This window comes from Pseudomonas sp. 14P_5.3_Bac1 (assembly GCF_025466135.1).
GTDB lineage: Bacteria > Pseudomonadota > Gammaproteobacteria > Pseudomonadales > Pseudomonadaceae > Aquipseudomonas.
The window spans coordinates 56,337-285,419 of the sequence record NZ_JANLOF010000057.1; the positions used below are offsets into that span (position 1 = coordinate 56,337).

General features: G+C 59.7%; 208 protein-coding genes, 1 other RNA gene, 1 pseudogene and 1 riboswitch (2 of these 211 running past the window's edge). Of the genes and pseudogenes, 95 read left to right on the forward strand and 115 right to left on the reverse strand.

Features of this window, described 5'->3' with window-relative positions; genetic code table 11:
* Together NTD89_RS14135 and NTD89_RS14140 are read left to right on the forward strand one after the other, a co-directional pair.
* Positions 1–371: the 3' portion of a hypothetical protein gene (locus NTD89_RS14135; RefSeq protein ID WP_262208289.1), read on the forward strand. 112 nt of this gene lie to the left of the window's left edge; only the last 371 of its 483 coding nucleotides appear in the window; its start codon lies beyond the left edge, outside the window; the stop codon is at positions 369–371.
* A 146-nt stretch (positions 372–517) separates the two neighbouring features.
* Positions 518–1,801 (forward strand): OmpP1/FadL family transporter, encoded by a 1,284-nt coding sequence (locus tag NTD89_RS14140; RefSeq protein ID WP_145158929.1) that lies wholly within the window; start codon positions 518–520, stop codon positions 1,799–1,801.
* Positions 1,802–1,865: 64 nt separating this feature from the next.
* Here the strand turns inward: NTD89_RS14140 and NTD89_RS14145 are convergent, their stop codons facing one another.
* The 13 genes from NTD89_RS14145 to cobO all read right to left on the reverse strand — a co-directional run bounded on the left by NTD89_RS14145 (position 1,866) and on the right by cobO (position 13,365).
* Positions 1,866–2,414 (reverse strand): glutathione peroxidase, encoded by a 549-nt coding sequence (locus tag NTD89_RS14145; RefSeq protein WP_262208290.1) that lies wholly within the window; start codon positions 2,412–2,414, stop codon positions 1,866–1,868.
* A 150-nt stretch (positions 2,415–2,564) separates the two neighbouring features.
* Positions 2,565–3,773, reverse strand: coding sequence for an MFS transporter (locus tag NTD89_RS14150; protein WP_410017214.1), 1,209 nt, complete (start codon positions 3,771–3,773; stop codon positions 2,565–2,567).
* A 54-nt stretch (positions 3,774–3,827) separates the two neighbouring features.
* On the reverse strand, positions 3,828–4,232 hold the full coding sequence (locus tag NTD89_RS14155; RefSeq protein ID WP_106576421.1) for a MarR family winged helix-turn-helix transcriptional regulator: 405 nt from the start codon (positions 4,230–4,232) through the stop codon (positions 3,828–3,830).
* Between the two features lie 42 nt (positions 4,233–4,274).
* On the reverse strand, positions 4,275–5,003 hold the full coding sequence (locus NTD89_RS14160) for an adenosylcobinamide-GDP ribazoletransferase (RefSeq protein WP_262208292.1): 729 nt from the start codon (positions 5,001–5,003) through the stop codon (positions 4,275–4,277).
* Between the two features lie 2 nt (positions 5,004–5,005).
* Positions 5,006–5,581 carry an alpha-ribazole phosphatase family protein gene (gene cobC / locus NTD89_RS14165; RefSeq protein ID WP_262208293.1) on the reverse strand — a complete coding sequence of 192 codons (576 nt, stop codon included), beginning with the start codon at positions 5,579–5,581 and terminating at the stop codon, positions 5,006–5,008.
* Positions 5,578–6,633: a nicotinate-nucleotide--dimethylbenzimidazole phosphoribosyltransferase gene (cobT, locus tag NTD89_RS14170; protein ID WP_262208294.1), complete on the reverse strand. Its 1,056-nt coding sequence runs from the start codon at positions 6,631–6,633 to the stop codon at positions 5,578–5,580. Before cobT ends, cobC begins: the two co-directional genes overlap by 4 nt.
* Entirely contained in the window at positions 6,630–7,151 is a 522-nt protein-coding gene (cobU, locus tag NTD89_RS14175; protein WP_262208295.1) for a bifunctional adenosylcobinamide kinase/adenosylcobinamide-phosphate guanylyltransferase, read from the reverse strand. The genes cobT and cobU overlap by 4 nt, the downstream gene beginning before the upstream one ends.
* Positions 7,152–7,383: 232 nt before the next feature.
* Complete coding sequence (locus NTD89_RS14180) at positions 7,384–8,835, reverse strand: cobyric acid synthase (protein WP_262208297.1); 1,452 nt, start codon at positions 8,833–8,835, stop codon at positions 7,384–7,386.
* A complete protein-coding gene (cobD, locus tag NTD89_RS14185; protein WP_262208298.1) occupies positions 8,832–9,821 on the reverse strand; it encodes a threonine-phosphate decarboxylase CobD in 990 nt (329 codons plus the stop codon). The genes NTD89_RS14180 and cobD overlap by 4 nt, the downstream gene beginning before the upstream one ends.
* On the reverse strand, positions 9,814–10,722 hold the full coding sequence (gene cbiB, locus NTD89_RS14190; protein WP_262208300.1) for an adenosylcobinamide-phosphate synthase CbiB: 909 nt from the start codon (positions 10,720–10,722) through the stop codon (positions 9,814–9,816). The genes cobD and cbiB overlap by 8 nt, the downstream gene beginning before the upstream one ends.
* The gene (gene bluB, locus NTD89_RS14195; RefSeq protein WP_262208301.1) at positions 10,719–11,369 is read right to left on the reverse strand and encodes a 5,6-dimethylbenzimidazole synthase; all 651 of its coding nucleotides are present in this window, start codon (positions 11,367–11,369) and stop codon (positions 10,719–10,721) included. The genes cbiB and bluB overlap by 4 nt, the downstream gene beginning before the upstream one ends.
* Positions 11,366–12,757 (reverse strand): cobyrinate a,c-diamide synthase, encoded by a 1,392-nt coding sequence (locus tag NTD89_RS14200; protein ID WP_262208302.1) that lies wholly within the window; start codon positions 12,755–12,757, stop codon positions 11,366–11,368. The genes bluB and NTD89_RS14200 overlap by 4 nt, the downstream gene beginning before the upstream one ends.
* Entirely contained in the window at positions 12,754–13,365 is a 612-nt protein-coding gene (gene cobO, locus NTD89_RS14205; protein ID WP_262208303.1) for a cob(I)yrinic acid a,c-diamide adenosyltransferase, read from the reverse strand. Before cobO ends, NTD89_RS14200 begins: the two co-directional genes overlap by 4 nt.
* A gap of 79 nt (positions 13,366–13,444) precedes the next feature.
* Positions 13,445–13,695: riboswitch (cobalamin riboswitch) on the reverse strand.
* A gap of 99 nt (positions 13,696–13,794) precedes the next feature.
* Between cobO and NTD89_RS14210 the strand changes: the two genes are divergently transcribed.
* Positions 13,795–15,108 (forward strand): PQQ-dependent sugar dehydrogenase, encoded by a 1,314-nt coding sequence (locus NTD89_RS14210; protein ID WP_262208305.1) that lies wholly within the window; start codon positions 13,795–13,797, stop codon positions 15,106–15,108.
* Positions 15,109–15,181: 73 nt separating this feature from the next.
* Here NTD89_RS14210 and NTD89_RS14215 read toward each other — a convergent pair whose 3' ends face one another.
* The 5 genes from NTD89_RS14215 to NTD89_RS14235 all read right to left on the reverse strand — a co-directional run bounded on the left by NTD89_RS14215 (position 15,182) and on the right by NTD89_RS14235 (position 19,774).
* On the reverse strand, positions 15,182–15,721 hold the full coding sequence (locus tag NTD89_RS14215; RefSeq protein ID WP_145158957.1) for a C40 family peptidase: 540 nt from the start codon (positions 15,719–15,721) through the stop codon (positions 15,182–15,184).
* A 145-nt stretch (positions 15,722–15,866) separates the two neighbouring features.
* A complete protein-coding gene (locus NTD89_RS14220; protein WP_106576408.1) occupies positions 15,867–16,496 on the reverse strand; it encodes a C40 family peptidase in 630 nt (209 codons plus the stop codon).
* A 213-nt stretch (positions 16,497–16,709) separates the two neighbouring features.
* Complete coding sequence (hda, locus tag NTD89_RS14225) at positions 16,710–17,414, reverse strand: DnaA regulatory inactivator Hda (protein WP_017134884.1); 705 nt, start codon at positions 17,412–17,414, stop codon at positions 16,710–16,712.
* Between the two features lie 203 nt (positions 17,415–17,617).
* Entirely contained in the window at positions 17,618–18,691 is a 1,074-nt protein-coding gene (locus NTD89_RS14230) for an AI-2E family transporter (RefSeq protein WP_242195687.1), read from the reverse strand.
* 42 nt (positions 18,692–18,733) lie between these two features.
* The gene (locus tag NTD89_RS14235; RefSeq protein WP_262208307.1) at positions 18,734–19,774 is read right to left on the reverse strand and encodes a DUF2066 domain-containing protein; all 1,041 of its coding nucleotides are present in this window, start codon (positions 19,772–19,774) and stop codon (positions 18,734–18,736) included.
* A 355-nt stretch (positions 19,775–20,129) separates the two neighbouring features.
* Between NTD89_RS14235 and purM the strand changes: the two genes are divergently transcribed.
* The 4 genes from purM to NTD89_RS14255 all read left to right on the forward strand — a co-directional run bounded on the left by purM (position 20,130) and on the right by NTD89_RS14255 (position 23,126).
* Positions 20,130–21,188: a phosphoribosylformylglycinamidine cyclo-ligase gene (gene purM, locus NTD89_RS14240; RefSeq protein WP_145158963.1), complete on the forward strand. Its 1,059-nt coding sequence runs from the start codon at positions 20,130–20,132 to the stop codon at positions 21,186–21,188.
* Positions 21,188–21,838, forward strand: a complete 651-nt coding sequence (gene purN / locus NTD89_RS14245) for a phosphoribosylglycinamide formyltransferase (RefSeq protein ID WP_242195693.1) — start codon at positions 21,188–21,190, stop codon at positions 21,836–21,838. Before purM ends, purN begins: the two co-directional genes overlap by 1 nt.
* 8 nt (positions 21,839–21,846) lie before the next feature.
* Positions 21,847–22,560 carry a DUF3108 domain-containing protein gene (locus NTD89_RS14250; protein WP_106576404.1) on the forward strand — a complete coding sequence of 238 codons (714 nt, stop codon included), beginning with the start codon at positions 21,847–21,849 and terminating at the stop codon, positions 22,558–22,560.
* A gap of 377 nt (positions 22,561–22,937) precedes the next feature.
* Positions 22,938–23,126 (forward strand): hypothetical protein, encoded by a 189-nt coding sequence (locus tag NTD89_RS14255; protein ID WP_145158967.1) that lies wholly within the window; start codon positions 22,938–22,940, stop codon positions 23,124–23,126.
* 134 nt (positions 23,127–23,260) lie between these two features.
* Here the strand turns inward: NTD89_RS14255 and NTD89_RS14260 are convergent, their stop codons facing one another.
* The 7 genes from NTD89_RS14260 to NTD89_RS14290 all read right to left on the reverse strand — a co-directional run bounded on the left by NTD89_RS14260 (position 23,261) and on the right by NTD89_RS14290 (position 31,166).
* Entirely contained in the window at positions 23,261–23,806 is a 546-nt protein-coding gene (locus NTD89_RS14260; RefSeq protein WP_014719402.1) for a DUF2058 domain-containing protein, read from the reverse strand.
* 25 nt (positions 23,807–23,831) lie between these two features.
* Positions 23,832–24,665 carry a nucleoside triphosphate pyrophosphohydrolase gene (gene mazG / locus NTD89_RS14265; protein WP_262208308.1) on the reverse strand — a complete coding sequence of 278 codons (834 nt, stop codon included), beginning with the start codon at positions 24,663–24,665 and terminating at the stop codon, positions 23,832–23,834.
* 150 nt (positions 24,666–24,815) lie between these two features.
* Complete coding sequence (gene relA / locus NTD89_RS14270) at positions 24,816–27,059, reverse strand: GTP diphosphokinase (protein ID WP_017134872.1); 2,244 nt, start codon at positions 27,057–27,059, stop codon at positions 24,816–24,818.
* A gap of 136 nt (positions 27,060–27,195) precedes the next feature.
* On the reverse strand, positions 27,196–28,548 hold the full coding sequence (gene rlmD / locus NTD89_RS14275) for a 23S rRNA (uracil(1939)-C(5))-methyltransferase RlmD (RefSeq protein ID WP_262208309.1): 1,353 nt from the start codon (positions 28,546–28,548) through the stop codon (positions 27,196–27,198).
* Positions 28,548–29,450 (reverse strand): cysteine synthase CysM, encoded by a 903-nt coding sequence (gene cysM, locus NTD89_RS14280; RefSeq protein ID WP_262208310.1) that lies wholly within the window; start codon positions 29,448–29,450, stop codon positions 28,548–28,550. The genes rlmD and cysM overlap by 1 nt, the downstream gene beginning before the upstream one ends.
* A gap of 212 nt (positions 29,451–29,662) precedes the next feature.
* The gene (locus NTD89_RS14285; RefSeq protein WP_262208312.1) at positions 29,663–30,268 is read right to left on the reverse strand and encodes a tRNA-uridine aminocarboxypropyltransferase; all 606 of its coding nucleotides are present in this window, start codon (positions 30,266–30,268) and stop codon (positions 29,663–29,665) included.
* Positions 30,269–30,272: 4 nt separating this feature from the next.
* Positions 30,273–31,166, reverse strand: coding sequence for a LysR family transcriptional regulator (locus NTD89_RS14290; RefSeq protein ID WP_049712094.1), 894 nt, complete (start codon positions 31,164–31,166; stop codon positions 30,273–30,275).
* 247 nt (positions 31,167–31,413) lie between these two features.
* Here NTD89_RS14290 and speB point away from each other — a divergent pair, with 247 nt between their 5' ends.
* The 4 genes from speB to NTD89_RS14310 are packed head-to-tail and all read left to right on the forward strand — an operon-like array spanning position 31,414 to position 35,729.
* Positions 31,414–32,364: an agmatinase gene (gene speB, locus NTD89_RS14295; RefSeq protein WP_064453522.1), complete on the forward strand. Its 951-nt coding sequence runs from the start codon at positions 31,414–31,416 to the stop codon at positions 32,362–32,364.
* Positions 32,364–32,786: a YybH family protein gene (locus tag NTD89_RS14300; RefSeq protein WP_262208316.1), complete on the forward strand. Its 423-nt coding sequence runs from the start codon at positions 32,364–32,366 to the stop codon at positions 32,784–32,786. The genes speB and NTD89_RS14300 overlap by 1 nt, the downstream gene beginning before the upstream one ends.
* 21 nt (positions 32,787–32,807) lie before the next feature.
* Complete coding sequence (locus NTD89_RS14305; protein ID WP_262208317.1) at positions 32,808–34,322, forward strand: purine-cytosine permease family protein; 1,515 nt, start codon at positions 32,808–32,810, stop codon at positions 34,320–34,322.
* A gap of 24 nt (positions 34,323–34,346) precedes the next feature.
* Positions 34,347–35,729 carry a sodium:solute symporter gene (locus NTD89_RS14310; RefSeq protein WP_106576395.1) on the forward strand — a complete coding sequence of 461 codons (1,383 nt, stop codon included), beginning with the start codon at positions 34,347–34,349 and terminating at the stop codon, positions 35,727–35,729.
* Positions 35,730–35,927: 198 nt separating this feature from the next.
* On the opposite strand, the gene NTD89_RS29390 is transcribed toward NTD89_RS14310, so the two are convergent.
* A complete protein-coding gene (locus NTD89_RS29390; RefSeq protein ID WP_256347311.1) occupies positions 35,928–36,050 on the reverse strand; it encodes a PA1414 family protein in 123 nt (40 codons plus the stop codon).
* A gap of 142 nt (positions 36,051–36,192) precedes the next feature.
* Positions 36,193–37,086: a putrescine utilization regulator PtrR gene (gene ptrR, locus NTD89_RS14315; protein WP_119742222.1), complete on the reverse strand. Its 894-nt coding sequence runs from the start codon at positions 37,084–37,086 to the stop codon at positions 36,193–36,195.
* Between the two features lie 103 nt (positions 37,087–37,189).
* Here ptrR and NTD89_RS14320 point away from each other — a divergent pair, with 103 nt between their 5' ends.
* The gene (locus NTD89_RS14320; RefSeq protein ID WP_262208319.1) at positions 37,190–38,407 is read left to right on the forward strand and encodes an MFS transporter; all 1,218 of its coding nucleotides are present in this window, start codon (positions 37,190–37,192) and stop codon (positions 38,405–38,407) included.
* On the opposite strand, the gene NTD89_RS14325 is transcribed toward NTD89_RS14320, so the two are convergent.
* The 3 genes from NTD89_RS14325 to NTD89_RS14335 all read right to left on the reverse strand — a co-directional run bounded on the left by NTD89_RS14325 (position 38,319) and on the right by NTD89_RS14335 (position 41,307).
* Positions 38,319–39,761: an NCS1 family nucleobase:cation symporter-1 gene (locus NTD89_RS14325; protein WP_262208321.1), complete on the reverse strand. Its 1,443-nt coding sequence runs from the start codon at positions 39,759–39,761 to the stop codon at positions 38,319–38,321. The two genes, NTD89_RS14320 and NTD89_RS14325, sit on opposite strands and share 89 nt — an antisense overlap.
* A 198-nt stretch (positions 39,762–39,959) precedes the next feature.
* Positions 39,960–40,358, reverse strand: coding sequence for a DUF2177 family protein (locus NTD89_RS14330; protein ID WP_242195716.1), 399 nt, complete (start codon positions 40,356–40,358; stop codon positions 39,960–39,962).
* A gap of 112 nt (positions 40,359–40,470) precedes the next feature.
* Positions 40,471–41,307, reverse strand: coding sequence for a S1 RNA-binding domain-containing protein (locus NTD89_RS14335; RefSeq protein ID WP_017134857.1), 837 nt, complete (start codon positions 41,305–41,307; stop codon positions 40,471–40,473).
* Positions 41,308–41,630: 323 nt separating this feature from the next.
* On the opposite strand from NTD89_RS14335, the gene NTD89_RS14340 reads away from it, so the two are divergent.
* The 3 genes from NTD89_RS14340 (at position 41,631) to NTD89_RS14350 (ending at position 43,687) form a co-directional block, all read left to right on the forward strand.
* Positions 41,631–41,810 carry a hypothetical protein gene (locus tag NTD89_RS14340; protein ID WP_003193095.1) on the forward strand — a complete coding sequence of 60 codons (180 nt, stop codon included), beginning with the start codon at positions 41,631–41,633 and terminating at the stop codon, positions 41,808–41,810.
* A 221-nt stretch (positions 41,811–42,031) separates the two neighbouring features.
* Positions 42,032–42,754: a TorF family putative porin gene (locus NTD89_RS14345; RefSeq protein WP_145158989.1), complete on the forward strand. Its 723-nt coding sequence runs from the start codon at positions 42,032–42,034 to the stop codon at positions 42,752–42,754.
* Positions 42,755–42,820: 66 nt separating this feature from the next.
* Complete coding sequence (locus NTD89_RS14350; protein ID WP_262208323.1) at positions 42,821–43,687, forward strand: DUF6279 family lipoprotein; 867 nt, start codon at positions 42,821–42,823, stop codon at positions 43,685–43,687.
* A 52-nt stretch (positions 43,688–43,739) separates the two neighbouring features.
* Here NTD89_RS14350 and NTD89_RS14355 read toward each other — a convergent pair whose 3' ends face one another.
* The gene (locus NTD89_RS14355) at positions 43,740–44,129 is read right to left on the reverse strand and encodes a transcriptional regulator (RefSeq protein WP_262208324.1); all 390 of its coding nucleotides are present in this window, start codon (positions 44,127–44,129) and stop codon (positions 43,740–43,742) included.
* A gap of 154 nt (positions 44,130–44,283) precedes the next feature.
* Between NTD89_RS14355 and NTD89_RS14360 the strand changes: the two genes are divergently transcribed.
* Complete coding sequence (locus NTD89_RS14360) at positions 44,284–44,559, forward strand: hypothetical protein (RefSeq protein WP_262208326.1); 276 nt, start codon at positions 44,284–44,286, stop codon at positions 44,557–44,559.
* A gap of 49 nt (positions 44,560–44,608) precedes the next feature.
* Here NTD89_RS14360 and NTD89_RS14365 read toward each other — a convergent pair whose 3' ends face one another.
* Positions 44,609–45,955 (reverse strand): DEAD/DEAH box helicase, encoded by a 1,347-nt coding sequence (locus NTD89_RS14365; protein ID WP_106576386.1) that lies wholly within the window; start codon positions 45,953–45,955, stop codon positions 44,609–44,611.
* Between the two features lie 193 nt (positions 45,956–46,148).
* On the opposite strand from NTD89_RS14365, the gene NTD89_RS14370 reads away from it, so the two are divergent.
* Positions 46,149–47,447: a mechanosensitive ion channel family protein gene (locus NTD89_RS14370; RefSeq protein WP_262208327.1), complete on the forward strand. Its 1,299-nt coding sequence runs from the start codon at positions 46,149–46,151 to the stop codon at positions 47,445–47,447.
* 110 nt (positions 47,448–47,557) lie between these two features.
* On the opposite strand, the gene NTD89_RS14375 is transcribed toward NTD89_RS14370, so the two are convergent.
* The 3 genes from NTD89_RS14375 to NTD89_RS14385 form a co-directional block, all read right to left on the reverse strand.
* The gene (locus NTD89_RS14375; protein ID WP_262208329.1) at positions 47,558–48,424 is read right to left on the reverse strand and encodes a carboxylate/amino acid/amine transporter; all 867 of its coding nucleotides are present in this window, start codon (positions 48,422–48,424) and stop codon (positions 47,558–47,560) included.
* A gap of 203 nt (positions 48,425–48,627) precedes the next feature.
* Entirely contained in the window at positions 48,628–49,227 is a 600-nt protein-coding gene (locus tag NTD89_RS14380) for an FMN-dependent NADH-azoreductase (protein ID WP_145158999.1), read from the reverse strand.
* Positions 49,228–49,378: 151 nt separating this feature from the next.
* Entirely contained in the window at positions 49,379–49,693 is a 315-nt protein-coding gene (locus tag NTD89_RS14385; RefSeq protein WP_145159001.1) for a 3-phosphoglycerate kinase, read from the reverse strand.
* Between the two features lie 49 nt (positions 49,694–49,742).
* On the opposite strand from NTD89_RS14385, the gene NTD89_RS14390 reads away from it, so the two are divergent.
* From NTD89_RS14390 to aqpZ, 5 genes are all read left to right on the forward strand, one after another.
* Entirely contained in the window at positions 49,743–50,666 is a 924-nt protein-coding gene (locus NTD89_RS14390; protein WP_145159004.1) for a LysR family transcriptional regulator, read from the forward strand.
* A gap of 14 nt (positions 50,667–50,680) precedes the next feature.
* Positions 50,681–51,484 carry an alpha/beta fold hydrolase gene (locus NTD89_RS14395; protein ID WP_262208332.1) on the forward strand — a complete coding sequence of 268 codons (804 nt, stop codon included), beginning with the start codon at positions 50,681–50,683 and terminating at the stop codon, positions 51,482–51,484.
* A gap of 3 nt (positions 51,485–51,487) precedes the next feature.
* The gene (locus NTD89_RS14400) at positions 51,488–52,051 is read left to right on the forward strand and encodes a peptidylprolyl isomerase (RefSeq protein ID WP_106576379.1); all 564 of its coding nucleotides are present in this window, start codon (positions 51,488–51,490) and stop codon (positions 52,049–52,051) included.
* Between the two features lie 82 nt (positions 52,052–52,133).
* Positions 52,134–53,966 carry an ABC transporter ATP-binding protein gene (locus NTD89_RS14405; protein ID WP_242195740.1) on the forward strand — a complete coding sequence of 611 codons (1,833 nt, stop codon included), beginning with the start codon at positions 52,134–52,136 and terminating at the stop codon, positions 53,964–53,966.
* Between the two features lie 280 nt (positions 53,967–54,246).
* Positions 54,247–54,948, forward strand: coding sequence for an aquaporin Z (gene aqpZ / locus NTD89_RS14410; RefSeq protein ID WP_145159012.1), 702 nt, complete (start codon positions 54,247–54,249; stop codon positions 54,946–54,948).
* 11 nt (positions 54,949–54,959) lie between these two features.
* On the opposite strand, the gene NTD89_RS14415 is transcribed toward aqpZ, so the two are convergent.
* Positions 54,960–56,084, reverse strand: coding sequence for a GNAT family N-acetyltransferase (locus tag NTD89_RS14415; RefSeq protein WP_242195746.1), 1,125 nt, complete (start codon positions 56,082–56,084; stop codon positions 54,960–54,962).
* 281 nt (positions 56,085–56,365) lie between these two features.
* Between NTD89_RS14415 and NTD89_RS14420 the strand changes: the two genes are divergently transcribed.
* Positions 56,366–57,688 (forward strand): putative porin, encoded by a 1,323-nt coding sequence (locus NTD89_RS14420; protein ID WP_145159016.1) that lies wholly within the window; start codon positions 56,366–56,368, stop codon positions 57,686–57,688.
* A gap of 119 nt (positions 57,689–57,807) precedes the next feature.
* On the opposite strand, the gene NTD89_RS14425 is transcribed toward NTD89_RS14420, so the two are convergent.
* From NTD89_RS14425 to aceK, 5 genes are all read right to left on the reverse strand, one after another.
* A complete protein-coding gene (locus NTD89_RS14425; RefSeq protein WP_106576374.1) occupies positions 57,808–58,041 on the reverse strand; it encodes an anti-sigma factor family protein in 234 nt (77 codons plus the stop codon).
* Positions 58,035–58,649 carry an RNA polymerase sigma factor gene (locus NTD89_RS14430; protein WP_064453547.1) on the reverse strand — a complete coding sequence of 205 codons (615 nt, stop codon included), beginning with the start codon at positions 58,647–58,649 and terminating at the stop codon, positions 58,035–58,037. The genes NTD89_RS14425 and NTD89_RS14430 overlap by 7 nt, the downstream gene beginning before the upstream one ends.
* Before the next feature lie 130 nt (positions 58,650–58,779).
* Entirely contained in the window at positions 58,780–59,901 is a 1,122-nt protein-coding gene (locus NTD89_RS14435) for a beta-ketoacyl-ACP synthase III (RefSeq protein WP_262208335.1), read from the reverse strand.
* A 340-nt stretch (positions 59,902–60,241) separates the two neighbouring features.
* On the reverse strand, positions 60,242–64,153 hold the full coding sequence (hrpA, locus tag NTD89_RS14440) for an ATP-dependent RNA helicase HrpA (protein WP_262208336.1): 3,912 nt from the start codon (positions 64,151–64,153) through the stop codon (positions 60,242–60,244).
* A gap of 70 nt (positions 64,154–64,223) precedes the next feature.
* On the reverse strand, positions 64,224–65,939 hold the full coding sequence (gene aceK / locus NTD89_RS14445; protein WP_262208337.1) for a bifunctional isocitrate dehydrogenase kinase/phosphatase: 1,716 nt from the start codon (positions 65,937–65,939) through the stop codon (positions 64,224–64,226).
* 454 nt (positions 65,940–66,393) lie between these two features.
* Here aceK and NTD89_RS14450 point away from each other — a divergent pair, with 454 nt between their 5' ends.
* Together NTD89_RS14450 and NTD89_RS14455 are read left to right on the forward strand one after the other, a co-directional pair.
* The gene (locus tag NTD89_RS14450) at positions 66,394–67,956 is read left to right on the forward strand and encodes a methyl-accepting chemotaxis protein (RefSeq protein ID WP_410017218.1); all 1,563 of its coding nucleotides are present in this window, start codon (positions 66,394–66,396) and stop codon (positions 67,954–67,956) included.
* Between the two features lie 64 nt (positions 67,957–68,020).
* Positions 68,021–68,908: a DMT family transporter gene (locus NTD89_RS14455; protein WP_262208340.1), complete on the forward strand. Its 888-nt coding sequence runs from the start codon at positions 68,021–68,023 to the stop codon at positions 68,906–68,908.
* 713 nt (positions 68,909–69,621) lie between these two features.
* Here the strand turns inward: NTD89_RS14455 and NTD89_RS14460 are convergent.
* From NTD89_RS14460 to NTD89_RS14525, 14 genes are all read right to left on the reverse strand, one after another.
* Positions 69,622–69,963, reverse strand: coding sequence for a GtrA family protein (locus NTD89_RS14460; protein WP_262208573.1), 342 nt, complete (start codon positions 69,961–69,963; stop codon positions 69,622–69,624).
* 56 nt (positions 69,964–70,019) lie between these two features.
* Positions 70,020–70,970, reverse strand: coding sequence for a WxcM-like domain-containing protein (locus NTD89_RS14465; RefSeq protein ID WP_262208341.1), 951 nt, complete (start codon positions 70,968–70,970; stop codon positions 70,020–70,022).
* Positions 70,957–71,907, reverse strand: a complete 951-nt coding sequence (locus NTD89_RS14470) for a glycosyltransferase family 2 protein (protein WP_262208574.1) — start codon at positions 71,905–71,907, stop codon at positions 70,957–70,959. Before NTD89_RS14470 ends, NTD89_RS14465 begins: the two co-directional genes overlap by 14 nt.
* A complete protein-coding gene (locus NTD89_RS14475) occupies positions 71,904–73,010 on the reverse strand; it encodes a DegT/DnrJ/EryC1/StrS family aminotransferase (protein WP_262208342.1) in 1,107 nt (368 codons plus the stop codon). Before NTD89_RS14475 ends, NTD89_RS14470 begins: the two co-directional genes overlap by 4 nt.
* Positions 73,011–73,030: 20 nt before the next feature.
* Positions 73,031–74,998, reverse strand: coding sequence for a hypothetical protein (locus tag NTD89_RS14480; RefSeq protein WP_262208343.1), 1,968 nt, complete (start codon positions 74,996–74,998; stop codon positions 73,031–73,033).
* Complete coding sequence (locus NTD89_RS14485) at positions 74,955–79,802, reverse strand: glycosyltransferase (protein ID WP_262208344.1); 4,848 nt, start codon at positions 79,800–79,802, stop codon at positions 74,955–74,957. The genes NTD89_RS14480 and NTD89_RS14485 overlap by 44 nt, the downstream gene beginning before the upstream one ends.
* Entirely contained in the window at positions 79,795–81,153 is a 1,359-nt protein-coding gene (locus NTD89_RS14490; RefSeq protein WP_262208346.1) for an ABC transporter ATP-binding protein, read from the reverse strand. Before NTD89_RS14490 ends, NTD89_RS14485 begins: the two co-directional genes overlap by 8 nt.
* Positions 81,143–81,970, reverse strand: coding sequence for an ABC transporter permease (locus NTD89_RS14495; protein ID WP_262208347.1), 828 nt, complete (start codon positions 81,968–81,970; stop codon positions 81,143–81,145). Before NTD89_RS14495 ends, NTD89_RS14490 begins: the two co-directional genes overlap by 11 nt.
* Positions 81,970–82,515, reverse strand: a complete 546-nt coding sequence (gene rfbC, locus NTD89_RS14500) for a dTDP-4-dehydrorhamnose 3,5-epimerase (RefSeq protein ID WP_242195789.1) — start codon at positions 82,513–82,515, stop codon at positions 81,970–81,972. The genes NTD89_RS14495 and rfbC overlap by 1 nt, the downstream gene beginning before the upstream one ends.
* A gap of 103 nt (positions 82,516–82,618) precedes the next feature.
* On the reverse strand, positions 82,619–83,503 hold the full coding sequence (gene rfbA, locus NTD89_RS14505; RefSeq protein WP_242195792.1) for a glucose-1-phosphate thymidylyltransferase RfbA: 885 nt from the start codon (positions 83,501–83,503) through the stop codon (positions 82,619–82,621).
* Positions 83,504–83,505: 2 nt separating this feature from the next.
* Positions 83,506–84,402 (reverse strand): dTDP-4-dehydrorhamnose reductase, encoded by an 897-nt coding sequence (gene rfbD, locus NTD89_RS14510; protein ID WP_262208348.1) that lies wholly within the window; start codon positions 84,400–84,402, stop codon positions 83,506–83,508.
* A complete protein-coding gene (gene rfbB, locus NTD89_RS14515; protein ID WP_262208349.1) occupies positions 84,399–85,469 on the reverse strand; it encodes a dTDP-glucose 4,6-dehydratase in 1,071 nt (356 codons plus the stop codon). Before rfbB ends, rfbD begins: the two co-directional genes overlap by 4 nt.
* A gap of 4 nt (positions 85,470–85,473) precedes the next feature.
* Positions 85,474–86,373, reverse strand: coding sequence for a glycosyltransferase family 2 protein (locus NTD89_RS14520; protein WP_242195801.1), 900 nt, complete (start codon positions 86,371–86,373; stop codon positions 85,474–85,476).
* Positions 86,374–86,750: 377 nt separating this feature from the next.
* Entirely contained in the window at positions 86,751–87,611 is an 861-nt protein-coding gene (locus NTD89_RS14525) for a DMT family transporter (protein ID WP_262208351.1), read from the reverse strand.
* Between the two features lie 421 nt (positions 87,612–88,032).
* Here NTD89_RS14525 and NTD89_RS14530 point away from each other — a divergent pair, with 421 nt between their 5' ends.
* Both NTD89_RS14530 and NTD89_RS14535 read left to right on the forward strand, forming a co-directional pair.
* Entirely contained in the window at positions 88,033–88,824 is a 792-nt protein-coding gene (locus NTD89_RS14530; protein WP_262208352.1) for a CPBP family intramembrane glutamic endopeptidase, read from the forward strand.
* Between the two features lie 74 nt (positions 88,825–88,898).
* Complete coding sequence (locus NTD89_RS14535) at positions 88,899–90,464, forward strand: methyl-accepting chemotaxis protein (protein WP_145159037.1); 1,566 nt, start codon at positions 88,899–88,901, stop codon at positions 90,462–90,464.
* Positions 90,465–90,566: 102 nt separating this feature from the next.
* Here the strand turns inward: NTD89_RS14535 and NTD89_RS14540 are convergent, their stop codons facing one another.
* Positions 90,567–91,259 (reverse strand): alpha/beta family hydrolase, encoded by a 693-nt coding sequence (locus NTD89_RS14540; RefSeq protein ID WP_262208353.1) that lies wholly within the window; start codon positions 91,257–91,259, stop codon positions 90,567–90,569.
* Between the two features lie 79 nt (positions 91,260–91,338).
* Between NTD89_RS14540 and ccoN (NTD89_RS14545) the strand changes: the two genes are divergently transcribed.
* The 14 genes from ccoN (NTD89_RS14545) to hemN all read left to right on the forward strand — a co-directional run bounded on the left by ccoN (NTD89_RS14545) (position 91,339) and on the right by hemN (position 105,351).
* On the forward strand, positions 91,339–92,763 hold the full coding sequence (gene ccoN / locus NTD89_RS14545; protein WP_242195813.1) for a cytochrome-c oxidase, cbb3-type subunit I: 1,425 nt from the start codon (positions 91,339–91,341) through the stop codon (positions 92,761–92,763).
* Positions 92,764–92,773: 10 nt separating this feature from the next.
* Positions 92,774–93,382: a cytochrome-c oxidase, cbb3-type subunit II gene (gene ccoO / locus NTD89_RS14550; protein WP_065909614.1), complete on the forward strand. Its 609-nt coding sequence runs from the start codon at positions 92,774–92,776 to the stop codon at positions 93,380–93,382.
* Positions 93,383–93,385: 3 nt separating this feature from the next.
* On the forward strand, positions 93,386–93,586 hold the full coding sequence (locus NTD89_RS14555; protein WP_106576350.1) for a cbb3-type cytochrome oxidase subunit 3: 201 nt from the start codon (positions 93,386–93,388) through the stop codon (positions 93,584–93,586).
* Positions 93,583–94,530: a cytochrome-c oxidase, cbb3-type subunit III gene (gene ccoP / locus NTD89_RS14560; protein WP_262208356.1), complete on the forward strand. Its 948-nt coding sequence runs from the start codon at positions 93,583–93,585 to the stop codon at positions 94,528–94,530. The genes NTD89_RS14555 and ccoP (NTD89_RS14560) overlap by 4 nt, the downstream gene beginning before the upstream one ends.
* A gap of 348 nt (positions 94,531–94,878) precedes the next feature.
* The gene (gene ccoN, locus NTD89_RS14565) at positions 94,879–96,321 is read left to right on the forward strand and encodes a cytochrome-c oxidase, cbb3-type subunit I (RefSeq protein WP_106576348.1); all 1,443 of its coding nucleotides are present in this window, start codon (positions 94,879–94,881) and stop codon (positions 96,319–96,321) included.
* On the forward strand, positions 96,321–96,929 hold the full coding sequence (gene ccoO / locus NTD89_RS14570) for a cytochrome-c oxidase, cbb3-type subunit II (protein ID WP_078738505.1): 609 nt from the start codon (positions 96,321–96,323) through the stop codon (positions 96,927–96,929). The genes ccoN (NTD89_RS14565) and ccoO (NTD89_RS14570) overlap by 1 nt, the downstream gene beginning before the upstream one ends.
* 5 nt (positions 96,930–96,934) lie before the next feature.
* The gene (locus tag NTD89_RS14575; protein WP_003193169.1) at positions 96,935–97,120 is read left to right on the forward strand and encodes a CcoQ/FixQ family Cbb3-type cytochrome c oxidase assembly chaperone; all 186 of its coding nucleotides are present in this window, start codon (positions 96,935–96,937) and stop codon (positions 97,118–97,120) included.
* Positions 97,117–98,094 (forward strand): cytochrome-c oxidase, cbb3-type subunit III, encoded by a 978-nt coding sequence (gene ccoP, locus NTD89_RS14580; RefSeq protein WP_242195823.1) that lies wholly within the window; start codon positions 97,117–97,119, stop codon positions 98,092–98,094. Before NTD89_RS14575 ends, ccoP (NTD89_RS14580) begins: the two co-directional genes overlap by 4 nt.
* Positions 98,095–98,431: 337 nt before the next feature.
* A complete protein-coding gene (ccoG, locus tag NTD89_RS14585; RefSeq protein WP_145159047.1) occupies positions 98,432–99,847 on the forward strand; it encodes a cytochrome c oxidase accessory protein CcoG in 1,416 nt (471 codons plus the stop codon).
* A 15-nt stretch (positions 99,848–99,862) separates the two neighbouring features.
* Complete coding sequence (locus NTD89_RS14590; protein ID WP_106576345.1) at positions 99,863–100,402, forward strand: FixH family protein; 540 nt, start codon at positions 99,863–99,865, stop codon at positions 100,400–100,402.
* 101 nt (positions 100,403–100,503) lie between these two features.
* On the forward strand, positions 100,504–102,954 hold the full coding sequence (locus NTD89_RS14595; RefSeq protein ID WP_262208360.1) for a heavy metal translocating P-type ATPase: 2,451 nt from the start codon (positions 100,504–100,506) through the stop codon (positions 102,952–102,954).
* A 22-nt stretch (positions 102,955–102,976) separates the two neighbouring features.
* Positions 102,977–103,189 carry a cbb3-type cytochrome oxidase assembly protein CcoS gene (ccoS, locus tag NTD89_RS14600; protein WP_262208362.1) on the forward strand — a complete coding sequence of 71 codons (213 nt, stop codon included), beginning with the start codon at positions 102,977–102,979 and terminating at the stop codon, positions 103,187–103,189.
* Positions 103,182–103,865: a sulfite exporter TauE/SafE family protein gene (locus tag NTD89_RS14605; protein WP_262208363.1), complete on the forward strand. Its 684-nt coding sequence runs from the start codon at positions 103,182–103,184 to the stop codon at positions 103,863–103,865. Before ccoS ends, NTD89_RS14605 begins: the two co-directional genes overlap by 8 nt.
* 103 nt (positions 103,866–103,968) lie before the next feature.
* Positions 103,969–105,351 carry an oxygen-independent coproporphyrinogen III oxidase gene (gene hemN, locus NTD89_RS14610; RefSeq protein ID WP_262208365.1) on the forward strand — a complete coding sequence of 461 codons (1,383 nt, stop codon included), beginning with the start codon at positions 103,969–103,971 and terminating at the stop codon, positions 105,349–105,351.
* 7 nt (positions 105,352–105,358) lie between these two features.
* Here the strand turns inward: hemN and NTD89_RS14615 are convergent, their stop codons facing one another.
* Positions 105,359–105,829: a hypothetical protein gene (locus NTD89_RS14615; RefSeq protein WP_262208367.1), complete on the reverse strand. Its 471-nt coding sequence runs from the start codon at positions 105,827–105,829 to the stop codon at positions 105,359–105,361.
* 153 nt (positions 105,830–105,982) lie between these two features.
* Between NTD89_RS14615 and fnr the strand changes: the two genes are divergently transcribed.
* Complete coding sequence (gene fnr, locus NTD89_RS14620) at positions 105,983–106,717, forward strand: fumarate/nitrate reduction transcriptional regulator Fnr (protein ID WP_106576340.1); 735 nt, start codon at positions 105,983–105,985, stop codon at positions 106,715–106,717.
* Positions 106,718–106,798: 81 nt separating this feature from the next.
* Entirely contained in the window at positions 106,799–107,347 is a 549-nt protein-coding gene (locus NTD89_RS14625; protein ID WP_145159059.1) for an adenine phosphoribosyltransferase, read from the forward strand.
* Between the two features lie 108 nt (positions 107,348–107,455).
* Here NTD89_RS14625 and NTD89_RS14630 read toward each other — a convergent pair whose 3' ends face one another.
* The 5 genes from NTD89_RS14630 to dnaX form a co-directional block, all read right to left on the reverse strand.
* Entirely contained in the window at positions 107,456–108,604 is a 1,149-nt protein-coding gene (locus tag NTD89_RS14630) for an acyl-CoA dehydrogenase family protein (RefSeq protein ID WP_262208368.1), read from the reverse strand.
* A 188-nt stretch (positions 108,605–108,792) separates the two neighbouring features.
* Positions 108,793–109,395 (reverse strand): recombination mediator RecR, encoded by a 603-nt coding sequence (recR, locus tag NTD89_RS14635; protein WP_106576337.1) that lies wholly within the window; start codon positions 109,393–109,395, stop codon positions 108,793–108,795.
* Between the two features lie 66 nt (positions 109,396–109,461).
* Entirely contained in the window at positions 109,462–110,496 is a 1,035-nt protein-coding gene (locus tag NTD89_RS14640; RefSeq protein WP_145159063.1) for an NADP-dependent oxidoreductase, read from the reverse strand.
* Positions 110,497–110,629: 133 nt separating this feature from the next.
* Positions 110,630–110,968 (reverse strand): YbaB/EbfC family nucleoid-associated protein, encoded by a 339-nt coding sequence (locus tag NTD89_RS14645; RefSeq protein WP_083357362.1) that lies wholly within the window; start codon positions 110,966–110,968, stop codon positions 110,630–110,632.
* A gap of 43 nt (positions 110,969–111,011) precedes the next feature.
* Complete coding sequence (dnaX, locus tag NTD89_RS14650; RefSeq protein ID WP_145159066.1) at positions 111,012–113,081, reverse strand: DNA polymerase III subunit gamma/tau; 2,070 nt, start codon at positions 113,079–113,081, stop codon at positions 111,012–111,014.
* Positions 113,082–113,214: 133 nt separating this feature from the next.
* Between dnaX and NTD89_RS14655 the strand changes: the two genes are divergently transcribed.
* Both NTD89_RS14655 and NTD89_RS14660 read left to right on the forward strand, forming a co-directional pair.
* Entirely contained in the window at positions 113,215–113,982 is a 768-nt protein-coding gene (locus NTD89_RS14655; RefSeq protein WP_262208369.1) for a substrate-binding periplasmic protein, read from the forward strand.
* A gap of 55 nt (positions 113,983–114,037) precedes the next feature.
* Positions 114,038–114,409, forward strand: coding sequence for a VOC family protein (locus NTD89_RS14660; RefSeq protein WP_262208371.1), 372 nt, complete (start codon positions 114,038–114,040; stop codon positions 114,407–114,409).
* On the opposite strand, the gene NTD89_RS14665 is transcribed toward NTD89_RS14660, so the two are convergent.
* Positions 114,323–115,282 carry a DMT family transporter gene (locus NTD89_RS14665; protein ID WP_262208372.1) on the reverse strand — a complete coding sequence of 320 codons (960 nt, stop codon included), beginning with the start codon at positions 115,280–115,282 and terminating at the stop codon, positions 114,323–114,325. The genes NTD89_RS14660 and NTD89_RS14665 overlap by 87 nt on opposite strands.
* A gap of 101 nt (positions 115,283–115,383) precedes the next feature.
* Here NTD89_RS14665 and NTD89_RS14670 point away from each other — a divergent pair, with 101 nt between their 5' ends.
* Positions 115,384–116,247 (forward strand): LysR family transcriptional regulator, encoded by an 864-nt coding sequence (locus NTD89_RS14670; RefSeq protein ID WP_262208373.1) that lies wholly within the window; start codon positions 115,384–115,386, stop codon positions 116,245–116,247.
* A 59-nt stretch (positions 116,248–116,306) separates the two neighbouring features.
* A complete protein-coding gene (locus NTD89_RS14675; RefSeq protein WP_262208375.1) occupies positions 116,307–117,209 on the forward strand; it encodes a DUF2167 domain-containing protein in 903 nt (300 codons plus the stop codon).
* A 56-nt stretch (positions 117,210–117,265) separates the two neighbouring features.
* Here NTD89_RS14675 and NTD89_RS14680 read toward each other — a convergent pair whose 3' ends face one another.
* From NTD89_RS14680 to NTD89_RS14725, 10 genes are all read right to left on the reverse strand, one after another.
* Positions 117,266–117,577 (reverse strand): hypothetical protein, encoded by a 312-nt coding sequence (locus tag NTD89_RS14680; protein ID WP_262208376.1) that lies wholly within the window; start codon positions 117,575–117,577, stop codon positions 117,266–117,268.
* A gap of 75 nt (positions 117,578–117,652) precedes the next feature.
* Positions 117,653–118,243: a hypothetical protein gene (locus NTD89_RS14685; RefSeq protein WP_145159080.1), complete on the reverse strand. Its 591-nt coding sequence runs from the start codon at positions 118,241–118,243 to the stop codon at positions 117,653–117,655.
* Position 118,244: 1 nt separating this feature from the next.
* Positions 118,245–119,291: an N-acetylmuramidase family protein gene (locus NTD89_RS14690; protein WP_262208377.1), complete on the reverse strand. Its 1,047-nt coding sequence runs from the start codon at positions 119,289–119,291 to the stop codon at positions 118,245–118,247.
* Between the two features lie 156 nt (positions 119,292–119,447).
* Positions 119,448–120,449 carry an N-acetylmuramidase family protein gene (locus tag NTD89_RS14695; protein WP_262208378.1) on the reverse strand — a complete coding sequence of 334 codons (1,002 nt, stop codon included), beginning with the start codon at positions 120,447–120,449 and terminating at the stop codon, positions 119,448–119,450.
* Between the two features lie 217 nt (positions 120,450–120,666).
* An RNA gene (gene ffs, locus NTD89_RS14700) (signal recognition particle sRNA small type) lies at positions 120,667–120,763 on the reverse strand.
* 115 nt (positions 120,764–120,878) lie between these two features.
* Complete coding sequence (locus NTD89_RS14705) at positions 120,879–122,042, reverse strand: putative zinc-binding metallopeptidase (protein WP_242195860.1); 1,164 nt, start codon at positions 122,040–122,042, stop codon at positions 120,879–120,881.
* A gap of 139 nt (positions 122,043–122,181) precedes the next feature.
* Positions 122,182–124,548: an NAD-dependent DNA ligase LigA gene (gene ligA / locus NTD89_RS14710; RefSeq protein ID WP_262208379.1), complete on the reverse strand. Its 2,367-nt coding sequence runs from the start codon at positions 124,546–124,548 to the stop codon at positions 122,182–122,184.
* An 87-nt stretch (positions 124,549–124,635) separates the two neighbouring features.
* On the reverse strand, positions 124,636–125,499 hold the full coding sequence (gene zipA / locus NTD89_RS14715) for a cell division protein ZipA (protein WP_034119293.1): 864 nt from the start codon (positions 125,497–125,499) through the stop codon (positions 124,636–124,638).
* 285 nt (positions 125,500–125,784) lie between these two features.
* Entirely contained in the window at positions 125,785–129,273 is a 3,489-nt protein-coding gene (smc, locus tag NTD89_RS14720; protein WP_262208380.1) for a chromosome segregation protein SMC, read from the reverse strand.
* Between the two features lie 2 nt (positions 129,274–129,275).
* Positions 129,276–129,935, reverse strand: a complete 660-nt coding sequence (locus tag NTD89_RS14725; RefSeq protein ID WP_145159092.1) for a GntR family transcriptional regulator — start codon at positions 129,933–129,935, stop codon at positions 129,276–129,278.
* A 280-nt stretch (positions 129,936–130,215) separates the two neighbouring features.
* Between NTD89_RS14725 and xdhA the strand changes: the two genes are divergently transcribed.
* The 4 genes from xdhA to guaD all read left to right on the forward strand — a co-directional run bounded on the left by xdhA (position 130,216) and on the right by guaD (position 136,331).
* The gene (gene xdhA / locus NTD89_RS14730) at positions 130,216–131,664 is read left to right on the forward strand and encodes a xanthine dehydrogenase small subunit (RefSeq protein WP_145159094.1); all 1,449 of its coding nucleotides are present in this window, start codon (positions 130,216–130,218) and stop codon (positions 131,662–131,664) included.
* Positions 131,657–134,056 (forward strand): xanthine dehydrogenase molybdopterin binding subunit, encoded by a 2,400-nt coding sequence (xdhB, locus tag NTD89_RS14735; RefSeq protein WP_145159096.1) that lies wholly within the window; start codon positions 131,657–131,659, stop codon positions 134,054–134,056. Before xdhA ends, xdhB begins: the two co-directional genes overlap by 8 nt.
* A 118-nt stretch (positions 134,057–134,174) precedes the next feature.
* Positions 134,175–135,014 carry a xanthine dehydrogenase accessory protein XdhC gene (gene xdhC / locus NTD89_RS14740; RefSeq protein WP_262208381.1) on the forward strand — a complete coding sequence of 280 codons (840 nt, stop codon included), beginning with the start codon at positions 134,175–134,177 and terminating at the stop codon, positions 135,012–135,014.
* Between the two features lie 12 nt (positions 135,015–135,026).
* Positions 135,027–136,331 carry a guanine deaminase gene (guaD, locus tag NTD89_RS14745; protein WP_262208382.1) on the forward strand — a complete coding sequence of 435 codons (1,305 nt, stop codon included), beginning with the start codon at positions 135,027–135,029 and terminating at the stop codon, positions 136,329–136,331.
* A gap of 139 nt (positions 136,332–136,470) precedes the next feature.
* Here guaD and NTD89_RS14750 read toward each other — a convergent pair whose 3' ends face one another.
* Entirely contained in the window at positions 136,471–137,235 is a 765-nt protein-coding gene (locus NTD89_RS14750) for a GntR family transcriptional regulator (protein ID WP_017134778.1), read from the reverse strand.
* Positions 137,236–137,461: 226 nt separating this feature from the next.
* Between NTD89_RS14750 and NTD89_RS14755 the strand changes: the two genes are divergently transcribed.
* On the forward strand, positions 137,462–138,652 hold the full coding sequence (locus tag NTD89_RS14755; protein WP_242195874.1) for a benzoate/H(+) symporter BenE family transporter: 1,191 nt from the start codon (positions 137,462–137,464) through the stop codon (positions 138,650–138,652).
* A 38-nt stretch (positions 138,653–138,690) separates the two neighbouring features.
* Here the strand turns inward: NTD89_RS14755 and NTD89_RS14760 are convergent, their stop codons facing one another.
* Positions 138,691–139,035, reverse strand: a complete 345-nt coding sequence (locus NTD89_RS14760) for a YggL family protein (protein WP_016979277.1) — start codon at positions 139,033–139,035, stop codon at positions 138,691–138,693.
* Between the two features lie 236 nt (positions 139,036–139,271).
* Between NTD89_RS14760 and dacB the strand changes: the two genes are divergently transcribed.
* Positions 139,272–140,732, forward strand: coding sequence for a D-alanyl-D-alanine carboxypeptidase/D-alanyl-D-alanine-endopeptidase (gene dacB / locus NTD89_RS14765; RefSeq protein WP_145159104.1), 1,461 nt, complete (start codon positions 139,272–139,274; stop codon positions 140,730–140,732).
* A 138-nt stretch (positions 140,733–140,870) separates the two neighbouring features.
* Here dacB and NTD89_RS14770 read toward each other — a convergent pair whose 3' ends face one another.
* Both NTD89_RS14770 and rlmKL read right to left on the reverse strand, forming a co-directional pair.
* Positions 140,871–143,255, reverse strand: a complete 2,385-nt coding sequence (locus tag NTD89_RS14770; protein ID WP_242195877.1) for a diguanylate cyclase — start codon at positions 143,253–143,255, stop codon at positions 140,871–140,873.
* A 149-nt stretch (positions 143,256–143,404) separates the two neighbouring features.
* Entirely contained in the window at positions 143,405–145,669 is a 2,265-nt protein-coding gene (gene rlmKL / locus NTD89_RS14775) for a bifunctional 23S rRNA (guanine(2069)-N(7))-methyltransferase RlmK/23S rRNA (guanine(2445)-N(2))-methyltransferase RlmL (protein WP_145159108.1), read from the reverse strand.
* Positions 145,670–146,201: 532 nt separating this feature from the next.
* On the opposite strand from rlmKL, the gene rmf reads away from it, so the two are divergent.
* Positions 146,202–146,417 carry a ribosome modulation factor gene (gene rmf / locus NTD89_RS14780; RefSeq protein ID WP_002553055.1) on the forward strand — a complete coding sequence of 72 codons (216 nt, stop codon included), beginning with the start codon at positions 146,202–146,204 and terminating at the stop codon, positions 146,415–146,417.
* A gap of 184 nt (positions 146,418–146,601) precedes the next feature.
* On the opposite strand, the gene NTD89_RS14785 is transcribed toward rmf, so the two are convergent.
* From NTD89_RS14785 to sctC, 4 genes are all read right to left on the reverse strand, one after another.
* Positions 146,602–147,627 (reverse strand): quinone-dependent dihydroorotate dehydrogenase, encoded by a 1,026-nt coding sequence (locus tag NTD89_RS14785; RefSeq protein ID WP_262208385.1) that lies wholly within the window; start codon positions 147,625–147,627, stop codon positions 146,602–146,604.
* An 86-nt stretch (positions 147,628–147,713) separates the two neighbouring features.
* Positions 147,714–148,169, reverse strand: a complete 456-nt coding sequence (locus NTD89_RS14790; protein WP_145159113.1) for a transglycosylase SLT domain-containing protein — start codon at positions 148,167–148,169, stop codon at positions 147,714–147,716.
* A complete protein-coding gene (locus NTD89_RS14795; protein ID WP_106576312.1) occupies positions 148,162–148,563 on the reverse strand; it encodes a winged helix-turn-helix domain-containing protein in 402 nt (133 codons plus the stop codon). Before NTD89_RS14795 ends, NTD89_RS14790 begins: the two co-directional genes overlap by 8 nt.
* Positions 148,564–148,764: 201 nt before the next feature.
* Positions 148,765–150,243, reverse strand: coding sequence for a type III secretion system outer membrane ring subunit SctC (sctC, locus tag NTD89_RS14800; RefSeq protein ID WP_262208388.1), 1,479 nt, complete (start codon positions 150,241–150,243; stop codon positions 148,765–148,767).
* 259 nt (positions 150,244–150,502) lie between these two features.
* Here sctC and NTD89_RS14805 point away from each other — a divergent pair, with 259 nt between their 5' ends.
* The 8 genes from NTD89_RS14805 (at position 150,503) to cobA (ending at position 161,876) form a co-directional block, all read left to right on the forward strand.
* Complete coding sequence (locus NTD89_RS14805; protein ID WP_262208389.1) at positions 150,503–151,729, forward strand: CmpA/NrtA family ABC transporter substrate-binding protein; 1,227 nt, start codon at positions 150,503–150,505, stop codon at positions 151,727–151,729.
* 13 nt (positions 151,730–151,742) lie between these two features.
* Positions 151,743–152,318, forward strand: a complete 576-nt coding sequence (locus NTD89_RS14810; protein ID WP_262208390.1) for an ANTAR domain-containing response regulator — start codon at positions 151,743–151,745, stop codon at positions 152,316–152,318.
* Positions 152,319–152,529: 211 nt separating this feature from the next.
* Positions 152,530–153,741 (forward strand): nitrate/nitrite transporter, encoded by a 1,212-nt coding sequence (locus NTD89_RS14815; protein WP_262208392.1) that lies wholly within the window; start codon positions 152,530–152,532, stop codon positions 153,739–153,741.
* Positions 153,741–155,411, forward strand: a complete 1,671-nt coding sequence (locus NTD89_RS14820; RefSeq protein WP_262208393.1) for a bifunctional protein-serine/threonine kinase/phosphatase — start codon at positions 153,741–153,743, stop codon at positions 155,409–155,411. Before NTD89_RS14815 ends, NTD89_RS14820 begins: the two co-directional genes overlap by 1 nt.
* A gap of 235 nt (positions 155,412–155,646) precedes the next feature.
* Positions 155,647–158,100 (forward strand): nitrite reductase large subunit NirB, encoded by a 2,454-nt coding sequence (gene nirB, locus NTD89_RS14825; protein ID WP_262208394.1) that lies wholly within the window; start codon positions 155,647–155,649, stop codon positions 158,098–158,100.
* On the forward strand, positions 158,097–158,414 hold the full coding sequence (gene nirD / locus NTD89_RS14830) for a nitrite reductase small subunit NirD (RefSeq protein WP_262208395.1): 318 nt from the start codon (positions 158,097–158,099) through the stop codon (positions 158,412–158,414). The genes nirB and nirD overlap by 4 nt, the downstream gene beginning before the upstream one ends.
* Positions 158,414–161,122 carry a nitrate reductase gene (locus tag NTD89_RS14835; RefSeq protein WP_262208396.1) on the forward strand — a complete coding sequence of 903 codons (2,709 nt, stop codon included), beginning with the start codon at positions 158,414–158,416 and terminating at the stop codon, positions 161,120–161,122. The genes nirD and NTD89_RS14835 overlap by 1 nt, the downstream gene beginning before the upstream one ends.
* A 10-nt stretch (positions 161,123–161,132) precedes the next feature.
* Positions 161,133–161,876, forward strand: coding sequence for a uroporphyrinogen-III C-methyltransferase (cobA, locus tag NTD89_RS14840; RefSeq protein WP_262208398.1), 744 nt, complete (start codon positions 161,133–161,135; stop codon positions 161,874–161,876).
* A gap of 60 nt (positions 161,877–161,936) precedes the next feature.
* On the opposite strand, the gene NTD89_RS14845 is transcribed toward cobA, so the two are convergent.
* From NTD89_RS14845 to ppsA, 8 genes are all read right to left on the reverse strand, one after another.
* Entirely contained in the window at positions 161,937–162,920 is a 984-nt protein-coding gene (locus NTD89_RS14845; RefSeq protein WP_262208399.1) for an OmpA family protein, read from the reverse strand.
* A gap of 107 nt (positions 162,921–163,027) precedes the next feature.
* Positions 163,028–163,618: an RNA polymerase sigma factor SigX gene (gene sigX / locus NTD89_RS14850; RefSeq protein WP_046382425.1), complete on the reverse strand. Its 591-nt coding sequence runs from the start codon at positions 163,616–163,618 to the stop codon at positions 163,028–163,030.
* A gap of 87 nt (positions 163,619–163,705) precedes the next feature.
* Entirely contained in the window at positions 163,706–164,530 is an 825-nt protein-coding gene (locus NTD89_RS14855; RefSeq protein ID WP_003193288.1) for a mechanosensitive ion channel family protein, read from the reverse strand.
* A 2-nt stretch (positions 164,531–164,532) separates the two neighbouring features.
* Positions 164,533–164,778, reverse strand: coding sequence for a hypothetical protein (locus NTD89_RS14860; protein ID WP_005790375.1), 246 nt, complete (start codon positions 164,776–164,778; stop codon positions 164,533–164,535).
* A gap of 86 nt (positions 164,779–164,864) precedes the next feature.
* Positions 164,865–165,860 (reverse strand): zinc transporter ZntB, encoded by a 996-nt coding sequence (locus tag NTD89_RS14865; protein WP_145159135.1) that lies wholly within the window; start codon positions 165,858–165,860, stop codon positions 164,865–164,867.
* Positions 165,861–165,885: 25 nt separating this feature from the next.
* A complete protein-coding gene (gene rraA / locus NTD89_RS14870) occupies positions 165,886–166,377 on the reverse strand; it encodes a ribonuclease E activity regulator RraA (protein WP_262208402.1) in 492 nt (163 codons plus the stop codon).
* A gap of 230 nt (positions 166,378–166,607) precedes the next feature.
* Entirely contained in the window at positions 166,608–167,597 is a 990-nt protein-coding gene (locus NTD89_RS14875) for a lysophospholipase (RefSeq protein ID WP_262208404.1), read from the reverse strand.
* Positions 167,598–167,703: 106 nt separating this feature from the next.
* Positions 167,704–170,079, reverse strand: coding sequence for a phosphoenolpyruvate synthase (ppsA, locus tag NTD89_RS14880; protein ID WP_262208405.1), 2,376 nt, complete (start codon positions 170,077–170,079; stop codon positions 167,704–167,706).
* A 178-nt stretch (positions 170,080–170,257) separates the two neighbouring features.
* Between ppsA and NTD89_RS14885 the strand changes: the two genes are divergently transcribed.
* Entirely contained in the window at positions 170,258–171,076 is an 819-nt protein-coding gene (locus tag NTD89_RS14885) for a pyruvate, water dikinase regulatory protein (protein WP_058412273.1), read from the forward strand.
* 127 nt (positions 171,077–171,203) lie between these two features.
* Here NTD89_RS14885 and NTD89_RS14890 read toward each other — a convergent pair whose 3' ends face one another.
* The gene (locus tag NTD89_RS14890; RefSeq protein WP_106576709.1) at positions 171,204–172,628 is read right to left on the reverse strand and encodes a PLP-dependent aminotransferase family protein; all 1,425 of its coding nucleotides are present in this window, start codon (positions 172,626–172,628) and stop codon (positions 171,204–171,206) included.
* 160 nt (positions 172,629–172,788) lie between these two features.
* Between NTD89_RS14890 and NTD89_RS14895 the strand changes: the two genes are divergently transcribed.
* The 5 genes from NTD89_RS14895 to NTD89_RS14915 are packed head-to-tail and all read left to right on the forward strand — an operon-like array spanning position 172,789 to position 178,277.
* Positions 172,789–173,682 carry a DMT family transporter gene (locus tag NTD89_RS14895; RefSeq protein WP_164487959.1) on the forward strand — a complete coding sequence of 298 codons (894 nt, stop codon included), beginning with the start codon at positions 172,789–172,791 and terminating at the stop codon, positions 173,680–173,682.
* Between the two features lie 38 nt (positions 173,683–173,720).
* Positions 173,721–175,583, forward strand: a complete 1,863-nt coding sequence (gene moeB, locus NTD89_RS14900; protein WP_262208407.1) for a molybdopterin-synthase adenylyltransferase MoeB — start codon at positions 173,721–173,723, stop codon at positions 175,581–175,583.
* A gap of 15 nt (positions 175,584–175,598) precedes the next feature.
* Positions 175,599–176,513 (forward strand): PLP-dependent cysteine synthase family protein, encoded by a 915-nt coding sequence (locus tag NTD89_RS14905; RefSeq protein WP_145159143.1) that lies wholly within the window; start codon positions 175,599–175,601, stop codon positions 176,511–176,513.
* 37 nt (positions 176,514–176,550) lie between these two features.
* Positions 176,551–177,543 (forward strand): serine O-acetyltransferase, encoded by a 993-nt coding sequence (locus NTD89_RS14910; protein ID WP_262208409.1) that lies wholly within the window; start codon positions 176,551–176,553, stop codon positions 177,541–177,543.
* A gap of 2 nt (positions 177,544–177,545) precedes the next feature.
* Positions 177,546–178,277 (forward strand): alanyl-tRNA editing protein, encoded by a 732-nt coding sequence (locus NTD89_RS14915; protein WP_262208410.1) that lies wholly within the window; start codon positions 177,546–177,548, stop codon positions 178,275–178,277.
* 59 nt (positions 178,278–178,336) lie between these two features.
* Here NTD89_RS14915 and NTD89_RS14920 read toward each other — a convergent pair whose 3' ends face one another.
* Positions 178,337–179,299: a hypothetical protein gene (locus NTD89_RS14920; protein WP_262208412.1), complete on the reverse strand. Its 963-nt coding sequence runs from the start codon at positions 179,297–179,299 to the stop codon at positions 178,337–178,339.
* A gap of 330 nt (positions 179,300–179,629) precedes the next feature.
* Between NTD89_RS14920 and NTD89_RS14925 the strand changes: the two genes are divergently transcribed.
* Entirely contained in the window at positions 179,630–181,375 is a 1,746-nt protein-coding gene (locus tag NTD89_RS14925; protein WP_145159149.1) for an ABC transporter permease, read from the forward strand.
* A 14-nt stretch (positions 181,376–181,389) separates the two neighbouring features.
* The gene (locus NTD89_RS14930; protein WP_262208413.1) at positions 181,390–182,709 is read left to right on the forward strand and encodes a nitrate/sulfonate/bicarbonate ABC transporter ATP-binding protein; all 1,320 of its coding nucleotides are present in this window, start codon (positions 181,390–181,392) and stop codon (positions 182,707–182,709) included.
* 149 nt (positions 182,710–182,858) lie between these two features.
* Here the strand turns inward: NTD89_RS14930 and prpD are convergent, their stop codons facing one another.
* The 6 genes from prpD to NTD89_RS14960 all read right to left on the reverse strand — a co-directional run bounded on the left by prpD (position 182,859) and on the right by NTD89_RS14960 (position 191,341).
* Positions 182,859–184,343 (reverse strand): 2-methylcitrate dehydratase, encoded by a 1,485-nt coding sequence (gene prpD, locus NTD89_RS14935; protein ID WP_262208415.1) that lies wholly within the window; start codon positions 184,341–184,343, stop codon positions 182,859–182,861.
* A 232-nt stretch (positions 184,344–184,575) separates the two neighbouring features.
* The gene (gene prpF / locus NTD89_RS14940) at positions 184,576–185,766 is read right to left on the reverse strand and encodes a 2-methylaconitate cis-trans isomerase PrpF (protein WP_262208416.1); all 1,191 of its coding nucleotides are present in this window, start codon (positions 185,764–185,766) and stop codon (positions 184,576–184,578) included.
* A gap of 10 nt (positions 185,767–185,776) precedes the next feature.
* Positions 185,777–188,371 (reverse strand): Fe/S-dependent 2-methylisocitrate dehydratase AcnD, encoded by a 2,595-nt coding sequence (gene acnD, locus NTD89_RS14945; RefSeq protein ID WP_262208417.1) that lies wholly within the window; start codon positions 188,369–188,371, stop codon positions 185,777–185,779.
* Between the two features lie 199 nt (positions 188,372–188,570).
* Entirely contained in the window at positions 188,571–189,698 is a 1,128-nt protein-coding gene (prpC, locus tag NTD89_RS14950; protein WP_242195929.1) for a 2-methylcitrate synthase, read from the reverse strand.
* Between the two features lie 42 nt (positions 189,699–189,740).
* Complete coding sequence (prpB, locus tag NTD89_RS14955; protein ID WP_262208419.1) at positions 189,741–190,634, reverse strand: methylisocitrate lyase; 894 nt, start codon at positions 190,632–190,634, stop codon at positions 189,741–189,743.
* A gap of 11 nt (positions 190,635–190,645) precedes the next feature.
* A complete protein-coding gene (locus tag NTD89_RS14960) occupies positions 190,646–191,341 on the reverse strand; it encodes a GntR family transcriptional regulator (RefSeq protein ID WP_119742083.1) in 696 nt (231 codons plus the stop codon).
* Positions 191,342–191,611: 270 nt separating this feature from the next.
* Between NTD89_RS14960 and NTD89_RS14965 the strand changes: the two genes are divergently transcribed.
* The 6 genes from NTD89_RS14965 (at position 191,612) to NTD89_RS14990 (ending at position 197,095) form a co-directional block, all read left to right on the forward strand.
* Positions 191,612–192,148, forward strand: a complete 537-nt coding sequence (locus NTD89_RS14965; RefSeq protein WP_119742081.1) for an ATP-dependent zinc protease — start codon at positions 191,612–191,614, stop codon at positions 192,146–192,148.
* Positions 192,149–192,153: 5 nt separating this feature from the next.
* Positions 192,154–193,686 carry an inactive transglutaminase family protein gene (locus tag NTD89_RS14970; protein WP_106576285.1) on the forward strand — a complete coding sequence of 511 codons (1,533 nt, stop codon included), beginning with the start codon at positions 192,154–192,156 and terminating at the stop codon, positions 193,684–193,686.
* Complete coding sequence (locus tag NTD89_RS14975; RefSeq protein WP_106576284.1) at positions 193,686–194,672, forward strand: alpha-L-glutamate ligase-like protein; 987 nt, start codon at positions 193,686–193,688, stop codon at positions 194,670–194,672. The genes NTD89_RS14970 and NTD89_RS14975 overlap by 1 nt, the downstream gene beginning before the upstream one ends.
* Positions 194,673–194,850: 178 nt before the next feature.
* Positions 194,851–196,194: an aminodeoxychorismate synthase component I gene (gene pabB / locus NTD89_RS14980; protein ID WP_262208421.1), complete on the forward strand. Its 1,344-nt coding sequence runs from the start codon at positions 194,851–194,853 to the stop codon at positions 196,192–196,194.
* Positions 196,195–196,421: 227 nt separating this feature from the next.
* Complete coding sequence (locus tag NTD89_RS14985; RefSeq protein WP_262208423.1) at positions 196,422–196,724, forward strand: type II toxin-antitoxin system HigB family toxin; 303 nt, start codon at positions 196,422–196,424, stop codon at positions 196,722–196,724.
* Positions 196,724–197,095 carry a type II toxin-antitoxin system HigA family antitoxin gene (locus tag NTD89_RS14990; RefSeq protein ID WP_262208424.1) on the forward strand — a complete coding sequence of 124 codons (372 nt, stop codon included), beginning with the start codon at positions 196,724–196,726 and terminating at the stop codon, positions 197,093–197,095. Before NTD89_RS14985 ends, NTD89_RS14990 begins: the two co-directional genes overlap by 1 nt.
* A 69-nt stretch (positions 197,096–197,164) precedes the next feature.
* Here NTD89_RS14990 and thrH read toward each other — a convergent pair whose 3' ends face one another.
* A complete protein-coding gene (gene thrH, locus NTD89_RS14995; RefSeq protein ID WP_145159167.1) occupies positions 197,165–197,782 on the reverse strand; it encodes a bifunctional phosphoserine phosphatase/homoserine phosphotransferase ThrH in 618 nt (205 codons plus the stop codon).
* 152 nt (positions 197,783–197,934) lie between these two features.
* On the opposite strand from thrH, the gene NTD89_RS15000 reads away from it, so the two are divergent.
* The 3 genes from NTD89_RS15000 (at position 197,935) to NTD89_RS15010 (ending at position 201,413) form a co-directional block, all read left to right on the forward strand.
* Positions 197,935–198,669 carry a phosphoadenylyl-sulfate reductase gene (locus NTD89_RS15000; protein WP_106576281.1) on the forward strand — a complete coding sequence of 245 codons (735 nt, stop codon included), beginning with the start codon at positions 197,935–197,937 and terminating at the stop codon, positions 198,667–198,669.
* 472 nt (positions 198,670–199,141) lie between these two features.
* On the forward strand, positions 199,142–200,671 hold the full coding sequence (locus NTD89_RS15005; protein WP_145159169.1) for an NCS1 family nucleobase:cation symporter-1: 1,530 nt from the start codon (positions 199,142–199,144) through the stop codon (positions 200,669–200,671).
* A gap of 13 nt (positions 200,672–200,684) precedes the next feature.
* On the forward strand, positions 200,685–201,413 hold the full coding sequence (locus NTD89_RS15010; RefSeq protein ID WP_106576279.1) for an aspartate/glutamate racemase family protein: 729 nt from the start codon (positions 200,685–200,687) through the stop codon (positions 201,411–201,413).
* Between the two features lie 106 nt (positions 201,414–201,519).
* Here NTD89_RS15010 and NTD89_RS15015 read toward each other — a convergent pair whose 3' ends face one another.
* Positions 201,520–202,443 carry a LysR family transcriptional regulator gene (locus NTD89_RS15015; RefSeq protein ID WP_262208427.1) on the reverse strand — a complete coding sequence of 308 codons (924 nt, stop codon included), beginning with the start codon at positions 202,441–202,443 and terminating at the stop codon, positions 201,520–201,522.
* A gap of 106 nt (positions 202,444–202,549) precedes the next feature.
* Here NTD89_RS15015 and NTD89_RS15020 point away from each other — a divergent pair, with 106 nt between their 5' ends.
* The gene (locus NTD89_RS15020) at positions 202,550–203,296 is read left to right on the forward strand and encodes a 3-oxoacyl-ACP reductase family protein (RefSeq protein ID WP_145159175.1); all 747 of its coding nucleotides are present in this window, start codon (positions 202,550–202,552) and stop codon (positions 203,294–203,296) included.
* Between the two features lie 111 nt (positions 203,297–203,407).
* Here NTD89_RS15020 and NTD89_RS15025 read toward each other — a convergent pair whose 3' ends face one another.
* Positions 203,408–204,097, reverse strand: a complete 690-nt coding sequence (locus tag NTD89_RS15025; RefSeq protein ID WP_145159177.1) for an HAD-IA family hydrolase — start codon at positions 204,095–204,097, stop codon at positions 203,408–203,410.
* A 237-nt stretch (positions 204,098–204,334) separates the two neighbouring features.
* Between NTD89_RS15025 and NTD89_RS15030 the strand changes: the two genes are divergently transcribed.
* Positions 204,335–204,691: a DUF2784 domain-containing protein gene (locus NTD89_RS15030; RefSeq protein WP_145159179.1), complete on the forward strand. Its 357-nt coding sequence runs from the start codon at positions 204,335–204,337 to the stop codon at positions 204,689–204,691.
* Here NTD89_RS15030 and NTD89_RS15035 read toward each other — a convergent pair.
* Positions 204,678–205,646 (reverse strand): NAD-dependent epimerase/dehydratase family protein, encoded by a 969-nt coding sequence (locus NTD89_RS15035; RefSeq protein WP_262208428.1) that lies wholly within the window; start codon positions 205,644–205,646, stop codon positions 204,678–204,680. The two genes, NTD89_RS15030 and NTD89_RS15035, sit on opposite strands and share 14 nt — an antisense overlap.
* A 92-nt stretch (positions 205,647–205,738) precedes the next feature.
* On the opposite strand from NTD89_RS15035, the gene NTD89_RS15040 reads away from it, so the two are divergent.
* From NTD89_RS15040 to NTD89_RS15065, 6 genes are all read left to right on the forward strand, one after another.
* A complete protein-coding gene (locus NTD89_RS15040; RefSeq protein ID WP_262208429.1) occupies positions 205,739–206,623 on the forward strand; it encodes a LysR family transcriptional regulator in 885 nt (294 codons plus the stop codon).
* A 54-nt stretch (positions 206,624–206,677) separates the two neighbouring features.
* A complete protein-coding gene (locus tag NTD89_RS15045; protein ID WP_262208430.1) occupies positions 206,678–207,256 on the forward strand; it encodes a DUF4337 domain-containing protein in 579 nt (192 codons plus the stop codon).
* A gap of 207 nt (positions 207,257–207,463) precedes the next feature.
* Positions 207,464–208,123 (forward strand): aminopeptidase P family protein, encoded by a 660-nt coding sequence (locus NTD89_RS15050; RefSeq protein ID WP_262208431.1) that lies wholly within the window; start codon positions 207,464–207,466, stop codon positions 208,121–208,123.
* A gap of 9 nt (positions 208,124–208,132) precedes the next feature.
* The gene (locus NTD89_RS15055; protein ID WP_094950323.1) at positions 208,133–208,486 is read left to right on the forward strand and encodes a gamma-glutamylcyclotransferase family protein; all 354 of its coding nucleotides are present in this window, start codon (positions 208,133–208,135) and stop codon (positions 208,484–208,486) included.
* 101 nt (positions 208,487–208,587) lie between these two features.
* On the forward strand, positions 208,588–208,923 hold the full coding sequence (locus tag NTD89_RS15060; protein ID WP_106576263.1) for a hypothetical protein: 336 nt from the start codon (positions 208,588–208,590) through the stop codon (positions 208,921–208,923).
* Between the two features lie 68 nt (positions 208,924–208,991).
* Positions 208,992–209,999, forward strand: coding sequence for a DMT family transporter (locus tag NTD89_RS15065; protein ID WP_262208434.1), 1,008 nt, complete (start codon positions 208,992–208,994; stop codon positions 209,997–209,999).
* 61 nt (positions 210,000–210,060) lie between these two features.
* Here NTD89_RS15065 and NTD89_RS15070 read toward each other — a convergent pair whose 3' ends face one another.
* Together NTD89_RS15070 and NTD89_RS15075 are read right to left on the reverse strand one after the other, a co-directional pair.
* Complete coding sequence (locus NTD89_RS15070) at positions 210,061–210,426, reverse strand: hypothetical protein (protein ID WP_262208435.1); 366 nt, start codon at positions 210,424–210,426, stop codon at positions 210,061–210,063.
* Positions 210,427–211,401: a hypothetical protein gene (locus NTD89_RS15075; RefSeq protein ID WP_262208436.1), complete on the reverse strand. Its 975-nt coding sequence runs from the start codon at positions 211,399–211,401 to the stop codon at positions 210,427–210,429.
* A gap of 505 nt (positions 211,402–211,906) precedes the next feature.
* Here NTD89_RS15075 and NTD89_RS15080 point away from each other — a divergent pair.
* The 5 genes and pseudogenes from NTD89_RS15080 to NTD89_RS29395 form a co-directional block, all read left to right on the forward strand.
* Positions 211,907–212,176, forward strand: a complete 270-nt coding sequence (locus tag NTD89_RS15080) for a short-chain dehydrogenase (protein ID WP_262208438.1) — start codon at positions 211,907–211,909, stop codon at positions 212,174–212,176.
* 196 nt (positions 212,177–212,372) lie between these two features.
* A complete protein-coding gene (locus NTD89_RS15085; RefSeq protein ID WP_262208439.1) occupies positions 212,373–212,747 on the forward strand; it encodes a cytochrome c in 375 nt (124 codons plus the stop codon).
* A 518-nt stretch (positions 212,748–213,265) separates the two neighbouring features.
* On the forward strand, positions 213,266–213,502 hold the full coding sequence (locus NTD89_RS15090; protein ID WP_410017215.1) for a phage virion morphogenesis protein: 237 nt from the start codon (positions 213,266–213,268) through the stop codon (positions 213,500–213,502).
* A 41-nt stretch (positions 213,503–213,543) separates the two neighbouring features.
* The gene (locus tag NTD89_RS15095) at positions 213,544–214,089 is read left to right on the forward strand and encodes a hypothetical protein (protein WP_242195975.1); all 546 of its coding nucleotides are present in this window, start codon (positions 213,544–213,546) and stop codon (positions 214,087–214,089) included.
* Between the two features lie 277 nt (positions 214,090–214,366).
* Positions 214,367–214,948 (forward strand): annotated as a pseudogene (locus NTD89_RS29395) (tyrosine-type recombinase/integrase); the annotation flags it as partial.
* 88 nt (positions 214,949–215,036) lie between these two features.
* Here the strand turns inward: NTD89_RS29395 and NTD89_RS15110 are convergent.
* Positions 215,037–215,849: a hypothetical protein gene (locus tag NTD89_RS15110; protein ID WP_262208440.1), complete on the reverse strand. Its 813-nt coding sequence runs from the start codon at positions 215,847–215,849 to the stop codon at positions 215,037–215,039.
* 872 nt (positions 215,850–216,721) lie between these two features.
* On the opposite strand from NTD89_RS15110, the gene NTD89_RS15115 reads away from it, so the two are divergent.
* The 3 genes from NTD89_RS15115 to NTD89_RS29545 all read left to right on the forward strand — a co-directional run bounded on the left by NTD89_RS15115 (position 216,722) and on the right by NTD89_RS29545 (position 218,638).
* Positions 216,722–216,937: a hypothetical protein gene (locus NTD89_RS15115; RefSeq protein WP_262208441.1), complete on the forward strand. Its 216-nt coding sequence runs from the start codon at positions 216,722–216,724 to the stop codon at positions 216,935–216,937.
* A gap of 529 nt (positions 216,938–217,466) precedes the next feature.
* Positions 217,467–218,312: a DUF6602 domain-containing protein gene (locus tag NTD89_RS15120; protein ID WP_262208442.1), complete on the forward strand. Its 846-nt coding sequence runs from the start codon at positions 217,467–217,469 to the stop codon at positions 218,310–218,312.
* Between the two features lie 2 nt (positions 218,313–218,314).
* Positions 218,315–218,638: an SEC-C metal-binding domain-containing protein gene (locus tag NTD89_RS29545; RefSeq protein ID WP_410017216.1), complete on the forward strand. Its 324-nt coding sequence runs from the start codon at positions 218,315–218,317 to the stop codon at positions 218,636–218,638.
* 12 nt (positions 218,639–218,650) lie between these two features.
* On the opposite strand, the gene NTD89_RS15125 is transcribed toward NTD89_RS29545, so the two are convergent.
* The 11 genes in view from NTD89_RS15125 to NTD89_RS15175 are tightly spaced (at most 8 nt apart) and all read right to left on the reverse strand, a layout consistent with a single transcriptional unit that may run on beyond the window.
* Positions 218,651–219,622, reverse strand: coding sequence for a hypothetical protein (locus NTD89_RS15125; RefSeq protein WP_262208444.1), 972 nt, complete (start codon positions 219,620–219,622; stop codon positions 218,651–218,653).
* Positions 219,595–220,299: a hypothetical protein gene (locus NTD89_RS15130; protein ID WP_262208446.1), complete on the reverse strand. Its 705-nt coding sequence runs from the start codon at positions 220,297–220,299 to the stop codon at positions 219,595–219,597. Before NTD89_RS15130 ends, NTD89_RS15125 begins: the two co-directional genes overlap by 28 nt.
* Positions 220,296–220,841, reverse strand: coding sequence for a DNA-binding protein (locus tag NTD89_RS15135; RefSeq protein WP_262208448.1), 546 nt, complete (start codon positions 220,839–220,841; stop codon positions 220,296–220,298). The genes NTD89_RS15130 and NTD89_RS15135 overlap by 4 nt, the downstream gene beginning before the upstream one ends.
* On the reverse strand, positions 220,838–221,764 hold the full coding sequence (locus NTD89_RS15140; RefSeq protein ID WP_410017217.1) for a hypothetical protein: 927 nt from the start codon (positions 221,762–221,764) through the stop codon (positions 220,838–220,840). The genes NTD89_RS15135 and NTD89_RS15140 overlap by 4 nt, the downstream gene beginning before the upstream one ends.
* Positions 221,757–222,260 (reverse strand): hypothetical protein, encoded by a 504-nt coding sequence (locus tag NTD89_RS15145; protein WP_262208450.1) that lies wholly within the window; start codon positions 222,258–222,260, stop codon positions 221,757–221,759. Before NTD89_RS15145 ends, NTD89_RS15140 begins: the two co-directional genes overlap by 8 nt.
* Positions 222,257–224,647, reverse strand: a complete 2,391-nt coding sequence (locus tag NTD89_RS15150; RefSeq protein WP_262208451.1) for a phage tail protein — start codon at positions 224,645–224,647, stop codon at positions 222,257–222,259. Before NTD89_RS15150 ends, NTD89_RS15145 begins: the two co-directional genes overlap by 4 nt.
* A gap of 8 nt (positions 224,648–224,655) precedes the next feature.
* On the reverse strand, positions 224,656–225,180 hold the full coding sequence (locus NTD89_RS15155) for a phage tail protein (RefSeq protein WP_262208452.1): 525 nt from the start codon (positions 225,178–225,180) through the stop codon (positions 224,656–224,658).
* On the reverse strand, positions 225,177–226,349 hold the full coding sequence (locus NTD89_RS15160) for a baseplate J/gp47 family protein (RefSeq protein WP_262208454.1): 1,173 nt from the start codon (positions 226,347–226,349) through the stop codon (positions 225,177–225,179). Before NTD89_RS15160 ends, NTD89_RS15155 begins: the two co-directional genes overlap by 4 nt.
* Positions 226,346–226,663, reverse strand: coding sequence for a DUF2590 family protein (locus NTD89_RS15165; RefSeq protein WP_053253851.1), 318 nt, complete (start codon positions 226,661–226,663; stop codon positions 226,346–226,348). The genes NTD89_RS15160 and NTD89_RS15165 overlap by 4 nt, the downstream gene beginning before the upstream one ends.
* Positions 226,660–229,056 carry a phage tail tape measure protein gene (locus NTD89_RS15170; RefSeq protein ID WP_262208455.1) on the reverse strand — a complete coding sequence of 799 codons (2,397 nt, stop codon included), beginning with the start codon at positions 229,054–229,056 and terminating at the stop codon, positions 226,660–226,662. Before NTD89_RS15170 ends, NTD89_RS15165 begins: the two co-directional genes overlap by 4 nt.
* Before the next feature lie 6 nt (positions 229,057–229,062).
* Positions 229,063–229,083: the 3' portion of a DUF6890 family protein gene (locus tag NTD89_RS15175; protein WP_370881244.1), read on the reverse strand. 123 nt of this gene lie beyond the right edge of the window; the window shows 21 of its 144 coding nt (coding positions 124–144); the start codon falls outside the window, past its right edge; the stop codon is at positions 229,063–229,065.

Here is a 229,083-nt window from a genome sequence, read left to right on the forward strand (position 1 = left end):
AATCGGAACTCGGCTCCGCCCTGCATGATCGGCGCGGCCACGGCCTGTACAGCATCACCGAACCTCGTCATCGCGCCCTGTGGGACAACTACCTTGCCCAAGACCCCGAGCGCGCCAGCCTGGTACGTGGGCTGGCCAGTCAACATGCATTCCTCAGCGCGCCCCAGCTTGAGCTGACCGTCAACCTGCGCTACGCCACCGCCATCGCCTGGCTGCTGGTAGAACAGCATCGTCCTGCCCTGCCGCCACCGGGTGACGTATTGGCCATGGCACGTATCTGGAAAGAAATATTTCACCCTCAAGGTCGGCTGCGGGATTTCACCCAAGCCTGGCAAACCTGTGTTTTACCCATGAATCAGGCCATTTGTTGATCAGGCGTTTTGCAAGATTCGGCTAAAACCTTCGAATCTGGTCGGATTGTCCTACAAAACCGCTCTATCTCCGACATTACGGCCTATAGCGCTAACTTAAAATTATTGATACTTTCCGCAGCGGTGATCACCACGGAGTTCTAATAATGAAAAAAGTAATGCTCAAGACCACACTTAGCCTCACCGTTGCCATGGCATCCTCCCAACTGTTCGCAAGCGGCTTTGCCCTGAACGAACAAGACGTCGCCGGTATGGGTACGGGTTTCGCAGGCCGCTCTTCTTCCGCCGATAACGCCAGCACCGTGTACGGTAACCCTGCCGGTATGGCTCGCCTCGAAGGCCAGCAGATTACCGGTGGTGTAGCCGCTATCGATGCCTCGACTGACATCAAAAACGCCAGCGGCCGTTCTTTCGGCAGTAACAAAGGCGACATGGTGCCATTCACGGCGGTCCCGTTTGGTTTCTACACCAACAAACTCAATGATCAGTGGGCCGTCGGCGTTGGTGTTTATGCACCTTTCGGCCTGGTTACCGATTATGAGAGGGGCTTCCAGGGTCGCTCGTTCGGCAGCTACAGCAAAGTGTCGGTCATCACCTTGCAGCCAACCGTCAGCTACGCCTTCAACGACCGGGTTTCCATCGGTTTTGGCCCGACCATCAACCGTATTTCCGGCAAGCTGGAATCTGAGTTGGCTTTGTCGACAAACCCTGCCGTCCCGAATACCAACGTCACGATCAAAGGTGACGATACGGCTGTCGGCTTCAACGTCGGCGTGCTGGTACAAGCCACCGATACCACGCGCGTGGGCCTGACTTACCACTCCAAAGTCAGCTACAAGCTTGAAGGCCACACCGAAGTATCGGCACCGACACCGACGGCTCCACTGCTGGCAAGCGGCCGCTACGATGCGTCTTTGAGCATTGATACGCCTGAGTCTTACGACCTGTCCGTGACACAGGACCTGAGCGATGCCTGGAAACTCTACGCCGGTTCCACCTGGACTCGCTGGAGCCGCCTGAAAGACATCACTGTCGACAACCAGGGCGTTACCCGAGCTGGCGGCCTGGTCGCTCCGCAGATCGTGGGTACCATCACCGAGCCACAGAACTGGCATGACACCTGGGCCTATGCCTTGGGTACTTCGTACCAAGTCACCAAACAAGTGGTACTGCGTACCGGCCTGACTTTCGACCAGTCGCCAACCAACAACACCGACCGTTCGCCACGCATCCCTACCGGCGACCGGACCATTTTCAGTGTTGGCCTGGGCTACGAAGTAATGCCGAACATGATCGTCGACGTGGCTTACTCCTACCTGAAGGAAGAGCCAGTCAAGGTCAACAAGACCAACGCACTGGGTTCGTCCTACAGCGCCAAGTACGAAAACAGCGCCAACGGCTTCGGCCTGGGTGTGACGTACAAGTTCTGATCCAACGCGTATAAAAAAGCCCCGCCCTCCTGCACAGGAGGCGGGGCTTTTTAATGGCCGGCGATCAGGGCTTCGAGGCCAGGGCTGCCTCCACCGCCTTGATCAGGTCCGGGCTGTCCGGCTTGGTCAAACTGGAAAAGTTGGCAATCACCTTGCCCTGGCGATCCACCACGTACTTATAGAAATTCCACTTCGGCGCGCTGGTCTGCTGCGCCAGAATTTTGAACAGGTGCACCGCATCCGGCCCCTTGACCGTCTGCGGCTCGGTCATCGTGAAGGTCACGCCGTAATTCACGTAGCAAACTTTGGCGGTCTCTTCACCGGTCTTGGCTTCCTGCTTGAAGTCGTCGGACGGCACGCCGATCACTTCCAGCCCCTGGCCCTTGTAGCGCTGATACAACGCTTCGAGGCCTTTGAATTGCGGCGCGAAACCACAAAAGCTGGCGGTATTGACGATGATCAGGGGTTTGCCGGCAAAGCGCTGGCACAAATCGATGGATTCCTTGGCCCGCAACTTGGGCAATTGCCCCTCCAGCAACGGCGGACAGTTGGCGGCCATGGCCAGACTGCCTACAGCCATCAGGACGGGTACAGCGAGCCAGCGCATCAGCATGTCGAAAGTCCTTGAGTCAGATCAGACACAGAACTTAACAGATCGCCATCCCCAGTTGCATCAATGCCAGCCCGCCGTGCTGCCAGCCCCACCAGGCCAGCAGCAACAGAACCAGGCCTGCCGAGATCAGCAACCCTCTTGCCGTTAAACTCATGCCGCCTCCATCTGCGCCAGCAAGCGCGCCACCGGCCGCTCGCGCACCGGCCAGTTGAGGGCCGCAGCGAGCAGGCTCAAAAGAATCGCCACCTGCCAGATCAAATCGTAGTTGCCGGTTCGATCATAGACCACCCCGCCCAACCAGCCGCCGAGGAACGAACCAAGCTGGTGGAACAGAAACACAATCCCACCGAGCATCGAGAGGTTTCGCACGCCAAACAGCGTCGCGACAGTGCCATTGGTCAGCGGCACGGTGGACAGCCACAGAAAGCCCATGGCCATGCCGAACAGGTAGGCCGTCACTTCGGTCACCGGCGCCCACAGGAACAGCACGATCACCACCGCGCGCAACAGGTACAGGCCGGTGAGCAAACGCGGCTTGGACATGCGCCCGCCGAGCCAGCCAGCGGTATAAGTGCCAAACACGTTAAACAGGCCGATCAACGCCAATACCGTGGTACCCACCGTGGCCGGCAGATGCTGGTCCACCAGGTACGCCGGCAAGTGCACGCCGATAAACACCACCTGGAAACCGCAGACAAAAAAACCGAACGCCAGCAGCCAGAAGCCGGAGTGCGAGCAGGCCTCTTTCAGGGCTTCACGCAGGGTTTGCTGGCCGACCATCGCCGGCAGCGGTTTGTCCTTGAGCATCGCCACCAACGGCAGAATCAGCGCCACCATCAGGCCCAACGCCAACAAGGCGGCCGACCAGCCCAGCCAGCTGATCAGGCCCAGGGTGCCCGGCACCATCGCAAACTGGCCGAACGAACCTGCGGCGCTGGCAATGCCCATGGCCATGCTGCGTTTTTCCGGCGGCACGGCGCGGCCGACCACACCGAGAATCACCGAGAACGAAGTGCCCGACAGGCCGATCCCAATCAGCAAACCCGCGCTGAGCGACAGCGACCACGCCGAATCCGACATGCCCATCAACACCAGCCCTGCGGCGTACAGCACCCCACCGACAAACACCGCCTTGGTCGCGCCAAAGCGGTCGGCCAAGGCGCCGGTAAACGGTTGCGCCAGGCCCCAGATCAGGTTTTGCAGGGCAATGGCGAAGGCAAAGGTTTCACGGCCCCAGCCAAATTCCATGCTCATCGGCGACAGGAACAGACCAAAGCCGTGCCGCACGCCCAGCGACAACGCCAGGATCAGCGCACTCCCCACAAGAACCCAGCCACTGGTGCGCCACATCGAGGTCATTTCTTATTCTCCGCTCGCGGGTATATACCCGCTTGTAGTCGAACAAACCCGCGCTCAGGCGAGTTCGTCCAGCAAGGCCAACAAGGTTTCGCGCTTTTCGGCGCCCAACTGATCTATCAATTTCTGCTGCGCCGCCTCCCAAGCCGGCAACGCGGCAGCCAGGCGTTCTTCGCCGGCGACGGTCAACACCACCAAGCGGTTACGCAGGTCATCGCCCTCGACCAACTGCACCAAACCCTCGCCCTCCAATACCCGCAGGTTGCGCCCCAGGGTACTGCGGTCCAGGCCCATGGCTTCGGCCAGGCTGGAAATGCTCGGTTGATCGAGGCGCTGCAGGTTACACAGCAAAGAATACTGGGCAACGTTGATCCCGAAGCCGTCGAGAGCGCCGTCGTAATGCCTGCTGACGCCACGGGCGGCACGTCGCAGGTTGGTGCATAAACATTGGGAGGCAAGCATGGAGCGTGTATATACCCGCGATTATGAAAATGCAAGAAAGCGTTACAGCGCCAGGCCGACCAAAACCGCGACTTCCAGCAACTCCAACAATGCGCCGGCCGTGTCACCCGTGGTGCCACCCAGCCGGTTGACCATCAACTGACGCAGCCCGATAAAGCACAGCGCAGCGAGTAAAACAGCGATCCCGCCACTGAAACCGCCGATCAGCACACAGGCCAGACCGCTGAGGACCAGTACCTGTTGGCCGACGATCCTGGGTAAATGATCCGACAGTGCCTGGCCCAAACCGCCTGCACGCACGTAGCGCGTGGTAAGGAACAGCGCCAGCATCGAAGCGCGCCCGATCAGCGGCGCCAGAATCAGCGCCGCGCCGTTGTGCTGCTCGATCAAGGCCACCAGTGCGGTGAATTTGAGCAACAACACCAGCCCCAGGGTGACCACGGCAATCGGCCCGCTGCGCGGGTCTTTCATGATAGTCAGCGTGCGCTCGCGGTCGCCAAAGCCGCCGAGCCAGGCATCGGCGCTGTCCGCCAGCCCGTCCAGATGCAAGCCGCCACTGAGCAACACCCAGGCTGTCAGCACCAGCGCCGCATGCAGCAATAACGGTGCGCCCATCAGGGCGGTGTTCAGGGCCCACAACAGCAGCCCGAACAGCAACCCTACCACCGGGTAAAACAGCAACGAACGCCCCAATTCCTGAGGCTGCGGCATGCCGGGCAGACGAATCGGCAGGCTGCTGAGAAATTGCAGGGCGATCCAGAACGCCAGCATCCTCAGACTCCTTCCTTCAGCAGACCGTCGGCCGTCACCTGCAGGCTGAACAGCCCACCGTGGCCGACTTCGACATTCAGTAGCTGCTCACGCGGCAAACCGCGCGCCTGCGCCAGCAGCAGCCGCATCACGCCACCGTGGCTGATCAACAGCACGCGCTGTGCGGCATATGCCTGATGCAAACGTGAGACGGCGCCGAGAACGCGTGCAGAAAAGTCGCTGACGCGCTCGCCTTCAGGCGGTGTAAAGCTGTAGGGATCGGCCCAGAACCGGCCCAATCCTTCGGCATCGGTTTGCATCAGCGCCGCTGCGCTCTGCCCTTCCCAGGCGCCGAAGTGCAGCTCCTGCAGATCCTTTTCCAGGCTCACCGGCACCCCAAGCCGTGCGCCCAGCTCGTGGGCGAACAGCGCGCAGCGTTGCAGTGGCGAACTGACCAACCGGTCCCACGGCCCCTGCTCCGCCACGGCGGCGCGCATCTGCTCCCAGCCTTTGGCGGTGAGCGCGTCGTCCAGGCTGCCGCGCAGGCCGCCGCCCAGCTCGGTTTCGCCGTGGCGCAGCAGGTCCAGGTGCAAGGTCATGCCGGGCGGTCTGCCACGGCGGCTTCGGCGAACGTCGCCATCTGCCCGTGCAGCGCGCACGCCAGGCGCAACAACGGCACCGCCAGCGCCGCACCGCTGCCCTCACCCAGACGCAGACCCAGTTCCAGCAGCGGTTGCGCGTCGAGGCTGTGCAGCACATGACGATGACCGGGCTCAGCGCCGCGGTGGCCGAACACCAACCACTCACGGCACGCCGGATTCAGGCGTGTAGCCACCAGCGCCGCGACCGTGCAGATAAACCCGTCCACCAGCACCACGATGCCTTCCTGGGCGCAGGCCAGATAAGCCCCCACCAACGCGGCAATTTCGAAACCACCCAGGTTGAACAACGTGTTCAGCGCGTCGTCACGTTGCGCCGCATGCAAGGCCAGCGCGCGTTCAATCACCGCCACTTTGTGGCTGACGCCCTGGGCGTTCAAGCCGGTGCCCGGGCCGGTCAGGTCGCTCACCTGGCAATCGAGCAACGCGCACGCCAAGGCGCTGGCGGCGGTGGTATTGCCGATGCCCATCTCGCCGCCGATAAACAGCTGTGCGCCGTTTTGCAACGCACGGTGCGCACTGTCACGCCCGGCTTGCAGGGCAAGTCGCCCTTGCGCTGCGGTCATCGCCGGGCCGTTGACGAAATTGGCCGTGCCGGCGCCGATATTCAGATGACGCACACCCGGCAGATCCAACGACGGCGTGACGGTGCCGAGGTCGACCACTTCCAGCTGCGCATTCAACTGCCGCGCCAATACGCTGATGGCCGCGCCACCGGTGACAAAGTTGTGCAACATCTGGCCGGTCACTTCCTGTGGAAATGCCGATACGCCTTCTGCAACCACGCCGTGGTCACCGGCGAAGATAGCGATCCACACCTGATCCACCGCTGGTTTGACCTGGCCTTGCAAGCCAGCCAATTGCACCGCGATGGCTTCGAGCTGGCCGAGCGAGCCGGCTGGCTTGGTCAGTTGCTGCTGGCGAGCCAGCGCGTGTTCATGCGCCGAAGTGTCGACGGCCTTGCAGGGGTTGAGCCACCAGGAGTCAGTCATAACGCAGTACCTTTCAAAGTCAGGGACAGGCCGGCGACGGTCAGGACCACACGCTGACACCGCTCGGCCAAGGCTTGATGCAGCCAACCGGCTTCATCCACATAGCGGCGAGTCAATTCGCCCAGCGGCACGACACCCATTCCGGTTTCGTTGCTGACAAAAATGATTTCACCTGGCAGCGAGGCCAGGGTTTGCAGCAGTTGATCGCGCTCGAACGCCAGGCGTGCGGGGTTCTCCAGCATCAGCAAGTTGGTGAGCCACAGGGTCAGGCAATCCACCAGCAGGCAGCGGTCGGCGGCGGCGCTTTCGCGCAGTACACGCGCCAGCTCGATGGGTTCTTCGATCAGCCCCCAATGATCGGGACGGCGCTGGCGATGCAGTGCGACACGCTCGTTCATCTCGCCGTCCAGCGGCTGGCTGGTGGCGATGTAGGTGACAAGCAAGCCACACTCACTCGCCAGCTTTTCGGCGAGGCGGCTCTTGCCGGAACGGGCGCCACCGAGGATCAGTTGATACATGGGAAGGCACCTGTGTCGGCCGGCTGATAGGGTGAGGCGGGCACTGCCCCGTGTGGGAGCGGGCTCGCTCGTGAACGCGGTGTGTCAGTCGGCCGATTTGTCACTGAAGCACCCCATTCGCGAGCAAGCCCGCTAATACTTCTGAGGTGAGGTGCATCAGCTGAACCGAGGCTGGCTGGCCGGGCGCCCTCGCAGGCAAGCCGGCGCCTGCTGGGGGATTGGGTGTACACCGTCAGATCCCGCATAGCTTGCGCAACAGTTCGGTGTCCAGGTGGTGCTCCACCAGGTCCGCCAGGCGCTCAATATCGCGCTCGCGCAGGGCGTGGTAATCCACCTCTTGCACATCCTGCAGCCCGGCCCAGCGCAGTAACGCACTGCACGCCGCCGGGGTCTCAAACACGCCGTGCAGATACGTGCCAAGAATCTGACCGTCTTCACTCAGGGCGCCGTCACTGCGGCCGTCATCCAACAGCACGGCGGCGTTCGACAGGGCACTGCCGGCGGTCACGCCCGCATGGATTTCATAACCACTGACTTCGGCATCTTCCAGCAGCAACCGTCCGCGCACATTGCGCAATTGTTTCTCTTGTTCCAGCGTCGTGCTGAACGCCAGCAACCCCAGGGCCTCGCTGGAACCGGCCAACCCTTCCAGGCCGAGCGGGTCATGCACCTGCTCGCCGAGCATCTGCAACCCGCCGCAAATCCCCAGCACCTTGCCGCCATAGCGCAAGTGCCGCGCAACGGCAGTGTCCCAGCCGTTGGCGCGCAAATAGGCCAGATCGCTGCGCACGCTTTTGGAGCCCGGCAGGATGATCAGGTCGGCAGCCGGAATGGCCTGGCCAGGGCCGATAAACTGTAAATCCACCTGGGGATGCAAACGCAGCGGGTCAAAATCCGTGTGGTTGCTGATGCGCGGCAACACCGGCACCACCACTTTGAGTACTTGGGCGGCCTTGTCGATCTGGCGCTGGTCGATGCCGTCTTCGGCTTCCAGGTGCAGGTCCATCACGTAGGGCAGCACGCCCACCACCGGCTTGCCAGTGTGCGCTTCGAGCCAATCGAGCCCCGGCTGCAACAGCGCGATATCACCGCGAAAGCGATTGATAATGAAGCCTTTGACCCGTGCCTGCTCGGTCGGCGACAGCAATTGGAGGGTGCCGACCAGATGCGCAAACACGCCGCCGCGATTGATATCGGCGATCAGCAGCACCGGGCAATCCACAGCCTCGGCGAAGCCCATATTGGCAATGTCATTGGCGCGCAGGTTGATCTCCGCCGGGGAGCCCGCGCCTTCCACCATCACCACCGGGTAGGCCTCGCACAACCGAGCATGGGAGGCGAGCACCGCCTGCATCGCGATGGCCTTGTAGTCGTGATAGGCCACGGCGTTCATGCTGGTCACGGCACGGCCATGGATAATCACTTGGGAGCCGGTGTCACTGTTGGGCTTGAGCAGCACCGGGTTCATGTCGGTGTGCGGCGCCAGATTCGCGGCCTGGGCCTGCACGGCCTGGGCGCGGCCGATCTCGCCGCCCTCAGCGGTGACGGCGCTGTTGAGCGCCATGTTCTGCGGTTTGAACGGCACCACGCCAATGCCTTGGCGTACCAGCCAACGGCACAGCGCGGTCACCAGCGTACTTTTACCGGCGTCAGACGTGGTGCCTTGCACCATCAACGTACTCATGCGGCGTCCTTGTAAGCGGCCAGGGCCTCATCGAGTCGCAACCAATCGGCCTCCGTGTCGGGCAGACCGAAGCGCAGGCTGCTGTCGTGGACAAACAGGCGCACCAGGATGCCGCGCTGGGCCATGAATTCGTGCAGGCGTTCGGCGTGTGGGGTGATCAGCCATTGGAACAACGCGCAACCGCCCTTAGGCTCAAAGCCGTGGCGTTCAAGCAGCGCAAACAAGCGCTGGCCAGCCTCGATACAGCGATGACGCTGTTCGGCATGCCCGGCCGTATCGCGCAGGCACACCTGGCCAAGCACCCGTGTCGGCCCACTGACTGCCCACGGGCCGAGCTGTTCGGCCAACAACTTGAGCAGCTTGCGTTCCGCCAGCACAAAGCCCAGGCGCACACCGGCCAGGCCGAAGAACTTGCCGAATGAGCGCAACACAATCAGGCCGACTTGATGGGCCTGGCTGGCGAGGCTCAATTGCGGGGTCACGTCCATAAACGCTTCGTCCACCACCAGCCAGCCGCCGCGCTGGGCCAACCGTGAGTGCCAGTCGAGCAGGCGCTGCGGCGGCAGACTCAGGCCGGTGGGGTTATTTGGATTGACCACCACCAGCACGTCGAGGCCGTCGAGAAAAAAGTCGACTTCCTGCTCCTGCACTTCGCGCACCACGTAACCGGCGCGGCGCCAGGCTTCGGCGTGTTCGGCATAACACGGCGACAACACGCCGACCTTGCCGGAGCGGCGCAAGCGCGGCAGCAACTGGATCGCCGCCTGGGAACCCGCCACCGGCAACACGTGGGCGGCGCCGTAGTACTCGCTGGCGGCCTTTTCCAGGCCGTCGTCGGTTTCCGGCAATCGCGCCCAGGCCCGCAGCGGGATCTCGGGAATCGGCCACGGCCAGGGCGCCAAGCCGCTGGACAGGTCGAGCCAGTCCGCCTCGGCAATCCCGTACTGAATCACTGCCCTGCGCAGCCGGCCACCGTGCTCAAGCATAAAATTGCGCCCCCGCGCACAGGATCAACAGCCATAACCATACGCCGCGCTGCACCAGTTGCCAGCCACGGTCGATGGCGTCGGCATCGGCCGCCGGGCCTTCGCCCAACTGCGCACGCTGATGCAGCTCGCCGTGATAAATCGCCGCGCCGCCCAATTCAACACCCAAAGCGCCCGCACCCGCCGCCATCACCGGCCCGGCGTTGGGGCTGTCCCAAGTCGGCGCCTGGGTGCGCCAGCATTTAAGCGCCAGGCGGGTTTTGCCGAGTACTGCGTAGGTCAACGCCACCAGACGCGCTGGAATGTAGTTGAGCGCATCGTCGATTTTTGCCGCCGCCCAGCCGAAACGCTCAAAGCGCTCGTTGCGATAACCCCACATGGCATCGAGGGTATTGCTCAGGCGATAAAGCACCACGCCGGGCACGCCGGCCACAACAAACCAGAACAGCGCGGCGAACACCGCATCGCTGCCGTTCTCGAGCACCGATTCAGTCGCGGCGCGCGCGACTTCGGTGCTGTCCAGTTCGCTGGTCTGACGGCTGACGAGGTAGCTCACGCGTTTACGCGCTTCATCCAGGTCACCGCTGCGCAACGCATGGGCGACGGGAATCACGTGCTCGCCAAGGCTGCGCATGCCCAGCGCCATGTACAGCGCCAGAATCTCCAGCACCCAGCCGATATACGGCGCCCACGACAGCGCGGTGGCCAGCAACGTCAGCGGCACCACCGCGATAAACCATGCGGTCACGCCGTGGCTGCGCCACCCGCGGCCGCCACTGTTGAAACGTTTTTCGATGCGCCCGGCAAAGTTGCCGAACGCCACCAGCGGATGCCAGCGCCTGGGCTCGCCCAGCAGCGCATCCAGCGCCACCGCAGCGACACACAGCAAGGCCACACTCATTGACTCACTCCCCACACATTCTCATACACCATGTCACTCAGCGGCCGTGGTTCGGTCCAGCCTTCGAGTTGCAACATCGGTGCCGGGTAGAACTCGGCCACCGGGCCCAGGCACAACACGGCCAAGGGCTTTGCACCCGCCGGCAACCCCAGCAGGTCGGCCAGGGCCTGGGGTTCGAACAACGAAACCCAGCCCATCCCAAGGCCTTCGACGCGGGCGGCCAGCCACAGGTTCTGGATTGCACAGGATAACGAGGCCATGTCCATTTCCGGCAAGGTGCGCCGGCCAAAGATGTGGCGCTCGCGATCATCCATCAGCGCAGCCACCAGCACTTCGGCGCAGTCGTGGATGCCTTCGACCTTGAGCTTCATGAATTCGTCGGAGCGCTGGCCCAGGGCCTCGGCGGTGCGCACGCGCTCTTCCTCCACCAGTTGCTGGATTTGGCCGCGCAGACTGCGGTCGCTGATGCGGATGAATCGCCACGGTTGCATCAAGCCGACGCTGGGCGCCTGGTGTGCGGCCTGGAGCAGGCGTTGCAGCAACTCGCGGGCCACGCTGCCGCCGGTGAAGTGGCGCATGTCACGGCGTTCGGCGATGGCGCGGTAGACGGCCTGGCGTTCGGCTTCGGGGAAGGCGTTGTCAGTCATGGCCCTATCGCGGGCAAGCCCGCTCCCACATTGGATTGAGTTTCAACTCGGTCAGTTGTGGGAGCGGGCTTGCCCGCGATAGCGGTCTCAGGGCCAGGCGCAAACAATGCAGCCACCGCCGCCGGATTGGAGGGGAAGTAAAAGTGCACGTAGGAAGCCGTCATCCGCCCCTGCCTGTAAACCGCTTCGGCACCACGCCCGCCGTTAGGGCTCAAGCCTCGGGCGATCGGCTGCCACTCGGTGCTGGTCAGCGAATGGTGATAGGTATGGCCGCGCAGCACGCCTTCCGGCAACTCGACACTTTGCAAAGCCAGCGCCGCCAGCTTCTTTTGCATCACCGCGTCGCCCTGCAGCAGGCCAACCAATTCGGCACGGTTGCCGTCGACATCGGTCAGCGAGTCCAGCAGGTAGAGCATGCCGCCGCACTCGGCGAGCAAGGGTTTGCCCGCCGCGTGATGCGCGCGAATGGCGTTAAGCATCGGGGTATTTTCCGACAGCGCCTGGTGGTGCAATTCCGGATAACCACCGGGCAGATAGAGGCTGTCGGCCTCAGGCAATTGGCTATCGTGAATCGGCGAAAAGAAGCGCAACTCGGCGCCCATCGCACGCAGCAGGTCAAGGCTTGCACCGTACGTAAACGCAAAGGCTTCGTCGCGGGCCACGGCGATACGCACGCCCGCCAGCAGCGGCTCGGCCTCGATCACTTCGGGCGCGGCAAACGTCACCGGTGGCGGCACGGCGACTTCGCAGCTGCTGCCCAGGGCTTGGGCGGCGGCGTCCAGGCGCATATCGAGGTCATTCAATTCGCTGGCTTGCACCAGGCCCAGGTGGCGGCTGGGCAACTCGATGCCGGTTTCACGCGACAACGCGCCGTACCAGCGCAGGCCTTCAGTGAGGCTGCCTTCAAGCAATTGCGCATGGCGCAGGGTGCCAACGCGGTTGGCCAGCACGCCGGCGAACGGCAGGTCTGGCTGATAACGCGCCAGGCCCAAGGCCAGCGCGCCAAAGGTCTGGGCCATGGCGGTGCCGTCGATCACGCCCAGCACCGGCACACCAAAGTGCCGCGCCAGGTCGGCGCTGGAGGGCGTGCCGTCGAACAGGCCCATCACGCCTTCGATCAGGATCAGGTCAGCCTCGCCCGCCGCTTCCCACAGCAAACGGCGACTTTCCTGCTCGCCGACCATCCACATGTCCAACTGGTACACCGGCGCACCGCTGGCGCGCTCGTGAATCATCGGGTCGAGAAAGTCCGGCCCGCACTTGAACACGCGCACCTTGCGCCCCAGGTTGCGGTGCAAACGGGCGAGCGCGGCGGTGACGGTGGTTTTGCCCTGGCCGGATGCCGGTGCGGCGATCAGTACGGCCGGGCAATGACGGGGCTGATTCAAAGTTCGACGCCCTTCTGTGCCTTGATACCGGCCTGGAACGCGTGCTTGAGCATGCCCATTTCGGTGACGGTGTCGCCCATTTCGATCAACTCAGGCTTGGCGCCACGGCCAGTGACCACCACGTGCTGCATGGGCGAGCGGGCTTGCAGGTCGCTGAGTACCTGGTCCAGGTCGAGGTAGCCGTGCTTGAGGGCGATGTTCAGTTCATCCAGCACCACAAGGCCGATGGAAGGGTCTTGCAGCATTGCGCGGGACACCGCCCAGGCGGCTTCGGCGGCGGCGATGTCGCGCTGACGGTCCTGGGTTTCCCAGGTAAAGCCTTCGCCCATCACGTGAAAGCGCACTTGCTCGGGGAAGCGGCGGAAGAACAGCTCCTCGCCGGTGCTGTTGCGCCCCTTGATGAACTGCACCACGCCGCACTGCATGCCGTGGCCCATGGCGCGGGCAAGCATGCCAAACGCCGAGCTGCTTTTGCCTTTGCCGTTGCCGGTCAATACCAGCAGCAAGCCGCATTCGTTCGGGGAGTTGGCGATGCGCTCGTCGATCACGGCTTTTTTGCGCAGCATGCGCGCCAGGTGGCGTTCGTCGCGGTCGGGGGAATCGGTCATGGCAGCTCTCCGTTGGGGCTGGACAAAAAACGGCGGGCAGGAAAATAGACAAACAGACAGCCAAGCATCGCCCACCGTGATGCTGTTGGATGATCCAGGCCGGTCTCCGGACTCATGAGTGGCGCTTGCTCAGCGAGCGAGCAGGCCGACGGCGCGCCTTCCCATATCACGCGGATACAGTGGCAAAAGGCACCGTTTTGACTCATTTACCGTTGCGGGGGCAGCGCCGGAATCGCGGCAGCACTGTGTACAAGTGCGCTCACTCACCGGCTTCCCTGTTTCACTCTGTCGACCCACAGGTCACAGAGCACCTGGAACAAGCCGCGAAGGTTAGTGGGTTGGGGGTGGAGCGTCAATTAAAGCCGGCCTTGCACTTGAACGATCGGACCGGCAAACGCCTCTACCCTTACAGGTATCAAGGAGAAAACCATGCATAAAACCAGACTTGCCTTACTGATCATGCTCGCAGGCACCCTCGCCGCCTGCGGCGAAAGCTCTACCCTGCAGGTGTCCGACGGCACCGGGCCTTCGCCCAAGCTGCCGGAGCCGAACAAAACCCTGATCCCCACCGTAAACATTGCCCCGGCGATTGGCTGGCCAGATGGCGCGAAGCCTACGGCCGCCGCCGGCACTCAGGTCGCGGCGTTTGCAGAAGGCCTGGATCACCCGCGCTGGTTGTATGTATTGCCCAACGGCGACGTGCTGGTGGCAGAAACCAACGCGCCGCCCAAGCCGGATGATGCCAAGGGCATTCGCGGCTGGGTGATGGAGAAGGTCATGGGGCGCGCCGGTGCAGCCGTGCCGAGCCCGAACCGCATCACCCTGCTGCGCGATGCCGATCACGATGGCGTGGCCGAGACCCGCACCGTGTTCCTGGAGAACCTCAACTCGCCGTTCGGCATGACCCTGGTCGGCAACGACCTGTACGTGGCGGACTCGGACAAACTGCTGCGCTTCCCCTATCAACCGGGCGAAACCGCGATCAAGGCCGCCGGCACCACGGTGGTTGACCTGCCGGGCGGCAGCATCAACCACCACTGGACGAAAAACGTGGTGGCCAGCAAGGACGGCAGCAAGCTGTACGTGAGTGTTGGCTCCAACAGCAACGTCGGCGAAAACGGCCTGGCAGCCGAGGAAGGCCGCGCGGCGATCTGGGAAGTCGACCGCGCCACAGGCCAGCACCGGATTTTCGCCTCCGGCCTGCGCAACCCCAACGGCATGGCCTGGGAACCGCAGAGCGGCAAGCTGTGGACGGCGGTGAATGAGCGCGACGAGATCGGCAGCGACCTGGTGCCGGACTACATCACGTCGGTCAAGGATGGCGCGTTTTATGGCTGGCCATTCAGCTACTACGGGCAACACGTGGATGTGCGCGTCACACCGCAGAACCTGGACCTGGTCGCCAAGGCCATCGCTCCGGACTATGCCGTGGGGCCGCACACCGCATCATTGGGCCTGACCTTCGCCGAGGGCAGCAAACTGCCGGCGCAGTTCAGCAACGGCGCGTTTATCGGCCAGCACGGGTCGTGGAACCGCAAACCGCACAGTGGCTACAAAGTGATTTTCGTGCCATTCGAAGGCGGCCAACCCAAAGGCCAGCCGGTGGATGTGCTGACCGGGTTTCTCAACAGCGATGAGAAAGCCATGGGCCGACCGGTCGGCGTGGTGATTGATCAGCAGGGAGATTTGCTGGTGGCCGATGACGTGGGGAATAAGGTGTGGCGGGTGTCGGCAGCCAAATAGCCGATCCCGGGTACAGCCTAAAACCAATGTGGGAGCGGGTTTGCCCGCTCCCACATTGGGATCTGCACTCGCCTTACGGGTTACGCGCCAGACTCGCCGGCAACACGCGCTTGGCGCTCAGGTAGGCATTTTGCCAATAGGCTTTGGACAGCGTATCCAGCTTCACCGTGCCGCCGGTCTGCGGTGCATGCACGAATCGCCCTTCGCCCACGTAGATGCCCGCGTGGCTCACCTTTGAGCCGCCGCCAGTGGCGAAGAAGATCAGGTCGCCGGTCTGCAGGTTATTTTCGCTCACGTCCTGGGCACGCATCACGATCAATTCACGGGTGGTGCGCGGCAGGCTAATGCCCGCGGCGTCACGGTAGACAAACCCGATCAGGCCGCTGCAATCAAACCCGGAGTCCGGCGTATTGCCGCCCCAGCGATAGGGCGTGCCGACCAGACCCAGCGCACGAAAGAGCACGTCTTCGGCTGCCGGCGAGAAATTCTGCGTGGAGTAATTGAACACCGGCTTGGGCTTGACCGCTACAGGAGCGGGCGGCGGTGGACGGCTTGCGCAGGCGCTGAGGAGCGCGGCGCAAACAAGAAGAATGAGGCGGGCTGAGGTCGACATGGGCAGAACAATCCTGGTCTGGATGCGGCTTTTCGCTGCCGAACGCTGAAAACCAGAACGCGCAAGCAAAGCTCGCGCGAACGGATTACAACAATATCCAGGGATTCTAGCGCTTACACGTCAAACTTCAAGTATCACTTTAACTTTACTTACTAGCGGTAACCGTCGTCGGTGCCATGGCGAGTGCGCGCTTGGCTTCGATGAAGGTTTTGCTCCAGTAGCTGTCACCCAGGTTGTCGACGCGCACACCACCACTGCGACGGCTGCTGGAGTGAATAAACTGGTTATCGCCCAAGTAGATACCGGCGTGACTCACACGACCACGGCCCGCCGTACTAAAGAAAAGCAGATCACCGGGCTTGAGGTTATTGCGTGCGACCAACGGTGCATCCACGTTGATCATTTCGCGGGTCGAGCGAGGCAGGTTCATGCCGGCTTCTTCACGAAACAGGTAGCCGATGAAGCCGCTGCAGTCGAAACCGGCCTCAGAGGTACCGCCGAAACGGTAACGGGTACCGATCAGGGACATGCCGCGTTCAAGAATGCTGTCGGCCAGAACTGGAAGCTGGTAAGGCTTGCTGCCGGCGAAGTCGGCGAGTTCTTTTTCAGTCGCAACTTCTTCCTCGTAAACAGTGGAAGACTGCGTTGCAACGAATTTTGCCTGGGACTGTTGTGCTGGTTTTTGCTGCTCAGCCACGTTTTGAGTGTGGGTGGCGCAACCAAACAACAGGGTAACGAGTGCGAGAGGCACGAGGGGTGCGAAGCGATTTAGCATGGGCACGACCGTGGCTGGTATGTAAAGAAGTCGAGACTATGCCCACTATCACATCGATTTGCAAATTCAATCGTGATCTATGTGACTTCTTGTTTGAACGATGACATCTAACCGCTTAACACCCATTACACGCCTTTTGCGTGGCCAAAGCGGCCCAAACGCAGGTTTTCTGGCGCCTGAAATTTGCCGAAAGCCGCGCACTACAAGGGCTGGCTACCAGCCGAGGGTTTCCTTGAGGAAGGGGATGGTCAGCTTGCGCTGGGCCTGCAACGAGGCCTGATCGAGCTGTTCGAGCAAATCGAACAATGCACTCATGCTGCGGGTGCCGCGAGTGAGAATAAAATGCCCGACTTCGTCGGTAAGGTGCAGGCCGCGACGGGATGCACGCAATTGCAGGGCACGCAATTTGTCCTCGTCGGACAATGGGCGCATCTGGAAAATCAGCGCCAGGGTCAGGCGCGACTTGAGGTCGGCCAGCTTCACCGGCAATTCACGCGGCGAGGTAGACGCGGCGATCAACAGGCGCCGGCCACTGTCACGCAGCCGATTGAACAGGTGGAACAGCGCCTCTTCCCAATCCGCCTTGCCGGCAATCGCCTGCAGATCATCCAGGCACACCAGTTCGTATTGCTCCAGGTGGTCGAAGATGCCGATACCACGGTCCATCAACTCCGCCAACGGCAGGTAAACCGCCGGTTCGCCCATTTGCTCGAAGCGCAGGCACGCCGCCTGTAACAGGTGGGTACGCCCCACGCCGTGCTTGCCCCACAGATAGATCAGGCTTTCAGTCCACCCGGCGTCGGCTTCGCAAAGCCGCTCGACATAGCCGAGTGCAGCGGCATTGGCGCCTGGGTAGTAATTGATAAAGGTGGCGTCGTCACGCAGACGCACACCCAAGGGCAGCTGAATCGGTTTCATGCTGACTGAACGGCTCCAAACGAACCGTTAGTGGCCTCTGTGTAAAGTTTGCAAAGTTTATACCCGTGACGCCGGGCGCACAATGCAGCAGACCACAAGCAAAATCAAAGGTTTGCGTTAACTTGGGCGATTTGCGCAAATTGTTTGACACCCTGCCCGCAGAAACAACAAACCCGGCCTCGGCCGGGTTTGTGACGAAGCGGTTACAGGTCGGGGTCTTCAACCCCGGTGTACACATCCGAATCCTTGTACAGATCATGCACATGGCGCACCAGCACCATGATCACCGCCGCCACCGGCAGCGCCAACAGGATACCCGTAAAGCCAAACAGCTCACCGCCTGCCAGGATCGCGAAGATCACCGCCACCGGGTGCAGGCCGATCCGGTCGCCCACCAGCAAGGGCGTCAACACCATCCCTTCAAGGGCCTGGCCGACCATAAACACCGCAACAATCCCGAGCATCGGGTACAGGTCGCCGCCAAACTGGAACAACCCCGCCACCAGCGCCGCGCCAATCCCGATCACAAAGCCCATGTACGGCACGATGGCAGCCAGACCGGCAATCAAGCCGATCAACAGGCCCAGCTCCAGGCCGATCGCCATCAACCCCGCGGCGTAGATGATCCCCAGCGCGAGCATCACCAGCAACTGGCCCCGCACAAACGCGCCCAGCACCTCATGGCACTCTTCCGCCAGGGAGACGATGCGCTCCTCGTTGTTGCGCGGCAGCAGGCCGCGGATCTTGGCCATCATGATGTCCCAGTCACGCAGCAGGTAAAACGCCACCACCGGGATCAGCACCAGGTTGGTCAACCAACCGATCAACGCCAAACTGGACGCCGTGGCCTGACTGAGCACGACACCGACAATATCGGTGGTCTGCCCCATGTGCTCACTGATCGCCGCCTTGACCTTGTCGAACTTCCAGAAGCCGTCCGCCAGCCCCAGCTTGGCCTGCGCCCACGGCATTGCCGTGTGCTGCAGCCAGTCAAGCATCTGCGGCGCCAGTTCATACAGGCGAAACAGCTGCTTGGCCAGCATCGGCACCAGCACCAATACCAGCGCGGTGATGATCAACGTGAACAAGGCAAACACCGCTACCACACCCAAGGTGCGCGACAGGCCGGCCTTCTCCAGACGATCCACCACGGGATCGAACAGGTAAGCCAGCAGCAGCGCGACCAGGAACGGCGTCAGGATCGAATGCAGCAAGAACACAAAAACGCACAGCAGGACAATCCCGCCAAGCCACACCCAACGACGCGTATCCGCCATAAACCACTCCATTATTTGCTTCTATCTATAGAGGAAGAACACTTACCACCGAAAACGCAGCTGAGCCTGAGGTTCAGGTGCTGCGGGTGCCTGGGCACCCTCTGCCACCGGCGGCTGAACAGCAGCTTCGCCCGCAGGCACTTCCTGCAACTTGGCCAGGCTCAACTGAGTACGCAACTGATCAGCACTGCCGTTGACGCGGTACACAATGCGAGTGCCGTCGACCAACTGCGGCTGACCACCAAAAGGTTCGAGCAGATGGCCCAGTGCAGCGTAGCGTTCCAGATTCATGCCCTGCACTTCGAGCAATTGCTCACTGCTCACACCGGGCTTGACCGCAAAACGTGGCGCCAGCTTTTGGCTGACAGCGAGCAATACGGCGTCGGCCACGGCAGCGGTGTCGGCGCCTTGGGCGGTGCCCTGCTCAGTTTTGTCGCCCAGCCACAGGCGCCATTTGGCCTGCCACTGATTGCCTTCCTGACGGGCGTGCACCGCGAGCAACGCGTCGGCACCGTAGCGCTCAGAGGCTGCACGCAGTGGCGTGGCATCGGCGCTTTCCAGATTCGGCGCAGTGGCGACGACCTGTTCATCCAGATCACCCAACGGCAGGCGCAACGGCAAACCCCGGTGTTGCGCCGCACGGCGCAGGGCACCGGCAATGGCTTGACCATCACCCACCAGGCTGCTGCCTTCGGTGGAGTCGTTCAGCCACCAGCCGAGAATCGACGGCCGATTACTGCCCCAGATCGACAGGCCCGCTGCACGCAGGGCGCGATCGGTGCTCACCGGGTCGAAATCCACCTGCAGGCTCTCGGGTGGGCCAGCGTCGTAGCCATACTGGCTGATGATTTGCTGCGGATCTTTGCGAATTGCCGCCAGGCCCGGGCCTTCGACGGCTTTGGCGTCGCCGGTCAGGCGGATCACCAGGGTTTGCACGGCTCGCTGGGTCGCTTGGTCGCGCTCTTGGGGCGACTGGCTGCTGACCGGTTCAAGCACTTGATACAGGCCATTGAGGGTTTCGGCATGACTCGCCAGGCTGACCAACGACAAGCAGCCTACAAAGAAGAATTTACACAGACGCATGGAAGATTCCCGAACGACAAATTTAGCGGCTGGAACAGACCGCGTGAACCCGGCTTGCCAGGCTGTGACCACAGCAGCCGGTAAAACATTCACAGGGTCGCGGTAAGTTTTCGTACTGTCATAACGATAGCGGGTTAAAGGCTATACCTTAATACGCGCCATCACAGAGACGATTAGCAATTTTTTAACCGCGCTTTTTAACCTTTATGGCCCTGCCCGTCGGCCCGAGGATGGCCGCTGCCCCTCAAGCCTGATAAAATCGCGCGCCTTCGCAGACCGTCAACGGCTGGGCCTCTTCACGAAAGCCTTCGCCAGCTCGGTCGTTACCCAGAAATCCCCCCTAAAGGCCTGGATCATGAGCAAGCAACCCTCCCTGAGCTACAAGGACGCCGGTGTAGACATCGACGCCGGTGAAGCATTGGTCGAACGCATCAAGAGCGTCGCCAAGCGCACTGCGCGCCCCGAAGTCATGGGCGGCCTGGGCGGTTTTGGCGCCCTCTGCGAAATCCCGGCCGGCTACAAGCAGCCTGTGCTGGTCTCCGGCACCGACGGCGTGGGCACCAAGCTGCGCCTGGCCTTGAACCTGAACAAGCACGACAGCATCGGCATTGACCTGGTTGCCATGTGCGTCAACGACTTGGTGGTGTGCGGCGCCGAGCCACTGTTCTTTCTCGACTACTACGCCACCGGCAAGCTCAATGTCGAGACCGCGACCCAGGTCGTGACCGGCATTGGCGCGGGCTGCGAACTGTCGGGTTGCTCCCTGGTCGGCGGCGAAACCGCTGAAATGCCAGGCATGTACGAAGGCGAAGACTACGACCTGGCCGGTTTCTGCGTCGGCGTTGTCGAAAAATCCGAAATCATCGACGGTTCCAAAGTCGCTGCCGGTGACGCCCTGCTCGCGCTGCCATCCTCGGGCCCGCACTCCAACGGCTACTCGCTGATCCGCAAGATCATCGAAGTGTCCGGCGCCGACATCGAGAACATCCAACTCGACGGCAAGCCGCTGACCGACCTGCTGATGGCCCCGACACGCATCTACGTCAAACCACTGCTCAAGCTGATCAAGGACACTGGCGCCGTCAAAGCCATGGCCCACATCACTGGCGGCGGCCTGCTGGACAACATCCCGCGCGTCCTGCCAAAAGGCGCCCAGGCGATTGTCGACGTGGCCAGCTGGCAGCGTCCAGCGGTATTCGACTGGCTGCAAGAGAAAGGCAACGTCAACGAGACCGAGATGCACCGCGTGCTGAACTGCGGCGTCGGCATGGTCATCTGCGTGGCTCAAGAGCATGTTGAAGCGGCGCTGAACGTTCTGCGTGAAGCGGGCGAGCAGCCATGGGTCATCGGCCAGATCGCGACTGCCCCGGAAGGCGCAGCTCAGGTTGAACTGAAGAACCTCAAGGCTCATTGATGTCTCAGACCTGTGATGTCGTGGTGCTGCTTTCCGGCACCGGCAGTAACTTGCAGGCCCTGATCGACAGCACGCGCACCGGCGACAGCCCAGTGCGCATCGCTGCGGTGATCTCCAATCGCAGCGACGCCTACGGCCTGCAACGCGCCAGGGACGCGGGCATTGAAACCCGATCCTTGGATCACAAGGCTTTCGAAGGCCGCGAGGCCTTCGACAGCGCCTTGATCGAACTGATCGACGCCTTCAACCCCAAACTCGTGGTCCTCGCCGGATTCATGCGCATTCTGAGCGCCAGTTTCGTGCGGCACTACGAAGGGCGCCTGCTCAATATCCACCCTTCCCTGCTCCCCAAGTACAAAGGCATGCACACGCACCAGCGTGCGCTTGAGGCTGGCGACAGCGAGCACGGCTGCAGCGTGCACTTTGTGACCGAGGAACTCGATGGCGGCCCTCTGGTCGTACAGGCAGTGGTTCCGGTAGAGTCTGCAGATTCAGCGCAGACACTTGCGCAACGGGTTCACACCCAGGAACACAGGATTTACCCGCTGGCTGTTCGCTGGTTTGCCGAGGGGCGGTTGATTCTTGGCGATCACGGTGCATTATTGGACGGCCAATTACTTGCGGCCAGCGGCCACTTGATTCGAACCTAGGAGATTTTATGCGTCGCGCCTTGCTCTTCGCTTTTGCGCTGTTCGCCTTGCCTGCCGTGCAAGCAGCAGACCTTCACCCTTTCTCCGCCAGCTACACCGCCGACTGGAAACAGTTGCCCATGAGTGGTTCGGCCGAACGCAGCCTGACCAAGAATGACAATGGCACCTGGACCTTGAACTTCAAGGCTTCCATGATGATCGCCAGCCTCACCGAAACCAGCGTGATCCTGTTCGACAAGGACGCACTGCAACCCAAGAGCTACAGCTTCGAACGCGGCGGCCTGGGCAAGGCGAAGAAGATCAACCTGGATTTCGACCACGCGGCCAACAAGGTCACCGGCTTCGAAAACAAGGACCCGGTCAACGTCACGCTCGAAAGTGGCATGCTCGACAAATCGACTTATCAGCTTGCCCTGCAGCGCGACGTCGCCGCCGGCAAGAAAAGCATGAGCTACCGCGTGGTCGAAGGCACCGACGTCGATACTTATGACTTTCGCGTGATCGGCCCGGAAAAGGTCCAGACCAAAGCCGGCGCCATCGATGCGATCAAGGTTGAGCGCGTGCGCGACCCTTCCCAGAGCAAGCGCATCACCCAGATGTGGTTTGCCAAGGACTGGGGCGGCATCCTGGTTGCCCTGCGTCAGGTGGAAACCGACGGCAAGGAATACAACATCATGCTGCTGGACGGCACCGTTGACGGCAAGGCTGTCAAAGGGAGCTGATCGGCTGATGAGCTGAAAAACGAGCCTCGCTGAATGCGGGGCTTTTTTTCGCCTGCAGGTTGTGTGTTGGAGCGTCTACCGCTATCGCAGGCAAGCCAGCTCCCACACTGGAATGCATTTCAACGGTGGGCGCTGGCTTGCCTGCGATGGCTTTGGAGCCGGCAGAACAAGGCTAAAGACCAAGAAGAACATGAAACTTTTGTCATAAAACCCAGGCCCCTGCGACGCAATGTCGCGGATTACGGGGCCTGCGGGACAGTTGCAGTTTGTGCAATGAATTGTTGCGTGCAAAATCGGTTTACTTAGCAAGCTAACAAAACATATAAAAGAGGCCTGCGACGACTTGCCGCAGATCAACCAGAGATTGGAGCAAGCAGATGACTGTAAAAGTAACTGAACGCGACGATGCACACATGTCTCACGAAGCACTGGGCCATGGGATTCACATCTGGGATGTCCATCAACAAGACCAACTGGTCGGCATGTTCCACAACGAGAACGAAGCCCACAATTATAAAAACGAGCTCGAATCTCTAGAGATGAAACGCCAGGCACAAAGCTCCTGAATACTGAAATCCGCTAGGCCCCCAGCCCCACGCAGCCAGGGTGCCTATAAACACAAACCCCGCCTTTTGAGCGGGGTTTGTGTTTATAGGCTTTGGCGTTGGGCGCGCCTGGCACGCCCGATTGTTTTAACGCCTTACCACATCAGATCATCCGGGATCTGGTAGGCGGCGTAAGGATCATCCTCATCCGGCACCTGGCTTTCGGTGAGGATATTGAGCTGCACGATACGCTCCGGCGCACGCTCCTGAATCTTCAGCGCCGCTTCACGCGGGATCACCTCGTAACCGCCGCCATGGTGCACGATTGCCAGGGAGCCGTTGCTCAGCTTGTTGCGCATCAGCGTGTTGACCGACAGGCGCTTGACCTTCTTGTCATCCACGAAGTTGTAGTAGTCCTCGGTGGTCAGCTTGGGCAGGCGCGAGGTCTCGATCAATTGTTTGACCTGGGCCGTACGGGCCTTGGCCTCGGCTTTTTCCTGCTGCTGGCGGTTCAGCTCCTGGTCGCGCTTGACCTTCTCGGCGTGCGCCTCGGCGGCCAGGCGTGCCTGGGTGTCGTCCACTTCGGCTTGACCCTTGTGGACCAGGCGCTGCTGCTTCTGTTTCTCTTTGCCGACCTGCTTGGCCTGCTTTTGGTTGACCAGACCTGCTTTAAGCAACTGGTCGCGAAGGGAAAGGCTCATGGTGCTTACTCACTTAGGCAACTGCTTAACCGCAGCTGGACAGATTCTTTTCCTGGCGTTTGGCTTCACCCCACAGGGCATCCAACTCTTCGAGGGTGCAATCTTCTATGGATTGATGCGTATCGCGCAATGCCTGTTCGATAAATCGGAAACGTCGTTCGAACTTGGCATTGGCGCCACGCAACGCAGCTTCCGGGTCAACCTTCAGATGCCGGGCCAGGTTGACCGCTGCAAACAGCAGGTCACCGACTTCATCGGCAATCGCCACCGGGTCGTTATCGGCCATGGCTTCGAGCACTTCATCCAGCTCTTCGCGCACGTTGTCCACCACCGGCAAGGCGGCGGGCCAGTCAAAGCCGACCTGGCTGGCGCGCTTTTGCAATTTGGCGGCGCGCGACAGCGACGGCAACGCCGTGGGCACGTCATCGAGCAGGGACAGCTGCAGTGGCGCGTCGGACTTTTCCGCGCGCTCCTCAGCCTTGATCTGCTCCCAACGCTCCTTGACCTGCTCTTCGCTCAGCTGAGGAATATCCAGCGGCGCATACAGATCACCCGTCGGGAACACGTGAGGATGGCGACGAATCAACTTGCGGGTAATGCTGTCGATCACCCCAGCAAATTCAAAGCGCCCTTCTTCCTTCGCCAACTGGCTGTAATACACCACCTGGAACAACAGGTCGCCCAGTTCGCCTTGCAGGTGATCAAAGTCGCCGCGCTCAATCGCATCAGCGACTTCGTAGGCTTCTTCCAGGGTGTGCGGGACGATGGTTGCGTAGGTTTGCTTGATGTCCCACGGGCACCCGTACTTTGGGTCTCGCAGGCGGTTCATCAGGTGCAGCAGGTCTTCAAGTGAATACATCAGTCAATCTCTGTCCGCGTTCAGTGGGAGCTGGCTTGCCTGCGATGCAGGCGACTGGGTGTAGCTGGCAGACCCAGGCGATGCTATCGCAGGCAAGCCAGCTCCCACATAAAACTGCCCCACATTTTCAGTCCGCGCTCATCCAGCTGCTCATGGTGTGCGATTACGCCGCGTTTCAATGATGTTCGGCAACTGGGAAATCCGCCCCAGCAACCGACCCAACGCGTCCAGGCCCGGAATCTCGATGGTCAGGGACATCAACGCCGTGTTGTCCTCTTTGTTCGAGCGGGTATTGACCGCCAGCACGTTGATCCGCTCATTGAGCAGCACTTGCGACACGTCACGCAGCAAGCCGGAACGGTCGTAGGCGCGAATGATGATGTCCACCGGGTAAGTGAGCACCGGCACCGGGCCCCAGCTGACCTGGATGATCCGTTCCGGCTCGCGCCCGCCCAGTTGCAGCACCGAGGCGCAATCCTGGCGGTGAATGCTTACGCCACGGCCCTGGGTGATGTAACCGACGATGGCGTCGCCCGGCAACGGCTGGCAGCAGCCGGCCATTTGCGTCATCAGGTTGCCCACGCCCTGAATCTGGATATCGCCGCGCTTGCCCGGTTTGTAGCCGGTGGCTTTGCGCGGGATCAGTTCCAGCTGCTCGCTGCCGCGCTCTGGCTCGACCAGTTGCTGCGCCAGATTGACCAGTTGCGCCAGGCGCAAGTCGCCGGCGCCAAGGGCTGCGAACATGTCCTCGGCAATCTTCATGTTGGCTTTTTCGGCCAACTTGTCGAAGTCCACCTGCGGCAGGCCCAGGCGCGCCAGCTCGCGTTCGAGCAAGGTTTTACCGGCCGCGACGTTCTGGTCGCGCGCCTGCAATTTGAACCAGTGGACGATCTTCGCCCGTGCCCGCGATGTGGTGATGTAGCCCAGGTTCGGGTTCAGCCAGTCGCGGCTCGGCGTACCGTGCTTGCTGGTGATGATCTCGACCTGTTCACCGGTCTGCAAGCTGTAGTTGAGCGGCACGATGCGCCCGTTGATCTTGGCGCCCCGGCAGTTGTGACCGATTTCGGTGTGCACGCGGTAGGCAAAGTCCAACGGCGTGGCGCCCTTGGGCAAGTCGATGGCGTGGCCGTCGGGGGTGAAGATATAAACGCGGTCGGGCTCGATATCCACCCGCAGCTGTTCGGCAAGGCCGCCGATGTCGCCGAGTTCTTCGTGCCACTCGAGCACTTGGCGCAGCCAGGAGATTTTCTCTTCGTACTGGTTGGACCCGGCCTTGACGTCGGTGCCCTTGTAGCGCCAGTGCGCGCACACCCCAAGTTCAGCCTCTTCGTGCATGGCGTGGGTGCGGATCTGCACCTCCAGCACCTTGCCCTCAGGGCCGATCACCGCAGTGTGCAGCGAGCGATAGCCGTTTTCCTTGGGGTTGGCGATGTAGTCGTCGAACTCCTTGGGAATGTGCCGCCACAAGGTGTGGACGATGCCCAGCGCGGTGTAGCAGTCGCGCATTTCCGGCACCAGCACACGCACGGCGCGCACGTCGTAGATCTGGCTGAAGGCCAGGCCCTTGCGCTGCATTTTGCGCCAGATCGAATAGATGTGTTTGGCGCGGCCGCTGATGTCGGCGTCAACGCCGGTGGCCTGCAACTCGGAACGCAGCTGGCCCATCACGTCGGTGATAAAGCGCTCACGGTCGAGCCGCCGCTCATGCAGCAGCGTCGCAATCTGTTTGTATTGATCGGGCTCGAGGTAGCGAAAGGACAAGTCCTCCAGCTCCCACTTGATATGGCCGATGCCCAAGCGATGCGCCAGCGGCGCGTAGATGTCGAAGACTTCGCGGGCCACCCGGTTGCGCTTTTCGTCGTCGGCGGTCTTCACCGCACGGATCGCGCAGGTGCGTTCAGCCAGCTTGATCAGCGCAACGCGTACGTCGTCGACCATCGCCACCAGCATTTTGCGCAGGTTCTCGACCTGGCCCTGGGTGCCCAGCACCATCGACTGGCGCGGGCTGAGGCTGGCACTGATAGCCGCCATGCGAAGCACGCCGTCGATCAGTTTGGCCACGACCGCGCCGAAACGCTGGCTGACCGTCGGCAACGGGATGTGCCCTTCACGCACGCCGCGATAGAGCACGGCGGCGATCAGCGAATCCTGGTCGAGCTTGAGATCGGCGAGGATCTCGGCGATTTCCAACCCGGTGCGAAAGCTTGACGTGCCCTCCGCCCAGAGGTTTTTGGCCGCATTGTCTTGTTGTTCAGACTCACGAGCGAACTCGCAGGCTGCTTTCAAGGCTTCACGGTCCAGTGCCGGGTCGACACTGACGGCATGATCCAGCCATGCCTCGAGATTGATACTGCCGTCGGTGTTGATCGGCTGGTGTGCTCTCACCTGTACCATCTTGCTTACCTTCCCTACGACGCACCTTTAATGCGCCAAAAATCATCGCTGACCTGCTTTACCTGAATAAAGCTTACACACTCCCTGGCAGGTCACGGCCTTGGAGAATGCAGGCCAGTCGGATTAAACGGGCATCCTAGCCCGCTTCAAATAACGCCATGGCCTCGACATGCGCGGTTTGCGGAAACATGTCGAGGATCCCGGCACGTTTTAGCCGGTAGCCCTGCTTGACCAACTCAACCGTGTCCCGCGCCAGCGTGGCCGGGTTGCAGGACACATACACCAGACGCTTGGCCTCAAGGGTCGCGAGCTTGCGCACAACCTCCAGGGCACCATCACGGGGTGGGTCCAAGAGTACCGCAGAAAAGCCCTGTTTGGCCCACTCCGCGTCAGTCAAAGGCTGGGATAAATCGGCCTGAAAAAACTGCACATTATGCAAATTGTTGCTGACGGCATTCTGCGCCGCCCGGTCCACCATGGTCTGCACGCCTTCTACCGCGACCACTTCACGCACCTGCCGGGCCAGCGGCAAAGCGAAGTTGCCCAGCCCGCAGAACAAATCCAGTACCCGCTCGTCGGGCTGTGGCGCCAGCCATTCCAGGGCCTGGGCGACCATCGCGGCGTTGACGCCGGCGTTGACCTGCACAAAATCCCCGGGCCGATAAGCCAGCTCCAAATCCCATTGTCCCAACGGATAACCCAACGCCGAATCCGTCTCGACCGGCTCCGGCTGACCCTCGCCATGCAGCCACAACTGCGCGTCATGGAAGGTGCAAAATTCTTGCAGGATCAGCAGGTCTGCCTCGGACAACGGCGCCATATGCCGCAGCAGCACGGCAATCGACGAGCCGCTGAACAACTCCACATGCCCCAGCGCCTGCGGTTTGCTCAGGCGGCGCAGCATGTTCGGCAAACGCTGCATGATCGGTTGCAAGGCTTGTACCAGCACGGGGCAATCATCGATGGCGACGATGTCCTGGCTGGCCACCGCGCGAAAACCCACTTCAAGTTTTTTCGCCTTGGCATCCCAGCGTACCGCCACGCGGGCGCGTCGGCGGTAGCCGAACTCCGGGCCACTCAAAGGTTCGGCCCACACCTGCGGTTCGACACCGGCGACGCGAGACAGTTGTTCGGCGAGCATGCGCTGTTTCAGGGCAAGTTGTTCGACGTGGGGCAAGTGCTGCACGCTGCAACCGCCGCAGCGGCCAAAATGGGCGCAGGGTGCCGGACGGCGCAGTTCGCTGGCCGTGAACACGCGCTCGGTGCGGGCCTCGACCACTTTGCCGTGGGCGCCCAATACACGTGCTTCGACCTCTTCGCCGGCGAGCGCGCCATTTACAAACCAGGTGCGGCCTTCAAAAAACACAATGCCGCGGCCGTCGTTGGCCAGGCGCTCAATGGTCAGGCGCTGCTTCTTGCCTACCGGAATTTGCGGGGCCCGGCTGCCGCCCGTCGGTTGAAAGCGCAGGCCTCTCTCGTGCTTGGCCATCAGTTGGGTTCGTCGAAAATGCCGGTCGACAAGTAACGGTCGCCTCGGTCACAGATGATCGCGACGATCACTGCGTTTTCCACTTCCTTGGACAAACGCAACATACCGGCCACGGCGCCGCCGGAGGACACGCCGCAGAAAATGCCTTCTTCACGCGCAAGGCGGCGGGTGGTGTCTTCGGCTTCGCGCTGGGCCATATCGATGATGCGGTCCACACGCGTCGCGTTGTAGATCTTCGGCAGGTACTCTTCGGGCCAACGGCGAATGCCTGGGATAGCCGCGCCTTCCATCGGCTGCAGGCCAACGATCTGGATCGCCGGGTTCTGCTCCTTGAGGTAGCGCGAGTTGCCCATGATGGTGCCGGTGGTGCCCATCGAGCTGACGAAATGGGTGATGGTGCCCTGGGTCTGACGCCAGATTTCCGGACCGGTGGTGGTGTAGTGCGCCTCCGGGTTATCACCGTTGGCAAATTGGTCGAGCACTACGCCACTGCCTTCGGCGGCCATGCGCTCGGCGAGGTCGCGGGCGCCTTCCATGCCTTCTTCCTGGGTGACCAGGATCAACTGGGCGCCGTAGGCGGTCATTGCCGCCTTGCGTTCGGCGCTGCCGTTGTCGGGCATGATCAATACCATCTTGTAACCCTTGATGGCCGCGGCCATGGCCAGGGCGATGCCGGTGTTACCCGAGGTGGCTTCGATCAGGGTGTCGCCGGGCTTGATCTGCCCGCGCAGTTCAGCGCGGGCAATCATCGACAGCGCCGGGCGGTCCTTGACGGACCCGGCCGGGTTGTTTCCTTCGAGCTTGAGCAACAGGGTATTGCTGGTTTCACCCGCCATGCGTTGCAAGCGGACCAGGGGCGTGTTGCCGACGCAATCGGCGATTGTAGGGTACTGCAAGGTCATGGCGTATTCGCAATCCAGACTGCGGGGGCGAACATCATACCGGGAAAGGCTGGCGGGCCATATCACGCAAAGTATGGTGCTTATGGCTTATAGGAATAAGCGAGTGGTGTGTGGCCTGTAAGGGCGCTATCGCGGGCAAGCCCGCTCCCACAGGTATCCGCGATCATTGTGGGAGCGGGCTTGCCTGCGAAGGCCGCACCTCGATGAACCGGCTACCCCAACTGCCCGTCGCCATGATTTTTACGAAACACCTCTTCTCCCATCGCAGCAATCTGCCCCTCAATAAGCGCCTCAAACGGTTTGAGCAATGCATCAAAAGACGCCGGCGCCTCCAGCACCTGCAATGCCTGCACAATCGCCTCCACCGTCGACAACGCACCTGGCCCGGGCGCCTTGCGCAGCCGGTAGCGGGACACCGCGCCCTCGGCCAGGGTCACTCGAGGCAAGGCCGCCAGTAGCGGATTGAGGTGCAACAATTTGCGCGCCTTGCGCCAGGTACCGTCAGGCACCACCAGCAGCATGGGTTCGTCAGTCGGGGTATAGGCCTGTAAAGGCTGCGCATCCTCAGCGGGAAACAACAACCGCGCCTGGTAGCCGGGCGGGTTCAATAAGGTCGGCAAACCCTCAAACACCTCGCCCACCACCAATTGCGCATTGTTCAACCCCAACGCTGCCAGCCGCGCGGTATTGAGCGCATGGTTGACCTCACTCGGGTGCTGCAACAGCAACACGCGGGTGCGGCTGTCGAGGCTGGGGATCAGCGCGCACAGGCAATGGGTGACAGGCCGCAGGCAGCGGGAGCATTGGGGTCGGGACATGGTTTCAGGCCTGGTTGAGCTGTGCTTTGAGTAAATCGCGGAAGGTCTGGATCAGCGGCTCGCGGCTACGGCCCCGGCGCATGATCATCGAAAATGGCGCCTGATAGCCGAAGGTCGCCGGCAGCAATACGCGCAGGTCGCCCTTGTCGGCCCAGGCCTGGGCGTAATGCTCGGGCAGGTAGCCGATGTAGGCGCCGGACAGCACCAGAATCAACTGAGCTTCCATACTTTCCACCGTTGCCGCGCTGTGTTTGAAGCCGTGGCGCGCCAGTTCAGCCTGGCTCCAGTAGCCGCGCCCGACCATGCGCTGCTGGGTGATCACTTGTTCGGGGATGCGCCGTTCGTTGAACAACGGATGGCGGGTGCTGCAATACAACCAGTGTTGCTCGCGGTACAGCGGCATGTAGATCAGCCCGCTCATGCGGTTGGAAAAGGCGCCAATGGCCAAATCCAGACGATTGTCCTGCACACCCAGTTGCAGTTCGTAAGGGCTCATCACCGAGAGGTGCAAGTGCACGGCCGGGTGTTCCTGGCTGTAGGCGCCGATCACCTCAGCGAACGGCAGCGCCTTGTCGCTGACGGTGGAGTCGAGCACGCCCAGCTTCAGTGTGCCGCGCAACTCGCCTTTGAGCGCTGCTGCGTATTGCTCGAAGCCTTCCAATTCGCCCAAGAGGCGCAGGGTTTCCTGATGGAACAGCTCGCCCTTGCTGGTCAGGCTGAACCCGCCGCGCCCGCGATGGCACAGCACCAGGCCCAACGCCGACTCCAGCTGGCTCATATAAGTGCTGATGGCCGACGTCGACAGGTTGAGTTCGTGCTGGGCGTTGGCAAACCCCTGGTGGCGCACGACGCTGACGAAGATGCGCAGGAGTTTCAGGTCGGGCAAGGCGTTGGCCATGGGTTCTCCAGAAGCAAACATAAAACCTGTGGGAGCGGGCTTGCTCGCGAATGCGGTGGATCAGTCGAACCATCCGTGACTGACACACCGTATTCGCGAGCAAGCCCGCTCCCACATTTGAACCGAGTTTACCCCAGGCATTAGTTTAGAAAAATCTGAACTAAGTATTTGCCCCTGCCGATTCTTCCCGCCCTGGGCTTTTCGCAGAATCGGCCCCTAATAAACAAAACAACGATGAGGCAATCCCGTGGACAAGATTTTTCACCAACCACTGGGCGGCAACGAAATGCCGCGCTTCGCCGGCATCGCCACCATGATGCGACTTCCCCACCTGCAAACGGCCAAAGGCCTGGATGCCGCCTTTGTCGGCGTGCCCCTGGACATCGGCACCTCGCTGCGCGCCGGCACCCGTTTCGGGCCGCGGGAAATCCGCGCCGAATCGGTGATGATCCGCCCTTACAACATGGCCACCGGCGCCGCACCGTTCGACTCCCTGTCGGTTGCCGACATCGGCGACGTGGCGATCAACACCTTCAACCTGCTCGACGCTGTGCGCATCATCGAAGAAGCCTACGATGAGATCCTCGAGCACAACGTGATCCCGATGACCCTGGGCGGCGACCACACCATCACCCTGCCGATCCTGCGGGCGATCCACAAGAAACACGGCAAGGTCGGGCTGGTGCACATCGATGCCCACGCTGACGTCAACGATCACATGTTCGGCGAGAAAATCGCCCACGGCACCACCTTCCGCCGCGCGGTGGAAGAAGGCCTGCTCGATTGCGATCGCGTCGTACAAATCGGCCTGCGCGCCCAGGGCTACACCGCCGAAGACTTCAACTGGAGCCGCAAACAGGGCTTCCGTGTGGTCCAGGCTGAAGAATGCTGGCACCACTCGCTCGCGCCATTGATGGCCGAAGTGCGTGAAAAAGTCGGCGGCGGCCCGGTGTACCTGAGCTTCGACATCGACGGCATCGACCCGGCCTGGGCACCGGGCACCGGCACGCCGGAAATCGGCGGGCTGACCACTATCCAGGCGATCGAGATCATCCGTGGTTGCCAGGGCCTCGACCTGATTGGTTGCGATCTGGTAGAAGTTTCGCCGCCTTACGACACCACCGGCAACACCTCGCTGCTCGGCGCCAACCTGCTGTACGAGATGCTGTGTGTACTGCCCGGCGTGGCGCATCGCTGATGAGCACGCACGAGGTGCTGCAGGCCGCGGCCGACCTGGTCTCGGCCTTCGCCCGCAATGACCGCGCCGCCTACTTCGGCGCGTTCACGGCCGAAGCCAGCTTTGTGTTCTACACCCTCCCCCAGCCGCTGCTCAGCCGCGATGCCTACCAGGCGTTGTGGGACAGCTGGCGCCAGGACGAGGGGTTTGAGGTGCTGTCCTGCACTTCAAGCAACGCCTTTGTCAGCCTGCAAGGTGATGTGGCGATTTTTATGCATGACGTGGCCACCGAGCTGCGCATGAACGGGGAGCAATTTTTTAGCCAGGAACGCGAGACCATTGTCTTCACACGACAAGGGTCTGGCACACAACAAAAACAAGGCCTGTGGCTGGCCTGTCACGAACATTTGTCCGCTATGCCGGAAGGGCTGCCGCCCCCTTAGCCAATGTGATCGGAGCTGATCATGAATAATAAAAACAACGATAAAAGTATTCGAACGATAGAAACCAACGGGGTCGAGCAGATCCCGGACCACGAACGTACTGCCGGGCCCAAGGATCTGTTCCGACTGATCTTCGGCGGTGCCAACACCTTTGCCACCGCCGTGCTGGGTTCGTTTCCGGTGCTGTTCGGTTTGTCGTTCCAGGCCGGCGTCTGGGCGATTGTGCTGGGCGTGCTGGTGGGCGCGCTGATCCTGGCGCCGATGGGCCTGTTCGGGCCGATCAATGGCACCAACAATGCCGTGTCGTCCGGTGCGCACTTTGGTGTGCACGGGCGGATTGTCGGCTCGTTTCTGTCGCTGCTGACGGCGATTGCCTTCTTCTCACTGTCGGTGTGGAGTTCAGGCGATGCGTTGGTCGGCGGTGCGAAACGGCTGATCGGCCTGCCGGAAACCGACCTGACGCTGGGCCTGGCCTACGGCCTGTTCGCCCTGCTTGTGCTCACCGTGTGCATCTATGGCTTTCGCTTCATGCTGTGGGTCAACCGCATCGCGGTGTGGGCGGCGAGCCTGCTGTTCCTGCTGGGCATCTTCGCGTTTGCCCCGGCCTTCGACAGCCACTTCGCCGGCACCGTCGGCCTCGGCCAGACCGGCTTTTGGGCGGCCTTTATCGGTGCTGCGCTGGTGGCCATGAGCAATCCGATTTCCTTCGGCGCATTCCTCGGTGACTGGTCGCGCTACATCCCGCGTGAGACGCCGAAAATGCGCATCATGCTGGCGGTCGTACTGGCTCAGATCGCTACGTTGATCCCGTTTCTGTTCGGCCTGGCCACCGCGACCATCGTGGCGATCAAGGCACCGGACTACATTGCGGCGAACAACTACGTCGGCGGTTTGCTGGCGGTGGCGCCCACCTGGTTCTTCCTGCCGGTGTGCCTGATCGCGGTGATCGGCGGCATGTCCACTGGCACCACCTCGCTGTATGGCACCGGCCTGGACATGTCCAGCGTGTTTCCGCGCCTGCTGTCACGGGTCAAGGCCACGCTGCTGATCGGCGTGATGTCGATTGCCTTCATCTTTATCGGACGTTTCGCCGCCAACCTGGTGCAGAGCGTGTCGACTTTCGCCGTGCTGATCATCACCTGCACCACGCCCTGGATGGTGATGATGATCATCGGCCTGATTGTGCGCCGCGGCTTCTACTGCCCGGACGACTTGCAGGTATTCACTCGCGGTGAAACCGGCGGGCGCTACTGGTTCAGCCATGGCTGGAACTGGCGCGGGCTGGGGGCCTGGATCCCGAGTGCGCTGGTGGGTTTGTGCTTCGTCAATTTGCCGGGGCAGTTTGTCGGGCCGCTGGGCAACCTGGCCGACGGCATCGATATCAGCCTGCCGGTGACGCTGGGGCTGGCCTCGGTGGTGTACCTGAGTTTGCTTCGCCTGTTCCCGGAACCAGCGGCTGTTTATGGCCCCCAGGGGCCGCTTCGCAGCCCAACGGGAACAAGTTCCCTCGCCACAAAAAGCGCCTCAATAGCCTAAAAAAATAATCGGAGACCCGCCGTCATGGCTTTGGATTTATTCGTCGTACTCATCTACGCCGCCGGCATGCTCGTGCTCGGCTATTACGGCATGCGCCGCGCCAAGACCCACGAAGACTACCTCGTAGCAGGCCGCAATCTGGGCCCATCGCTGTACATGGGCACCATGGCCGCCACGGTATTGGGCGGTGCATCCACCGTCGGCACCGTGCGCCTGGGTTATGTGCACGGCATCTCGGGCTTCTGGCTGTGTGCTGCGCTGGGCGCCGGGATCATCGCGTTGAACCTGTTCCTGGCCAAACCGCTGCTCAAGCTTAAGATCTTCACCGTCACCCAGGTCTTGGAAAAACGCTACAACCCCATGGCCCGCCAAGCGAGCGCGGTGATCATGCTGGCCTACGCGTTAATGATCGGCGTGACCTCGATTCTGGCCATCGGCACCGTGCTGCAAGTGCTGTTCGGCCTGCCGTTCTGGGTCTCGGTGCTGCTGGGCGGTGGCGTGGTGGTGGTGTATTCGACCATCGGCGGCATGTGGTCGCTGACGCTTACCGACATTGTGCAATTTGTGATCAAGACCGTCGGCCTGATGTTTATCCTGCTGCCGATCTGCCTGTACCGCGTCGGCGGCTGGGACCAACTGGTGGCCAAGCTGCCGGCGTCGAACTTCAGCTTCACCGAAATCGGCTGGGACACGATCATCACCTACTTCATGATCTACTTTTTCGGCATCCTCATCGGTCAGGACATCTGGCAACGGGTGTTCACTGCCCGCGACGAAAAGGTCGCGCAGTACGCAGGCACGTTCGCCGGCTTCTACTGCATTCTTTACGGCCTGGCCTGCGCGCTGATCGGCATGGCCGCTCATGTGCTGTTGCCGAATCTGGATAACGTCAACAATGCCTTCGCCGCGATCGTCAAAGCGTCGTTGCCGGACGGCATTCGCGGGCTGGTGATCGCCGCGGCACTGGCCGCGATGATGTCTACCGCCAGCGCCGGTTTGCTCGCCGCCTCCACCGTATTGACCGAAGACCTGCTGCCGCGTTTGCGCGGTGGCAAGCAATCGAGCCTGAACATCAACCGCTTGTTCACGATGCTGACGGGCATTGCCGTGCTGGGTATCGCCCTGGTGGTCAACGATGTGATCAGCGCCCTGACCCTCGCCTACAACTTGTTGGTGGGTGGCATGCTGATCCCGCTGATGGGGGCGATTTTCTGGAAGCGGGCGACGACCTCGGGGGCGATCGCGTCCATGGCCCTGGGCTTTGTGACGGCACTGGTGTTCATGTTCAAGGATGGCTTGGACGCGAACACGCCGATCTACTACAGCCTGGCGGTTGGATTGGTGAGTTTTGTAGGCGTGAGTCTGTTGTCGCGGCGCCCGCAGGCTGCGGCGGCCAGGGCAATTTAAGGCAGCACAGGCATCAGAGCGGTTTCTTCAGCGGGTGCGACGTCGGATGTCGCACCCGTTTTTTTTTGCCTGCCACACACAACTGTGGGAGCGAGCTTGCTTACGAAGGTGGTGTATCAGCCAACATTTGCGTTGACTGACAGACCGCCTTCGCGAGCAAGCTCGCTCCCACCTGTTGAATCCTGTTGGAACCCGGGCTTATCTGCGACGGGGCCGGCGCTGCTCGTCATCCGTGCGAATCGGCACCGGTTGCAGCGGAGGCTCAATCAGTCCGAGCGCGACGCCAACGTCATGGAGCCAGTTTTGGATTTTCTCTTTCATGGTTGCCCCCTTTGCGGGTAATGCGGGTCGGCGCGAGTTTTGTCGCCTTTTCCTACAGTGATAGTAGTACTAAGTCCTACGTAATGCTTGAACGAAACCACAACGAACTATTACTGAATTGATTCAAATCCTGACGGATCGTTCAAGCAATCGCGCGCGTGTCCTGCAATAACTCGGCTTTGCCTTCCTGCTGCAGGTCAATCCATGCATTGAGGTTAGCGCCGAGCATACCCTTTCGCCACATCAGCCAGGTCGTTGCAGTAGCAAAAGGCCCCGTCAGGGGATGAACGGACACGCTGTCCTTGCCTGGCAGGCTTTCCAGCATGGATTCAGACATCAATGCCACACCGGAACCGGCAATCACGCAGGCGAGCATACCCTGATAGGACTCAATCTCGATGGCCCGGCCCATGGCCACGCGCTCGTGGGAAAACCAGGTCTCCAGCCGCGTGCGGTACGCGCAACTGCGGCGAAAGGTGAACACCGAGCGCCCCGCTACATCCTGCGGCCCACGCACGGGCGGGTGATCAGCCTCGCAGATCAACACCAGGCGCTCTTCGCACAGTGGCACACCGTCCAAGGTGGCGATGGTCAGCGGGCCATCGACCAATGCCGCATCCAGACGCCCAGTGATCAGGCCTTCCAACAGTTCACCGCTGGGCGCCGACTGCACCTGCAGGTTCACCATCGGATAAGCCTTGTGATAGCGCGCCAACAACCTCGGCAAATGAATCGCGGCAGTGCTGTACATGCTGCCCAACACAAAATCGCCGGCCGGTTGCCCGCCCTGGACGGCGCCGTGGGCTTCATCGTGTAACGCAATCAGGCGAGTGCTGTAGTCCAGCAGCACTTTGCCGGCGGGAGAAAGCTGCAAGCGTTGACGCTCGCGCACAAACAGCTCCACGCCCAGCTGCTCTTCCATTTGCTTGAGCCGTGTCGACAGGTTCGACGGCACACGGTGCAGGCGCTCGGCCGCGCGGGTGATGGAGCCCTCTTCTGCCACGGCCTGGAAAATCCGCAATTGACTGAACTCCATACCTTTCTCCAAAACTGAACAAGTTACTCACTATTATTCATTTTTACAGAAAGTCAATTCGCTTTAGCCTGAAGGTCTTCGCGTGCTTGCAGGAAACCAGAACATGTCGCCGCTGATTCGCTTACTCGCCAGCTTTGTCGCCCTGATGATGGCCATGGGCATTGGACGCTTCGCCCTCACACCGCAGATGCCGCATCTGCTGAGCGAAGGGCAGATCGACCTGACCGGCGCAGGCCTGATCGCCGCCGCCAATTACCTGGGCTACTTCGTTGGCGCGGTGGATTCGATCTTCGCCCGCAGCCACCACCACGTGCGGGGGCGGATGTACGGCGGGTTGTGGCTGTGCGTACTGCTGACGCTGGCGTCGTATTGGGCGCAAGGGTTTTGGCCGCACCTGCTGCTGCGCTTCGGCACGGGTGTCGCGAGTGCCTGGGCGTTGGTGATGATCACCAGTTTGAGCCAACCGCTGGCAATTGCCGCCGGCCGTCCACGCTTGGGAGCCCTGGTATTCGCCGGGCCAGGGCTGGGGATTTTGCTCACCGGTCTGCTGGCTTTGGGCTCTAACCTGCTGGGACAAAGCTCGGCCACGCTGTGGCTGGTGTATGGCGTGGTGGCGTTGGTCATGCTGCTGGCAATCCTGCCGTTCTTGCCTCAGCCGATGCCCGCCGTCGCACACACTGCCAGTGCAGGCAGCAATCAAAGCATTGCGCACCTGTGCTGGATCTACTTTCTGTACGGTCTGGGCTACATCATCCCGGCGACCTTTCTGTCGCAGATGGCCAGCGCGCAATTCAACGGCGCCTGGCAGGCGGATCTGTTCTGGCCATGCTTTGGTCTGGCGGCTGCCGTTGGCGTGGTCGGGGTGAGCTTGCGCCGCAATAACACGCACACCACCCGCCGCTGGCTGATGACCACCTTGTGGCTGCAAGCGACCGGCGTGTTTGCCTGCTTGCTGGGCAACGGCTGGGGCCTGGCGCTGGGCGTTTTGCTGTGCGGTACGCCGTTCCTGGCGTGCATGATGCTGGTGATGCAACGCCTGCGTGAGGTCGCGCCCCACGGCTATCAGCGCAGCACCGGGCTGCTGACCGCCAGCTTCGCCATCGGTCAATTGAGCGGCCCGCTGCTGGCCTCGGTGAGCAGCCACCTGAGTGGCGGCCTGCAACCGGCTCTGGTGATTGCCGGCGCAGGCCTGCTGGTGGCCGGCGCGCTGCTGCTGCGCCCTACTGTCTCACTCAGCCAGCCACCAGTGGCGCCGGTACGCGAACCTGTTCTCGGCGCGCCAGCACCAGGAAAAACAGCCCACCCAGCAAGCACCCGGTAAACCAGGCGAAGTTGGCCATGCCCTGCAACGCCGGGGTGAAGGTGATCGCAACGCCCGCCAGCGTCGCGGGCACCAAGGCTTTGACCGCGGTCCAGTTCACGCCGCCGTCGAAGTAATAGCGCCCGCTGGGGCTGTCATCGAACAACGCGTCCACATCGATCTTCTGTTTTTTGATCAGGTAGAAGTCCACCAACAGGATGCCGAACAACGGCCCGATACACGCCGCGAGGATGTCCAGCGTGTAGTGAATCATCAGCGGGTTGTTGAACAGGTTCCACGGGGTGATGAAGATCGACGCCACCGCCGCAATCATCCCACCGGCGCGCCAGCTGATTTTGCTCGGCGCGACGTTGGCAAAATCAAACGCCGGCGAGACGAAGTTGGCGACGATATTGATGCCGATGGTGGCGGTCACGAAGGCAAACGCGCCGAGCAGCACGGCCATGCTGTTGTCGATACGCGAAACGGTGGCAATCGGGTCATGCAGCATTTCGCCAAACACCGGCAAGGTGCCCGAAACGATAACGACGGTGACCAGTGAGAACGCCAGGAAATTCACCGGCAGCCCCCAGAAATTACCGCGACGCACGTCGTGCATGCTGCGGCAGTAGCGGCTGAAATCGCCGAAATTCAGCGTTGGCCCGGAGAAGTAGGACACTACCAGCGCCGTCGCCACGATCACCTGCCCAAAAGTCTGCCAGCCCGAGAGGGATTTTTCCGCCAGGGTAAAGCTGATATTCGCCCAGCCGGCCTTCCACACAATCCAGCCGGCCAGGGCAAACATCACCGCGTAGACCACCGGCCCCGCCCAGTCGATAAAGCGCCGGATGGATTCCATGCCCGCCCAAAATACGGCGGCTTGCAATACCCATAAGCTGAGGAAACTGAACCAGCCCAAGTAGGACAGGCCTGCAAAATGCGGCTCTGCATATACCGCAATCTGCGGGAAAAAACGCAGCACCACGATGATCAGGGCACTTGAGGCCAGATACGTTTGAATCCCGTACCAGGCCACCGCGATCAGGCCGCGAATCACCGCCGGAATATTTGCTCCGAACACGCCAAAGGCCAGCCGGCAGATGACCGGATACGGCACCGCCGCTTGCTGGCTCGGCTTGGCGACAAGGTTGGCAATCAACTGCACGATACAAATACCCGCCAGCAAGGCGATCAGCACCTGCCAACTGGCCAGCCCAAGCGCGAACAAGCTGGCGGCAAACACGTAGCCGCCGACGCTGTGCACGTCACTCATCCAGAAGGCGAAGATGTTGTACCAGGTCCACTTTTGCGGCAGCGGGCCCAGGTCCTGGTTGTACAGGCGCGGGCTGTAGCCTTTGGGCAATTGTTCGGTCATCGCTTGGCTCCTCGAAATACCGGCCTGCGCTGCCGTAACGGTGTGCATACGGGAGGCGGCCTGGTTTGTATACGAGGTGTTCAGCAGAATGCGTGCCAATGGCACACAATCCCTCTGGAACGGTGCTCCAAAGGGATTCAGGAAGCGCTAAAGGATGGGGCTTCGCTCAGCAACGGTGCACGTGGATCCTGTACACAATCAGCGTTGCACCCGATGTGCACACAGGTACCCGACCGTGCAGCAAATGGCAGTCAGGACGGTACCCCAAGCCATATCCATGAGCGCCAATTCAGCGGACCAGCCCTGCAGCGTCGCCCAATTGCTCAGGTCATACGTGCCGTAGGCCACCAGACCAAGCAGGGCTCCCAACCGCGCTGCGCGCTGCCAACTGCCGCTCGGCAGGACCACAAACACCACACACCCGATGGCATACAGCAGGTAGAACACCACGGCGGGGAACAGGCGCGGCTGATCGAGCATCAGCGAGCCAAGCAGGGATTTGTAGGTCGGGCCCATGAGGACGCCGAGCCAGAGGCCGTCGAGCACCAGAAACGCAAGCAAGGTGCCGAGGTAAGCGAACAGGGTTTTCTTGGACATTGAAGCGACCTCTGCTGGAGCTGGCTTGCCAGCGCTGGCATCCCTCAGGACACCACGAAAACCACTGGCCTCGTCGCCGGCGAGCCGGCTCCTACAGAAGAACAAAGCGCACTCAGCTTAGTTCAATGCGATCCGCGTGAATCACAATCTGACCTTGCTTGTAGAGCGCACCAATGGCCTTTTTGAAGTTGCCTTTGCTGACACCGAACAAGTTGCTGATCACCGCCGGGTCGCTTTTGTCGCTGACCGGCAGAGTGCCGTTGTTTTCACGCAACTTGGCAAGAATCTTCGAGTTCAGGCTGGAGGCCGCTTCCTGCCCAACCGGCTGCAGGCTCAGGCTGATGTTGCCATCGGCGCGAATCTCTTTGATAAAGCCTTTCTCTTCCTTGCCCGGGCGCAGGAACTTGAACACTTCGTTTTTGTGGATAAGGCCCCAGTGCTTGTTGTTGATGATTGCCTTGAAGCCCATGTCGGTGGCTTCGGCCACCAGCAAGTCGACTTCCTGGCCCACCTGGTAGTTGGCCGGCGTCTTGTCCAGGTAGCGATCCAGCCGCGCGGTGGCGGTGATGCGCTTAGTGTGCTTGTCGAGGTAGACGTGCACCACGCAGTATTCGCCGGCGGTCAGCTGACGTTTTTCTTCTGAATACGGAAGTAACAGATCCTTGGGCAAACCCCAATCGAGGAATACACCAATGCTGTTGACTTCGACGACTTTCAAACTGGCGAATTCGCCGACTTGAACTTTCGGCTTTTCAGTCGTTGCGATAAGTTTGTCGTCGCTGTCCAAGTAAATGAAAACGTTAAGCCAGTCTTCATCTTCACTGGGAATATCTTTCGGGATATACCGATTAGGCAAGAGGATTTCGCCATCTTGCGCACCGTCCAGGTACAAACCAAAGTTAGTGTGTTTTACCACTTGCAAGCTGTTGTAGCGCCCGACTAAAGCCATTTCCAAATACCCTCGTTACGTGGGCGGCATTCTACCCGAGTTGCGCCCGGCACGCGCGCGCACCTGAAAAATCGCGGGCTGGCTTGGCGTTCCAGTGGCACCGCCCCACTCGTCAGATCAAATCCTTGAATTTTGCCGCCAGCCAGGCACTGATCCCTCAAGTGGTTTCGAATTAAAACAGTAAGTTAGGCGACTATTTCACCGACAAACTTCGATAATTACCGCCTGACCCAACAATTCCCAGGGGATATTTGCCAAGCAATTGTCAAGTATTTCCTGTACGATGCCTGGCCAAGTTAATTTTCTACAGGTTAGTGGCCGCCATGCGCGTAAAAGCATCCAACAGCAAAGCAAAGCCAGCTCCAGCCGTTGAAACCAGCGAATCGATCAACAGCCAGATTGCTGCGTTCCTCAAGTCCGGCGGCGAAATCCAGCAAATTGCCAAGGGCGTCAGCGGCCAGACTTTCGGCCCGTCCAAGCAAATCAGCCTGGGCAAAAAGTAAAACCCGCGCAACATCCGCCCGCGTTGCACCTAGTCCCTAAGCGTCTTGCCCTCAAGGCGCCAGGACTAGAGCTCGAAATACCCTCTGTGCATCACCCTGCAGTGCGCTAATCGACGAACGGGCCTCACCTTCAGGCGTTCGCCGGTATGCTTGCACACGTCTAGTACGGGCATCTGCCCGATTTCCTCTGTCACTGCTCCTCGCTTTTCATGGAGTGAAGCATGCTCAAGCCCTGCTTTTTTCTGATAACTGCCCTTGCGGCAACCCCTTTAGCGCAAGCGCAGGTTTTCCAGCGTGAACTGGGCGATTTCGACCTGAAACTGGGCACGACGCCAAGCCGCAGCATGGCCCAAGGCCTGGTAAAGCCGACTGCCCCCGGCAGCGACTCATTTCACGGCGGGCTGGACCTGAGCCATGACAGCGGCCTGTATATCGGCCAGTTCTCACCGAATATGGGGCTGTCGTCGGCCAATAACCTTGAAGTCGATTCCTACCTGGGTTTCAAACGTCCCTTCGACAAAACGCTGGGTTACGAAGTCGGCTTGATTCACTACAGCTACCCCAAGCTCAGCCCTCTGGACAGCCAGGAGTTCTACGGCGGCCTGAACCTGCTGGGCAATCGCTTCGGCGTCTCCTTCAGCAACGACCCTGATCGCCAGGACAGCACGTTGTTCGCCGACCTCGGCGGCACGCAGCCTTTCGGCATCGGCGTCAGCGTGAAGTACACCACCCATCAGTTGGGCACCCCTGCCTCGGTGGAAGGCGGCTCGATCAGCAGCTTCAGCGATTGGTCGGTGCAGTTCTCCCGTGCGTGGAAAGGCATCGACCTGGACCTGATCTACAGCGATTCGAGCCTCAGCGGTGGCGACTGCTCAGCCTACTCCGGACACAATTCGCAATGCGACGGCCTGTTGACCTTGAAGGCGGCGCGGTCGTTTTATTGACGGGCTGAACTGTCGCACCTCGCTCAGGTTCACATGCATTAACCTTCTCTGCGCAAGGACTCGCCCATGCTGCGTCGGCTTAAATTACTGGTGGTATTGCTGACCCTGAGCCTGGTGCTCGCCGGCTGCAATCGCGTGGGCCTTGCCTACCGCAATCTGGACGTCATTATTCCCTGGACCCTCAACGACTACCTGGACATGAACGCCGGGCAGAAGAGCTGGTTCAACGACACACTCAAGGACCACCTGGCCTGGCATTGCACCACTCAATTGCCGGGCTACCTGGACTGGCTTGATCGCCTGCAACAGATGGTCGACAACAATCAGGTCACCGACGCCGCACTGCAAACCCGTACCGTCGAGGCCAAACAGGCGATAGCCGAGGTGGCGCGGGAAATCACGCCGTCAGCCATCCAACTGCTGCAAGGGTTGGATGACCAGCAGGTCAAGGAAATGAGCGACGCCCTGGCCAAGGACCTGCGCAAGCGCCAGGACGAATACCTCAAGCCGCCCTTGGCGCAGCAGATCAAGGAGCGCGCGCAACGCATGAGCAAACGCCTGGACGCCTGGATCGGCCCGCTCAGTGCCAGCCAGCAGAACCGTGTGACGGCCTGGTCTACCGCTTTGGGCGAACAGAATCAGGAATGGATCGGCAACCGCGCCCGCTGGCAGGCGCAATTCATCGCTGCGGTGCAGCAGCGCAAAAGCGCGGACTTCCCGCAGAAGATGCAGCAATTATTGGTGGATCGCGAAAGTCTGTGGACCCCGGAATACAAGGCTGCCTATGCGCGGACGGAAACGGCGGCGCGCAGTCTGATTGTCGACCTGATGGCGGAAAGTACGCCGCAGCAGCGCATGAAACTGACGCAAAAAATTGACGGTGTGCGCAGCGATTTCAAAGCCCTCAAATGCCTGAAGGCTACCGCCAACTGAGGTTGGCAAGGGGGACAAGTCCCCCTCACTCAATTGATCGGCGGATTGCCTGTCAGGCAATTTGCGCCTTCGACGCCACTTCATCAAACGTCGCCGGCTCCAGCGCATCCGGCTGGTCATCGAGCACCTGACGCGGGTGGTCATTGCCGGGGATAGAGCTGTCAATCAGCGCCAGCAGTTGCGCGCCGCGCGCGGTCAGGATGAAGTTCTCACCGTTTCCGCCCTCTTCTTCTGGCCGCGACTCAATAAACCCGCGCTTGAACAGCAGCGCCTCATAATCTGCGGCGGTCTTTTTCAGCGTGTCCAGGTTACCGGTGGCTTCACCCGCCGTGGCCTTCTCGGCAGCTTCCTGCTCGGCATACTTGCGCGGGGCAAAGCTGCCTTCGCCGTTCTGCACTTCATGCAGCAGACGTTCGATCAAATCCCAATTGTAAGTCGTCATCCTGATTCCTCCTGCAGGCCGGTAGGAAAGTAGCCCGTCTACAGGTGTGACATGCCCCGTCACTGGCCGTTCAGCTGGATAGACCGCCGTCATTTCTCTGAACTTTCCAGACGTTCGCCACCTCAACTGAACACACTGCCAAGGAGGTCCGACCATGAAAACCCTGATGAACCTGGCCATCGCCGCCACGCTGCTGACTGCCCTGCCCGCTTGGGCCTGTACACCTGAAGAAGCCACGGCAAAACGTGAGCAACTGGCGCAGGAGGTGACCAGGCTCACCCAGCAGAACCCCGCCAAAGCCAAGGAAATGAATGCAGAGCTGCAGAAAATGGATATGGACACAACCTCTGCCGACCTGCCAGACAAATGCCAATTGATCGATCAGCGCCTTAAAGACCTGGATAAAGCAGCCGCCGAGACAAAAAACTGAAGCCCAAAAAAAACCGGACATCGTCCGGTTTTTTTATATCGGTGCAGCCTTATTCGGCAGCCGGCGCTTCTGGCTTGCGGCGCTTGAGCGGCGCCATGCCGTCCTTGCTGACGAGCGACAGGTTGTCGGTCTTCGGCCGGTTGGCAATTTTGCGCTTGGTCGGCGACTTGGCACCGGCTTTCTTCTTGTCGCCCTTGGCGTCGACTTTTTTCTTCTTCACGCCAACCGCTTTGCCCGACGCCTTGACCTTCTTCGGCCCGGTGTAGGTGCCTTTGACTTCCTTGATGGTGCGGCGCTCGAACGACTGCTTGAGGTAGCGCTCGATGCTCGACATCAGGTTCCAGTCGCCATGGCAGATCAGCGAGATTGCCAGGCCATCATTGCCGGCACGCCCGGTACGACCGATACGGTGCACGTATTCGTCGCCGCTGCGCGGCATGTCGAAGTTGATGACCATGTCCAGGCCGTCCACGTCCAGACCGCGCGCAGCCACGTCGGTGGCCACCAGGATCTTCACGCCGCCAGCCTTCAGGCGGTCGATGGCCAGCTTGCGGTCCTTCTGGTCTTTCTCACCGTGCAGTACGAACGCTTTGTAATCCTGTGCCACCAGGCGACCGTAGATACGGTCCGCCGCAGCCCGGGTGTTGGTGAACACGATGGCCTTCTGATAGGTCTCGTTGGCCAACAGCCAGTTGAGGATCTGTTCTTTGTGCACGTTGTGGTCGGCGGTAACGATCTGCTGACGCGTGGTGGCGTTCAGGTCGCTGACGTTGTTGACCTGCAAGTGCTCAGGGTTGTTCAAGACCTTGGCGACCATGTCACGCAGGGTCGAGCCGCCGGTGGTGGCGGAGAACAGCATGGTCTGCTGGCGATTGACGCATTCGGCCACCAGGCGCTGCACGTCATCGGCAAAGCCCATGTCGAGCATACGGTCGGCTTCGTCGAGCACCAGCACTTCAACTTCCTTGAGGTCGAGGTTGCCGGCGTTGAGTTGCTCGATCATGCGGCCTGGGGTGCCGATCAGAATGTCCGGAACCTTGCGCAGCATGGCGGCCTGAACCTTGAAGTCTTCGCCACCGGTGATCAGGCCGGATTTGATGAAGGTGAACTGCGAAAAGCGCTCGACTTCTTTCAAGGTCTGCTGGGCCAGCTCGCGGGTCGGCAGCAGGATCAGGGTTTTGATGCTGACGCGGACTTTGGCCGGGCCAATCAGTCGGTGCAGAATCGGCAGGACGAAAGCGGCGGTTTTGCCACTCCCGGTTTGAGCCGTCACCCGCAGGTCACGCCCTTGGAGCGCGAGCGGGATGGCCGCTGCTTGCACAGGCGTAGGCTCGACAAATTTAAGCTCGGCCACGGCTTTGAGCAGGCGTTCGTGCAGGGCGAATTGGGAAAACACGGGTGCTACCTCGAAGAAATACAAAATATCAGCTGCATAGGGTAACGGTTTCGGGCGTCCAAACCGAGTTTCTTTACGCGAACGGGGCTAATCAGCTGCTTTTTTGTCAGCTCATTTGTCTACAACGTCAACTTTGTCGCACTTAAATGCTCTAATCGGCCCGTGTTGTCTTACAGAAGAATCGGTTTCACCCATGGATATCAAACAGTTCTGGCTCAACGTCCAAGACCTTTGGGGCGCCCTCGATCAACACCCGCTGCTGCATGCGAGCCTGGGTTTGCTGGTGTTGCTGGTAGTCGCCCTGCTGCTCGGCCGGGTCGCGCGCTACCTCATCCTCCACGCCGTCAAATTGCTCGGCCGGCAACCGGCGCTGCACTGGCTTAATGATCTGCGGCACAACAAAGTCTTCCACCGCCTGGCACAGATGACGCCGTCCCTGGTGATTCAGTTCGGCCTGTATCTGGTGCCGGACCTGAGCAAAACCGCCACGCTGTTTATCGGCAACGTCGCCCTGGCATTCACCATCCTGTTCATGACACTGGCCGTGAGCGCCCTGCTCAATGCGCTGCTGGATATCTACGCACGTACCGAACATGCCCGCACCCGCTCGATCAAGGGCTATGTGCAATTGGCGAAAATGGTGCTGTTCGTGTTCGCCGCAATCATTATTGTCGCCACGTTGATCGACCGTTCGCCGCTGTTGCTGCTGTCGGGGTTGGGTGCGATGTCGGCGGTGATTCTGTTGGTGTACAAGGACACGCTGCTCTCGTTCGTCGCCAGTGTGCAATTGACCAGCAACGACATGCTGCGGGTCGGCGACTGGATCGAGATGCCTCAGGTCGGCGCCGACGGTGATGTAGTGGACATCACGCTGCACACGGTCAAGGTGCAGAATTTCGACAAAACCATCGTCTCCATTCCTACCTGGCGCTTGATGTCAGAGTCGTTCAAGAACTGGCGCGGCATGCAGGCGTCCGGCGGTCGCCGCATCAAGCGCAGCCTGTACCTCGACGCCAGCGGCGTGCGTTTTTTGCGTGACGATGAAGAAGTGCGCATGACCCAGGTGCACTTGCTCACCGACTACATCAGCCGCAAGCAGGCTGAGCTCAAGGCGTGGAACGAGGCCCAGGGCAATAGCGCGCAACTCTCTGCCAACCGCCGCCGCATGACCAACCTGGGCACCTTCCGCGCCTATGCCCTGGCCTACCTGAAAAGCCACCCGGACATTCAGCCGAACATGACCTGCATGGTGCGCCAGATGCAAACCACCGCTCAGGGCGTGCCGCTGGAAATCTACTGCTTCACGCGCACCACGGCGTGGGCGGATTACGAGCGCATCCAGGGGGATATTTTTGATTACCTGCTGGCGGTGCTGCCGGAGTTCGGTTTGAGCCTGTATCAGCAGCCAAGTGGCAATGACTTGCGCGCGGGTGTGTTGCCGGCGGTATTGGGGGCCAGTCATTTACCGCCCCTGGAACACAGGGCGGTATAACACCAACGATCTTCTGTGGGAGCGGGCTTGCTCGCGAACGCGGAGAATCAGTCAACCGATCACTGACTGACCTACCGCCTTCGCGAGCAAGCCCGCTCCCACAAAGGGATTCAAGATTGGGCTAACTCTTTACGTACGCCCAACCGGCTGATCCACACCGCCGCCAAAATCACCAACCCGCCCAAGGCCAGCCGCCCCAGCGGTTCATGCTGGTTCCAGATCAGCAAGTTCAGCAGCAACCCCACCGGCACATGCAGGTTGTTCATCACCGCCAGGGTGCCGCCGTTGACCAGGCAAGCGCCCTTGTTCCACCAGTACATGCCCAACGCGGTGCTGACCAACCCGAGGAACACCAGCACGCCCCATTGCAGGGGCGCCTGCGGCAGGAAGTCGGCCTTGCCGAACAGCAGGAATGCCGGCAACACCACGATCAAGGCGCCCAGGTAGAAGTAGCCGAAACGTCGGTAATGCGGCAGGTCGCTTGGATAACGCGCTACCAGATGTTTGTACATCACCTGCCCGGCGGCGTAGGTGAAGTTGGCCAGTTGCAACAGCAAAAAGCCGCCGAGGAAGTGCGGCGTGATCTGGTCAAAGCGAATCACTGCCGCGCCGCCCACCGCCACCAGCGCCGCGATCAGCGCCCAAGGATTGAAGCGACGGTTAAGCGCGTCTTCGATCAGCGTCACGTGCAACGGCGTGAGGATGGTGAACAGCAACACCTCCGGCACCGTGAGCACCCGAAAGCTCAGGTACAGGCACACGTAGGTCACACCAAACTGCAGCGCGCCGATCACCAGCATGCCGCGCATGAACCTTGGCTCTACCGAGCGCCAGCGGGTCAGCGGGATGAACACCAGCCCGGCCAGCACCACGCGCACCAGCACGGCGAAATAGCTGTCGACGTGACCGGCGAGGTATTCGCCGATCAAGCTGAAGGAAAAAGCCTGAATCAGGGTGACAACCAGTAAATAGCCCATGCGCGCCTCGTTTCGAATGGGCGCGACTTTAAGGGTTTTCGGTGTTTGAAGAAACTCGAGGCAAAAAAAACCCGACCTCGCTAAAGCGGCAGTCGGGCAGGAGCAATCAGGAGCAACAAGTGCAAAGGGAGGTTCGATACGCGTACTTGAAGGGTTTGCGTGGAGCGATATAAACACCGCGCGATTATGTGACGATTAAACGATCAAGCCACCTGTGCCAGCAGCGCCTTGGCGTGGTTAATGCCTTTTTCCTGGAAGTCCCCGCTCAGGTTCACCCCTTCAGCATGAATGAAGGTCACGTCGTGAATACCGATAAAGGCCATGACCTGACGCAGGTACGGTTCCTGATGATCGGAGCTGGCGCCGGTGTGGATGCCGCCGCGCGCGGTCAACACAATCGCGCGCTTGCCAATGAGCAAACCCTGAGGGCCGGTGGCGGTGTACTTGAAGGTCACACCGGCGCGCAACACGTGGTCCAGCCAGGCTTTGAGGGTGCTGGGGATCGCGAAGTTGTACATCGGCGCAGCCATCACCAGCACATCGGCGGCGAGCAGTTCGTCGGTCAATTCGTTGGAGCGGTCCAGGGAGGCCTGTTCGATGCCGCTGCGCTGTTCGGCGGGTTTCATCCAGCCGCCGAGCAGGTTGGCGTCCAGGTGCGGAACCGGGTTAAGCGCCACGTCACGCAGGGTGATCTGATCCGTCGGATGAGCGACCTTCCATTGGCTGATGAATTGCTGGGTCAGCTGACGGGAGATCGAATCCTGTTGGCGTGCACTGCTTTCGATGATCAGAACATTGGACATGGCTGGGTAGGCTCCATCTGTAAATGCTGTAAGGCGATGGAGAAAAGATTAACCAGGACTCATTCGATAAAAAAGCGCAAAAAACTGCTACAACCCATCTAGAAATTTGTTTATAAGCGGAGTATTGCTGTGAGCATGCTCCGCTGCTGCTTTATTTTGGGGCACATGCCAGCGCGATACGCATCTTGATAATGGCGCGACTGAACTTGACCGTGGTGTTGGTGCTTTTGCCCGCCGCCACCGTGACCTTGCGATTACGCGGCGATTCCGGGCCGTTGGTGAAGGTTACCGAACACACCGCGTCATTGGTGCCGTAGTTGTTTAGCCGGATCGAACTGATGTCGCCGTCCACGTCGGTCGCGGTGTAGTCCACTTGCACGCCGTCGATCTTTTTCGTGACGTCGATGGGGTAGGCAAATGCGCTCATCGGCAGCAGCGCCAGCAACACACAACAGAATTTTCTCATTCGGCAGTCTCCAATAAGGACCGCCAGCTTAGGACAAGAGGAGCTCATCTTGAAAGCGCCCCGCGTTACCCTCGATCAATGGCGCACGCTGCAAGCCGTGGTCGACCACGGCGGCTTCGCCCAGGCGGCTGAAGCGTTGCACCGTTCGCAGTCTTCGGTGAGTTACACCGTTGCTCGTATGCAAGACCAACTCGGCGTGCCGCTGCTGCGCATCGACGGACGCAAGGCGGTGCTCACCGACGCCGGTGAAGTGTTGTTGCGCCGCTCGCGGCAACTGGTGAAAAACGCCAGCCAACTGGAAGACCTTGCCCACCACATGGAACAGGGTTGGGAGGCTGAAGTGCGGTTGGTCGTGGACGCCGCCTACCCCAATGCACGCCTGGTGCGCGCCCTCACCGCCTTTATGCCGCAAAGCCGTGGCTGCCGCGTGCGCCTGCGTGAAGAAGTGCTGTCGGGCGTTGAAGAGTTGCTGATGGATGGCATGGCCGACCTGGCGATCAGCGGGTTCATTATCCCCGGCTACCTGGGCACGGAAATGAGCGATGTGGAATTTATCGCCGTGGCCCACCCGGACCATTCGCTGCATCGCTTGAACCGTGAGCTGAGCTTCCAGGACCTGGAAAGCCAGATGCAGGTGGTGATCCGCGACTCCGGCCGCCAGCAGCCGCGAGACGTGGGCTGGCTTGGCGCCGAACAGCGCTGGACCGTCGGCAGCCTGCCCACCGCCGCGACATTCGTCAGCAGCGGCCTGGGCTTTGCCTGGCTGCCCCGGCACATGATTGAACGCGAACTCAACGATGGCCTGCTCAAGCAGCTACCCTTGGAAAAAGGCGGCAGCCGCAACCCGACGTTTTATCTGTACGCGAACAAGGACAAACCCCTGGGCCCAGCCACACAGATCCTCGTGGAATTGCTGCGCACCTTTGACACCGCCCCCCTGGACGCGCCTTACGCCGCTCCCCAGCAAGCCTGAAACGGAGTTCATGCATGGCCTGGTTCGACCATGAAGGCTGCAGCCTGCATTACGAGGAATACGGTCACGGCAGCCCGTTGATCCTGATCCACGGCCTGGGCTCCAGCAGCCAGGATTGGGAACTGCAGATTCCGGTGCTGGCCCGGCATTACCGCCTGATCGTGGTGGATGTGCGCGGTCACGGGCGCTCCGACAAACCTCGCGAGCGCTACAGCATCAAGGGTTTCACCGTCGACCTGCTCGCCTTGATCGAACACCTGAACCTGCCGCCCGCTCATGTCGTGGGCCTGTCCATGGGCGGCATGATTGCCTTCCAGCTGGCGGTGGACGAGCCTGCCCGGATCAAGAGCCTGTGTATCGTCAACAGTGCGCCCGAGGTCAAAGTGCGCAGCGCCGATGATTATTGGCAGTGGGCCAAGCGCTGGAGCCTGGCGCGAGTGCTCAGCCTGGCCACCATCGGCAAGGCCCTGGGTGATCGGCTGTTCCCCAAACCGCACCAGGGCGACCTGCGGCGCAAGATGGCCGAACGCTGGGCAAAAAACGACAAACGTGCTTATCTCGCCAGTTTCGACGCGATTGTGGGCTGGGGCGTACAGGAACAACTTTCCAGGATCACCTGTCCAACCCTGGTCATCAGCGCCGACCACGACTACACACCCGTGGCGCAAAAAGAAATCTATGTAAAACTGCTGCCCGATGCGCGACTGGTGGTGATTGAAGATTCCCGCCATGCCACGCCTTTGGATCAACCCGAAGTCTTTAACGCTACCCTGCTCGATTTTCTAAAGACAGTCGAAACCACTACCCAGGATCACTGACCCATGTTGAAAAAAATCGCCTTCTTTGCCGGTTCTGTTTTGTTCGCCGCCAACCTGATGGCCGCCGAGCCCGCCAAGGCGCCTCACGTCCTGATCACCACTACCAATGGCGACATTGAAATCGAACTGGACCCGGTCAAGGCGCCGATCAGCACCAAGAACTTCCTGGCCTATGTCGACAAAGGCTTCTACACCAACACGATTTTCCACCGCGTGATCCCGGGCTTCATGGTCCAGGGCGGCGGATTCACCGCGCAGATGTCGCAAAAACCAACCGAAGCACCGATCAAGAACGAAGCCAGCAACGGCCTGCATAACGTACGCGGCACCCTGTCGATGGCCCGCACCAATGACCCGAACTCGGCCACCAGCCAGTTCTTCATCAACGTGGCCGACAATGCTTTCCTCGATCCGGGCCGTGACGCCGGTTACGCCGTGTTCGCCAAAGTGGTCAAAGGCATGGACGTGGTCGATATCATCGTCAACTCGCAGACCACCACCAAGCAGGGCATGCAGAACGTGCCTATCGATCCTGTTCTGATCAAGTCGGCCAAGCGCATCGACTGAGGTCTGCAGGTAGCTCCGCGCATGGCCCACAAGGCCACGCGCGCATTTGAACAGGAGAGCCCGCCAGGCGGGCGTCAACCTAATGCTCTATCGTCGTTTTGAACAACTGATCGATATTTTCCGCGCTGCCCCCAGCGACGCCCCGCCCGACAAAGTCCTGCCCTTCTACCTCTACTACCTGCGCCAGGTCTGGCCAAGCTTTGCCGCCTTGCTGGTGGTAGGCCTGATCGGTGCGTTGATCGAAGTGGCGTTGTTCAGCTACCTGAGCCGCATCATCGATCTGGCCCAAGGCACACCGCCCGCCAACTTCTTCCAGGTTCACAGCGCCGAGCTGATCTGGATGGCCGTGGTCGCCCTGCTATTGCGCCCGATCTTCAACGGCTTGCATGACTTGCTGGTGCACCAGACCATCAACCCCGGCATGACCAGCCTGATTCGCTGGCAGAACCACAGCTACGTGCTCAAGCAGAGCCTGAATTTCTTTCAAAACGATTTCGCCGGGCGTATTGCCCAGCGCATCATGCAAACCGGCAATTCATTGCGTGACTCGGCGGTGGCGACGGCGGAAGCCATCTGGCACGTGTCGATCTATGCAGTCAGCGCCCTGGTGCTGTTTGCCGAGGCCGACTGGCGGCTGATGATCCCGCTGATCACCTGGATCATCTGCTACAGCCTGGCCTTGCGTTACTTCGTGCCGCGCGTGAAAGAGCGCTCTGTGATCTCCTCTGAAGCGCGCTCCAAACTGATGGGCCGCATCGTCGACGGCTACACCAACATCACCACCTTGAAGCTGTTCGCCCATACGCAGAATGAGCAGGAATACGCCAAGGAAGCGATCATCGAACAGACCGAAAAAACCCAGTTGGCCGCCCGCGTGCTGACCAGCATGGACGTGACGATTGCCATCTTGAACGGCCTGCTGATTGTCACCACCACCGGCCTGGCTCTGTGGCTGTGGACCCAGTCGCTGATTTCCGTGGGCGCGATTGCCCTGGCCACCGGCCTGGTGATTCGTATCGTCAACATGTCCGGCTGGATCATGTGGGTGGTCAACGGCATTTTCGAAAACATCGGCATGGTGCAGGACGGGCTGAAAACCATCGCAGCGCCGCTGGCGGTCACCGACCGCGAGAATGCCCCGCGCCTGAACGTGCCCCATGGCGAAGTGCGCTTTGAGCAGGTGGATTTTCACTACGGCAAAAAGAGCGGAATCATTGGCGGCTTGAACCTGACGATCAAGGCCGGGGAAAAGATCGGCCTGATCGGCCCGTCCGGCGCGGGCAAGTCGACCCTGGTCAACCTGCTGCTGCGCCTGTACGACCTGCAAGGCGGGCGCATCCTGATCGACGGGCAGAACATCGCCGAGGTTGCCCAGGAAAGCCTGCGCGCGCAGATCGGCATGATCACCCAGGACACTTCGCTGCTGCACCGTTCGATCCGTGACAACCTGCTGTACGGCAAGCCGGACGCGACCGATGAAGAACTGACGGCCGCCATCCACAAGGCCCGCGCCGATGAATTCATTCCGCTGCTGTCGGACGCCGAAGGGCGTACCGGGCTGGACGCCCATGTGGGTGAGCGCGGGGTCAAACTCTCGGGTGGGCAACGCCAGCGCATCGCCATTGCGCGGGTGCTGCTCAAGGACGCGCCGATTCTGATCATGGACGAGGCCACCTCGGCGCTGGACTCGGAAGTGGAAGCGGCGATCCAGGAAAGCCTGGAAACCTTGATGCAAGGCAAGACGGTGATAGCGATTGCGCACCGGTTGTCGACCATCGCGCGAATGGACCGATTGGTGGTGCTGGAGAAAGGCCAAATCGCCGAGACTGGCAGCCATGCCGAGCTGCTCGCCCATGGCGGGTTGTATGCGCGGTTGTGGCAGCACCAGACCGGCGGGTTTGTCGGCATCGACTGAGGCTGACAACCCTGGCCCCTGTGGGAGCTGGCTTGCCTGCGATAGCGCAGTGTCAGTACCAAATTGGCTGCCTGGCACACTGCAATCGCAGGCAAGCCAGCTCCCACACTTAACAGCGTCAGGCAGCCTATTCTTCAGGCCCTGGCGCTTTTTTATGGCCTGGACTTGCCCACAAACCCTGCTTCAATCAAAGCAGTGCCCAGACGGGCGCTGAAGTAAATCTGCAGGGAGCATCATTGATTTACTGATTGGGTAGAGCGATCTATCAAGGACGTGTTGCATGTCTTTGTTCAAACGTTCAATCACAGAGGGGTTGGGTACGTTTTGGCTGGTGTTGGGCGGTTGCGGGAGTGCGGTGTTGGCCGCAGCGTTTCCCGCCGTCGGGATCGGGCTGTTGGGTGTGGCCCTGGCGTTCGGGCTCACGGTGTTGACCATGGCGTTTGCCATCGGGCACATCAGCGGCTGCCATCTCAACCCTGCCGTATCAGTAGGCTTGGTAGTGGGCGGGAGGTTCCCGGCCAGGGAGTTACCGGCTTATATCCTCTCGCAGGTTATCGGCGGCACGGTCGCCGCTGCGCTGTTGTACTTCATTGCCAGCGGCAAACCCGGGTTCGAACTGGCATCGGGCCTGGCTGCCAATGGCTATGGCGAGCATTCGCCGGGCAGTTACTCAATGGCAACGGGGTTTGTCTGTGAGCTGGTGATGACGGCGATGTTCGTGCTGATCATCCTTGGCGCCACTGACCGTCGTGCCCCAGCGGGCCTCGCGCCCATCGCCATTGGCCTGGCCTTGACCCTGATCCACTTGATCTCCATCCCCGTGACCAACACCTCGGTCAACCCGGCCCGCAGTACCGGCCCGGCGCTGATTGTCGGCGGGTGGGCGCTTCAGCAGTTGTGGATGTTCTGGCTGGCGCCCATTTTGGGTGCGGTGATCGGCGGCGCGACCTATCGATGGCTGGGCGAGGAGGACCCAGCCTGAGGTCAAGGGGTTCAGCCCTGCCGATATGGCAGGGCTGTCCTCGCTTCTTCGGCATACGCCAGAATCCCCACGCGCTCGCGCTCGAGGAAATCTTCCACGGCATTCTTCAGGCCCGGATGGCGCAGGTAGTGCCACGACCGGGTGATCACTGGTTCAAACCCGCGAATCAATTTGTGCTCGCCTTGGGCGCCGGCGTCGAAGCGCTGCAAGCCGTGAGCAATGGCGTAATCCATGCCCTGGTAGAAGCAGGTTTCGAAATGCAGACGATCGAATTCCGCCAGGCAGCCCCAATAACGCCCGTAGAAGCTGTCGCCACCGATCAGACTGAAGGCCATCGCAACCGGGCGCGCGCCCTGTTTAGCCAGCACCACGCGAATCGCTTCGGGCATGCGCTCGGCCAGCAGGCTGAAAAACGCCCGCGTCAGGTACGGCGACTGGCGGCGCACGGCGTAGGTGTTGGCGTAGCAGGCGTAGACAAAATCCCACTGCGCTTCGCTCAACTCATGGCCTTGCAGCCATTCGAACTCGATGCCCTGCCCCGCCACTTGCTCGCGCTCTTTGCGCATTTGTTTGCGCTTGCGCGAACTCAAGGCGTCAAGGAAATCCTGAAAGTCGCGATAACCGCGGTTTTGCCAATGAAACTGGCAGCCCAAGCGCTGTAACCAACCTGGATGCTGCGCCAAGGCTTGGTCGGCCAAAGGGTCAGTGAAGTTGATGTGGGCGCTGGAGAGCCCTTCGATTTCCAGGTAGCCCGGCAGGCTGTTCAGCAGCTCGAAGCCATCTTCGGCGCTCCTGGCCAGCAAGCGCGGCCCGCTGACCGGGCTGAAGGGTACTGCGGTCAGCAACTTTGGGTAGTAATCAATGCCCGCACGCTCACACGCATCGGCCCAACCGTGATCAAACACGTATTCGCCGTAGGAATGCCATTTGCGGTAGCTGGGCATTGCTGCCACCAGGCGATCGCCTTCCCAGTGCAGCAAATGCTCAGGCTGCCAGCCCGATTGCGGGCCCAGGCTGGCGCTGTCTTCCAGCGCACTCAGGAATGCATGCCGCACAAAGGGTTGAGCCTGCGGCACGAGGGCATCCCACACCTGCGGGGCGATTTCGGACAGGGCGTCCAGGCGTTGCAACGGCATCGGCATCCTCACTACTTCAGGGCGTGAAAGCCTGGCGAGTATCGCTTATCGCTAGCCTTCGCACACGCTCAAATGGCACGACAAAGGCCAACTCAAATAGTTCCTTCTTAAATATTTTGTCATCTACATGACATCACTTAGCCACTGCCCCGTCATAAGTGATCGTGATACTGACGCCTGTTTTTAGAGCGCCTGGTTCTAGCAGGCGGCTATTTTCCGTCCGTCATCGGTCGGTTGTGTCCTGGGTGGTTTGCCATCCCTCCTCACTTTCGGAGATTGATATGCGTCTTGCTTCCACTAAAACTGCGGCGGCCCTGTGTGGCGGCCTGTTGCTGGCCCTGAGCGTTCCGGCCAGCGCTGCAGTCGACGCTAAATTGCTCGACATGCTCAAGGCCAACGGCCAGATCACCGCTGCGCAGTACACCGAACTGCAAGCGGAATTGGCCAAGGACCAGAAAGAAAAGCAGATCGCACAGCAAGCTCAACAAGAGACCAACGAGCAGATCGCGGCCACCGCGAAAAAAACCAATGACCTGAGCGTGTTCGACCAGAAACTGGCCTGGGCCGCGCGCACTCAACTCAAGGGTGACGTGCGCTTCCGTCAGGAAACCGTGAAGATCCAGGGCGAATCCAACAACGGCGGGCGTGACAAGGACCGTCAGCGCATCCGTGCGCGCCTGGGCGCCTACACCGAAGTCAACTCGCAGGTCGACACCGGCATTCGCATTGCCACCGGCAGCAGCGACGACGCGCGCTCCACCAACCAGGACCAGGACAACTACTTCGACAAGAAGTCGATCTGGCTGGACCTGGGCTACATCGACTACCACCCGGACCAGATCAAAAACCTGCACGTGATCGGCGGCAAGATGTTGCAACCGTGGGTCAACATGGGCGACGTGATCTGGGACAGCGACATCAACCCGGAAGGCCTGGCCCTGACCTACAAATACCCATTGGGCAGCAGCGCCGAGTTGTTCGGCAGCATCGGCAACTACAACCTCAAGGACAACGTCGACGGCGACGGCGTGCAATTTCGTCACGACCTGCGCCTGACGTCCGGCCAGCTGGGCACGCGGTTCTCGGTGACTGACAACTTGAAAATGACCCTGGGCGGCAGCGTCTACGCCTACCAGAACGACAAGGACAGCCGCTGCACGACCACCACCACGCCTTGCGCATTGGCGGTCAACGGCAACTCGGCCGACAACCAGTTCCGGCTGTACGAAGGCTTCGCCCAGGCCGACATCGGCGGCCTGGCAGTGCCGTTGGCGTTCTATGGCCAGTACGTGAAAAACAACGACGCCGTGACCGACCAGGACACTGCCTGGTTGATCGGTGCCAAATCCAAAGTGTTCGGCTTGAACCTGGACTACAACTACCGCGATATCCAGCGTAACGCCGTGGTGGGTGCCTTCACCGACTCGGACTTCGCCAACGGCACCACCGGCTCGCGCGGTCACAAGATGAAGGTCAGCTACGACATCGACAAGAACTTCGCCCTCGGCGCCACGTACTTCCTGACCAAGGCTGACTACGCCAGCCGCACGCAGCGTGATGCCAACACCAACACCCTGCAGTTGGATGCTGAAGCCAAGTTCTAATGAGTGTGCAATAAACCTTGGGCCAGGACGGCCCGAGGTGGTTTCAACAGCCTTGCGTGGGTGGATCGCCCCTCATCATCCGTTCGCCCCGCCCACGCGAGTCTGCATTATTCGCGCTTTTACTGATCTTTCAGCCGCTCGGCCACCAGCCGATCAGCCAATGCATCCACGTCCTTTACCGGTTCTTCCGGCATGATTTTCAACGTCGCCTGCATCAGGCGCATCTGACGGATAAATCGCCGGCAGTTAGGGCAAAACATCAAGTGATGACGCACCAGCAGACGTTCGCGAAAGGTCAATTGCCCATCGAGGTAGTCACTGGAACGTGCCACTTGTTCTTTGCAGGTCAACATTCGCCCGTTTCCTCAAAATGCTCCACCGTGGCGAAGACTTTAAGCCGTGCCCGATGCAACAGCACACGGACATTGGAGAGCGAGAGCGTCAGAAGATTACAAATCTCTTCCAACTCCAGGCCTTGGCGCTCACGCAGCACCAACACGCTGCTTTGCAGCTCCGACAAACTCAGCAACGTATGCTCCAGGCACTTGCGCAATTCATCCTCGGTCAGCAACGCCTCCGGGGTGTCCTGGTGCCAGGCGTACGGGGCGACGGCCCAGTGGCCATCGTCGGGGACGAAGCGATCGTCACCGATGGTGCCGTGAGGCGAGGGCAAATCGTCGAGCAACACTTCCCGGCGATTTTGTTTGTAGCGGCCCTTGGCGGAGTTGGCGGTGATGGTCAGCAGCCAGGTCTTGAGGCTGGAACGCCCTTCGAACTTGGCCAGGTTGCGCACCACCGACAACCACGCGTCCTGCACCACTTCGTCGGCGTGGCGCTGGCCGACAATGGCATAGGCCACTGCGCGCATGGCGCTCTGGTAGGTGGTGACCAATTCCTTATAGGCGCGCTGCTCGCCCTTGAGCAGCCTTTCCAGCAGGTGCGCGTCGTCGGCGGCTGCCATCGTTTACCTCAATCCTGCTGTGGAAATCCGATACCTGTGGGAGCTGGCTTGCCTGCGATAGCGACGGTGGCTCCACTATCGTCATCGCAGACAAGCCAGCTCCCACATTAAATCTGGCCAAATCCAACGATTAGCGTTTACGCAGGATCACGCTGCCGATCGAGTAACCCGCACCGAACGAACTGAGCACCGCCACGGCTCCTTTTGGCAAGTCGTCCTGGTAGGTGTGAAACGCGATCACCGAACCTGCCGAACTGGTGTTGGCGTAGGTGTCGAGAATCACCGGCGCTTCTTCCACCGAGGCTTCGCGGCCCAGCAGCTTTTTCACGATCAGGTGGTTCATGCTCAGGTTGGCCTGGTGCAGCCAGAAACGCTTCACATCGGTCACATTCAGCTGGTTTTCGTCCAGATGCACACCGATCAGTTCGGCAACCATCGGGCAGACATCACGGAAGACCTTGCGACCTTCCTGTACGAACAGCTTGTCCGGCGCGCCGATGCCCTCTTCCGCCGTGCGGTTGAGGAAGCCGAAGTTGTTGCGGATGTTGTTGGAAAACTTGGTCAGCAGTTTGGTGCTCACCACGTCGAACTGGTGCTCGGAAGTCGCCAGGTCGGCGCGCTCGAGAATCACGGCCGTAGCCGCATCACCGAAGATGAAGTGGCTGTCGCGATCACGGAAATTCAGGTGGCCGGTGCAGACTTCCGGATTGACCATCAGGATCGCCCGCGCCTGGCCCAGCTGGATGCTGTTGGCGGCGTTCTGGATACCAAAGGTCGCCGACGAGCACGCCACGTTCATGTCGAAACCGAAACCTTCGATACCCAGCGCTTCCTGGACTTCGATGGCGATGGCCGGGTAGGCGCGCTGCAGGTTGGAGCAGGCGACGATCACGCCGTCGATGTCGGCGGCAGTCTTGCCGGCGCGCTGCAGGGCCTGTTCGGCCGCGCCAACCGCCATCTGGCAAAGCACCGACCACTCGTCATTGCTGCGCTCAGGCAAACGCGGGGCCATGCGCTGCGGGTCGAGAATACCGTCCTTGTCCATAACAAAACGGCTCTTGATGCCCGATGCTTTCTCGATAAAGGCCGCGCTGGACTCAGTCAGTGCCTGGACCTCACCGCGCTCGATGGCGGCGGCGTTGTCAGTGTTGAACTGCTGAACATAGGCATTGAAAGACTGCACCAGCTCTTCGTTGGAAATGCTGTTGGCCGGGGTGTACAGGCCAGTGCCGCTGATGACGACGTTATGCACGGTCGTTCCTCTAAATCTGTCAGGCAGAAGATATTGGTACCGTCGTACCAAACTTTAAGTCGTTCGATTCCGTCCAGCGGGCATCAAACTGGCAACGCTTTATTCCATCGCGCCGCGGCTGCACACCAGCCCATCACGACGATCCCGGCATTTATGACCGCGAAGTTTGCCACAACTTCGGGGATTTGGCGCCATTTCCCGGATAAACCCGGTGCTGACTGTGGGCGCTGGCTTGCCTGCGATGACATCCCAGTGTTTTGACTGATACACCGCGGTGGCTGCATCGCAGGCAAGCCAGCTCCCACATGAGATCGGTTTTGCTCTGGAAGCCAAGAAAGCCTCAGGCTTCCACCTGGCTCCACTGCTTGCTCAAACGCTTATCGGAAATCGGCACTTTGGTGCCCAACTGCTGGGCAAACAACGACACGCGATATTCCTCCAACCACCAGCGATACAGCTCCAGCTGAGGGTCGCGCTTGCCTTCCTGGGCGTGTTTGTTCTGGCGGTTCTGGTATTGGGCCCACAGGCCGCTCAGCTCAGTGCTCCACACCCGGTCTTTTTGCACCTGGCTGGGCAGTTTCTCCAGGCGCAGCTCAATGGCCTTGAGGAAACGCGGCAATTCCTTGAACCACTGCGCCGGGGTTTCCCGCACAAAGCCCGGATACACCAGGTTGCTCAACTGCTGCTTGATATCGTTCAACGCCACCGCTTGGGCCAAGTCGATCTTGCCTTTGAAGCGCTTCTGCAAACCGTGCCAGAGCTTCAATACCTCCAGCGTCAGGCGCGCGAGGCGCTCGGCGTGCTCGGTCCAGCTGCCGCGCTTGCGTTCGGCCAGTGCCGCCAAACCTGCACCGTCACGCGGCAAGCTGGCTTCGCCTTCCAGTACGCAGGTGTCGAGGCTGGCCAACAGAATGTCTTCCACCAGTGCGTCGATGCGCCCCAGTTCGCGGTACATAAGGCCCAATTCGGTCAGGCCGGGCAGTTTGCCGCGCAGGAATTTCGCCGGCTCGGCCAATTGCTGCAGCAGCAGGCGCTGCAACGCGCGACGATGCTGGAACTCCGCCTCAGCGGCCGTCGAGAACCGCCCTTCCTTGACCGTGCCATTCTCTTCAACCAGCGCCGGGTAGACCGTCATCGACAGCCCGGCGATTTTTTGCTGGGTCTTCTCGGCCACCGCCGCAAACACCTTGGCTTGCACCGGTTGCTGGCTTTTCGCGGTTTGCGGCACGGCCAACGCGGCCTGGCTGGCCTCGGCAAAACGCGCGGTCAGCTCGGCCAGGTCGCGACCTTCGCCGAGGAACTTGCCCTGGCCGTCGACCACTTCCAGGTTCATCTTCAGGTGGTTTTCCACCTGCTGCGCCGCCTCGGCCCAGGCTTCATCGCTGACCCGTGCGCCGGTCATGCGCAGCAGTTCACGCCCCAGCGCCTGGGGCAGCGAGCCCTGGCCGAATTCGATGCGTTGCAGCGCCGCCTTGACGAAATCCGGCACCGGTACAAAGTTTTTGCGCAGCGCCTTGGGCAGGTTGCGCACCAGGGCAATGCACTTGGCTTCGATCACTCCCGGCACCAGCCATTCCAGGCGTTCCGGCGGCAACGCCGGCAGCAGCGGCGCCGGCACGCGCAGGGTCACGCCGTCGCGTGGGTGATTGGGCTCAAAGTGGTAACTCAAGGCCAACTCCAGATCGCCCAGGTGCAAGGTGTCCGGATAATGCAGGGCCGTGACTTCACTGGCCTCGCGGGCCAGCACGTCTTCCTCGCGCATGATCAGCAGTTGCGGGTCTTTCTGGCTGTTGACCTTGTACCAGCTGTCGAACGTCGCGGTCTGGTGGATCTCCGCCGGCAAGCGCGCATCGTAGAAGGCGTACAGGGTTTCTTCGTCCGCCAGGATGTCGCGGCGGCGCGCCTTGGCCTCCAGTTCGTCGAGCTGCTCCAGCAGTTGCTGGTTGGCCGTCAGGCACTTGGCCCGCGACTGAATCTCGCCGCGCACCAGACCTTCGCGGATAAACAGCTCGCGCGACACCACCGGGTCGATCGGCCCGTAATGCACCGGCCGGCGCCCAACCACAATCAGCCCGAACAGGGTGATCTGCTCAAAGGCCACCACTTGGCCGCGCTTCTTCTCCCAATGCGGCTCGAAGTGGTTTTTCTTGATCAAGTGGCCGGCCAGCGGCTCGATCCAGTCGGCATCGATCTTCGCCACCATGCGCGCATACAGCTTGGTGGTTTCCACCAGTTCGGCGGTCATCAGCCATTGCGGGCGCTTCTTGCCGATGCCCGAGGACGGATGAATCCAGAAGCGCCGCTGACGCGCGCCGAGGTAATCGCCGTCTTCGGTCTTCTGGCCGATCTGGCTCAACAGGCCAGACAACACGGCCTTGTGCAGCTTGGCAAAGTCCGCCGGCTCCTTATTGACGGTCAGCTGCATGTCGCGGCAAATCAGGCTGAGCTGGCGATGGGAGTCGCGCCACTCGCGCAGGCGCAGGTAATTCAGGAAGTTCTTGCGGCACCAGTTGCGCAACGGGCTGGCGGTCAATTCCTGGCGCTGCTCTTCAAAACCACGCCACAGATTCACCAACCCGGCGAAGTCCGAATCCGGGTCCTTCCACTGTGCGTGAGCCTGGTCGGCCGCTTGCTGGCGTTCCGGCGGACGCTCGCGCGGGTCCTGAATCGACATGGCACTGGCGACGATCAGCACTTCCTGCAAACTGCCCAGCTTGGCGGCTTCGAGCAGCATGCGGCCCATGCGCGGGTCCACTGGCAGGCGCGCCAGTTGACGGCCCAGCGGCGTGAGCTGGCTGTTGCGGTCGACCGCCGAAAGCTCTTGCAGCAGGTTGAAACCGTCGCTGATGGCCTTGCCGTCCGGCGGTTCGATGAACGGGAAATCGGTGATTTCGCCGAGGCGCAGGTGCAGCATCTGCAGGATTACGGCGGCAAGGTTGGTGCGCAGAATTTCCGGGTCGGTGAATTCCGGGCGGCCAATAAAATCCTCTTCGCTGTACAAGCGGATGCAAATACCCGGCTCGACTCGCCCGCAACGGCCTTTACGCTGGTTGGCGCTGGCCTGGGAAATCGCTTCGATCGGCAGGCGCTGCACCTTGGCGCGGTAGCTGTAACGGCTGATGCGCGCGGTGCCGCTGTCGATCACATACCGAATGCCCGGCACGGTCAGCGAGGTTTCCGCGACGTTGGTCGCCAGCACCACACGGCGGCCCGGGTGGGACTGGAAAATGCGCTGTTGTTCAGCCGGTGACAGGCGCGCATACAGCGGCAGAATTTCGGTGTGCTTGAGCTGGGCCTTGCGCAGCATCTCGGCGGCGTCACGAATCTCGCGCTCGCCCGGCAAGAACACCAACACATCACCGGGGCTGCGCCGTTCGCTGCGTTCATAGGCAGCAATTTCATCCAGGGTGGCGAGGATCGCCTGGTCGACGGTCAAGTCGTCCTCGACGCGGTTGCCCTCCTCGTCCTGCTCCAGGGTCAGCGGGCGATACCAGGTGTCCACCGGGAAGGTACGGCCCGAGACCTCGACAATCGGTGCATCGTCAAAGTGCTTGGAAAAACGCTCCAGGTCGATGGTCGCCGAGGTGATGATGACTTTCAGGTCGGGGCGACGCGGCAGCAGGGTTTTCAGGTAGCCGAGCAGGAAGTCGATGTTCAGGCTGCGTTCGTGGGCTTCGTCGACGATGATCGTGTCGTAGCGTTCCAGGTAACGGTCGTTCTGGGTTTCCGCCAGCAGGATGCCGTCGGTCATCAACTTGATCAGGGTGTTGGCGTCACTCTGGTCTTCGAAACGCACCTGATAGCCGACCAGCGCGCCCAACGGCGTGGCCAGTTCTTCGGCGACGCGGCTGGCGACGCTGCGCGCGGCGATTCGGCGCGGCTGGGTGTGGCCGATCAGGCCGTATTGGCCACGGCCGATTTCCAGGCAGATTTTCGGCAGTTGGGTGGTTTTACCCGAGCCGGTTTCACCGGCGATGATCAACACCTGATGCTTTTGCAGCGCTTCTTTGATCTCGTCGCGCTTGGCGGCAATCGGCAGGCTGTCGTCGTAGCGAATCACCGGCAGGCTGGCGCGCCGCGCCGTGACCTGTGCGCAGGACGCCTGCATGCGCGTGACCCACTGCGCCAGCTTGTCCTCGTCGGGCTTCTTGCGCAGCTCGAGCAACTGGCGCCGCAAGCGGTGGCGGTCGGCGAGCATGGCGTGATCGAGGTTTTTCAGCAGTTGGTCGATAGCGGGCGCTTGGTCAGTCATCAGATGCGTTTGGGTCGTCTATTTATGCAGGGGCCGGATTGTCGCAGAAAACCGCCAACGCGCGCGCCCCTCATTCGTTATCACGGCCTTTGCGCCGGTACGGGAACACGTCGATGACCTTGCCGGCGCGAATCGCGTCCTGCAGGCCTTTCCAGTAGTCGGCGTTGTACAGCTCACCATGCAGCTCATCGAACAGCTTGCGCTGGCCGGCGTCGGCAAACAGGAACGGCGGGAATTCTTCGGGGAACACATCCAGCGGACCGATGGAGTACCAGGGCTCCGAGGCCATTTCGTCCTCGGGCGTGCGCGGTGCAGGGATGTGGCGAAAGTTGGCTTCGGTGAGAAAGCAGATTTCGTCGTAGTCATAAAACACCACGCGACCGTGGCGGGTGACGCCGAAGTTTTTCAGCAGCATGTCGCCGGGAAAGATGTTCGCCGCCGCCAGTTGCTTGATGGCCAGGCCGTAGTCCTCCAGGGCTTCGCGCACCTGGGCGTCGTTGGCGTTGTCGAGGTAGAGGTTCAGTGGGGTCATGCGCCGTTCGGTCCAGCAATGGCGGATCAGCACGGTGTCGCCTTCCACTTCCACGGTGCCCGCAGCGACTTCCAACAGCTCGGCCAGGCATTCAGGCTCGAACTTGCTCAAGGGGAAGCGGAAATCGGCGAACTCCTGGGTGTCGGCCATGCGCCCCACGCGGTCGACGCTTTTGACCAGACGGTACTTCTCGATGACGGTGGCGCGGTTGACGTTTTTCGACGGCGAAAAACGGTCCTTGATGATCTTGAACACGGTGTTGAAGCCCGGCAGCGTGAACACGCTCATGACCATGCCGCGCACGCCGGGCGCCATGATGAAGCGGTCATCGGTGGTGGCCAGGTGGTTGATCAGCGCGCGATAGAACTCCGACTTGCCGTGTTTGTAGAAACCGATTGAGGTGTACAGCTCGGCGATGTGCTTGCCAGGCAGGATGCGTTTGAGAAAGCCGATGAATTCCGCGGGCACCGGCACATCGACCATGAAATACGAGCGCGTGAACGAGAAGATGATCGACACGTCGGCTTCGTCAGTGATCAGCGCGTCGATCTGAATGCCGCGCCCTTCGCGGTGCAGCAGCGGAATCACCAACGGCCATTGTTCGTCACGGGTGTAGATGCGTCCTACAAGGTAGGCGCCTTTATTGCGGTAGAGCACCGAGGAAAACAGCTCGACATTGAGGTCAGGATCTTTGCACACCCAGTCCGGCAGGTTCTCGCGCAATTGCGCTTCGAGCCGGCGCAGGTCGGTCGCAAGGTCTGCGTAGGGTTCGCTGAACGCGTAATCGGCGAAGACCCGCGCCAACATCGCCGTCAGGTCGCCCGCCGGCTGATAAACGCGGGTTTGCGCCGCACGCGCACGGCGCAGGCTCGGCCGCGTGGTGTGGATGAACATGCAGGCGTCGCTGATCAGGTCATGACTGAACAGGCCGCAGAAGATCGAGTTGTACCAGGTCTCGGACAGCTCATCGTCAAAGCGCAGGTCGATCAGGCCGATGTAGGCACGCTTCACCAACGGCCACGCGTCCACTTCCAGCAGCGTGGCCTCGTCGAACTGGGCACGCAGGCGCGCCGTTACTTCAGCGACTTTCTCTTCATACAAGTTGATCCGCGCCGCCGAAGCCGCCTGCCCTTGCTGCCACTGGGCCTTCTCGAAACGTTCACGGGCGCCGTCAGTGATCTGGCGAAAGTGCTCACGGTAATCGTCGAAGCCCTCGAGGATCATGCGGGCGATGGCGAGGGCGGATGGCGACATGCGGGAAACCTCGAACGGGCATCTGGAAGCCCTGAGCTTAGCCAGTGAAACGAAGCAGGAGAAGGATGATTTTCCGGGCTTATCTGTACCCCTTCGCGCAGTTTGTACATTTACTTTCAATTTTCCCAACTCGACCAAGCGGTCAATAAACGTACCGAAAAGTCTCACCGCGCACGCCTGTAGCCCCACAACCGTATGGCTTGGCGCTGGCGCGAGAGAACACCAGTGCTGTCGCCGATTCTCAGCACAGGTCACCGCCTCGATGCACCGTAAGGGAAACCCTGATTACCACCTTGATGGCACTTTGATATATAGCGCACCCCTTTTCCCACCCAAATCAGGTCCGAAGACCGGTCCGGGGACAGAAGCTAATCGCCTAAGGAGCACCAAGATGTCATTGAGGAATATGCGAATCGGTCTGCGCGCCAGTCTGAGTTTCGGGGTTTTGGCCGCCATGCTGGTGATTGTCGGCCTGTTTGGCCTGGGCCAGATGGCCAAGCTGCGGGAAAGCGCGCTGGTCATCGAAGCGTCATGGATGCCGAGCATCGAGAATATTCACGACAGTGCCGCCTATGTGGCCAATATTCGCCTTGAGGCCTTGCGCCTGGCGACCACCGACGAATCGCGGATTCGCGACAACAGCAAAAGCCTGATCACCCGCCAGAGTGCTGAGCTGCAAGCGCTGCTGACCCATCACGAAACCCTGACCAGCGGCGACGAAGAAACCGCTCTGCTGAAAAAACTCAAAGGCGATGTGGCGACCTATCTCGGCATCGTCGGGCAGATGGTTGCCCTGGTGGACAAGGATCAACAGCAAGACGCCATCGACCTGCTGACCAGCCGGCTGGCACCCCAAGGTGCGGTCCTCAACAAGAGCCTGGAGGACATGATCACCTTCAATCAGAAAGGCGTCGAAGACGCGGCCGACGCGGCCGCGCAGATGTATTCCAGCGCGCAGTGGGTAGTCGGCCTGATCATCGTTTGCGCGTTGATCGCCACCTTGTTACTCGCCTGGCTGCTGACCCGCAGTATCACCGCCCCCCTCGGCCAGGCCCTGGTCGTGGCACGCACCATCGCCGGCGGCGATTTGAGCCAGCCTGTGGTGGTCAAAGGCACCGACGAACCGGCGCAATTGCTGACGGCCCTTGCCACCATGCAGGGCCAGCTGCGAACCACTATCCATGGCATCAGCGAATCGGCGCAGCAACTGGCCTCCGCCGCCGAGGAGATGAGCTCGGTGATGGAACAGAGCACCCGTGGCCTGCAGGCGCAAAACGATGAAATCGAACAGGCGGCGACCGCCGTCAACGAGATGAGCGCGGCCGTGGACGAAGTGGCGGGCAACGCGGTGTCCAGCGCCGAAGCGTCCAAGGCCTCCGATGAAGACAGCAAGCACGGCCACTACCAGATCAGCGAAACCATCAGTTCGATCCAGAACCTGGTGGACGAAGTGCTTGGCGCCTCGAACAAAGCCGAAGGCCTGGCCGTGCAGGCTCAGGACATCAGCAAAGTGCTTGAAGTGATCCGCGGCATCGCCGGGCAAACCAACCTGCTGGCCCTCAATGCCGCCATCGAAGCGGCGCGCGCAGGCGAAGCCGGCCGAGGCTTTGCGGTAGTGGCCGATGAGGTGCGCTCGCTGGCGCAACGCACCCAGGATTCCACCGAAGAAATCGAACAGATGATCACCGGTATCCAGCAAGGCACCCAGGACACCGTCGACGCCCTCAACAGCAGCGCCGAACACGCCGGCCAAACCCTGCAACGCGCCAACAGCGCCGGCAGCGCGCTGGAGAAAATCACCGCGGCCATCTCGCAGATCAGCGAGCGCAACCTGGTGATCGCCAGCGCCGCTGAGCAGCAGGCACTGGTGGCCCGTGACGTCGACCGTAGCCTGGTGAACATTCGCGACCTGTCCACCCAAACCGCTGCCGGCGCCACCCAGACCTCAGCCGCCAGCCAGGAACTGTCGCGCCTGGCCGTGGACCTCAACGGCATGGTGACGCGGTTTGTCCTGTAATTAGCGATTGTGTCGGCCAGGCCTCTAGGCAACACTCGCCGCCTAATTCAGTTAGGAGTGTTCCGTGAGACCTGTCGACACCCTGTATTTGCTGGGGCTGGCTGCCATCTGGGGCGCGAGCTTCCTGTTCATGCGCATCATCGCGCCGGAAATCGGCACCGTGCCGACCGCATTTTTTCGCGTGTCGATTGCCGCCGCCGGCTTGCTGGTGATACTCGCAGCGATGCGCGTCAACTGGGACTTCCAGGGCAAGTTCAAGACCGTGCTGCTGCTGGGCGTGATCAACTCCGGCATCCCCGCGACCATGTACTCGGTGGCCGCGCAGGTGCTGCCGGCCGGCTACTCGGCGATCTTCAACGCCACCACGCCATTGATGGGCGTGTTGATTGGCGGGTTGTTCTTCAGTGAACGCCTGACACCGTCGAAAATCGCCGGCGTCAGCCTGGGCCTGCTCGGCGTGGCCGTGCTGACGCGCGCCGGGCCGGTGGCGTTTGACCTGGAATTATTGATGGGCGCGCTGGCCTGCCTGTTGGCCACTACCTGCTACGGCTTCGCCGGGTTCCTCGCACGGCGTTGGCTGGACCAACGCGGCGGCCTGGACAGCCGACTCGCGGCGCTGGGAAGCATGCTCGGCGCCACTTTGTTTCTGCTGCCGTTTTTTGCCTACAGCGCGATCAGCCATCCGCCGGCGAGCTGGGGTGGCTGGCAGGTGTGGGCGTCACTGCTGGGGTTGGGACTGGTGTGCACGGCGTTTGCCTACATCCTGTACTTCCGCTTGCTGTCGTCCATTGGGCCGGTCAAGTCGATGACCGTGACCTTCATGATTCCGCCGTTTGGGGTGCTGTGGGGCGCGTTGTTGCTGGATGAGCCGCTGTCGATGGCGCATGTGTATGGCGGGGTGTTGATTGGGGGGGCGTTGTGGTTGGTGTTGCGGGTGGCGCGCGCTAAGTAACTCATGGGATCACTGCAAGCTTCGAAGGCAATGCGCCCTTAAGGATGTGAAAAGATATGCGTGGTATAGGATTCCATTTAAAGGCAATCGCGCATGGGTCACTCAAAAAACTTAACGTTAAAAATTAAGGGAGTAGTAATTCCTTTCTGATACTCGCCATTGATGGCATGCGAGCATGCACGCGAATACTTTCTACTACGCAAGGCCTATCTCGCCATTGGCTGATTATGAGAAGCGTGCGCACTCGTGTATATACTTGCGCCGCGAGAGCATATGCACATCTTCATTTAATGAGACGCTCATTCCAGCGGACGCAACGGAGACTATTAATCGCGCAAGCTTGGCCAGCAAACAGCTGGCTCACAATTGGGAATGAAGCTTCAAGCGCAAGCGACGGACCTACCATTCAAACAATAGTATTTTTGCTCACTCCTGTGCGTTATAACCCGAGACAGTAAAAAGTGCCGTGGGGCGACTTAGAATGGGATTTTATTTCGGTAAACCACTTGTACGGCAATGCTAGTCGTGTCCGCAAAAATTGTTGAGGGCTTCATACGCAGTGTATATACGATAGCAATTGCGCTTGCCGGCGAATGCCGATTTTGGAGAGACCAAGCTTTGTGTGCCCCTGCTGCGCAGGGGGTAGGGAGGTATCTGAGAGTCATCAAGACTGATAGCGCCCCGAATTGGTTGGCTACCAGGGCCAATCAACTCTAATCAGCTCGCTTCAGGAACAACAATTTAGACAGTATGAAAGTCATAGGCACCGTAATGGCTATAGCGATTAATGGAGCGAGACGATCATCAAAGCCGAGTTGCTCTACCCAGACCCAAAGAATCAATAGACTTACAACATATTGCGCCAAGTAAATCAGCGGAAACAATAGAATGGATTTGATACCGTTATGACTTTTGAAAACAAAAAATCGATTTAGAATATACGCAAGTAAAATACCGCTAATGTACGCTATCGTATAACTTGTTTTGTAAGGCACCACGTTCAAAAGAAGCAAATAAATTCCATATGTCAGGGCGGTATTGAAACCACCCGACACGAGGAATCTAGCAAAATCTTTTTTAAAGATTTTACCTAAAGCCCGCTGAGGACTTATCACGAATTAGCAACCAACGATTTAAACTCGTCATAGTTACGAATATAATCAGCTGAATCATAATAGTGCGAGGCAAATACCATCAACACCGCGTCGTGGGAGTAGCGATATTGAATACCCCACGTCATCGGAGGCAAGTAAATACCCTTGTTTGGTTTATCCAACACAAACTCCTCTCGGGTTTTTCCATCATCCGCGACCACATGAACCGAGCCTTTCACAGCAACCAAGAATTGGTGACAGATGCGATGAGCGTGTTCACCACGGGTTTCCGCAGTAGGCACATCGTAAACCAGAAAGTAACGCTCTGATTTAAACGGGACGGTGCGCTCAAATTCACCGGCAGATAAACTGCCGCGAATGTCTGCGACTTCAGTCATCGTATGCAACGTAACACCGCGAATGGACGTTTCGACTACACTTGGCGAAGCCGCTGCCTTGTCGGCAGCGTCCTGCTTGGCGCTGACAGGCTTTGCGTCAACGTACCCAATAATCTTCGCGGGGTTCCCTACAACTATGGCATTCGGTGGAATGGAGCGTGTCACGACCGCACCGGCGCCGACCATTGCATTAATGCCAACTGTCAGACCTGGCAGAATAGTGCAATTAGCACCAAGCGACGCACCCTTACGAATAATGGTGCGTGCAAACGCTTGTGGGTAAACCTTGCTACGTGGAAAAAGGTCATTGGTAAACGTTACATTGGGCCCAATGAATACGTCATCTTCGATAGTGATGCCATCCCATACTTGAACACCACATTTGAGCGTGACACGGTCACCAATGATTACATCGTTCTCGATGAATACGTTGTCGCATACGTTGCATTCTCCGCCCAGCTTGGCACCAGGCAAGACGTGCGCGAAAGCCCATATACGGGTGTCTTTACCGATATTTTCGGATTCACACAGCGCATGACTGTGGACGAAATAGTTCTTAGCGCTGCTCATTGTGATCTCCAAAATCTTCTACTCGCATTGGTATAGCCAATGGCCGATTTTTCGTATTTTCGTAGGTGCGCCATGCGTATGAGCCCACGATCCCCAACCCCAAGAGATTCAAACATCCCAGGAAAGTCAGAGTAAGCATAATCATCGCGTAACCGGGCACTTCGATCATGCCATTGAGCTTTGCCAACAACGTGAAAACGCCAAATATTGCTGCCAGCACAGATCCGAACGCGCCTACTCTGGTCAGCAACCGGATGGGCAAGTCGGTGAACGAAAACACGCTATCCATCAAGTAATTGACTTTTTTACGCAAAGTCCACGCGGACTTTCCGTGGATCCTCTCCTGACGCGAATACGTAACGACTTCTCGTCGGTAACCCAACCAGAAAATCTGTGCAATCAAAGAGCTGTGCCGCTCGTCCAGAGTCAGCAGTGTGTCTCTGAAAGCCTTATTACAGGCAAACATATCGACACCGCCTGGCGGTATTTCTGGGATGACATAACGACGATACAGCCCCCAAAAAATCCTCGATGCGGTACGGCTCGCCCAAGGATCCTGACGCCCTTCTCGCACACCGACAACAACATCAATGTCCTGGCGCAGTAGTACACGGTTCATTTGGAGCACCAATTCGGGGGGCTCTTGCAAGTCCGCAGCCATCACCGCAAATCGATCACCACTGCCGTTTTGCAACCCTGTACGGATCGCCATGAACGACCCAAAGTTTCTCGACAGCAGTACGAGCTTCGACTGGAAAGGCTGCGAAGGCAGTTTCTCTCGAAGTATCTCGTAGCAGCGATCCGGACTACCATCAACAACGAACACAACTTCTAGGTCGTTCTCAAGTTGTGCATTCAACCCGATAATGGCTTGCAGCAGATCCGGCAGATTGCTCTCGTTGCGATAAACGGGGATGACCAACGTCAGCAAGGTTATTGCTCCTTTGAAAAGTAAGCAGTGACTGCCTCAATGACGCGATCAACTTCTTTGTCTGTCAGGCCGGGGAAGCAAGGTAGCGAAATTACAGTCTCACAAGCGCGTTCCGTGACCTCCAGCGAACCCAGTTGATCGACTGCGTATGCAGGCTGTTTATGGTCTGCAATTGGATAATGGATATCTGTGCTGACCGATTTCTCTTTGAGCGATGCGGCAAACTCGGCTCTTGCTTTCACACGTACGACGTAAAGGTGAGCAACGTAATCTTCGTCAGTGGAATACGGCAATTGCATGTTGAGTGTGGCGAACGCCTCACTGTAACGCTTGGCAATGGAGCGACGAGCCTCGTTCCATGCGTCCAAGTGTGGAAGCTTCACACGTAGAATCGCGGCCTGCATTTCATCCAGCCGACTATTACGCCCACCCGGAATCGACACTTGGTACTTTTGTGTCCAACCATACTGCCGCAACTGACGGATACGCTTGGCGAGCTCGTCGTCATTGGTGACAACTGCACCACCATCTCCTAGTGCGCCTAGGTTTTTGGTAGGGTAAAAGCTGAAACATGCAATGGTGCCGAAACTGCCCGCCTGCTTACCATTACGGCGAGCACCATGTGATTGGGCGCAGTCTTCTAATACAGGTACACCGGCAGCGGAGGCAATACGAACAATCTCTTCGATGTTCGCAAGCTGACCATACAGGTGAGTCACAATTACAGCTGACGGCTTGCTCTCAATGACTGCCGCAAGCGCCTTGGTGCAGATCGTGAGGGTGTCTGAATCGACATCAACGTAAAGTGGCTCTGCGCCCACCGCGTAGATAGCTGTGCTCCCGTAAAAACCGGCATTGGCTACAGCAACCACTCGGTCACCACTCTCAACACCTAGCCCCTTAAGCGCAAGCTCCAACGCATCAGACCCGTTAGCAACGCTGACGCAGTGATTGACACCTACATAGTTTGCGAACTCTTCTTCAAACAATTTTACTTCGTTTCCAAGCACGTACCAATGGCTATCCAGAACACTGCTAATGGCAGTGATAAAGTCTAGCCGAGCATTTACAACCGCAGCAGAAAAAAGTGGTATTTGACTAAAGGACATACTATATACCTTACTTAAAATTATTTACTCTTAAAATACGAGCGGCAACGGACTTCAAGGTCTTTGATACTTATTTTTTGATTAGCCGTCACTGGGTCAAATCTGAGTTCAGATTCGAAGCCCTCAGCATTACTAATGGTAAGGTTCAAGATCTGCGGCTCTTTGGAAGGAGATACAGAAATCGTAGTCGACCGGTCTTCGCTGTAGCCATGGTGCCCCGGCGTCATATAAAACAACTGCGCGATGCTTGCCTCTTCAACCGTCATGGCAGCGACCAAATCAATCGTTCCGCAATGCGCCAGGTCGGATGTAGGCGAAAGAGTCAGTATGAGCCCCGGATCGTTATCCGTCTTAAGCTCCAATGTATTTGCCGAGCCCAGTTCACGCGTCGCATTATTGATCTTCACGACGTCTAAGTGTTCTGACAACCGATAAAGCGGAGCAGGGTTATTAGTGCCTAGTGCGATAGGCAGAACCGGAAGAATTCTGGCAAAAGAAGCATTCGCCGCTCGTCCATTCTTGATACCTTCAGCTATGTCACCCAGGTCAATATTCGAGCACGTCACTGCACCAGGCTCTTGGATCCTTGCTACGACACATGCAACACCTTCAGAGCGATGTTTCATGGTTGCTTCAAAAAAGGTAGCGTTGCCCATGATAGTTGTAACCATTATGGCGACCGACCATAGCGCAACTGCCATCAGTGTTATAAGCATCGCGAAAGACTTCGACGGCTTGCGGTTTTGTAGAGCTTTCAGACACAACAATATCAGCCACGGCCAAAGCAGCGTCACCCAAAAAAAGTGAAACCTATAGAAGCCGTAGATAAAAATATCACGTGCGCTAGTCACGTTATCTGGGCGTAGATTAGTACGTCCCGCAGAGATAAGCAGCAGGTATACGAAAATCACCCCAGAGAGGGATAGAAATATAATGATGGCTTTTTTAGTAGAATCGCTTGCGTTAGCGCTGAGCTTAAAAAGACCAACAACAACTAGTATAACTATCATCAGCACAGCTAAAGCTGTGACCACTAGAGAGAACGTCGGGTGAGACATCGGCAGCATCAACGATCGGCCAATTTTCCCCAACATGAAATACCAAAAATCGGATTCCCAGGGGTATGCCATCGGCGCATCCGCCCGGTGTGTACCATGCTGAACACCTACAATGACCCATAACTGGGCCATCGTGGAAGCCAGTGCGGGCAGTGAAATCGCAAGCCCGGTACTCACAAGATTTTTGCTGTACGGTGACTTGTACATCAGCCCAACAAAGACAAATATAAAACAAAGTGCCAATGCGGAAAACGCACCGCTTATATAAGTCAACCCCGAAACCAGGGTGAGAAAGATTACGGCAGCGCAGGTAAGTTTTGAGTTAGGCTTGTCTCGCAATGTTAGTGCGAGTATGCCTAAAAGACAAAGCAACGGCACAGCTTGGTGGTAAGCAAGATTTTGCCACCCCCAATAAGTATCTGGCTGCAACATCAGCAATGTAAACGAGAACGCAACTGCCAGATAGCTTTTATTCGTGATGCAACTGCTCAAAAGCTTCCACTGCAATACCAGCAATCCGCCGAGGAGTGCGACCATGCTGATAAACTGGTAAGCAACTGTATTACCATCTAGAAAACGAAATGCAAGCGAGTCCAGCAGTAAGCCAACGGTATATAAGGTGTCATTGTGCGGCGTCATCAAATAACGTAAATCAAGCCTGCCCATATCATTTGCGTTGTATTGGCGCCAATCATCATAAACAGGTATATCAACGCCGTACCTTAGCCACGACCATGCACTTATTACAAGACTGATCACCGGAAGCGCAATGAGCAACAGGCGAAATAAGTCCTTCATAGTATAGGAGAAATGAGCCTTAGGAAGCGCTATGCCTTCGCTACGCGTTTCCTCTGAGCCGTTGTCAACCTCATTCGTCGAATTCATCTTATAACTTAACTCTAGGTGGCCAGGCCAAACCGAAATCTTCATGCTCTAAAGTCAGGTTCGGATTATAGGTATAGTCTTCTTCAATGTTTGGCCAGCGCGCCTGCACATAAAGCACTTCATTGGAAAAACGTTCTTTTTTCTCAGGCGTATCTTCCAATCCACGAGTCGCCGACTCGTGGTGATACAGTTCGGCAAAAGGTGTCCACACGTTGATGTAACCTGCCTCCTGTACTCTCATGCAGAAGTCGACATCGTTGAAGGCAATCTTAAGGTTCTCTTCATCCAAACCACCGACCTGCTCGAACGTTGACTTTTTGATGATCAGGCAAGCAGCTGTAACCGCTGAGAACTCTTGAATCAACGCAGCCCTGCAGAAGTAGCCATAGTCGCCTTTTGGCAGATACTTGTGCGAATGGCCTGCTACTCCGCCCACTCCGAGCACCACGCCACCGTGTTGCAAGCGGTCATCCGGATACCAAAGGCGCGCACCCACAGCACCTACATTTGGTTGAAGCGCAATAGACACCATCTCACTCAGCCATTCGGGTGTAATGACTTCGATGTCGTTGTTAATCAACCCGATCAGATCACCGCGAGCAATTCTGACAGCACCGTTATTCAGCGCGGAGTAATTGAACGGCCCGTCGTCGCGCATCACTCGGATATTGTGTTGTTGATCAAGCCGCGCGAAATATTCAAGTGATTCGGGATCGTCCGACCCATTATCAATCAAAATAATTTCGTAATGCTTGTACGTGGTCAGTCGTTGAATGCTCTCAATACATTGTTTCACCAAAGCGTAAGCGTTACGCGTAGGGATAATCAACGTGACCAACGGAGCTTTAGCTGGGAGCGTGTAGTGGACCCGGTACAAGCCCATAGGCAGCAGCTCTGTACGGCCTATGTCACCTTTGCGTAGCAAATGTTCGTCCAGCGCCTTAACACCAGCGAGGGCGGCATAGGGCTTTTCATCCCCTGCCATGGCTGTGCTGCCAGCGTGCATGCGCCAGTGGTAGAGAACCCGAGGAATGTGCACGATTTGTGCGCGCTCGAGTTTTTCGGCGCAGCGCAGCGCGAGATCGTAATCTTGCGAGCCTTCAAAGCCAACGCGGAAACCGCCGACTTCTTTGACCAGGTCGGAGCGATAGACACCCAGGTGACAAACCATATTCTGCGAACGGAACAGAAACTCGTTCCAGTCCGATTTAAAGTAAGGCGAGCTGCGTTTCCCCGAGGAATCAATCTTGTCCTCGTCGGAATAGATCATACCGGCGTCCGGGTTGTCGTGGATGGCGCGGGCAACCCAATACAGTGCGTGTTCCGGAATGAGGTCGTCATTATCCATCAGCGCAATGTACTGCCCCGAGGCCAGTTCCAGCGCCGAGTTACTGGCCTTGGAAATATGGCCGTTTTCTTTGCGGAACATGACTTTGAAACGCTTGTCCTGACTCGACAGCGTCTTGAGATACGCGATGACCTCTTTATCCGTGGAAGCATCGTCGGCGATGCACAACTCCCAATTCTTGTAGAGTTGGGATTTAACACTGTCAATGGCTTCACGCAGCAAATCGAGCGGTGGATTGTAGACAGGCATGATGATCGAAATCAGCGGCTTGCTTTTCCACGTGCGAATTTCTTCGCTCATCTTCCAACGGCCATTGTCATCCAAGGTGTCGTAATACTCGACCCACTTGGAATAATCAAAGCGATCAGATACTTCTCGAGCTTCCTGACCGATGGAGTTAAGACTGCTCGAGGTGGCCACATACACAACGCGTGCTCTTAAACCGGCCAATCCTTGCTGCCGAGCAACCGTAATGGCTTTGCCCACGGTGCTGCTAAGGCCGCCGCCACGACGAATCACCGCCGGCAGCAGACGCACACCCTTTTTGACTTGCCCAACGCGTTTCACAAGCTTGCGAAAAGGCGCAGTCACCTTCCAGCTGGACGTGGATTGCATGGCAATTATGTGCAGGTTCAAATTATGGATATGAGTATCTTTTTGAACTTGCTGAACACGCATTTGCTCTTCGAGGTTGGCGATGTGAACATCTTTATCCCTCAACGATTCCTGCCAAGTGGTCAGCGTGTTGTGCAACGCTTCATCTTTAAGCACGATCTGCTGATGCAGCGTTTCGATTATCTTGAGACGCTCGGCTTCGGAATGTGCATTTTCCAGCGCTACCGCGGCGATAAACTCACTGATCTGAATGTCCTTCTCATCCAACTCGAGATTTTTCTGTTCTGTCAGTAGCTGAAGGGCGGACTGATGCTCTTCGGCCGCCAACTGCAACTGCTCAACCACCGCCTGAACTTCTTTATCTTTCTCGCGAACAGCTTGAGCGATCATCTCAGCATGAGTGGAGGTGATCGATGCCTTCAACAGTCCAAGCACATCGCTGATTTCTCTGTTCGAATCAACGAGCTGCTCCAGCTTGACGCTCGAATCAAGTATCTGGTCGAGCTTGCTGTTCGAATCGATAATCTGATCCAGCTTGCTGTTCGAATCGAGAAGTTGATCCAACTTGCTGTTTGAATCAAGAATCTGGTCCAGCTTGCTGTTCGCGTCAAGAATCTGATCCAATTTAGCATTCGAATCGAGAAGTTGATCCAGCTTGCTATTTGAATCGAGAATCTGGTCCAGCTTGCTGTTTGAATCGAGAAGCTGATCCAGCTTGTCTTGCAGTTCGGAGTTGGGGCGTGTCAGCCCGGATTGATTCAGCACATTAATCTCTTGAGCGAGTTGCTCTTCCGTGAATAAAGTAAGGCTTACTTCCAGCTCAAGCAGGTCGGCGCCACTAAGCATGTCGTCTTTTAAAGGAATCGTTACGCTTGGGTCGTCACTCAGCGCTAGATAAAGCGTGTTGCGACCGATCTGGGAAATCCGCATGGCGGAGGCGATGACCAGCGGGTCACTGATGTCATCCTGCCACTCCCAAATCGTTTCGGCGCTAGAGTACACCTTGATAGTGTCAATCGAGAAGCTTTGGCGACGATTGATGGGGTCGAAACGCAACACCACGCCATCGGGCAACCCATCGGGCAGGCGGAACTTGATTACCTGGTGCCCGTCATTGACCACCTGGAGCAACGTTGATTCTTCAGAAAAATTTCCCGCCGCGTCACTCATATAGAGTTTGGCGTGCGTGGAAGGCAGGTGCACCGCGCCTATCTTGTGAATCATGGCTTCGGGAGACCAGTTGAGAAACTGGCCTGCATCGGCACCGGTTACCCGCTCTTGAAAGGCCGCTTCAGTCGCAATGTAGCGCGTCAGGTCATCTGCGCTGATATCCATGCCTGCGCTAGCCAACAGCTGAGTCACGAATTCTTGGCGGCTCACCGATGAGCTGCTTGGATAGAAGGGGTTCGCAGCCGCCATAAGCAGCAGCAGGGCTCGCATCATCAGATAACCGAGCTCCACACCCTCATTCATCTCCCACTCGACATCGATAAACTTGGGGATGTTGCTGGCGTCGACGACGATATTTTGCGGAACGGCGTCAATGTAACGGCCGGGGAGCAGTGTTTTGGCTGAAAGAAGCTTGGTGCCAGCGCCCTCCTCGTCCAACAGGCTCTGCAAACACGCCAGGTACTTCTGCAAAAACGGCGTAAAGCCCTCAATACTCCAATCGCGGCGGGCCGCAACATCGAGGAACTCAAGGCTCAGCACGCTACCTTTCGCGTAAGCGTCCACACGCGGAAGCACGTATTTGAAACCGTCGTCAGCAATGGCACTCGACTCATCGACAGCCACATTGCCCAGCTTTCTGTACTGAACCTGAATCCCTTGCGCGGTGTTAACGAACAACGATTCCTTACAGTATCGAGTCTTTCTGCCTGTGCTGTAGTGATACGCCAATACATCACTGTCCAGCGGTTGATCATCGGCGCAAGAAGCCACGATCAAAAACGAGTTGGCCAGTTCCATACCCAGGCTGTTGTTGATAACCACCGACCAGGCCTTCTCCAGATTGAAGGTTGTCTGCTCAGGAAGTTGCGGGTCTTTCTTGACGTTCTGCCAAGCCAGCGCGGCGGCGTCAAAACCGTCGCACGCAAAGCCGCTCTCGGTAATGATCGAATTGGGAAGTTTGTAATCCGGGCTCGGCGCCAGAAAGCTGGACGAGGTGAAACCTGCGCGCGCTATGAGGTCTTCGAGCTCTTTCTTGCCGTAGGTCTTGGGCTGTCCGCGCTCGTACCGGCCTTCGATACCGTACATGGTGATGCCGACGTGATCTTCCGGCGCGCCGGCGAAGTACTTCAGACCCAACTGGTTTTCGATGGCGATAAAAAGATGGCCATCGGGCTTCAACAATTGGCGAACGCGCATGAGCATCGCTAAGGCGGGGTCGGGTGCGCTGCTAAACATACTGGCGTATTCGAGGACGCCAATCAGCGTGACAACGTCGAACTGCTCCTCGATTTTGAAGTCATCGAAGCGCTCGGCCAACACCGTCACGTTATCCAGGTCCCGCGTACGGCTCGCAGCCATGGCTGCTCGGCGCGGGCTTCCTTCCAGACACAATAAATCAGCGCCACATTCGCCGAGGTAGCGGCTGATAGCGCCACAGCCGGCGCCAATTTCCAGCACTCGGGATTTGAACAGGTGCTCAAAGGGACGCAGGATGTTCGCGCGCGTCGCGCTCAAGTGGTAGAGCTTGGCCCAGTCGGTGCAGTATTGCGGCAGCTCGTCTGATAACACAGACACGTCGCTGGCATTACCGATGATCTGGGCGAGTTCGTTTTCTGCATTATCTCCGTCGCTGTACGCGATGCCTTGGAAGTCGGCGCGCACCCAAACACCCGTATCGCTATCCTTGGAATAACCATATTGATCAAGTTTAAACATTAAGGTCTACCGGATCGATGCTCATAGTCGCGGCAAGGTCAATCAACCCCAATAGCTTTGGCGTGGGTTCGACAACAAAGTGAATGGAGTCATAACGCCTGTCATGGGGAATGATGTGCTCGCCCTCTCTGGACGCGATCCCTAGGGATATAAAGTAATCGCCAGTGGCCAATTTGTTAGTGAATTTCACACTGGCAGTGGCAACAGTCCCGGATTCGCCCATCGAACGGGTCTCAACACAATCCAGTAAATAGGAGTTTGTGCCGTATACCGTGACACCTTCCTTGGTTTTGATAGTGAACCCAAGAATGGGGTTTATGACCGAACGGTTAAATTTAAGCGACAAACCCAGCACGATTTCCTCACCTGGTTCCAGGCTGGTTGGGTACTCTCGACCGCTTGCGCTCAGATGAAAATCCATCAACGTTGCAGCACCGTCACCCCATCGATACTCGTGCGGGTTATAGCCCACACGCGACGCGTAAACATCGCTATCCAGCGACAGTTGCACGGTTGGTACCAGAGGCTCGGCCGCTTTATCCGACTGCACCGGAATGTCTTGCTCTTCAGTGCTTGCGTCGGAATTGCGGCCAAACAGGATGTCGGTGTAACGATTTATAACCGGACGTGACTCTCCGATCATTTCTATTCGACTTTGTTCCAACAGGATCGCGCGCGAGCAATGGGTAACCACCTGCTCACTGGAATGGGTCACTAACAGAATGCTGGTGCCATTTTCCTTCAGCTGACGCAGGCGTTCGAAGCACTTGGCTTGAAAGCGTGCATCGCCCACCGAAAGCGCTTCGTCCACCACAAGGATTTCAGGATCGACCTGGGCCTGTACCGCAAATGCGAGCCTTACCGCCATGCCACTGGAGTAGGTCTTGACAGGGTGATCCAGGAACTCACCGATATCGGCGAAGCTTGCGATTGCATCAAAGCGATCATTCACCTCATCGTGCGTCAGCCCGAGGACCGCCGCGTTCAGATAGACATTCTCCCGACCGGTAAACTCCGGGTTAAAACCCGAGCCCAACTCAAGCAGCGCGGCGATGCGGCCGCGCGTCTCGATCTCGCCGATGGTCGGTGTCAGCGTGCCGCATATAATTTGCAGCAGCGTGGACTTACCCGAGCCATTGCGACCGACAATTCCGACGGTTTCACCTTTATTGACTTCAAAGCTGACGTCGCGCAGCGCCCAGAACTCCTTGCCGTAGGTGGTGACTTTGTCACCCGCCCATCGCTGGAAACGCGGCACGATTGCCTGCTTTAAACGGTCTCTAGGCTTGTCGTAGGTGTAAAAACATTTGGAGACATTCCGAACGCTGATTACGGCTTGATCAGATGACATCAGCGAACCCTTTACGTGTTTTTTGGAAGAACCAATAGCCGACGGAGGCAATGATTGCTCCAACGATGACAGCGACGCCGAGACTCTCCCAATTTGGTAGATGGCCGAAAAGCAGAACGCTTCGACTCTCTTCAATAATGTAGGTCAGCGGGTTGAGCTTTAACCAAGGCTTATAAACATCCGGCAGCGCCGCTACCGGGTAAAGCACGGGCGAAAGAAAGAGCAGTACGGTGGTGAGCACCGTGATTACGTGTCCTACGTCCCGCAGGTAAACCCCCAGCGACGCCAAAAACCAACTGACCCCCAGCGTGGCCAGAATCAATGGCACGAGAATCAAGGGGAACAGCAGCGCCGTCCAATGCAGTTCTCCCAGGATAAGAAACTGGGCGCCCAACAATACGACCAGGCTAATGCAACTGTGGAACAGGGCAGAACCCAAGGTAATTACCGGGAGGATCTCAAGCGGGAACACAACCTTTTTGACATAGTTGCTGTTGGCCATGACAAGCGTCGGTGCACGATTGGCGCACTCGGCAAATAGCCCATGGACGATCATGCCGACAAACAGCAGGATCGCGAACCCACCCTTGCCTGTATCGACACCGATCCATCGGGATTTGAAAATTTCTGAAAACACGAAGGTGTAGACCGCGAGCATCAGAATCGGGTTGAAGAAAGACCATGTCAGGCCCATCACCGATCCGCGGTAACGCCCAATGACTTCACGTTTAGTCATTTGTGAAATCAATGAACGGTATTTCCAGAGATTGACCACAAGACTGATTGGACCTGCTGAAGGTCTGCTATGAGGATCCACTAGGCGAACTTCTCAGCGTTGACCAAACTTACGGCATTCGCATCTTTGGCAGACAGCGTAGGCGGCTCGGTAATCGGCCATTCGATTGCCACGTCAGCGTCATCCCATGCAAGACTGCGCTCATGCTCAGGTGCCCAATAATCGGTGGTCTTGTAGAGGAACTCGGCACTTTCCGAGAGCACCACGAAACCGTGGGCAAATCCTGGCGGAATCCAGAGCTGCGCTCGGTTGCTGGCACTAAGGTGCACGCCGACCCATTTGCCGAATGTCGACGAGCTTTCACGCAGGTCCACGGCGACGTCAAAGACCTCACCGTGTGTCACGCGCACCAGCTTGCCCTGGGCCTGTTTGATCTGATAATGCAGCCCGCGAAGCACGCCCTTGACTGATTTGGAGTGGTTGTCTTGCACGAAATGAACAGGTCTTCCAACGGCCTCCTCGAAAACTTTCTGATTGAAGCTTTCGTAGAAAAAACCGCGTTCATCCCCGAACACCTTCGGCTCAAACAGAATTACGTCCGGGATGGCAAGTGAGCTGGATCGCATTATTACAATATCTCCAAAGTGTTATCAGGGCCGGCTTCGCGGCGCTACAGATCAAATTATTCTTCAGGCAACAGCTCCGAATACCGCGCCGGGCATCGCACTATCAAAAAATCTTTTCGTGCAGCAAACGCTTGAGATACTGACCGTAGCCATTCTTGGAAAGCGGCGCGGCGAGTTTCTCCAGTTGCTGCGCATCAATCCACTTTTGTCGAAACGCGATCTCTTCAGGGCAGGCCACTTTAAGCCCCTGACGGTGCTCAAGCGTAGCGATGAAACTACTGGCTTCCAGCAGCGAGTCGTGGGTGCCGGTATCCAACCACGCATAGCCTCGGCCCATGATCTCTACCGACAGCTTGCCCCGCTCCATGTAGATACGGTTAAGGTCGGTAATCTCAAGCTCGCCTCGTGGCGACGGCTTGATGCTTTTGGCGATGTCCACTACGTCCTGGTCATAGAAATAAAGACCGGTCACCGCGTAGTTCGACTTGGGCTCAAGAGGCTTTTCTTCGAGGCTGATCGCCTTGCCCTGTGTATCGAACTCTACAACGCCGTAACGCTCAGGATCGTTCACGTGATAGGCGAAAACACTCGCGCCATCCTGACGCAGCATCGCGCTTGCCAGCAGTTCATTGAAATGATGGCCGTGATAAATGTTATCGCCCAGCACCAAGGCCGACAGGTCGTTGCCGATAAACTCTTCGCCGATGATGAATGCCTGCGCCAGGCCATCCGGGGACGCCTGCACGGCATACGAAATATTCAAACCCCAGCTACTGCCATCGCCCAACAGCTGCTCGAAACGCGGGGTGTCCTGCGGCGTTGAAATGATCAGGATGTCGCGAATACCCGCCAGCATCAGCGTGGTCAGCGGGTAGTAGATCATTGGCTTATCGTAAACCGGCAGCAATTGCTTGGAGATAGCCAAGGTTGCAGGGTGCAGACGCGTGCCTGAGCCGCCAGCCAGGATGATTCCTTTACGTTTGAGCATGTTCATTTCTCTAGTGTTTCTATGAGCATCCGTGCCACACCGTCTTGCCATTCAGGCAAGCGCAATGAGAAGGCATTCTGCAGTTTTTGGGTGTTGAGTCGGGAGTTGCCGGGGCGCTTGGCCGGTGTTGGGTAAGCGGCCGTAGTCAGCGCACCCACGGCGTCCGGGGCAACCTTGAGGTGCACACCGGCAGCCTGAGCGTGTTCAAGCACGAAGCGGGCATAACGATACCATGTGGTCTCGCCAGCTGCCGCAAGGTGATAAACCCCACTCAGTTGGGGGTTCGAATGCATTGTGCGGATGGCATGTGCAGTAACGTCGGCCAACAGATCCGCCCCGGTGGGCGTACCAAACTGGTCGTCGATCACGTTAAGGCTGTCGCGCTCTTGCGCCAGACGCAGCATGGTCTTGGCGAAGTTATTACCTCGCGCTGCATAGACCCAGCTGGTGCGCAGGATCAGATGCGCGCAGCCGCTGGCCTGGATCGCTTGCTCGCCCTGGAGTTTGGTCGCGCCGTAAACGCTCAGCGGCCCAACCGGGTCGCTTTCCTGCCAAGGCGTCTGGCCATCACCGGCGAACACGTAGTCAGTGGAGTAGTGAATCAACAGGGCATTGAGCTTCTGCGCCTCTGCCGCCAGCACTGCCGGGGCCTGCGCATTCACACGCAGGGCCTGGTCCGGCTCGCTTTCGGCTTTGTCGACGGCCGTATAGGCCGCCGCATTGACGATGACGTCAGGCGCAAAGCGCTGCACGGTGGCCGCCAACCCTTGCAGGTCGTTCAAATCACCGCAGTAGTCCTGGCTTTTCGAGTCGAGCGCAAGCAATTGGCCCAGCGGGGCCAAACTGCGTTGCAACTCCCACCCCACTTGGCCATTTTTGCCAAGTAGAAGGATCTTCATGCGGAACGCTCGGCGTAGTTCTTTTCTACCCACTCGCGGTAAGCGCCCGATTGGATATTGCTGACCCAATCCTGGTTATCCAGGTACCACTCCACGGTCTTGCGGATGCCGGTCTCGAAGGTTTCGGCCGGCTTCCAGCCCAACTCGCGCTCCAGTTTGCGCGCGTCGATGGCGTAACGGCGGTCATGGCCAGGGCGATCGGTGACGTATGCAATCTGGTCGCTGTACGGCGTGCCATTCGCCTGAGGGCGCAGCTCATCGAGCAGGGCGCACACGGTGTGGACGATGTCCAGGTTTGGCTTCTCGTTCCAGCCGCCTACGTTATAGACCTCGCCCACGGTGCCGGCTTCCAGCACACGACGAATCGCACTGCAATGGTCTTTTACGTACAGCCAGTCACGAATTTGCTGACCGTCGCCATACACCGGCAGTGCCTTGCCTGCCAACGCGTTAACGATCATCAACGGAATCAGTTTTTCCGGGAAATGGTACGGCCCGTAGTTGTTCGAACAGTTGGTGGTCAGTACCGGCAAGCCGTAGGTGTGATGGTAGGCACGCACCAAATGGTCGCTGGCCGCCTTACTGGCCGAGTACGGGCTGTTAGGCTCGTACTGATGGTGTTCGGTGAACGCAGGATCGTCCTTGGCCAAGGAGCCGTAGACTTCGTCAGTCGACACATGCAGGAAACGGAAGGATTGCTGAGCATCGGCGTCCAGCCCTTTCCAGTAGGCACGCACCGCCTCCAACAGGCGGAAGGTACCGACGACGTTAGTCTCGATGAAGTCTTCCGGGCCATGGATAGAACGGTCTACGTGCGACTCAGCGGCGAAGTTCAGGATAGCGCGCGGCTGATGTTCAGCGAGCAAACGCTGGACCAGCTGGGTATCTGCGATGTCGCCCTGTACGAATACGTGGCGCTTGTTGCCTTCCAGCGAGCTGAGGTTCTCCAGGTTGCCGGCATACGTCAGCTTATCCAGATTAATGACCGGCTCATCCGCCTGGGCTACCCAGTCCAATACAAAGTTTGCACCGATAAAGCCAGCACCGCCGGTTACTAAGATAGTCATTGAGTCAGATCTTTTTCAGTAGTGTTGCAAGAATTAGCCCGAGGTTCCCCATTAAAGTCTGCCGATACAAACCGGCCGACCGGAACCCCAACACTCGTCTAAGTAACGTTTGCCTGCGCGCATGCTTGAAACGCATAAGAGTCAGTCGTTGCTCTTCGCAAAGACGGTGGGACATCGCTTCGAGGGCACAGATGTTCTGTTCGTTCCATTCGAAGAAGCGTCCCTGGAAAATCATTTTCAGCCGTACGACGCGAGCGGCCCAACTGGAGTTGCTGCCAATGAGGTTTTCATCGTGCTGGCGGTACAACATTCTCGGCTCGTGATCATAGTGCACGGCGCCGCCCGCCCCAGTCACAAGCTGGTAAATCCACCAGTCGTGAGAGGGAACCTTGACGTTCAAACCCGCCTCGATGATCAATTCACGTGCAGCGCGATTAAAAACCATCGTGTTGCCACCCGCAATACTTTGAACTAGCGCGTTTGAGAAGTGCGGAGGGCGTGGGAAAAGCGGAGAAAAGCCAAGCTTTGCACCAGACTCACTGACTAACTGAGTACGGCCACAGTATAGAGCAGGGATGTGCTCAGGAATGGTCTGCAACCAGGACTGCGCCACCGCCAGCTTATCGTCGTTCCAGATATCGTCCTGATCACACCAGGCGAAATAATCCGCAACGACGTCAGGACGGCAGGTTAACGAGAGAAAATTGGCAACAAACCCTCTTCCGGGGCCTGCCACAACCTTCAGACGGTCGCGCCCCCAACGCTGAGCATAGTCTTGGAGAATCGCTGGCGTACCATCTCGAGAGCCGTCATCGGAAACGACTAATGACCAGTTGCGATGGCTCTGTCGCTCAATGGAGTCGAGTTGGTCCCTAAGGAACGCCTCACCATTGTACGAGCACATCAAAACCGCAACCTTTGCTAAGCAAACGTCGTGCGGTTGGACATTGGATAGACTGCGCGATGCGAAAATAGACACAACATCCCTTTGCGAGCAAACTGCATACCCTATAAATACGTAGGATATAGGCCACAATAAGGTCGGAATTATTACAGCATTACTCTGTAAGCACAATCGTACTGAATGCCAGCGGTCGGCTAACATGAGTGTGCTGAGCGCTCTGCAATGCGGCATCGGGCCACTATCTGAGCGTTTGCCCTTAATAGCGCGAGTATGGCGCAGACTCTGAATCTTGCGCGTAACACAATAAACAATGCTTTGACTGGAGCACCTTCTTGCGCGTGCTCCAGTCAGCATTGACTCAACGGCTCGCCACGCACTCAGCTTTTACGAAACACAAACCCCAAGCCAACAATGATCAACGCCATCCCCAGCAGGCTTAACAGCGCGAGCCGATTGCCAAAGATCAGGTAATCCATCACCGCTGTCACCGCCGGCACCAGATAAAACAGACTGGTGACATTCACCAGGTTGCCCCGCGCGATCAGCCGGTACAGCAACAGCGTCGCCAGCAACGACACCACCAACCCCATCCACAACACCGGCAGGTAAAAGCTGGCGCTGTGTTCAAAATGGAACGGCTGGAACGGCACGAACACCGAGCACAGCAGCAACCCGGCGAGGTATTGCACCGGCAGCGTACCCAACGGGTTATCGGTGATGCGCTTCTGCATGATCGAGCCAAGCGTCATGCTCGCCAGTGCCAACAGGCCATAGAGCATGCCCGCCATCGACATGCCGGACAGACCGATGCCCTGGTAGACCACCATGATCAACCCCGCCAATCCCAGGCCCAGGCCAAACAGCCGGCGCCAGGAACGCTGGCGCTCCATGAGTACCACCGTGAGTATCGGCTGCACCCCCATGATGGTGGCCATCACGCCGGGAGTGACTTTAAGGTCCAGCGCCAGCAGATAGAAAATCTGATACGCGCCCAACAACACCAGCCCCGTCGCCGCCGCATACAGCATGGGCTTGCCGGGGCGTGGCAGTTTCAACCTGAGGATCGGCACCAGAACCACCAGCCCCACCAGGGCGATGGCGAAGCGAATCAGCAGAAAGGCAAAAGGCGAAGCATGGGCCAGGCCCAACTTGGAGAAAATCGCCCCGCTGCTCCACAACAGAACAAACAGGCTCGTCGAGGCCGCCGCGGCCACGGATTGTTTCGAAAGAACAGACATGGATACCACCTGTAATCAGGCAAAAAAGCCGATTCAGCCAAAGCTGAAACTCAATAGGTTTTTTTCAGGCAGGCAAAGGGGAACAGCGATTCGCTGATCAGCCCGAAATGCCGACACCCGGCGGTGATACGACTGCGTACACCGGCGTGCTACTGACAGGTGGGGGGTAGTGACTGATCTGCGCAGGCTGTTTCTTCCCGCACGGCACGACCACAGCGCTGACCGCTGAATCGACTACCGCTATGCGCTGGGAAGCTGGCATGTGCTGATCTTTTTTGAAGGGATAACGACGCGCCGACTATAACCAGCCGCCTTCCTGTTTTGCAATCACTTCACCCAGGCGCCGTGCGTGGAAGAGTTTTCATGCCGACGCAGAAAGCCGGTCGCTATAATGCCGGCCAGTTTTTTCCAAGGATTTCACATGATCGCTTTGCCCTGGCTGTACCTGGTGCTTCTTTCGATTGGCTACGGACTGGCCCTGACCTACGGGCAACTGGGCGCGCTGGCGGCCGTGTCGGTGGCCATGCTGCTGATCGCCGGGTACGCCGTGCGCCAGCAACGCAGCCCTTGGGCGCGCTACCTCGGCCACGGCCTGTTCATTGTCCTGGCCCTGGGTCTGGCGATGCACTGGCTGCCGGGCTTCTACAACGGCCGCGGTATCGCGCCGCAGCGTTTTACCCCTGACTCGGTACCGTTTTCGATGTACCTGAACCAGGACAAACCACTGATTGGCTTCTGGCTGTTGCTGGCCTGCCCATGGATCGTGGCGCGTCGCACGCTGCGCCTGTCGATCTGCGTCGCGGCCCTGGCACTGACCCTGACGGCGGTCGCTGCGCTGGGCGGCGCCACATTGCTGGGAATGATCGACTGGGCACCCAAATGGCCGGAACAGGCATGGCTGTGGGTCCTGAACAACCTGCTGCTGGTGACGCTGGTGGAAGAGGCGCTGTTTCGCGGCTATATCCAGGGCGGCCTGAGCCACCGCTTCAAACACCTGCCCTACGGTGAAAACCTGGCACTGCTGCTGGCCTCGCTGCTGTTCGGCCTGGTGCACCTCGGCGCGGGCTGGCATTGGGTGCTGCTGGCGAGTATTGCAGGCATCGGCTATGGCCTGGCGTATCGCTTCGGCGGGTTGGGCGCCGCGATTGCCACGCACTTTGGCTTGAATCTGCTTCACTTCGGGTTGTTTACCTACCCGATGCTGGCCGGCTGATTGTTGCAAAAAATAAGTTAAATAAATGCCTGCAACGGCCGACAACCCATCAAAGCCTTGCGGATTGAACAATCATGCGTAATAACCAACCCGTTACACAGCGCGAACGTACCTTCCCCGCTCAGCAACGGTTGATCTCCACCACAGACGCCAAAGGTGTGATCACCTACTGCAACGACGCCTTCGTCGAAATCAGTGGGTTCACCCGTGACGAATTGATCCGTGCCCCGCACAACCTGGTGCGTCACCCGGATGTGCCGTCGGCCGTGTTCGCGCACATGTGGTCCACGCTCAAACAAGGCTTGCCATGGATGGGCATCGTCAAGAACCGCTGCAAGACCGGCGATCACTACTGGGTTAACGCCTATGTAACGCCGGTCTTCGATGGCAACCAGGTGATCGGCTATGAATCGGTGCGCATCAAGCCCACCGCCGAGCAGATTCGCCGCGCCGAAGCGCTCTATCAACGCATCAACCAGGGCAAGTCGGCCGTGCCTCAGCGCGACAAATGGCTGCCGGTGCTGCAAGACTGGCTGCCATTTATCCTGATCAGCCAGCTCAGCTTCATGATCGGTGCGTCGCTCAACTCCCACTGGGGCTTTGCCCTGGCGGCGGGGCTGTCGGTGCCGCTGGGCCTGCTGGGCCTGAGCTGGCAGCAGCGCGGCCTCAAGCGTTTGCTGCGCCTGGCGGAGCAGACCACGTCCGACCCGCTGATCGCGCAGATGTACACCGACAGCCGTGGCGCACAAGCGCGGCTGGAGATGTCGATTCTCAGCCAGGAAGCGCGTCTGAAAACGTGCCTTACTCGCTTGCAAGATACGGCCGAGCACCTCAACGACCAGGCGGCGCAGTCCAACACCCTGGCGCACAACAGCTCCAGCGGCCTGGAACGCCAGCGCGTGGAAACCGAGCAGGTCGCCACCGCCGTCAACCAGATGGCAGCAACGACCCAGGAAGTGGCCAGCCACGTGCAGCGCACGGCGGACGCTACCCAGGAAGCTAACCGCCTGACCGGTCGCGGTCGCGACATCGCCGGGGAAACCCGCGAAGCGATCCAGCGCCTGTCGGTCGCCGTGGGTGAAACCGGTGTAACCGTCACCCAGCTGGCCAAGGACAGTGATGAAATCGGCGGCGTGGTGGACGTGATCAAAGGCATCGCCGACCAGACCAACCTGCTGGCATTGAACGCCGCCATCGAAGCGGCCCGTGCCGGCGAAATGGGCCGTGGCTTTGCAGTGGTGGCTGACGAAGTGCGTCAACTGGCGCAGCGTACCGCCGAGTCCACCGGTCAGATCCACGCCCTGATCGCCAAACTGCAGCAGACCGCCGCTGCCGCCGTGCAAACCATGGACGCCGGGCATCGCCAGGCCGAAGAAGGTGTGGCGCGCGTGATGGAGGCGGATCAGGCGCTGGTGGGCATCAGTGAAGCGGTGGCCAACATCACCGACATGACCACGCAGATTGCCGCCGCCACCGAAGAGCAAAGCGCCGTGGCCGAAGAGATCAGCCGCAATATCAGCACGATTGCGCTGTTGGCGGATCAGACCTCGGAGCAGGCGATGAACTCGGCGCAGTTGAGTGAAGAGCTGACGCATACGGCGAATACTCAGTATTCGCTGGTGGAGCGTTTTAACCGGTAAACCGCTATCGCGGGCAAGCCCGCTCCCACATTGGATTGGGTTCACACATTTCTATTTGTGAATACAGTCAAATGTGGGAGCTGGCTTGCCTGCGATGAGGCCCTAAAGGCCGCCGAGAAACTCGGAGACCTTCACCGCCGCAGCCTCCAAATGCTGCTCATGGCTAAACCCCGAAGCCTTCAACGGCTTCAAATCATGATCCCCCGCCACCAGCCACATCACCTCGATGCTCGGCGACAACGCATACCCCTGCACCGCCGCCCCATTGCCCAGCGCATCGCGCTCACCCTGCACAATCAACGTCGGCGTCTTCAGACCGGCCAGATGCTCAGTGCGTGGTTTCTCCGGCTTGCCCACCGCATAAAATGGATAACCCAGGCACACCAACCCGCCTGCCCCCAATTCATCTGCCAGCAAACTGGCCATCCGCCCGCCCATGGACTTGCCGCCAACGGCCAGTTGGCCAGCGACATGGCGTCGCACCTCGGCATACACCTCGCGCCAGGCTTGCAATAGTTTCGGCGCCGGATTCGGCGGACGTTTGCCGCCGTCCAGGCGGCGCTGGGCCATGTAGGGAAATTCAAAGCGCAACACGTTCACGCCCTGCCCGGCAAGGCGTGCAGCCATGTCGTTCATAAACCCCGAGTCCATGGGCGCACCGGCACCGTGGGCCAGGATCAGCGTCACCGGCGCACGCGTGCTGGTGCCTGTCGCCGCATCCCACAACCAGCCCCGCTCGCGTACACACTGCGCCCATTGATCCCCGTCAATACTGGCCTTGTGCTCTTTGCCCATGCTTGCCTCGCTTTTTAGTCTGCCTATAACTCCAGCCCAAGTGCCGCATTGGCTTGGGTTGAACCGTGGATGGGGAACCATGAACACTACTTTAAGTACCGCCTATAACTACAAGGTGGTCCGCCAATTCACCATTATGACGGTGGTGTGGGGCATCGTCGGCATGGGGCTCGGGGTTTTTCTCGCCGCCCAATTGGTTTGGCCTGCACTCAACTTCGATTTGCCCTGGACCAGCTTCGGCCGCTTGCGCCCGCTGCACACCAACGCGGTGATCTTTGCCTTCGGCGGTTGCGCGCTGTTCGCCAGCTCCTTCTACTCGGTGCAGCGCACCTGCCAGACACAGCTGTTCGCGCCGAAAATCGCCGCGTTCTGCTTCTGGGGCTGGCAGCTCGTAATTCTATTGGCCGCGATCAGCTTGCCGCTGGGCTACACCAGCTCCAAGGAATACGCCGAGCTGGAATGGCCGATCGACATTCTGATCACCATCGTCTGGGTGGCCTACGCGATCGTGTTCTTCGGCACGATCATGAAGCGCAACACCAAGCACATCTACGTCGGCAACTGGTTCTTCGGCGCGTTCATCATCACCGTGGCCATCCTGCACATCGTCAACAACCTGGAAATCCCGGTCAGCCTGACCAAGTCCTACTCCCTCTACGGCGGTGCGACGGATGCCATGGTGCAGTGGTGGTATGGGCACAACGCGGTAGGCTTTTTCCTCACCGCCGGTTTCCTCGGGATGATGTATTACTTCGTGCCCAAGCAAGCCGAGCGCCCGGTGTATTCGTATCGCTTGTCCATCGTGCACTTCTGGGCACTGATCACCCTGTACATCTGGGCCGGCCCGCACCACTTGCACTACACCGCGTTGCCGGATTGGGCGCAGTCACTGGGCATGGTGATGTCGCTGGTACTGCTGGCCCCAAGCTGGGGCGGCATGATCAACGGCATGATGACGCTGTCGGGCGCCTGGCATAAGTTGCGCAGCGACCCGATCCTGCGCTTTTTGGTGGTGTCGCTGGCGTTCTACGGCATGTCGACCTTCGAAGGCCCGATGATGGCCATCAAGACGGTCAACGCCCTCTCCCACTACACCGACTGGACCATCGGCCACGTACACGCCGGCGCGCTGGGCTGGGTGGCGATGATTTCCATCGGCGCGCTGTACCACATGATCCCCAAAGTGTTCGGCCGCGAGCAGATGTACAGCCTCGGCCTGATCAACGCGCACTTCTGGCTGGCCACCATCGGCACCGTGCTCTACATCGCCTCGATGTGGGTCAACGGCATCGCCCAGGGCCTGATGTGGCGTGCGGTCAACGAAGACGGCACCTTGACCTACTCCTTCGTCGAAACCCTGGTGGCCAGTCACCCTGGCTACATCGTGCGACTGGTGGGCGGTGCAGTGTTCCTCAGCGGCATGTTCCTGATGGCTTACAACACGTGGCGCACCGTGCGCTCGGCACAACCTGCCGAAGCCGCCCCTGTCGCGCAAATGGCCTGAGGAGTCAGTGATGAAACACGAAACGATTGAAAAGAACGTCGGCCTGCTGATGCTGCTGATGGTGCTGGCCGTGAGCATCGGCGGCCTGACCCAGATCGTCCCGCTGTTCTTCCAGGACGTGACCAACAAGCCGGTCGAAGGCATGAAGCCCTATACCGCGCTGCAACTGGAAGGGCGCGACATTTACATTCGCGAAGGCTGCGTGCAGTGCCACTCGCAGATGATCCGCCCGTTCCGTGCCGAAACCGAACGTTACGGCCACTACTCGGTGGCGGGCGAAAGCGTGTGGGACCACCCGTTCCTGTGGGGCTCCAAGCGCACCGGGCCGGACCTGGCCCGCGTTGGCGCGCGCTACTCGGACGACTGGCACCGCGCGCACCTGTACAACCCGCGCAACGTGGTGCCGGAGTCAAAAATGCCGGCCTACCCATGGCTGGTCACCGCGCCGGTCGACAGCAGCCACACCGAAACCAAGTTGAAAGTGATGCGCACCCTCGGCGTGCCGTACACAGACGACGACATCAGTGGCGCCGTCGCCAGCCTCAAGGGCAAGACCGAAATGGACGCGCTGGTTGCGTACCTGCAAGTGCTCGGCACTGCCATCAAGAGCAAGAGGTGAGCCATGGGATTTGAATTCGATGCGGGCACCATCCGCGGCCTTGGCACGCTGGTGGTCGCCATCGCTTTTATCGGCCTGTCGCTGTGGGTGTTCAACAACCGGCGCAACGCGGAATTCGAGCAGGCCCGCCTGCTGCCGTTTGCCGATGAACCTACTCCATCCGACGCTCAAGAAGAGCCTGCAACAAGGAGCACTCGCCCATGACGACCTTCTGGAGTACATGGATCTGCGTATTGACCCTCGGCAGCCTGATCGGCCTGACCTGGCTATTGATCGGCACCCGCAAGGGCGAAACCAAGGGCAGCGTCGACCAGACCATGGGCCACGCCTTCGACGGCATCGAGGAATACGACAACCCGCTGCCGCAGTGGTGGTTCATGCTGTTCGCCGGCACCCTGATGTTTGCGGTCGGCTACCTGATCCTCTACCCGGGCCTGGGTAACTGGAAAGGCGTGTTGCCGGGCTATGAAGGCGGCTGGACCCAGGCCAAGGAATGGGACAAGGAAATGGCCAAGGCCGACGCCAAGTTCGGGCCGATCTTCGCCAAATTCGCGGCGATGCCGGTGGAAGAAGTCGCCAAGGACCCACAGGCGCTGAAAATGGGCGGCCGCCTGTTTGCCTCCAACTGCGCGGTGTGCCACGGCTCGGATGCCAAGGGCGCGTATGGCTTCCCGAACCTGGCAGACAACCTCTGGCGCTGGGGCGGTTCGGCGGAAGCGATCAAGACGACCATCCTGAATGGTCGCCACGCGGCAATGCCGGCCTGGGGTGAAATATTGGGCGAAGAGGGTGTGAAGAACGTCGCCGCCTTTGTGCGTCACGACCTGGCCAAGCTGCCATTACCCGCCGACAGCACCGCCGATCTGGCGGCCGGTCAAGCCGCCTTCAATACCACCTGCGTCGCCTGCCACGGCCCACAAGGCCACGGCATGGAAGCCATGGGCGCGCCGAACCTGACCGAGCCTGCCGGCTTCATCTACGGCACCAGCCTGGCGCAACTGCAGCAGACCATTCGCCACGGCCGCCAGGGCCAGATGCCAGCGCAGGACGTGCTGCAAGGCAATGACAAAGTGCACCTGCTCGCGGCCTATGTGTACAGCTTGTCCCATAACGCTGATGGCGCAACGCCAGAAAGCCCAACCGAGTAACCGTAGACTGCCGCCCCAACCTGGGGCGGCAGCCCTGCCTCTCTCAGCGACCAAGTGTCGCACCCCTGCCCACCCCAACTTTCCCCTGCTGCCATTCGGGTCTACGCTTGCCCAACAGTGACCGGTTTTGGCGTATCAGGCGACTGCCGTTGCGACCTGAAAAAATTCCTGTCCACTCGATCAGCTTTCGATTTCTGATTTTGTCCTTACGCCAAACATGGAAAGGGCGCAGAATCTGGCCCGGAACGCATTGATACAGGTCAGCCATTGCGTTGCAATGGCCCCTCGGTTTGTCCATACTTGCGGCCGATTTCAACTATAAAAAAACCTAAACCGTGGAACCTTAGAATGAGCACAGCAATCAGTCCGACTGCTTATAACTATAAGGTAGTCCGCCAGTTCGCCATCATGACGGTGGTCTGGGGGATCCTTGGCATGGGGCTCGGGGTGTTCATCGCCTCGCAACTGGTTTGGCCGGAATTGAATTTCGGTTTGCCATGGACGACCTTCGGCCGCCTGCGCCCGCTGCACACCAACCTGGTGATTTTCGCCTTCGGCGGATGTGCATTGTTTGCCACCTCCTACTATGTCGTGCAGCGAACCTGCCAGACGCGACTGATCTCCGACGGCCTCGCCGCCTTCACCTTCTGGGGCTGGCAAGCCGTGATCCTCGGCGCCATCATCACCCTGCCGCTGGGCTACACCACCACCAAGGAATACGCCGAGCTGGAATGGCCGATCGCCATTTTGCTGGCCATCGTCTGGGTGACCTACGCCGTGGTGTTCTTCGGCACCATCGTCAAGCGCAAGACCAAGCACATTTATGTGGGTAACTGGTTCTACGGTGCCTTCATCCTGGTCACGGCGATGCTGCACATCGTCAACCACGCGTCCTTGCCGGTGAGCTGGTTCAAGTCCTACTCGGCCTACGCCGGGGCGACGGACGCGATGATCCAGTGGTGGTACGGCCACAACGCGGTGGGGTTCTTCCTCACCACCGGCTTCCTGGGGATGATGTATTACTTCGTGCCCAAACAGGCCGAGCGTCCGATCTACTCCTATCGCCTGTCCATCGTGCACTTCTGGGCGCTGATCACCCTGTACATCTGGGCCGGCCCGCACCACCTGCACTACACCGCGCTGCCGGATTGGGCGCAGTCGCTGGGCATGGCGATGTCGATCATCCTGCTGGCCCCCAGCTGGGGCGGCATGATCAACGGCATGATGACCCTGTCGGGCGCCTGGCATAAATTGCGCACCGACCCGATCCTGCGCTTTTTGGTGGTGTCGCTGGCGTTCTACGGCATGTCGACCTTCGAAGGGCCGATGATGGCGATCAAGACCGTCAACTCGCTGTCCCACTACACCGACTGGACCATCGGCCACGTCCACGCCGGCGCGTTGGGCTGGGTGGCGATGATCTCCATCGGCGCGCTGTATCACATGATCCCCAAACTGTTTGGCCGTGCGCAGATGCACAGCGTCGGGCTGATCAACGCGCACTTCTGGCTGGCCACCATCGGCACCGTGCTCTACATCGCCTCGATGTGGGTCAACGGCATCACCCAGGGCCTGATGTGGCGTGCGATCAACGATGACGGCACGCTCACCTACTCCTTCGTCGAAGCGCTGCAAGCCAGCCATCCGGGCTACATCGTCCGCGCCCTGGGCGGTGCGTTCTTTGCCAGCGGCATGCTGTTGATGGCCTACAACGTCTGGCGCACCGTGCGTGCCTCCGACCCTGTAGAGGCTGAAGCCGCCGCCAAGATCGCCGTTGTGGGAGCTCACTGATGAAGCATGAAGTAGTCGAAAAGAATATCGGCCTGCTGGCCTTCTTCATGGTCATCGCCGTGAGTATCGGCGGCCTGACCCAGATCGTTCCGCTGTTTTTCCAGGACGTGACCAACAAGCCGGTCGAAGGCATGAAGCCGCGCACCGCGCTTGAACTGGAAGGCCGCGACGTCTACATCGCCAACGGTTGCGTGGGCTGCCACTCGCAGATGATCCGCCCGTTCCGCGCCGAAACCGAACGCTACGGTCACTACTCGGTGGCCGGCGAAAGCGTGTGGGACCACCCGTTCCTGTGGGGCTCCAAGCGCACCGGCCCGGACCTGGCCCGCGTCGGCGCACGTTACTCGGACGACTGGCACCGCGCGCACTTGTATAACCCGCGCAACGTGGTGCCGGAGTCGAAAATGCCGGCCTACCCGTTCCTCGTGGAAAACAAGCTCGACGGCAAGGACACCGCGAAGAAGATGGAAGTCTTGCGCACCCTGGGCGTGCCCTACACCGATGAAGACATCGCCGGTGCAGCCGCAGCCGTCAAGGGCAAGACCGAAATGGACGCACTGGTGGCCTACCTGCAAGGCCTTGGCACCATCATCAAAAGCAAACGGTGATCTGCATGGATATCGGGATGATTCGTGGCCTGGGCACCGTTGTGGTGATGGTGGCCTTTATCGGCCTGGCGCTGTGGGTGTTCAGCCCCAGGCGCAAGTCGGAGTTTGACGACGCAACCATGTTGCCTTTTGCGGATGACCCCGAAGCCATCAAGCACGTCGAGCAAGCGTCTAGGAGTAACAAAGAATGACTACGTTCTGGAGTCTGTACGTCACAGTCCTCAGTCTGGGTACCATCTTCGCCCTGACCTGGCTGCTGCTGTCGACCCGCAAGGGCCAGCGCACCGAGCAGACGGACGAGACCGTCGGCCACTCGTTCGATGGCATCGAGGAATACGACAACCCGCTGCCCAAATGGTGGTTCATGCTGTTTGTCGGCACCATCATCTTCGCCCTCGGCTACCTGGCGTTGTACCCCGGCCTTGGCAATTGGAAAGGCCTGCTGCCGGGCTACAACTACCTCGACAACGACAAGCAAACCCCCTTCGCCAACGGCCAGACCGGCTGGACCGGCGTGCACGAATGGGAAAAGGAAATGGCCAGGTCGGAGGCCAAGTTCGGCCCGATCTTCGCCAAATTCGCCGCGATGCCGATTGAAGAGGTTGCCAAGGACCCGCAGGCCTTGAAGATGGGCGGCCGCCTGTTCGCCTCCAACTGCTCGGTGTGCCACGGTTCCGACGCCAAGGGCGCCTACGGCTTTCCCAACCTGACCGACGCCGATTGGCGTTGGGGCGGCGAGCCGGCGACCATCAAGGAAACCATCATGAAAGGCCGCCACGCGGTGATGCCGGCCTGGGCCGAAGTCATTGGCGAGCAAGGCGTGGCTGACGTGGCGGGCTTTGTGGTGACCAACCTCGACGGTCGCAAACTGCCGGAAGGCGCCAAGGCCGATGTGGCCAATGGCGCGAAACTCTTCGCCGCCAACTGCGTGGCCTGCCATGGCCCTGCCGGTAAAGGCACGCCCGCGATGGGCGCGCCGGACCTGACGCACCCGGGTGCATTCATCTACGGTTCGAGCTTCGCGCAACTGCAGCAGACCATTCGTTATGGCCGTCAGGGCCAGATGCCAGCGCAGGAGTTGCTGCAAGGCAATGACAAGGTGCACTTGCTGGCGGCCTATGTTTACAGCCTGTCCCATGGCGACAAGCCAGCTGAAGAGCAGTAAGACACAAAAGCAAACGGTGAGAGGGGGCTTGCCCCCGATAGCGGTGCCTCAGTGACAGTTGATCAACTGACATGCCGCAATCGGGGGCAAGCCCCCTCGCACATTTGAAGCGCATTCGACTGCCTGCAAATCTGCAACACAGCCAAAACCGACCATACTTCACAAGTCAATTGATCCAGATCACTTACACCATCAATTGATTTCCCCCAACGCGACCAAAGGTCGCACCCGTGCAGCACTGCCGCAGGCGTATCATTACGCCACTGCAAGAGCCTATTTTTGACCCCGGTTGGCACGTACTGGCCGAGGCAAATCTCCACCGCCGTGGGATGCAATGATGAGCAACCAAATACCGGTACATGACGTTACCCCGCCTGCCAAAAACGCCAGTCAGTCCGTCGACCTGTATGCGTCGCGAGAGAAAATCTACACCCGCGCCTTTACCGGCTTGTTCCGCAACTTGCGTATGCTGGGCGGCGCCGTTTTGTTCCTGCTGTACTTCGGCACCGTGTGGCTGAACTGGGGCGGGCATCAGGCGGTTTGGTGGAACTTGCCGGAGCGTAAATTCTTCATTTTTGGCGCGACCTTCTGGCCACAGGATTTCATTCTGCTGTCGGGCATTCTGATCGTGGCCGCCTTTGGCCTGTTCTTTATCACCGTGTACGCCGGTCGCGTGTGGTGTGGCTATACCTGCCCGCAAAGCGTGTGGACCTGGATCTTCATGTGGTGTGAAAAGGTCACCGAAGGCGACCGCAACCAGCGCATCAAGCTCGACAAGGCGCCGATGGGCGCCAACAAGTTCCTGCGCAAATTCAGCAAGCACACGCTGTGGCTGTTGATCGGCTTTGTCACCGGCATGACGTTCGTTGGCTACTTCTCGCCGATCCGCGAGCTGGTGTTCGACTTCTTCACCGGCCAGGCCGACGGCTGGTCGTACTTCTGGGTCGGCTTTTTCACCCTGGCCACCTATGGCAATGCCGGCTGGCTGCGCGAACAGGTGTGCATCTATATGTGCCCGTACGCGCGTTTTCAAAGCGTGATGTTCGACAAGGACACCCTGATCGTTTCCTACGACCCACGCCGTGGCGAAGTGCGTGGCCCGCGTAAAAAAGGCACCGACTACAAGGCCCAGGGCCTGGGCGACTGCATCGATTGCACGATGTGCGTGCAGGTGTGCCCCACTGGAATCGATATCCGCGACGGCCTGCAAATCGAATGCATCGGCTGCGCTGCGTGTATCGACGCGTGCGACAACATCATGGACAAAATGGAGTACCCGCGCGGCCTGATCAGCTACACCACCGAGCACAACCTGTCGGGGCAGAAAACCCATAAATTGCGCCCGCGCCTGATCGGTTACGCGCTGGTATTGCTGGCAATGATCAGCCTGTTGGTCGGTGCATTTTTCATGCGCTCGCTGGTCGGTTTCGACGTCAGCAAAGACCGTGTGCTGTTCCGTGAAAACGCCGAAGGCCGCATCGAAAACGTCTACAGTCTGAAGATCATGAACAAGGACCAGCGCGACCACACCTACGTGCTCGACGCCTCGGGCCTGCCGGACCTCAAGCTGCAGGGTCGACGCGAAATCAAAGTGGCGGCCGGGGAAATCCTCAGCCTGCCGGTCGAGCTGTCCAGCGCACCCGAGCAACTGCCGTCGAGCACCAACGAGGTGACATTCATCCTCAGGGATGCCGATGACGACAGCGTCCACATTGAAGCCAAGAGCCGTTTCATCGGCCCACAAGTTCGTTAACAAGAGAGCACGACAATGCCCGCAGCTACTGCCGCAAGCCCTTGGTACAAGCACCTCTGGCCGTGGATCATCATTGGGATCCTGACCTGTTCGGTGACCTTGACCTTGTCCATGGTGACCATTGCGGTGAAGAACCCGGACAACCTGGTCAACGACAACTATTACGAGGCCGGCAAAGGCATCAACCGTTCCCTGGACCGCGAACTGCTGGCCCAGACCCTGCAACTGCGCGCCGCGGTGCACCTGGACGAACTGACCGGTGAAGTCGACCTGCACCTGACCGGCAACAGCAACCCGACCACCCTGGAACTGAACCTGATTTCTCCGACCCAGCCGGAGAAGGATCGCAAGATCAATCTGGCGCGCAGCGACAGTGAACCGGGCCGCTACATTGGCCAGGTCACCGACAAGGTCGAAGGCCGACGCTTTGTGGAATTGCTCGGTGTCGAGGGCGACAGGACCTGGCGCCTGTTCGAAGAAGAACAGGTCAGCCACGACAAGGACTTGCTGCTGGGTGATGAGCCGTTGCAGGGCGCTGAAGACCTGAAGAAGTAATAAGCCTGCGCTTCGCGCATCGCGGGCAAGCCGGCTCCCATTGCTGTGGGAGCCGGGCTTGCCCGCGATGAGGCCCTCCCCGCCGACTAAGATCTAAACCCATGAGCCCCCCAACCCCCTGCTACCACTGCGCCCTGCCCGTCCCGTCCGGCAGCCGGTTCACCGCCGTGATCCTCGGCGAACGCCGCGAACTGTGCTGCCCGGGCTGTCAGGCGGTGGCCGAAGCCATTGTGGCCGGCGGGCTGGAAAGCTATTACCAGCACCGCAGCGATGCCTCGGCCAACCCCGAAGCGCTGCCGGTGCAATTGGTGGACGAGTTGGCCCTGTACGACCGCGCCGACGTGCAAAAACCCTTTGTGCGCCATGACGGTGACCTCGCCGAAACCACCCTGTTGATGGAAGGCATCAGCTGCGCGGCCTGTGGCTGGCTGATCGAAAAACACCTGCGCAGCCTGCCTGCGGTGGCCGAGGCGCGGCTGAACCTGTCCAACCACCGCCTGCACGTGCGCTGGGCCGACGCGCAATTGCCGCTGAGCCAACTGCTCAGTGAGCTGCGCCATATCGGCTACGCCGCCCACCCTTATCAGGCTGACCGCGCCGCCGAGCAGTTGGCCGGCGAAAACCGTCTGGCCTTGCGCCAATTGGGGGTGGCGGGGTTGCTGTGGTTTCAGGCGATGATGGCAACCATGGCCACTTGGCCCGAATTCAATATCGACCTGAGCCCGGAGCTGCACGTGATCCTGCGCTGGGTGGCGATGTTTCTGACCACGCCCATCGTGTTCTACAGCTGCGCGCCCTTCTTCAAAGGTGCGCTGCGCGACCTGCGCACGCGCCACCTGACGATGGACGTGTCGGTGTCCCTGGCGATTGGCGGCGCGTATCTGGCCGGCATCTGGACCGCTATCACCGGCGTCGGCGAGCTGTATTTCGACGCGGTGGGCATGTTCGCGCTGTTCCTGCTGGCCGGCCGTTACCTGGAGCGCCGAGCGCGGGAACGTACGGCCGCCGCCACCGCTCAACTGGTCAACCTGTTGCCCGCCTCGTGCCTGCGCCTGAAAGCTGACGGCCAGAGCGAACGCATTCTGCTCAGCGAATTGGCCGTGGGTGACCGCGTGCTGGTACACCCCGGCGCGGTGCTGCCGGCAGACGGCGTCATCCTCGACGGCCAGTCAAGCATCGATGAAGCCCTGCTCACCGGCGAATACCTGCCGCAGCCACGCCACATGGGCGATGTGGTGACGGCCGGCACACTCAACGTCGAAGGAGCGCTGACCGTTGAAGTCCGCGCCCTGGGCCATGACACGCGGCTGTCCGCCATCGTGCGCCTGCTGGAGCGTGCCCAGGCCGAAAAACCGCGCCTGGCGCAAATCGCCGACCGTGCCGCGCAATGGTTTCTGCTGTGCTCGCTGATCGCCGCGGCGGTGATCGGCCTGCTGTGGTGGGAACTGGACGCCTCGCGGGCGTTCTGGATTGTGTTGGCGATGCTGGTGGCGACCTGCCCGTGCGCGCTCTCTTTGGCCACGCCAACCGCCCTCACCGCCGCCACGGGTACGCTGCATAAACTTGGGCTGTTACTGACTCGCGGGCATGTGCTGGAAGGCCTGAACCAGATCGACACGGTGATTTTCGACAAGACCGGCACCCTCACCGAAGGCCGCCTGGCGTTACGTGCGACCCATCCCTTGGGCACGCTGAACAGCGATGACTGCCTGAGCCTCGCCGCCGCCCTGGAAAACCGCTCCGAACACCCGATTGCGCGGGCTTTTGGCCGTGCGCCGCTGGCCGCCGAAGAAGTCCTGAGTTTCCCCGGCCTGGGCCTGGAAGGCCGTGTGGGTGAGCGCCAACTGCGTATCGGCCAACCGGGGTTTGTCTGCCAATTGAGTGGTTGCCCAACTCCCGCCTCGCCGGACGACGCGGGCCAGTGGCTGCTGCTGGGTGATCGTGACGGCGCACTCGCCTGGTTCGTGCTGGATGACCGTCTGCGCAGCGACGCGCCGGCCCTGTTGGCGGCATGCAAAGCGCGCGGTTGGCGCACGTTGCTGCTGTCCGGTGACAGCTCGCCGATGGTGGCCAGCGTCGCCCGCGAACTGGGTATCGACGAAGCCCACGGCGGCCTGCGCCCCGACGACAAACTGCAGGTGCTGCAACAGTTGCACAAGGAAGGCCGCAAGGTGCTGATGCTTGGCGATGGCGTCAACGATGTGCCGGTGCTCGCCGCTGCCGACATCAGTGTGGCAATGGGCTCGGCCACGGACCTGGCGAAAACCAGCGCCGATGCCGTGCTGTTGTCCAATCGACTCGACGCATTGGTGCAGGCCTTTACCCTGGCGCGGCGCACCCGTCGGGTAATCCTCGAAAACCTGCTGTGGGCCGGGCTGTACAATGGCCTTATGCTGCCGTTTGCCGCGCTCGGCTGGATCACGCCGATCTGGGCGGCGATCGGCATGTCCCTCAGCTCGTTGACTGTAGTGCTCAACGCCTTGCGCCTGACTCGCCTGCCGAGCGCGCCGACTGCAAGCGCCCCCTTAGTAACCCGCCCGCTGCCGGCCTGAGCCGCGTGGGCATGGAGTGCAGATGCCAGCTCTATACGTGATGATTCCAGCGGCGCTGCTGTTAGTCGGCGTCGCCATCTACATCTTCTTCTGGGCGGTGGACAGCGGCCAGTACGACGACCTCGACGGCCCGGCCCACAGCGTGCTGTTCGATGACCAGGACCCGAACCACTTGGCGGCTGTCGACGAAGCCAACGGGCCTGAGCAACCGCCCAAAGATCCGCCCCGTGTTTGAACTGGCGCCGCTGCTAGTCTCTGCGCTGATCCTTGGCCTGCTGGGCGGCGGTCATTGCCTGGGCATGTGCGGCGGGTTGATGGGCGCATTGACCCTGGCTATCCCCAAAGAGCAACGCAGTCGGCGCTTTCGCCTGCTGCTGGCGTACAACCTGGGGCGCATCCTCAGCTATGCCGCCGCCGGCTTATTGATCGGCCTGGCCGGCTGGGCGGTAGCCAACAGCCCGGCGGCGATGTTCATGCGTGTGCTTGCCGGTTTATTGCTGATCAGCATGGGCCTGTACCTGGCCGGTTGGTGGAGCGGCCTTACGCGCATCGAAAGCCTCGGTCGCGGCTTGTGGCGCTACCTACAGCCCGTCGCCAACCGTTTGCTGCCGGTGTCCAGCCTGCCGCGCGCGTTGCTGTTGGGCGCGCTGTGGGGCTGGCTGCCGTGCGGCCTGGTCTACAGCACGTTGCTGTGGGCGGCGAGCCAGGGCAATGCGGCGGACAGTGCGTTGCTGATGCTGGCGTTCGGGCTCGGCACCTGGCCGGTGTTGCTGGCGACCGGGCTGGCCGCTGAACGCGTCACAGCCGTGCTGCGCAAACGCAGCGTGCGTGTGGCGGGAGGCTTGCTGGTAATTCTATTTGGCCTGTGGACCTTGCCCGGTCCGCACCAGCACTGGCTGATGGGCCATTAAATCGCCATGTGGCATAGCGCCGCTCCCCGTTGATGCAAATCAACATGCTCTGCCCGGCGCACCCCTAGACTCGGCCCACTAGCCAATCCGGGGGACCGCCCGCATGCTCGACGCCATTCGTTGGGACACAGATCTGATTCACCGCTACGACTTGGCGGGGCCGCGCTACACGTCCTACCCCACCGCCGTACAATTCGACAGCCAGGTCGGCACTTTCGACCTGCTCCACGCCCTGCGCGACAGCCGCAAGGCCGTGCGCCCCTTGTCGCTGTATGTGCATGTGCCGTTCTGCGCGAACATTTGCTACTACTGCGCCTGCAACAAGGTCATCACCAAGGACCGTGGCCGCGCCCAGGCTTACCTGCAACGCCTGGAGCAGGAAATCCAACTGGTGGCCTGCCACCTCGACCCGAAACAGCCGGTCGAGCAGTTGCACTTTGGCGGCGGCACACCGACCTTTCTGAGCCACGACGAACTGCGCCAGGTCATGGCGCGCCTGCGCCAGCACTTCAACTTGCTCGACGATGATTCCGGCGACTACGGCATTGAAATCGACCCGCGTGAAGCCGACTGGGCGACCATGGGCCTGCTGCGCGAACTGGGTTTCAACCGTGTGAGCATCGGCCTGCAAGACCTCGACCCCGAGGTGCAGCGTGCGGTTAACCGCCTGCAGAGCCTGGAAGAAACCCGCGCCGTGATCGATGCGGCGCGCACCTTGCAGTTTCGCTCGATCAATATCGACCTGATCTACGGGCTGCCCAAACAAACGCCGATCAACTTCGCACGCACGGTGGAGGAAGTGATCAGCCTGCAACCGGATCGCCTGTCGGTGTTCAACTACGCGCATTTGCCGGAGCGTTTCATGCCGCAACGGCGGATCAACACCGACGACCTGCCCTCTCCGGCGGAAAAACTGCTGATGCTGCAAACCACCATCGAGCAGTTGACCCGCGCGGGCTATCGCTACATCGGCATGGACCACTTCGCGCTGCCGGATGACGAACTGGCCGTCGCCCAGGAAGAAGGCACGTTGCAGCGTAACTTTCAGGGCTACACCACCCACGGGCATTGCGACCTGATCGGGCTGGGCGTGTCGGCGATCAGCCAGATTGGCGACCTGTACAGCCAGAACAGCAGTGACCTCAACCACTACCAGAACGCCCTGGCCGGTGCGCAACTGGCTACCAGCCGTGGCCTGGTGTGCACCACGGATGATCGGTTGCGGCGCGAAGTGATTCAGCAGTTGATCTGCACCTTCAGCCTGAAATTCGAGCAGATCGAACAGGCCTTCAACATCGATTTTCGCGGCTATTTCGACGAGCTATGGCCGCAGCTGCAGACGATGGCCGCCGATGGCCTGATCGAGCTTGATGCTCAGGGCATTCGCGTATTGCCTGCCGGGCGCTTGCTGGTGCGCTCGGTGTGCATGGTGTTCGATGCCTACCTGGAGCACCAGAACAGGCAACGATTCTCGCGGGTGATCTAGGCCTGAATTATTTGGACAGCAGCGTCATTGCTTCCATTTGAGCTTCAGGCGACTCATCTTTCAGCGACTTGGACAACTGCCCCTCGGCGGTCATCAACCCGGACTGAATCGAAGCAATATCCCCCTGCAAACCGGCGACCTTCGCCTGGCGTGCCTCCGGGCTCAGGGCCGTGTCATTCATGGCTGCTGAAAGCTGAGCCATCTTCTCGGCAAGCTGTTTCCTGAGTTCGCGGATCATTTTCAGCAGCTGTTTGATGGTGTCTTTCAGATTGCTGTCGTCGATGTCCTGGTTAGGGTTGCTACCGGCTTGAGAAGCCTTGAGCCCTGCCCCGGATATCTTCACCACCACACCTTCGCCGGGCGTGGGTGGAGGCGCAGGTTTGTCATCGACCTTCTTGCCCGCAAGCGCATCAGCGGCCGTCAAAACCTGCGGGGCCTTGGTAGTAATGACAGGGTTATTGAAAGGGATTACCGACATGACCTGAGCTCCAGCTCATAGGGATTCACCTATGTATCGGTATCGATACAAAAACCTTTATGCACGTGCCGCTTTTTTGTACACGCTGGTCTGATCCCCCCTCGGTGCGTTACCCTTACGTCTTATGTGTGTTTTCCCACAAGGATTTAAGAAATGTCCGAGCCAGTCAAACTGCGCGCTCACAGCCAGGCTCACTGCAAGGATTGCAGCCTGGCCCCCCTCTGCCTGCCACTTTCGTTGAATCTGGAAGACATGGAAGCGCTGGACGAAATCGTTAAACGCGGCCGCCCGCTGAAAAAGGGCGAGTTTCTGTTTCGCCAAGGCGACAAATTCGATTCCGTTTATGCAGTGCGTTCAGGCGCGTTGAAGACGTTCAGCCTCAGCGACAGCGGCGAAGAGCAGATCACCGGGTTCCACCTGCCCAGCGAACTGGTCGGGTTGTCCGGCATGGACACCGAGATTCACCCGGTGTCGGCCCAGGCGCTGGAGACGACATCGGTGTGCGAAATCCCCTTCGAACGCCTGGATGAACTGGCCCTGCAATTGCCGCAGCTGCGTCGCCAATTGATGCGAGTGATGAGCCGCGAGATTCGCGACGACCAGCAGATGATGCTGTTGTTGTCGAAGAAAACCGCCGACGAGCGAATCGCCACGTTCCTGGTCAACCTGTCGGCGCGTTTCCGTGCCCGTGGGTTCTCGGCCAATCAGTTCCGCCTGAGCATGTCGCGCAATGAAATCGGCAACTACCTGGGCCTGGCGGTGGAAACCGTGTCCCGCGTGTTCACGCGCTTCCAGCAAAACGAGCTGATTGCCGCTGAAGGCAAGGAAGTGCATATCCTCGATCCGATCCAACTGTGCGCGCTGGCCGGCGGCTCCCTGGAAGGTTGATCCAGCCGCTTGCGGCCGCGCCAATCGGCGAGGCCGCAGGTATACTTCGAGTCCGTTTTCCGCTCTCAGGACTCTTCGACGATGACCTTCGATTCGTTCGACATCAAATCCCTGATCCGCCCTGTCATCGACTTCCCCAAGCCTGGGGTTATCTTTCGTGACATCACCCCGCTGTTCCAATCGCCCCGCGCCCTGCGCCTGGTCGCCGACAGCTTTGCCCAGCGTTATGTCGAGGCCGATTTCACCCACATCGGCGCGATGGATGCACGCGGCTTTCTGATCGGCTCGATCATCGCCTACCAACTGAACAAACCGCTGATTCTGTTCCGCAAACAGGGCAAGCTGCCGGCTGACGTGCTGGCCGAGGGTTATCAGACCGAATACGGCGAAGCGTTTCTTGAAGTGCACGCCGACAGCCTGTGCGAAGGCGACTCGGTGCTGATGTTCGATGACCTGATCGCCACCGGCGGCACCCTGATCGCGGCGGCTAATCTGGTGCGGCGCATGGGCGCGAGGATTTTCGAGGCGGCGGCGATTATCGACCTGCCGGAACTGGGCGGCTCGCAACGCCTGCAAGACATGGGCATTCCGACGTTTTGCCTGACGCAGTTTGCGTTGACCGAGCGTTAAGAGGCGTCTGTCAGGGCCTCATCGCGGGCAAGCCCGGCTCCCACAAGTGACCGCGTTCCAATGTGGGAGCTGGCTTGCCTGCGATAGCGTCCCAAAGACCACCACCGATCAAAGCCCCATCTGCTTGCTGATGATTTCATTCATCACCTCGCGCGTGCCGCCGCCGATGGACAAGATGCGATTGTCGCGGTACAGCCGCTCCACCAAATTGCCGCGCATGTAACCCTGGCCGCCAAGGATCTGCACCGCGTCATAAGTCACGCGGTCGGCGGTGTCGGTGGCCAGGTTCTTGGCCATGGAAATCTCCTTGATCACACTCTTGCCGGCCGCCATCTTCGCCGCCTGGCGGTAGGTGAATTCCCGCGAAACCTCCACCGCCGTGGCCATTTCCGCCAGCCGGTGCTTGAGCACCTGGAATTTGCCGATGGGTTTGCCGAACGCTTCGCGCTGGGCGGCCCATTTGAGACTCTCCTCCAATGCAAGCTGCGCGGTCATATTGGCCATCAGCGCCAGGGCCAGGCGCTCACTCTGGAAGTTGCCCATGATGCAGGCAAAGCCCATGTTCTCGACGCCGATCAGGTTGCCCACCGGCACACGGCAATCGTCGAAAAACAACTCAGCCGTGTCCGATGCCCACCAGCCCATTTTCTTCAGCGGCTGGCCGACCGTGAAACCGGGCGTGTCTTTCTCGATGAGCAATAAGCTGATGCCGCCAAAGCCCGGCCCGCCGGTGCGCACCGCGACGGTGTAGAAGTCGGCACGCACGCCACTGGTGATAAAGGTTTTGCTGCCGCTCACGCGGTAATGCTCGCCATCGCGGATGGCGCGGGTTTGCAGGTTGGCGACATCGGAGCCGCCACCCGGCTCGGTGACCGCCAGCGCGCTGATCTTCTCGCCGGCCAATACCGGAGGCGCAACGCGCTCGCGCACCTCGGGTCGCGCCCATTTGACGACCGGTGGCAGGCCGATATCCAGCGAACCCAGGCCAGCCACCACACCACCGGAGCCGCAGCGCATCAGCTCTTCGCTGGCGGCGACCTTGGCGAACAGGTCACCTTCGTGACTGCCGCCCAGGCTTTCGGGGTAACCAATGCCGAGGATTCCCGCCGCGCCGGCCTTGAGGTACAACTCACGGGGAAAGCTTTGCGCTTCCTCCCACTGCTCAATGCCCGGCAACATCTCGCGCTCGACAAAACGGCGCACGCTGTCGCGAACCAATTGGTGGCTGGGGTCGAAGTAGTCCTGATAGGCAGACATCGGCAAGCTCCACGGTGGGGTGGAGCGAAATTACCAAGCGCTTGCTTGGTTTTCAAGATCCCCCTTACACCACAAAACCACTGTGGGAGCTGGCTTGCCTGCGATGGCGTTGGAGCAGAGACGTCGATGTCGCCTGACACTCCGCCATCGCAGGCAAGCCAGCGCCCACATTTGAACAGCGGTGTGGCTTAGAGGGCGATCGGCTTGCGGCCTGCAAACGAATGCGCCAGTGTCCCGCCGTCCACCAATTCCAGCTCGCCGCCCAACGGCACGCCATGGGCGATGCGCGAGGTAATCAAGCCTTTATTGGTCAGCAGCTGGGCGATGTAATGCGCGGTGGCTTCGCCTTCCACCGTCGGGTTGGTCGCCAGGATCACCTCGGTAAACGTGCCCTGCTCTTCAATGCGCGCCACCAACTGCGGAATGCCGATGGCTTCCGGCCCCAGGCCATCGAGCGGCGACAGATGGCCCTTGAGCACGAAGTAGCGCCCGCGATAGCCGGTCTGCTCCACCGCGTACACATCCATCGGCCCTTCCACCACGCACAGCAGCGTGTCGTCGCGACGCAGGTCGGCGCATTGCGGGCAAAGGTCTTCTTCGGTGAGGGTGCGGCACTGGCGACAGTGGCCCACACCGGTCATGGCCTGACTCAAGGCCTGGGCCAACCGGGTGCCACCGCTGCGATCACGCTCCAGCAGTTGCAGCGCCATACGCTGGGCGGTTTTCTGACCGACACCCGGCAAGGTGCGCAAGGCGTCGATCAGTTGGCGAATCAGGGGGCTGAAGCTCATGAGCGAATGGTCCGACAAAACAACGAGACGCGGTTTATACCCGCGCCCCGGATTAGCGTCAAATGGTCAATCCTGCGCGACGCGTACCACCAACTTGCCGAAGTTGCGTCCCTCGAGCAAACCGATAAAGGCTTCGGGCGCCTGCTCCAGGCCCTCCACCACGTCTTCGCGGAACTTGATCTTGCCATCCCGCACCCACGGCGCCATGGCGCTGAGGAATTCGGGCTGGCGATCGCCATAGTCGTCAAACACGATAAAACCCTGGATGCGCACGCGTTTGGTCAGCAAGGTGCGTTGCAACGCGGGCAGCCGGTCCGGCCCGCTGGGGGCTTCATGGGCGTTGTAGCCGGCAATCAGGCCGCACAAGGGAATGCGTGCCTTGGGATTGAGCAGCGGCAATACCGCGTCGAAGACCTTGCCACCGACGTTTTCATAATAGATGTCCACGCCGTTGGAGCACGCCAGGGCCAGCTCTTGGGCAAAGTTGGCGCTCTTGTGATCGACGCAGGCGTCAAAACCCAGCTCGTCCACCACGTAGCGGCACTTGTCCGCGCCACCGGCGATGCCCACTACGCGCAAGCCCTTGAGCTTGGCCACCTGGCCCACCACCGAGCCGACTGCGCCAGACGCCGCCGCGACCACCAGGGTTTCGCCGGCCTGAGGCTGACCAATATCCATCAACCCCATGTACGCCGTCATGCCCGGCATCCCCAGCACACCCAGCGCCATCGACGGGCTGGCCAGGCCACCGGGCACCGGCATCAGGTTACGGCCGTCGCTGATGCTGTGGCTCTGCCAGCCCGTGGAACCGACGACCAGGTCGCCAACTTCAAATTTCGGATTACGCGACTGCTCGATACGGCTGACAGCGCCACCAGTCATTACCTCGTCGATTTCCACCGGTGCGGCGTAGGACGGTGCGTCGCTCATGCGGCCGCGCATGTACGGGTCGAGCGACAGGTACAGCGTTTTCAAGAGCACCTGGCCGTCCGCCAGCTCCGGCAAATTCACGCGCTCCAGGCGAAAGTTTTCAGGAGTTGGCGCACCTTGCGGGCGCGAGACCAGCACGATGCGCTGGTTGAGAATGGGTTCTTGAGGCATGAGGGGGCTCCTTTATCGAATGCGTCGGTATAGGGTGCAGACCATGCTTGCCACGCCAGGGTTCGATTGGATCGGCACAAACAAAAATGCCAGGCACTGGGCCTGGCATTTGATTCTAGCCAAGGCTAGACCATCAGAACGGCATCTTCATGCCCGGTGGCAGTTGCATGCCAGCGGTCACGCCGGACATTTTGTCCTGGCTGTTGGCTTCGATCTTGCGCACGGCGTCGTTGACGGCCGCGGCGAACAGCGCTTCAAGCATCTCCAGGTCATCTTCGCTGGTGCCTGGCAATACGCTTGGGTCGATGCTCACGCGCTTGATGTCGTGACGACCGGTCATCACCACGCTAACCATATCGCCACCGGCTTTACCGGTGACTTCGGCGTTGGCCAGTTCTTCCTGCATCTTGGCCATCTTTTCCTGCATCTGCTGTGCCTGCTTCATCAGGCCGGCCATGCCACCTTTCATCATGGGAATCACCTCAAAAGTACGTGGATCAATTAATAGCCCGGTGTCATGACGCTTGGGGCACCGGGGCTTCGACAGGTTCAATAGTATCGTGACGCACGACCGCACCGAACTGTTGCATCATTTGCTGGATGAGCGGATCAGCCTGGATCGAGTTCTCGGCATCGCGCTGACGGTTGATGCGTCGGCGTGTTGCGGCCTGGGCCGGGGTTTCCTGCTCGGGCTTGATCAACTCAATGGTGATGGTCAGCGTGCGCTCATGGTACTGGTTCAATGCATCGTTGAGCCGGCGTTGCTGGGTCGCGTTGAACAGCGCGCTGTGCGCCGGGTCCAGGTGCAACAGCCAGTGATCGCCATCGATGGCAATCAAGGTGCAGTTGGCGGCGATGCTGCCGGTCATGCCGGAGATCGGCAACTTCGGAAACAATTCCAGCCATTGCAGCGCCAGGCCGGTGGCAGGGGCCGCAGCCGGTTCCGCCTCGGGCTCGGGTGCAGGCTCAGCGGTGTGTTCGCTGGCCAGGTCATCGAGGTAGCTGTAGGCCGAATCCATGTCCGGCTCGATGTAATCTTCGTCCAGCGGCGGTTCGTCATCGAGGTCGATGCCGGGTGTTGCGGCTTCAACCTGGGCGACGGTCGGCTCTGGAACCGGGGCAGACACCCACTCGGGTGCGTCCGGCACCACGCTGTCGGGCGTCGGCGTCGGCATCGGCGTGAGTTCGGGCTGCTCACCGCTGGTTTCCAGCACGGGCTCCACGGCAGGCTGCAGTTCCACGTCGGGCTCGGCGTCTACCGGGTCATTCCACGGCAGGTCGACCACGGCTTCGGGCTCGGGCTCAGTCACCGGCGCCGGCGCGATGGCTGGCGTCACCGGCTCTGGCGCAGCCACTACCGGCTCAGGCGCGGGCGCCACGGGCGCAGGCGCAGCAACTACTGGCGCGACTACGGCCGCGCCAGCCACTGGTTTGGCGGAATCAACTGTGGCCTGGCTGATCCCCACTGGCTTTAGCGGCTGTCTCGGCGCGTCGGCCGCATCCGCCGGTCGGAACGCCAGCATCCGCAGCAGGACCATTTCAAAGCCACCGCGCGGGTCCGGTGCCAGCGGCAGGTCGCGGCGCCCGATCAGGCCCATCTGGTAGTAGAACTGCACATCTTCGGCCGGCAATGCCTGGGCCAGCGCCAATACGCGGTCGCGGTCGCCATGGCCGTTGTCGACACCTTCAGGCAACGCCTGGGCGATCGCAACGCGGTGCAAGACGTTGAGGATTTCCGACAGCACGCCGTTCCAGTCCGGGCCTTGTTCCGACAAGTGGCGCACCGCTTCAAGCAACGCCTTGGCGTCGCCCTCGATCAGCGCGTGCAGCACGTCGAACACCTGGCCATGGTCGAGGGTACCGAGCATGGCGCGCACGTCGGCGGCCATCACCTTGCCTTCGCCAAAGGCGATGGCCTGGTCGGTGAGGCTCATGGCATCGCGCATCGAACCATCGGCCGCGCGGCCAAGCAGCCACAGCGCGTCGTCTTCGAACGGCACGTTCTCGACACCCAGCACGTGAGTCAAATGCTCGACCACGCGCTCAGGGGTCATGTTTTTCAGGGAAAACTGCAGGCAGCGCGACAGAATCGTTGCAGGAAGTTTCTGCGGGTCGGTGGTGGCCAGGATGAATTTGACGTACGGCGGCGGCTCTTCCAGGGTTTTCAACAACGCGTTGAAGGAATGGCTGGAAAGCATGTGCACTTCGTCGATCAGGTAGACCTTGAAGCGGCCACGGCTCGGTGCGTACTGCACGTTATCGAGCAACTCGCGGGTGTCTTCGACCTTGGTGCGGCTCGCGGCGTCGATCTCGATCAAGTCGACGAAACGCCCTTCATCGATCTCGCGGCACACCGAACACGTGCCGCAAGGCGTCGAAGTGATACCGGTTTCACAGTTCAGACATTTGGCGATGATGCGTGCGATGGTGGTCTTGCCCACCCCTCGCGTGCCGGTGAACAGGTAGGCGTGGTGCAGCCGTTGGCTGTCCAAGGCATTGATCAGAGCCTTGAGCACATGGGTCTGGCCGACCATTTCGCGGAACGAGCGCGGACGCCATTTACGTGCAAGAACCTGATAACTCATCGAAAACCGTCGCAACTGGGAAGCGGAAGCCGGTAATGCTAGCGGAGCAAGGGGGAAATTGCATCCGGCACGCTCGTCTAATCTGACTAAGCTCTGCTCAATGGGCCCGCAAAGGCCTGAACCCGGAGAGTGTATGCGCGTAGTCCTGGGCGCCTTATGGATGATTTCCCTTGCCAGCCTCGCGGCGCCTGCGCCGTTGCGTTTCTCGGTTTCCGACAGCTGGGCGATGCCGATGGCCCAGGTGGAGGACAGCCAGCCCACTCAGGGCATTTTGTATGACTTGATGTTAAGCCTGGCCACCCAGGTCGGGCGCCCGGCCGAGTTTCACGTGCTGGCGCGGGCACGCATCGCCAACGCCATGGCGCATGGCGACATTGATGTGCGCTGTTATGTCGCCCAGGCCTGGGTCGACAGCCTGTCCGGCGACTACACCTGGAGCGTGCCACTGATGGTGCAACGCAATGTGCTGGTAAGCCGCCACGCGACGCCGCAGCCTGCAGAAGTCGGCACGCTGACGCCTCAGCCGATCGGCACGGTGCTCAACTACCGCTACGCCGTCCTCGACCCGCTGTTTGCCACTGGCCAGCTCACCCGCGACGATTCGCGCAGCGAAGCCTTGGTGCTGCAAAAGCTGGTCGCCGGGCGTTTTGAATACGCCGTGATTAACGAATGGATACTCGAACGCTTCAATTTGGACCTGCCGCCGAACCAGCGGCTGCAAAAGATCGCGATCATCGACGAGCAAAGCCTGGGTTGCATCGTGCGCAACGACCCGAACGTGCCGGTACAGCGGATCTTGCGTACGCTGCTGCGGATGAAGATGTCGGGGGAAATCGACGACATCATCAACCTGTACACCGGCGAAGGTGAGCGGTCACCGCTCACTCCTGACAAGAACTGACAGGGCATCCCTCTAGACTGGGCGCACTTGAACGCCCATTCCCAAGGAGCCTGCAATGCACACCGTCGCCCATTACTTCCTGCTCTACGTCGACAGCCCGGCCACCAGTGCCAACTTTTATAGCCGCCTGCTGGATAAGCCGCCGGTTGAACTGAACCCCACCTTTGCCCTGTTCATCCTCGACAACGGCGTAAAGCTGGGGCTGTGGTCGCGCCACACGGTGGAGCCTGCGGCCAAGATGACCGGCGGCGGCGGTGAGGTGGGCTTTTCCCTGCCAGACCAGGCCGCCGTAGACGCCCTGCACGCTCAGTGGGTGGCGCGCGGCGCAACCATCATTCAGTCACCGACCCCTATGGATTTCGGCTACACCTTTGTCGCCCAGGACCTCGATGGCCACCGGCTGCGCGCGTTCTGCATGAGCGACTGACCGCCAGCGGCCCTCCAGGCTGATGGCCGCCACGCTGGCCAGCACCATCACACCGCCCAGCATCACCTGCACGGCAATGTGCTCGCCCAGCAGCGTCGCGGCCATCACCATGGCGACCGGCGGGATCAGGTACATCGCCACCGACGCTCGGCTGACCTCGACGTGCTTCAACACATAGGCCCAGGCGAGGTACGCCAGGGCGCTGGGGAAAATGCCGAGGATCAGCACCGCGAGGTTTTCCGCCAGCGGTGCCTGCTCCACGGCATTGGCCAGGCCTGGCAGGTTCACGCACAGCATCAGGGTGCCCGCCCACACCATGTAACACGCCATGGTCAGCGGGCTGTAGCGATGGGCATAGTGTTTCTGGATGGCGAAATACACGCTCCATGACACCGCCGCCAGCACAATCAGCAAACCGCGCGGGTCAATATCGCCCACGCCATGATCGCCCCAGATCACCACCAGCACGCCAAGCAAGCCCAGCAACACACAACCCCAGCGCCAGGCACTGACGCGCTCTTTCAAACACAAACACGCGATCAGCACACTGAACAGTGGCGCCGACTGCGCCAGCACGCTCGACGCCGCCGCCGTCACCCATTGCTGCCCATAATTGAGGCTGGTGTGGTGCAAAAACACGCCGAAGAACCCCAGCACCAGTAACCACGGCAGGTCGCGCAAACGCGGCCGGCCAATGCCTACCGCCAATGCCACACCGGCCATGAACACCGACGCAATCAGAAATCGCAGCAACGCCAACTGGCCGGGGCTGTAGCTGTGCAACCCCATGTGCACGCCAATCGGCGAATAGGCCCAACAGAGGATGACGCCAGAGATGACTAGCGTAAGCTTTGCGGGTGACGGGGTATTCATCGGTGGCGTCCGGCAACTGAGTAGGATGCCGTCAGTCTTGGCCCCGGCAAGGCGCGGGACAATTAAGCGTTTCTGACTTCTGAAATCACTGGAACTGAGCAATGGAACTGGCCCAACTGAAAATGGTGCGAGCCGTGGCGCAAACCGGCAGCGTGGCCCAGGCCGCCCTGCAATTGCATTGCGTGCCGTCCAACATCACCACGCGGATCAAGCAGTTGGAAAGCGAGTTGGGCACGCCCTTGTTTATCCGTGCCGGGCGCGGGCTGGCAATCAGTGCCGCCGGGGAAATATTCCTGGACTACTGCGAACGCATTCTGGCGCTGGTAGACGAATCCAAACGCGCGGTGGATGCCGACGCCATCCCCCGTGGCACCTTGCGCATCGGCGCGGTGGAGTCCAGCGCCAGCGGCCGCCTGCCGCCCTTGCTGGCGGAATACCATCGGCGCTACCCGGACGTCTCGCTCGAACTGGTCACCGGCGCCTGGGCGCAGTTGCTGGACGACTTGCAACACCATCGCCTCGATGTGGCGCTGGTAGCCTGTGGTGGCAAACGCGCCAAGCTTGAACACAGCGTGGTCTACAGCGAACGCCTGGTGCTGATCGCCAGCGCGTCCAGCGCCCCGATCACCAGCGCCCAGGACCTGGCCGGTCGTACGCTGCTGGTATGGCCAGCGGGCTGCCCGTATCGCGCGGCGCTGGAGAACTGGGTCAAACCGCATGCTTTCAAACCGAACATCGCCAGCTATGCCAGCTGGGGCACGATCATCGGTTGTGTCAGTGCGGGGATTGGCGTGGCGTTGGCACCGGAAGGCATCCTGGCCCGTTATGAGCAGGCCGATCAGCTGGCCTCCTACCGGTTTGAAGAACTGCAGGCCGTGGACAACCTACTGTTCTGGCACAAGGACACCCAGCGGCATTTGGCACGGGACGCGTTTGCCGGGCTGCTGCGGGAGACTTTTGGCTGACCCGGGCAGCAAATTTCAGTATTCTTCCGCAAAATTAATTCAAAATGTAAGGGACTACCATGAATTACTTCCGCGTGTTGATAGCGGCGGCTGCACTGAGCCTGTCTGCCCTACCCGTCTTTGCTGCACCTGCGCCCGCGCCCGCCGACGCCAGCGCGCCGGCTGAAACGGCTGAACACTTCCTCGCCTCACTCAAGCAGAAGACCGGCACGGTCACGCTGCCCAGTGGCATTGCCACGCTCAAGCTCAACGACGAGTTCTACTACCTCGACCCCGCCGACACCGAGCGCCTGTTGACCGATGGCTGGGGCAACCCACCCGGCTTCAAAACCCTGGGCATGATCGTGCCAAAAGCAGTCAGCCCCTTGTCGGAACGCGGCTGGGGCGTGATCGTCAGCTACAAGGCTGACGGGCACGTTTCCGACGAGGATGCGGCAAAAATCGACTACGCCGAACTGCTCAAGCAAATGCAGGAAGAAGACGAGGAAGATAACCGGCAACGCCAGAAACAAGGCTACGCCGGCCTGCACCTGCTGGGCTGGGCTGAACCGCCGCGCTACGACGATACCACCCACAAAATGTACTGGGCCCGCGAGCTGAAAGCCGACGACGCCCAGCAAACCACCCTCAACTACAGCATCCGCGTGCTGGGCCGTGAAGGCGTGCTGGAACTCAACGCTGTCGCCGCCATGGCCGATCTGCCCACCATCAAGCAGGAAATGCCCAAGGTGTTGGCCTTTACCAACTTCACCGACGGCAACCTGTACACCGACTTCAACCCCAAGACCGACAAGCTGGCCACTTATGGCTTGGCGGCTCTGGTGGCCGGCGGGATAGCGGCCAAGGCCGGGTTGTTTGCCAAGATCGGCATCTTCCTGCTGGCGGCGAAGAAGTTCCTGGTGGTCGGCGTTGTGGCGCTGTTCGCTGTGATCCGCAAGCTGTTCAACCGTAACAAGGCCTGAACCCCGGGCATAAAAATGCCGCAACGTGCATGACACGTTGCGGCGCAGGGGTTGGCTCAGTGCTGCGCAGCAGGCTCTGGCTGCTGCGCGCCGGGGCACGGGTTGACGATCGCAAACTCATCCACAGCCGCCATCCCTGGTTTGTAGCCCGGCACCGTTACATAGCGCAGCACCCGATTGCCGGTGAGCTTCACAAATGAGCCCTCGATACCGGTGAACACCTTCTGCTGATGGCTCAACAGGTAATCGAAGATCTTGTCCTTCATCGGGACGTTGATTGCGCCACGCGGCGTGATCGGGGCAAGCATGAAGGCATCATCGTGGGTAAACACGTAGAAGGTTTCGGGTTTGCCGCGCCCCTGCGTCACTTTTGCGCACATTACCTCATCGACGCGCAGGGTCCTGACCGGCAGGTAGGACTTGTCCTGGTAGAGGGTCGCGTCTCAGCTTTTGGGCGCAGTCAGGCGGCTGTATTGATCCTGGCGGATCCAGCCGGTGAACGAGCGGTCCTTGGCATTGGTGAATTCAACCTGGGCCCAGCCGTCCTTGAAAGCCAGTACGCCGACCACATCGTCCTTGACGATATACGGACGCTTGCCCGCGCTTTCGCCAGGGGTTTTGAGCAGGTAAGCCTTGTCGGCAGTGACCGTCACCAGGCCGATCCACTGTTTGCTGGCGGTTTGGGTCAGGTCCAGCCCGGTGGCGATTTCCGGCATCAGCACGCTGAGGCAACCGGGGTGCTGGCGGCCTTGTTCCACGGTCAGCGTCACGCCGTCGGACGAGGCCGTCACGCTGCCAGGGTAGGCGTCGTCGACCCAGGTCGTCAGCGCTTCGGGCGCGCCTTGCAGGTAAAACGTACAGGTGCGGGTTACGCCCTCACCCAACGCTTCCGAATAGAAACCTTCGACTTGATGCTCAGGGGTGACCGCCAGCATCAGCCCTTCGTACTTGCCTGAGTGCAAGGCTGTTTCGTCTGCACATGCAGGCGCGATAGCGCACAACGACAAAACACCCACTGCCAGAAAACGCATCATCTTATTTCTTCCCTTCCAGTGCTTCGTAGGCCTTCTTGATACGGCGGTCATAGTCGCCGTAATCCTCGCCGTTATAGTTGCGCGCCATGGCCACGTAGTCTTTGTCTTTCATGGCTTTGATCAACGCCGGGCTTTTGCTGCAAAAACCGAGGAACGCCTTTAATTGGTTGCCGGCATTGATCTTCAATGCCGCGGCAAATTCGAACACGGTCTTGTAACCACAGGAGGCGTAGTTGAACCCCATGATCTGGAACATACCCCAGGACGCCGACATCAAGGCCGCTTCCTGATCCAGCGCAAACGCGGTGGCCATGGTTTCCCAGGCCTTGGCCTGGTCCTTGTTGTTGACTTGCCACTGCGGCCCGGCCTTCCTCACGTAGACATACGACAGCAGTGGATGTGCCTGGTCGTAGATGTGCTTGGTGTACTTGCGAAACAGGTGCCCTTCAAAAGCGATCACCGGCAGCTGGGCCGGCCCGAAACCGGAACGCCCGCCGGACTCCACAGTGGCGAACGCCTTGATGATATTCACCGAAATACCGCTGCCCAACTGCGTGGCGGCGTTCTGGAAGTCGGTTTCGGTGAGCGTCATGCCGCCGTCGCACGTGGGCTGGAGCATCAATTGCCGGTTGCGTCGCTCGGCCTCGATCATCGCACGCATGCGGTCCAGGTACACATTGACCGTGGCCTGCACCGCATCGCCGTTGTTATTGCCGAACGCGTTGAGAAAACTTGGAATGCGCATCGTCGGAAACGCCTTCACCGGCACTTTCACCGCCTCTTCGATCAGGCTGTTGAACGTACGACCGGTGGGGTCGATCACCCCATCGGGGTGCGCGTATTTAAGGTGGCGAAACTGATACTGGCTGATGCACTGCACCAACTGGCCGTCGCACTTGCCGTTTTCGGCCAGCGGAAACCCCATCTTGGGAATGATCAAATTGAATAAATACTGGATGCACTGAACATCGGCAGGCAAGTTGCGCGCTTTACCGGGCGCGCCCACCGAAGCACTGATAAGACGGGGCAACCCTTGCAGGCTTTTCATCACTGACATCCTTGTAAGTTAAAGAAGTGCTGGCACTTCAATATCAATGCAGCGCTCTTGTTACACCTCGAAACAAGTGGCTGGCGGAAACTAACAAGATGGTTTTGGGTTGTCCAGTGGGCGCTTTGCACGTTGTGAAACAACCGTCATGCACGGCTACTTTTTCCTCTCCAGCGCCTCAAAGGCTTTCTGGATTCGCTTGTCGTAATCACCATAATCCGCCCCGTTGTATTGGGCAGCCATGCCCGCGAAGTCCTTGTTCTTCATGGCCTTGAACAAGGCCGGGTTCTTGCGGCAAAAACCGACGAACGCCATCAGCTGCTGGCCGGCGTTGAGTTTCATCGCGCTGACGAAATCGAAGACGCTCTTGTAACCGCAGGCGGCGAAGTTGAAGCCCATGATCTGAAACATGCCGTACGACGCCGACATCAACGCCGCTTCCTGATTTAACTTGAACGCATCGGCCAGGGTCTGCCACGCCACCGCCTGGGTTTTGTTGTTGGCTTTCCATTGCGGGCCGGCTTTTTCCCGGTAGGGGTATGACAGGAGGGAATAGGCCTTGTCGTACTTCTGCTGGGTGTATTTGCGAAAGATGTGACCTTCATACGCGATCACCGGCATCTGGGCGGGACCGAAGCCGGATCGCCCACCAGATTCCACAGTGGCGAACGCCTTGATGATGTTCACCGAGATACCGCTGCCCAGCGCTGTCGCGGCGCTTTGAAAGTCAGCATCGGTCAGCGTCACACGTCCATCACAGGTGGCTTTTGTAACCCAATGCAGTGTGTCTGGTTGGGCCGGGGCAAGCACCGGAGGGCGTGGCGGGGTTGGGGCGACAGCGGCACTGGCCGAGTCGTTGGCCGGGGTCACGGGAGTTGCCTTGCGCGCGTCTTCGAGCAGGGCGCTGAACGTTCGGCCTGCCGGGTCAATCACGCCGTCGGGTGTGGCGACCTTGAGACGATTGGATTGATAGTCCTTGATACGCTGGACCAGCAGCGGGCCGCACTTGCCATCCACCAGCAAAGGCGAAGCGGGTTTGGCGGTGATCAGGTTGAATAGATTCTGAATGGATCGAACATCATCGGAATCATTACGGGCCTTGCCGGGGGTGCCGACGGAACCACTGATACGACTGGGTAAACCTTGGAGGCTGTGCATGGCAATCATCCTTTCTGATTGAAGGAGTGCCATCACTTCTTTACTACTCCAGCACCACGGTCATTTTTTGAAAAAAACCCATGATTTACGCTAGCAGACGGTCGAAGGTTGTCCAGCAAAAAGCCGTCATGGCTGCGCACTACAGATGGGCAGATGACTGAAGAAACGTTTTTTGATTTGAAACAGAGGGGGTTGCGGGGGAGCGTTATGGAGGCAACCCCACCAGCCACACCCCGGCACACAATGTTCCCGCTGTGGCTGCTGCCTTCCGGCTCTGACCAGGTTCACGGGTAATCGTTGCGGGGGGACCGATGGGGTCACCATAACGACGCTCGCCTCTCGGCAAGCCGCGCCATTGTACCGATCTCATCGGAAGTTACAACCGTTGGTTCAGGATTAAAAAATCAAGGGGCTCAAGCACTTGTGCCGCTACAGAATCACGGCTTCATCTGCCCTGCCGCCCTCTTCCTGGATGACCAAGTGAATAAAGTGCAGCTTGGCGATCACCGCCGGCGGCAGCACAAAGGGATAAAAATCCGGCTGGCCCATGCTGCGCGACAGTTCGTTGAGCATGCCGGCCAGTTCAATCCAGGCGTTGACGAACGACAGGAACGCCGTACCGCCTGGGTGTTCGGGGTCGTAAAGGGTGCTGAGGGGAAACGGCTGGTAATCCAGGTCCATCTCGCGGGCACTCATGCCAAAGCCCAGGGCGGTGTCGACGGCGTCCATCATGTGCAGGTAATGGGCCCAGGTTTCGGCCCAGTCTTCCCAAGGGTGCATGGTGGCGTAGGCGCTGACGCAGGTTTGCTGCCAGTCGGGGCGCGGGCCGTTCTGGTAATGATGGTCGAGTGCATCGGCGTAGCTGGCGCGTTCGTCGCCGAACAAGGCGCGAAAAGGTTCAAGCCAGTGGGTATCGGCGATCAGGCGGTCCCAGTAGTAATGGCCGACCTCATGGCGAAAGTGGCCAAGCAGCGTGCGGTAAGGCTCGCGCATTTGTACGCGAACTTTCTCACGGTGGGCGTCGTCGGCTTCCTTGATGTCGAGGGTAATCAGACCGTTGGCGTGGCCCGTCATCGGAGCATTGCCTTCCAGATCGACGCCGACGAAGTCGAAGGCCAGGCCGTTGTCTTCATCGACGCTCTTGGGCACCACGTTCAGGCCGAGGCTGATCAGTTGCGCCACCAAACGGTGCTTGGCAGTTTCGACCTTGCGCCAGCGTTCGGCGTTTTCCGCGATCGACAGGTCGGGAATGGTGCGGTTCAGACTGCACGCCACGCACAGCGGCGCCGTACTGTGCGCCGGGATCAGCCAGTTGCAGGCCGCGGGAGTGTCGAGGTTGGCACAGCGCCGGAAGGCGCCGGCGTCAAGGTTGTCGTCCTGCAGCCAGGTCCCGACAACCGGGCCCGGCTGTAAGGACGATACGCGGCTTTGCTGCGGCTGATAACCGAGCAGCGCCTGGCAAGCGAGGCACTGGCTGTTGCGAAAGAACAGCGATTGGCCACAGCGGCACTGCCACACCTTGCTGTTACGAGATGCGCCCGCCGTGAACGGTGCTGCGATGCGTGAACTGAGTTGCTCGAAGTAGCGGAACATGGCGATCTCTCTATGGGTGACCAAGACTAGATCATTTCCCGTGAGAGATCGTTCCACTGGTGAGGGGGCTGCTGCGCAGGCCGACGCGGGGCAAGCCCGCTCGCCACAATAAGCAGCAGCTCATTCCCCGCACGCGCCGTCAGACCGTGATGTTGTGCTTGGCCAGGAATGCCACGAACGCTTCTTCGTCCAACACCTTCAAGCCCAGCTCGCTGGCCTTGGCCAATTTCGAGCCAGCGCCCGGCCCGGCCACCACACAGTGGGTTTTCGCCGAGACCGAACCGGCCACCTTGGCGCCGAGGCTTTCGAGTTTGTCTTTGGCCACATCGCGGCTCATCAGCTCCAGCGAACCGGTGAGCACCCAGGTGTGCCCTGCTTCGGGCAAGCCTTCGACGACCTTCTTCTCGCTCTGCCAGTGCATGCCGAAGTCCTTGAGCTGCTGCTCGATGGCCAGGGCGTGGTTGGCGTTTTCCTGGATATCGAAAAACTCCCGAACGGTCTTGGTTTGTTTCTCGGGCAGTACTTGGCGGATATCGAACCAGGGAGCCTCGATCAACTTTTCAAGAGACTCGAATTTGTCGGCCAACTTTTGCGCAGCGCCCGGTCCAACCGAAGGAATATGTAGTTTGTCCAGAAAGCCACCGAATGTAGTACTGGCGGCGAACTCGGCACTCAGGTCGCCCTGATCCTGCAGTTGCAGGCCGCATTGCTCCGGCGACAACAGCGCGCCAATCACCTTCTGGTTATGGCTGTCTTCAAAGAAGCTGTGAATCTCGTGCGCCACTTCCAGGCCCACGTCGGGCAGGTACGTCAGCACTTCCGGCAAGGCCTTCTGCACACGCTCCAGAGACGCCAGGGAGCGCGCCAGCACCTTGGCGGTCTCCTCGCCCACATCCGGGATGCCCAAGGCGTAGATAAAGCGCGCCAGGGTTGGGGTCTTGCTGTTTTCGATAGCGGTGATCAGCTTCTTGCTGGAAATATCGGCAAAGCCTTCCAGGTCGATGATCTGCTCGTACTTGAGCTTGTAAAGGTCGGCCGGCGAACCGATGAGTTTTTCATCCACCAACTGCTCGATGGTCTTGTCGCCCAGGCCGTCGATGTCCATGGCCCGGCGCGAGACAAAATGGATAATCGCCTGCTTGAGCTGCGCGCCACAGGCCAGGCGCCCGACGCAGCGGTACACCGCGCCTTCGCTGACGGTTTCCTTGCCCTTGCTGCGCTTGACCAGTTGCGTGCGCTCCACGTGGGAGCCACACACCGGGCAGCTTTCGGGGACCTGCACCGCGCGGGCGTTTTCCGGGCGGCGTTCGGTGACCACCGAGACGACTTGCGGGATCACGTCACCGGCGCGGCGGATGATCACCGTATCGCCGATCATCAGGCCCAGGCGCGCGACTTCATCCATGTTGTGCAAGGTGGCGTTGGACACGGTCACACCCGCGACCTTGACCGGCTTGAGGCGCGCAACGGGCGTGACGGCGCCGGTCCGACCGACCTGAAATTCGACGTCGAGCAATTCAGTCAGCTCTTCCATGGCCGGGAATTTATGCGCGATGGCCCAGCGCGGTTCACGCGCGCGAAAACCCAGTTCACGTTGGGCAGCAATGCTGTTGACCTTGAACACCACGCCATCGATTTCATAACCCAGGCTGTTACGCCGCTCGCCGATATCGCGGTAGTAGTCCAGGCATTCCTGGATACCCTTGGCCAACTTAAGCTCGTGGCTGATCGGCATGCCCCACTTCTGCAACTGCTTCAAGTTGCCGATGTGGGTGTCGCTGATGTCTGCGGTGACCTGGCCAATGCCATAGCAGCAGAACTCCAGCGGGCGGCTGGCGGTAATCTTCGAGTCCAACTGGCGCAGGCTGCCAGCCGCCGCGTTGCGCGGGTTGGCGAAGGTCTTGCCGCCGACTTCCAGCTGCGAGGCGTTCAAGCGCTCGAAACCGGCCTTGGACATGAACACTTCGCCGCGCACTTCCAGGGTCGCCGGCCAGCCGCTGCCGTGCAGCTTCAGCGGGATATTGCGCACAGTGCGCACGTTGACGCTGATGTCTTCGCCCGTCGTGCCATCGCCACGGGTGGCGCCGCGTACCAGTTCACCGTCTTGATACAGCAGGCTGACCGCCAGGCCATCCAGTTTGGGCTCACAGCTGTATTCCACCGCCGCGCCGCCGCCAAACAGATCGCCCACCGGCAGGTCGAGGCCTTCGGTGACCCGGCGATCAAACTCGAGCATGGTGGTTTCGTCAAAGGCGTTACCGAGGCTGAGCATCGGTATTTCGTGCTTCACCTGAGTGAACGCCGACAACGCCGTACTGCCGACCCGCTGCGTCGGTGAATCACGCGTGACCAAATCCGGATGCTCGGCTTCCAGGGCTTTGAGCTCGTGGAACAGCCGGTCGTACTCGGCGTCCGGAATGCTCGGCTCGTCGAGCACGTGGTAACGGTAATTGTGCTGATCCAGCTCAGCGCGCAATTGGAGGATGCGGGTATGGGCGGCGGTCATGGGTGTTCTCTCAGAAAGCAAAAGAGCAGCCGAAGCTGCTCAATATGTTAGTGCGCTTATTCTACTGACAACGCTGAAGACCAATCCTCAGCGTTTCTGTGTCAGGGCGCGACGCTCGAACTCGACGATGCGCTGACGGTAGTGTTCGATGGTCTGGGCGGTCAGGACGCTGCGTTGGTCGTCCTTGAGCTCACCGTTGAGTTCCTGAGACAGCTTGCGGGCCGCGGCCACCATCACGTCGAACGCTTGTTTGGGGTGACGCGGGCCTGGCAGGCCAAGGAAGAAGCTCACCGCCGGGGTGCTGAACAGGTCGATATCGTCCAGATCGAAGGTGCCCGGCTTGACCGCGTTGGCCATGGAGAACAGCACTTCGCCGTTACCGGCCATGCTTTCGTGACGGTGGAAAATATCCATCTCGCCAAACCGCAAGCCGCTTTCCAGGATGTTCTGCAACAGCGCCGGGCCTTTGAAACCGGCGGCGTCGCGGCAGATCACGCTGATCACCAAGACTTCTTCAGCGGCCGGCTGGTCATTGACCGACTGACGTGGCGCGCTTTTGGTCGGGGTCTCGTCAGGGAAATCGTCATCACGGCTGCTGAAGCTCGGACCATCATCGACGTCAAGGTTCAGGTCGCCCTGATGCGGCTCGGCAACAGCGGCGCTGCCGCGTTTGCCACGCTTGGAAGAGGGTTCACGGGCTTCACGTACCGGCGCGCTCATCGACGGCAAGTCGTGTTCGTCCAGTTGCGGCTCTTTATGGGTATCCAGCACGCGAGGCGGCCCCAGCAGTTCGGCGCTGCCATCATCGTCAGGCAAGTTGGACAGGTTGCGGTCCAGACGGAACTTGAGCTTGCCCTTGCCACCGCGCATGCGGCGCCAGCCATCAAAAAGAATACCGGCAATGACAATAATGCCGATGACGATCAGCCACTCGCGCAGACCGATTTCCATGTAATCCCGTGCCTCTAATAAAAAATGCTGAAAAATAAGGGGTTTAGCAACATCCAAACCGCTTTAAAACGTGGCGCCAACTCTATGTTCTGACTGACGTTTTGCCCACGCATACGAGGAATTGACAATAAACTAGCACGACCTTCGATAACTTTACACAGTTGGCGCGAAATGTGTCGATTTGCCATGTTTGGGCCACATGAAAGATCGCTTGCGCCAGCCGCCAACTGTGAGCTTCAAGCTGCAAGCTCTAAGCCTCAAACACGTGTAACCAGCAACTCGCCGCTAAGCATCCACCAGCGCCATCGCTTCTTCGACATCCACCGCAACCAAACGCGAACAACCGGGTTCGTGCATCGTTACACCCATCAATTGATCGGCCATTTCCATGGCGATCTTGTTGTGGGTGATATAGATGAACTGCACGGTCTGGGACATCTCTTTAACCAACCGAGCGTAGCGTCCAACGTTAGCGTCATCCAGCGGGGCGTCAACTTCGTCGAGCATGCAAAACGGCGCCGGGTTCAACTTGAAGATCGCAAATACCAGCGCCAATGCCGTCAGTGCCTTTTCGCCACCGGACAACAAATGGATGGTGCTGTTCTTCTTGCCCGGAGGCCGCGCCATGATCGTCACCCCTGTATCGAGTAGATCTTCGCCCGTCAGTTCCAAGTAAGCGCTGCCACCACCGAAAACTTTCGGGAATAACGCCTGTAAACCGCCATTAATCTGATCAAAGGTATCTTTGAAGCGATTACGGGTTTCCTTGTCGATCTTGCGGATCACATTTTCCAAAGTGTCCAGGGCTTCCACCAGATCGGCGTCCTGGGCATCCAGATAACGTTTGCGCTCGGACTGCTGCTGATACTCGTCGATGGCTGCGAGGTTGATCGCGCCGAGTCGCTGAATACGCGCAGCAATCCGTTCAAGTTCTTCTTCGGCATCTTTCTCGTTGGCCTGGGCGGTCAACGTATTAAGCACGCCGTGCAGGTCATAGCCGTCTTCCAGCAACTGGTCCTGCAGGGTCTTGCGGCGAACCGTCAGGGCCTGCCATTCCATGCGCTGCTGTTCGAGCTGGCCGCGAATCAACTGCGATTGCTGCTCGGCCTGGGTCCGGCGTTTTTCCGCATCGCGCAGTTCGCGGTCGGCGTCTTCCAGGGCGATTTGCGCAGTCTTGAGTTCTTCGTCGACGGTCATGCGCTTGTCGAGCAATTCTTCGAGCTTGAGCCGCAACTCCTCCAGCGGCGCTTCGCCCTCCTCCAGGTTGAGGCTCAGTTGCTCGCGCTTTTCGGTGAGGCGTTCGGATTGCATCTCCAGGCGCTCAAGGGCCTGACGCGTGGACGCGTGCTGAGCCTGCAACGAACCGAGGCGCACCGCCAATTGGTGAGCGTGATCCTTGTGCTGGCGCGCTTCCTGACGCACGCGGTCAAGGCGTTCGCGCAGGCTGTCGCGCTGGGCCAGCAGCAGTTCGCGCTGCTCGGTGTCCAGCGCCATGCTGTCGAGGGCTTCCTGCAGTTGCAGGCGCGCCTCACCGATTTGTTCGTGCTCGAGGGCGCGTTGCTCGCCCATCTCCGCCACTTCTTCATCAAGACGGGTGCGGCGCAGGGTCAGTTGCTCGACCTTGGCCTTGCTCGCCGACAGTTGGGCCTTGAGTTCACCTTGCTGGCGCGCTTCGTCCTGCAACAGGCGGCGCAGGTGTTCGCGGCCGGTCTCTTGCTGGCGCTGGGTGGCGCGCAGGGTTTGCAGTTCGGTTTCCAGGCGTTCGAGAGTGGCTTCGCGTTCTTCGCGCTCGGCGCTCAGGTTGACGATTTCCTGGCCACGGGCCAATACGCCGCTTTCCGCTTCGCTGGCACGGCGTACGCGCAGGAAGTGGCGGCCCACCCAATAACCATCGCGGCTGATCAGGCTTTCGCCCGCGCCCAATTGGCCGCGCTGCGCCAGGGCTTGCTCCAGGGAATCCACCGGTTTGACCTGCCCCAGCCAGGGCGACAGGTCAATCGCCGCCTCGACCTTGTCCAGCAGACTGCCCGGCACGCGCGTGCCATCGGCCGCCGGGCTGAGCAAACGCAGATCGCCCTGAGTAAAGCCGGCCAGGTCGAAGCCACCAAAATCGTCGACCAGCACCGCCTGCAGGTCGGCGCCGAGCACGGTCTCTACCGCCAGCTCCCAACCCGCTTCAACTGTTAACCCTTCCGCCAGGCGCGGTCGCTCGGCCAAATGCTGGTCGCGCAGCCACTCGGCAGTGCCGGTGCCCGGGTCCAGCGCGGCTTGCTGCAAGGCCTCCAGCGACGCCAATCGGCCGTTCAGCCGCTGCAAATCGCCCTGGGCCTGCTGCTGCGACTGGGTCGCCTGTTGCAGTTGCTGACGCAATTGCTCCAGGCGCTCCACTTGTTGCTCTTCGCTGGCCTCCAGCTCTTCCAGCGTCATCTCGCTTTCGGCCAGTTGCTCGCTCAGTTCCATGATCGCCGCGTCTTCCGGGTCGGCGGCGAGCAACGCCCGCTCCTCCTGCACGCGGCGCTGGCGCTCGGCCAAACGCTCCATGCTGGTTTCCAGCTGCTGGATGCGCGACTGCTGCACCTCAGCCTGGCGGCGCGGCTCGGCGGATTGCAGGTTGAAAGCGTCCCACTGCTCCTGCCAGCCGTGCATGGTGGTTTCGGCTTCTTCCAGGGCGGCGGCGGCTTCTTCGGCGGCGGCGCTGGTGATTTCCTGCTCGGGGGTGAGCATGTCCAGCTCTTCGCCGAGGGTCAGCAGCAAGGTGCGGTCATGGCCCAGGTGCGATTCGGTCTCCAGGCGCGCGCGCTCGGCTTCCTTCAAATCATCTTGCAGTTGGCGCAGACGCTGCTGGCCATGCTGAATGCTCTGCTCGACCCGGGCGATGTCGCCACCCACCGAATAGAAGCGGCCCTGCACCAGATTGAAGCGCTCGGACAGGTCATGGTGACCGTCACGCAGGCGCTCGATGCTGGCGTCGGCATTGCGCTGTTCGGCCACCAGCGCTTCAAAGCTGATTTCCTGGGTGCCGATGATCGCTTCGCGCTGGCCGACCTGATCATTCAGCGCCTGCCAGCGCAAGGCCGAGAGTTGCGCCTTGAGCTGGCGTTCTTCGCCCTTGTATTCCTGATACTTCTCGGCGGCCTGGGCCTGGCGGTGCAGGCGCTCCAACTGGCGCTCCAGCTCTTCGCGCAGGTCGGTCAGGCGGGCGAGGTTTTCGTGGGTGCGGCGGATACGGTTTTCAGTCTCGCGGCGGCGCTCCTTGTACTTGGAGATGCCGGCTGCTTCTTCAATGAAATTACGCAGGTCTTCGGGCTTGGCTTCGATCAGCTTGGAGATCATGCCCTGCTCGATGATCGAGTAGCTGCGCGGGCCTAAGCCGGTGCCGAGGAAGATGTCGGTGATGTCCCGGCGCCGGCACTTGGTGCCGTTGAGGAAGTAGCTGTTCTGGCTGTCGCGCGTCACTTTGCGGCGAATGGAAATTTCCGCGTACGCCGCGTATTCGCCGATCAGGGTGCCGTCGGAGTTGTCGAACACCAGCTCGATGCTGGCCTGACTCACCGGTTTACGGCTGGTGGAGCCATTGAAGATGACGTCGGTCATCGACTCGCCGCGCAGGTTTTTTGCCGAACTCTCGCCCATCACCCAGCGAACGGCGTCGATGATGTTCGACTTGCCGCAGCCATTGGGCCCCACCACTGCCGCCATGTTACTGGGGAAGTTCACCGTGGTCGGGTCGACGAAGGATTTGAACCCCGCCAGTTTGATGCACTTGAGCCGCACGTTTAGGCGTCCGCCAACGCAGCGATGACCAATGAACAACTGCGCTGGCCGTAGGCGGACAGCACCAGGCGAATCTGCGCCAGGTCACGCGCCAGCACGGCGGCGAGCAGTTGCTCGAACAGCGCCAGGTACTCGCTCATGGACGCCTTGCGCTGATCCAGCGCCAGGTAATAGGCGCGGTTCATCGCCGGCTGCAGGTTCTCGACGGTTTCCTGCAAATACGGGTTGTTGGCAAAAGGGTACGCGGCGCGCATCACGTTGAAGCTTTCTTCGACGAAGGCGCGAATGTCCTGACGCTCAAAACTGTTCACCAGACGCTGCTGGATCTGCAGGAACGGCGTCATGTCGGCCTGCACCTTCCAGCCCTCGGCCACCGCGTTGCCGAGCAGGATGTACAACTCGCCCATCAGCGTGCACAGGCTCTGCACCTTGTGCGCGGTAAGCTCGGTGACGTGGGCGCCACGGCGCGGCAGGATCGCGATCAGGTGGCGGCGCTCGAGGATCAATAAGGCTTCACGCACGGAACCACGGCTGACATTGAGCGCCAGCGTAACTTTCTGTTCCTGGATCCGCTCCCCAGGCTTGAGATCGCCGCGAATGATACGTTCGGCGAGGTGGTGAGCAATTTGCTCGGCGAGACTGTCCGGCGCCTTGAACGTCATGTTTTCCCTTCAGAATCTTCTATCAGTACAAGCGCGGCAGTGTAGCGCATTGGCCCGCTGATGGCGCTACGCCCACGGTGGCGAATTTGGCATGAAATAAGCAGCGATGAAAACCCACAAGCCGCCAAAAACAACGGTTCCAGAAGACTGGACCATAATTGAAAGTGTTGTGACCGTAATTTCTTGACCTCCTGGTCAGAAAATCATTGACCGAAAAGTCAGACATGACTAGATTCGGCGCAAAGCGGTTAACAACAATAATGAGTCTGCGAGGCCTTCCGTGATCCAGTTTTTACTCAACCAGGAACTCCGTAGTGAGCACGCCCTGGACCCCAACCTGACCGTGCTCAACTATTTGCGTGAGCACGTGGGCAAACCCGGTACCAAGGAAGGCTGCGCCAGCGGCGATTGCGGGGCGTGCACCGTCGTGGTCGGCGAGTTGCACCGCGACGAACAAGGCGCGGAGCAGATTCGTTATCGCAGCCTCAACTCATGCCTGACCTTTGTGTCGTCGCTGCACGGCAAACAGCTGATCAGCGTTGAAGACCTCAAGCACCAGGGCCAACTGCACAGCGTGCAAAAAGCCATGGTCGAGTGCCACGGCTCACAATGCGGCTTTTGCACACCGGGCTTTGTGATGTCGTTGTTTGCCCTGCAAAAGAACAGCGACGCCCCCGACAGCCAAAAAGCCCACGAAGCGCTGGCCGGCAACCTGTGCCGTTGCACCGGCTACCGCCCGATCCTGGCCGCCGCCGAACAGGCCTGCTGCAACAAACCCGTCGACCAGTTTGACAGCCGCCAGGCCGAGACCATCGCGCGCCTCAAAGCCATTGCGCCAACGCAGACCGGCGAACTCAACAGTGGCGACAAACGCTGCCTGGTGCCGCTGACCGTCGCCGACCTGGCCGATCTCTACGACGCCTACCCGCAAGCCCGGCTACTGGCCGGCGGCACCGACCTGGCGCTGGAAGTCACGCAGTTTCATCGCACGCTGCCGGTGATGATCTACGTCGGCAATATCGAAGAAATGAAGCGCATCGAGCGCTTCGACGACCGCCTGGAAATCGGCGCCGCCACCGCCCTCTCCGACTGCTACACCGCGCTGCACCACGAATACCCGGATTTCGGCGACCTGCTGCACCGCTTCGCCTCCCTGCAAATCCGCAACCAGGGCACCTTGGGCGGCAACATCGGCAACGCCTCGCCGATTGGTGATTCGCCGCCGCTGCTGATCGCCCTGGGTGCACAGATCGTGCTGTGCAAAGGCAACGTGCGCCGCACCCTGGCGCTGGAAGACTACTTCATCGACTACCGCGTCACCGCGCGTCAGGACAGCGAATTCATCGAGAAAATCATCGTGCCTAAGGGCCACACACTGTTCCGTGCCTACAAGGTGTCCAAGCGCCTGGACGATGATATTTCCGCGGTGTGCGCCGCCTTCAACCTGAAGATCGAGAACGGCGTGATCAACCAGGCACGCGTCGCCTTCGGGGGCATGGCCGCCACGCCCAAACGCGCGAAAAGCTGCGAAGCCGTGCTGGTGGGCGCCACCTGGAACGCCGCCACGGTGGAAAAAGCCTGCGCCGCCCTGGCCGAGGATTTCACCCCGCTGTCGGACTTTCGCGCCAGCAAGGAATACCGTCTGCTCAGCGCGCAAAACCTGCTGCGCAAATACTTCATCGAACTGCAAACGCCGCACATCGAGACTCGGGTGACCGCTTATGTCTAACCATCACGCCGTCGTTAAAACCCAGGCCGAACTCGCCGAGCTGTTCGCCCAGGACCTGACCTCCGGGGTCGGCCGCAGCGTCAAGCATGACAGCGCCGCCAAGCATGTGTCCGGCGAGGCGCAGTACATCGATGACCGCCTGGAATTTCCCAACCAACTGCACCTGTATGCGCGCATGTCCGACCGTGCCCACGCCCGCATCCTCAGCATCGACACCGCGCCCTGCTACGCCTTTGACGGCGTGCGCATCGCGATCACCCACGAAGACGTGCCGGGCCTGAAAGACATCGGCCCGCTGATGCCCGGCGACCCGTTGCTGGCCATCGACACCGTGCAGTTTGTTGGCCAGGTGGTGCTGGCCGTGGCCGCGCGCGACCTGGAAACCGCACGCAAAGCGGCCATGGCGGCGGTGATCGAATACGAAGACCTGGAGCCGGTGCTGGACGTGGTCGAGGCCTTTCGCAACAAGCATTTCGTGCTCGACAGCCACACTCACCAACGCGGTGATTCGGCGGGTGCACTGGCCACGGCGAAAAACCGTATCCAGGGCACGCTGCACATCGGCGGCCAGGAACACTTCTACCTGGAAACCCAGATCTCGTCGGTGATGCCCACCGAAGACGGCGGCATGATCGTCTATTGCTCCACGCAAAACCCCACCGAAGTGCAGAAGTTGGTGGCCGAAGTGCTCGACGTGTCGATGAACAAAATCGTCGTCGACATGCGCCGCATGGGCGGCGGTTTCGGCGGCAAGGAAACCCAGGCCGCCAGCCCCGCCTGCCTGTGCGCGGTGGTTGCGCGCCTCACCGGCCAGCCGACCAAAATGCGCCTGCCGCGCGTCGAAGACATGCTGATGACCGGCAAGCGTCACCCGTTCTATATCGAATACGACGTGGGCTTTGACGACACGGGTCGCCTGCACGGGATCAACCTGGAACTGGCGGGTAACTGCGGCTGCTCGCCAGACTTGTCAAACTCAATTGTCGACCGCGCGATGTTCCACGCCGACAATTCGTATTACCTGGGCGACGCCACCGTTAATGGCCATCGTTGCAAGACCAACACGGCCTCCAACACCGCGTATCGCGGCTTCGGGGGGCCACAAGGCATGGTCGCCATCGAGGAAGTGATGGACGCCATCGCTCGGCACCTGGGTCTGGACCCATTGGCGGTGCGCAAGGCCAATTACTACGGCAAGACCGAGCGCAACGTCACCCACTACTACCAGACCGTCGAGCACAACATGCTCGAAGAAATGACCGCCGAGCTTGAAGCCAGCAGCCAATACGCCGAGCGCCGCGAAGCGATCCGCCTGTACAACGCCCACAGCCCGATCCTGAAAAAAGGCCTGGCGCTGACGCCGGTGAAGTTCGGTATTTCGTTTACCGCCAGCTTCCTGAACCAGGCCGGTGCGCTGATCCACATCTACACCGACGGCAGCATCCATTTGAACCACGGCGGCACCGAAATGGGCCAGGGCTTGAACACCAAGGTCGCGCAAGTGGTGGCCGAAGTGTTCCAGGTCGACATCGACCGCGTGCAGATCACCGCCACCAACACCGACAAGGTGCCCAACACCTCGCCCACCGCGGCTTCCAGCGGTGCCGACCTGAACGGCAAGGCTGCGCAGAACGCCGCCGAAACCATCAAGCAGCGCCTGGTGGAGTTTGCCGCACGCAAGTACGACGTGAGTGAAGCGGATGTGGAATTTCACAATGGTCACGTGCGTGTACGCGACCAGATCCTGACCTTTGAAAGCCTGATCCAGCAGGCGTATTTCGCCCAGGTCTCGCTGTCGAGCACCGGTTTCTACAAGACCCCGAAAATCTTCTACGACCGCAGCCAGGCGCGTGGGCGGCCGTTCTATTACTTCGCGTTCGGCGCGGCCTGCTGCGAAGTGATCGTCGACACCCTCACCGGCGAATACAAGATGTTGCGCACCGACATCCTGCACGACGTGGGCGCCTCGCTGAACCCGGCCATCGACATCGGCCAGGTGGAAGGCGGCTTTATTCAGGGCATGGGCTGGCTGACCATGGAAGAGCTGGTGTGGAACAACAAAGGCAAGCTGATGACCAACGGCCCCGCCAGCTACAAGATCCCGGCCGTGGCTGACATGCCCCTGGATTTACGCGTAAAGCTGGTCGAAAACCGCAAGAACCCGGAGGACACGGTGTTCCATTCCAAGGCTGTGGGTGAGCCGCCGTTCATGCTCGGGATCGCCTCGTGGTGCGCGATCAAGGATGCCGTGGCGAGTGTGGGTGAGTATCGCCATCAGCCCAAGATTGATGCACCGGCGACACCCGAGCGGGTGTTGTGGGGGTGTGAGCAGATGCGGCAGTTGCAGGCGGCAAAGGCTGTCGAGGCTGAAACCGAGATGGCTTCGCTCTAAGACCGAGGTGCTGCCATCGCAGGCAAGCCAGCTCCCACATTTGATGGTGTTCACACATCAAAATGTGGGAGGGGGCTTGCCCCCGATAGCGGCCTGACAGACGCCACAAGAGGTGACTATGAACAACTGGATCAGCGCCCTCGCCGATTTGCAGAACCGCGGCGAACCCTGCGTGCTGGTGACCATCATCGAAGAGCTCGGCTCCACGCCGCGCAATGCCGGCTCGAAGATGGTGATCAGCGCCGCGCAGACCTTCGACACCATCGGTGGCGGGCACCTGGAATACAAGGCGATGCAGATCGCCCGCGACATGCTCGTGCGCGGCCAGCAAAACACGCATCTGGAGCGCTTCAGCCTCGGTGCAAGCCTGGGCCAGTGCTGCGGCGGTGTGACTGTGCTGCTGTTCGAACCCATGGGCCAGGTGCAGGCGCACATTGCAGTGTTTGGCGCCGGCCATGTCGGCCGCGCGTTGGTGCCGCTGTTGGCGAGCCTGCCGTGCCGGGTGCGCTGGATCGATTCCCGCGACCAGGAGTTTCCGGAACACATTCCCCAGGGCGTGCGTAAAATCGTCAGCGAGGAGCCGGTCGACGAAATTGCCGACCTGCCAGTGGGCAGTTACTGCATCGTCATGACCCACAATCACGCGCTGGACCTGGAACTGACCGCCGCGCTGCTCAAGCGCAATGACTTTGCCTACTTCGGCCTGATCGGCTCGAAAACCAAACGGGTCAAGTTCGAACACCGCCTGCGTGATCGCGGCTTCGACACCGCGCAACTGCAACGCATGCGCTGCCCGATGGGCCTCATCGAGGTGAAGGGCAAACTGCCGGTGGAGATCGCCATCTCCATCGCCGGCGAAATCATCGCCACCTATAACGCCAATTTCGGCCAGCACACCGCGAGCGCCGAACCCATTGCCAAACTGCTGCCGGCCTCGCGCCGCAGCCAAGCACTCTAAATTGAGAACACCATGCCTTTGACTCGCAAAGCCTACCGTGCCGCCATCCTGCACAGCATCGCCGACCCTGCTGAAGTGGGGATCGAAGCGTCCTATGAGTATTTCGAAGACGGCCTGCTGGTGATCGATAACGGCCAGATCAGCGCCCTGGGCCACGCCAGCGATTTGCTGCCGACGCTGCCCGCCGACATCGACGTTACTCATTATCAGGATGCGCTGATCACCCCGGGCCTGATCGACACCCATATCCACCTGCCGCAAACCGGCATGGTCGGCGCCTATGGCGAGCAGTTGCTGGATTGGCTCAACACCTACACCTTCCCGTGTGAAAGCCAGTTCGCCGACAAGGCCCATGCCGAAGAAGTCGCGGATATCTTCATCAAGGAACTGCTGCGCAACGGCACCACCACGGCGCTGGTGTTCGGCAGCGTGCACCCGCAATCAGTCAATTCGTTTTTTGAAGCGGCCGAGAAACTCGACCTGCGCATGATCGCCGGCAAGGTAATGATGGACCGCAACGCGCCGGACTATCTGACCGACACCGCCGAATCCGGCTACCAGGAAAGCAAGGCGCTGATCGAACGCTGGCATGGCAAGGGCCGTTTGCACTATGCGGTCACGCCACGTTTTGCCCCGACCAGCACCCCGGCGCAACTGACGCTGGCCGGGCAATTGCTGGGCGAATACCCGGACCTGTACATGCAGACGCACATCAGTGAAAACCTGCAGGAAGTGGAATGGGTGAAAGAGCTGTTCCCGGAGCGCAAGGGCTACCTGGACGTGTATGACCACTACAAATTGCTGGGTGAGCGTTCGGTGTTTGCCCACGGCGTGCACCTGTGCGATGACGAGTGCGCGCGCCTCGCCGAAACGGGTTCGGCGGTAGCGTTTTGCCCGACCTCGAACTTCTTCCTCGGCAGTGGCTTGTTCAACCTGCCGATGGCCGAGAAGCACAAGCTGAATGTCGGCCTGGGCACCGACGTGGGTGGCGGCACCAGCTTCTCGCTGCTGCAAACCTTGAACGAAGCCTACAAGGTCATGCAGTTGCAGGGCGCTCGGTTGAGCCCGTTCAAGTCGCTGTACCTGGCCACTTTGGGCGGCGCGCGAGCGCTGCGTTTGGAAGACAAGATCGGCACCTTGCAGCCAGGCACTGACGCGGACTTTTTGGTGCTGGATTACAACGCCACGCCGCTGCTCAGCTATCGCTTGAAGCAGGCCAATAACATTGCCGAGACGTTGTTTGTGTTGATGACGCTGGGGGATGACCGGGCGGTGTTGCAGACGTATGCGGCCGGCAATCTCGTGCATCAACGCTGATCTAAAGCACGCCGAGAAGCAAATGTGGGAGCGGGCTTGCTCGCGAATACGGAGTGTCAGTCACCAGATGCATTGACTGATCTACCGCATTCGCGAGCAAGCCCGCTCCCACATTTCTGGCCCTGGTGAGTCAGGGAAATTACAGTTTTACGGACGAGCGTCCCGGCTTTTTCGTCTGCAACAAATGCGAAAACACCGCGTGCAAATCATCCGACGCGCTTTCCTCATCGAGGTTGAGCTTGCTGTCGATGTGATCCATGTGGTGCATCATCAAATTCACCGCCAACGTTGCATCGCGTGCTTCGATCGCATCGATCAGCTGCGTGTGCTCATCGTAAGAACAGTGCGAGCGGTTGCCGCTTTCGTACTGGGCGATGATCAACGAGGTCTGCGACACCAGGCTGCGCTGGAAGCTGATCAGCGGCGCGTTCTTCGCCGCCTCGGCCAGCTTGAGGTGGAATTCGCCGGAGAGGCGGATACCGGCACCGCGGTCGCCGCGGGAGAAGCTGTCGCGCTCGTCGTTGACCATCTGGCGCAGCTCGGCCAGCTGTTCGGCCGTGGCGTGCTGCACTGCCAACTCCGTGATCGCCCGTTCGACCAGACGCCGGGCCAGGAATACCTGACGCGCTTCTTCTACACTCGGGCTCGCCACCACCGCACCACGATTGGGCCGCAGCAGTACCACGCCTTCATGGGCCAGACGCGAGAGCGCGCGGCGAATGATGGTGCGGCTGACGCCGAAGATTTCGCCCAGTGCCTCTTCACTCAACTTGGTTCCGGGCGCCAGGCGTTGTTCAAGGATGGCCTCGAAGATATGCGCGTAAACGATATCGTCCTGGGTTCCGCTGCGACCGGCCTTGCCGGCTCGCGGTTGTTTCTTGAGAGGTTGCAACTGTTCGTTCATGGGCACTCGGGTTTGGAGAACGGCGGCGAATTAACGGTAATACGGCAAGCGCAGGTTGCTGGCAAGTATCACCTAAAAACAGGGCACATTGTACACAACCCAGTGCGCCAACACACTGTACGGCTGTTTGCAGCGTCGGCTGTATCGCAACGAGTAGTTACGTTTGAGTTTAGGCTTGAATCTGCGCCTTCACTGACAAATACCCAGGTAAAAGGAACACCTCTCCATGAACGACGCCACCCAAGCGCCTTTGCGCCCGTTGGCCGACACTTCTGCGTCGGCCATCGTCGCCGGCTTCATTGCCATGATGACCGGCTACACCAGCTCGCTGGTCCTGATGTTTCAGGCCGGCCAGGCCGCCGGGTTGACCACGGCGCAGATTTCTTCGTGGATCTGGGCCATCTCCATCGGCATGGCGGTGTGCAGCATCGGCTTGTCCCTGCGCTATCGCACGCCCATCACCATTGCCTGGTCCACACCCGGCGCGGCGCTGTTGATTACCAGCCTGGGCGGCGTGAGTTACGGCGAGGCCATTGGTGCCTACATCACCTGCGCCGTGCTGGTGACGCTGTGCGGGCTGACCGGCAGTTTCGAAAAACTGGTCAAGCGCATCCCGTCGTCGCTGGCGGCGGCCTTGCTGGCGGGAATCCTGTTCAAGATCGGCAGCGAGATTTTCGTCGCCGCGCAGCATCGCACCGGCCTGGTGCTGGGGATGTTTTTCACGTACCTGATCATCAAGCGCCTGTCGCCACGCTATGCGGTGCTCGCCGCGCTGGTGCTCGGCACTGTGCTGTCAGGGCTGATGGGGTTGCTGGATTTCAGTGGTTTTCACCTCGAAGTGGCGATACCGGTGTGGACCACGCCGCATTTCTCGCTGGCGGCGACCATCAGTATCGGCATTCCGCTGTTCGTGGTGGCAATGACCTCGCAGAACATGCCCGGCGTCGCCGTGCTGCGCGCCGATGGCTACACCGTGCCCGCCTCGCCTTTGATCACCGCCACCGGCCTGGCCTCGCTGGTGCTCGCGCCCTTCGGCTCCCACGGCATCAACCTGGCGGCAATCAGCGCGGCCATCTGCACCGGGCCGCATGCCCATGAAGACCGCAACAAGCGCTACACCGCCGCGGTGTGGTGCGGTGTGTTCTACGGGATTGCCGGGGTATTTGGCGCGACCTTGGCGGCATTGTTCGCCGCATTGCCAAAGGAACTGGTGCTGTCGATTGCAGCGCTGGCGTTGTTTGGCTCGATCATCAATGGCTTGAGCATCGCCATGAATGAGCCGAAGGAACGCGAAGCGGCGCTGATCACCTTTATGGTCACCGCGTCAGGCTTGACGTTGTTTTCCATCGGTTCGGCGTTCTGGGGGATTGTGGCGGGGGTGTTGACGCTGCTGATTCTGAACGGGCGCAAGGCATAAAAAAAACGGCGACCCGAAGGTCGCCGTTTTTTTCAGTATCACTTAGCCGCGTTGATCGGCTTTTCTGGATACCACACGTCCAGCAACGGGCTGACTTCAGCCTTGGTCAGCTCGGAACGGGTTTTCAGCCAGGCTTCAACAGCAGCACGCTGCTCTTCGGAGACCGAGCCACGCTTCTGCAGGCAAACCAGACCGAAGTCATCGCCGCCGACATAGCCCAGACCGTTGGCTTCCATGGCTTCTTTGATGAATGCTTCGAGGAAAGCGTCGATAGCTTCTTCACTCAGGCCTTCGTTGAAGTCCAGGTTCAGTTCGAAACCCAGCTCTTGAAATTCATCAACGCACAGTTTTTTGCGCAGACGCTGGGAACGGTTAGTCGCCATTGGAACAATCCTCATAAGTAATAACGGGCGGCACTTTAGCAGTTTAAGGCAAGGATTGCCCGACTCTCTGGGACAGGCGGCTATCTGTCTGCAAAAAAACGCGCAATACCAGCTATCGTTCAGCTACAACTGGATCCACCTTGGGGCATAATGCCGACACTTTCGTGACCAATGAGGGATTTTCTTCCATACCCCTCGCCTTTTTCACCCTTCTCAGCAGTAGGGTTTTATTCCTTATGATCAAATCTTTTCGTTCCGTGTTATTGGCCAGCGTTCTTCTTCCACTGGCCTTTTCCGCCGCTGCCGCCCCAATCAACAACACCCTGCCACCCAACGTTGCGCAGGCCCTGCAGAAAGCCAAGCTACAAAATACCGCGCTGTCGCTGGTGATGCTGCCCCTCACCGGCCCCGGTACCCCCACCGTGTTCAACGCCGACGTGTCGGTGAACCCGGCCTCCACCATGAAGCTGGTCACCACTTACGCCGCCCTGGAAATGCTCGGCCCCAACCATCAGTGGAAGACCGAGTTCTACACCGACGGCACGCTCAGCGGTGGCGTCTTGCACGGCAACCTTTACCTAAAGGGCGGCGGCGACCCGAAGCTGAACATGGAAAAACTCTGGCTGCTGATGCGCGACCTGCGTGCCAATGGCGTGCAGCAAGTCACCGGCGACCTGGTGCTCGACCGCAGCTTCTTCAACCAGCCGCAATTGCCCGAATTCAATGACGACGGCAATGACGAGAACAAGCCGTTCCTGGTCAAGCCCGACGCCCTGCTGGTCAACCTCAAGGCCCTGCGCTTCGTAACCCGCAACGATTCGGGCCGCGTGATCGTATCGGTCGAGCCGCCGATTGCCAGCATTCGCATCGACAACCAGGTGAAAGTCTCCAACGCCAAGCAATGCACCGGTGACGTGCGCTACAGCCCGGTCACCGCCGCCGACGGCAGTGTCACCGTGACGGTCAGCGGCCAACTGGGCGATGGCTGCAGTTCGCAGACTTACCTGTCGCTGCTCGACCACGCCACCTACACCGCCGGCGCTGTGCGTGCGATCTGGCAGGAATTGGGTGGCACCATCCAGGGCCGCGACATCCAGGCGCCCGTGCCCAAGGACGCCAAAGTACTCGCCCGTGCCTTTTCGCCGGACCTGGCGGAAATCATCCGCGACATCAACAAATACAGTAACAACACCATGGCTCAGCAGCTGTTCCTGAGCCTGGGCGCGCAATTTCGCAACGATGCCGACGGCGACGACGCCAAGGCTGCGCAACGTGTGGTCCGTCAGTGGCTGGCGAAGAAAGGCATCACCGCGCCGCACCTCGTCATGGAGAACGGCTCCGGCCTGTCGCGCGCCGAACGTGTCAGCGCCCGCGAGATGGCGGCCATGCTGCAAGCCGCCTGGAAAAGCCCGTACGCGGCGGAATACATCAGCTCGCTACCGATTGCCGGCACCGACGGCACCATGCGTAAACGCCTGAAGACCACCGCCATGCGCGGCGAAGCCCACGTCAAGACTGGCACCCTGAACACCGTGCGTGCCATCGCCGGGTTCAGCCGTGACAATAATGGCAACACCTGGGTGGTGGTGGCGATCCTCAACGATTCGAAACCGTGGGGCGCCTCATCAGTACTGGACCAAGTGCTGCTGGACCTGTATCGCCAGCCGAAGCTGGCGGCGGCTGCGCCGGTGCTCTAAAGGCAACACAGATCAAATGTGCGAGCGGGCTTGCCTGCGATAGCGGTGTATCAGTATCAGATTCGCTGACTGACACGCTGCAATCGCAGACAAGCCAGCCCCCAACATGAATGCGCGACGTCTGAAAAACTCTGTCAATCAAGCCCTGATTCGCTCAGCCTCCACCCGGTCCCTGCCCGCCTGCTTGGCCCTATACACCGCCGAGTCCGCCCGCAGCAGCAGCCCGTCAATGCCGTCATCGATCCGCCAACTGGCCACACCGAAGCTGGCGGTCACGATGCCCACCGTTTCCATCGGCGCACTGCGCAACGACTGCCACAACTCCATCGCCAGGCTGTACGCCTGCTCGCAATCAGTGTGCGGGCACAACACCACGAACTCTTCGCCGCCCAGTCGGCAAAACACATCCGTGCGCCGCAGGCGCTGACTGATGCGCTTGCACACCTCCTGCAACACCCCATCGCCTACCGCGTGACCGTACTGGTCGTTGATGCGCTTGAAGTGGTCGATATCCAGCATGATCAACGACAGCGCCCCACTGGTGCGGTTGAGCCTGAGCATCTCGACCTTGAGACGATCCTGGAAATAACGCCGGTTATGAATGCCCGTCAGCGAGTCGGTGATGGAGAGTGCGCGCAGCTCTTCCTCCACCCGTTTGAGATCGGAAATATCCGACACGTAGCCATGCCACAGCGTACCGCCGCCTGGCAGTTCTTCAGGCGTGGCTTCGCCGCGAATCCAGCGCAGGCCGCGTTGTGGCAACAGCACGCGGTATTCTTCGCGCCAGTGGCTCAGCTGCAACGCCGACAAGCGTATCGACAGGCGGACCCGCTCAACGTCCTGGGGATGAATGCGTTCGAAGACCTTGGCCGCGTCCTGTTGCAACACGCCGGTTTCGATTTCATAGATATCGCGCATGCCATCGCTGGCATAGATGAAACGCCCGTTGCCCTGAGGCTCGAGGGTGAACTGGAAGATCCCGCCGGGCACATGGGCACTGAGTTTTTTCAGCAAACGATCGCGCGCCGCCAACGCCTCGTAGGCGCGTTTCTGTTCGGTGACATCCAGGTAAATCGCCAGATGCCCGATCCACAAGCCATGGTCATCCAGCAATACGGTGCCGAGCATGTTCACCGTCAAGGGGCTGCCATTTTCGCGTAACAGGGTCCACTCTCGCGCCTGGTGCAGGTGGTCCGGGCTCTCCACCAACATCGCCTGGCTTGGCGGGATGCGCTTGCCCATGGCCGCGCTCAAACGGGTGGCGCGCGCTTCGAGTTCAGCGGCCAGGTGCAGGCTTTCCAGGGTCATGCGCCCCAGTACCTGGTCGGACGTGTACCCCAGCATTTGCTCGGCCCCGGCATTGAACGTGTTGATCACCCCGCGCAAGTCAGTGGCGATGATCGCGACCTGCGTGGCCGCATTCAGCACGCTGCGCAATTGCCCGTGCGCACCGCGCAATTCCTGTTCACGCAGGCGCAACTGCTCGGTGCGCTGTTCCACCAGTTTCAGCGCGCGCTGGCGTTGGCTGACCACCACATACAACAAGGCACTGAGCAGCAGGCTGAGCAACCCGCCCATGGTCAGGATGGTGCTCATCGAGGAGTGGTTGGCCTGATCGAAGACCTGGCTGCCACGCAACGTGAGGGCATACACATGGTCGCCGAGGGTCAAACGGCGCGCGGCGCTGAGGTCGCTGGCGCCCACCGCATTGCTCGAGGCATACAGCACGCGCTGCTGGGCGTCGGAGGTATCGACGATCTGCATCACCAGGTTGTCGCGGTTCGGCTTGGGCAAACCGTCGGCCACCAGCTGTCGCATGCTGATCACCGCCATCACAAAGCCGCTGGGCTCGGCCTCAGCCGGCTTGCGCACGGGCGCCACCAGCAAAACCCCGGCCGCATAGGCCGGTTCCACACCCACCAATTGCATCGGCTGGGATACCGCGGGCGTACCGCTTTCCTGCGCACGCTCAAGGACCGAGCGCCGAAGCGGCTGTGCCAACAGGTCGAAACCGAGCGGCGAGCCCAGCAGGCTTTGGGTTTGGCTATACAACACCGGCACGTATTCATCGCGCTCGGCGGCAGGCGCCAACTCCCCTGACGAATTCAGTTCACGGATAGCAAAGGGCGCGCCGCGCTGGCGCGAGATCTCCTGTTCAAACGGCTTGCGCTGATCGCGAAAAATTCGCGGTGCCCAGGCATACGCGCGGGCGCGCAACAGCAAGGGCTGGGCAAATCCATCGAACTCGGCACGGGACACATCACTGGAATTGACGAAGAAGCGCTGCAGGCTGGCCAGGCGTTGCTCCTGGTCTTCGAGGCGCTCCTGCAGGCGGGTGTAGCGTTCATTGACCAGCAACTGGAAACGCTGGCGAACCTGTTGCTGATACAGATCGGCGGCGGCCCAGGCAATAATTACCGTCAGCGCGCAACCTGCCAATAACACCACCAATGCCACCAGCCAAGCCGACGCCTGCTCACTGATAAAGCCTAGGATTTTGGGGCGTACGGCATGCATCGGCATAGGCAACACTCACAACGCCAGCGTGCGGGGCTGTCACTTTGGCTAGGGCTTCAGTTATAGCCATGAGGCCACTGTTTGACCAGCGCAAAAAAGCCGCAAACCCGGAATACGCCAGGCTTGCGGCTTTTTGTTCCAACTTGGTGCAGCAATCAGCGCGCAGTGATTTTCCACGCCCGGTGGATCTTCGCGTTACGCGCGAAATCCGGGTCGAGGGTCTTGTCGCTGATTTCCTCGACCGCATAGCGTTCGCTGAGGTTGTCCTCGAGCACGAACTTGCGGAAGTTGTTCGAGAAGTACAACACGCCGCCCGGTGCCAGGCGCGCCATGGCCAGGTCGAGCAACTGCACGTGGTCACGCTGCACGTCGAAGATGCCTTCCATGCGCTTGGAGTTGGAGAAGGTCGGCGGATCAATGAAGATCAAGTCGAACTCATCGCGGCTGGCTTCCAGCCACGCCATCACGTCGCCCTGCTCCAGACGGTTTTTGTCGGAAAAACCGTTGAGCGAGAAGTTGCGACGTGCCCAGTCCAGGTAGGTCTTGGACAAGTCGACGCTGGTGGTGCTGCGCGCGCCGCCCTTGGCCGCGTGCACACTGGCGGTAGCGGTGTAGCAATACAGGTTGAGGAAGCGCTTGCCGGCCGCTTCCTTCTGGATGCGCATGCGCATCGGGCGGTGGTCGAGAAACAGGCCGGTGTCCAGGTAATCGGTGAGGTTGACCAGCAGCTTCACGCCGCCTTCGCTGACCTCGGTGAACTTGCCCTGGGCGCTCTGGCGCTCGTACTGCTTGGTGCCGCTTTGGCGCTCGCGACGCTTGACCACCACGCGGCTCTTGTCGACGTTCAGCGCCTGGGGAATCGCGGCCAGCGCATCGAACATGCGTGCGGAAGCTTTTTCCGGGTCGATGGATTTCGGCGCGGCGTATTCCTGCACGTGCACCCAGTCGTGGTAGAGGTCGATGGCCATGGAGTATTCCGGCATGTCGGCGTCGTACACACGGTAGCAATCCACGCCTTCGCGCTTGGCCCACTTGCCCAGCTGCTTGAGGTTCTTCTGCAGACGGTTGGCGAACATCTGCCCGCCTTCGCTCAGGCGCGCCTGTTCAACCACCGGGGCCGGGGCTGGCTTGATCGGGTTACCGTTCTTGTTGTACTGGCGCTCTTGCGGCTCGGTCGGGGCCTGATCGTAAGCGGCCTGCTCACGCTCGGCCTGACGCTGCTCCGGGGTGCGGCGCTCGCCGGTGACGAACTGGTCCGGGTTGACTTTGATCAGCAGCAGTTTGCACGGCAAGGCGCCGTTCCAGAACGAATACTGTTTGTGGCTGCGAATGCCCATGCGCTTGCCCAGGTCCGGCGCGCCGGTGAACACCGCCGCTTCCCAACCCATGCACGCCTGACGCAGACGCTCGCCAAGGTTCTGGTAGAGGTACAAAAGGCTGGCTTCGTCACCCAGACGCTCGCCGTACGGCGGGTTGCAGATAACCAAACCTTTTTGATTCTGGTCCGGACGCGGCTCGAAGGTGCCGACTTCGCCCTGGTACACCTTGATCCAGTGGCTCAGGCCAGCGCGCTCGATGTTATTGCGCGCGGGTTGAATCAAGCGTGGGTCGGCTTCGTAGCCTCGCACCCACAACGGCGGCTTGTTCATGCCGATGGCAGCCCGCTCGGTCGCTTCGGTGTGCAGCTTTTTCCACAGCGCCGGAACGTGGCCGAGCCAGGTGGTGAAGCCCCACAGTTCGCGATTGAGGTTGGGGGCCATGTCGGCGGCGATCATTGCGCCTTCGACCAGGAAAGTACCCACGCCACACATCGGGTCGGTCAGCGCGCCGCCTTCGGCCGCAATGCGCGGCCAGCCGGCGCGAATCAAAATCGCCGCCGCCAGGTTTTCCTTCAACGGTGCCGCGCCCTGCTGCAGGCGGTAACCGCGCTGGTGCAGGCTGTGGCCGGACAAGTCGAGCGACAGGATTGCTTCGCCGCGGTCCAGGCGCAGGTGAATACGCAGGTCCGGGTTGATCTTGTCGATGGAGGGGCGTTCGCCGGTCGGGGTGCGCAGCTTGTCGACGATCGCATCCTTGACCTTCAGCGCGCCGAAGTGGGTGTTGTCGATGCCCGAACCGTGGCCGCTGAATTCCACCGCCAGGGTGCCATCCGGAACCATGTGGTCAGCCCATTCGATGTCCAGCACGCCATGGTATAGGTCTTCAGCGTCCTTCATCGGGAAGCGCTTGAGCACCAGCAATACGCGGTTGGCCAGGCGCGACCAGAGGCACAGGCGGTAGGCGGTTTCCATGTCGGCCATGCCGCGCACGGCCGAGGTGTGCTCGCGTGCGTCCTCAAGGCCAAGCCCGACGGCTTCCTCGATCAGCAGGCCTTCGAGGCCCTTGGGGCAAGTGAGGAAGAGTTCAAAACGGTCCGACATGGGGCATTCCAGGCTTTTCAGCAATAAATGAACAGGCGACGCATCGCCGGCTCGGTTTTTAATCAAGCACTTTTCTTGAAGAGTGCTCGCGTGGCACGAATGTGCCGTCCCACCCCGGCTGCCGGGCCTTTGGGCCAGAATTTCCGGGGCAGAGAAATAATTGATTGCAACAAAAAGAAATATTCCGACCCTTCGTCGAATAATAACCGACTGCAACGGGCGGACATTCTTACTAAAGGATTAAACCCATCCTCTATGCAGGGCACATCATAGCTGGCTTTGCCCAATAAAAGGGGCGAAAAGCCATCCCAGCTTATGGCTATAGCATCGTTATCGTTACGTGCTTATGACAAAACGATCATTGAATCCATGTGACCTATTGGTTAGAACTCAACACAGGTTGGCGCCGTAACGACGCCGACACATCGGCTCGCCACGCCGGCAGCGAGCCCACCAACGGCAGAAAAACTCTGCCCGGCCTCAGACGAGGCCGAAGGATATCAAGACAGTCAACAAGTGAGGGAAACACCCTATGAGAAGACTTAAGCGTGATCCGTTGGAAAGAGCATTTTTACGCGGATATCAATATGGCGTTCATGGCAAATCCCGTGAGCTTTGCCCATTTACTCTACCGTCGGTACGCCAAGCCTGGATCAACGGCTGGCGAGAAGGACGCGGCGACAACTGGGACGGTATGACTGGCACTGCGGGAATCCACAGACTCAACGAACTTCACGCCGTCGGCTAACACAGGGCACTTAATCCGACACACCACCTTGAATATGTAACGACTTAACCACGCACGCCCCATCAGGGCGGCGGGCTTCGGCCCAGGGGCTCCTTTAGGGAGCCCTTTTTATTGGGTCGGTGGCGATGCGGACTACACACTCACAGGTGTATTTTTAGCCTGCCATCGCCAACAAGCCGGGCGCCTACCTTTTTGGCAAGGCCGCTATCGCATCCACCGACTCGCGAATCAGCGACGGTCCTTTATAGATAAAACCTGAGTACAGCTGCACCAGGCTTGCACCGGCGGCGATCTTCTCGGCCGCGTGCTTGCCTTCGGTGATGCCGCCCACGGCGATGATCGGCAAGCGCCCGGCCAACTCAGCCGCCAGCACCTTGACGATGTGAGTGCTCTTGTCGCGCACCGGTGCGCCCGACAGCCCACCCGCTTCATCACCATGCGCCAGCCCTTCGACACCCACACGGCTGAGGGTGGTGTTGGTGGCGATCACCGCATCCATGCCCGAATCCACCAGCGCCTGAGCGACCAGCACGGTTTCTTCATCGCTCATGTCTGGCGCAATCTTGATGGCCAACGGCACACGTTTGCCATGACGTATGGCCAGGTCTTCCTGGCGCTGACGCAAGGCTTCGAGCAGTTGCTTGAGAGAATCACCGAACTGCAGGCTACGCAGACCCGGCGTATTCGGCGAGCTGACGTTGACGGTGACGTAGCTGGCGTGGGCGTAGACCTTGTCCAGGCAAATCAGGTAATCATCGACGGCGCGCTCTACGGGCGTGTCGAAGTTCTTGCCGATATTGATGCCGAGGATGCCCTTGTATTTCGCGGCTTGAACCCGTGAAAGCAGATGATCAACGCCCAGGTTGTTAAAGCCCATGCGATTGATGATCGCCTCGGCTTCCGGCAGGCGAAAGATCCGTGGTTTTGGGTTGCCCGGTTGCGGGCGCGGCGTCACGGTGCCGATTTCGACAAAACCGAAACCCAATTGCGCAAACCCGTCGATGGCCGCGCCGTTCTTGTCGAGGCCGGCAGCCAGCCCGACCGGGTTGGGGAAGTCGAGTCCCATCACCGATACCGGCATTTTTGCCGGTGCCTTGCATACCAGGCCATTGAGCCCCAGACGACCACCGGCACCGATCAGGTCCAGGGACAGATCGTGGGAGGTTTCCGGAGAGAGTTTGAACAAAAGCTGGCGGGCCAGGGTATACATGGGCGGGCTAGACTCGGATGGCGGCGAAAGGTGGCGCCGATTATAGCCGGGGTGGCGCGCAAGGTGCGAGGTGCGCCGTCCAATCGTCAATGACGTTGTGCTACCAACGCCTCATACCGCGCCCATATTTTTTCTGCGTAGCGCAAACGCAACGCTTCACGCTCAGGTGCCGCGCCGGCGTTGTAGGAGCCCACGGCTGTCCAGTTGTAACCGAAACGCTGGATAAACCCGGCAAGTATCGAGGCGCCCACCTCGACCGACAAACAGGGCTCACTCAACAACCGCTCCTCGGTAATGCCCTGCTTGGCCAGGCGAGGCAAGTGCATGCTGTTGATCTGCATCAGGCCAATATCCCGGGAGCCATCGCTGTTGAGCGCGTTCACGGCGTGCGCGCGGTAACCCGATTCCACAGCGGCGATGGCCTGTAAAAGCTCAGGTTCGAGGTCATAGCGGCTAGCCACCTCTTCCCAGCAATTGGCCCAGGCCTGATGGCTGCCCATCAACAGGCTCAACACCAACGCTTTGCCCAATCGATTAATCATGAGTCACCTGCCCACAAGCCGAGCAGATGCGTTGCACACGCCCTGGCCCCGTCTGGAGAATGGCGCGCTGCTCGGCTTTCACGGCACAGGTAAAGCGATACCCCCTGCCGTAAATTGTCTTGATAAAGCCCTTGTCCTTCTTCAGCTGCTTACGCAATGCGTAGATACAGCGCGTCAGCGATTCCTCTGCAACCTCCCCTCGGGGCCAGACCAACTCAAGCAGACGATCCTTGGTCATCAATGCTCCGTCAGACGCCAACAGCAGCCGCAGTACATGCCACTCCTTGGGCGGCAACTGAATATCCGCGCCTTCGCCGATCAATCGGCCATCGCCCTGCAAGGTCCACCCGGCAAACACCCAGGCAGCCGTCAGCCCATCATTCACGAGGGTCATGCACACCTCTGCACCCGACTACTGACATTGAATTCCTTGTTTCCAGAAACGGCCGATACGCCAACATCACCACTATAAAAACCCGAGCCGCGAACAACGTTAGGAAAAAACCCATGTCATCGAGGCTTTCGGCGGGCGCCACGTAGGACTTTTCGTAGTCGCCGACCACAAAGCTTTCAGGGCTCTGACCAACGGGTTGTGTCACTCAAGGACTTCACGGCGTTCGCGCACAAACGCACGCTGTACACGCTCATATTGGCTCGGGGTCAGCGGCGGCGGGCCGACAGCACCGGCCAACATCCGCGGCTCACTGCCGACCGCCCGCGCCTGGATCACAAAGAGCCGTACCTGCGCGCGTCGACCACGGCGGGTCGCCTCGCCCTCACGGTGAAAACTACCCAGCCACAAGCGTCTGCCTTGAGGTACGCGCACCACAGAGCTGACGGCCATTCGCCCCACCGCTCCTGCCGAGCCGGGCTTGAATGTGCCGTCCATCTGACGGCCATCCTCGAGGTTCACCAGCATCTCGATCTGATGCGCTCCGGCGAAGCGCGGGAGCACACTGGCTTCAATGCCATACCGCACGGGCTGCCAATCACCCTTATCGTCGCCGGGCCGTGGCAGGTAAAACGTATGGTTATCCTGGAAAACCGCAGGCACGTTTTCCTGGGTAAGGATTACGGGAAACGCGACGACTTTGGCCTTGCGCCGGCGCTCCAGCACACCGAGCTGTGCCATCAAGCGGTTGTCTTCCAAAGGTTCCAGTACGCGCGTCACGAAAGCCCCGGTCTCGGTTTCCTGAGCCCAGGCTGCGCCCATCCTGACGAATTCACTGCGCTCCACCTCCACTTGCCACAGCGACACCTCAATCGGCCGCTTGGGCTTGTCGAGCTCCGCCACCAGCTCCTCAAGCACCTTCACCTGAGCAGGTTTGCCCTTGATCAACAGGCTGTTTGAATCCGGATAAGCCATCACCACCAGGCTCTTGTCGGCCAGCAAACCCGGGGGTCGTTGCGTGTCCTTCTTTTGCTCGCTGGCCAGCACGCTTTCGATCATCGAGGCCATACCCGGAACGTTGACCTGGTCGTCGCCCATCGAATACGTGCGATCCGCCACGTGCGTGTTGAACACCTGCACCACACCGAAGGTTTGCGTGCCGACGCGTACCTCGGTGCGCTGCTTGTCCATCAGTTGAGCCAGGTGCAATACCTGGTCGACATAGTTAGGTGGCCCGGACACATAGAACGTCCGCCCGCCGCTTTCCCTCAGGGGAAAACGCGACTCATCGAGCCCGGAACGGCGCATGAACCCGCGCAGCCTGTCGACCGAGATATGCCGCAGCGCTACCGCCGAGCTTTTTGCCTCCCCGGCGTCATACAGGTAAAGCACTTGCCCGTCGCTGTACCAGATCAGGCCTTGCTGCTCGGCGACGGTTTCCAGCGTGTGCTGCGCCGCCCCAAGGTCGAATTGCCCGGTGATGGTTTTACGCGCCACCTCGCGGCTGACAACGACAGGCAAGCCCAAGGGCACCGACAGCGCGGTAAAAAAGGTATGCAGGCTTTCATCCCGCGCCTGATAGCTATCCCCCAAAGCGCACGCGTTTGCCAACAGCAGTGCACCGCACAGCAGCCAGCGGCATAACCTGCGGTAACTGCGCATAGTTGGGGAATAGATAGACACCGTGGATGTTCCTCGCCGTCTGGCGCAAAGAGGCGGCCATACTGGAAGGCAGCTGAGTTTCAATCTTGATGGAAAGCTGACGGCGGACTGCGCTTGAAGCCCCGTGGCATGTGCCTTGCTAAGGGCTATGTATCAAAGCCTGCACCAACGTCGGAGCAGGCTTACGGACAATGGCGTCGTTTCCCTGCAATGGCTTGCGCTGCCACCCGCGCAACCCTCAAGGGTTACGACGCTTTTTTTTGAGCAAAGGTGAGTGTTGATGAACGATTCGGTCGGCAACAGCCCGGTGAACCATCCGCTGGCCTGGGTGAACGGCAGTGACGCCCCGGAAAAGAGCAGCCTCGACCTGGGCTTCATGGCGCTGACCGATTGCGCCTCGCTGGTGGTCGCCGCCACTCAGGGTTTCGCCCAACCCTACGGCCTGACGCTGAACCTCAAGCGCCAATCGTCCTGGGCCAACCTGCGCGACAAACTGGTCAGCGGCGAACTGGACGCCGCCCATAGCCTCTATGGGTTGATCTATGCCGTGCACCTGGGCATCGGCGGCGTAGCGCCGACCGACATGGCCGTCCTGATGGGGCTCAACCAGAACGGCCAGAGCATCAACCTGTCCCGCGGCCTGCAACAGCAAGGGGTGATCACTCCTGAAGCACTGGACCGCCACGTGCACCAAAGCCGCACAAAACTGACCTTTGCACAGACATTTCCCACAGGCACTCACGCCATGTGGCTGTATTACTGGCTGGCGAGCCAAGGCATTCATCCGTTGCACGACGTCGACAGCGTGGTAGTACCGCCGCCGCAGATGGTCGCGCACCTGCAAGCCGGGCGCATCGACGGGTTTTGTGTCGGCGAGCCCTGGTGTGCCAGCGCGGTCAAGCAAAACCAGGGGTTCACCCTGGCGACCACCCAGGCGATCTGGCCGAATCATCCGGAAAAGGTTCTAGGTTGCACCCAGGCGTTTGTCGATCAATACCCGAACACCGCTCGCGTCCTGGTGATGGCGATTCTCGAGGCCAGCCGCTTTATCGAGCAAAGCCAGGAAAACCGCCGCTCCACCGCACAATTACTCAGTGCTCGCGACTACCTCGATGCGCCGCTCGACTGCATCGAACCACGCCTGCTGGGTGCTTATGACGACGGCCTCGGTCACCAGTGGCAAGACCCACATGCCCTGCGGTTTTTCGGCGATGGCGAAGTAAACCTGCCGTACCTTTGCGACGGTATGTGGTTCATGACCCAGTTTCGGCGCTGGGGCTTGCTGCGCGAAGATCCGGACTACCTGGGCGTGGCCCGCGGCGTGCAGCAATTGGCTTTATACCGTCAGGCCGCTGCCGCCGTGGGCGTCAACGCAAACGCAGCGGACATGCGCAGCAGCCAGCTGATCGACGGCAAAATCTGGGACGGCTCCGACCCCGCCGCCTACGCGCGCAGCTTCCGACTGCACGCCATGGCAGACCACCCCAGCCACCAAGCGCAGCGCTGACAGGACGACCTTTATGTTACGCATCCTGTTGATCAACGATACGCCGCGCAAGGTCGGGCGCCTCAAGGCCGCATTGATCGAAGCCGGGTTCGAGGTGATCGATGAGTCCGGCCTGACCATCGACCTGCCCGCGCGCGTCGAAACGGTGCGCCCGGACGTGATCCTGATCGATACCGAGTCACCTGGCCGAGATGTAATGGAGCAGGTGGTACTGGTCAGCCGCGATCAGCCGCGGCCGATCGTGATGTTTACCGACGAACACGACCCGAACGTAATGCGCCAGGCCATCAAATCCGGGGTCAGCGCTTATATCGTCGAAGGCATTCAGGCCCAGCGCCTGCAGCCGATCCTGGACGTGGCCATGGCCCGCTTTGAAAACGACCAGGCCTTGCGCGCCCAGCTCCAGGCGCGCGACCAGCAACTGGCCGAGCGTAAACGCATCGAGCTGGCCAAAGGCATGCTGATGAAAATGAAGCACTGCAACGAAGAAGAGGCCTACACGCTGATGCGCCGCCAAGCCATGAGCCGCCAACAGAAACTGATCCAGGTGGCGGAGCAGATTATCGCCATGAGCGAGTTGCTTGGCTGATCTGGCGCAGCTCTTGCTAAGCATTCACCACAGGTAACCAACGGCGGTTGCCCCTTCTACGACAAAGACGTCGCCCATCCGGTTTGCCCTCGCGAACCCGATGGCGGCGTTTTTTCGTTTTGGCCCCAGCGCCTGGGGCCGATGGGGCGGCTTTTAGCCAGCGGCCCCATCACTCGGCCTTCTTACAAGACCCCAACCGTTGAGGTGCGTGATGAAATCAAGCTTCTGGAAATCCGGGCACACCCCGACCCTGTTTGCCGCGTTCCTGTATTTCGACCTGAGTTTCATGGTCTGGTACCTGCTGGGCCCGCTGGCGGTGCAGATTGCCGCCGACCTGCACTTGACCACCCAACAGCGCGGGCTGGTAGTGGCCACGCCGATCCTGGCCGGCGCGGTGCTGCGTTTTCTGATGGGCATGCTGGCCGACAAACTGTCGCCTAAAACCGCCGGGCTGATCGGCCAGGTCATTGTGATTGCCGCACTGTTCGGTGCCTGGCAACTGGGCATCCACAGTTACGAGCAGGCCCTGCTGCTGGGCGTGTTCCTGGGCATGGCGGGCGCGTCGTTTGCGGTCGCCCTGCCGTTGGCCTCTCAGTGGTATCCCGCGGAACACCAGGGCAAGGCCATGGGCATCGCCGGTGCCGGCAACTCCGGCACCGTGTTTGCCGCGTTGCTGGCACCGGTACTCGCCGCCGCGTTTGGCTGGAGCAATGTGTTCGGCTTCGCGCTGATTCCATTGGTCATCACGCTGGTCGTCTTCGCCTGGCTGGCGCGCAATGCCCCGGAACGCCCGAAAGCCAAATCCATGGCCGACTACTTTAAAGCCCTGGGCGACCGCGACAGCTGGTGGTTCATGTTCTTTTACAGCGTGACGTTCGGCGGCTTTATCGGCCTGGCCAGCGCCCTGCCCGGCTACTTTAACGACCAATACGGCTTGAGCCCGGTGACCGCCGGCTACTACACCGCCGCCTGTGTGTTTGGCGGCAGCCTGATGCGCCCGTTGGGTGGCGCCCTGGCGGACCGTTTCGGCGGGATTCGCACCCTGCTCGGCATGTACAGCGTGGCGGCAATCTGCATCGCGGCGGTGGGTTTCAACCTGCCAAGTTCTTACGCTGCGTTGGCACTTTTCGTCTGCACCATGCTCGGCCTCGGCGCAGGTAATGGCGCGGTGTTTCAACTGGTGCCCCAGCGTTTTCGCCGCGAGATCGGCGTGATGACCGGCCTGATCGGCATGGCCGGCGGCATCGGCGGCTTCGCCCTCGCGGCAGGCATGGGCGCGATCAAGCAAAGCACCGGCACTTATCAAATGGCCCTGTGGCTGTTCGCCAGCCTCGGCGTGCTGGCCTGGTTCGGGCTGCACGGGGTTAAACGTCGCTGGAGAACCACCTGGGGTTCGGCCGCCGTGACCGCCGCACGCGTCTGATGGGCTTGCAACTGAGTGTCGCGCAAGCCAGCGCCACTGGCCCTCGGGCCGAAAACCAGGACGCCCTGCGCGTCGTCACACCCGTGGCGGAACTGGCAGCGAGTAAAGGTTACCTGTGCGCCATCGCCGATGGCGTCAGCCAATGCGCCGACGGCGGCCTGGCGGCGCGCTCGACCTTGCAGGCGCTGGCGCTGGACTACTACGCCACGCCGCAAACCTGGGGCGTGGCCCAGGCGCTCGAGCGTCTGTTGCTGGCGCAGAATCGCTGGTTGCAGGCCAACGGCGGCGGCCAGCCACTGCTGACCACCTTGAGTGCGCTGGTGTTTCGCGGCCAACGTTTCACCCTCGCGCATGTCGGCGATTGCCGGGTGTATCGCTGGCTGGACGGCGAGTTGCAGCGCATCAGCGAAGACCATGTGTGGGAACAACCGGGCATGCAGCACGTGCTCAAGCGCGCGCTCGGCCTGGACCAACACCTGGTGCTGGATTTTCTCGACGGTGAACTGCGCGCAGGCGAATGCTTTTTATTGCTCAGCGATGGCGTGTGGGCCGCCTTGGGTGAGCACAGCATCAGTGCGATCCTGCGCGAGCAAACTGACCTCGATGTGGCGGTCAGAACGCTGGTCAACGCCGCGCACCTGGCCGCCAGCCAGGACAATGCCAGCGCCTTGCTGGTGCGCATCGACCAGCTCGGTGCCGCCACCCTGGGCGATGCGCTGGTGCAGTTGCAGCAATGGCCGCTGCCCCCTTCGCTCAAACCTGGGCAACGCTTTGAAGGCTGGCAGGTTGAAAGCCTGCTGGCGCAGAGCCGACAGTCGTTGCTGTACCGGGTACGTGATGCCCAGCAGCAACCCTGGCTGTTGAAAACCTTGCCGCTCAACCGCGACGATGACAGCGATGCCGGCCAAGCGTTGCTATCTGAAGAGTGGTTTTTGCGCCGGGTTGCCGGGCGCGCGTTTCCTGAAGTTCACGCGGCCAGTGGGCGACAGCATCTGTACTACGTGATGCGCGAATACCCGGGGCAAACCCTTGCCGAACTGTTCCGGCACCAGGGTCCATTGCCCTTGGCGCAGTGGCAGTCCATCGCCGAGCGGTTGCTGCGGGCGATGGGCCTGCTGCACCGGCGACAAATCCTGCACCGCGATATCAAGCCGGAAAACCTGCTGCTGGGTGACGATGGCGAACTGCGCGTGCTGGATTTTGGCCTGGCCTATTGCCCGGGGCTCTCCGAAGACCGCGCTCATTTGCTGCCCGGCACGCCAAGTTTTATCGCACCCGAGGCGTTCAGCGGCGAGCCGCCTACGCCGCAACAGGATTTATACAGTGTCGGCGTTACCTTGTATTACCTGCTGACCGGGCATTATCCCTACGGCGAAATCGAAGCTTTCCAACGGCCGCGTTTCGCCCAGCCCGTCAGCGCCAGCCGCTATCGTCCCGACCTGCCTGACTGGTTGCCACTGAGCCTGGAACGCGCCGTGGCGGCTTCACCCGCGCAACGTTATGAAACCGCCGAAGAATGGCTGCTGGTGCTGGAGCAGGCCGACCGCCGTGAATTGAGCGTGCGACCACGGCCCTTGCTGGAGCGCGAACCGCTCAAGGTCTGGCAAAGCCTCGCCGCCATGTCGCTGCTGATCAATCTGGTGCTGCTGTACTGGCTGTTGCACCGCTAGAGGGCAAATTTCCAGGCAGCGTTGACTCAAAGCCCCAATAAACCCGCAAGCTGGCCAACTTGGCACAGCCACTGCATTAGCTTCCCCAACAACACACATACAGCCGTCCCTTCAACGTCGAAGGGGCGAGCTTCCCGAGAGAACGGGACCAGGACAAAGGCGTCCTCGCTAGATCACTAGCGGGGACGCCTTTTTTTGTTTGCGCGTAATTGGTCGAGCCATTGCGGAGAACGACATGAAAAAACTCAAACTGGTGATGATAGGCAACGGCATGGCCGGGGTTCGCACCCTTGAAGAATTGCTCAAGCTGAGCAGCGACCTGTACGACATCACCGTGTTCGGCGCCGAGCCCCACACCAACTACAACCGCATTCTGCTGTCGCCGGTGCTGGCCGGCGAGCAAACGTTCGAAGAGATCGTGCTCAACGATCTCGACTGGTACCTAGATAATCACATCAAGCTGTTGCTCAACCGCAAAGTGGTGCAGATCGACCGTGTCAAACGCCTGGTCATCGCCGAAGACGGCACCGCAGCCGAGTACGATCGCCTGCTGATCGCCACCGGTTCGACGCCATTTATCCTGCCGATCCCAGGCAATACCTTGCAAGGCGTGATCGGCTACCGCGACATCGCCGACACTCAGGCCATGATCGACACCGCCAAAACCCACAAGCACGCTGTGGTGATCGGCGGTGGCTTGCTCGGCCTGGAGGCCGCCAACGGCCTGATGCTGCGCGGCATGCACGTGACCGTGGTGCATATCGGCGAGTGGCTGTTGGAGCGGCAGCTGGACAAGACCAGCGGCCAACTGCTGCAAACCGAACTGGAAAGCCGTGGCCTGGTGTTCCGTCTACAAGAACAGACCCAGGCGCTGCACGATGCCGGTAACGGCCGTGTCGGCTCGGTGCAATTCAAGAACGGCGACGTCATCCCCGCCGACCTGGTGGTGATGGCTGCCGGCATCCGCCCCAACACCGAACTCGCAGAAAAATCCGGCATCCCGTGCAACCGCGGGATTCTGGTCAACGACACCTTGCAGACCTACGACCCACGCATTTATGCCATCGGCGAATGCGCCAGCCATCGTGGCATCGCCTATGGCCTGGTTGCGCCACTGTTCGAGCAAGCCAAAGTCTGCGCCAATCACCTGGCGCAGCTGGGCTTTGCCACCTACAAGGGCTCGGTCACCTCAACCAAATTGAAGGTCACCGGTATCGACCTGTTCTCCGCCGGCGACTTTATGGGCGGCGAAGGCACCGAAACCATCACCCTCAGCGACCCGATTGGCGGCGTGTACAAAAAATTGGTGATCAAGGACGACATCCTGGTCGGCGCCTGCCTGTACGGCGATACCGCGGACGGCGGTTGGTATTTCCGTCAGATCCGTGAGAACCATGCGATAGGCGAGATCCGCGATCACTTGATGTTCGGCGAAAACGCTTTAGGCGATGTCGGCCATCAAGGCCAGGACAAGGCCATGAGCATGGCCGACAACGCCGAAGTCTGCGGTTGCAACGGCGTATGCAAGGGCACCATCGTCAAGGCGATCCAGGCGCACGGGCTGTTCAGCGTTGACGAGGTCAAGAAGCACACCAAGGCCGCCAGCTCCTGTGGCTCCTGCGCCGGGCTGGTGGAACAGATCCTGATCAACACCGTGGGCGGTGCCGCGGACGTCAAACCGAAGAGCGAAAAGGCGATCTGCGGTTGCAGCGACCTCAACCACGGGCAAATTCGCCAGGCCATCCGCGATCAGCACTTGCTGACCATCGCCGGCACCACGAGCTACCTGAACTGGCGCACACCCAACGGCTGCGCCACCTGCCGCCCGGCGCTCAACTATTACCTGATCTCCACTTGGCCGGGCGAAGCCAAGGATGACCCGCAATCGCGCCTGATCAACGAACGCGCCCACGCCAACATTCAGAAAGACGGCACCTACTCCGTAGTCCCGCGGATGTGGGGCGGTGTGACCAATCCGTCAGAGCTGCGGCGTATTGCCGACGTGGCCGACAAGTACAACGTGCCGATGGTCAAGGTCACCGGCGGTCAACGCATCGACCTGCTGGGTATCAAGAAACAGGACCTGCCAGGGGTTTGGAAGGACCTCGACATGCCTTCCGGTCACGCCTATGGCAAATCCATCCGCACCGTGAAGACTTGCGTCGGCAGTGAGTTCTGCCGTTTTGGCACACAGAACTCGACGCAGTTGGGCATAGAGCTGGAGCATGACCTGTTCAACATGTGGTCGCCGCACAAGGTCAAGCTGGCAGTGTCCGGTTGCCCACGCAATTGCTCGGAAGCCGGCATCAAGGACGTGGGCATCATCGGCGTGGATTCCGGCTGGGAGATGTACATCGGCGGCAACGGCGGGATCAAAACCGAAGTCGCGGAGTTCTTCGTCAAGCTGAAAACCGCCGACGAAGTCCGTGAATACAACGGCGCTTTCCTGCAGCTTTACCGCGAGGAAGCCTTCTACCTCGAGCGCACCGTGCACTACCTGCAACGCGTGGGCATGGAGCACATCAAGAAGGCCGTACTGGAAGACCCGGCTCGCCGCCAAGCTCTCAACGAGCGTCTGCAGTTTTCGCTGTCGTTCGAACAAGACCCTTGGAAAGAACGCCTGGAGCAGCCGCTGCTGAAAAAGGAATTCGAGGTCATCCCCGTCAAACAGCTGGAGGTGCCGGTATGAACTGGCTGGATATATGCGCACTCGATGAAATCAACGCCCTGGGCTCGCGCATCATCAATTGGCCCAAAGGTGATATCGCGATTTTTCGTACCAGTGATGACGAAGTGTTCGCCCTCGATGACCGCTGCCCGCACAAGGGCGGCCCGTTGTCCCAAGGCCTGATCTACGGCAAGCGCGTAGCCTGCCCGCTGCACAACTGGCAAATTGATCTGGCATCCGGCGAAGCCCAGGCACCGGACATCGGCTGCGCACACCATCACCACGCCCGCGTGGAAAATGGCCGGGTCATGCTGGCCCTGCGGGACGCGGGTTGATGAACCGCCAGGTCACCGCGTCCACCTGCTGTTACTGCGGGGTGGGTTGCGGCGTGCTGATCGAGCACGATGGCGCGCAGATCCTCGGTGTACAAGGCGACCCGAACCACCCGGCGAACTTCGGCAAGTTGTGCAGCAAAGGCTCCAGTCTGCACCTGACCGGCGACCTGGCGGCCCGCGCCTTGTACCCGGAGCTGCGTCTGGGCAAAGGCCTGGCGCGGGCACGCACCGACTGGGAAACCGCACTGGAGCACGCGGCCAACGTGTTCGCCGAGACCATCAGCGAACACGGGCCGGACAGCGTGGCGTTCTACATTTCCGGGCAATTGCTGACCGAGGACTACTACAGCTTCAACAAGCTCGCTCGCGCGCTGGTCGGCACCAACAACATCGACAGCAACTCGCGGCTGTGCATGTCCTCGGCAGTGGTGGGCTACAAGCGCAGCCTGGGCGCCGATGCGCCGCCGTGCAGTTATGAAGACCTGGAGTGCAGCGACTGCGTAATGATCGTCGGCAGCAACATGGCCTACGCCCACCCGGTATTGTTCCGACGCCTAGAGGAAGCCAAAGCGCGGCGCCCGCAAATGAAAGTGTTGGTGATCGACCCACGCCGCACGGACACCTGCGATTTGGCTGACCTGCACCTGGCCATCCTGCCTGGGACGGATGTGGCGTTGTTCCATGGGATTTTGCATCTGTTGCTGTGGGAAGACTGGGTCGACCGAGACTTTATCCAGGCACATACCGATGGGCTGGCCGAGCTGAAACGGCTGGTGCATGACTACACGCCGCAAATGGTCACGCAGCTGTGCGGGATCAGCGTCGAGCAGCTGCGCCTGTGCGCCGAATGGGTCGGTACCTCCAGCAGTTTTCTGTCGCTGTGGTGCATGGGGCTCAACCAATCCACCGCCGGCAGCGCCAAAAACAGCGCGCTGATCAACTTGCACTTGGCCACGGGCACGATTGGCCGAGCGGGCTGTGGGCCGTTTTCCCTGACTGGCCAGCCGAATGCGATGGGTGGACGCGAGACCGGCAGTTTGTCGAATTTGCTGCCCGGCCATCGCGAGGCGGCCAACCCGGAACATCGGGCCGAAGTGGCCGCGTATTGGGGTGTTGAACAACTGCCAGCCAGCACCGGGCTGACCGCCATCGAACTGTTTGAACAGGTACAGGCCGGCAAGATCAAGGCCTTGTGGATCGCCTGCACCAACCCTGCCCAATCCTTGCCCGACCAGAACACCGTGCGCATGGCCTTGGAGGCGTGCCCTTTCGTGGTGCTACAGGAGGCTTTTCGTACAACCGAGACGGCCCGTTTCGCTGACTTGCTGTTGCCAGCGGCCAGTTGGGGCGAGAAAGAAGGCACGGTGACCAACTCTGAACGGCGCATTTCCCACGTGCGACGGGCCATCGCCCCACCTGGGGAGGCGCGCCCGGATTGGGCAATCACTGTGGATTTTGCCCAGCGCCTGGAGCGACGTCTTTGTCCCGGAAAACCGAGGCTTTTCGCCTTTGAACACCCCTCGCAGCTCTTTGATGAGTACAAACTGCTGACCCGCAACCGTGACCTTGACCTGTCGGGCATCAGCCATGCCCTGCTCGATCAGATGGGTCCGCAGCAATGGCCGTTTCCCGCGGGCGCGCAATCTGGAACTGCGCGCCTGTACGCCGACGGCGTATTCCCGACCGAGAGCGGCCGCGCGCACTTTGTTGCCGACCCCTACCGCGCCGCCAAAGAGCAGCGCGACGCACGCTTCCCGCTGACGCTGATCACCGGCCGCCTGCGTGATCAATGGCACGGCATGAGTCGCACAGGCACTGCAGCCCAGTTGTTTGGTCATGTGAACGAAGCACTGCTGAGCGTGCACCCGGATGAGTTGCGCCGCCATCGCTTCAAGGACGGAGACCTGGTCAACCTCAAAAGCCGCCGCGGCAGCGTGATTATTGCCATCAACAGTGATGACAGCGTGCGCCCCGGCCAAGCGTTCCTGCCGATGCATTGGGGTGACCGTTTTCTCAAGGGTGGCGTGAATACGCTGACCCAGCCAGCCTTCGATCCTTTGTCGAAACAGCCGGAACTCAAACACAGCGGTGTGCGCCTGGAGGCTGTGCAACTGCCGTGGCAGCTGTTTGCGTTGATCGAAGGCGATGTGCAGCAACACGTCGAGGCACTACGCCCACTGTGCGAGGGCTTTGCCTACGTGAGCCTGAGCCTGGCCGGGCGCGAACGGCCGGCACTGGTGGTGCGCGCGGCACATACCGAGGCGCCCGACCTGCAACTGCTGACCCGTATCGACGCACTGCTGGGGCTCAACGACGGCGCTGTGATGGCGTACGACGACCCGCGTCGCTCGATCGGTAAACGCGTAAAAATCGAAAAAGGCCGGATTACCGCGTTGCGCCTGGCCGGTGAAACCCTGGCTCGGCATTGGTTGCAAAGCCTCTGGCTGGAAGGCCGCACTGACGATCAACTGCGCCGCTGGCTGCTGGCACCGCTCAGTGCGCCGCCGGGCGGTGCGGCAGCCAGCGGCAAGATTGTGTGCAACTGCAAGAACGTCAGCGAAAACGCCGTGTGCGCAGGCATCACTCGCGGCCTGGACCTTAACGGGCTCAAACAGGCGCTGGGCTGCGGCACGCAATGCGGCTCGTGCGTACCGGAAATTAAACGTCTTTTGGCCAGCAACCCGCAGCCAATCGCAATCAGTGTGTGAGGGAAAAACCATGAGCGCAAAAATCTGGCTGGTGGGCGCGGGGCCCGGTGATCCTGAACTGCTGACCCTGAAGGCGGTGCGGGCCCTCCATGAGGCCGACGTGGTATTGATTGATGACCTGGTCAACCCGGCTGTGCTGGAACACTGCCTTGACGCGCGGATTATCAGCGTAGGCAAACGCGGTGGCTGCCGTTCGACGCCACAGGATTTTATCCATCGCCTGATGCTGCGTTATGCCCGGCAAGGCAAATGCGTGGTGCGATTAAAGGGTGGTGACCCGTGCATTTTCGGGCGTGGCGGCGAAGAAGCGATGTGGCTGCGCGAACGTGGTGTGGACGTGGAGTTGATCAACGGGATCACGGCGGGCCTGGCCGGTGCAACAAACTGCGATATCCCGCTGACGTTGCGTGGGGTCAGTCGCGGTGTAACGCTCGTTACGGCACATACCCAGGACAACAGCAGCCTGAACTGGCGTGCACTGGCCGAAAGCGGGACGACGTTGGTGGTGTACATGGGCGTGGCGAAGCTGGAGGAGATCCGTCAGCAGTTGCTGGAGAGCACCATGGCAGAGGATATGCCGGTGGCGATGATCGAAAACGCATCGCTGCCTCAACAGCGAGAATGCCGTAGCACGTTGGGTCAGATGCACAAGGATGCGCAGGCGTTCGCCTTGAAAAGCCCGGCAATTCTGGTGATCGGCAGTGTCGCCGCGGCTGCACAGGCGGCATGCGTGACCGTATCCGCCAGCGCCTGAGGCAAACGCCAGGCGAAAAAAAGCCCGGCCTAAGCCGGGCTTTTTTTTACCACTCAGTAATTACTGAGCAGCTTGAGCTTCTACCGAGGCTTCTACGCGACGGTTGATAGCACGGCCAGCTTCAGTTGCGTTGTCAGCAACTGGGCGGGATTTGCCATAACCAACCGAGCTTACACGGTTAGGAGCAATACCGTCTTTGACCAGAACTTGCTTGACCGCGTCAGCACGACGCTGGGACAGCTTCTGGTTGTAAGCGTCAGGACCGACGGAGTCAGTGTGACCTTCAACAACGGTGGTGGTTTGTGGGTACTGTTTCATGAAGTCAGCGAGGTTTTTCACGTCGCCGTAGCTGTTAGGCTTAACAACCGACTTGTCGAAGTCGAACTTCACGTCCAGCTCAACACGAACAACCTGAGCAACTGGAGCTTCTGGCTCTGGAGTTGGCTCTGGAGCTGGTGCTGGGGTAGGAGCTGGAGCTACTGCGCCGGCGTTACCGCCGAAGTTTACGCCCAGGCCAACCAGTGCGGAGTAGTCCCACTTGCCGTTGTCCAGGTTGTAGTCAGACTCAACACCGGCACGTGCGAACAGGTTGTTGGTGAAGTAGTACTTCACGCCAGCGCCAGCGATAGCCAGAGTGGACTGGTCGCGACCTTTGTGGCCGTCAGCTTCAACGTTGGTACGGCTCTGGTGACCGAAACCACCTTCAACGTATGGACGCAGGGAGTCAACACCGGCCTGACCGAAGTGGTACTGAGCAGTCACGCTGCCAGTGTCACCTTTGATCTTCTGGCTACCAGTACCGTCGTTCGAACGGGTGTGGTTGGTAGTGTCGTAGTTCAGGTTGATCGACACGTCGTCGGTCAAGAAGTAACCGATGCTTGCGCCAGGGTTGAAGCCGTCTTCGATGTGCTTAACGCTATCGTTGTACTGCTTCTTGTAGAACAGCTGGCCTTCAACTGCGCCTTGGCCTTGTGCCAGAGCGCCGAAAGAAGTGGCAGCAATAAGAGAACCAATGGCAAAGCCCAAGGTGTTTTTCAGTTTCATCCGTTAAATCCCCATCTGGTGATTGTAAAGCAGTCCCACAAACCGGGGGACAACTCGGCGACAAGTCTAACAGAACTTGCCTACACGTAAGAGATATTTGCCACGCACTAAGTTTCAGTCTCGCCCGCAAATTTCTCACGTAATTTATCAAGAGCACGCTTGTAACGCATTTTTGTAGCACTCAAACCCATGTGCATGATGTCAGCAATTTCCTGAAACTCCAGCTCTGCGACAAATCGTAGCACCAAAATTTCGCGGTCAATTGGGTTCACATGCACCAACCAGCGATCGAGTCCGCCCTTTTCCTCGGGTGCCGGCGTCTTTTCTTCAGACGCTTCCTCAAGGGGGTCGAGACTCAAAGCGTCCATCAACCGACGCTTTCGCCGCTCCTTACGATACTGCGTGATGCACTCGTTATACGTGATGCTGTAGAGCCATGTCTTGAACTTCGATTTGCCCTCGAAGTTCTTCAGGCCATACAGCACCTTGAGCATCACTTCCTGACAGACATCGTCCGCATCTCTATCGTTCCCTAAATACCTTGAACAAACGTTGAACAGAGTGCGTTGATATCTGCGCATCAATTCTTCGTACGCGCGTGTTACGTGAAACAGCTCCGTGTGCGAGCGCGCGACCAACTCCTCATCAGAGAGCTCACGGGGGTCATAGCGCGTAGACAGCGTTTGGGCTTTATTCAAAACAAGTCGTGCCGACAGTCAGGTCAATGTCCGCTACAGCCCGGTCACCCGGGTTTGCGGCGGCGTACATTAGCAGGGTTTGCCGGATTAGCGGCTACTGACCTGCTGCTCCAGGAGAATCCGATTGGACAGCGATACCAGCTCACCGTCATCGGTCAGCACCGTCGTCTTGACTGTGCCGATCTCCTCGATTTGCCCTTCGACCTCGCCCACACGCACCTGTTGCCCAACCTGATACAGCTCACGCACATAGATTCCTGCAAGAATCTGACCGGCAATTTCCCGGCTTCCCAACCCCATGGCCAGCGCAACGGCCAGACCAACGGTAATCAAAACAATCACAATCACATGGTTAAGCAGGTCAGTTTTGACCTCGAGCTGGCTGATCGCGACGGAAATACTGATGATGATCACCAGCCCCTGAGCGATCCGCCCCAGGCCCGCAGCATAGTCCAGCCCCACACCTTCAGCGGCTCCGCGCACCAGCCCATTGGCCAGTTGCGCCAGTAAAACGCCTACGAGCAGCACCAGCGCGCCACCGAAAACCTTCGGCAAATACAGCGCCAGCATGTCGAGCGTAGCTGAAACTCGCTCAAGTCCAAGGGATTGAGCTGCAGAAACCAGAAAAATAAGTAAAACGAACCAGTAAACGATCTTCCCGATGAGGGTCGAGATCGGCACTTGCAGCCCGGCACGACCCAACAGCTTGGTCAGGCCCGTGCCTGCCATCAAGCGGTCCAGGCCCAGTTTGGCGAGCAATTTGGACAGCAGGGTGTCGAGCAGCTTGGCCACAACAAAGCCCAGCAAGACCAAAACCAGAGCACCAAACAGGTTGGGAATGAAATTCGCCACCTTGGTCCACAATGCAGTCATCGCAGTGACCAGGCTCTGGGTCCAGAGATCAAGTTCCATATTCAATCAGCCTTATCAGCAGTGCGAGCAAGAGGTTTACGACGGGAAACCGGCGACACATGGGCCGAACCATTGTTCAGAGCCATCATCAGCGCCGGCAGCCAACGACCGAGCAGCCCGAACAGATCTCCCGCACCTACCTGACGGTTGGCGGTTTTCAACACGCGACCCAGGCAGGCGTCGTCGTCACGGTTGGACGGCGAAGCATTAAGCATGTCACGCAATGACTGTTCGAACGGATCGTGCATAAAGACCTCTCGCAAGTGATTTAAAAGACGAGGGTTAAATTCCTGGGGTCACATGTACCCCCTACTACGTTCAGGTCATATTCAGGTCAAACCCAGCGCAATCGTCGAAATAGCCACCATTGTCCCAAGGCGACGACCACCATCATCAGGCACGCAATCATGAATCCGTAGGGGCTGGCGGAGAACGGAATCCCGCCCACATTTATCCCCAGCAAACCGGTGAGAAAACTCATCGGCAAAAAAATCCCGGTGATGATACCGAAGCGGTACATGGTGCGATTCATCCGCAGGCTCAATCGCCGGTCTTCGGTCTCAAGCACAAGCCCCACGCGCTCTCGAGCCAATTCGAGCTCTTCCAGGTAACGCGTCAGGCTGTTGTGTAATTCGTTCCAGTAGTCAGCATCGTCATCACAAAACCACGGCAATTTGGTTCGCGTCAGCTGGGCAAAAATATCTCGCTGAGGGGCGAGGAAACGCTTGAGCCCCGCCGCGCGTCGACGGATCTGCAGGACGCTGCCATGTTCCGGAGTATACCGTTCGTCGGCATCCAATTTTTCTTCTTCGATATCGACGACTTCAGACAGATCGGTAACCAGATCCTGCACTTTGTTGGTCAGGTACTGCGCCATATAAAGGATGAGTTCCGAAGCGGTTTTCGGCCCTTTGCCCTCCGCCAGTTGCACCAGCAACTCATCGGTTGCGCGCAGCGGACGCAGGCGCAAGGAAATCACGCGATCGGCCGCTGCGAAGATCCGCACCGACACCATGTCTTCCGGCTCGGCGCCCGGGTTCAGGTTGACCCCGCGCAGAAACAGCAGCAATTGCGCTTCGGGCAGTGGCAACAGGCGCGGACGGGTGTTTTCCTCCAGCAGCAAGTCGCAGGCGAACTCGCTCAAGCCGCTGGATTTACGCAGCCAGGTCTGGGTCTGCGGATGGCTGCGATCCCAATGCAGCCACAGGCTTTCCTGAGGCTGCAGTTGCAAGTCGTCGAGCTCAGTCCGGGCAATCGAACGCGCACCGCCTTTACCGTCCAGCACCAGGGCATGCACCAGCCCCCATTGCGCGTTTTCTTCCTCGAACATCCTCACCCCTATCGGCAACAGCAGTTTATTCAGGCATTTTCAGCGGGCTGGGCGCGACGATCACGCCATTATTGTCCGCATAGATGTATTCACCGGGGCGGAACGTCACGCCGGCGAAGGTCACCACCACGTTCAGGTCGCCAATGCCGCGCTTGTCGGTCTTCATCGGGTGAGTGGCCAGCGCCTGTACGCCCAAATCGGTTTGGGCAATGACATCGACATCCCGGATGCAGCCGTAGATCACCAGCCCTTCCCACCCGTTCTTCGCGGCCTTCTCGGCAATCATGTCGCCGAGCAACGCGCGACGCAGGGAGCCACCACCGTCGACCACCAGCACCTTGCCGGCGCCCGGCTGATCGGCCTGTTCCTTGACCAGAGAGTTGTCCTCGAAGCATTTGATGGTGACGATCTCGCCGCCAAAGGAATCCCGGCCACCGAAATTACTGAACATCGGCTCAACCACCTGCACCAGCTCCGGGTAGGCGTCGCACAGATCGGGCGTCACGTAATGGTTCATCGAGAAACTCCTGTCATCAAAGAAGAGGTCGAACATCCCACGGTGTACATCAGAAAAACGCGTCGCAACAGGCAATCTTTAACGGTTCACCGGTTGGCGGCGGCCATGATCGGACTCGCTTCGCCGCAACGCAATAGCGACTGCGCGACTGAATATGACCAGAAGCGTTTAACGCGTCATATCTTAGCCGCAACCACACACGAGTGAAACGCCCTTGGCAGAGCGCTTGATCAAACAGCTGCCAGTACCTGCGGGTACGCCCCGGCCAAGGGTGTCAGTGGATCGTTCAACCACCGCGCCACCATTGGCCATACCTCGGCTTGAGCAGCTTTGCTGACCAGCATCTCGACATGCCCGAAATCCCCGCTGAAGCCCTGCTGGCGCCCCAGACACAGGTATTGGCGGTGCTCGGAGCCGACTTGCTCGAACAACTTGCGGCACGCCCAATCCGGGTCCTGCTGGTCACCGGCGGCACTCACCGCCAACAACGGCACATCGACTTCGGCGAGGCCCTTCCACCAATCCTGTTTGCCATCGCCAAAGCGACCGAACAGGCCGTTCCAGCGCATGGCTTCGATCATCACGCCCGCAGGTTCATCCTCCGGACCACGCTTGAGCCGCGCGCCGGACACCTCGCCAAAGCGTTTCAGGAGCAAACGAGCGGTCCACTCCACCGGTGGAATTTTCAACGGCCAGTGGGTACGGCTCACCTGGCAACCAAACAACGCCACCGAGGCCACCACTGGCGCCCCCAGGTGCTGCCCGCCGAGGGCCGCAGCCAGTGCGGTGCCGCCCAGGGAATGCCCGATCCAGTGCGGGATTTGTGCACTTTGCTCACGCACAAACGCGCCGATGGCCGGCAAATCGTAACGCGCGTAGTCGGCGACGCGATTCTTCGCGTAGTCCTGGTTGCGCTTGGACAAGCCATGCCCGCGCATTTCCGCGATCCACACATCAAAGCCCTGGCGCGCCAGATAAGCGCCCAAACCGATGCCTTTGGGCGAGTACCAGAAACGTCGGTTGGAAAAACTACCGTGCAACAAAATGACCGGCGTGCCCCGGTTTTCCGGGACATCGGCCAGGCCCAAACGCGTCACGGCCAGCTCGACGGTGCCGTCGGGGCTATTGCCGGGTTTGAGGCGATACACATCTTCACTCAGGTCGCCGCGACGTTCAGCACTGATCAGGGCGACGGGAAACAGGTTGCTGCTGCTTTGCATAATGCTCTTGCACAAAAAAGGGCGGCGTCCGGAAGGAGTTCCGCCCTGCACAGATAAGAATGCCGGTCACCCTTGAGGAATGACCGGCACTTTTTAAGTCACGACCTTAGGCGGACGCTTGGCCTTCCGCGAGGAAGAACCAGGTTTCCAACACGGAGTCAGGGTTCAGCGAGACGCTCTCGATACCCTGTTCCATCAGCCATTTGGCCAGGTCCGGGTGGTCGGAAGGGCCCTGGCCGCAGATGCCGATGTACTTGCCGGCCTTATTACAGGCCTGGATGGCGTTGGCCAGCAGCTTTTTGACCGCAGGGTTACGCTCATCGAACAGGTGGGCAATGATCCCCGAGTCACGGTCCAGGCCCAGGGTCAGCTGAGTCAGGTCGTTGGAACCAATGGAGAAACCGTCGAAGAACTCCAGGAACTCTTCGGCCAAAATGGCGTTGGACGGCAGCTCGCACATCATGATGACGCGCAGGCCGTTTTCACCACGGCTCAGGCCGTTTTCTGCGAGCAGGTCGACCACTTGGCTCGCCTCGCCCAAGGTACGCACGAACGGCACCATGATCTCGACGTTGGTCAGGCCCATCTCATTGCGCACGCGCTTGAGAGCACGGCACTCAAGCTCGAAGCAGTCGCGGAAGGCCTCGCTGATGTAACGCGAGGCGCCACGGAAGCCCAGCATCGGGTTTTCTTCTTCCGGCTCGTAGAGCTTGCCGCCGATCAGGTTGGCGTATTCGTTGGACTTGAAGTCCGACAGGCGCACGATGACCTTTTTCGGGTAGAACGCCGCCGCCAGGGTGCTGATGCCTTCCACCAGCTTCTCGACGTAGAAACCCACCGGGTCGTTGTAGCCAGCGATGCGCTTGTCGACACTTTCCTTGATGTCCAGCGGCAGGCCGTCGTAGTTCAGCAGGGCCTTGGGGTGCACACCGATCATGCGGTTGATGATGAATTCCAGGCGGGCCAAGCCCACACCGGCGTTCGGCAACTGCGCGAAATCAAAAGCGCGGTCCGGGTTGCCGACGTTCATCATGATCTTGAACGGCAGGTCCGGCATGGCATCGATGGAGTTTTGCTTGATGTCGAAGCCCAGCTCACCTTCAAAGATGAAACCGGTGTCGCCTTCAGCGCAGGATACCGTCACGCCTTGGCCGTCTTTCAATAGTTGGGTCGCGTTGCCGCAGCCCACCACCGCAGGAATGCCCAGCTCACGCGCAATGATCGCCGCGTGGCAAGTACGCCCGCCCCGGTTGGTGACGATGGCGCTGGCGCGTTTCATCACCGGCTCCCAGTCCGGGTCGGTCATGTCGGACACCAGCACGTCCCCCGGCTGGACTTTGTCCATCTCGGACACGTCCTTGATGATCCGCACCTTGCCGGCGCCGATGCGCTGGCCGATGGCACGGCCTTCCACCAGCACGGTGCCGGTTTCTTTCAGCAGGTAGCGTTCCATGACGTTGGCGGAAGTGCGGCTTTTCACGGTTTCAGGACGCGCCTGCACGATGTACAGCTTGCCGTCATCACCGTCCTTGGCCCACTCGATGTCCATCGGGCACTTGTAGTGCTTTTCGATGATCATCGCTTGCTTGGCCAACTCGCTGACCTCAGCGTCGGTCAGGCAGAAACGCGCGCGCTCGGCCTTGTCGACTTCAACGGTTTTTACCGAGCGACCGGCCTTGGCCTCGTCGCCGTAGATCATCTTGATGGCCTTGCTACCCAGGTTGCGGCGCAGGATCGCCGGGCGACCGGCCTCAAGCGTGTGTTTGTGGACGTAAAATTCGTCCGGGTTGACCGCGCCCTGCACGACGGTTTCGCCCAGGCCGTAGGCGCCGGTGATGAACACCACGTCACGGAAACCGGATTCGGTGTCCAGGGTGAACATCACGCCGGCGGTGCCGGTTTCCGAACGCACCATGCGCTGCACGCCGGCAGACAAAGCCACCAGCTTGTGGTCGAAACCTTGGTGTACGCGGTAGGAAATGGCGCGGTCGTTGAACAGCGAGGCGAACACTTCCTTGGCGGCGCGGATGACGTTTTCGACGCCGCGGATATTCAGGAAGGTTTCCTGCTGACCGGCAAAGGAGGCGTCCGGCAAGTCTTCGGCGGTGGCCGAGGAGCGCACGGCGACGGCCATGTCCGAGTTGCCGGCCGACAATGTAGCGAAGGCGGTGCGGATTTCTTCGTTGAGCTTCTCGGGGAACTCGGCGTCCATGATCCATTGACGGATCTGGGCACCGGTCTTGGCCAGGGCGTTGACGTCATCGACGTCCAGGGCGTCCAGCGCGGCGTGGATCTGGGCGTTGAGGCCGCTCAGCTCGAGGAAGTCGCGGTAAGCCTGGGCCGTGGTGGCGAAACCACCGGGCACCGAGACACCAGCGCCTGCAAGATTACTGATCATCTCGCCGAGGGATGCGTTCTTGCCCCCCACATGCTCTACATCATGGACGCCGAGCTTATCGAGGGAAACTACGTACTCTACCAAGGTGATCTCTCCACTTTCTGTGTTGGAAAAGCTCAGGACGCCAGCGGCTCAGTAGGAGCAAACGCCAGCGCTTGTGGCCTGGACCTGGAAAATAAGTGAGAATGCGGCCCACTGCGGGACGGCAAAATCGCGCCTATCATATCCAAGATTCGCCATCAGCTTAAGGCCCAGGGCTCAAATGAAACGATCTGCTTTCTTTATCTCCGACGGCACCGGCATCACAGCCGAAACATTGGGTCAGAGCCTGCTCGCGCAGTTCGAAAACATTACCTTCGCCAAATTCACGCGGCCCTATATCGACAGCGTGGATAAAGCGCGAGCCATGGTACAACAAATCAATCTGGCGGCTGAAAAAGACGGTTTTCGGCCGATCATTTTCGACACCATCGTCAATCAAGACATCCGTGAGATCCTCGCCACCTCCAATGGTTTCATGATCGACATCTTCTCCACGTTCCTGGCGCCACTGGAACAGGAGTTGAGTGAACACTCCTCCTACTCAGTAGGAAAGTCCCATTCCATTGGCCACAACTCCAACTATATGGAGCGTATCGAGGCGGTCAACTTTGCCCTCGACAACGATGACGGCGCCCGCACTCATTACTATGACAAGGCCGATTTGATCCTGGTGGGCGTGTCCCGCTGCGGCAAAACCCCAACGTGCCTGTACATGGCCATGCAGTTCGGTATCCGCGCCGCCAATTACCCGCTGACCGAAGACGACATGGAACACCTGACGTTGCCGGCCGCCCTGCGCGCGCACCAGCACAAGCTGTTCGGCCTGACCATTGACCCGGACCGCCTCACGGCGATTCGTAACGAACGCAAGCCCAATAGCCGCTACTCCAGCTACGCACAGTGCGAGTTCGAAGTGCGCGAGGTGGAAAATCTGTTCCGTCGCGAGAATATTGCGCACATCAATTCCACGCATTTTTCGGTGGAAGAGATATCGGCGAAGATTCTGGTGGAGAAAGGTGTAGAGCGCAGGTTCAAATAACTGCACTGTCTGAACTGACGCCTTCGCGGGCAAGCCCGCGCCCACATTTGACCGAGTTCCAACACTGGAATGCATTCAAATGTGGGAGCGGGCTGGCCTGCGATGAACGATAACGCGGTAAACCTGCCTACAGGTGAAACCTGCCGCCACCCTGCCCCAACGCCGTCGCCAGCGCATCGAACCCAGCCCGCAACAATTGATCGTCACCCGACGTATTACAAATACTCGCCCGAATAAACTGCGGCACCGCCGTTTGCCCTACGGCAAAGGCTTCGGCCGTGGCGATCAGGTAATTATTCTGCTTGAGTTCCGCCTCGATTTCCGACGCGCGCCAGGGCTCCGGCACTTCAATCCAAAAATGCGGGCTGTTGAGGTGGGTGCGGTACTCCAGGCCGGTCAGCAGGTCGCGCACCAGGGCTTTGCGGCGGCTGATCTCGTTGATCTGCTGACGTAGCAGGTATTCCGCCGTGCCGTTTTCGATCCACTGGGTCGCCAGTTCCAGAGTCACTGGCGTGGCCATCCAGCAGGTCGAGCGCAAGGCCGCCGAAATACGACTGACCAGCGCCGGTGGCGCATGCACGTAGCCCACCCGCAACCCCGCGGACACCGCTTTGCTCAGGCTACTGATCAAAATCGTACGTTCAGGCGCGAAATGGCTGAGGGGCGGCGGCCGATCTTCTACCAATACGCCGTGGGCTTCGTCTTCAAGAATCAGCAGATTGTGCTCGCGACACACCTTGACCAACGCTTCCCGGCGCGCGACCGACAACACCGCTGTGGTCGGGTTCTGGATGGTGGGCGTGCAGTACAACGCCGAAACCCGGTGATTACGACAGACTTCATCCAGCGCGCCCGGCAACACGCCTTCTTCGTCCATCTCCAGGCCGATCAGGCGCACGCCGAGCATGCGCGCGGCCGTGATCAGCCCGGGATAGGTCAGCTGTTCGGTGACCACCGTATCGCCCGCCCGCAGCAATGCCATCATCGCGCACAGCAGGCCATGCTGGCCGCCATTGACGCAGATGACCTGCTCGGGAATCGGGTGAAAATCACGCTGCACCAGCCACTGCGCCCCGGCCTCACGGTAGCGCGGCAAACCGGCATCCGGGGTGTAGGCGCTGATGTCCTGGAGGAACTTGGCGTTGGTCGACAAGGTTTGGAAGCTCTGGGCCAGAAATACCGTCTCCTGACCAGGAATATGCATGTTACGGCTCATGTCGAAGTAATGGCGCGGCTCCTCGCTGACGTTGCGAAAACCTTCATCACGCTGGCGCTCCATCCCACGCTTGCGCACGAAAGTGCCGTCACCCACCCGCGCCACCACCAACCCGAGGCGTTCCAGTTCGCCGTAGGCTCGGCTGATAGTGCCGATGGTTACACCCAGATTGTCGGAAAGCACCCGATGGGGCGGCAGTTTTCGTCCGGGTTCAATCAAGCCTTCAAGGATGCCCCGTTCCATCACATCGGACAGGCGCTTGTACTTCACGCCCTGACCGCTGGACAACCCCTCACGCATAATTGACACCATGTCAATATTTGTTTTGACAGCCATCATTCGCCCTAATAGTGTGCTTTTACGGGTTCAATCACCGAATGAAACAACTTAATACACAGTCAATATAGAGTTCAATTCCGGCTCAGGGAAGCAATAAACGATGCCAATGTCCGCCGTTCTTGAAAACACAACAAAAACAAAAACTCAGAAACAGTGGTTGGCCGGCCTGGTAACCAGCGTGATGTTTCTTATCGTGTGCCTGAGTTGGGGCACTACGTGGCTGGGGATCAAGATCGCTGTCGAGAGCGTGCCACCGCTGACATCGGCGGGCCTGCGCTTCCTGATCGCCTTCCCGCTGTTCCTGTGTTTCGCTCTGGTGCGCCGCGAGCCCATCCTGTTCCCACGCGAAAGCCGCTGGTTCTTCGTATTCGTGACACTGTCCTACTTCAGCGTTCCCTATTACCTGCTCAACTACGGCGAGATGCATGTCTCTTCCGGTCTCACCGCGCTGCTGTTCAGCTGCATGCCGGTGTTTATCCTGATTTTCTCCGCGCTGTTTCTGCGCGAACGCATCTATTTTTCCCAGGTGGTCGGCATCGGCATCGGTTTCGGCAGCCTCTACATGATCATCAAGAGCCAGGGCCTGCACCTGGACCACGCCGAATTCTTCGGGGTGCTGGCGATTCTGACCGCCGCGATCATGCATGCCTTGTGCTACGTCATCACCAAGCAAAAAGGCAGCGCCATCAGCGTGATCACCTACAACACGCTGCCCATCGGCATTGCCGGGTTGATGCTGTTTGTGGCCGGCCTGTGGTTTGAAACACCCACCTTCGAAACCATCACGCTGCGTTCCTGGAGCGCGCTGTTCTACCTGGGGCTGGTGGCGTCGGTGGGCGGGTTTATCGTGTATTTCATGCTGCTCAAGCGCTTGAGTCCGATCATTCTGTCGTTCGTATTCATCATCTTCCCGGTATTCGCGGTGATCATCGGCGCCTGGTACGAAGGCGTGGAAATTTCCCGCGACCTGATGCTGTACTCCGCCATCCTGCTGGCTGGTTTCGCGATCACCAAGCTGCCTGTCGAAAAACTCCTGGCCAAGAAAAATTGAGCCTCCTGACCCACCCCTATCAGCAACGCGAGAGAAACATGGACGTCCTCCGCCCCAACGCCCTGGAGCAGATCTATGCCCACGCCAGCCGCAGCTACCCGGAGGAATGCTGTGGTTTTGTCTTCGCCGACGGCAGCGTGTACCTGGGCAGCAATATCCAGAACGAATTACACCGCAAGAACCCCCAGATGTACGCGCGCAGCGCGGCCAACGGCTACACCTTCTCGGTGGCCGACACCCTGCTGATGAACAAGGCGTTGCGCAGTGATAACCCGGTAGTGGTGATTTATCACTCGCACCCGGATGTCGGCGCCTACTTCAGTGACGAAGACCAGGACAAGGCACTGTTCCTGGGTGAGCCGATCTACCCCGTGAGCTACCTGGTGGTGGACGTACGCCAGGGCAAGGCCCTGGGCTCAAAGCTGTTTGCCTGGGACGGCAAGCATTTCGCCCCTCAACCCTTCAACGACCTGCACACGGAGTTGTCCATGAACGCTGTCTCTTTCCCCGACATTCTGGTTCGCGTGGCCAAGCTGCCGGAATCGACCCTCGAGGGCACCGGATCGACATTGCGCGAAGTCATTGAAAACCTCTGCAGCAGCCACCCGCAGCTGCGCCCGCACCTGTTTCACGAGAAGAACAATCAGCTCAAGGAACACTTCCTGTTCACGGCCGAGGAAGAACTGATCGACGCCGACGAGCCCTTGCCGGAAAAAGCCAGAATCGAAGTGCTGCTCGCCACCTCCGGCGGCATGGACGTCGAGGCTTTAAGCAACGAAGAAGTGCAGCGCTACGTGCGCCATATCACTCTGCCAGGCGTCGGGCGCGAAGGTCAGTTGAACCTGAAAAAGGCCAAGGTATTGATCATCGGCACCGGCGGCCTCGGCTCGCCCATCAGCCTGTACCTGGCGGCGGCCGGCATTGGCACCCTGGGCCTGGTGGACTTCGATGTGGTGGAAAGCAGCAACCTGCAACGCCAGATCGTTCACGGCAACAGCACACTGGGCATGCCCAAGGTCGAGTCGGCCAAACAGCGCCTGCAGGATCTGAACGGGCACATCCAGATCAACGCGCACAACACTGCCCTCAACGCCGACAACGCCCTGGAACTGGTGGGCGCCTACGACCTGGTGATCGATGGCACCGATAATTTCGACACGCGTTACCTGGTCAACGACGCCTGCGTGCAGCTGGGTAAACCTCTGGTCTACGGCGCCATCTACCGCTTCGACGGGCAGATCAGTGTGCTCAACTATAAAGGTGGGCCGTGCTACCGCTGCCTGTTCCCCTCAGCACCGCCTGCCGAGCTGGCACCCAACTGCAGCGCCGGCGGCGTAATCGGCGTATTGCCGGGTGTGGTTGGCATGATTCAAGCCACCGAGGCCATCAAATTGCTGATCGGCATCGGCGAGCCGCTGTCCGGTCGGTTGATGCGCTTCGATGCGCTGGCGATGAAATTCAGCGAAATCCGCTTCAAGCGCCGCGCCGACTGCCCGTGCTGCTCGGCGCTGCGTCGCAGCGAACCGGTGGCGCCGACAGTGTGCGCCGATGCCGTGCCCAGCCAACCGTCCCTGGCCGAAGAACGCTACATCAAGCCGCGAGTACTCAAGCAAGTGCTTGAACACCACCGCAGCGCCGATGTGCTGCTGGACGTGCGTGACGCCACTGAGCTGGAGGTGTGCAAACTGCCGGGCGTGGTGCATATCCCTCTGGCCGAACTGGATGAGCAACTGCACAGCCTCAGCCGCGACAATACCCATTACCTGATCTGCTACGCCGGCTCCCGCGCCGAGCAAGCCGCCAGCACCTTGCTGGCCGCCGGTTTCGCCAACACCAAAGTCCTGCAGGGCGGCATGAAACACTGGGTTCGCGACGTCGAACCTGACATGCCTTTGTACTGATCCGGGGGCTGAGCGATGTTGCATAACTCCATTCTTGACGTGATCGGCCACACACCGATCGTGCGTCTGGCGCAGTTTTCCGAAGACCTTGGCATCGAGGTCTACGCCAAGCTGGAATCCCTCAACCCAGGTGGCAGCCACAAGGCACGCATCGCGCTGGGCATGATCCTCGACGCCGAGCGCCGCGGCGTGCTGATGCGCGATTCCGGGCAAACCATCATCGAGCCCAGCGGCGGCAACACCGGCATTGGACTGGTGATGGCCGGCAACGTGTTGGGTTACAAAGTGGTGCTGGTGATCCCGGACAACTACAGCCCCGAAAAGCAGAAACTGCTGCGCCTGTACGGTGCCAAGGTGGTGCTGTCGGACAGCCGCCTGGGGAACAACTCCCACGGCGAAAAGTGCATGGAACTGCAGCTCGAAAACCCCAGCTACGTGATGCTCAACCAGCAGCGTAACGGCGCCAATCCGCAAACCCACCGCGACACCACCGCACCGGAAATCCTCCGCGCGTTCGGTGAACGGCGCGTGGATTATTTCGTCAGCGGCATCGGCACCGGCGGCCACCTTACGGGCATCGGCGAAACGCTCAAGGCCGCCTGGCCAGCACTGCGGGTGATGGGCGTGGAACCGGAGGAATGCGACCTGCTGAAAAACCAGCACGCGCCGCACCATATCCAGGGCCTGTCGATTGGCTTGATCCCGAGCATTCTCAACCTGGACGTGATCGACGGCATGCTCAAGGTGTCGCACCAGGCATGCATGGACATGATCAAACGCATCATGCGCACCGACGCCATCAGCCTGGGCTTGTCCTCGGCCGCCAACATGGTCGCCATCGCCCAACTCGCCCCCGAACTGCCGCCCGAAACGGTGGTGTTGACCATGGTCTACGACAATGCTGACAGCTACCTGCCCAGTTTCGAATAACCGGTTTCCCAACCATCCAGAACGCGGGGGTGCCTCCATGGGGGGCTTTATCGACATGCAACAGCTGCACGATGAGTTGCTCACCCACCTCATCAAGACCCTGACGCCTGCGCAGATCAAGCAGCTGGAACCGCACCTGGCGCCGCTGATCCAGAACGCCGCACAGGCGGTGGCCGAGGACCTGATCGCCTATGCCTATCGCGACCCGGCGTCACGCGGGCGCGGCGAGTTGATTCTGGAATCCTATGCCTCGTTCAAGGCCGTGCTGTTTTACCGCCTTGCGCACCTGGTATGGCATTTCCCCGATCAAACCAATGGCGAGTTTTCGCGCATGGCTCTGAAGCTCAGCAACCAGGGCAAAATCCTCTCTGGAGCCGAGATCCATCCCGCTGCGCACATAGGCCGGCGCTTCGTGCTGGACCACGGTTACGGCACAGTGATCGGCGAAACCTGCGAGATCGGCAACGACTGCTACATCCTCTGCGGCGTGACCCTGGGCGCCCGCGGGATCGCCAACAACCCGGATGGCAAACGCCACCCGCGCCTGGGCAACAACGTCGAGGTCGGCGCCGGCGCCCGCGTGTTGGGGTATGTGCTGATCGGCGACAACGTGTTTATCAGCCCTTCGTGTGTCATCACCCAGGACGTGCCTGCAGGTACCAAGGTCAAGGTGGTCAATCAGGTTCAACTGCAGAAAAACGATGAGTCAGACCACAGCAACTACCTCGGAGCTTTCGCCCTGGACGAGCGTTTGCACGTGGTCGGCGAAGTGAATGCCAGCCACAAGGTCACGGTGCTCGACGCCGACTTTCACCCGTTGCAGGGGCTGATGCTGGAGCCCACGGTGAAAGAGCGTCATCACCTGCAGTTTCGCCTGCGCCGCTTCGATGTCGGCGAGCAGCTGCCACGCTTGCCGCTGAACCTGAAAATCTGCGGGCCGGAATTTGAAATCACCCTGCTCTCCCCCCCTGGCTTGAGTGCGATGGTGCGTCACCTGTTGCAAGCCAGCCCAATGATTGTCGGAGGTTGAACATGTCTGTGCACACCATGGAAACCCTGGCGCTGTTCGACAGCGCGCCCTACCAGAATGCCTTCAGCGCGCGGGTAATTGCGGTCAGCGAACACGGCATTGCCCTGGAGCACACGCTGTTCTACCCCACCGGCGGCGGCCAGCCGGGCGACACCGGGCACCTGACACTGGCCGATGGCACGCGGGTCGAAGTGATCGGCACCGTACGCGACCCGGTGCTGCGTTCGATCATCTGGCATCAAGTCGAAGAGTGCCCGCCGCAGTTGACTGCCGGGGTGCAGGTGGACGCGGGTCTGGACTGGGAGCGCCGCTACCAGCATATGAAGATGCACACCTGCCTGCATTTGCTGTGCTCGATCATTGATGCCCCCGTTACCGGTTGCAGCATCGGCGCAGACAAAGGCCGGCTGGATTTCGACTTGCCGGAAATGACCCTCGATAAAGACAGCATCACGCGCGACCTCAACGCCCTGATCGAGCAGGCCCACGTGGTGAAAACCCTGTCGATGCCCGCCTCGGAGTACTCAACCCTGCTGCAGATCACCCGTACCCAGGCAGTAGCGCCGCCGGTGATCCAGGGTTCGGTGAGGGTAATTGAAATCGCCGGCATCGATATCCAGCCATGCGGTGGCACCCATGTGATCAACACCGAGGAAATCGGCCGGGTGTTCTGCGAGAAAATCGAAAAGAAGAGCAAGCACAACCGCCGGGTGATCCTGCGGTTCGAGGGATAGGTCAACCCTGACGCGGCCCGTATGGGGTGCCCCCATACAAGGCCGACGCGGTGCAGCCCTTATTGCTTTTGCTCGCTGATTTTCTTGCTCAAGGTCTCGATCTGCGCTTGAAGCTGCGCAATCACGGCCTTGAACTGTGCTTCCATTTGATCAAGCCCGGCCTGTAGCTGTGCGTTTTCACTCATGAGTGCTTCAACGCCACGCGCAGCAGTCGCTTCTGGCTCATCGCGCGGGGCCGGCATTGGGTCATTCGCGGGGGCTGCTGCGTCGGGTGACGGACCAGGAGCAGAATTTTCCGGCTCGGAAGGCACCGCGTTCTGAGGCGTGCCAATCGCGTCAATGCGTTGAGCCAAGCCCTGGATTTGCTCTTGCAGTTGCTGAATCACCGTCTTGAGCTCCCCGAAAAACGCTAACACTTCCTGGCGAAACGCTTGGCTCTCACGGTTCAACGCTTCAAGACTTTGAGCCTGGCCCGGCTCAGTCCCCGATGGATTCGGTGTAACCGGCGAAGCCTGCGACGGCGCAGTGTGCTGCTCACCTGCAGAACGGTTCTGCGGCGTAGCCTCAGGCTGATTCGAGGAGGGTTGAGTGGCTTCACGGGGTGTATTGAGTTGCTGAGTCAGGTCGACAACTTGCTGTTGGAGGCTCTGGATCTGTGGCCCAACCTCAGCGGCAAACCCCTGGAACTTGGCACGAAGCGCCATATTTTTTTGCGTCAGTTCTGCCAGCGAGTCCGTCGCCTCCGAACCCTGTGAAGGTGGCGCGTTCACGATCGCGCTGTGGCTTGAGAACTGGCCGCGCTGCTCGGGCGTCATCGCAGGACGCAGCGGCGCCGAATCGGGCTGGGTACTGGTTCGTTCGGAGGCGCGGGCGCTGTACTGGTAGCTGATGGGCGACGGCTTTTGAGGCTGTTCATAGCCAACCGTGTAGGGTGCTGGCCGAGTATTTACGCTAGTCATAGGGACCTTCCCAGATTCAGGTAGTGAAGTCGTGATTGCCGATTTGAAGGCCTGCGTTCGCACGCCGTCTGGTTACCTGATTGGCGTTTCTCTGAAAGAGGGTTCCGGAACCGTAGGGCGGGTAAGTGGCTATTTGTATCTCAGGCAAAAACAGCGGTGCCTTGCGCTTGTGTCAGGGGCGGACGCCCGGCGCACCAACACATAAGCCGCAGTTCGTACAGGAAACTGACAGCAAATTTATGTGCTTGTAACATTCAGAAACGTACAATCCCGCCTGCAACGCCTCGTTGCCCCTGACTCACGAAAACAGCGCCCGCCCTTCTCGGTGGGTCATTCGTGCAGCAGCTAAGCTCACTCCCATCACGCCCCTGAACGCTGCAGGACTGACTGCCTATGAACAGAGTGTTTCGTCACTATTTACCGGCGTCCACGCTGCGCTTGCTACCCAATCGCTGGGATTTGGTCGCCTTGCCTTTGGTGATCGGCTTTTTATTGTTTTTCTCCATTACGGCGCGGGAAACCTGGGCACCAATCGCCACGTTGCAAAGTGAAGTCATCTCTCTGGACCCGGCCAACCTGCCGGAATACGCGATGCGCACCACCCTGCGCATGCTCGCGGCGATGGTCGCCGCACTGGTCTTCACCCTGTTGTACGGCACCCTGGCCGCCAAAAGCCGGCGTGCCGAGAAACTGCTGGTGCCAGTGCTCGACATCCTGCAATCGGTGCCGGTGCTCGGCTATATCTCTTTTACCGTGACGTTTTTCCTGTTGCTGTTTCCCGGGCGTGTGCTGGGCGCCGAGTTCGCCGCGATCTTTGCGATCTTCACCAGCCAGGCCTGGAACATGACGTTCAGCTTCTACCAGTCGCTGCGCATGCTGCCCCACGACCTGGTCGAAGTGTCGACCAACCTGCGGCTTTCCGGCTGGCAGAAGTTCTGGAAGCTCGACGTGCCCTTCGCCATGCCCGGGCTGGTGTGGAACATGATGATGAGCATGTCCGGCGGCTGGTTTTTTGTGGTCGCCTCCGAAGCCATTACCGTCGGCGACAAGACCATCACCCTGCCGGGCGTGGGTTCTTACCTGGCCCTGGCCATTGCCCAGAAAGACCTGCACGCCGTGGGTTACGTGATCCTGGCGATGATTGTGGTCATCCTGATGTATGACCAGTTCCTGTTCCGTCCGCTGGTGGCCTGGGCCGACAAGTTCCGCATGGAGACCACGGCCTCTCAGGGCGCCGCGCCGCAATCCTGGCTGTTGAACCTGATCCAGCGCACGCGCGTGGTTCAGCGCATCCTGCGCCCGATCACCCGTGCCATCAGCCGTATCGGTAACAAGCGTTTCAGCCTCGCGGGCAGTGCGCTCAAGGCGTTGCCGGCAGAAACACCGAAGGCCTCAAAAGTGATCGATTGGGTGTGGGGCACACTCATAGCGCTGCTGGCCGCTTATGCGCTGTATCACATCGTGCAGTACGTCGGCACCGAAGTGACCTTTGCCGAGGTCGGCCATGTGTTCCTGCTGGGCCTGATCACGCTGCTGCGGGTAACCGGGCTGATCCTGATCGCATCACTCATCTGGGTGCCGCTGGGCGTGATGATCGGCCTGCGCCCCCGCCTTGCGGAGAAAATCCAGCCCCTGGCGCAGTTCCTCGCCGCCTTCCCGGCGAACCTGCTGTTCCCGGTATTCGTCATCGTGATCCTGCACTACAAGCTCAACCCGGACATCTGGCTGAGCCCGCTGATCGTGCTGGGCACCCAGTGGTACATCCTGTTTAACGTGATCGCCGGGGCCAGCGCGTTTCCCAATGATTTCAAGGAAGCTGCCGCCAACTTCCGCATCCGCGGCTGGTTGTGGTGGCGCAAGGTGATGCTGCCGGGGATCTTCCCCTATTACGTTACCGGCGCCATTACCGCTTCGGGCGGCGCGTGGAACGCCAGTATCGTTTCCGAGTACGTGTCCTGGGGCCAGGACAACGTGGTCGCCCACGGGCTGGGCGCCTACATTGCACAGACCACCGCCGCCGGCGACTTCCCGAAAATCGCCTTGGGCGTGGTGGTGATGTCGATCTTTGTGGTGGCCTTCAACCGCGCAGTCTGGCGGCCGATGTACGCCCTGGCTGAAAACAAACTTCGCTTGAATTGACGGGATTCGCTGTGATGAATACCAATACCGAACGCGCTGCTGATACCCCGCAAATCTACTCGCTGAAAAACGTCAACCGGGTTTTCGGCAAGGGCAAAGATGAGCTGCAAGTGCTCAGCGGCGTGGACTTGAGCCTGCACGAAGGCGAGATCGTCGGCATGCTCGGCCGCTCCGGCTCGGGCAAGTCCACCTTGCTGCGCATCATCGCCGGGCTGATTCAGCCGTCGTCGGGCGAAGTGCGCTACAACGGCGCCCCGCTCAACGGCCCGGCCGAAGGCGTGGCCATGGTGTTCCAGACCTTTGCGCTGTTCCCCTGGCTGACCGTGCTGGAAAACGTGGAAGCCGGCCTGCAAGCCTTGCAAGTCGAGCGCAAGGAAAGCCGCCGCCGTGCCCTGGCCGCCATCGACCTGATCGGCCTGGACGGGTTTGAAAACGCCTACCCGCGCGAGTTGTCCGGCGGCATGCGCCAGCGCGTGGGTTTCGCCCGCGGGCTGGTGGTCAACCCGACGCTGCTGTTGATGGACGAACCCTTCTCAGCCCTCGACGTGCTCACCGCCGAAACCCTGCGCACCGACTTGCTGGACTTGTGGAGCGGCAAGCAACTGCCGATCAAATCGATCCTGATCGTGACCCACAACATCGAAGAAGCGGTGCTGATGTGCGACCGCATCCTGGTGTTGTCGTCCAACCCGGGCCGGGTGGTCGCCGAAATCAAGGTGCCATTTGCACACCCGCGCAACCGCCTGGACCCGACCTTTCGGCAAATGGTCGACGACATTTATGCCTTGATGACCGACCGACGCAGCGCCGATGCCAAAGGCATCCCCGAGCTGAAAATGGGCAGCCTGCTGCCGGAAGTGTCGACCAACCTGATGGCCGGCCTGATCGAAACCCTGGCCGCCGAGCCTTACAACGGCCACGCAGGTTTGCCCACGGTGGCCGAGCGCCGCCTGCTGGAAGTGGACGATTTATTCCCGGTGGCCGAGATGCTCGAGCATTTGGGTTTCGCCGAACTCAAGGGCGCCGACATCACCCTTACAGACGCCGGCAAACTGTTCGCCGACTACGGCACCCAGGAACGCAAAACCCTGTTCGCCGAGCATTTGATCCGGCACGTGCCACTCGCCGCGCGCATTCATCAGGTCTTGCTTGAGCGCAGCGGGCACCGCGCGCCACGGGTGCGCTTTGAGCAGGAACTGGAGGACTCGATGACCGAAGCCTTTGTGCAAAAAACCCTGGAAAGCGTGGTGGCGTGGGGTCGGTATGCGGAGATTTTCTCCTATGACGACCATACCGAGACCTTCAGCCTGGATGATGTGGAAGGCAGTATGTAGGGCACTTAAGCGAACACCCATCAAGATGTGGGAGCTGGCTTGCCTGCGATGCAGGCAATTCGGTCTTTCAGATACACCGAGGTGATGCTATCGCAGGCAAGCCAGCTCCCACAGTGATTGGGTTTACACAGTGAGTGTTGTGGTGGTGTTCAGACCACAAACAGGTCCACAAACCGATTCACTGGCGTGGCCTCAAGCTTCGCCTGATCCTTGCACAGGGCAAAAATCTCGGCACTGCGCTGCGCGGTAAACCGGGTCGCCAGGTTGGCCTTGAACTTGTCCTCCAGCAATGGAATGCCATCCACCCGACGCCGACGATGGCCGATCGGGTATTCCACCGCCACCTGCTCGGTGCTGGAACCATCCTTGAAAAACACTTGCACCGCGTTGGCGATGGAGCGCTTGTCGGCCTCCAGGTATTCGCGGCTGTAGCGTGGGTCTTCGACGATCACCATCTTCTGGCGCAGCTCATCGATGATCGGGTGGGCCGCGTGAAACGCGTCCTCGTACTGCTCGGCCACCAGATCGCCGAAGGCCAGCGGCACCGCGGTCATGTATTGCAGGCAGTGGTCGCGGTCGGCGGCGTTGGCCAACGGGCCGACCTTGGAGATGATGCGAATCGCCGACTCATGGGTGGTGATCACGATGCGCTCGATTTCATGCAGGCGCGCTTTGACCTGCGGGTGCAAGGCCACTGCGGCTTCGCAGGCGGTTTGCGCATGGAATTCGGCCGGGAAGCTGATCTTGAACAGGACGTTTTCCATCACATAAGTGCCGTAGGGCTGCGACAGGCGGAACGCGCGCTTGTCCTCAGGCTTAAGCGCCAGGTCGTTGTTGGTGTGACTGAACAGCACGTCATAGAACCCCCACTGCGGCGCACTCAACACACCGGGAATGCCCATCTCGCCGCGCAAGGCGATATCGGCCAGGCGCACGCCACGGCTCGACGCATCGCCAGCCGCCCAGGATTTGCGCGAGCCCGCATTGGGTGCGTGGCGGTAAGTGCGCAGTGCCTGGCCGTCGACAAATGCATGGGACAACGCTGCGAGCAATTGCTCGCGGTTGGCGCCCATCAGCTTGGCGGAGACCGCCGTGGAGGCGACTTTCACCAGCAGCACGTGGTCGAGGCCGACACGGTTGAAGGAGTTTTCCAGGGCGATCACGCCCTGGATTTCGTGGGCCATGATCATCGCTTCCAGCACCGCGCGCACGGTCAGCGGTGCGTCGCCATTGGCCACGCGCTTTTGCGAAAGGTGGTCGGCCACGGCGAGGATGCCGCCGAGGTTATCCGAAGGGTGGCCCCATTCGGCGGCGAGCCAGGTGTCGTTGTAGTCGAGCCAACGCACGATGCAGCCGATGTCCCAGGCGGCTTTGACCGGGTCCAGGCGCAACGAAGTGCCCGGCACGCGCGCCCCGAACGGCACGACGGTGCCCTCGACGAGTGGCCCCAGGTGCTTGGTGCACTCGGGAAAACGCAGGGCCAGCAGGCCACAGCCGAGGGTGTCCATCAGGCAGTTGCGGGCGGTGTCCAATGCGGCCTGGGAGTCGATGCGGTAATCAAGGACATAATCGGCAATGTCCTGCAGGACCTGGTCGTAGTCGGGGCGGTTGTTCTGGTCGACGTTGGCGCTCATGGCAGTTCTCCAAGCAGTTAGGGGGTTGTTCCATCCTCAGGGTCAGGGTTGATCATGTGTTGGCAGGTCTGATTGCCTGCTTATAAGTGTTGGGTACCGCTTAACCCCTTGTGGGAGCGGGCTTGCTCGCGAATGCAGTGGGCCCGTCAACTTATGTGTAGCTGACACACCGTCTTCGCGAGCAAGCCCGCTCCCACACAAGCCCGCTCCCACATGGGTTCGGCGCTGGCTATTAAAAGGCGTCGCCGGGCACGCGTACGAAACCTTCCATCAATACCCGCGCGCTGCGGCTCATGATGGCTTTCTTAACCACCCATTCGCCGTTCACCTGGGTCGCCTCCGCGCCCACACGCAAGGTGCCGGACGGATGCCCGAAGCGCACCGCATTACGCTCGACACCACCGGCTGCGAGGTTGACCAAGGTGCCGGAAATCGCCGCCGCCGTGCCAATCGCCACCGCCGCCGTGCCCATCATGGCGTGGTGCAACTTGCCCATCGACAAGGCGCGCACCAGCAGATCCACATCACCGGCTTTGATTGCCTTGCCGCTGGACGCCACGTAGTCCAAAGGCTTGGCCACAAAGGCGACCTTGGGCGTGTGCTGACGCTGGGCAGCTTCGTCAAGATGCTTGATCAGGCCCATGCGCATTGCGCCATAGGCCCGCACGGTTTCAAACATCGCCAGGGCTTTGGGGTCGCTGTTGATCGCGCCTTGCAGCTCGGTGCCGGTGTAGCCGAGGTCTTCAGCGTTGATGAAAATCGTCGGAATGCCCGCGTTGATCAGTGTCGCCTTGAAGGTGCCGACACCGGGCACCTCCAAGTCGTCGATGAGGTTGCCGGTGGGGAACATCGAGCCACCGCCGCCCTCCTCTTCCGCCGCCGGGTCCATGAACTCCAGCTGCACTTCGGCGGCCGGGAAGGTCACGCCGTCGAGTTCGAAGTCGCCGGTTTCCTGCACCGCGCCGTCGGTGATCGGCACATGGGCGATGATGGTCTTGGCGATATTGGCCTGCCAGACCCGCACCACGGCCACGCCGTTGCGAGGCACGCGGGCGGGGTCGACCAGCCCGGCGCTGATGGCGAACGAACCCACCGCTGCCGACAGGTTGCCGCAGTTGCCGCTCCAATCGACAAAAGGCTTGTCGATGGAGACCTGGCCAAACAAGTAGTCCACGTCATGATCGGCGCGGGTGCTTTTGGCGAGGATCACGGTTTTGCTGGTGCTCGAAGTGGCGCCGCCCATGCCGTCGATTTGCTTGTCGTAGGGATCGGGGCTGCCGATCACCCGCAACAGCAAGGCATCGCGCGCGGCACCCGGCACCTGCGCGACTTCGGGCAGGTCCTTGAGGCTGAAAAACACGCCCTTGCTGGTGCCGCCACGCATGTAGGTGGCGGGAATCTTGATTTGCGCTGCGTGTGCCATGGTTAACCCCTCAGGCGGTCGCCGCCGATTCCAGGAAGTCCTGGGCAAAACGTTGCAACACGCCGCCCGCCTCGTAGATCGACACTTCTTCGGCGGTGTCCAGGCGGCACGTCACCGGCACCTCGACACGTTCGCCATTTTTGCGGTTGATCACCAGGGTCAGTTGCGCACGCGGGGTGCGTTGGCCGACCACGTCATAGGTTTCGCTGCCGTCGATGTTCAGGGTGTGGCGGTCGGTGCCCGGCAGAAACTCCAGCGGCAACACGCCCATGCCCACCAGGTTGGTGCGGTGGATACGCTCAAAGCCTTCGGCGGCAATCGCCTCCACACCGGCCAGGCGCACGCCCTTGGCCGCCCAGTCGCGGGACGAACCCTGGCCGTAGTCGGCGCCGGCAATGATGATCAGCGGCTGTTTGCGCTCCATGTAGGTTTCAATGGCTTCCCACATCCGCGTGACCTGGCCTTCCGGCTCGATACGCGCCAGCGAACCCTGCTTGACCTTGCCGTTTTCCTGGACCATTTCGTTGAACAGTTTCGGGTTGGCAAAGGTCGCGCGTTGCGCGGTCAAGTGGTCGCCGCGGTGAGTTGCGTAAGAGTTGAAGTCGACTTCCGGCAAGCCCATTTTCGCCAGGTACTCGCCCGCGGCGCTGTCGAGCATGATCGCGTTGGACGGCGACAGGTGGTCGGTGGTGATGTTGTCCGGCAGCACCGCCAGCGGCCGCATGCCCTTGAGTGGGCGCGCACCGGCCAGCGCGCCTTCCCAATACGGCGGGCGGCGGATGTAGGTGCTTTGCGGGCGCCAGTCGTACAGCGGCGCCACTTTGGGGCCGGTGTCTTCGTGGATCGCGAACATCGGAATGTAGACCGCGCGGAACTGCTCCGGCTTGACCGAGGCTTTAACCACCGCGTCGATCTCTTCATCGCTGGGCCAAATGTCCTGCAGGCGGATTTCCTTGCCGTTGGTGTCGAGACCCAGCACGTCCTTTTCAATGTCGAAACGGATGGTGCCGGCAATCGCGTAAGCCACTACCAATGGCGGCGAGGCCAGGAACGCTTGCTTGGCGTAGGGGTGAATGCGCCCGTCGAAGTTGCGGTTGCCCGACAATACGGCGGTGGCGTACAGGTCGCGGTCGATGATTTCCTGCTGGATCACCGGGTCGAGTGCGCCGGACATGCCGTTGCAGGTGGTGCAGGCAAATGCCACCACGCCGAAGCCGAGTTTTTCCAGCTCGTGGCCCAAGCCCGCTTCTTCCAGGTACATGGCCACGGTTTTCGAACCCGGCGCCAGCGAGGATTTGACCCACGGCTTGCGCGTCAGCCCAAGCTTGTTGGCATTACGCGCCAGCAGGCCGGCGGCGATCACGTTGCGCGGGTTACTGGTGTTGGTGCAGCTGGTGATAGCGGCGATGATCACCGCACCATCAGGCATTTGCCCCGGCACTTCGTCCCACTGGCCGGAGATGCCTTTGGACGCCAGGTCGCTGGTGGCCACGCGCGCGTGCGGGTTGCTCGGGCCGGCCATGTTACGTACGACGCTGGACAGGTCGAAGGTCAGGCCGCGCTCGTATTGCGCGCCTTTCAAATCATCCGCCCACAGGCCGGTGTGACGCGCGTACTGCTCGACCAGGGTGACTTGTTCGTCTTCACGGCCGGTGAGTTTCAGGTAGGCGATGGTCTGCGGGTCGATGTAGAACATCGCCGCGGTGGCACCGTATTCCGGGGCCATGTTGGAGATGGTCGCGCGGTCGCCCAGGGTCAGCTTGGAGGCGCCTTCGCCGAAGAATTCCAGCCACGCCCCCACCACTTTCTGCTTACGCAGGAATTCGGTCAGCGCCAGCACCATGTCGGTGGCAGTGATACCCGGCAGCAGCTTGCCGGTGAGTTCGACGCCGATGATTTCCGGCAGGCGCATCCACGACGCGCGACCGAGCATCACACTTTCAGCTTCGAGGCCGCCAACGCCGATGGCGATCACGCCCAGGGCGTCCACATGCGGGGTGTGGCTGTCGGTGCCGACGCAGGTATCCGGGAACGCCACGCCGTCACGCACCTGAATCACCGGAGACATTTTCTCCAGGTTGATCTGGTGCATGATGCCGTTGCCCGGCGGGATCACGTCGACGTTCTTGAAGGCCTTTTTGGTCCACTCGATAAAGTGAAAACGGTCTTCGTTGCGACGGTCTTCGATGGCGCGGTTTTTCTCGAACGCGTCCGGGTCAAAACCTCCGGCTTCGACCGCCAGGGAGTGGTCGACGATCAACTGGGTGGGCACCACCGGGTTGACCTGGGCCGGGTCACCGCCTTGCAGGGCGATGGCGTCGCGCAGGCCGGCAAGGTCGACCAGGGCGGTCTGGCCGAGGATGTCGTGGCACACCACACGCGCCGGGAACCAGGGGAAGTCGAGGTCGCGCTTGCGTTCGATCAGTTGGCTCAGGGACGCATTGAGCGTGGCCGGGTCGCAACGGCGCACCAGGTTCTCGGCGAGCACGCGGGAGGTGTACGGCAAAGTGGCGTAGGCGCCGGGGGCGATTGCATCGACTGCCGCACGGGCGTCGTAGAAATCCAGGCGGCTGCCAGGGAGCGGTTTGCGAAATTCAGTGTTCATCGTCAGGACTCGGTCACGGTAGTTGCAAAAGGAAGACCTGCGCAGATCCAGAATTGGAATGTGATCAACATGTGGGAGGGGGCTTGCCCCCGATGGCGGTTGCTCAGTCCCAGCTGTATCAACTGACAGACTGCTATCGGGGGCAAGCCCCCTCCCACATTTGACCTCATACCCATTCCCGGCTCGTCGGTCTCCTCACTCAGCGACGTTCGATTGGCACGAACTTGCGCTGCTCAACGCCGATGTACTCGGCGCTTGGACGGATGATGCGGTTGTTGGCGCGCTGCTCGAACACATGCGCGGCCCAGCCTGTCAGGCGTGAGCACACGAAAATCGGCGTGAACAGCTTGGTCGGGATGCCCATGAAGTGATACGCCGAGGCATGGTAGAAGTCGGCGTTGGGGAACAGTTTCTTCTGCTCCCACATGGTCTTGTCGATGGCTTCGGAGACCGGGAACAGCACCTTGTCGCCCACTTCATCAGCGAGCTTTTTCGACCAGCCCTTGATCACTTCATTACGCGGGTCGCTGTCTTTGTAGATCGCGTGGCCAAAGCCCATGATCTTGTCTTTGCGCGCCAGCATGCCGAGGGTGCCTTCGACGGCTTCTTCGGCCGAGCCGAAACGCTCGATCATTTCCATCGCGGCTTCGTTGGCGCCGCCGTGCAGCGGGCCGCGCAGCGAACCGATGGCGGCGGTGACGCAGGAATACAGATCGGACAGGGTCGAGGCACACACACGGGCGGTGAACGTCGAGGCGTTGAACTCGTGCTCGGCGTAAAGGATCAGCGACACGTTCATGACCTTCTCGTGCAACTCGCTCGGTTTCTTGCCATGCAACAGGTGCAGGAAATGGCCGCCGATGCTCGGCTCGTCGGTCACGCAGTCAATCTTTTTGCCATCGTGGCTGAAGCGATACCAGTAGCACATGATCGCCGGGAAAGCGGCGAGCAGGCGGTCGGTGACATCGCGTTGCACGCTGAAGTCTTTTTCGGGCTCGATATTGCCTAGGAACGAGCAGCCGGTGCGCATCACGTCCATCGGGTGCGCGTCGGCGGGGATGCGTTCCAGCACTTCTTTAAGCGCCTGCGGCAAGTCGCGCAGCTTGCCGAGTTTGGCGGTGTAGGCCGCCAGTTCGGCTTGGGTTGGCAATTCGCCGTACAGCAGCAGGTAGGCGACTTCTTCAAATTGCGCATCGGCGGCCAGTTCACGCACGTCGTAGCCGCGATAGGTCAAGCCGGCGCCGGCCTGGCCCACGGTGGACAGTGCGGTCTGCCCGGCCACCTGGCCACGCAGGCCGGCGCCACTCAATACTTTTGCTTCAGCCATGGTTGTTCTCCAATTTTGTAGTTATTCAGGGAGGCGCGTTCTTTACTTTTTCGCGGCGAACAGCGCGTCGAGCTTCTGCTCGAAGGTGTGGTAGTCGATGCGATCGTAGAGCTCCATGCGGGTTTGCATGGTGTCGATCACGTTCTGTTGAGTGCCATCGCGACGGATCGCGGTGTAGACATTCTCGGCGGCCTTGTTCATGGCGCGGAAGGCCGAGAGCGGGTACAGCACGATGGAAACATCGGCAGATTTCAACTGTTCGGTGGTGTACAGCGGCGTCGCGCCGAATTCGGTGATGTTGGCCAGGATCGGTGCCTTCACGCGGGAGGCGAAGAGCTTGTACATCTCCAGCTCAGTGATGGCTTCGGGGAACACCATGTCAGCGCCGGCTTCGATGCAGGCGGCGGCGCGTTCCAGTGCCGACTCCAAACCTTCGACGGCGAGGGCGTCGGTGCGCGCCATGATCACGAAACTGTCATCGGTGCGCGCATCCACGGCGGCCTTGATGCGGTCGACCATTTCCTGCTGGGACACGATTTCTTTGTTCGGACGATGGCCGCAGCGCTTGGCGCCGACCTGGTCTTCGATATGGATAGCGGCGGCACCGAACTTGATCATCGACTTGACCGTGCGCGCCACGTTGAAGGCCGAGGAGCCAAAACCGGTGTCCGCGTCCACCAGCAGCGGCAGGTCGCACACGTCGGTGATGCGGCGCACGTCGGTCAACACGTCATCCAGGCCCGTGATGCCCAGGTCTGGCACCCCCAGAGAGCCCGCCGCCACGCCGCCGCCCGACAGGTAAATCGCCTTGAAACCGGCGCGCTTGGCCAGCAGCGCGTGGTTGGCATTGATTGCGCCAACGACCTGTAACGGATGTTCGCTGGCGACCGCGTCACGGAAACGCTGGCCGGGTGTACTTTTATTGTTAGAACTCATGACTCACCTCTTCAGGAAGTGCCGTCGGGGAAGTGACGGGCAATGTTGCGTTTGGAGGCGCCGATATGCCGGCGCATCAACAATTCGGCCAGTTCACCGTCGCGATCGGCAATCGCGTCAAGAATGCGGTGGTGCTCGGCAAAAGCCTGGCGTGGACGATTGGGCGTGGCGGAGAACTGGATGCGGTACATGCGCACCAATTGGTACAGCTCGCCGCAGAGCATTTGGGTCAGGGTGCGGTTGCCGGCGCCTTGAATTATCCGGTAATGAAAATCGAAGTCGCCTTCCTGCTGGTAGTAGCCCAGGCCGGCCTGGAACGCTTCGTCGCGTTCATGGGTATGAAGCACTTGGCGCAGCTCTTCGATTTCCGCGTCGGTCATGCGCTCGGCGGCCAGGCGGCAGGCCATGCCCTCCAGGGACTCGCGGATTTCATAGAGTTCGATCAGCTCGGCATGGCTCAAGGACACCACTCGCGCGCCAACGTGAGGCACGCGCACCAGCAGGCGCTGGCCTTCCAGGCGGTGGATGGCTTCGCGCAGCGGGCCACGGCTGATGCCGTAGGTGCGGGCCAGTTCCGGCTCGGAAATCTTGCTGCCGGGGGCGATTTCGCCTTTGACGATGGCGGCCTGGATGCGCCGGAAGACGTTCTCGGACATGGTCTGGGAATCGTCCTGCGCCACCACTGGGGTTTCCAGTTGATCCAGCATATTGTCGACACCTTTAAAAGCAATGCCGCAAAAACTAGCCACTCAAGCCAAAATAGTCAAAGAATAAATCAACATTGTCGACAATCGTCTAATAACCCCTTCTGCGCTGAATAGGGGCATGGCCGCCTGCCAGCGCTGGCGCCAAAAAAGCATCATGTTAGAATGCCCGCCGCTTTTGCCTGACATCACTTGATGAAACGGCGCACCCGAGATTGCGCAGCAATGCCAGTCGCCTTGAATTAAACATCGCACTGCAGCGCCTCAGGATCTATGAGACTCAAGCCCTTCCTTTTAATGTTTTGCCTAGCGTGCATACCCAGCCTTGGCGGCGCCGCCGAGAAGACCGTGTATGGCCTGAATGAATACGCGAAACTGGCGGGCATTGACCTGGAAGTGGCGGCCAAACTCGACACCGGCGCCAAGACCGCCTCGTTGAGCGCCCGCGACATCAAGCGCTTCAAACGCAACGGTGAGTCCTGGGTACGTTTCTACCTGGCCATCGACACCGCCCATTCCCACCCCATCGAACGCCCCCTGGCCCGCGTCAGCAAAATCAAACGCCGCGCCGGTGACTACGACCCCGATGAGGACAAGAACTACACCGCCCGCCCAGTGATCGCCCTGGACATCTGCATGGGCACTGCTTTACGCAGCATCGAAGTGAACTTGACTGACCGCAGCGCATTCCAATACCCGCTGCTGATCGGCTCCGAAGCCTTGAAACGCTTTGATGCGCTGGTCGACCCCAGTCTTAAATACGCAGCGGGCAAACCTGCCTGCGCCGCTGACGCTCCTACCGCCGAGTAAACCGAATGCGCTCTTTGACCCTGCACCTGAAAATCCTCATCACCATTTTGGTGGTGCTGGGTATTTCGGTCACCGCCTACCAGATTTTCGTGCTGGGGATTCCCGTCACCGAGGACGCCACCGACGACCTGTGGAACATCGACGCCAAGGTCGAGTTTGTCGCCAGCCCCAAAGACCCGGTGAAGATCTCGATGTTCGTGCCGCCCCTGAGCCGCGACTTCGTCAGCCTCAACGAGAGTTTCATCTCCAATAACTACGGCGTGAGCGTCAACCGCACCGACGGTAACCGCAAGGTCACCTGGTCGGCGCGCCGCGCCAAGGGCAACCAGACGCTGTATTACCGCCTGGTGCTGACCAAGCGTTACAGCGGCGAGAAGGTCAAGGTCAAAGGTCCGACCTTCCGCGACAGCATTGCCGTGGAAGGCCCGGAAAAAATCGCCGCCGAAGCCTTGCTGGCGCCGATCCGCCAGCATTCGGCCGACGTCGAAACCTTTATTACCGAAGCGATCAAGCGCACCAACAACCTCAACGACGACAATGTGAAGCTGCTGCTGGCGGGCGACCCGTCGACGCCGCACAAGGCCAAGATCGTCGAGTTATTGCTGTCCATAGCCCATGTGCCGGTGGAAAAAGTCCACACCATCCGACTCGTCGCCGACCAGCCGCAAACCCCGGAACTGTGGCTGCGCAGCTTCAATGGCAATGACTGGCTGTATTTCAACCCGGAAACCGGCGAGCAAGGCCTGCCCGCTGACCGCCTGCTGTGGTGGACCGGCGATGAAAACCTGATCACGGTGGATGGCGGCAAGAAAGCCATGGTGACCTTCAGCCTGAACAACAGCGAAATGAACGCGATTCGCCTGGCCAAGCTGACCGACGAGAACACCGACGCCAACTTCCTCGAGTACTCGCTGTACGGCCTGCCGCTGCAAACCCAGCAGACCTTCATGATCATGGTGATGATCCCGATTGGCGTGCTGGTGATTCTGATCCTGCGCAACCTGATCGGCCTGCAGACGCTGGGCACCTTCACCCCGGTGCTGATCGCCCTGGCGTTTCGCGAGACGCAACTGGGCTTTGGCATTGTGCTGTTCACCATTATTACCGCGCTGGGCTTGTCGCTCAGGTCGTACCTGGAACACTTGAAGCTGCAGATGCTGCCGAGGCTGTCGGTGGTGCTGACCTTCGTGGTGGTGCTGATTGCAGCCATCAGTTTGTTCAGCCACAAGCTGGGCCTGGAGCGCGGGCTGTCGGTGGCGCTGTTCCCGATGGTGATTCTGACCATGACCATCGAACGCCTGTCGATCACCTGGGAAGAACGCGGCGCCAACCATGCGCTGAAAGTGGCGATTGGTACGCTGTTCGCCGCCTCGCTGGCGCACATCATCATGAGCGTGCCGGAGCTGATCTACTTTGTGTTCACCTTCCCGGCAGTCCTGTTGATCCTGGTGGGTTTCATGCTGGCCATGGGTCGTTATCGCGGCTACCGCCTGACCGAACTGGTGCGTTTCAAGGCCTTCCTCAAGGCTGATTCGTAATGTTCGGCTTCTGGAAAACCTGGAAGGCCCTGGAAGCGCGGGGGATCATGGGCATCAACCGGCGTAACGCCGACTACGTGCTCAAGTACAACAAGCGCAGCCTGTACCCGATTGTGGATGACAAGATCATCACCAAGGAACGGGCCATGGCGGCCGGCATTCATGTGCCGGAAATGTACGGGATCATTTCCACCGAGAAGGAAATCGACAAGCTCGACGAGATCATCGGTGGGCGCAGCGACTTCGTGATCAAGCCGGCCCAGGGCGCCGGCGGCGATGGCATCCTGGTGGTGGCCGACCGGTTTGAAGGGCGCTATCGCACGGTGTCCGGCAAGATCATCAGCCATGAAGAAATCGAACACCAGATTTCCAGCATCCTCACCGGCCTGTATTCCCTGGGCGGCCACCGTGACCGCGCGCTGATCGAATACCGCGTGGTACCCGACCAGATCTTCAAGAGCATCAGCTACGAAGGCGTGCCGGACATCCGCATTATTGTGCTGATGGGTTACCCGGTCATGGCCATGCTGCGCTTGCCGACGCGCCAATCCGGCGGCAAGGCCAACCTGCACCAGGGCGCGATTGGCGTGGGTGTCGACCTGGCCACGGGCTTGACGCTGCGCGGCACCTGGCTGAACAACATCATCACCAAACACCCCGACACCACCAACGCGGTGGATGGCGTGCAACTGCCCAACTGGGACGGTTTCATGAAGTTGGCGGCCAGCTGTTATGAGCTGTGCGGGCTGGGTTACATCGGCGTGGACATGGTGCTGGACCAGGAAAAAGGCCCGCTGATCCTCGAGCTGAACGCGCGGCCGGGGCTGAATATCCAGATTGCCAACGACTGCGGCCTGACGTTGCGCACCCATGCGGTGGAAGCGCGGCTGGAAGAGTTGAAAGCTGCGGGCGTGACCGAAACGCCGGAAGAGCGGGTTAAGTTCGTGCAGGAGATGTTCGGGCATATTCCCGCCGTTGAAGGCTGACGCCACTCAACTGTGGGAGCGGGCTTGCTCGCGAAAGCGGAGTGCCATTCAACACAACCGGGACTGACACGCCGTCTTCGCGAGTAAGCCCGCTGCCCCCATTTAAACCGCGCTCTAGGACCAAACCCTTCGGAGGACTACAATCGCCTCCCCCAAGCCAACAGCTGATCCACCCCGCATGTCGACCTGCTCTGTACATCCGCTGCCCTACCGGGCCAACCCCGCCGACTACTTCGCGGCGATTCGTCATGCCCCCGGCGCAGTGTTGCTCGACAGCGGCCGCCCGGCTGCCGAACGCGGGCGCTATGACCTGCTCAGCGCCTGGCCAGTGGAAACGCTGACGGTACGGCCTGACGAAAACGGCAGTGATTTCCTGCAACGCTTGCGCGAAAACCTCACGCAGTTGGGTGAGGCGGCATTGCCCGCAGGTTTAGAACTGCCGTTTGCCGGGGGTTTGATCGGCTACCTGAGCTACGACTTCGGCCGCCACCTGGAACACATGCCGCATTTGGCGGTGGACGACCTGCACCTGCCGGACGCGCGCTTTGGGCTGTATGCCTGGGCGCTGATCAGTGACCACCGGGTGCAGAGCAGTCAGCTGGTCTTCCACCCTTCGCTGATCGACAGCGAACGACAACGCCTGATTGCGCTGTTCAACGCTGAAGTTGTCGACACCCAGGCCAGCTTCAAACTGCACGGCCCCATGGTTGCGGACCTGACCGCCGACGCTTACCGGCAGGCCATCGTGCGCATTCAGGAGTACATCCAGGCCGGCGACTGCTACCAGGTCAACTTTGCCCAGCGCTTTCGCGCGCCGTGCGTCGGCGATCCGTGGGCGGCTTACTGCGCCTTGCGTGAGGCGTGCCCTACCCCGTTTTCCGGGTTCCAGAGCCTGCCGGACGACGGCGCAGTGCTGAGCCTGTCGCCGGAGCGCTTCGTGCACATCAGCGAGCGCCGCGTCGAAACCCGCCCGATCAAAGGCACCCGCCCGCGCGGCCTGACGCCCGAAGAAGACGCAGCGCACGCCGCCGAGCTGCTGGCCAGCCCCAAGGATCGCGCCGAAAACCTGATGATCGTTGACCTGCTGCGCAACGACCTTGGCCGCACCTGCCGGACGGGCTCGGTGAAAGTGCCGGAATTGTTCAGCCTGGAAAGCTACCCCAACGTGCATCACTTGGTGAGCAGCGTCACTGGCACCTTGGCCGACGACAAGGACGCCCTCGACCTGATCGCCGGCAGCTTCCCCGGTGGTTCCATCACCGGCGCACCGAAGATTCGCGCCATGCAGATCATCGACGAGCTTGAACCCACGCGGCGCGGGTTGTACTGCGGCTCGTTGGTGTACCTGGATGTGCGCGGCGAGATGGACAGCTCCATCGCGATTCGCAGTTTGCTGGTCAAGGATGGGCAGGTGTGCTGCTGGGGCGGTGGCGGGATCGTGGCGGACTCGCAGTGGGAGGCGGAGTATCAGGAGTCGCTGACGAAAGTGCGGGTGTTGTTACAAACGTTGGAAAGCTTGTAGCAGCCCAGCCCTGCCTGAGGCTCAGACGCAGAGCCAAGCTGCCGAAAAAGCCTGCATCAGAACAGTCGTGGACGACGTGTGGCCTGGAGGATAGCGTCCAGCGTCCACGTCCACCCGCCGTTTGTGAAGGATCACATGAAGCGACTGCCTACTCGTCAGAAATTATTTCCGCGATTGCATATCCACCCCGCCGCGCCTACCATCTCCCAAATTGGGAGGTTGCAGCGATGCGCATAATCGCTCTGTCTGCCTTACGAATATTCTGGGAAAGCCATCCCGCCTATACCGATGCCAAAACACCCCTGGTCGAGTTGTACCGTCATAGGGAGAAGACCACTTGCCAGACGCCACAGGCACTCAAAGCAGAGCTCAGAACAGCCAGCATTCTCAAAGGCGGCAGGGTTGTGTTCAACGTGGGTGGCAACAAGTATCGAGTGATCATGGCAATCGATTATCAGCGCCAGCTGGGGTTCATACGCTTCGTGGGAACCCACGCGCACTACGACCAGATCAACGCGGAGACCGTGTGATGAACATAAAACCCATTCATTCCCAGCAAGACCTGGCGGCGGCGCTCGCACGCGTCGAGCAACTATGGGGGGCCGAGATCGGCTCGCCGGAGGGTGACGAGCTGGAGATCCTCGCCGTCCTTATTGAGAAATGCGAAGCGGAACACTTTCCCATGCCGCCTTCGGACCCGGTGGAAGCGATCAAATTTCGCATGGAGCAGCTAGGCATGACCGCCCGTGACCTTGAGCCTTTCATCGGCACGAGCGGGCGAGTGTCTGAAGTGCTGAACCACAAGCGCAAGCTGAGCCTGGCGATGATCAAGCGCCTGCATGAGGGCTTGAGTATTCCTTATGATCGGTTGCTCGCAGGCAAGCCAGCCACCACAGGTTGAACTGTGTGAACCCGACCAAATGTGGGAGCTGGCTTGCCTGCGAAGCGGCCATCAGCAGCGCTGAAAAACTTATAGGCTCAACGCCCGATTCGACGCCTTGATGAATTCCTTCTTCAAATCCTCAAACGTATGCACCGCGGGAAATTGCGGGAACTCGCGAATCACGTTCTGCGGCGCGTGGAACAGAATCCCACGGTCAGCTTCGCCCAGCATCGTGGTGTCGTTGTAGGAATCGCCGGCGGCGATCACGCGGTAGTAGAGGGTCTTGAATGCCAGCACGGATTGGCGCTTCGGGTCCTTTTGACGCAGTTGGTAACTCACCACCCGGTCGTTTTCATCGGTGATCAAGCGGTGGCACAGCAAGGTAGGGAAACCCAGCTGGCGCATCAGCGGTTGGGAGAATTCGTAAAAGGTGTCGGACAGGATCACCACCTGGAAACGCTCGCGCAGCCAGTTGACGAACTCAATGGCGCCGTCCAGCGGCTCAAGGGTGGCGATTACTTCCTGGATGTCGGCAAGCTTGAGCCCATGCTCGTCGAGGATGCGCAGGCGTTGCTTCATCAGCACGTCATAGTCGGGAATGTCGCGGGTAGTGGCGCGCAGGGATTCAATACCGGTTTTTTCGGCGAAGGCGATCCAGATTTCCGGAACCAGCACCCCTTCCAGGTCGAGACAGGCAATTTCCACAAGACACTCCCATTTAGATGTTGTTAGTTGAGCGAGCAAAAGGACTGCCGAACTCTAGCGACTCAAGCTCTGCGCCGCAACGCAGGGCGGATTTTGGTACCATCGCTTCCCTATAGAGCGCTCAGCGCCACTGACCTGTAGGAACCGTCCTGATGAACCAAGCCTTCGACGTCGTTGAACTCGCCACGACTTATGCCAACAAATCCGCCCAGGACATTCTCAAACTGGCGTTCAGCCAGTTCGGTGATGACCTGTGGATTTCCTTCAGCGGCGCCGAGGATGTGGTGCTGGTAGACATGGCTTGGAAGCTGAACAAGAACGTCAAGGTGTTCAGCCTCGACACCGGGCGCCTGCACCCGGAGACCTACCGGTTCATCGAACAGGTGCGCGAGTTCTACAAGATCGACATCGAGTTGATCTCGCCAGACCAGAGCAAACTGGAACCCTTCGTCAAGGAAAAGGGCCTGTTCAGTTTCTATAAGGATGGCCATGGCGAATGCTGCGGTGTGCGCAAGATCGAACCGCTGCGCCGCAAACTGTCCGGCGTGAGCGCCTGGGCCACCGGCCAACGCCGTGACCAGAGCCCCGGCACCCGCAGCCAGGTGGCGGCGTTGGAAATTGACACGGCGTTCTCAACACCCGAGCGCACCCTGTACAAATTCAACCCGCTGGCGCAAATGACCAGCGAGGAAGTCTGGGGTTACATCCGCATGCTTGAGCTGCCGTACAACAGCCTGCATGAGCGCGGGTTTATCAGCATCGGCTGCGAGCCGTGCACCCGGCCAGTATTGCCGAACCAGCACGAACGCGAAGGCCGCTGGTGGTGGGAAGAAGCCACGCAGAAGGAATGTGGGCTGCACGCTGGGAATATCATCAGCAAGGCCTGAGGTCTGTCGCAGTAAAAAATGTGGGAGCGGGCTTGGTCGCGATGAGGGTGTGTCAGTCAATGAATTGTTGGCTGATAGATCGCTATCGCTGGCAAGCCCGCTCCCACATTTGCTTTGTGGGGGGGGACAAAAATTTTGTACACACCTATGTAACTATCGGTGCCATTTATGTGTGCAATCCATCTTTCCCCGCACCAAAACGTAACACCCATCCCCGCGCGCTGTTTGCCTCTCCAATAGAGCGCCTCCCCACTTAAAAATAAATACCTGTTCAAACGGTCAATTTATATCTCTTTAGATTCAGCTAGTTATTTTAATAATCTGTAAAAACGAAATTAAACACAGTTTTTATAGATCGAAAACTGGCACGCATGTGGCTTAAGGTGAATTACGCTTTGTATACAATAAATACAAAACTTACATACACTTTGCCATCTGCGACGTTGAAGCAGATGCGCCGGAGCCTGCCGGAATGCGTACAAGCCTCTCGAATAACATCGCACTGGATCTGCCCTCCTCCGTCCTGAACCCTGTGGCCGCAAGCCCCGGCCCGCTCGTGCTCAGCCCGCGCTTGCACAACAAAGACCTGGCGCCCACCAAGGTTGAAGGCCGACGTTGGGGCCGCTACAGCATCTTTGCGCTGTGGACCAATGACGTGCACAACATCGCCAACTATTCGTTTGCCATCGGCCTGTATGCCTTGGGCCTTGGCGGCTGGCAGATTCTGATGTCGCTGGGGATCGGCGCAGCGCTGGTGTACTTCTTCATGAACTTGTCGGGGTTTATGGGCCAGAAGACCGGAGTGCCCTTCCCGGTGATCAGCCGCATCAGTTTCGGCATCCACGGTGCACAGATTCCGGCGTTGATTCGCGCGGTCATTGCGATTGCCTGGTTTGGTATCCAGACCTACCTGGCCTCGGTGGTTTTCCGCGTGCTGCTGTCGGCCATTCATCCAGGATTTGCCGACTATGACCACAACTCCATCCTCGGCCTGTCGACCCTCGGTTGGGCGTGTTTCGTGGCGATCTGGTTTGTGCAGCTGGTGATCCTGGCGTACGGCATGGAAATGGTGCGCCGCTACGAGGCGTTCGCCGGGCCGGTGATTCTGGTGACGGTGGCCTCGCTGGCCGGTTGGATGTACTTCCAGGTCGGCGGCAATATTGCCTGGTCGATCCGCGAACCGCTGAGCGGCGGCGAGATGTGGCGCAATATCTTTGCCGGTGGCGCGTTGTGGCTGACGATCTACGGCACGCTGATCCTCAATTTCTGCGACTTCGCCCGTTCCTCGCCCTGCCGCAAGACCATCCTGGTCGGCAACTTCTGGGGCTTGCCGGTGAATATCCTGGTGTTTGCCGCAATCACCGTGCTGCTCTGCGGCGGGCAGTTCCAGCTCAATGGCCGGGTGATCGAAAGCCCGACCGAAATCATCGCGGCCATTCCCAATACCTTCTTCCTGGTGCTCGGCTGCCTCGCCTTCCTGATCGTTACCGTGGCGGTCAACATCATGGCCAACTTCGTCGCCCCCGCGTTTGTGCTCAGCAACCTGGCGCCCAAGTACCTGAACTTTCGGCGCGCCGGGTTGATCAGCGCCACGCTGGCAGTGCTGATCCTGCCGTGGAACCTCTACAACAGCCCGCTGGTGATCGTGTATTTCCTCTCGGGCCTGGGCGCGCTGCTGGGGCCGCTGTACGGGGTGATCATGGTCGATTACTGGCTGATCCGTAAAAGCCAGGTGGACGTATTGCAGCTGTATAGCGAAGACCCCAATGGCGTTTATTACTACAGCCGCGGAGTCAATTTACGTGCGGTCGCGGCGTTTATTCCCGCAGCGGTGATCGCAATTCTGCTGGCGCTGTTGCCCGGCTTTGCCAGCGTCGCCCCGTTTTCCTGGCTGTTTGGCGCCGGTATTGCAGGGCTGTTGTACCTCTTGATCGCCAAGCGTCGGCCGCACTACGCCGATGTCAGTGGCGAAAGCATTGCAGTCGATAACGTCAGTCATTAATCAAGGACATTCCATGCGTATCCTCGTGGTCAACGTCAACACCACCGAATCCATCACTGAAACCATTGCCCAGCAGGCGCGGGCCGTCGCCTCGCCAGGCACTGAGATTGTCGGGCTCACGCCTTACTTCGGCGCCGAATCAGTGGAAGGCAATTTCGAAAGCTACCTGGCCGCCATCGCGGTGATGGACCGCGTGATGGCCTACGACCAGCCGTTTGATGCGGTGATCCAGGCCGGCTATGGCGAACATGGCCGTGAAGGGTTGCAGGAGTTGTTGAACGTGCCAGTGGTGGACATCACTGAAGCAGCCGCCAGCACAGCAATGTTCCTGGGACATGCCTATTCAGTAGTCACCACCCTGGATCGCACTGTCCCGTTGATTGAAGACCGCTTGAAACTCGCCGGCCTGTACCAGCGCTGCGCCTCGGTACGCGCCAGTGGCATGGCCGTGCTGGAACTCGAAGAAGACCCGCTGGCGGCAATGGAAGCCATCGTGCGTCAGGCGGAACGGGCCATTCACGAAGACAAGGCCGAGGTGATCTGCCTGGGCTGCGGCGGCATGGCCGGGCTGGATGAACAGATTCGCCAGCGCACCGGCGTGCCGGTGGTGGATGGGGTGACGGCCGCGGTGACCATTGCCGAATCGCTGGTGCGGTTGGGGTTGTCGACGTCGAAGATCAGGACCTATGCCACGCCGAGGCCGAAGAAAGTCATTGGCTGGCCGGGTCAGTTCGGCCGGTAGACCGCGTTGCCTGCATCGCGGGCAAGCCCGGCTCCCACAGGGGAATGCGATTAAAAGTGGGAGCCGGGCTTGCCCGCGATGGCCGCGCCTCGGTAGGCCGCCGGGATCAAATGGCGCTGAACCGTCGCCCCAGTTGCTGCTCGGCAAACTGCTCAATGATGAAATCCACAAACACCCGGGTCTTGCCGGGCAGCAGTTTGTGCTCGGCGTAGTACAGGGAGATGTTGCCGTCGTCGACGTACCAGTCGGGCAACACCCGCACCACCGCGCCGCTGTCCAGAAACGGCACGGCCATCGGCATGCTCACCAGCGCAATGCCCAGGCCTTGAGCGCTGGCGCAGCAGGCGGCTTCGGAGTCGCTCATGGTCATGCGCGGTTTGAGTACCAGCGGGCGTTGTTCACGGTCCGGGCCGGTGAGTTGCCAGGTACGCACGCGGCCGGTTTGCGCCGAGCGGATCAGGATGCCCAGGCACCGCGATAAATCTTCGGGCGCGTGCACCGGCAGGCGTTGCGCCAGGTAATCCGGGGAGGCCACCAGCACTCGATGCGCGGGGCTCAGCTTGCGCGCCACCACGCCCTGGGGCAGTTCAAAACCACCGCCGATGGCAGCGTCGAAGCCTTGACCGATCAGGTCGACCTGACGGTTATCGAAATGCCAATCCGGGCTGATATCCGGAAAGCGCCGCATAAACTCCGCCAGCAGCGGCACCACATAACGATTGCCGAACACGGTGCCCATGCTGACTTTAAGCGTGCCCACCGGCCGCCCTTCGGCGCTGGCCAGGTTGGCCACGGCGTTCTGGATGGTGGTGAGGCTGCCACTGACCTCCTCGAGGAACAACTTGCCGGCCTCGGTCAGGGTCAGGCGTCGGGTGCTGCGCTGGAACAGCCGCACACCTAGGCGTGCCTCCAGCTTGGCGACGCTTTTACCCACCGCCGCCGGTGTCAGGCTCAAGTGCCTGGCGGCCTCGGCAAAGCTGCCGCCTTCGGCGCTGCGTACAAAACATTCGATACTGCCAAAGCTTTCCATATCGCCTCATTGCAAACTTTTGGTTTACACAGACTATAGCAATCACGGTCTACCGGGTCGGCGGGACGAGGTCGATACTCACCCCATCAACTACTTGGAGATCGACATGACTGCACACAACCTCACTGGCAAAGTCGCCTTGATTCAAGGCGGTTCCCGCGGCATCGGTGCCGCCATCGTCAAACGCCTGGCCGCGCAGGGCGCAGCCGTCGCCTTTACCTACGTCAGCTCGGCCGCAAAAGCCGAAGCCTTGCAGAACAGCGTGATCAGCGCAGGCGGCCAAGCCCTGGCGATACAGGCCGACAGCGCCGATGCCACAGCGATTCGCGCTGCCGTCAACGCCACCGTCGACGCCTTCGGGCGCCTGGATATCCTGGTCAACAACGCCGGGGTGCTGGCCATCGCGCCACTGGAAGACTTCAAGCTGGAAGACTTCGACCAGACCCTGGCGATCAATGTGCGCAGCGTGTTCATTGCCACACAGGAAGCGGCCAAACATATGAGCGAAGGCGGCCGCGTGATCAATATCGGCAGCACCAATGCCGAGCGCATGCCGTTCGGCGGCGGCGGGCCGTACGCGATGAGCAAGGCGGCGCTGGTGGGGCTGACCAAGGGCTTGGCACGGGACCTGGGGCCGCGTGGCATCACGATTAACAACGTGCAGCCTGGGCCGGTGGACACCGATATGAACCCGGCGAGCGGCGAGTTTGCCGAAACATTGATCGGGTTGATGGCAGTGGGACGTTATGGCCACGTGGAGGAGATTGCCAGTTTCGTGGCGTATCTGGCGGGGCCGGAAGCCGGGTATATCACGGGTGCCAGCTTGACCATCGATGGTGGCTTCAGCGCCTGAGGGTTCTGGAGAACAGCAAAACCCAATGTGGGAGCTGGCTTGTCTGCGATGGCGTCCTCAAGGTCGCTATCGCAGGCAAGTCAGCGCCCACATTTTTTGGCCTGTGTTGAGTCAGCGCATGGGAGGGAGGCCGTAGGCGGCCAGGTCAAAGTCTGCGAGTTTGCGGATGATCTGGTCGGCATGCGCGTACTTGCTGTCGGCCATGGCTTCATCCGGCACGGCGATGGCGGTCATGTTGGCAGCTTTTGCGGCCGTTACGCCGAACGGTGAATCTTCGAACACCAGGCAATCTTCTGGCGCTACGCCCAAGCGGCGCGCGGCGGTGAGGAAGATATCCGGTGACGGTTTGGCGGCGCCGACTTCCGGGTCGTCAGCGGTGACGATGGTGCCGAACAGGCCAAACCATTCGCGGTGCAGCGTGGTTTTGTGGCCAAACGAATGACGCGACGAGCTGGTGCCCACCGCAATCGGGATGTTATGCGCGTTCAAGTGCCGCACCAGCGCTTCGGCGCCGGGCATGCCCAAGGCCTTGGGGAAACGCTCGCTCATCAGCGGTTCGCGTATTTCCAGAAACTCAGCCGGCGTGATCGGCAAGTCCAACGCTTTCACCACATAGTCGGCCAGGTCCTGAGCACCTCGGCCGATGATGTGCTGCTTGATCCCCCAGTCGTAGGTGCGACCGTAACGTTCGGCGATGATCTGCGTGACTTCGGTGTAGATGCCTTCAGTGTCCAGCAACAACCCGTCCATATCGAAAATCACGGCCTTGATTGGACCGACTGCAATACGCGGTGCATTCATCACAACAGAACCTTGGGGAAGGACTAAAAGGATTCAGCACAATAGCGGTCATGGTTGCCTGCAAGCAACCGTTGCGATGAGCAATCCGCCCTTCCTCTCCTGCCTTACTGAACACAGCGGAAAACTGCGCGAGCTCATCGACTACCCGCAAGAACAACTCCGTTAAGGACCAACACTGTCATTATGCTGAGGTGTTGCCTGTTCTGTCTGTGACTCACTTTTAAAAGCGAACCCGACATGCTCTATCGCGTAGCCGCCGACAGCCTGGTGCTGTTTCACCTGTGTTTCATCCTGTTCGTATTGTTCGGCGGGCTGCTGGCGCTCAAGTGGCGGCCGGTCATGTGGCTGCACTTGCCCGCTGCCGCCTGGGGCGTGGCCGTGGAAGTGTTCCACCTGCCCTGCCCGCTCACCCGCTGGGAAAACCTGTTTCGCCACCTCGCCGGGCAGGACGGTTATGGCGGCGGGTTTATCGAGCATTACCTCCTCACACTGATCTACCCGGCCGGGCTGACTCCAAACATTCAACTGGTGCTTGGCGCGCTGGTGTTGCTGATCAATATCGCGGTGTATGTGCGCCTGATCAGGCAGGCGTAGGCAGGCAGCCCAGGTCAGCCAGGGTGGCTTCGACCGCTTGATCCAGCGGCGTGTGTGGTTCGCGGCCCAAGGTATCGACCAAACGCTGGTTATCCATCCGCAGCGGGGTTTGCCACAGGTAGCGCATCTCCAGCATCTCGCGGACCGTGACCACAAAGGGCGCAGTCACTTGCATCAACCACCAGGGGAAGCGGCCTGCGCGGGGTTGATGACCGGTCCTGCGCAAGACTGCCCGCTGGATCGCCTGAGTCATCTGCGTGCCATCCATATCCTCATGCCCCGCCATATGAAAGCGCGCGAACGCCTCGAGCGTTTCGCGGCGCTCAATCAGCGCGAGCATGGTGCGCGCCACATCCGGCAAGTACGCCCATTGGTGCGCCACACCCGGCGCGCCCGGGTAGCTGACGACATGCACCGGTTTGCCGGGCTTGACCAGGCCTTGGGCAAACCAGTTGTTGGCGACACGGGCGCCAAAGAAATCCCCAGCCCGTACGATCAACACGCGAGCGCCCTGGCGGGACGCCTGTTCCAAACGCTGCTCCAATTGCACCCGGATCGCGCCCTTGCGGGTTTGCGGGTGTTGAGGCGAGTCTTCGTGCAACACGGGAAACGCATCCGGCCCGAAGTTATAGACCGTGCCGGGCAGCACAATCGTCGCGCCTTCGGCGATGGCCGCCGCAACGGTGTTGTCGATCATCGGCATCACTAATTCAGCCCAGCTGCGATAGCCCGGCGGGTTGACCGCATGCACGATCACCGCACAGCCACGCGCGGCGGCAAGCACGTCTTGACGATTGAGCGCATCGCCCTTGATCCAGGAAAAGGTCGAGTTCTCACGCCGGGCCTTGTCCACATCCCGGGTCAACGCACACACCTCCCAGCCCGCCGTGCGCATCTGCCGCGCCACTTCACCGCCAATCCCGCCCGTTGCACCCAGTACCAGAACTTTGCTCATGACCTGCTCCCATGTTGTCGGTGAGGTCATTTTGTGTGCAGCGTCGCTATAGATAAATTGCCGAAGAGCATCCAGCCGCTATACATTTATGCATGGCTACACATATTGGTTGGGAGCTTTACCGATCGTTCCTTGGTGTACTCAAGGAAGGCTCGTTGTCGGGGGCCGCACGGCAGCTTGGCATCACACAGCCCACAGTCGGCCGGCACATTGCCGCGCTTGAAGCGGCGCTGGGCGTGGTGCTCTTTACCCGTTCACCCACGGGGCTGTTGCCAACTGCGGTGGCGCACACCTTGCGCGCCCATGCTGAAACCATGGAGCGCACCGCCGCCGCCCTGGAGCGCGCGGCGTCTTCTCAAGGCGATGAAGTGCGCGGGGTGGTGCGGGTCTCGGCCAGTGAAGTGGTCGGCGTGGAAGTGCTGCCGCCGATCATCACCGCGCTGCGCCGCCAGCACCCGCACCTGCGGGTTGAACTGATCCTGACCAACCGCCTGATCGACCTGCTGCAACTGGAGGCCGACATCGCCGTGCGCATGGTCCGCCCCAGCCAGGAGCAACTGCTGGCGCGGCGTGTCGGCTTGATTGAAGTCGGCCTGCACGCCCGCGACGATTACCTGCACGAACGCGGCATGCCTGTGCAAATGCAGGATCTGGTCGGTCATTCATTGATTGGCTTCGATCAGGAGAACGCGTTTATCCGCAGCCTGGCCATCAAGGGCTTTGAACGCAGCGCCTTCGCCATCAGCAGCGACAGTGACCTGGCGCAATTGGCGCTGATCCGCGCCGGCGCCGGCATCGGCGGGTGCCAGGTGCAATTGGCCAAACAGAACCCGCGCCTGCAGCGGGTATTGCCGCAGGCGTTCGCGTTCAAGATGGACACCTGGGTGACCATGCACGAAGACCTGCGCAACAGCCCGCGCTGCCGCGTGACCTTTGATGCGTTAGTGGCGGGTTTGCAGCGTTACGTACAGGCTTGAGACAGCTTGGTTGGTAAAGAATCAGTCTCCCTCATTCCGTTCGTAGACGCCCCCATGTCCGAAGCCTTCGAAGTCCCCAGCCCCCACGAAAAACACATCGAACACACCACCGAACATGCGCACGGGCGCGGTGACAATTTTGCCAGCCGCATCGCCGTGATGACCGCGCTGATGGCCACCCTCGGCGCCATGCTCAGCTACCAGGCCGGCTCCACCGAAAGCGAAGCGGCGATGGACAAGAACAACGCCGCCATCATCAAGACCGAAGCCGCCAACCAGTGGAACTACTACCAGGCCAAATCCAGCCGGCAGAACCTGGCCGAACTGGCCACGCATATTCCCGGCGTGGACGCTGCGCATTACAAGGATGAGATCGAGCGTTACAAGAGCCAGAAGGAAGACGTGCGCAAACAGGCCGAGAAGCTTGAGGCGACCTCCAAGAAATGGGATCAGAAATCCGAAGAGGCGCTGCACCAGCATCACCGTTGGGCGCAGGCGATGACGGCGATTCAGATCGCGATTTCGTTGGCGGCGATTACGTTGCTGACGCGCAAGGAATGGCTCAAACGCATGTCCTACACCGCTGGCGGTGTGGCCGTAGTACTGGGCGCCTTGGCGTGGCTACACCTCTGACAGACTGAACACAGTCAAAAATGTGGGAGCGGGCTTGCCCGCGATGTCGGTGGGTCAAGCAGCATTAATGTTTGCTGTGCCACCGTTATCGCAGGCAAGCCAGCTCCCACCTTTAATCTCCAGTGTTTTCGGAGTTGGGTTCGGCCATCACATCGCTATATAGTAAAACGCATAACGCCTGATGCTGTTCAACGCGAGGGGAAACCGGTGACCGCACAACCCAAAGAAGCCGTGGGCGCCGCCTACAGTATCGACGCCATGCGCTACGCCCAGGCCATGACCTGGCAAGCCATCGACCACCTCGCCCAACGCATTCGCCCTGGCATGCTCGAATCCCAAGCGCGTGAGCTGGGCAAACAGGTACTCGCCGAGCTCGACATGCAACGCATCTGGCATCCGCTGCTGGTGCGCTTTGGCGCCAATACCCTCAAGGCTTTCAACCAACGCTCGGACGGCGACCCGGTGCTGGGTGAAAACGATATCTTCTTCATCGACATGGGCGCCGTGTGGCAAGGCCACGAAGGTGACGCCGGCGCTACCTTCGCCACCGGCAACGACCCTGAAATGATCGCCTGCGCCAGCGCCGCCAAAGTACTGTTCGAGCGCGTACAATCGCGCTGGAAAAATGACCAGGTCGTAGGCCTTGAGCTGTACCGCTACGCCGAGGAACACGCCAAGGCCATGGGCTGGCAACTGAACCTGGACATCAAGGGCCACCGTGTCAGCGACTTCCCCCACGCGATCCACCGTGGCGGCGACCTGGGGGATTTCGAGCACTGCCCGAACGCCGGGCTGTGGATCCTGGAAATTCAGATTGCCCACCCGAGCAAGCCCTACGGCGCTTTTTACGAAGACCTACTCGCTTAAGGAATACCCATGGAACACTCCACCCAATTCCCCGTGCTGTTGTTTTCCTACGGCACCTTGCAAGACAAGGCCGTGCAACTCGCCAACTTTGGCCGGGAACTGGTCGGCCAGCACGACGCGATGCTCGGCTATTCGCAAAGCTGGGTCGAAATCACCGACCCCGAAGTGCTGGCCACCAGCGGCAAGACCCACCACCCGATTGTCGCGCCGACCGAAGAAAAGGCTGCCAGCGTTGAAGGCATGGTCTTTCAGATCAACGAGCAGGAACTGGCAGCGGCGGATGCCTACGAGGTGTCGGACTACAAGCGTGTGTCAGTGGCATTGGCTTCGGGGCTGACAGCGTGGGTTTACGTGCAAGCCTGAAGATGAAATTGCGGGCAATTGATTTCAATCTGCCAGTGCGCAGATTAAAGTGGCGCCCCCTCGAGAATTGAATCTCGAGGGTCAGTCCATGGAGTTACACAGTGAAGTACGTCAGTAAAGTGGTTGCAGCAGCTGTTCTCGGTTTTACCCTCGCAGGCTGCACCGGCACCGCCATCAAATCCCCGCAGTACGACAGCAGCCAATACACCGTTTTGGGCCACAGTGAAGCCAGCGCTACCGGCATCATGTTGTTCGGCGTCATCCCGATCGGTCAGAACAGCCGCTTTGTGCGCGCCCAGACTGCGGCCATCAAGGCCAAAGGCGGCGACGCGCTGATCAACACCCAAGTGCAGGAAAACTGGTTCTGGGCCTGGGTGCTGAGCGGTTACACCACCAAAATCTCCGGTGATGTGATCAAGCTGAAAACCGCGCAATAAGCCGGAAGTTGCCAGGGCATTGAGCCCGACAAGCGACGTATCATGGGCCAGACCTTCGAGGACGGCCCATGAACCTCAGTATCCTTTACGCACTCGCCGCTGCTGCGCTGTTCGGCGCCAGCACCCCACTCGCCAAAAGCCTCGGCCTGGGCCTCTCGCCCATACTGCTCGCCGGCCTGCTCTACCTCGGCAGCGGCATCGGCCTCGCAGGCGTGCGCCTCATCCGTGATCGTGGCTGGAAACCCACCGGGCTCACCCCGGCTGAATGGCCGTGGCTGATCGGCGCCATCGCGTTCGGCGGCATCCTCGGGCCGGTCGCACTGATGTTCGGCCTGACCCGCACCGCCGGCACGACCGCCTCACTGATGCTCAACCTTGAATCGGTGTTGACCGCCGTCATCGCCTGGCGGGTGTTCAGAGAAAATGCCGACCGGCGCATTGTGTTCGGGATGATCGCCATTGTGCTGGGCGGCGTGGTGCTGTCCTGGTCCGACGCCGGCGGCGCCAGCCACGATTGGCTCGGGCCGGTGGCCGTGGCAGTGGCCTGTCTGTGCTGGGGCATCGATAACAACCTGACGCGCAAGGTATCTGCGTCGGACGCATTGTTCATCGCCGGCGCCAAAGGGTTGATTGCCGGGGCGGTGAACTGCAGCCTCGCGCTGTACCTCGGAGCGCAGATGCCGGGTGTGGCGCAGCTGGCGCCGATCTTGCTGGTGGGGTTTCTGGGGTACGGCATCAGCCTGGTCATGTTTGTCCTGGCCTTGCGCGGGTTGGGCAGTGCGCGCACCGGGGCGTACTTCTCGACGGCGCCATTCCTTGGGGCGGCGGTGGCCCTGCTGGCATTCGGGGAGGCGGTGACGGTCGCGTTCTGGATTGCGTCGGCGCTGATGGCCGTGGGCGTGTGGTTGCACCTGACAGAGCGGCATGCGCATGAACATCTGCATGACGCGACGGAACACGGGCATCGGCACGTACATGATGAACATCATCAGCATGAGCATGGGTTCGAGTGTGACCCGACGCAGCCGCACAGTCATGCGCATTTTCCGGATGTGCATCATCGGCATCGGCATTGAGGCACTGACGGCAAAGCGACCGGGCATTGTGGGAAAGGGCGAGGTAGAGTCGCCCTTCTTTTCAAGGCCAATCGTCAATAAAAAACCAGCTGATGATGAGACCGAAGAGGGAGAGACAGGTCACGAAAGTTGGTATGACCATCCAGTACTTTAGATGCCGAGGTATTTTTTCAACATCCTCAACAAGTACCATGCCTCTCCACTGAATGACTTTTGGGATAAGAATGACGGTAGCCATGGCGTATACGCGTTGAGGCCTTCCCTGAAAGGGCGCATTACGAAAAGTGTGCCTGCATCCGACTATGTAGCTGCTGTATTGCAGATAGCGCTCCGCGGCATCGAGTTTTTTGAACATGGCAGAAAACATGATTGGGAAGCTTATTAGCAAGAGGGCGCATGAGCCCAATACAAAATATTCCAGATACATTCAATTCTCCACGGACTTATAGAGAAATTTACCTAAGAACTCTCCAGCGCTGCTTCCGAGCTTACCTGAGGCGAGGCCGCCCGCAGCACCGCCGACGATGGCGCATGCCAAAGCTCCGGCGCCCGCTGTAGGTATGCCAAAAACGATGGCGCAAGCACTGGTACCGACAAGAGTACCAAGTGTCCCGCCTATGGATGCGCCGCCCACTCCCATCACCAACTTGCCTGCTTCAACATATTTCGCCTGCGTACACTCTTGCTCACGGCCCGTGGAACACGCCTCCGATATCTCCAGCGCCGTGGCCCCAACATCCAGTGCTATACCAATATAAGTCCCCGCCTTTAACATCTGCGAAGCCTTGGCTAGACGCTTGACCCTCTCCTCATACCCACTGATTTCTCCATGGTGCCAGTAGCTTTTACTGGAAATCCCGAGCATTTTTTTAATCGAACCTTCGTTTCTCAGGCCCGTACCCAAACGCGCCATCCCCGAAATTTGAGTATCCAACCTTGCAAACAGCGCCCTACGCTTAACCAGAAACTCTTCCCTTGCCCCCGTGGTGCCCTTTCTCAAGTACTGCTTATGCAAATCCTCGATTTCCATAAGGGTCTTCTCGACCTGCGCTAGATGCTTACTCCAGGCACTGCTGGCACTGCCGATGCCAACAGACGAATAGGACAATATGGACTGCAATTGATCATGGTTTTTGATCAGAAATTGGTCAGTTGCGGAGTATGCCAACAGGGCGAGCTTTATATTCTGCGCCGAGCGCATCAGCTGTGCCTCTGCAGCGGTGCAATCGGCAGTTCGGCTATCGCCAATGATCACCAACTGCCCAGGCAACACCAGCGTGTTGCGGATGTGCTGGTTCAGGGCGTCGAATTTGGTGTGAGTATGCGGATCAAGCGCCAAGCTCATTTTCAGCAAGGGATAAGGCTGCGGTCGTTCGTTGATAAATGCGTACGGTCCCTGCATGCGTGCACTTCCAAGTGACTGAGGCGCACGACTATAAGAAGGCGCTACTGCCGAGGTAAGACGCGTATAGGGGTGGTTTTGATGTTTCAGAAACAGGCCACTTCAATCGAGGCCAATTCCTACGATTGCAGGTTCTGGCTGATCACCTGCCCCAATCATTCAAAGGAGTTGCGTGGATCTGATCGAGATAGATTGCTTAGGCAACGTCCTACAGCCCATTGGGAAGCGTCGACCTACCGCTTCAAAATCGCCAAGCCTATAGTCGCTCGGTCGCCCACATGGCGATCGGGTTTGGCGACTCGACGATAAATCGAAAGAAACGTCCACGCGTATTTGCGGGATGCTTCTGCGCGCAATAAGCTGCTCAACGGTAGCTGTGCGCGGGAGACCTTCGGGTCTGCCGGTTTTTCCGATTGTCCCGGTTCGCCAACCTGCGTACAGCTGCCACCCTTTTGTTTGGCGACAAATGTGTGGTTGCTATTCTCTGACAACCGGAGTTTCACACATGAACCAATACACTGCCCTCACCAGCAACGACAGCGCCACCCCTGCCCTTTTTATCGATACCACCGTGCCGTTGGAAATCCTCCTCGACGCCGCAAGTTGTCGGCTTCGGGCTGTCGCCCAAGTTCTTGAGAACCTTGCCCTACGTAGTGAAATAAGTAGTGATGCAGTTGTGCTCAGCGATTTTGCGTTGCTTTGCTCAATTCCGCTGCGCGATGGGTGCGATTTGCTGGATGTCATCGCGCGGCGGATGGATATGCCACGCGCATGATCTAAGAACGGTACTCTTTCAAACTCCAAAATCACAAACCCCTTGGTCTCTGCCGAAACATGGGGGTTTGTTTCGTATTTGACGCCACATCACTCGCTTTGGAATTCAACAGCTCGTCTGTACACTGAGTTGCCATGACACCTGCGGGATATGCCTTCGATTCAGACCTGCCCCAAACAACAAGACCCTATAAAAAATGAAAATAGTGCACGTCGCTACGCTGGGAATGTTATCGCTCATTCAAATATCACCGTCCTGCGCGGATAACGCCAATGGGAAAAACCTCTTCTCACAGCGATGCGCCATGTGCCACGGAGCGGATCTAAAGGGAACAGGACCATTAGCGAATAAGAGCAACCCTCCTACACCTGACCTGACAACACCTGCATTCAAGAAACGCCTCAATGATTATCCGGGCGTTATTGTATCGTCGGTAATACTTCGGCCGAATGGAGACTTGATTCCGAGAACGTTGCGAGAGAATGGTGTGAAGGTGCCGCCACATGCCTGGACGGTTAATGATTTTCGCGATTTGAATCAATATATGAGTGGTGCTATTTTAAAAAAATGATGCTTTTTAAACAGTAATCCAAGTATCAATTACTTTGTCATTTACCAAGTAAATGTGGATAACCCTCGCAAACCAAGCTCTCTCACCGAGCGAGCGTGTGAGGGCCTGTATTAAATAAGTGGCGTTATTCGAATTCAGCGTTCAGCCACTATAAAGTTCTTTTATAGCCTTGCTGATAACGGCCTGCCGTTTACAAATCGAAGTGCGGCGCCTGGCCAAGGTCTAATGCCGTCAATTGCGGCTTGTCAGAAGCTTCCTAACTTCGATCTATCTCAAGCCCCAGCGCCCAGCGTTTAAAGGGTGCTATGCCCGCCAAACCCAGCAAATCAAAAAACACCCATTTGCGAGTCCGTACCGAAAAAGCCTGAACGGCTTGCCCCGGGGTAAGGCTCTGAGCATTGCTGATCGATATGAGCGCACCAGACATACTTCCCATATATTGACCCAGCCAAACCCGGACGGCAGCAAATTCGCACCCCGGAAAAAACGGGACTTGCGCGGCAGGCAAGGCCGTTGAGATGCTCAAAAAACTACGCACCGCGACCTACATGAAAGCCCGAGGCGACAGCAACGCCTTGACCGTGAGTTTCAGCGGGCGCATTGCCCGAATCGCCAGCGCTCACCAATTCGGTCTTAAAGACCGTACTGAGCGCAGTGCACCAGAGATCCGTTACGAGCAACGTGAATTATTAGGCTTCACAGACATGGACTTTGATATAATTCCCGGCGCTGTACTGACAAAGCCAACTCAATAAACTCTTTTTGATCGAGAACTAAAATGCAAGGAAAGCAAAACATGGCAAAGCCAAACTACAAAATGATCGTAGCCTTGTGGGTGGCCGCTTTCATACTAGCGTTTGTATCACCTATCACAGCTGGTATATTCGGCAAACCAGAAATAGCTATATCGACGTTGATTCTCGGAGTCTTTTTGGCTCTCATTATGATACTTGACCTCAAGCAAGATAGAGTGATCAAGGGCTTATTCATCATAATGTTTGGCGTATTATTTCAAACTCTATACTTAAAAATAATTTACATATTTGTTCCTTTTAACACTATTCCGGAGCATTACAAAGATTACCTAGACATCTACTCGCAAGTATTATTATTTGCTTGCTCAGGAGCAGGCGGAAGTATCATTGCGGCTCACGCGGACAAAAGCTCTCTAGATAATGACTCGGCCGCCTCCAGCGAAAAACATACCTGCCATGACGTAGAAATCAAAAAGCTAACCACTACAATTGAAAAACTTCATAAAAAACTAAACTCCATTATCATGGCGATCGCTTCATTAGGCATGATTGTCATAATTCTGGCAGTAGCTATTTTTATTCGATAGTTCGCTATACTTCCCCGCATTAATTCTTTGATAATTTAGCGACTTGTAAAAACTCCGCTTACGACTCCCGCAAGCTGCACCTCCTCACACATGGCGCCAACATCGGCGCCATGAACGACTTAGCTGCCCTCGCCCGCATGCTCGAAAACCTCATCCACTTCGGCGTCATCGCCGCCGTGCAGATGGAGCCCCGCGCGTGGAGGTAAAAATCGGAACGCTGACAACCGTTTAACTTCCATGGCTCGCGTGGCGCGCCGAGGACGACCGCGAATGGTACCCGCCCACCCTAGCAGAGCAGGTGATTCTGCTCAGCCCATCCGGCCAGCTTGCCAACGGTATCGTCGTACAGGCGCATTCAGGCCCGAGATTGTCAGAGACCATCGCACTGGCCTGGGAGGACGTCGATCTGCAGCTAGGAACAGTGACTTTCGGGCGCTCCAAGGTGCGCGGTGCCTACCGAGTGACCAAAACCCGGCGCTCGACGCGCAAGGTGCGCCTGTTGAAACCGGAGCGGGATGCCTTGCGGAAACTGGACACCATCAACCAGCTGAAAACAGTGGACACGGTCGATGTGGTCTAGCGGGACAACAAAACTGTCCGTAAGCACAAGCTGCACTTTGTTTTCCTGAACACTAAGAGCGGCCTGCCGCACGTCAGCGACTTTGTCGTGAGGGACAGGTTTTTCAAAGCGCACTTGAAAGCGGCCGGCGTTCGCTATCGCGGACCTGGCCAGTGTCGGCACACCTATGCCAGCGAGTTGCTCACCACCGGCGTGGCTTCGGTTGATTGGATTGTGGAGCAGATGGGCCACACCAGTGCCAACATGATCCGGCAGCACTACGAAACGTGGATTAATTAGGATGGGCCAGACGTCATCAGCATGCTTTAACTTGCGCTGAATCTCTAGGCATCGTCTCAAAGGCGCCAAACTGGCCCCAATTAGTGGCTCAGAATACAGTTTTTATAACCTTATCGGTCCCAGAAATCAGTTCGCCTACCTCCTCTACGGTTGGATCAGCGGCATTTTTATGCCCACATTTATTACGAATGTCGCCCAGATATTGGATATGTCTAGACTGCGAAAGCTCTATAACGCCCGCAGCTTTAAGCGCGTCGTTGAGGACTGAGATAGTTCCAGACTTTTTAGGAACGGTATGGTTATCACACACCTGTTTCAAATGGCCTTCCAGCACAACTCCGGCTACGGCCCCCGCAGCACGAGCAAATTTGTTTTTCAGCAGCTCTCTGGCAACATCAAGCTCGGAGTCGAAGAGATCCGCCTGTACCAATTGCTTGATGTCAAAGAGTGAACTCTCAAAACGTTTCTCTATGGACTCAAGAATGGCTATCTGCTGCTGCAGCAATCGAACAGCTGCAGATGTATCAACGATAACGTCCCCGTTATACGCTTTTGACAAAAGCGATTGGCACGCGTCCTCAATTCGATAAGTTTCCATATCAAATGACTTTCGAGTTTTTGGTCGCTCGTAAAATTTTACGAAATCCGCATACCGGTCGGGAAGTAGCTGTTTTACAACGACCAGAGCTTCCGAATACCAGTGGTGATAGCAAATATGAAAAGGTTTGAGTTTTTGGTCGTAGTTTTCAATTTCTTCTTTGGTCCACCCTCCCTTAGCCAAACGGGCTCGCCATACACTCTTACCATCTGCACTTCGGCGAAGCGCTTGAAGAACTGCGCCCCCCTCGTGAAGTAATGCCGTCAGGTCTTTCCGGTACTTTTCTAAATTGGACACTGTCATTGCTACCTCGTGCGTAGATGACCAGTTTGTCGGTCAAACGAGGAAGAGTAATAGCATTTCAATGCTACGAATAGTTGCGCCAGTTTTTCCGCACCCATCATTCCCTCTGTAGAAGTTCTAGGCCTGGCTCCCCGGGAGCCGACAGTGCTTAAACACAGAGATTCGGTGTTAGGTCGGACTTGGCAAAAAGCTCAGGTGTTCCCATGGATGTTCCCATACGGGCCTTTTTAATCCTCTGAAGACGCAAAACCCCTGAAAACCTTAACGTTTTCAGGGGTTTTGTCGTTTCAAATTTGGCGGTGAAGGAGAGATTCGAAACTACCCGCAAAGTCACTTTCATTATGCAAGTTCCCGGTTTACGCGGGCTGCAGCGGTGCTCTCGCTCTAAAAAATCGGCTTTCTCAGTCCCATGGTAGTCCCATGGGTTTTGCACCAATTTAGTGCGCGAGGGTTAAAAGGAGGTAAAAAACGGGGTGCCGTCCGATTTATGTTGAGGCATGGGAAAAAGGTAATATTGGTAATATGCTTGATAAAACAGAATAAAACCCATTAATTTCAATGACTTGATGGACATTTAAAAAGGTAATAATTTGGTAATTTATAGGTTAGGTCATTACCTTTTCATCGAGTAATTACTGACAGGCTCAATCCCCAACAAAACCGGGGACTTGGGCGAATATTACCTTCGCCATTACCAAATATTACCCCTCAAGGTAATGCGTCAAACCCACGAACCACGCGGGCTGCGGCAGATCTAAGCCCTATCCTTACCAAAATTACCTTTTTCCCAGCCCTGGTTCCAAAATAGCCATCTGTTTGGCGAGTCCTTCAGCTTGCGGCTAGTCCGAGAACTCACAATAGGAATTCCTCATATGGCGCATGAATACTCGCTCTCAGATGTGCTTGAAAGGATGTATGAAACTCAGTTGGCAGTTGAAGCCGCTGTGATGGAACTCACGCTATGCCTGGAACAACAAAACTCGGTAGAAGTGGGTGAAAACGTGCGGGGTACCTTAGAGGCAATCGGTGAGAACGCGGGGCATATCAAGCAAGGCTTGGCGCGCCTGAAAAGGTCAGGAGCCACTTAATGCGGCGAGACAAATTGTGAAATGCTTAAATGTTGCCGAGGCCCCCACGTTTCGGGGCTTATGGAAGATTTCAGCCTCTTCGAGGACCGCTACATACGGTGAGAAAAAGATCTATCCCATTTCGGAAAATGCCCATAATCCTACGCTTTCTTCCCTTTCAATCAATGAACCCGGGGGTCTCCACCCCTGCACCGTTCATGATCGCTTACTACGTTGCTGTGCGACCGCCCTGCACTTATCTTCAATTTTTTGCAATCCGTGAAACTGCTGATCGGCCGTGGAGCCTCCCGGCCCGCCTGGGCTGCGGGTTCGTTTGCACTCCATCTGGGTTTGCACAAAAAAAGGACGCAAACCCCGTCGGCGGGAGGGGGATAAGTGCTTTTTCATCAAATTTTTTCTCGCGTCTAGCTTTGTGCCTACGCTTATTTTTGGAGGTGCCGGTTAGTGAAACCCTCAATCCAAAATCATCCCACACCTAGAAAAAGCAATGCTATGCTCTATTTCATGAGTAAACTTGAAAGGAAAGATAATGAACCTGAATGATTTATTTGCGCATATCGAAACAACTTTATTATCAAGATTCAAACAATCGGGATTTATCCAGCACAATGGTGACAAAGGAGAGAATAGGGAAGAATTCATAATGGAATTCCTTAGAGAGCACCTACCTAAAAGATATGGCGTAACAAAGGGAGAGGTAATAACTAAGAATGGTGAAAGATCACATGCAATCGACATTGTGATATATGACGCAGTTAACTGCCCAGTATTATATGCAGGCAAAACCTCAATATTACCAATAGAGGGAATTTATGGAATTATCGAAGTAAAATCCTCTTTATCAAAACCAGAGTTTGACGACGCAGCAAAAAAAATCAGATTTTTTAAAGAGCTCGCCCCCAGAGATCTGGGGGTGATCACGAGCAGAGACTTTGCGACAGTACATCGAGCATCTAGACCTTTTGGGATTGTGCTCGGTTTCCAGCTATCTGGAAACTCATTAGACTCCCTCACTGCAAACTGGATGCAACAATCTCAAGAAGTGCATGACGTTAACTTTTTTTGCAATTTGGTTTGTGTTCTCGGAGAGGGAGTATTACGCTACGAAAGTGTGAATCTAACTAGAGGTGAAAAAAACCTATTATTAGATACTGATGAGTTTGTGAACTTAGTACTTACTATTCACAAAAGAGAGAAAAACAAAGAAGCATATGACGAAATCCTATTAAGAATAATTAAAGAAGATGCAAAAGACAGGGCATTCGGTAGGTTTTTTACATATTTACTTATCATGCTTAATAGAATGAAGCTAAACACACCCGACCTTGGTCAATATATAGATCCAGAATTACCAATATCTGTAGTCAGGGAATAATCATGGCCAAAATCGATCAGGATGAACCATGCCCTTGTGGGTCGGGGCAGCTCTTTAAAGATTGCCATAGTCGAAACGTAAAGCGCCCAGCTGCACCCCCAATAGATAAAATAATCTCACTGAAAATCATTCCAGAACCAGACCCCAATACGAGGTCCATATTTTGCAGAGACGGTGATAGCACAGTTATTTTTGAAGGCTTCCTAGAAGGAACAGCACTGATATGTGGAAACTGCTCTAAGAATCTAGTTATTGGATTACCTAAAGAATCAGTGCAAAACTTGGTACTGCATTGCAATAACTGCCAAGCATTTAACGAAACCTAGACTTGAGATATTTTACAACATAATGGACTCAAGCGTATTTTTGAGGATATCCGCTTCTCCAGCACCTGTCGAAAAAAGCTGCGCCGTCGATGGGGGAGGCCCTCCACCATGAACATGCATGGAAATATTCGAGTTCATTTCGGAGATTAACTGCAGAGTGGCAGAAAGTATATGCAATATACTTATATCCTTCGAACCGATCCACGTCTTGGGGGCCGTCAGGCGTTGGCTGACCTCCGCCAAGCTTACGCGAAGGCCTTGAATCTGTTCCTCCATATCGCCACCCACCGTAGCGTTATATTTTTGCCCCACTACTAAATTCAGATCCCGCCCTGTCGCCTGGTGCAGATCATCCACCGCCGCCAAGCTCGCAGATCCGCCCGACAGCAGCTTGAGCGCACCCAAAGCTTCAAGCGTCTTGATACCCCCTACCGATTCCGTTGAATGCTCGTCCACGGTACTGGTGTGACTCTGGTACCGTTCAGTGTTACCCATCGCCTCCACTTCCCGCTCGATGGCCTTGTCCAGGATCTTGCCGTCGGTCTGGCGCAGCCAGTTGCCGTCGGCGTCGACGCGCTGCTGGCACGCCTCGCTGTGCTGCCACACCTGGTCACCCTTCGGCACGCTAGGCATGCTTAGGCCGTGGGGCAGAATGGTTTGGATATAGGGCTTGTGCGGCAGGCCGTACGCGAAGCACACCACAACCTGTGTGCCTTCCTGGGGGAATGCGTAGATGCCCATTTCCTCGCCACCGGTGGGTAGCGGCAACGGCACGCCGGCAAGGATCGGCAGCTTGGTGTCCGGCTCGCCATCCGGCCCCAGGACCTCGATGTCGACGGCATAGCGCGGCCGGAAATCGTCACAGATGCCGGCGCCGGTCGGGGCGTCGGCTACGGCGACAACACGGGCAAAGCGTGGCAGGTGGTAACCACCGGTGAATTCGGGGAATTGTCGTTCTACGCTGCGGCGGATTGCGTCGTCCATCGGATGGCCATCTGATTGTCGATGAGCGCGACACTGGTGATGCGCTCGCCGTGATTGATCGTTGCACCTGGTCGCAACCCGGGAAGGGCTGCAATCATCGCGCTTTGGTTGCCTTGGTAGTCGTCGAACAGCTCCACCGGCAGCTGCAGCGGCGAGCGAACGCCAAAGAAGCTGTCGGCCCAGCTGCCCACGAATACTTCCCCGTCACCCTGCTGCTGCCAGATGAAGTCTGGAATGTTGAAAACCCGGGCCAGGCTATCCATAGCTTGGTAGCCGGCGGCCAGGCTGTAGAAAAATGGCGCCTTGATGCTCGCATAGGGCTGTTCTGGGACGCGGAAGCGCAAACCGGTGTGCTGGCCGATCTCAACCAGGACCGCGCGCAGGTCGACGTGACGCAGGTTCAGCGGCAGCGGGTTGGCCAGAATCGCGGCCAACTCGCGGCAGAACAGCACCTGCTGGCCACTGCTGGCCGTGGTGGAGCGTTCGACGTAGCCAATGAAGTGTCGCTGCAGTGGGCTGTCGTTGTAGCCGATATCGAGCGTCACCAAACCCTTGACCGGTGCAGAGGCCTGAACGGTAAACGTCGCCCGGCCGGGGCTTTTTGCGTCCAGCCGAACTTCGTTTTTGACCAGGGCATACGGTTTGCCGTTGATGGCCAATTCTTTGTGCAGCTTCATTCCTTGGCCCCCCCGCCCAGCCAGGTGTCAACTTTCTTCAAAGTTGCTTCAAAGCCGGTCAGTTCCTCGGCCCCATCAGGTGAATCGCCACCGGCGCCGCCAACCGCCCCGCCAGGCCCAGACTGCGTGGTAACCGCGTTGCCCGATCGCCGCCCTTCGACCTTCTCTGGGTTGGACAGTTTTTCAGCCAAGGTGAACTGAATCAGCCAAGCGCGCAGGTTGTCGTCCTCCCGGGCGCTCACGCCTTCGGTGAAGGTCACCTGGCGCATGCCGAACGCGGCGGCGGTGTCGTTGACGATTCGGTAGGTCTTGAGCTGGCCACCGCCGGCGGTCGCTTCCACCAGGCGCATCAGGTCGCGCAGTTGCTCCTGGTCAACGAACGGAATCATCAGGCTGACGGTCAGGGTCTTGGGCTTGAAGCCTTTGTGCCCCTTGTCGGTGTTGCTGGTCTGACCTGACAGGTCGTCGCTCTCGATACGCAAATTGCCGGTGACCTTCAGGTTTTTCCCGCGCACCTGTTGCCCGTCAAGTAACAGAGTCATAGTCCCACCAGCTCGCGAACGAAACTCAAACCCTTCTCAGATCCCACCAGCAGCGCGCCGGCGCACAGTACCCACTCATGCCCCGGGGCATCGCCCGCCAACAGCGCCTGGCGTAGCTCGGTTGCGTTGCCAGGGCCGATCATGCGGGCACACATGCTGCTGTCCGGGTTGCGATCGGCCAACAGCGCTTTCAGGTCGGCCAGTTGCTGATCACGCCCCTTTTGCTGGGCGGCTTTGCGGCTGGCCAGCGCGGCAAGGTCAGCCATGGGCGCACTGTCGGCGGCGTAACCCTCCAGAACGGCAAGCTGGCCGGCCATGGATTGCTGCGCGGCCTTCACTACGGTGCAACGCTCCAAGGGCAACGCCTGCCAACGCGGCAAGGTGCCAGCGGCGGGAATCTCCCACTTTTCAGTCTCCAGCTTCGACAGGTGGCGTGCGCGGCGTTCAGTTCGCACCAGGTCAGGCAAAGGCAACAAGGCGTTAAAGCGTGCTAGGCTCGCAGCCAACTGATCAAAGCGCGTCGACAGGAACATTACGCACAGGGCGAACTGGGGGCCGTCCGGCCGGCCGGTGTCGCTCACGTCCACCAGTTTGCCGGCGAGCTGCTGCAGCAAGTTCGGCGCGGAAAGGAACCGTTGATAGCCACGGCCCTGGCCAATCCCGCTTTGAAATGGCGTCACCACCAAGCACGTAGGAATGTCGCCCATTTGCTCAGCAAGCGCAGCACGGCCCGCCGCAATCGCAGCTTGGGCGGCACCACCCACCGGCCCTGGGCTTGTGGAGGTTTTCCCGCTCAGATCTGCCAGGCGCTTAGCCGTGCCGACCAACTCACCGCTGGCAAGCCCCTGGGCCGCTGAAAGTTGGCCCATCCATTGGGTAGCCTGGGCGGGCCAACGCATGGTAACCGGCGCCCAATCACTCATCATTGTTCAGAACCGCGCGCAGCCATTCAGGTGCAGTGGGCCGGCTCGCCTCAGCCGGATACCGTTTTGCCTTCGGCCACTCCCGCACCGCCTGACGCCAGGTCAGCAGGGCCGTGAACTGCTCAGCCGTAATTGGCGTAATGCCGCCCAGGTCTCGGGCGTCGCGGTATTGGGCAACGAGCGTTTCCGTGTTCTGCAAACTTGTTTCAGCCCAGAGCCGAGCAATCACGAGCGGGTCGGACTCTACAACAATGTCCTCAGCATATTTTTTAAACTTGCCCCCCTCGTCCAGGTAAGTGCGAACAGCTTGATACAACGAGGCGTTATAGTCCTGGGTAACATGGCATCGGTTACCTGCAACAGTAACCACGAACGATTTGTCAGGTTTTACTGAGACATCACTGAACGTAACCAACACCTCCGCCAATGGCGCTTCCAGCGACTCTTCCACAGGCGCAATTGCCACATTCACTTTAGATTTATTTTCGTTACTCACGGTGCATACCTCCAAGCGAAACCATAAATAGTTGCCCCGCCGCTAAAAGAAATCACTGTTCCACCAGGTGCGTGGCCACTTTTACCGACAACACCTTGGCCTGCTAAGTAATAATGCATGACCGAATAACACCATGATCCACCTGGAGGCAGCTGGAAAGACGTGCCATTGATGCCTATCGGCATAAAGTTGGTGGTGTCGGGCCGATAGAAGTTTGCCTCTCCCCACTGAACACCCAAGTCGGTGGTATCAACTTGAGCACGCATCCCACGACCTTGGGCATCCCAACCGTACTTGATTTTATTTGAGGACTGACCTACGCCGCCGCCCTGCTCAGGGGGCACGAACCCCAGGCGGCGCTGCAAATAGAGAACCTCGCGGGTGACCTGATCCCGAACATATGGGTAATCAGGATTGCCACTTGCAAGTCCTACATGGGAAATGCTGTCACCGATGACTCTCAAAGCCAGCTGTTGATTGGTCTGGTCGATGGTATAGCCATCTGTGATGCCGTAGCCTGCTAGCGTATTAGCCTTAAGCGCACGCGTCTGAACATCTTCATAAGTGCCAAGTCTTACGACAGCGTTGGTTAGTGAATGCCGGAAGTACGGCTGCGTGGCGTATCCGCCTGCAAATCCCGCAAATGACAATGTATCGGTGTTAACTTTCGCCACCAACAATTGATTAACTGTCTCTTTGTTGTAAACGGCGGCCACATCGGCTTTCTGAGAGGGATCAAAATTGTATTCACTCCACAACCCTCCCAAATCTAAGTTATCGACTGTGACTTTTAATTTATTTCCACTCCACCCCATAGAAAGATCGTTTGAATTCTGACCGATGCCACCACCTTGTTTTACAAATCCAAGCTTAGTTTCAGCCTTTGTATAGGCGTCCGAGATACCATAACCGCTGAGGGACGTGGCCTTATCAGCCTTGCTATTGGGATTGAAGAGATGTTCAGTCCAGATCCGACCTAGATCGGATTCGTCTACAGTGACCTTCAAACCGGTTGCGGACCAACCAATGTGAACCCGGTTGAATAATTGACCGATACCCCCACCCTGCTTCACAAACCCGTTGGCCACCTCATTTTTTGTGTATCCATCGGTGATGCCATACCCAGCAAGCGTCGTTGGGTTACTTCCTGCGTAGACCACGCCTTTAGAGTTGACAGCCATTTTGGTATAGGAACCGGGCGTCACTCCGCTGTCGGCCAGGGTCAGCGCAATTTCCGGGTCCGCGGTGCCGTCAAACGTCGCGCTACCTGTCGCCGCACCACTAAATTTAAACGTGCGTGCCGTGGCCAGTTTCAGGGCTTTGCCGGCTGCAGTGGTGCCGGTCACCAGCGCGTTGATGCTGGCGTTTAGGGTGTTACGCACCAACTGCACCATGTGCGTGGTGGCCAGTATCCAAGGGTCATTCGCGTTTGAATCACTGCTGATGGCGTTCGGGATCTGGTCCAGCCCTACGTCGCCTTTCGTCGTGGATCGAGCGCGCAGACCGGGATAATCACCGTTCCGGGCTGCCAGGTGTTTGATCAGCTCGCTGGTGATCGGCTCCACGGCTCGCAGGTCGTTGATCGCGGCGATCGTAGGTAGTTCTGCAATGGGCACCAAGTAGTGCCGGACACCGGTGCTGTCGGTGTAGTCTTGCTTATCCCAACCAAACACGACCTGGAACGTACCGACCGCATCGCTTAATTCCCGCTGCAGGCGTACGTCAAGCCAGGCCACGTTAGGGATTGACGGGACAGCGACAGCTTGCGCTCTTTTAAGCTCCAGCCGAACACCTTCAACATAGGCAATGCCGGGTTTCAGGCTGTACGCATTGCCCACCTTCTGCAGTGCAAGCGCACTGCTGTGGAAGCAAGCACGCCCGTAAACATCGCGATTGCTCAAGCGTTCGCGCTCATCGATGCCGCTCAGTCGCACAGTAAAGTCATGCTGCCAGGTGCTTGCATCGATCTTGATCCCGGTCAGCGTCTGGGCGCCGTCAAACACCACCAAAAAGTTACGCGTTACGTTGTTGCCGATCTGGCGCGGCGGGATGTTTCGGCGCTTTTGCTGGACCGGCAGATACGCCACGGCCAGCAACACGTTTTCACTGGTCTCAAGGCCGATCCAGTTGAAGTCAAAATCTCCGATGTCGCTACCGAGCATCAGGCTATAAACCACCTGGTTCGGATTCACGAAACCTTTCTGGGTCACCTCATAGGTGCCGACGACTTGCGCTGGCACCGGCTTGCCCGCCGCTCGATCAACAGTAGCGTTCGGGTCAAGCCCGGGCACGTTGGCCAGGACAAATCGAGCAACGTTTAGAGATTGTTGTGCGCCGACTTTCTGCGCGATCAGGCTTTCACCTGCAAGGGTAATGCTGGCTCCCATGGGGGCTCCTACAGGCTGGCGACCAGCGTTTGCTGGTCGTCGTTGAAGTCCACCGCGACAATGCGCAGTGATACGGGGGTGATGGTCACGAAGTCATACCGCCGGCAGGTGCGGCCGTACTGTTGAATCAGCACGCGCATCAGCTCAGGGTTTTGCGACAGTTGGGAATCGGAAAGGCGTAGCAGCACTACGTCCCAGTCCCTATCGGGCAATCTCTCGTTGATCTCGACGTAGCCAACGCCCAATCGCTGCAGGATGCGTTTGAGCCCGGCCGTGCTGCCGGCGTCGACCGCGTTTATGAAGGCGAACTTCACGCGCAGCCGGTAGAGGCTTTCCGGTTCGTCTTTGAAGCGGCTGATATCGCGCTGCCAGGCCAACAAATCCAGCACCGTGATGTGACAGGTGTCCGCGTTCATCTGCATCAGCGGCCATTGCAGCCAGCCTTCGACCTTTTCCCACCAGGACTGCGCGGCCGCTTTCAACTTGGCCAACTGCGGGCCGTCCAGCCAGAAAGGCAAACTGAGCTTGATCATGCCTGCACCACCTGCAGGGTTTTGATCCGGGGAATGGTCAGCTCTGACACGATGTCGGCATTGTCAAAATGCAGCGACTCAATGCCGGCGAATTGCTGGTGAAGTTCTTCGCCCAGGCGGCTGAACGAGAATCGCGATTGGGGGTAGGTCAGCGTCGGCTGATAGTCGCCGGTGCCGCTCTCCCGAAAGGCCGCGCGGATGAACTGCCCAATTTCCGCCTGCAGTTTTTCGCGTTGCTCGATGGTCAGTAACGGCCGGGGCCACCAGGTGAGGCTGAGCGCGTGTTGTGTCTCAGGCATGACCATCACCAGCATGTCATCACCGTGGCCATGATTGCCCTGGTCGCGGATATGCGAGTTGATTTGCTCCAGGTACGTCGACGCTGGTACGTCGGCATCAAACAACACGTAGGCATTTGCGCTGCCGGGGCCCCGTGGCGCGCCATGCAGGAAATACACCCCGTCCGGCCGCACACCTGGGAAGGCGGAAATCATGGCGCGGTACACCGAGTCGGTGTGCCACTGGTTGACTGCCGAGAACTGGTTGCGTGTGCGCAAACGCAGCTGATCGTCCGGCTCAGGGTCTGCACCTGGTGCAATCAGCCAACCGCCCGCGTTCACCACCTGGGCGATGCCGGCAATGGGCACGGGGAGAATTGCGTAGTAACCCGGGGCCAGGTTGTAACCACTGCCCACTTCCTGCGCTTCCACCGGGACTTCCAGCTGCAGCACGCCATCTGCAAAGGTCGCAGCCTGAGTGGTGATCAGCTGGTAAATGTGGCCGTTGATAGCGGCGGATTGCACCAGGATGCCGGCGGGCAACTCCAGCACGCCGCCGGCGACGTCCCTGGTAAAAAACAGCGTTCCCTGGGCCTTGGTCGCTCCTTTGCGCTCGACGTTGACCGCCCAGGCCAACATGTCCAACCACTTACCCACGGCGGTTTTAACGAAGAAATTGGGCAGAACCGTGCCGCTGACAAAGTTGATCAGCCACAGCACCGGCTTGGTCACCAGGGCGGTGATCAGTCGCCAGAACGGCGAATAGGCGCTGGTGTTGCTCAGCTTGCTACCTTGCGCGGCGACTTCCTTTTCCCAGGCCTTGCGCAATCCATCTTCGGTGACCGGAATGCCGCCGTCTGCCAGTGCCTGCTTAAAATCTACGTCGCTCACAACGTCACCTCGATGTCGCCAAATTTCAGCGTTTTCGCCGTGACCAGGTAATGGCCAGACTCCACTTGTTTGATCAGCGCCGTACCCGGTACCAGGCGCTCGTCGGCCTCCACCAGTAGTTCCAATTGTTGGATGCAGTCGCGCTGACGCAGACGGCTACGCTCAGCCACCAGCGTGACCAGCAAACCGCTCTCGCGGATCATGTGCGCGATGTCCTGGGCGATGCTGGCCCGGTCCTCGATCAGCAGCGGCTGACGCGACGGGTCCAGCACCAGGTCGTTGTCCATGATCAACAGGTCGATGTACTCGCTCATCCGCCCACCGCCATGGCCAACATGCCTTCCAGTTCCAGCGGGGTCATTTGCTTGGCGGTGTGAATGTTGACGTTCTCCACGTGATTGCCCTTGTTCTGGGTTTGATTGTTGTTCTGGATGCTGGCCAGGAAGCCGCCCCGGGGTACCGCGTCAGGCCGTTTCGGAGACAGGGTTGATACCGAGCCGTTGATGCGTTGCTGGCTTTGCTCGGCCTTCTCCGTGGGAGCGGGAGCGGTAACCAGGGGCGGCGTCTGCAGCGGCTGCGGGACAGTCAGCTGCGGCCCGATCGGCGCCGGCGTTTGCACCGGTGGCACTGCCACCAGCTTGGGCAACGAGCGCGGCAATTCCCGGGCCGTTTGGGGTTGAGCCAACGGTGCCGGCCCTTTCGGCACCGGTGCCAGGACCTGGGTCGGTAGCTGTGCCGGCGGCTGCAACGCTGCAGGTGTAGCGATTGCCGGTGCTGCTGCCTTCGGGGCTGGAGTCAATACCAGTGCCGGCGCCTTCGCTGGGGGCTGCAACGCTTCCAGCGTCGGCATCACCGGCGCCGGTGCTTTAGGCGTGGGAGCCAGCACCAGGGGCGGTGCTTGGATCGATTGCTGGGGCGCGCTTACCAGTTGAGGCAGTAACGGCGCTTCGACCTGCGGGGCGTTAATGGTTGGAAGCTCTGGCGCCGCCGGCATGTCCCCGAACGCCGCTTCAATGTTCACGCCGGGGATCTTGTTCAACATCTCGATCAAGCCATTGATAGCGCTTTTAAATACGTTGACGATGGCGTCCCACGCGGCGCTGGCCATGTTCGACCAACCGCCCATCGAGTCGAACCACTCCGACAGCGCAGTCAACTGGCCGCTAACCCACTGGAATGCCTCGCTATTGAGTAGCGCACTGGTCCAGTCGTCCCAATAGATGATCGCCGCCGCCACGGCCGCGACCAGGGCAACAATGCCGATCACGATCCAGGCCACCGGGTTGGCCAGCAACGCGGTGTTGACCAGCCAGATCGCGCCCTGCCAGAGCAACATTGCGCCCTTGACCAGACCCATCCAGGCAACCATCAGCACCAGGCCGGCCACGAACCCCACCACCATGACGGTGTGGTACAGGAACATGGCGATACTGCGATAACCCGACCAGGTGAGGGCATTCCACACCACAACGGCCCCCAGCCATGCCATTTTCGAAAGCCCCACGGTCAGTGTAAGCAACGACATGGCGGCGGTAATCGCCAGGAACGACAGGGTTACGATCCCAATCAAGCGCGTGATGTTAGGGAACAACTGAGTCCAGCGGGTCAGCGTGCTGGCAATCCCCACCAGGCGCTCCATCAGCGGGGTCAAGATCGGGATCAACGCCTGGCCAAAGGCGATGCGCAACGCCTCGACAGCGGAACTGAACTGCTGCCACGGGTCCACCATGTTCTTGGCCATCCGCTCGGCATTCTCCAGCCCGCGCACATTGCCCAGTCGCTCCATACCGTTTTTCAGGCGGTCGGTGTCGCCCATCAGGCTGCTGATCAACCGCGCCGCTTCGCCACCGAAAGCATCGCGCAGCTTCGCGCCGTTGGCCTCAATCGACAGATCCCCAAACTTGCCTTTGAGCTTGTCCAGGATGTCCATCATCGGCAGCAATTTGCCCTGCTGATCCACGAACTTCATGCCCAGCTTTTCAGAGGCAGCGCTGACGTTTTCAAAGAAGGATTTGTAGAGGCCGCCAGCCTCGCCGCCGTCCATGGTGCTGCCCAGCGTTCCCAACACAGCCATCTGCTCGGCCAGGCTCACACCGGCAGTGCTGGCCAAGCCACCTGCAGCCTTGAACGCCTCACCGATCTGCTCGCCACTGGTGCGAAACAGCTGCACGGCCGTGGCCGTCTGGCCCGCCAGGGTTTCAACCCATTGGCCTTTGCCCATGGCGTCGGCCTGGCCTTTGAACAAGTTGTACATGGTGCCGACGTAGGTGCCCATGGTGTCGGCGTCGGACTTGGTGGCCTTGGCCAACACGTTGCTGGCATTGGTGAAGGTGGCCAGCTGACTGCCAACCAACCCTTTGATGGCGCCCTCAATTTGATACCCCGAGGCGACAAAATCCTTGGCGTTCTCGCCGTAGGCCACCGAGAACTCCAGTGACTTACGGTTCAGCGAGTTCAAGGCGTCTTCGGCCACGTTCAGCGATCGGACCTCGCCAAGGGCGCGGTTCATCTCCAAAGCGGGTTCCATGGATTGGGTGATACCGACATAGGCGCCCGTGATGCCCGCCAGACCAAAACCCATGGTTTTGATGTGCTTTTCGCTCTGTTCGGCCAGGTCGGAAAAACCGGTTTTGACCTTGCCCATTGGCGCCGTGACCTTATCGGTCAGGCTCAAAATAAAGGCCAGGCGGGCGCTTTTGTCAGCCATCAGTGTTTATCCGTTGAGTGCGTAGGC

What these genes read in the sequence shown, in the direction of transcription:
- NTD89_RS15025 (WP_145159177.1), bottom strand. Translation starts at nt 204,097, where the DNA reads ATGAATGCACCGCGTATTGCAGTCGGTCCAATCAAGGCCGTGATTTTC.
- NTD89_RS14640 (WP_145159063.1), bottom strand. Translation starts at nt 110,496, where the DNA reads ATGCCTCAAGAACCCATTCTCAACCAGCGCATCGTGCTGGTCTCGCGC.
- NTD89_RS15020 (WP_145159175.1), top strand. Translation starts at nt 202,550, where the DNA reads ATGACTGCACACAACCTCACTGGCAAAGTCGCCTTGATTCAAGGCGGT.
- NTD89_RS14615 (WP_262208367.1), bottom strand. Translation starts at nt 105,829, where the DNA reads ATGTCGGTAATCCCTTTCAATAACCCTGTCATTACTACCAAGGCCCCG.
- cbiB (WP_262208300.1), bottom strand. Translation starts at nt 10,722, where the DNA reads ATGAGTGTGGCCTTGCTGTGTGTCGCTGCGGTGGCGCTGGATGCGCTG.
- NTD89_RS14450 (WP_410017218.1), top strand. Translation starts at nt 66,394, where the DNA reads ATGCTGGTGATTGTCGGCCTGTTTGGCCTGGGCCAGATGGCCAAGCTG.
- NTD89_RS14925 (WP_145159149.1), top strand. Translation starts at nt 179,630, where the DNA reads ATGAACAGAGTGTTTCGTCACTATTTACCGGCGTCCACGCTGCGCTTG.
- NTD89_RS14860 (WP_005790375.1), bottom strand. Translation starts at nt 164,778, where the DNA reads ATGCACGATCCGTTCGAACAGTCATTGCGTGACATGCTTAATGCTTCG.
- NTD89_RS14260 (WP_014719402.1), bottom strand. Translation starts at nt 23,806, where the DNA reads ATGAGCCTTTCCCTTCGCGACCAGTTGCTTAAAGCAGGTCTGGTCAAC.
- NTD89_RS14645 (WP_083357362.1), bottom strand. Translation starts at nt 110,968, where the DNA reads ATGATGAAAGGTGGCATGGCCGGCCTGATGAAGCAGGCACAGCAGATG.
- NTD89_RS14970 (WP_106576285.1), top strand. Translation starts at nt 192,154, where the DNA reads ATGCGCTCTTTGACCCTGCACCTGAAAATCCTCATCACCATTTTGGTG.
- ptrR (WP_119742222.1), bottom strand. Translation starts at nt 37,086, where the DNA reads ATGGAGTTCAGTCAATTGCGGATTTTCCAGGCCGTGGCAGAAGAGGGC.
- NTD89_RS14320 (WP_262208319.1), top strand. Translation starts at nt 37,190, where the DNA reads ATGTCGCCGCTGATTCGCTTACTCGCCAGCTTTGTCGCCCTGATGATG.
- NTD89_RS14370 (WP_262208327.1), top strand. Translation starts at nt 46,149, where the DNA reads ATGGATATCAAACAGTTCTGGCTCAACGTCCAAGACCTTTGGGGCGCC.
- NTD89_RS15135 (WP_262208448.1), bottom strand. Translation starts at nt 220,841, where the DNA reads ATGACTCTGTTACTTGACGGGCAACAGGTGCGCGGGAAAAACCTGAAG.
- NTD89_RS14660 (WP_262208371.1), top strand. Translation starts at nt 114,038, where the DNA reads ATGCACACCGTCGCCCATTACTTCCTGCTCTACGTCGACAGCCCGGCC.
- NTD89_RS15110 (WP_262208440.1), bottom strand. Translation starts at nt 215,849, where the DNA reads ATGACAGTGTCCAATTTAGAAAAGTACCGGAAAGACCTGACGGCATTA.
- cysM (WP_262208310.1), bottom strand. Translation starts at nt 29,450, where the DNA reads ATGACCTTGCAGTACCCTACAATCGCCGATTGCGTCGGCAACACGCCC.
- NTD89_RS15065 (WP_262208434.1), top strand. Translation starts at nt 208,992, where the DNA reads ATGAACCTCAGTATCCTTTACGCACTCGCCGCTGCTGCGCTGTTCGGC.
- NTD89_RS14665 (WP_262208372.1), bottom strand. Translation starts at nt 115,282, where the DNA reads ATGAATACCCCGTCACCCGCAAAGCTTACGCTAGTCATCTCTGGCGTC.
- NTD89_RS14375 (WP_262208329.1), bottom strand. Translation starts at nt 48,424, where the DNA reads ATGGGCTATTTACTGGTTGTCACCCTGATTCAGGCTTTTTCCTTCAGC.
- NTD89_RS14805 (WP_262208389.1), top strand. Translation starts at nt 150,503, where the DNA reads ATGAACGATTCGGTCGGCAACAGCCCGGTGAACCATCCGCTGGCCTGG.
- NTD89_RS14215 (WP_145158957.1), bottom strand. Translation starts at nt 15,721, where the DNA reads ATGTCGACCTCAGCCCGCCTCATTCTTCTTGTTTGCGCCGCGCTCCTC.
- NTD89_RS15035 (WP_262208428.1), bottom strand. Translation starts at nt 205,646, where the DNA reads ATGAGCAAAGTTCTGGTACTGGGTGCAACGGGCGGGATTGGCGGTGAA.
- NTD89_RS14930 (WP_262208413.1), top strand. Translation starts at nt 181,390, where the DNA reads ATGAATACCAATACCGAACGCGCTGCTGATACCCCGCAAATCTACTCG.
- NTD89_RS14145 (WP_262208290.1), bottom strand. Translation starts at nt 2,414, where the DNA reads ATGCTGATGCGCTGGCTCGCTGTACCCGTCCTGATGGCTGTAGGCAGT.
- prpC (WP_242195929.1), bottom strand. Translation starts at nt 189,698, where the DNA reads ATGGCTGAAGCAAAAGTATTGAGTGGCGCCGGCCTGCGTGGCCAGGTG.
- NTD89_RS14250 (WP_106576404.1), top strand. Translation starts at nt 21,847, where the DNA reads ATGCGTCGCGCCTTGCTCTTCGCTTTTGCGCTGTTCGCCTTGCCTGCC.
- NTD89_RS14490 (WP_262208346.1), bottom strand. Translation starts at nt 81,153, where the DNA reads ATGTCATCTGATCAAGCCGTAATCAGCGTTCGGAATGTCTCCAAATGT.
- relA (WP_017134872.1), bottom strand. Translation starts at nt 27,059, where the DNA reads ATGGTACAGGTGAGAGCACACCAGCCGATCAACACCGACGGCAGTATC.
- NTD89_RS29545 (WP_410017216.1), top strand. Translation starts at nt 218,315, where the DNA reads ATGGCCAAAATCGATCAGGATGAACCATGCCCTTGTGGGTCGGGGCAG.
- NTD89_RS14770 (WP_242195877.1), bottom strand. Translation starts at nt 143,255, where the DNA reads ATGCCGATGCATGCCGTACGCCCCAAAATCCTAGGCTTTATCAGTGAG.
- ccoO (WP_065909614.1), top strand. Translation starts at nt 92,774, where the DNA reads ATGAAACACGAAACGATTGAAAAGAACGTCGGCCTGCTGATGCTGCTG.
- NTD89_RS14385 (WP_145159001.1), bottom strand. Translation starts at nt 49,693, where the DNA reads ATGAGAAAATTCTGTTGTGTGTTGCTGGCGCTGCTGCCGATGAGCGCA.
- NTD89_RS15055 (WP_094950323.1), top strand. Translation starts at nt 208,133, where the DNA reads ATGGAACACTCCACCCAATTCCCCGTGCTGTTGTTTTCCTACGGCACC.
- NTD89_RS14160 (WP_262208292.1), bottom strand. Translation starts at nt 5,003, where the DNA reads ATGCTGGCGTTCTGGATCGCCCTGCAATTTCTCAGCAGCCTGCCGATT.
- NTD89_RS14525 (WP_262208351.1), bottom strand. Translation starts at nt 87,611, where the DNA reads ATGTCTGTTCTTTCGAAACAATCCGTGGCCGCGGCGGCCTCGACGAGC.
- rmf (WP_002553055.1), top strand. Translation starts at nt 146,202, where the DNA reads ATGAGAAGACTTAAGCGTGATCCGTTGGAAAGAGCATTTTTACGCGGA.
- NTD89_RS14395 (WP_262208332.1), top strand. Translation starts at nt 50,681, where the DNA reads ATGGCCTGGTTCGACCATGAAGGCTGCAGCCTGCATTACGAGGAATAC.
- mazG (WP_262208308.1), bottom strand. Translation starts at nt 24,665, where the DNA reads ATGTATTCACTTGAAGACCTGCTGCACCTGATGAACCGCCTGCGAGAC.
- NTD89_RS14835 (WP_262208396.1), top strand. Translation starts at nt 158,414, where the DNA reads ATGAACCGCCAGGTCACCGCGTCCACCTGCTGTTACTGCGGGGTGGGT.
- fnr (WP_106576340.1), top strand. Translation starts at nt 105,983, where the DNA reads ATGTCCGAGCCAGTCAAACTGCGCGCTCACAGCCAGGCTCACTGCAAG.
- ligA (WP_262208379.1), bottom strand. Translation starts at nt 124,548, where the DNA reads ATGACCGCCGCCCATACCCGCATCCTCCAATTGCGCGCTGAGCTGGAT.
- NTD89_RS14630 (WP_262208368.1), bottom strand. Translation starts at nt 108,604, where the DNA reads ATGTCTGCCTATCAGGACTACTTCGACCCCAGCCACCAATTGGTTCGC.
- NTD89_RS14555 (WP_106576350.1), top strand. Translation starts at nt 93,386, where the DNA reads ATGGGATTTGAATTCGATGCGGGCACCATCCGCGGCCTTGGCACGCTG.
- NTD89_RS14255 (WP_145158967.1), top strand. Translation starts at nt 22,938, where the DNA reads ATGACTGTAAAAGTAACTGAACGCGACGATGCACACATGTCTCACGAA.
- NTD89_RS14705 (WP_242195860.1), bottom strand. Translation starts at nt 122,042, where the DNA reads ATGTTCCGCTACTTCGAGCAACTCAGTTCACGCATCGCAGCACCGTTC.
- guaD (WP_262208382.1), top strand. Translation starts at nt 135,027, where the DNA reads ATGCCTTTGACTCGCAAAGCCTACCGTGCCGCCATCCTGCACAGCATC.
- NTD89_RS14485 (WP_262208344.1), bottom strand. Translation starts at nt 79,802, where the DNA reads ATGTTTAAACTTGATCAATATGGTTATTCCAAGGATAGCGATACGGGT.
- NTD89_RS14150 (WP_410017214.1), bottom strand. Translation starts at nt 3,773, where the DNA reads ATGACCTCGATGTGGCGCACCAGTGGCTGGGTTCTTGTGGGGAGTGCG.
- rfbA (WP_242195792.1), bottom strand. Translation starts at nt 83,503, where the DNA reads ATGCTCAAACGTAAAGGAATCATCCTGGCTGGCGGCTCAGGCACGCGT.
- NTD89_RS14140 (WP_145158929.1), top strand. Translation starts at nt 518, where the DNA reads ATGAAAAAAGTAATGCTCAAGACCACACTTAGCCTCACCGTTGCCATG.
- prpF (WP_262208416.1), bottom strand. Translation starts at nt 185,766, where the DNA reads ATGGCACACGCAGCGCAAATCAAGATTCCCGCCACCTACATGCGTGGC.
- NTD89_RS15015 (WP_262208427.1), bottom strand. Translation starts at nt 202,443, where the DNA reads ATGGAAAGCTTTGGCAGTATCGAATGTTTTGTACGCAGCGCCGAAGGC.
- NTD89_RS15095 (WP_242195975.1), top strand. Translation starts at nt 213,544, where the DNA reads ATGGCAAAGCCAAACTACAAAATGATCGTAGCCTTGTGGGTGGCCGCT.
- NTD89_RS14990 (WP_262208424.1), top strand. Translation starts at nt 196,724, where the DNA reads ATGAACATAAAACCCATTCATTCCCAGCAAGACCTGGCGGCGGCGCTC.
- NTD89_RS14695 (WP_262208378.1), bottom strand. Translation starts at nt 120,449, where the DNA reads ATGCACAGCCTCCAAGGTTTACCCAGTCGTATCAGTGGTTCCGTCGGC.
- NTD89_RS14220 (WP_106576408.1), bottom strand. Translation starts at nt 16,496, where the DNA reads ATGCTAAATCGCTTCGCACCCCTCGTGCCTCTCGCACTCGTTACCCTG.
- cobC (WP_262208293.1), bottom strand. Translation starts at nt 5,581, where the DNA reads ATGACCTTGCACCTGGACCTGCTGCGCCACGGCGAAACCGAGCTGGGC.
- NTD89_RS14675 (WP_262208375.1), top strand. Translation starts at nt 116,307, where the DNA reads ATGAATTACTTCCGCGTGTTGATAGCGGCGGCTGCACTGAGCCTGTCT.
- ccoO (WP_078738505.1), top strand. Translation starts at nt 96,321, where the DNA reads ATGAAGCATGAAGTAGTCGAAAAGAATATCGGCCTGCTGGCCTTCTTC.
- aceK (WP_262208337.1), bottom strand. Translation starts at nt 65,939, where the DNA reads ATGTCGCCATCCGCCCTCGCCATCGCCCGCATGATCCTCGAGGGCTTC.
- NTD89_RS15150 (WP_262208451.1), bottom strand. Translation starts at nt 224,647, where the DNA reads ATGGGAGCCAGCATTACCCTTGCAGGTGAAAGCCTGATCGCGCAGAAA.
- ccoS (WP_262208362.1), top strand. Translation starts at nt 102,977, where the DNA reads ATGCCAGCTCTATACGTGATGATTCCAGCGGCGCTGCTGTTAGTCGGC.
- NTD89_RS15070 (WP_262208435.1), bottom strand. Translation starts at nt 210,426, where the DNA reads ATGTATCTGGAATATTTTGTATTGGGCTCATGCGCCCTCTTGCTAATA.
- ccoP (WP_262208356.1), top strand. Translation starts at nt 93,583, where the DNA reads ATGACGACCTTCTGGAGTACATGGATCTGCGTATTGACCCTCGGCAGC.
- cobT (WP_262208294.1), bottom strand. Translation starts at nt 6,633, where the DNA reads ATGACTGACTCCTGGTGGCTCAACCCCTGCAAGGCCGTCGACACTTCG.
- purN (WP_242195693.1), top strand. Translation starts at nt 21,188, where the DNA reads ATGTCTCAGACCTGTGATGTCGTGGTGCTGCTTTCCGGCACCGGCAGT.
- NTD89_RS14960 (WP_119742083.1), bottom strand. Translation starts at nt 191,341, where the DNA reads ATGCTGGATCAACTGGAAACCCCAGTGGTGGCGCAGGACGATTCCCAG.
- NTD89_RS14540 (WP_262208353.1), bottom strand. Translation starts at nt 91,259, where the DNA reads ATGGGCAAAGAGCACAAGGCCAGTATTGACGGGGATCAATGGGCGCAG.
- NTD89_RS14625 (WP_145159059.1), top strand. Translation starts at nt 106,799, where the DNA reads ATGACCTTCGATTCGTTCGACATCAAATCCCTGATCCGCCCTGTCATC.
- NTD89_RS14355 (WP_262208324.1), bottom strand. Translation starts at nt 44,129, where the DNA reads ATGACGACTTACAATTGGGATTTGATCGAACGTCTGCTGCATGAAGTG.
- NTD89_RS14210 (WP_262208305.1), top strand. Translation starts at nt 13,795, where the DNA reads ATGCATAAAACCAGACTTGCCTTACTGATCATGCTCGCAGGCACCCTC.
- NTD89_RS14755 (WP_242195874.1), top strand. Translation starts at nt 137,462, where the DNA reads ATGAACGACGCCACCCAAGCGCCTTTGCGCCCGTTGGCCGACACTTCT.
- NTD89_RS15140 (WP_410017217.1), bottom strand. Translation starts at nt 221,764, where the DNA reads ATGAGTGATTGGGCGCCGGTTACCATGCGTTGGCCCGCCCAGGCTACC.
- NTD89_RS15040 (WP_262208429.1), top strand. Translation starts at nt 205,739, where the DNA reads ATGGCTACACATATTGGTTGGGAGCTTTACCGATCGTTCCTTGGTGTA.
- NTD89_RS14595 (WP_262208360.1), top strand. Translation starts at nt 100,504, where the DNA reads ATGAGCCCCCCAACCCCCTGCTACCACTGCGCCCTGCCCGTCCCGTCC.
- NTD89_RS14750 (WP_017134778.1), bottom strand. Translation starts at nt 137,235, where the DNA reads ATGAACGAACAGTTGCAACCTCTCAAGAAACAACCGCGAGCCGGCAAG.
- prpD (WP_262208415.1), bottom strand. Translation starts at nt 184,343, where the DNA reads ATGAGCGCCAACGTCGACCAGAACAACCGCCCCGACTACGACCAGGTC.
- ccoP (WP_242195823.1), top strand. Translation starts at nt 97,117, where the DNA reads ATGACTACGTTCTGGAGTCTGTACGTCACAGTCCTCAGTCTGGGTACC.
- bluB (WP_262208301.1), bottom strand. Translation starts at nt 11,369, where the DNA reads ATGACTGACAACGCCTTCCCCGAAGCCGAACGCCAGGCCGTCTACCGC.
- NTD89_RS15005 (WP_145159169.1), top strand. Translation starts at nt 199,142, where the DNA reads ATGCGTACAAGCCTCTCGAATAACATCGCACTGGATCTGCCCTCCTCC.
- NTD89_RS14415 (WP_242195746.1), bottom strand. Translation starts at nt 56,084, where the DNA reads ATGCCGTTGCAACGCCTGGACGCCCTGTCCGAAATCGCCCCGCAGGTG.
- NTD89_RS14400 (WP_106576379.1), top strand. Translation starts at nt 51,488, where the DNA reads ATGTTGAAAAAAATCGCCTTCTTTGCCGGTTCTGTTTTGTTCGCCGCC.
- NTD89_RS15170 (WP_262208455.1), bottom strand. Translation starts at nt 229,056, where the DNA reads ATGGCTGACAAAAGCGCCCGCCTGGCCTTTATTTTGAGCCTGACCGAT.
- rfbC (WP_242195789.1), bottom strand. Translation starts at nt 82,515, where the DNA reads ATGCGATCCAGCTCACTTGCCATCCCGGACGTAATTCTGTTTGAGCCG.
- NTD89_RS14685 (WP_145159080.1), bottom strand. Translation starts at nt 118,243, where the DNA reads ATGATGCGTTTTCTGGCAGTGGGTGTTTTGTCGTTGTGCGCTATCGCG.
- NTD89_RS14430 (WP_064453547.1), bottom strand. Translation starts at nt 58,649, where the DNA reads ATGGCAGCCGCCGACGACGCGCACCTGCTGGAAAGGCTGCTCAAGGGC.
- NTD89_RS14725 (WP_145159092.1), bottom strand. Translation starts at nt 129,935, where the DNA reads ATGACGTTCAAGGCGCCGGACAGTCTCGCCGAGCAAATTGCTCACCAC.
- NTD89_RS14335 (WP_017134857.1), bottom strand. Translation starts at nt 41,307, where the DNA reads ATGGCTTTAGTCGGGCGCTACAACAGCTTGCAAGTGGTAAAACACACT.
- rfbB (WP_262208349.1), bottom strand. Translation starts at nt 85,469, where the DNA reads ATGACTATCTTAGTAACCGGCGGTGCTGGCTTTATCGGTGCAAACTTT.
- NTD89_RS15075 (WP_262208436.1), bottom strand. Translation starts at nt 211,401, where the DNA reads ATGCAGGGACCGTACGCATTTATCAACGAACGACCGCAGCCTTATCCC.
- NTD89_RS15155 (WP_262208452.1), bottom strand. Translation starts at nt 225,180, where the DNA reads ATGATCAAGCTCAGTTTGCCTTTCTGGCTGGACGGCCCGCAGTTGGCC.
- NTD89_RS14300 (WP_262208316.1), top strand. Translation starts at nt 32,364, where the DNA reads ATGAGCACGCACGAGGTGCTGCAGGCCGCGGCCGACCTGGTCTCGGCC.
- NTD89_RS14345 (WP_145158989.1), top strand. Translation starts at nt 42,032, where the DNA reads ATGCTCAAGCCCTGCTTTTTTCTGATAACTGCCCTTGCGGCAACCCCT.
- moeB (WP_262208407.1), top strand. Translation starts at nt 173,721, where the DNA reads ATGGACGTCCTCCGCCCCAACGCCCTGGAGCAGATCTATGCCCACGCC.
- cobO (WP_262208303.1), bottom strand. Translation starts at nt 13,365, where the DNA reads ATGACCGATTCCCCCGACCGCGACGAACGCCACCTGGCGCGCATGCTG.
- NTD89_RS14360 (WP_262208326.1), top strand. Translation starts at nt 44,284, where the DNA reads ATGAAAACCCTGATGAACCTGGCCATCGCCGCCACGCTGCTGACTGCC.
- ccoG (WP_145159047.1), top strand. Translation starts at nt 98,432, where the DNA reads ATGAGCAACCAAATACCGGTACATGACGTTACCCCGCCTGCCAAAAAC.
- NTD89_RS14465 (WP_262208341.1), bottom strand. Translation starts at nt 70,970, where the DNA reads ATGAGCAGCGCTAAGAACTATTTCGTCCACAGTCATGCGCTGTGTGAA.
- NTD89_RS14405 (WP_242195740.1), top strand. Translation starts at nt 52,134, where the DNA reads ATGCTCTATCGTCGTTTTGAACAACTGATCGATATTTTCCGCGCTGCC.
- acnD (WP_262208417.1), bottom strand. Translation starts at nt 188,371, where the DNA reads ATGAACACTGAATTTCGCAAACCGCTCCCTGGCAGCCGCCTGGATTTC.
- NTD89_RS14310 (WP_106576395.1), top strand. Translation starts at nt 34,347, where the DNA reads ATGGCTTTGGATTTATTCGTCGTACTCATCTACGCCGCCGGCATGCTC.
- NTD89_RS14305 (WP_262208317.1), top strand. Translation starts at nt 32,808, where the DNA reads ATGAATAATAAAAACAACGATAAAAGTATTCGAACGATAGAAACCAAC.
- NTD89_RS14535 (WP_145159037.1), top strand. Translation starts at nt 88,899, where the DNA reads ATGCGTAATAACCAACCCGTTACACAGCGCGAACGTACCTTCCCCGCT.
- NTD89_RS14290 (WP_049712094.1), bottom strand. Translation starts at nt 31,166, where the DNA reads ATGGCCAACGCCTTGCCCGACCTGAAACTCCTGCGCATCTTCGTCAGC.
- NTD89_RS14905 (WP_145159143.1), top strand. Translation starts at nt 175,599, where the DNA reads ATGTTGCATAACTCCATTCTTGACGTGATCGGCCACACACCGATCGTG.
- dnaX (WP_145159066.1), bottom strand. Translation starts at nt 113,081, where the DNA reads ATGAGTTATCAGGTTCTTGCACGTAAATGGCGTCCGCGCTCGTTCCGC.
- NTD89_RS14340 (WP_003193095.1), top strand. Translation starts at nt 41,631, where the DNA reads ATGCGCGTAAAAGCATCCAACAGCAAAGCAAAGCCAGCTCCAGCCGTT.
- NTD89_RS15120 (WP_262208442.1), top strand. Translation starts at nt 217,467, where the DNA reads ATGAACCTGAATGATTTATTTGCGCATATCGAAACAACTTTATTATCA.
- hrpA (WP_262208336.1), bottom strand. Translation starts at nt 64,153, where the DNA reads ATGACTGACCAAGCGCCCGCTATCGACCAACTGCTGAAAAACCTCGAT.
- NTD89_RS14865 (WP_145159135.1), bottom strand. Translation starts at nt 165,860, where the DNA reads ATGTTCGAGGAAGAAAACGCGCAATGGGGGCTGGTGCATGCCCTGGTG.
- NTD89_RS15130 (WP_262208446.1), bottom strand. Translation starts at nt 220,299, where the DNA reads ATGAAGCTGCACAAAGAATTGGCCATCAACGGCAAACCGTATGCCCTG.
- NTD89_RS14795 (WP_106576312.1), bottom strand. Translation starts at nt 148,563, where the DNA reads ATGACCCTCGTGAATGATGGGCTGACGGCTGCCTGGGTGTTTGCCGGG.
- NTD89_RS14975 (WP_106576284.1), top strand. Translation starts at nt 193,686, where the DNA reads ATGTTCGGCTTCTGGAAAACCTGGAAGGCCCTGGAAGCGCGGGGGATC.
- NTD89_RS14530 (WP_262208352.1), top strand. Translation starts at nt 88,033, where the DNA reads ATGATCGCTTTGCCCTGGCTGTACCTGGTGCTTCTTTCGATTGGCTAC.
- NTD89_RS14590 (WP_106576345.1), top strand. Translation starts at nt 99,863, where the DNA reads ATGCCCGCAGCTACTGCCGCAAGCCCTTGGTACAAGCACCTCTGGCCG.
- zipA (WP_034119293.1), bottom strand. Translation starts at nt 125,499, where the DNA reads ATGGAAATCGGTCTGCGCGAGTGGCTGATCGTCATCGGCATTATTGTC.
- ccoN (WP_242195813.1), top strand. Translation starts at nt 91,339, where the DNA reads ATGAACACTACTTTAAGTACCGCCTATAACTACAAGGTGGTCCGCCAA.
- NTD89_RS15085 (WP_262208439.1), top strand. Translation starts at nt 212,373, where the DNA reads ATGAAAATAGTGCACGTCGCTACGCTGGGAATGTTATCGCTCATTCAA.
- NTD89_RS15125 (WP_262208444.1), bottom strand. Translation starts at nt 219,622, where the DNA reads ATGGACGACGCAATCCGCCGCAGCGTAGAACGACAATTCCCCGAATTC.
- NTD89_RS14655 (WP_262208369.1), top strand. Translation starts at nt 113,215, where the DNA reads ATGCGCGTAGTCCTGGGCGCCTTATGGATGATTTCCCTTGCCAGCCTC.
- NTD89_RS14875 (WP_262208404.1), bottom strand. Translation starts at nt 167,597, where the DNA reads ATGCAAAGCAGCAGCAACCTGTTTCCCGTCGCCCTGATCAGTGCTGAA.
- rlmD (WP_262208309.1), bottom strand. Translation starts at nt 28,548, where the DNA reads ATGGCCAAGCACGAGAGAGGCCTGCGCTTTCAACCGACGGGCGGCAGC.
- NTD89_RS14785 (WP_262208385.1), bottom strand. Translation starts at nt 147,627, where the DNA reads ATGTATACCCTGGCCCGCCAGCTTTTGTTCAAACTCTCTCCGGAAACC.
- NTD89_RS14155 (WP_106576421.1), bottom strand. Translation starts at nt 4,232, where the DNA reads ATGCTTGCCTCCCAATGTTTATGCACCAACCTGCGACGTGCCGCCCGT.
- nirB (WP_262208394.1), top strand. Translation starts at nt 155,647, where the DNA reads ATGAAAAAACTCAAACTGGTGATGATAGGCAACGGCATGGCCGGGGTT.
- NTD89_RS15000 (WP_106576281.1), top strand. Translation starts at nt 197,935, where the DNA reads ATGAACCAAGCCTTCGACGTCGTTGAACTCGCCACGACTTATGCCAAC.
- prpB (WP_262208419.1), bottom strand. Translation starts at nt 190,634, where the DNA reads ATGAGTTCTAACAATAAAAGTACACCCGGCCAGCGTTTCCGTGACGCG.
- NTD89_RS14890 (WP_106576709.1), bottom strand. Translation starts at nt 172,628, where the DNA reads ATGGCTGTCAAAACAAATATTGACATGGTGTCAATTATGCGTGAGGGG.
- NTD89_RS14285 (WP_262208312.1), bottom strand. Translation starts at nt 30,268, where the DNA reads ATGTCCCGACCCCAATGCTCCCGCTGCCTGCGGCCTGTCACCCATTGC.
- NTD89_RS15010 (WP_106576279.1), top strand. Translation starts at nt 200,685, where the DNA reads ATGCGTATCCTCGTGGTCAACGTCAACACCACCGAATCCATCACTGAA.
- NTD89_RS15045 (WP_262208430.1), top strand. Translation starts at nt 206,678, where the DNA reads ATGTCCGAAGCCTTCGAAGTCCCCAGCCCCCACGAAAAACACATCGAA.
- NTD89_RS14480 (WP_262208343.1), bottom strand. Translation starts at nt 74,998, where the DNA reads ATGAAGATTTCGGTTTGGCCTGGCCACCTAGAGTTAAGTTATAAGATG.
- rraA (WP_262208402.1), bottom strand. Translation starts at nt 166,377, where the DNA reads ATGAACCATTACGTGACGCCCGATCTGTGCGACGCCTACCCGGAGCTG.
- NTD89_RS14885 (WP_058412273.1), top strand. Translation starts at nt 170,258, where the DNA reads ATGAAACGATCTGCTTTCTTTATCTCCGACGGCACCGGCATCACAGCC.
- dacB (WP_145159104.1), top strand. Translation starts at nt 139,272, where the DNA reads ATGATCAAATCTTTTCGTTCCGTGTTATTGGCCAGCGTTCTTCTTCCA.
- NTD89_RS14420 (WP_145159016.1), top strand. Translation starts at nt 56,366, where the DNA reads ATGCGTCTTGCTTCCACTAAAACTGCGGCGGCCCTGTGTGGCGGCCTG.
- xdhC (WP_262208381.1), top strand. Translation starts at nt 134,175, where the DNA reads ATGAACAACTGGATCAGCGCCCTCGCCGATTTGCAGAACCGCGGCGAA.
- pabB (WP_262208421.1), top strand. Translation starts at nt 194,851, where the DNA reads ATGTCGACCTGCTCTGTACATCCGCTGCCCTACCGGGCCAACCCCGCC.
- NTD89_RS14910 (WP_262208409.1), top strand. Translation starts at nt 176,551, where the DNA reads ATGGGGGGCTTTATCGACATGCAACAGCTGCACGATGAGTTGCTCACC.
- NTD89_RS14380 (WP_145158999.1), bottom strand. Translation starts at nt 49,227, where the DNA reads ATGTCCAATGTTCTGATCATCGAAAGCAGTGCACGCCAACAGGATTCG.
- cobU (WP_262208295.1), bottom strand. Translation starts at nt 7,151, where the DNA reads ATGTATCAACTGATCCTCGGTGGCGCCCGTTCCGGCAAGAGCCGCCTC.
- NTD89_RS14425 (WP_106576374.1), bottom strand. Translation starts at nt 58,041, where the DNA reads ATGTTGACCTGCAAAGAACAAGTGGCACGTTCCAGTGACTACCTCGAT.
- NTD89_RS15090 (WP_410017215.1), top strand. Translation starts at nt 213,266, where the DNA reads ATGCTCAAAAAACTACGCACCGCGACCTACATGAAAGCCCGAGGCGAC.
- NTD89_RS14230 (WP_242195687.1), bottom strand. Translation starts at nt 18,691, where the DNA reads ATGGCGGATACGCGTCGTTGGGTGTGGCTTGGCGGGATTGTCCTGCTG.
- NTD89_RS14180 (WP_262208297.1), bottom strand. Translation starts at nt 8,835, where the DNA reads ATGAGTACGTTGATGGTGCAAGGCACCACGTCTGACGCCGGTAAAAGT.
- NTD89_RS14760 (WP_016979277.1), bottom strand. Translation starts at nt 139,035, where the DNA reads ATGGCGACTAACCGTTCCCAGCGTCTGCGCAAAAAACTGTGCGTTGAT.
- NTD89_RS14350 (WP_262208323.1), top strand. Translation starts at nt 42,821, where the DNA reads ATGCTGCGTCGGCTTAAATTACTGGTGGTATTGCTGACCCTGAGCCTG.
- hemN (WP_262208365.1), top strand. Translation starts at nt 103,969, where the DNA reads ATGCTCGACGCCATTCGTTGGGACACAGATCTGATTCACCGCTACGAC.
- NTD89_RS14915 (WP_262208410.1), top strand. Translation starts at nt 177,546, where the DNA reads ATGTCTGTGCACACCATGGAAACCCTGGCGCTGTTCGACAGCGCGCCC.
- aqpZ (WP_145159012.1), top strand. Translation starts at nt 54,247, where the DNA reads ATGTCTTTGTTCAAACGTTCAATCACAGAGGGGTTGGGTACGTTTTGG.
- NTD89_RS14325 (WP_262208321.1), bottom strand. Translation starts at nt 39,761, where the DNA reads ATGACCGAACAATTGCCCAAAGGCTACAGCCCGCGCCTGTACAACCAG.
- recR (WP_106576337.1), bottom strand. Translation starts at nt 109,395, where the DNA reads ATGAGCTTCAGCCCCCTGATTCGCCAACTGATCGACGCCTTGCGCACC.
- NTD89_RS15030 (WP_145159179.1), top strand. Translation starts at nt 204,335, where the DNA reads ATGCTCTATCGCGTAGCCGCCGACAGCCTGGTGCTGTTTCACCTGTGT.
- NTD89_RS14690 (WP_262208377.1), bottom strand. Translation starts at nt 119,291, where the DNA reads ATGAAAAGCCTGCAAGGGTTGCCCCGTCTTATCAGTGCTTCGGTGGGC.
- NTD89_RS15115 (WP_262208441.1), top strand. Translation starts at nt 216,722, where the DNA reads ATGGCGCATGAATACTCGCTCTCAGATGTGCTTGAAAGGATGTATGAA.
- NTD89_RS14520 (WP_242195801.1), bottom strand. Translation starts at nt 86,373, where the DNA reads ATGTGCTCGTACAATGGTGAGGCGTTCCTTAGGGACCAACTCGACTCC.
- NTD89_RS29390 (WP_256347311.1), bottom strand. Translation starts at nt 36,050, where the DNA reads ATGAAAGAGAAAATCCAAAACTGGCTCCATGACGTTGGCGTCGCGCTC.
- NTD89_RS14810 (WP_262208390.1), top strand. Translation starts at nt 151,743, where the DNA reads ATGTTACGCATCCTGTTGATCAACGATACGCCGCGCAAGGTCGGGCGC.
- NTD89_RS14965 (WP_119742081.1), top strand. Translation starts at nt 191,612, where the DNA reads ATGAGACTCAAGCCCTTCCTTTTAATGTTTTGCCTAGCGTGCATACCC.
- NTD89_RS14855 (WP_003193288.1), bottom strand. Translation starts at nt 164,530, where the DNA reads ATGGAACTTGATCTCTGGACCCAGAGCCTGGTCACTGCGATGACTGCA.
- purM (WP_145158963.1), top strand. Translation starts at nt 20,130, where the DNA reads ATGAGCAAGCAACCCTCCCTGAGCTACAAGGACGCCGGTGTAGACATC.
- cobA (WP_262208398.1), top strand. Translation starts at nt 161,133, where the DNA reads ATGAGCGCAAAAATCTGGCTGGTGGGCGCGGGGCCCGGTGATCCTGAA.
- NTD89_RS14475 (WP_262208342.1), bottom strand. Translation starts at nt 73,010, where the DNA reads ATGTCCTTTAGTCAAATACCACTTTTTTCTGCTGCGGTTGTAAATGCT.
- NTD89_RS14790 (WP_145159113.1), bottom strand. Translation starts at nt 148,169, where the DNA reads ATGATTAATCGATTGGGCAAAGCGTTGGTGTTGAGCCTGTTGATGGGC.
- NTD89_RS14575 (WP_003193169.1), top strand. Translation starts at nt 96,935, where the DNA reads ATGGATATCGGGATGATTCGTGGCCTGGGCACCGTTGTGGTGATGGTG.
- NTD89_RS15165 (WP_053253851.1), bottom strand. Translation starts at nt 226,663, where the DNA reads ATGAGCGAGTACATCGACCTGTTGATCATGGACAACGACCTGGTGCTG.
- NTD89_RS14820 (WP_262208393.1), top strand. Translation starts at nt 153,741, where the DNA reads ATGGGCTTGCAACTGAGTGTCGCGCAAGCCAGCGCCACTGGCCCTCGG.
- nirD (WP_262208395.1), top strand. Translation starts at nt 158,097, where the DNA reads ATGAACTGGCTGGATATATGCGCACTCGATGAAATCAACGCCCTGGGC.
- cobD (WP_262208298.1), bottom strand. Translation starts at nt 9,821, where the DNA reads ATGCTTGAGCACGGTGGCCGGCTGCGCAGGGCAGTGATTCAGTACGGG.
- NTD89_RS14845 (WP_262208399.1), bottom strand. Translation starts at nt 162,920, where the DNA reads ATGAAACTGAAAAACACCTTGGGCTTTGCCATTGGTTCTCTTATTGCT.
- NTD89_RS14235 (WP_262208307.1), bottom strand. Translation starts at nt 19,774, where the DNA reads ATGCGTCTGTGTAAATTCTTCTTTGTAGGCTGCTTGTCGTTGGTCAGC.
- NTD89_RS14815 (WP_262208392.1), top strand. Translation starts at nt 152,530, where the DNA reads ATGAAATCAAGCTTCTGGAAATCCGGGCACACCCCGACCCTGTTTGCC.
- ccoN (WP_106576348.1), top strand. Translation starts at nt 94,879, where the DNA reads ATGAGCACAGCAATCAGTCCGACTGCTTATAACTATAAGGTAGTCCGC.
- xdhB (WP_145159096.1), top strand. Translation starts at nt 131,657, where the DNA reads ATGTCTAACCATCACGCCGTCGTTAAAACCCAGGCCGAACTCGCCGAG.
- NTD89_RS15080 (WP_262208438.1), top strand. Translation starts at nt 211,907, where the DNA reads ATGAACCAATACACTGCCCTCACCAGCAACGACAGCGCCACCCCTGCC.
- rlmKL (WP_145159108.1), bottom strand. Translation starts at nt 145,669, where the DNA reads ATGTCGGACCGTTTTGAACTCTTCCTCACTTGCCCCAAGGGCCTCGAA.
- hda (WP_017134884.1), bottom strand. Translation starts at nt 17,414, where the DNA reads ATGAAACCGATTCAGCTGCCCTTGGGTGTGCGTCTGCGTGACGACGCC.
- rfbD (WP_262208348.1), bottom strand. Translation starts at nt 84,402, where the DNA reads ATGAAGATCCTTCTACTTGGCAAAAATGGCCAAGTGGGGTGGGAGTTG.
- NTD89_RS14670 (WP_262208373.1), top strand. Translation starts at nt 115,384, where the DNA reads ATGGAACTGGCCCAACTGAAAATGGTGCGAGCCGTGGCGCAAACCGGC.
- NTD89_RS14985 (WP_262208423.1), top strand. Translation starts at nt 196,422, where the DNA reads ATGCGCATAATCGCTCTGTCTGCCTTACGAATATTCTGGGAAAGCCAT.
- NTD89_RS14330 (WP_242195716.1), bottom strand. Translation starts at nt 40,358, where the DNA reads ATGTCCAAGAAAACCCTGTTCGCTTACCTCGGCACCTTGCTTGCGTTT.